At 68.3% G+C, this 228,449-nt stretch carries 183 protein-coding genes, 5 tRNA genes, 6 rRNA genes, 10 pseudogenes and 1 riboswitch (1 of these 205 cut by a window edge); of the genes and pseudogenes, 108 read left to right on the top strand and 96 right to left on the bottom strand.

The genetic code is table 11. From position 1 onward, the window contains the following. Window positions 1–31: 31 nt before the first annotated feature. Complete coding sequence (locus ACQ859_RS29985) at window positions 32–541, bottom strand: Lrp/AsnC family transcriptional regulator (protein WP_431264036.1); 510 nt, start codon at window positions 539–541, stop codon at window positions 32–34. 197 nt (window positions 542–738) lie between these two features. Between ACQ859_RS29985 and ACQ859_RS29980 the strand changes: the two genes are divergently transcribed. The 6 genes from ACQ859_RS29980 to ACQ859_RS29955 all read left to right on the top strand — a co-directional run bounded on the left by ACQ859_RS29980 (window position 739) and on the right by ACQ859_RS29955 (window position 7,411). Beyond that, window positions 739–1,833 carry a saccharopine dehydrogenase NADP-binding domain-containing protein gene (locus tag ACQ859_RS29980; RefSeq protein WP_431264035.1) on the top strand — a complete coding sequence of 365 codons (1,095 nt, stop codon included), beginning with the start codon at window positions 739–741 and terminating at the stop codon, window positions 1,831–1,833. A gap of 72 nt (window positions 1,834–1,905) precedes the next feature. Beyond that, window positions 1,906–3,411 (top strand): L-piperidine-6-carboxylate dehydrogenase, encoded by a 1,506-nt coding sequence (gene amaB / locus ACQ859_RS29975; protein WP_431264034.1) that lies wholly within the window; start codon window positions 1,906–1,908, stop codon window positions 3,409–3,411. Further along, complete coding sequence (locus ACQ859_RS29970) at window positions 3,404–4,507, top strand: 2-oxoadipate dioxygenase/decarboxylase family protein (protein WP_431264033.1); 1,104 nt, start codon at window positions 3,404–3,406, stop codon at window positions 4,505–4,507. The genes amaB and ACQ859_RS29970 overlap by 8 nt, the downstream gene beginning before the upstream one ends. Next, a complete protein-coding gene (locus tag ACQ859_RS29965) occupies window positions 4,501–5,922 on the top strand; it encodes an FAD-binding oxidoreductase (RefSeq protein WP_431264032.1) in 1,422 nt (473 codons plus the stop codon). The genes ACQ859_RS29970 and ACQ859_RS29965 overlap by 7 nt, the downstream gene beginning before the upstream one ends. A 91-nt stretch (window positions 5,923–6,013) precedes the next feature. After that, window positions 6,014–6,098 (top strand) — tRNA-Leu (locus tag ACQ859_RS29960). Window positions 6,099–6,334: 236 nt separating this feature from the next. Then, a complete protein-coding gene (locus tag ACQ859_RS29955) occupies window positions 6,335–7,411 on the top strand; it encodes a LacI family DNA-binding transcriptional regulator (RefSeq protein WP_431264031.1) in 1,077 nt (358 codons plus the stop codon). 17 nt (window positions 7,412–7,428) lie between these two features. Here ACQ859_RS29955 and ACQ859_RS29950 read toward each other — a convergent pair whose 3' ends face one another. Beyond that, window positions 7,429–8,982, bottom strand: a complete 1,554-nt coding sequence (locus ACQ859_RS29950; protein ID WP_431264030.1) for a tryptophan halogenase family protein — start codon at window positions 8,980–8,982, stop codon at window positions 7,429–7,431. Window positions 8,983–9,175: 193 nt separating this feature from the next. Between ACQ859_RS29950 and ACQ859_RS29945 the strand changes: the two genes are divergently transcribed. From ACQ859_RS29945 to glk, 6 genes are all read left to right on the top strand, one after another. Beyond that, on the top strand, window positions 9,176–11,617 hold the full coding sequence (locus tag ACQ859_RS29945) for a TonB-dependent receptor (protein ID WP_431264029.1): 2,442 nt from the start codon (window positions 9,176–9,178) through the stop codon (window positions 11,615–11,617). Between the two features lie 5 nt (window positions 11,618–11,622). Then, window positions 11,623–12,924, top strand: coding sequence for an ABC transporter substrate-binding protein (locus ACQ859_RS29940; protein WP_431264028.1), 1,302 nt, complete (start codon window positions 11,623–11,625; stop codon window positions 12,922–12,924). Window positions 12,925–12,934: 10 nt separating this feature from the next. Continuing rightward, the gene (locus tag ACQ859_RS29935) at window positions 12,935–13,942 is read left to right on the top strand and encodes a carbohydrate ABC transporter permease (RefSeq protein ID WP_431264027.1); all 1,008 of its coding nucleotides are present in this window, start codon (window positions 12,935–12,937) and stop codon (window positions 13,940–13,942) included. Further along, on the top strand, window positions 13,929–14,771 hold the full coding sequence (locus tag ACQ859_RS29930) for a carbohydrate ABC transporter permease (RefSeq protein ID WP_431264026.1): 843 nt from the start codon (window positions 13,929–13,931) through the stop codon (window positions 14,769–14,771). The genes ACQ859_RS29935 and ACQ859_RS29930 overlap by 14 nt, the downstream gene beginning before the upstream one ends. Before the next feature lie 136 nt (window positions 14,772–14,907). Further along, window positions 14,908–16,284 (top strand): GH1 family beta-glucosidase, encoded by a 1,377-nt coding sequence (locus tag ACQ859_RS29925; protein ID WP_431264025.1) that lies wholly within the window; start codon window positions 14,908–14,910, stop codon window positions 16,282–16,284. Between the two features lie 166 nt (window positions 16,285–16,450). Continuing rightward, the gene (glk, locus tag ACQ859_RS29920) at window positions 16,451–17,449 is read left to right on the top strand and encodes a glucokinase (RefSeq protein ID WP_431264024.1); all 999 of its coding nucleotides are present in this window, start codon (window positions 16,451–16,453) and stop codon (window positions 17,447–17,449) included. 207 nt (window positions 17,450–17,656) lie between these two features. On the opposite strand, the gene ACQ859_RS29915 is transcribed toward glk, so the two are convergent. Beyond that, the gene (locus ACQ859_RS29915) at window positions 17,657–19,678 is read right to left on the bottom strand and encodes a M13 family metallopeptidase (RefSeq protein WP_431264023.1); all 2,022 of its coding nucleotides are present in this window, start codon (window positions 19,676–19,678) and stop codon (window positions 17,657–17,659) included. A 135-nt stretch (window positions 19,679–19,813) separates the two neighbouring features. Next, the gene (locus tag ACQ859_RS29910) at window positions 19,814–20,776 is read right to left on the bottom strand and encodes a DMT family transporter (RefSeq protein WP_431264022.1); all 963 of its coding nucleotides are present in this window, start codon (window positions 20,774–20,776) and stop codon (window positions 19,814–19,816) included. 136 nt (window positions 20,777–20,912) lie between these two features. Between ACQ859_RS29910 and ACQ859_RS29905 the strand changes: the two genes are divergently transcribed. From ACQ859_RS29905 to ACQ859_RS29895, 3 genes are all read left to right on the top strand, one after another. Then, complete coding sequence (locus ACQ859_RS29905; protein ID WP_431264021.1) at window positions 20,913–21,791, top strand: LysR family transcriptional regulator; 879 nt, start codon at window positions 20,913–20,915, stop codon at window positions 21,789–21,791. 137 nt (window positions 21,792–21,928) lie between these two features. After that, on the top strand, window positions 21,929–22,729 hold the full coding sequence (locus ACQ859_RS29900; protein ID WP_431264020.1) for an enoyl-CoA hydratase-related protein: 801 nt from the start codon (window positions 21,929–21,931) through the stop codon (window positions 22,727–22,729). A gap of 55 nt (window positions 22,730–22,784) precedes the next feature. Beyond that, entirely contained in the window at window positions 22,785–24,308 is a 1,524-nt protein-coding gene (locus ACQ859_RS29895; protein WP_431264019.1) for a 3-hydroxyacyl-CoA dehydrogenase, read from the top strand. A 101-nt stretch (window positions 24,309–24,409) separates the two neighbouring features. Here the strand turns inward: ACQ859_RS29895 and ACQ859_RS29890 are convergent, their stop codons facing one another. After that, window positions 24,410–25,246, bottom strand: a complete 837-nt coding sequence (locus ACQ859_RS29890; RefSeq protein WP_088407692.1) for an IclR family transcriptional regulator domain-containing protein — start codon at window positions 25,244–25,246, stop codon at window positions 24,410–24,412. Between the two features lie 572 nt (window positions 25,247–25,818). Next, window positions 25,819–27,017, bottom strand: a pseudogene (pcaF, locus tag ACQ859_RS29885) (3-oxoadipyl-CoA thiolase). Window positions 27,018–27,218: 201 nt separating this feature from the next. On the opposite strand from pcaF, the gene ACQ859_RS29880 reads away from it, so the two are divergent. From ACQ859_RS29880 to ACQ859_RS29855, 6 genes are all read left to right on the top strand, one after another. Further along, window positions 27,219–28,517, top strand: a complete 1,299-nt coding sequence (locus tag ACQ859_RS29880; protein WP_431264018.1) for an HD-GYP domain-containing protein — start codon at window positions 27,219–27,221, stop codon at window positions 28,515–28,517. After that, a complete protein-coding gene (locus ACQ859_RS29875) occupies window positions 28,514–30,676 on the top strand; it encodes a putative bifunctional diguanylate cyclase/phosphodiesterase (RefSeq protein WP_431264017.1) in 2,163 nt (720 codons plus the stop codon). Before ACQ859_RS29880 ends, ACQ859_RS29875 begins: the two co-directional genes overlap by 4 nt. 106 nt (window positions 30,677–30,782) lie before the next feature. Beyond that, window positions 30,783–31,136 (top strand): DUF1840 domain-containing protein, encoded by a 354-nt coding sequence (locus ACQ859_RS29870; protein ID WP_431264016.1) that lies wholly within the window; start codon window positions 30,783–30,785, stop codon window positions 31,134–31,136. Next, window positions 31,137–31,814: a histidine phosphatase family protein gene (locus ACQ859_RS29865; RefSeq protein ID WP_431264015.1), complete on the top strand. Its 678-nt coding sequence runs from the start codon at window positions 31,137–31,139 to the stop codon at window positions 31,812–31,814. 83 nt (window positions 31,815–31,897) lie between these two features. Beyond that, the gene (locus ACQ859_RS29860) at window positions 31,898–32,974 is read left to right on the top strand and encodes a sterol desaturase family protein (protein WP_431264014.1); all 1,077 of its coding nucleotides are present in this window, start codon (window positions 31,898–31,900) and stop codon (window positions 32,972–32,974) included. A gap of 126 nt (window positions 32,975–33,100) precedes the next feature. Next, window positions 33,101–34,060: a porin gene (locus tag ACQ859_RS29855; RefSeq protein ID WP_431264013.1), complete on the top strand. Its 960-nt coding sequence runs from the start codon at window positions 33,101–33,103 to the stop codon at window positions 34,058–34,060. A 93-nt stretch (window positions 34,061–34,153) separates the two neighbouring features. Here ACQ859_RS29855 and ruvB read toward each other — a convergent pair whose 3' ends face one another. From ruvB to ACQ859_RS29835, 4 genes are all read right to left on the bottom strand, one after another. Beyond that, window positions 34,154–35,218 (bottom strand): Holliday junction branch migration DNA helicase RuvB, encoded by a 1,065-nt coding sequence (gene ruvB, locus ACQ859_RS29850; protein ID WP_431264012.1) that lies wholly within the window; start codon window positions 35,216–35,218, stop codon window positions 34,154–34,156. A gap of 28 nt (window positions 35,219–35,246) precedes the next feature. After that, the gene (gene ruvA, locus ACQ859_RS29845) at window positions 35,247–35,816 is read right to left on the bottom strand and encodes a Holliday junction branch migration protein RuvA (RefSeq protein WP_431264011.1); all 570 of its coding nucleotides are present in this window, start codon (window positions 35,814–35,816) and stop codon (window positions 35,247–35,249) included. A gap of 110 nt (window positions 35,817–35,926) precedes the next feature. Beyond that, complete coding sequence (locus tag ACQ859_RS29840) at window positions 35,927–36,580, bottom strand: response regulator (protein WP_067069232.1); 654 nt, start codon at window positions 36,578–36,580, stop codon at window positions 35,927–35,929. Between the two features lie 151 nt (window positions 36,581–36,731). Beyond that, the gene (locus ACQ859_RS29835; protein ID WP_431264010.1) at window positions 36,732–38,210 is read right to left on the bottom strand and encodes a sensor histidine kinase; all 1,479 of its coding nucleotides are present in this window, start codon (window positions 38,208–38,210) and stop codon (window positions 36,732–36,734) included. A 91-nt stretch (window positions 38,211–38,301) separates the two neighbouring features. Between ACQ859_RS29835 and ACQ859_RS29830 the strand changes: the two are divergent. After that, window positions 38,302–39,282: pseudogene (locus ACQ859_RS29830) on the top strand (PhoH family protein); the annotation flags it as partial. A 374-nt stretch (window positions 39,283–39,656) separates the two neighbouring features. Further along, a pseudogene (ybeY, locus tag ACQ859_RS29825) lies at window positions 39,657–40,094 on the top strand (rRNA maturation RNase YbeY); the annotation flags it as partial. A gap of 108 nt (window positions 40,095–40,202) precedes the next feature. Here the strand turns inward: ybeY and ACQ859_RS29820 are convergent. Beyond that, window positions 40,203–41,297, bottom strand: coding sequence for a magnesium transporter CorA family protein (locus ACQ859_RS29820; protein ID WP_431264009.1), 1,095 nt, complete (start codon window positions 41,295–41,297; stop codon window positions 40,203–40,205). A 41-nt stretch (window positions 41,298–41,338) separates the two neighbouring features. Further along, window positions 41,339–42,346, bottom strand: coding sequence for a porphobilinogen synthase (hemB, locus tag ACQ859_RS29815; RefSeq protein WP_431264008.1), 1,008 nt, complete (start codon window positions 42,344–42,346; stop codon window positions 41,339–41,341). Between the two features lie 220 nt (window positions 42,347–42,566). Here hemB and ACQ859_RS29810 point away from each other — a divergent pair, with 220 nt between their 5' ends. From ACQ859_RS29810 to ACQ859_RS29780, 7 genes are all read left to right on the top strand, one after another. Beyond that, on the top strand, window positions 42,567–42,995 hold the full coding sequence (locus ACQ859_RS29810; protein ID WP_431264007.1) for a CopD family protein: 429 nt from the start codon (window positions 42,567–42,569) through the stop codon (window positions 42,993–42,995). Window positions 42,996–43,002: 7 nt separating this feature from the next. Continuing rightward, complete coding sequence (locus ACQ859_RS29805; RefSeq protein WP_431264006.1) at window positions 43,003–44,256, top strand: VanZ family protein; 1,254 nt, start codon at window positions 43,003–43,005, stop codon at window positions 44,254–44,256. Beyond that, entirely contained in the window at window positions 44,253–44,585 is a 333-nt protein-coding gene (locus ACQ859_RS29800) for a (2Fe-2S) ferredoxin domain-containing protein (protein ID WP_431260365.1), read from the top strand. Before ACQ859_RS29805 ends, ACQ859_RS29800 begins: the two co-directional genes overlap by 4 nt. Before the next feature lie 16 nt (window positions 44,586–44,601). Continuing rightward, complete coding sequence (locus ACQ859_RS29795) at window positions 44,602–45,237, top strand: alpha/beta hydrolase (RefSeq protein WP_431264005.1); 636 nt, start codon at window positions 44,602–44,604, stop codon at window positions 45,235–45,237. Window positions 45,238–45,250: 13 nt separating this feature from the next. Beyond that, a complete protein-coding gene (locus ACQ859_RS29790; RefSeq protein WP_431264004.1) occupies window positions 45,251–46,420 on the top strand; it encodes a D-alanyl-D-alanine carboxypeptidase family protein in 1,170 nt (389 codons plus the stop codon). A gap of 119 nt (window positions 46,421–46,539) precedes the next feature. Beyond that, a complete protein-coding gene (locus tag ACQ859_RS29785) occupies window positions 46,540–47,421 on the top strand; it encodes a D-amino acid aminotransferase (protein ID WP_431264003.1) in 882 nt (293 codons plus the stop codon). A gap of 24 nt (window positions 47,422–47,445) precedes the next feature. Then, the gene (locus ACQ859_RS29780) at window positions 47,446–47,736 is read left to right on the top strand and encodes a DUF493 family protein (RefSeq protein WP_431264002.1); all 291 of its coding nucleotides are present in this window, start codon (window positions 47,446–47,448) and stop codon (window positions 47,734–47,736) included. A 41-nt stretch (window positions 47,737–47,777) separates the two neighbouring features. Here the strand turns inward: ACQ859_RS29780 and ACQ859_RS29775 are convergent, their stop codons facing one another. Then, a complete protein-coding gene (locus tag ACQ859_RS29775) occupies window positions 47,778–48,446 on the bottom strand; it encodes a tetratricopeptide repeat protein (RefSeq protein WP_431264001.1) in 669 nt (222 codons plus the stop codon). A gap of 62 nt (window positions 48,447–48,508) precedes the next feature. Between ACQ859_RS29775 and lipB the strand changes: the two genes are divergently transcribed. From lipB to ACQ859_RS29760, 3 genes are all read left to right on the top strand, one after another. Then, window positions 48,509–49,177 carry a lipoyl(octanoyl) transferase LipB gene (gene lipB / locus ACQ859_RS29770; protein WP_431264000.1) on the top strand — a complete coding sequence of 223 codons (669 nt, stop codon included), beginning with the start codon at window positions 48,509–48,511 and terminating at the stop codon, window positions 49,175–49,177. Window positions 49,178–49,209: 32 nt separating this feature from the next. Continuing rightward, window positions 49,210–50,220: a lipoyl synthase gene (gene lipA / locus ACQ859_RS29765; RefSeq protein ID WP_331616281.1), complete on the top strand. Its 1,011-nt coding sequence runs from the start codon at window positions 49,210–49,212 to the stop codon at window positions 50,218–50,220. 161 nt (window positions 50,221–50,381) lie between these two features. After that, complete coding sequence (locus tag ACQ859_RS29760) at window positions 50,382–52,358, top strand: hypothetical protein (RefSeq protein ID WP_431263999.1); 1,977 nt, start codon at window positions 50,382–50,384, stop codon at window positions 52,356–52,358. Between the two features lie 99 nt (window positions 52,359–52,457). On the opposite strand, the gene ACQ859_RS29755 is transcribed toward ACQ859_RS29760, so the two are convergent. The 8 genes and pseudogenes from ACQ859_RS29755 to ACQ859_RS29720 form a co-directional block, all read right to left on the bottom strand. Further along, a complete protein-coding gene (locus tag ACQ859_RS29755) occupies window positions 52,458–53,945 on the bottom strand; it encodes an efflux transporter outer membrane subunit (RefSeq protein WP_431263998.1) in 1,488 nt (495 codons plus the stop codon). 15 nt (window positions 53,946–53,960) lie between these two features. Beyond that, window positions 53,961–57,146 (bottom strand): multidrug efflux RND transporter permease subunit, encoded by a 3,186-nt coding sequence (locus ACQ859_RS29750; protein ID WP_431263997.1) that lies wholly within the window; start codon window positions 57,144–57,146, stop codon window positions 53,961–53,963. Next, complete coding sequence (locus ACQ859_RS29745; RefSeq protein WP_431263996.1) at window positions 57,143–60,400, bottom strand: MdtB/MuxB family multidrug efflux RND transporter permease subunit; 3,258 nt, start codon at window positions 60,398–60,400, stop codon at window positions 57,143–57,145. Before ACQ859_RS29745 ends, ACQ859_RS29750 begins: the two co-directional genes overlap by 4 nt. Window positions 60,401–60,425: 25 nt before the next feature. After that, a complete protein-coding gene (locus ACQ859_RS29740; RefSeq protein ID WP_431266693.1) occupies window positions 60,426–62,066 on the bottom strand; it encodes an MdtA/MuxA family multidrug efflux RND transporter periplasmic adaptor subunit in 1,641 nt (546 codons plus the stop codon). Between the two features lie 209 nt (window positions 62,067–62,275). Beyond that, window positions 62,276–62,785: a TlpA disulfide reductase family protein gene (locus ACQ859_RS29735; RefSeq protein WP_431263995.1), complete on the bottom strand. Its 510-nt coding sequence runs from the start codon at window positions 62,783–62,785 to the stop codon at window positions 62,276–62,278. Window positions 62,786–62,903: 118 nt separating this feature from the next. Continuing rightward, on the bottom strand, window positions 62,904–64,082 hold the full coding sequence (locus ACQ859_RS29730; RefSeq protein WP_431263994.1) for a hypothetical protein: 1,179 nt from the start codon (window positions 64,080–64,082) through the stop codon (window positions 62,904–62,906). Window positions 64,083–64,255: 173 nt separating this feature from the next. Continuing rightward, on the bottom strand, window positions 64,256–65,020 hold the full coding sequence (locus ACQ859_RS29725) for an alpha/beta fold hydrolase (protein WP_431263993.1): 765 nt from the start codon (window positions 65,018–65,020) through the stop codon (window positions 64,256–64,258). Further along, window positions 65,017–66,280, bottom strand: a pseudogene (locus tag ACQ859_RS29720) (CaiB/BaiF CoA transferase family protein). The gene ACQ859_RS29725 and the pseudogene ACQ859_RS29720 overlap by 4 nt, the downstream one beginning before the upstream one ends. Window positions 66,281–66,494: 214 nt before the next feature. Here ACQ859_RS29720 and ACQ859_RS29715 point away from each other — a divergent pair. The 3 genes from ACQ859_RS29715 (at window position 66,495) to ACQ859_RS29705 (ending at window position 67,631) form a co-directional block, all read left to right on the top strand. Then, a complete protein-coding gene (locus ACQ859_RS29715) occupies window positions 66,495–66,836 on the top strand; it encodes a hypothetical protein (protein ID WP_431263992.1) in 342 nt (113 codons plus the stop codon). 103 nt (window positions 66,837–66,939) lie between these two features. Further along, the gene (locus tag ACQ859_RS29710) at window positions 66,940–67,365 is read left to right on the top strand and encodes a PTS sugar transporter subunit IIA (protein WP_431263991.1); all 426 of its coding nucleotides are present in this window, start codon (window positions 66,940–66,942) and stop codon (window positions 67,363–67,365) included. After that, window positions 67,362–67,631: an HPr family phosphocarrier protein gene (locus tag ACQ859_RS29705; RefSeq protein WP_067281479.1), complete on the top strand. Its 270-nt coding sequence runs from the start codon at window positions 67,362–67,364 to the stop codon at window positions 67,629–67,631. The genes ACQ859_RS29710 and ACQ859_RS29705 overlap by 4 nt, the downstream gene beginning before the upstream one ends. Window positions 67,632–67,662: 31 nt before the next feature. Here the strand turns inward: ACQ859_RS29705 and ACQ859_RS29700 are convergent. After that, window positions 67,663–68,507: pseudogene (locus tag ACQ859_RS29700) on the bottom strand (GNAT family N-acetyltransferase). Window positions 68,508–68,639: 132 nt separating this feature from the next. Between ACQ859_RS29700 and ptsP the strand changes: the two are divergent. From ptsP to rrf (ACQ859_RS29645), 11 genes are all read left to right on the top strand, one after another. Further along, window positions 68,640–70,418: a phosphoenolpyruvate--protein phosphotransferase gene (gene ptsP, locus ACQ859_RS29695; protein WP_431263990.1), complete on the top strand. Its 1,779-nt coding sequence runs from the start codon at window positions 68,640–68,642 to the stop codon at window positions 70,416–70,418. 473 nt (window positions 70,419–70,891) lie between these two features. Next, window positions 70,892–72,420, top strand: a 16S ribosomal RNA gene (locus tag ACQ859_RS29690). A 180-nt stretch (window positions 72,421–72,600) separates the two neighbouring features. After that, a tRNA-Ile gene (locus tag ACQ859_RS29685) sits at window positions 72,601–72,677 on the top strand. Window positions 72,678–72,696: 19 nt separating this feature from the next. Beyond that, window positions 72,697–72,772 (top strand) — tRNA-Ala (locus tag ACQ859_RS29680). 302 nt (window positions 72,773–73,074) lie between these two features. After that, a 23S ribosomal RNA gene (locus tag ACQ859_RS29675) occupies window positions 73,075–75,955 on the top strand. A gap of 178 nt (window positions 75,956–76,133) precedes the next feature. Continuing rightward, window positions 76,134–76,246, top strand: a 5S ribosomal RNA gene (gene rrf / locus ACQ859_RS29670). A 365-nt stretch (window positions 76,247–76,611) separates the two neighbouring features. Next, window positions 76,612–78,140 (top strand): 16S ribosomal RNA (locus tag ACQ859_RS29665). Between the two features lie 180 nt (window positions 78,141–78,320). Further along, a tRNA-Ile gene (locus tag ACQ859_RS29660) sits at window positions 78,321–78,397 on the top strand. A gap of 19 nt (window positions 78,398–78,416) precedes the next feature. Further along, window positions 78,417–78,492 (top strand) — tRNA-Ala (locus tag ACQ859_RS29655). A 302-nt stretch (window positions 78,493–78,794) separates the two neighbouring features. Further along, window positions 78,795–81,674 (top strand): 23S ribosomal RNA (locus ACQ859_RS29650). 178 nt (window positions 81,675–81,852) lie between these two features. After that, window positions 81,853–81,965, top strand: a 5S ribosomal RNA gene (rrf, locus tag ACQ859_RS29645). The 16S, 23S and 5S rRNA genes sit together here with 4 tRNA genes alongside, the layout of an rRNA operon. A gap of 70 nt (window positions 81,966–82,035) precedes the next feature. Here the strand turns inward: rrf (ACQ859_RS29645) and ACQ859_RS29640 are convergent. After that, entirely contained in the window at window positions 82,036–82,974 is a 939-nt protein-coding gene (locus tag ACQ859_RS29640; protein ID WP_431263989.1) for an MBL fold metallo-hydrolase, read from the bottom strand. A 30-nt stretch (window positions 82,975–83,004) separates the two neighbouring features. After that, a pseudogene (locus ACQ859_RS29635) lies at window positions 83,005–84,698 on the bottom strand (long-chain-fatty-acid--CoA ligase). Window positions 84,699–84,921: 223 nt separating this feature from the next. On the opposite strand from ACQ859_RS29635, the gene ACQ859_RS29630 reads away from it, so the two are divergent. Together ACQ859_RS29630 and ACQ859_RS29625 are read left to right on the top strand one after the other, a co-directional pair. Beyond that, a complete protein-coding gene (locus ACQ859_RS29630; RefSeq protein ID WP_431263988.1) occupies window positions 84,922–85,626 on the top strand; it encodes an esterase/lipase family protein in 705 nt (234 codons plus the stop codon). Beyond that, the gene (locus tag ACQ859_RS29625) at window positions 85,602–85,865 is read left to right on the top strand and encodes a hypothetical protein (RefSeq protein WP_431263987.1); all 264 of its coding nucleotides are present in this window, start codon (window positions 85,602–85,604) and stop codon (window positions 85,863–85,865) included. The genes ACQ859_RS29630 and ACQ859_RS29625 overlap by 25 nt, the downstream gene beginning before the upstream one ends. 12 nt (window positions 85,866–85,877) lie before the next feature. Here ACQ859_RS29625 and hppD read toward each other — a convergent pair whose 3' ends face one another. Then, a complete protein-coding gene (gene hppD, locus ACQ859_RS29620; protein WP_431263986.1) occupies window positions 85,878–87,002 on the bottom strand; it encodes a 4-hydroxyphenylpyruvate dioxygenase in 1,125 nt (374 codons plus the stop codon). A 138-nt stretch (window positions 87,003–87,140) separates the two neighbouring features. Between hppD and ACQ859_RS29615 the strand changes: the two genes are divergently transcribed. After that, window positions 87,141–87,623: an Lrp/AsnC family transcriptional regulator gene (locus ACQ859_RS29615; RefSeq protein ID WP_431263985.1), complete on the top strand. Its 483-nt coding sequence runs from the start codon at window positions 87,141–87,143 to the stop codon at window positions 87,621–87,623. A gap of 12 nt (window positions 87,624–87,635) precedes the next feature. Here ACQ859_RS29615 and ACQ859_RS29610 read toward each other — a convergent pair whose 3' ends face one another. The 6 genes from ACQ859_RS29610 to fusA form a co-directional block, all read right to left on the bottom strand. Continuing rightward, the gene (locus ACQ859_RS29610; protein ID WP_431263984.1) at window positions 87,636–88,247 is read right to left on the bottom strand and encodes a methyltransferase domain-containing protein; all 612 of its coding nucleotides are present in this window, start codon (window positions 88,245–88,247) and stop codon (window positions 87,636–87,638) included. A gap of 61 nt (window positions 88,248–88,308) precedes the next feature. Next, window positions 88,309–89,157: an HDOD domain-containing protein gene (locus ACQ859_RS29605; RefSeq protein WP_431263983.1), complete on the bottom strand. Its 849-nt coding sequence runs from the start codon at window positions 89,155–89,157 to the stop codon at window positions 88,309–88,311. A 198-nt stretch (window positions 89,158–89,355) separates the two neighbouring features. After that, window positions 89,356–89,607: a hypothetical protein gene (locus ACQ859_RS29600; protein WP_431263982.1), complete on the bottom strand. Its 252-nt coding sequence runs from the start codon at window positions 89,605–89,607 to the stop codon at window positions 89,356–89,358. Between the two features lie 66 nt (window positions 89,608–89,673). Further along, entirely contained in the window at window positions 89,674–89,859 is a 186-nt protein-coding gene (locus ACQ859_RS29595; protein WP_431263981.1) for a hypothetical protein, read from the bottom strand. Between the two features lie 242 nt (window positions 89,860–90,101). Beyond that, on the bottom strand, window positions 90,102–90,701 hold the full coding sequence (locus tag ACQ859_RS29590) for a hypothetical protein (RefSeq protein WP_431263980.1): 600 nt from the start codon (window positions 90,699–90,701) through the stop codon (window positions 90,102–90,104). Between the two features lie 110 nt (window positions 90,702–90,811). Then, complete coding sequence (fusA, locus tag ACQ859_RS29585) at window positions 90,812–92,878, bottom strand: elongation factor G (RefSeq protein ID WP_431263979.1); 2,067 nt, start codon at window positions 92,876–92,878, stop codon at window positions 90,812–90,814. A gap of 290 nt (window positions 92,879–93,168) precedes the next feature. On the opposite strand from fusA, the gene ACQ859_RS29580 reads away from it, so the two are divergent. Next, a complete protein-coding gene (locus ACQ859_RS29580; protein ID WP_431263978.1) occupies window positions 93,169–94,347 on the top strand; it encodes a PQQ-dependent sugar dehydrogenase in 1,179 nt (392 codons plus the stop codon). Window positions 94,348–94,370: 23 nt separating this feature from the next. On the opposite strand, the gene ACQ859_RS29575 is transcribed toward ACQ859_RS29580, so the two are convergent. Continuing rightward, a complete protein-coding gene (locus ACQ859_RS29575; RefSeq protein ID WP_431263977.1) occupies window positions 94,371–94,880 on the bottom strand; it encodes a GNAT family N-acetyltransferase in 510 nt (169 codons plus the stop codon). Continuing rightward, on the bottom strand, window positions 94,871–95,458 hold the full coding sequence (locus tag ACQ859_RS29570; protein ID WP_431263976.1) for a GNAT family N-acetyltransferase: 588 nt from the start codon (window positions 95,456–95,458) through the stop codon (window positions 94,871–94,873). The genes ACQ859_RS29575 and ACQ859_RS29570 overlap by 10 nt, the downstream gene beginning before the upstream one ends. Before the next feature lie 129 nt (window positions 95,459–95,587). Between ACQ859_RS29570 and ACQ859_RS29565 the strand changes: the two genes are divergently transcribed. Further along, window positions 95,588–96,322 (top strand): TetR/AcrR family transcriptional regulator, encoded by a 735-nt coding sequence (locus tag ACQ859_RS29565; protein WP_431263975.1) that lies wholly within the window; start codon window positions 95,588–95,590, stop codon window positions 96,320–96,322. 60 nt (window positions 96,323–96,382) lie between these two features. Here ACQ859_RS29565 and ACQ859_RS29560 read toward each other — a convergent pair whose 3' ends face one another. Together ACQ859_RS29560 and ACQ859_RS29555 are read right to left on the bottom strand one after the other, a co-directional pair. Further along, complete coding sequence (locus ACQ859_RS29560; RefSeq protein ID WP_421037313.1) at window positions 96,383–97,015, bottom strand: GNAT family N-acetyltransferase; 633 nt, start codon at window positions 97,013–97,015, stop codon at window positions 96,383–96,385. A gap of 249 nt (window positions 97,016–97,264) precedes the next feature. Beyond that, window positions 97,265–98,446 carry a GGDEF domain-containing protein gene (locus ACQ859_RS29555; protein ID WP_431263974.1) on the bottom strand — a complete coding sequence of 394 codons (1,182 nt, stop codon included), beginning with the start codon at window positions 98,444–98,446 and terminating at the stop codon, window positions 97,265–97,267. Between the two features lie 91 nt (window positions 98,447–98,537). Between ACQ859_RS29555 and ACQ859_RS29550 the strand changes: the two genes are divergently transcribed. Next, on the top strand, window positions 98,538–99,611 hold the full coding sequence (locus ACQ859_RS29550; RefSeq protein WP_431263973.1) for a lactonase family protein: 1,074 nt from the start codon (window positions 98,538–98,540) through the stop codon (window positions 99,609–99,611). Window positions 99,612–99,623: 12 nt separating this feature from the next. Here the strand turns inward: ACQ859_RS29550 and ftrA are convergent, their stop codons facing one another. Continuing rightward, window positions 99,624–100,637, bottom strand: a complete 1,014-nt coding sequence (gene ftrA / locus ACQ859_RS29545) for a transcriptional regulator FtrA (RefSeq protein ID WP_431263972.1) — start codon at window positions 100,635–100,637, stop codon at window positions 99,624–99,626. 101 nt (window positions 100,638–100,738) lie between these two features. Between ftrA and ACQ859_RS29540 the strand changes: the two genes are divergently transcribed. After that, entirely contained in the window at window positions 100,739–101,158 is a 420-nt protein-coding gene (locus tag ACQ859_RS29540) for a rhodanese-like domain-containing protein (protein ID WP_431263971.1), read from the top strand. Here ACQ859_RS29540 and ACQ859_RS29535 read toward each other — a convergent pair. Continuing rightward, window positions 101,152–102,099 carry an AraC family transcriptional regulator gene (locus tag ACQ859_RS29535; RefSeq protein ID WP_431263970.1) on the bottom strand — a complete coding sequence of 316 codons (948 nt, stop codon included), beginning with the start codon at window positions 102,097–102,099 and terminating at the stop codon, window positions 101,152–101,154. The two genes, ACQ859_RS29540 and ACQ859_RS29535, sit on opposite strands and share 7 nt — an antisense overlap. 119 nt (window positions 102,100–102,218) lie before the next feature. Between ACQ859_RS29535 and ACQ859_RS29530 the strand changes: the two genes are divergently transcribed. Next, window positions 102,219–103,100 (top strand): oxidoreductase, encoded by an 882-nt coding sequence (locus tag ACQ859_RS29530; protein ID WP_431263969.1) that lies wholly within the window; start codon window positions 102,219–102,221, stop codon window positions 103,098–103,100. A gap of 79 nt (window positions 103,101–103,179) precedes the next feature. Here the strand turns inward: ACQ859_RS29530 and ACQ859_RS29525 are convergent, their stop codons facing one another. The 5 genes and pseudogenes from ACQ859_RS29525 to ACQ859_RS29505 all read right to left on the bottom strand — a co-directional run bounded on the left by ACQ859_RS29525 (window position 103,180) and on the right by ACQ859_RS29505 (window position 106,347). Further along, window positions 103,180–103,695: a CreA family protein gene (locus tag ACQ859_RS29525; RefSeq protein ID WP_431263968.1), complete on the bottom strand. Its 516-nt coding sequence runs from the start codon at window positions 103,693–103,695 to the stop codon at window positions 103,180–103,182. Further along, a complete protein-coding gene (locus tag ACQ859_RS29520) occupies window positions 103,688–104,587 on the bottom strand; it encodes an acyltransferase family protein (RefSeq protein ID WP_431263967.1) in 900 nt (299 codons plus the stop codon). Before ACQ859_RS29520 ends, ACQ859_RS29525 begins: the two co-directional genes overlap by 8 nt. Next, entirely contained in the window at window positions 104,578–104,877 is a 300-nt protein-coding gene (locus ACQ859_RS29515; RefSeq protein ID WP_431263966.1) for an acyltransferase family protein, read from the bottom strand. Before ACQ859_RS29515 ends, ACQ859_RS29520 begins: the two co-directional genes overlap by 10 nt. A gap of 221 nt (window positions 104,878–105,098) precedes the next feature. Then, window positions 105,099–105,445 (bottom strand): annotated as a pseudogene (locus tag ACQ859_RS29510) (antibiotic biosynthesis monooxygenase family protein). Next, window positions 105,442–106,347: a hypothetical protein gene (locus ACQ859_RS29505; protein ID WP_431263965.1), complete on the bottom strand. Its 906-nt coding sequence runs from the start codon at window positions 106,345–106,347 to the stop codon at window positions 105,442–105,444. Before ACQ859_RS29505 ends, ACQ859_RS29510 begins: the two are co-directional and overlap by 4 nt. A gap of 128 nt (window positions 106,348–106,475) precedes the next feature. On the opposite strand from ACQ859_RS29505, the gene ACQ859_RS29500 reads away from it, so the two are divergent. The 3 genes from ACQ859_RS29500 to ACQ859_RS29490 all read left to right on the top strand — a co-directional run bounded on the left by ACQ859_RS29500 (window position 106,476) and on the right by ACQ859_RS29490 (window position 109,280). Further along, window positions 106,476–107,180 carry an ArsR/SmtB family transcription factor gene (locus tag ACQ859_RS29500; protein ID WP_431266692.1) on the top strand — a complete coding sequence of 235 codons (705 nt, stop codon included), beginning with the start codon at window positions 106,476–106,478 and terminating at the stop codon, window positions 107,178–107,180. Further along, the gene (locus ACQ859_RS29495) at window positions 107,177–107,974 is read left to right on the top strand and encodes a DUF72 domain-containing protein (protein WP_431263964.1); all 798 of its coding nucleotides are present in this window, start codon (window positions 107,177–107,179) and stop codon (window positions 107,972–107,974) included. Before ACQ859_RS29500 ends, ACQ859_RS29495 begins: the two co-directional genes overlap by 4 nt. 109 nt (window positions 107,975–108,083) lie before the next feature. Then, the gene (locus tag ACQ859_RS29490; protein ID WP_431263963.1) at window positions 108,084–109,280 is read left to right on the top strand and encodes a GGDEF domain-containing protein; all 1,197 of its coding nucleotides are present in this window, start codon (window positions 108,084–108,086) and stop codon (window positions 109,278–109,280) included. Window positions 109,281–109,361: 81 nt separating this feature from the next. On the opposite strand, the gene ACQ859_RS29485 is transcribed toward ACQ859_RS29490, so the two are convergent. Beyond that, window positions 109,362–109,967: a YdeI/OmpD-associated family protein gene (locus tag ACQ859_RS29485; RefSeq protein WP_431263962.1), complete on the bottom strand. Its 606-nt coding sequence runs from the start codon at window positions 109,965–109,967 to the stop codon at window positions 109,362–109,364. Window positions 109,968–110,025: 58 nt separating this feature from the next. Here ACQ859_RS29485 and ACQ859_RS29480 point away from each other — a divergent pair, with 58 nt between their 5' ends. After that, complete coding sequence (locus tag ACQ859_RS29480; RefSeq protein ID WP_431263961.1) at window positions 110,026–111,141, top strand: calcium:proton antiporter; 1,116 nt, start codon at window positions 110,026–110,028, stop codon at window positions 111,139–111,141. A gap of 125 nt (window positions 111,142–111,266) precedes the next feature. Here ACQ859_RS29480 and ACQ859_RS29475 read toward each other — a convergent pair whose 3' ends face one another. From ACQ859_RS29475 to ACQ859_RS29435, 9 genes are all read right to left on the bottom strand, one after another. Beyond that, complete coding sequence (locus ACQ859_RS29475) at window positions 111,267–111,695, bottom strand: TOBE domain-containing protein (RefSeq protein WP_431263960.1); 429 nt, start codon at window positions 111,693–111,695, stop codon at window positions 111,267–111,269. A gap of 4 nt (window positions 111,696–111,699) precedes the next feature. After that, on the bottom strand, window positions 111,700–112,194 hold the full coding sequence (locus tag ACQ859_RS29470) for a nitrogen fixation protein NifQ (RefSeq protein ID WP_431263959.1): 495 nt from the start codon (window positions 112,192–112,194) through the stop codon (window positions 111,700–111,702). Between the two features lie 8 nt (window positions 112,195–112,202). Beyond that, complete coding sequence (locus ACQ859_RS29465; protein WP_431263958.1) at window positions 112,203–112,739, bottom strand: molybdopterin-dependent oxidoreductase; 537 nt, start codon at window positions 112,737–112,739, stop codon at window positions 112,203–112,205. A gap of 84 nt (window positions 112,740–112,823) precedes the next feature. Further along, entirely contained in the window at window positions 112,824–114,080 is a 1,257-nt protein-coding gene (locus ACQ859_RS29460) for a serine hydrolase domain-containing protein (RefSeq protein ID WP_431263957.1), read from the bottom strand. After that, window positions 114,077–115,627 (bottom strand): methyl-accepting chemotaxis protein, encoded by a 1,551-nt coding sequence (locus tag ACQ859_RS29455; RefSeq protein ID WP_431263956.1) that lies wholly within the window; start codon window positions 115,625–115,627, stop codon window positions 114,077–114,079. Before ACQ859_RS29455 ends, ACQ859_RS29460 begins: the two co-directional genes overlap by 4 nt. A gap of 199 nt (window positions 115,628–115,826) precedes the next feature. Continuing rightward, window positions 115,827–117,371: a methyl-accepting chemotaxis protein gene (locus ACQ859_RS29450; RefSeq protein ID WP_431263955.1), complete on the bottom strand. Its 1,545-nt coding sequence runs from the start codon at window positions 117,369–117,371 to the stop codon at window positions 115,827–115,829. Between the two features lie 185 nt (window positions 117,372–117,556). Continuing rightward, the gene (icmF, locus tag ACQ859_RS29445) at window positions 117,557–120,856 is read right to left on the bottom strand and encodes a fused isobutyryl-CoA mutase/GTPase IcmF (RefSeq protein ID WP_431260411.1); all 3,300 of its coding nucleotides are present in this window, start codon (window positions 120,854–120,856) and stop codon (window positions 117,557–117,559) included. 234 nt (window positions 120,857–121,090) lie between these two features. Then, complete coding sequence (locus ACQ859_RS29440) at window positions 121,091–125,497, bottom strand: PEP-CTERM sorting domain-containing protein (protein WP_431263954.1); 4,407 nt, start codon at window positions 125,495–125,497, stop codon at window positions 121,091–121,093. 298 nt (window positions 125,498–125,795) lie between these two features. Further along, the gene (locus tag ACQ859_RS29435; protein WP_431263953.1) at window positions 125,796–127,190 is read right to left on the bottom strand and encodes a PEP-CTERM sorting domain-containing protein; all 1,395 of its coding nucleotides are present in this window, start codon (window positions 127,188–127,190) and stop codon (window positions 125,796–125,798) included. A 164-nt stretch (window positions 127,191–127,354) separates the two neighbouring features. Between ACQ859_RS29435 and ACQ859_RS29430 the strand changes: the two genes are divergently transcribed. The 4 genes from ACQ859_RS29430 (at window position 127,355) to ACQ859_RS29415 (ending at window position 131,398) form a co-directional block, all read left to right on the top strand. Beyond that, window positions 127,355–128,002 (top strand): ANTAR domain-containing response regulator, encoded by a 648-nt coding sequence (locus ACQ859_RS29430; RefSeq protein ID WP_431263952.1) that lies wholly within the window; start codon window positions 127,355–127,357, stop codon window positions 128,000–128,002. A 355-nt stretch (window positions 128,003–128,357) separates the two neighbouring features. Then, window positions 128,358–129,581 (top strand): CmpA/NrtA family ABC transporter substrate-binding protein, encoded by a 1,224-nt coding sequence (locus tag ACQ859_RS29425; RefSeq protein ID WP_431263951.1) that lies wholly within the window; start codon window positions 128,358–128,360, stop codon window positions 129,579–129,581. Between the two features lie 44 nt (window positions 129,582–129,625). Further along, window positions 129,626–130,546, top strand: a complete 921-nt coding sequence (ntrB, locus tag ACQ859_RS29420) for a nitrate ABC transporter permease (protein ID WP_431263950.1) — start codon at window positions 129,626–129,628, stop codon at window positions 130,544–130,546. 48 nt (window positions 130,547–130,594) lie between these two features. Continuing rightward, window positions 130,595–131,398, top strand: a complete 804-nt coding sequence (locus ACQ859_RS29415; RefSeq protein ID WP_331614702.1) for an ABC transporter ATP-binding protein — start codon at window positions 130,595–130,597, stop codon at window positions 131,396–131,398. Window positions 131,399–131,598: 200 nt separating this feature from the next. On the opposite strand, the gene ACQ859_RS29410 is transcribed toward ACQ859_RS29415, so the two are convergent. Then, entirely contained in the window at window positions 131,599–132,996 is a 1,398-nt protein-coding gene (locus ACQ859_RS29410) for a type IV pili methyl-accepting chemotaxis transducer N-terminal domain-containing protein (RefSeq protein ID WP_431263949.1), read from the bottom strand. 324 nt (window positions 132,997–133,320) lie between these two features. Here ACQ859_RS29410 and ACQ859_RS29405 point away from each other — a divergent pair, with 324 nt between their 5' ends. The 5 genes and pseudogenes from ACQ859_RS29405 to cobA all read left to right on the top strand — a co-directional run bounded on the left by ACQ859_RS29405 (window position 133,321) and on the right by cobA (window position 141,408). Then, on the top strand, window positions 133,321–134,640 hold the full coding sequence (locus tag ACQ859_RS29405; RefSeq protein ID WP_431263948.1) for an MFS transporter: 1,320 nt from the start codon (window positions 133,321–133,323) through the stop codon (window positions 134,638–134,640). Between the two features lie 50 nt (window positions 134,641–134,690). Beyond that, window positions 134,691–137,191, top strand: a pseudogene (gene nirB, locus ACQ859_RS29400) (nitrite reductase large subunit NirB). Window positions 137,192–137,201: 10 nt separating this feature from the next. Next, window positions 137,202–137,582 (top strand): nitrite reductase small subunit NirD, encoded by a 381-nt coding sequence (gene nirD / locus ACQ859_RS29395; protein ID WP_431263947.1) that lies wholly within the window; start codon window positions 137,202–137,204, stop codon window positions 137,580–137,582. A 35-nt stretch (window positions 137,583–137,617) separates the two neighbouring features. Beyond that, on the top strand, window positions 137,618–140,521 hold the full coding sequence (locus tag ACQ859_RS29390) for a molybdopterin-dependent oxidoreductase (RefSeq protein ID WP_431263946.1): 2,904 nt from the start codon (window positions 137,618–137,620) through the stop codon (window positions 140,519–140,521). After that, window positions 140,518–141,408 carry a uroporphyrinogen-III C-methyltransferase gene (gene cobA / locus ACQ859_RS29385; RefSeq protein WP_431263945.1) on the top strand — a complete coding sequence of 297 codons (891 nt, stop codon included), beginning with the start codon at window positions 140,518–140,520 and terminating at the stop codon, window positions 141,406–141,408. Before ACQ859_RS29390 ends, cobA begins: the two co-directional genes overlap by 4 nt. Here the strand turns inward: cobA and ACQ859_RS29380 are convergent. From ACQ859_RS29380 to ACQ859_RS29360, 5 genes are all read right to left on the bottom strand, one after another. Further along, entirely contained in the window at window positions 141,376–142,581 is a 1,206-nt protein-coding gene (locus ACQ859_RS29380; protein ID WP_431263944.1) for a YbfB/YjiJ family MFS transporter, read from the bottom strand. The genes cobA and ACQ859_RS29380 overlap by 33 nt on opposite strands. Window positions 142,582–142,584: 3 nt before the next feature. Further along, window positions 142,585–142,857, bottom strand: a complete 273-nt coding sequence (locus ACQ859_RS29375; protein WP_431263943.1) for a hypothetical protein — start codon at window positions 142,855–142,857, stop codon at window positions 142,585–142,587. A 24-nt stretch (window positions 142,858–142,881) separates the two neighbouring features. Further along, complete coding sequence (locus ACQ859_RS29370; protein WP_431263942.1) at window positions 142,882–143,187, bottom strand: type II toxin-antitoxin system RelE/ParE family toxin; 306 nt, start codon at window positions 143,185–143,187, stop codon at window positions 142,882–142,884. A gap of 11 nt (window positions 143,188–143,198) precedes the next feature. Then, window positions 143,199–143,525 (bottom strand): hypothetical protein, encoded by a 327-nt coding sequence (locus tag ACQ859_RS29365; protein ID WP_431263941.1) that lies wholly within the window; start codon window positions 143,523–143,525, stop codon window positions 143,199–143,201. A gap of 81 nt (window positions 143,526–143,606) precedes the next feature. After that, a complete protein-coding gene (locus ACQ859_RS29360; protein WP_431263940.1) occupies window positions 143,607–145,484 on the bottom strand; it encodes a methyl-accepting chemotaxis protein in 1,878 nt (625 codons plus the stop codon). A gap of 191 nt (window positions 145,485–145,675) precedes the next feature. On the opposite strand from ACQ859_RS29360, the gene ACQ859_RS29355 reads away from it, so the two are divergent. Beyond that, window positions 145,676–146,458, top strand: coding sequence for a type III pantothenate kinase (locus ACQ859_RS29355; protein ID WP_431260428.1), 783 nt, complete (start codon window positions 145,676–145,678; stop codon window positions 146,456–146,458). Between the two features lie 11 nt (window positions 146,459–146,469). Further along, the gene (gene lepB / locus ACQ859_RS29350; RefSeq protein WP_431263939.1) at window positions 146,470–146,997 is read left to right on the top strand and encodes a signal peptidase I; all 528 of its coding nucleotides are present in this window, start codon (window positions 146,470–146,472) and stop codon (window positions 146,995–146,997) included. Between the two features lie 15 nt (window positions 146,998–147,012). Here the strand turns inward: lepB and ACQ859_RS29345 are convergent, their stop codons facing one another. From ACQ859_RS29345 to ACQ859_RS29325, 5 genes are all read right to left on the bottom strand, one after another. Then, window positions 147,013–147,408 carry a tautomerase family protein gene (locus ACQ859_RS29345; protein ID WP_431263938.1) on the bottom strand — a complete coding sequence of 132 codons (396 nt, stop codon included), beginning with the start codon at window positions 147,406–147,408 and terminating at the stop codon, window positions 147,013–147,015. A gap of 199 nt (window positions 147,409–147,607) precedes the next feature. Next, window positions 147,608–148,027, bottom strand: coding sequence for a YybH family protein (locus ACQ859_RS29340; RefSeq protein WP_431263937.1), 420 nt, complete (start codon window positions 148,025–148,027; stop codon window positions 147,608–147,610). Between the two features lie 79 nt (window positions 148,028–148,106). Next, window positions 148,107–148,358 (bottom strand): hypothetical protein, encoded by a 252-nt coding sequence (locus ACQ859_RS29335; RefSeq protein WP_431263936.1) that lies wholly within the window; start codon window positions 148,356–148,358, stop codon window positions 148,107–148,109. 152 nt (window positions 148,359–148,510) lie between these two features. Next, complete coding sequence (locus ACQ859_RS29330; RefSeq protein ID WP_431263935.1) at window positions 148,511–149,344, bottom strand: oxidoreductase; 834 nt, start codon at window positions 149,342–149,344, stop codon at window positions 148,511–148,513. Window positions 149,345–149,428: 84 nt separating this feature from the next. Next, window positions 149,429–149,992 carry a nuclear transport factor 2 family protein gene (locus ACQ859_RS29325; protein ID WP_431263934.1) on the bottom strand — a complete coding sequence of 188 codons (564 nt, stop codon included), beginning with the start codon at window positions 149,990–149,992 and terminating at the stop codon, window positions 149,429–149,431. A 151-nt stretch (window positions 149,993–150,143) separates the two neighbouring features. On the opposite strand from ACQ859_RS29325, the gene ACQ859_RS29320 reads away from it, so the two are divergent. Next, window positions 150,144–151,136, top strand: a complete 993-nt coding sequence (locus ACQ859_RS29320) for a LysR family transcriptional regulator (protein ID WP_431263933.1) — start codon at window positions 150,144–150,146, stop codon at window positions 151,134–151,136. 42 nt (window positions 151,137–151,178) lie between these two features. Here ACQ859_RS29320 and ACQ859_RS29315 read toward each other — a convergent pair whose 3' ends face one another. The 7 genes from ACQ859_RS29315 to ACQ859_RS29285 all read right to left on the bottom strand — a co-directional run bounded on the left by ACQ859_RS29315 (window position 151,179) and on the right by ACQ859_RS29285 (window position 158,727). Next, the gene (locus ACQ859_RS29315) at window positions 151,179–152,003 is read right to left on the bottom strand and encodes a nucleotidyltransferase domain-containing protein (protein ID WP_431263932.1); all 825 of its coding nucleotides are present in this window, start codon (window positions 152,001–152,003) and stop codon (window positions 151,179–151,181) included. A 65-nt stretch (window positions 152,004–152,068) separates the two neighbouring features. Further along, window positions 152,069–152,695, bottom strand: a complete 627-nt coding sequence (locus tag ACQ859_RS29310) for a LysE family translocator (protein ID WP_431263931.1) — start codon at window positions 152,693–152,695, stop codon at window positions 152,069–152,071. A 122-nt stretch (window positions 152,696–152,817) separates the two neighbouring features. Then, window positions 152,818–154,167, bottom strand: coding sequence for an ATP-dependent protease ATPase subunit HslU (hslU, locus tag ACQ859_RS29305; RefSeq protein ID WP_431263930.1), 1,350 nt, complete (start codon window positions 154,165–154,167; stop codon window positions 152,818–152,820). Between the two features lie 19 nt (window positions 154,168–154,186). Beyond that, window positions 154,187–154,747: an ATP-dependent protease subunit HslV gene (gene hslV, locus ACQ859_RS29300; RefSeq protein WP_431263929.1), complete on the bottom strand. Its 561-nt coding sequence runs from the start codon at window positions 154,745–154,747 to the stop codon at window positions 154,187–154,189. Between the two features lie 205 nt (window positions 154,748–154,952). After that, window positions 154,953–156,707: a hypothetical protein gene (locus tag ACQ859_RS29295; RefSeq protein ID WP_431263928.1), complete on the bottom strand. Its 1,755-nt coding sequence runs from the start codon at window positions 156,705–156,707 to the stop codon at window positions 154,953–154,955. 88 nt (window positions 156,708–156,795) lie between these two features. Further along, window positions 156,796–157,440, bottom strand: coding sequence for an RNA polymerase-binding protein DksA (gene dksA / locus ACQ859_RS29290; RefSeq protein WP_431263927.1), 645 nt, complete (start codon window positions 157,438–157,440; stop codon window positions 156,796–156,798). A 150-nt stretch (window positions 157,441–157,590) separates the two neighbouring features. Further along, window positions 157,591–158,727: a CobW family GTP-binding protein gene (locus ACQ859_RS29285; protein WP_431263926.1), complete on the bottom strand. Its 1,137-nt coding sequence runs from the start codon at window positions 158,725–158,727 to the stop codon at window positions 157,591–157,593. A 122-nt stretch (window positions 158,728–158,849) separates the two neighbouring features. Between ACQ859_RS29285 and ACQ859_RS29280 the strand changes: the two genes are divergently transcribed. The 7 genes from ACQ859_RS29280 to ACQ859_RS29250 all read left to right on the top strand — a co-directional run bounded on the left by ACQ859_RS29280 (window position 158,850) and on the right by ACQ859_RS29250 (window position 166,968). Further along, window positions 158,850–159,734, top strand: coding sequence for an HlyC/CorC family transporter (locus tag ACQ859_RS29280; RefSeq protein WP_431260442.1), 885 nt, complete (start codon window positions 158,850–158,852; stop codon window positions 159,732–159,734). Beyond that, complete coding sequence (lnt, locus tag ACQ859_RS29275) at window positions 159,734–161,284, top strand: apolipoprotein N-acyltransferase (RefSeq protein WP_431263925.1); 1,551 nt, start codon at window positions 159,734–159,736, stop codon at window positions 161,282–161,284. Before ACQ859_RS29280 ends, lnt begins: the two co-directional genes overlap by 1 nt. Window positions 161,285–161,397: 113 nt before the next feature. Next, a complete protein-coding gene (glyQ, locus tag ACQ859_RS29270; RefSeq protein WP_088404700.1) occupies window positions 161,398–162,363 on the top strand; it encodes a glycine--tRNA ligase subunit alpha in 966 nt (321 codons plus the stop codon). 21 nt (window positions 162,364–162,384) lie between these two features. Next, the gene (gene glyS, locus ACQ859_RS29265; RefSeq protein ID WP_431263924.1) at window positions 162,385–164,526 is read left to right on the top strand and encodes a glycine--tRNA ligase subunit beta; all 2,142 of its coding nucleotides are present in this window, start codon (window positions 162,385–162,387) and stop codon (window positions 164,524–164,526) included. Between the two features lie 45 nt (window positions 164,527–164,571). Beyond that, complete coding sequence (gene gmhB, locus ACQ859_RS29260; protein ID WP_431263923.1) at window positions 164,572–165,222, top strand: D-glycero-beta-D-manno-heptose 1,7-bisphosphate 7-phosphatase; 651 nt, start codon at window positions 164,572–164,574, stop codon at window positions 165,220–165,222. A gap of 5 nt (window positions 165,223–165,227) precedes the next feature. After that, a complete protein-coding gene (locus ACQ859_RS29255; RefSeq protein WP_431263922.1) occupies window positions 165,228–166,103 on the top strand; it encodes a lysophospholipid acyltransferase family protein in 876 nt (291 codons plus the stop codon). Between the two features lie 124 nt (window positions 166,104–166,227). Further along, complete coding sequence (locus ACQ859_RS29250) at window positions 166,228–166,968, top strand: M48 family metallopeptidase (protein WP_431263921.1); 741 nt, start codon at window positions 166,228–166,230, stop codon at window positions 166,966–166,968. Window positions 166,969–167,356: 388 nt separating this feature from the next. On the opposite strand, the gene ACQ859_RS29245 is transcribed toward ACQ859_RS29250, so the two are convergent. Further along, complete coding sequence (locus ACQ859_RS29245; protein WP_431263920.1) at window positions 167,357–168,424, bottom strand: MBL fold metallo-hydrolase; 1,068 nt, start codon at window positions 168,422–168,424, stop codon at window positions 167,357–167,359. Window positions 168,425–168,469: 45 nt separating this feature from the next. On the opposite strand from ACQ859_RS29245, the gene ACQ859_RS29240 reads away from it, so the two are divergent. From ACQ859_RS29240 to ACQ859_RS29225, 4 genes are all read left to right on the top strand, one after another. Beyond that, the gene (locus ACQ859_RS29240; protein WP_431260450.1) at window positions 168,470–168,940 is read left to right on the top strand and encodes a MerR family transcriptional regulator; all 471 of its coding nucleotides are present in this window, start codon (window positions 168,470–168,472) and stop codon (window positions 168,938–168,940) included. Window positions 168,941–169,019: 79 nt separating this feature from the next. After that, the gene (gene speD / locus ACQ859_RS29235; RefSeq protein ID WP_431263919.1) at window positions 169,020–169,409 is read left to right on the top strand and encodes an adenosylmethionine decarboxylase; all 390 of its coding nucleotides are present in this window, start codon (window positions 169,020–169,022) and stop codon (window positions 169,407–169,409) included. A 42-nt stretch (window positions 169,410–169,451) separates the two neighbouring features. Further along, window positions 169,452–170,768 carry a YjgN family protein gene (locus tag ACQ859_RS29230; RefSeq protein WP_431263918.1) on the top strand — a complete coding sequence of 439 codons (1,317 nt, stop codon included), beginning with the start codon at window positions 169,452–169,454 and terminating at the stop codon, window positions 170,766–170,768. 16 nt (window positions 170,769–170,784) lie between these two features. After that, window positions 170,785–171,885, top strand: a complete 1,101-nt coding sequence (locus tag ACQ859_RS29225; RefSeq protein ID WP_431263917.1) for a M48 family metallopeptidase — start codon at window positions 170,785–170,787, stop codon at window positions 171,883–171,885. 153 nt (window positions 171,886–172,038) lie between these two features. Here ACQ859_RS29225 and ACQ859_RS29220 read toward each other — a convergent pair whose 3' ends face one another. After that, window positions 172,039–175,266, bottom strand: coding sequence for a prolyl oligopeptidase family serine peptidase (locus tag ACQ859_RS29220; RefSeq protein ID WP_431263916.1), 3,228 nt, complete (start codon window positions 175,264–175,266; stop codon window positions 172,039–172,041). Beyond that, window positions 175,263–175,955, bottom strand: coding sequence for an alpha/beta hydrolase (locus ACQ859_RS29215; protein ID WP_431263915.1), 693 nt, complete (start codon window positions 175,953–175,955; stop codon window positions 175,263–175,265). The genes ACQ859_RS29220 and ACQ859_RS29215 overlap by 4 nt, the downstream gene beginning before the upstream one ends. Window positions 175,956–176,139: 184 nt before the next feature. On the opposite strand from ACQ859_RS29215, the gene ACQ859_RS29210 reads away from it, so the two are divergent. Beyond that, a complete protein-coding gene (locus ACQ859_RS29210; protein WP_431260456.1) occupies window positions 176,140–176,505 on the top strand; it encodes a PspC domain-containing protein in 366 nt (121 codons plus the stop codon). A gap of 21 nt (window positions 176,506–176,526) precedes the next feature. On the opposite strand, the gene ACQ859_RS29205 is transcribed toward ACQ859_RS29210, so the two are convergent. After that, window positions 176,527–176,934, bottom strand: a complete 408-nt coding sequence (locus tag ACQ859_RS29205; RefSeq protein WP_431263914.1) for a hypothetical protein — start codon at window positions 176,932–176,934, stop codon at window positions 176,527–176,529. 194 nt (window positions 176,935–177,128) lie between these two features. Next, window positions 177,129–177,779, bottom strand: a complete 651-nt coding sequence (locus ACQ859_RS29200; protein ID WP_431263913.1) for a class I SAM-dependent methyltransferase — start codon at window positions 177,777–177,779, stop codon at window positions 177,129–177,131. Between the two features lie 134 nt (window positions 177,780–177,913). Between ACQ859_RS29200 and ACQ859_RS29195 the strand changes: the two genes are divergently transcribed. Further along, entirely contained in the window at window positions 177,914–178,477 is a 564-nt protein-coding gene (locus ACQ859_RS29195; RefSeq protein ID WP_431263912.1) for a hypothetical protein, read from the top strand. A 75-nt stretch (window positions 178,478–178,552) separates the two neighbouring features. Continuing rightward, on the top strand, window positions 178,553–180,601 hold the full coding sequence (locus ACQ859_RS29190) for an alkaline phosphatase (protein ID WP_431263911.1): 2,049 nt from the start codon (window positions 178,553–178,555) through the stop codon (window positions 180,599–180,601). Window positions 180,602–180,669: 68 nt separating this feature from the next. Here the strand turns inward: ACQ859_RS29190 and ACQ859_RS29185 are convergent, their stop codons facing one another. After that, window positions 180,670–180,840 carry a hypothetical protein gene (locus ACQ859_RS29185; protein WP_431263910.1) on the bottom strand — a complete coding sequence of 57 codons (171 nt, stop codon included), beginning with the start codon at window positions 180,838–180,840 and terminating at the stop codon, window positions 180,670–180,672. 79 nt (window positions 180,841–180,919) lie between these two features. Here ACQ859_RS29185 and ACQ859_RS29180 point away from each other — a divergent pair, with 79 nt between their 5' ends. Then, entirely contained in the window at window positions 180,920–181,651 is a 732-nt protein-coding gene (locus tag ACQ859_RS29180; protein ID WP_431266691.1) for a type II toxin-antitoxin system PemK/MazF family toxin, read from the top strand. 179 nt (window positions 181,652–181,830) lie between these two features. Here the strand turns inward: ACQ859_RS29180 and ACQ859_RS29175 are convergent, their stop codons facing one another. From ACQ859_RS29175 to thiC, 7 genes and pseudogenes are all read right to left on the bottom strand, one after another. Further along, window positions 181,831–182,523: a thiamine phosphate synthase gene (locus ACQ859_RS29175; RefSeq protein ID WP_431266690.1), complete on the bottom strand. Its 693-nt coding sequence runs from the start codon at window positions 182,521–182,523 to the stop codon at window positions 181,831–181,833. 105 nt (window positions 182,524–182,628) lie between these two features. Continuing rightward, window positions 182,629–183,263, bottom strand: a pseudogene (gene thiD, locus ACQ859_RS29170) (bifunctional hydroxymethylpyrimidine kinase/phosphomethylpyrimidine kinase); the annotation flags it as partial. A 302-nt stretch (window positions 183,264–183,565) separates the two neighbouring features. Then, complete coding sequence (locus tag ACQ859_RS29165) at window positions 183,566–184,417, bottom strand: thiazole synthase (protein ID WP_431263909.1); 852 nt, start codon at window positions 184,415–184,417, stop codon at window positions 183,566–183,568. A gap of 1 nt (window position 184,418) precedes the next feature. Next, on the bottom strand, window positions 184,419–184,637 hold the full coding sequence (gene thiS, locus ACQ859_RS29160) for a sulfur carrier protein ThiS (RefSeq protein ID WP_431263908.1): 219 nt from the start codon (window positions 184,635–184,637) through the stop codon (window positions 184,419–184,421). Then, window positions 184,634–185,296 (bottom strand): FAD-dependent oxidoreductase, encoded by a 663-nt coding sequence (locus ACQ859_RS29155; protein ID WP_431263907.1) that lies wholly within the window; start codon window positions 185,294–185,296, stop codon window positions 184,634–184,636. Before ACQ859_RS29155 ends, thiS begins: the two co-directional genes overlap by 4 nt. Window positions 185,297–185,388: 92 nt before the next feature. Further along, window positions 185,389–185,826 (bottom strand): annotated as a pseudogene (locus ACQ859_RS29150) (FAD-dependent oxidoreductase); the annotation flags it as partial. Window positions 185,827–185,831: 5 nt separating this feature from the next. Continuing rightward, window positions 185,832–187,751 carry a phosphomethylpyrimidine synthase ThiC gene (thiC, locus tag ACQ859_RS29145; RefSeq protein ID WP_431263906.1) on the bottom strand — a complete coding sequence of 640 codons (1,920 nt, stop codon included), beginning with the start codon at window positions 187,749–187,751 and terminating at the stop codon, window positions 185,832–185,834. A gap of 148 nt (window positions 187,752–187,899) precedes the next feature. Next, window positions 187,900–188,036: riboswitch (TPP riboswitch) on the bottom strand. Between the two features lie 303 nt (window positions 188,037–188,339). Between thiC and ACQ859_RS29140 the strand changes: the two genes are divergently transcribed. Beyond that, window positions 188,340–189,122, top strand: a complete 783-nt coding sequence (locus tag ACQ859_RS29140; protein WP_431263905.1) for a TonB family protein — start codon at window positions 188,340–188,342, stop codon at window positions 189,120–189,122. A gap of 40 nt (window positions 189,123–189,162) precedes the next feature. Here the strand turns inward: ACQ859_RS29140 and ACQ859_RS29135 are convergent, their stop codons facing one another. Beyond that, entirely contained in the window at window positions 189,163–190,104 is a 942-nt protein-coding gene (locus ACQ859_RS29135) for a LysR family transcriptional regulator (RefSeq protein WP_431263904.1), read from the bottom strand. Window positions 190,105–190,240: 136 nt separating this feature from the next. Here ACQ859_RS29135 and ACQ859_RS29130 point away from each other — a divergent pair, with 136 nt between their 5' ends. Together ACQ859_RS29130 and ACQ859_RS29125 are read left to right on the top strand one after the other, a co-directional pair. Then, on the top strand, window positions 190,241–190,867 hold the full coding sequence (locus ACQ859_RS29130) for an FMN-dependent NADH-azoreductase (RefSeq protein ID WP_431048803.1): 627 nt from the start codon (window positions 190,241–190,243) through the stop codon (window positions 190,865–190,867). 166 nt (window positions 190,868–191,033) lie between these two features. After that, entirely contained in the window at window positions 191,034–191,906 is an 873-nt protein-coding gene (locus ACQ859_RS29125; protein WP_431263903.1) for a pirin family protein, read from the top strand. A gap of 91 nt (window positions 191,907–191,997) precedes the next feature. Here ACQ859_RS29125 and ACQ859_RS29120 read toward each other — a convergent pair whose 3' ends face one another. From ACQ859_RS29120 to ACQ859_RS29110, 3 genes are read right to left on the bottom strand one after another with little or no spacing between them, the layout of a single operon-like run. Continuing rightward, the gene (locus ACQ859_RS29120) at window positions 191,998–192,960 is read right to left on the bottom strand and encodes a pirin family protein (protein WP_431263902.1); all 963 of its coding nucleotides are present in this window, start codon (window positions 192,958–192,960) and stop codon (window positions 191,998–192,000) included. Next, entirely contained in the window at window positions 192,957–193,367 is a 411-nt protein-coding gene (gene cueR / locus ACQ859_RS29115) for a Cu(I)-responsive transcriptional regulator (RefSeq protein ID WP_431263901.1), read from the bottom strand. The genes ACQ859_RS29120 and cueR overlap by 4 nt, the downstream gene beginning before the upstream one ends. Further along, window positions 193,364–195,601, bottom strand: a complete 2,238-nt coding sequence (locus ACQ859_RS29110) for a heavy metal translocating P-type ATPase (RefSeq protein WP_431263900.1) — start codon at window positions 195,599–195,601, stop codon at window positions 193,364–193,366. The genes cueR and ACQ859_RS29110 overlap by 4 nt, the downstream gene beginning before the upstream one ends. 149 nt (window positions 195,602–195,750) lie before the next feature. Between ACQ859_RS29110 and ACQ859_RS29105 the strand changes: the two genes are divergently transcribed. Next, window positions 195,751–196,539, top strand: a complete 789-nt coding sequence (locus ACQ859_RS29105) for a tetratricopeptide repeat protein (RefSeq protein ID WP_431263899.1) — start codon at window positions 195,751–195,753, stop codon at window positions 196,537–196,539. A 135-nt stretch (window positions 196,540–196,674) separates the two neighbouring features. Next, window positions 196,675–196,869 carry a heavy-metal-associated domain-containing protein gene (locus ACQ859_RS29100; protein WP_431263898.1) on the top strand — a complete coding sequence of 65 codons (195 nt, stop codon included), beginning with the start codon at window positions 196,675–196,677 and terminating at the stop codon, window positions 196,867–196,869. 17 nt (window positions 196,870–196,886) lie between these two features. Here the strand turns inward: ACQ859_RS29100 and ACQ859_RS29095 are convergent, their stop codons facing one another. Together ACQ859_RS29095 and ACQ859_RS29090 are read right to left on the bottom strand one after the other, a co-directional pair. After that, window positions 196,887–199,136 carry a molybdopterin cofactor-binding domain-containing protein gene (locus ACQ859_RS29095; protein ID WP_431263897.1) on the bottom strand — a complete coding sequence of 750 codons (2,250 nt, stop codon included), beginning with the start codon at window positions 199,134–199,136 and terminating at the stop codon, window positions 196,887–196,889. Window position 199,137: 1 nt separating this feature from the next. Continuing rightward, the gene (locus ACQ859_RS29090) at window positions 199,138–199,608 is read right to left on the bottom strand and encodes a (2Fe-2S)-binding protein (protein ID WP_431263896.1); all 471 of its coding nucleotides are present in this window, start codon (window positions 199,606–199,608) and stop codon (window positions 199,138–199,140) included. 504 nt (window positions 199,609–200,112) lie between these two features. On the opposite strand from ACQ859_RS29090, the gene ACQ859_RS29085 reads away from it, so the two are divergent. Both ACQ859_RS29085 and ACQ859_RS29080 read left to right on the top strand, forming a co-directional pair. After that, window positions 200,113–202,869, top strand: coding sequence for a TonB-dependent receptor plug domain-containing protein (locus ACQ859_RS29085; protein WP_431263895.1), 2,757 nt, complete (start codon window positions 200,113–200,115; stop codon window positions 202,867–202,869). Between the two features lie 440 nt (window positions 202,870–203,309). Further along, a complete protein-coding gene (locus ACQ859_RS29080; RefSeq protein WP_431263894.1) occupies window positions 203,310–206,087 on the top strand; it encodes a TonB-dependent receptor domain-containing protein in 2,778 nt (925 codons plus the stop codon). Window positions 206,088–206,209: 122 nt separating this feature from the next. Here the strand turns inward: ACQ859_RS29080 and ACQ859_RS29075 are convergent, their stop codons facing one another. Further along, window positions 206,210–207,175, bottom strand: coding sequence for a LysR family transcriptional regulator (locus ACQ859_RS29075; protein WP_431263893.1), 966 nt, complete (start codon window positions 207,173–207,175; stop codon window positions 206,210–206,212). Between the two features lie 139 nt (window positions 207,176–207,314). On the opposite strand from ACQ859_RS29075, the gene ACQ859_RS29070 reads away from it, so the two are divergent. Further along, window positions 207,315–208,526 carry an MFS transporter gene (locus ACQ859_RS29070; protein WP_431263892.1) on the top strand — a complete coding sequence of 404 codons (1,212 nt, stop codon included), beginning with the start codon at window positions 207,315–207,317 and terminating at the stop codon, window positions 208,524–208,526. A gap of 64 nt (window positions 208,527–208,590) precedes the next feature. Here ACQ859_RS29070 and ACQ859_RS29065 read toward each other — a convergent pair whose 3' ends face one another. The 3 genes from ACQ859_RS29065 to ACQ859_RS29055 form a co-directional block, all read right to left on the bottom strand. Next, the gene (locus ACQ859_RS29065; RefSeq protein WP_431263891.1) at window positions 208,591–208,908 is read right to left on the bottom strand and encodes a type II toxin-antitoxin system RelE/ParE family toxin; all 318 of its coding nucleotides are present in this window, start codon (window positions 208,906–208,908) and stop codon (window positions 208,591–208,593) included. Then, window positions 208,886–209,170, bottom strand: a complete 285-nt coding sequence (locus tag ACQ859_RS29060) for a hypothetical protein (RefSeq protein WP_431263890.1) — start codon at window positions 209,168–209,170, stop codon at window positions 208,886–208,888. The genes ACQ859_RS29065 and ACQ859_RS29060 overlap by 23 nt, the downstream gene beginning before the upstream one ends. A gap of 120 nt (window positions 209,171–209,290) precedes the next feature. After that, complete coding sequence (locus ACQ859_RS29055; protein ID WP_431263889.1) at window positions 209,291–210,076, bottom strand: TetR/AcrR family transcriptional regulator; 786 nt, start codon at window positions 210,074–210,076, stop codon at window positions 209,291–209,293. Between the two features lie 213 nt (window positions 210,077–210,289). Between ACQ859_RS29055 and ACQ859_RS29050 the strand changes: the two genes are divergently transcribed. The 10 genes from ACQ859_RS29050 to ACQ859_RS29005 all read left to right on the top strand — a co-directional run bounded on the left by ACQ859_RS29050 (window position 210,290) and on the right by ACQ859_RS29005 (window position 222,169). Continuing rightward, entirely contained in the window at window positions 210,290–211,897 is a 1,608-nt protein-coding gene (locus ACQ859_RS29050) for a carboxyl transferase domain-containing protein (protein WP_331613765.1), read from the top strand. 27 nt (window positions 211,898–211,924) lie between these two features. Continuing rightward, on the top strand, window positions 211,925–212,482 hold the full coding sequence (locus tag ACQ859_RS29045; protein ID WP_431263888.1) for a GNAT family N-acetyltransferase: 558 nt from the start codon (window positions 211,925–211,927) through the stop codon (window positions 212,480–212,482). A 35-nt stretch (window positions 212,483–212,517) separates the two neighbouring features. Then, a complete protein-coding gene (locus ACQ859_RS29040) occupies window positions 212,518–213,726 on the top strand; it encodes an alpha/beta hydrolase family protein (RefSeq protein WP_431263887.1) in 1,209 nt (402 codons plus the stop codon). Further along, window positions 213,723–214,535, top strand: coding sequence for an enoyl-CoA hydratase/isomerase family protein (locus ACQ859_RS29035; RefSeq protein WP_431263886.1), 813 nt, complete (start codon window positions 213,723–213,725; stop codon window positions 214,533–214,535). The genes ACQ859_RS29040 and ACQ859_RS29035 overlap by 4 nt, the downstream gene beginning before the upstream one ends. A gap of 12 nt (window positions 214,536–214,547) precedes the next feature. Next, window positions 214,548–215,879, top strand: coding sequence for an adenosylmethionine--8-amino-7-oxononanoate transaminase (bioA, locus tag ACQ859_RS29030; RefSeq protein WP_431263885.1), 1,332 nt, complete (start codon window positions 214,548–214,550; stop codon window positions 215,877–215,879). Then, window positions 215,869–217,074 (top strand): 8-amino-7-oxononanoate synthase, encoded by a 1,206-nt coding sequence (bioF, locus tag ACQ859_RS29025; protein ID WP_431263884.1) that lies wholly within the window; start codon window positions 215,869–215,871, stop codon window positions 217,072–217,074. Before bioA ends, bioF begins: the two co-directional genes overlap by 11 nt. Continuing rightward, the gene (gene bioD / locus ACQ859_RS29020; RefSeq protein WP_431263883.1) at window positions 217,071–217,793 is read left to right on the top strand and encodes a dethiobiotin synthase; all 723 of its coding nucleotides are present in this window, start codon (window positions 217,071–217,073) and stop codon (window positions 217,791–217,793) included. Before bioF ends, bioD begins: the two co-directional genes overlap by 4 nt. Next, entirely contained in the window at window positions 217,790–218,875 is a 1,086-nt protein-coding gene (gene bioB, locus ACQ859_RS29015) for a biotin synthase BioB (RefSeq protein ID WP_431048782.1), read from the top strand. The genes bioD and bioB overlap by 4 nt, the downstream gene beginning before the upstream one ends. A 156-nt stretch (window positions 218,876–219,031) precedes the next feature. Continuing rightward, the gene (locus tag ACQ859_RS29010) at window positions 219,032–221,014 is read left to right on the top strand and encodes a biotin carboxylase N-terminal domain-containing protein (protein ID WP_431263882.1); all 1,983 of its coding nucleotides are present in this window, start codon (window positions 219,032–219,034) and stop codon (window positions 221,012–221,014) included. 243 nt (window positions 221,015–221,257) lie between these two features. Beyond that, a complete protein-coding gene (locus ACQ859_RS29005) occupies window positions 221,258–222,169 on the top strand; it encodes a hydroxymethylglutaryl-CoA lyase (protein ID WP_431263881.1) in 912 nt (303 codons plus the stop codon). A 52-nt stretch (window positions 222,170–222,221) separates the two neighbouring features. Here ACQ859_RS29005 and ACQ859_RS29000 read toward each other — a convergent pair whose 3' ends face one another. Further along, complete coding sequence (locus tag ACQ859_RS29000) at window positions 222,222–222,668, bottom strand: VOC family protein (protein ID WP_431263880.1); 447 nt, start codon at window positions 222,666–222,668, stop codon at window positions 222,222–222,224. A 152-nt stretch (window positions 222,669–222,820) separates the two neighbouring features. Further along, window positions 222,821–223,372 (bottom strand): hypothetical protein, encoded by a 552-nt coding sequence (locus tag ACQ859_RS28995; RefSeq protein WP_431263879.1) that lies wholly within the window; start codon window positions 223,370–223,372, stop codon window positions 222,821–222,823. 163 nt (window positions 223,373–223,535) lie between these two features. Between ACQ859_RS28995 and ACQ859_RS28990 the strand changes: the two genes are divergently transcribed. The 3 genes from ACQ859_RS28990 to ACQ859_RS28980 all read left to right on the top strand — a co-directional run bounded on the left by ACQ859_RS28990 (window position 223,536) and on the right by ACQ859_RS28980 (window position 225,816). After that, window positions 223,536–225,026 (top strand): hypothetical protein, encoded by a 1,491-nt coding sequence (locus ACQ859_RS28990; protein ID WP_431263878.1) that lies wholly within the window; start codon window positions 223,536–223,538, stop codon window positions 225,024–225,026. Beyond that, the gene (locus ACQ859_RS28985) at window positions 225,016–225,309 is read left to right on the top strand and encodes a hypothetical protein (RefSeq protein WP_431263877.1); all 294 of its coding nucleotides are present in this window, start codon (window positions 225,016–225,018) and stop codon (window positions 225,307–225,309) included. The genes ACQ859_RS28990 and ACQ859_RS28985 overlap by 11 nt, the downstream gene beginning before the upstream one ends. 201 nt (window positions 225,310–225,510) lie before the next feature. Then, window positions 225,511–225,816 carry a DUF883 family protein gene (locus ACQ859_RS28980; RefSeq protein WP_431260497.1) on the top strand — a complete coding sequence of 102 codons (306 nt, stop codon included), beginning with the start codon at window positions 225,511–225,513 and terminating at the stop codon, window positions 225,814–225,816. A gap of 117 nt (window positions 225,817–225,933) precedes the next feature. Here the strand turns inward: ACQ859_RS28980 and ACQ859_RS28975 are convergent, their stop codons facing one another. After that, window positions 225,934–228,270, bottom strand: a complete 2,337-nt coding sequence (locus ACQ859_RS28975) for an EAL domain-containing response regulator (RefSeq protein ID WP_431263876.1) — start codon at window positions 228,268–228,270, stop codon at window positions 225,934–225,936. A gap of 164 nt (window positions 228,271–228,434) precedes the next feature. Here ACQ859_RS28975 and ACQ859_RS28970 point away from each other — a divergent pair, with 164 nt between their 5' ends. Beyond that, window positions 228,435–228,449 carry the 5' end (the start) of a phage holin family protein gene (locus ACQ859_RS28970; protein WP_431263875.1) on the top strand. The gene runs 393 nt beyond the window's last position, so only the first 15 of its 408 coding nucleotides appear in the window; the start codon lies at window positions 228,435–228,437; its stop codon lies off the right edge, out of view.

Genomic DNA, 228,449 nt, shown 5'->3' with positions numbered 1-228,449 from the left:
GGATCGCTCGTGCGCTCGTGCGCTCGTGCGATCAGGCGCTCCGGTCCACCCGCAGCGCCAGCAGCACCGAGGTGTGCGTCTTGATCACGCCCTCGATGTCGCCGATCTCGTCGAGGAGCGCGTCCAGTCGCGCGGTGCTGTCGGCGCGCAGCGTCGCCATGTAGTCGAACTCGCCGCTGACCGACGCCAGCTGGCGCAGCTCCGGCAGCCGCGAGAGCAGCTTCACCACCTCGCGCCCGGCGCGCGGCTGCACCGTGATGCCGACGAAGGCCTGCACGCCGCGCTCGACCGCCTCGCCGCCCAGCCGCACCGTGTAGCCGGCGATCAGGCCGTCCGCCTCCAGCCGGGCCAGCCGCGCCACCACGGTGGTGCGGGCCACGCCCAACTTGCGTGCGAGGTCGGCCGTGCTTTCGCGCGCGTTGGCCTGCAGCAGCGCGATCAACGCGCGATCGGTCTGGTCGCGCAATGTCGCGGGAGCGGCGGCCTGCGATTCAGCGGCGGATCCGGAGGCCGGTGCGGGCGAGGTCTTTCTGGCGTTCATGAGCGAGGCCCTCGGCAGGCTGTGACGGAGTGCTCGGGATAAACCCTGGTTTTCGCCGGAATGGAAGATCCGGCTGACGGATCGTCAGTATCGATGTGTTTTTCGTCGAACTCGCGCTTTCTTTCGTCAGGGCAGGTCGGGACACTGCCGGCATCGCATCTGAAACCTCATCCGCACAGGATCACAAGGAGTACGACATGAAAGTGGCACTGCTGGGCGCCGGACACATCGGCCAGACCATCGCTCGACTGCTGCAGGGCAGCGGCGACTACCAGGTCACCGTGATCGACAAGAACGCCACCGCGCTGAAGTTGGTGGCGGATCAGGGTCTCGCGACCAAGACCGTCGACACCGAGGACAAGGCCCAGCTCGCCGCCGCGCTGCGCGGCAACGACGTGGTCGTGAACGCGCTGCCCTACCACCTGGCCATCACCGCCGCACACATGGCGCTGGAGGCCGGCTGCCACTACTTCGACCTGACCGAGGACGTGGCCGCGACCAAGGAGATCAAGCGCATCGCCGAAGGCGCGAAGACCGCGTTCATGCCGCAGTGCGGCCTGGCGCCGGGCTTCATCGGCATCGTCGCGCACCACCTGGCCAAGAGTTTCGACTCGCTGAGCGACGTGAAGATGCGCGTCGGCGCGCTGCCCGCGTTCCCGACCAACGCGCTGAAGTACAACCTGACCTGGTCCGTCGACGGCCTGATCAACGAGTACTGCCATCCCTGCGAGGCGATCCACGACGGCGCCACCATCGCCGCGCTGCCGCTGGAAGGCCTGGAGCACTTCTCGCTGGACGGTACCGAGTACGAGGCCTTCAACACCTCCGGCGGCCTGGGCACGTTGTGCGAGACCTGGGAGAACAAGGTCCGCAACCTGGATTACAAGACCGTCCGTTATCCGGGCCACCGCGACCTGATGATGTTCCTGCTGGACGACCTGGCGCTGAAGAACGACCAGGAGAAGCTCAAGGACATCATGCGCAAGAGCATGCCGGCGACGATGCAGGACGTGGTCCTGGTGTTCGTGACCGTGTCGGGCATGAAGAACGGCGTGCTGATGCAGGAAGTCTTCGCCCGCAAGATCTTCGCCGAGCGCGACGGCGCGCAGCCGCTGTCGGCCATCCAGATCACCACCGCCGCCGGCATCTGCGCCGCGGTCGACCTGTTCCGCGAAGGCAAGCTGCCGCAGTCGGGCTTCGTGCGTCAGGAAGAAGTGGCGCTGCCGGACTTCCTGGCCAATCGCTTCGGCAAGGCGTATCAACAGTCGCGCCAGGTTGAGTCCATCGGTTGATCGGTCGGCCGATCGATCGCTTCGATCGGCCCCTCGCACGACCTGCCTGAACGCCTGAAGGAGAATTCCCCGATGACTTCCACCACCACCGACCTGCTGGCCGCCCTGGGCGTGCCGGCCGCCGCCGTCACCGGCGGCACCATGACCGTCCGCAGCCCCATCGACGGCGCCGTGATCGCCGCGGTCCACGAGGCCAAGGCCGCCGACATGACCGCCGCGGTCGCGAATGCGCAGCAGGCCTTCCTGGCCTGGCGCACCGTGCCGGCGCCCAAGCGCGGCGAGCTGGTCCGCCTGTTCGGCGAGGAACTGCGCGCCAACAAGGCGGCGCTGGCCCGCCTGGTCTCGCTGGAAGCCGGCAAGGTGACCAGCGAGGGCGAAGGCGAAGTGCAGGAGATGATCGACATCTGCGACTTCGCCGTCGGCCTGTCGCGCCAGCTGCACGGCCTGACGATCGCCAGCGAACGTCCCGGTCACCGCATGATGGAACAGTACCTGCCGCTGGGCGTCGTGGGCATCATCTCGGCGTTCAACTTCCCGGTCGCGGTGTGGGCGTGGAACTCGGCGCTCGCGCTGGTCTGCGGCGACACCTGCCTCTGGAAGCCCAGCGAGAAGACCCCGCTGACGGCGCTCGCGACGCAGGCCCTGTTCGAGAAGGCCGTGGCCCGCTTCGACGGCGCGCCGAAGTTCCTGTCGCAGGTCCTCATCGGCGGCGCCGGTGTCGGCGAGGCGATGGTCGACGACGCCCGCGTGGCGCTGGTCTCCGCGACCGGCTCGACCCGCATGGGCCGCGCGGTCGGCCCGCGCGTCGCGGCGCGCTTCGGCCGTTGCCTGCTGGAACTGGGCGGCAACAACGCCATCGTCGTCACGCCGAGCGCGGACCTGGACCTCGCCGTGCGCGGCATCCTGTTCGGCGCCTACGGCACAGCCGGCCAGCGTTGCACGACGACGCGCCGCGTGATCGCCCACGAGTCGATCCACGACGAGCTCGTCACGCGCCTGGACCGCGCACGCGCGCAGCTGAAGATCGGCAGCCCGGTCGAGCCCGGCAACCTGATCGGCCCGCTGATCGACAAGGCCGCCTTCGACGCGATGCAATCGGCCCTGGCCGCCGCGCGCGAGCAGGGCGGCGAGGTCAGCGGCGGCGAACGCGCCCTCGCGTCGCAGTATCCGGAAGCGTTCTACGCGGTGCCGGCGCTGGTTCGCATGCCCGCGCAGTCGGCCATCGTGAAGCACGAGACCTTCGCGCCCATCCTGTACACCCTGAAGTACAAGACGCTGGACGAGGCGATCGCGCTGCAGAACGACGTGCCGCAGGGCCTGTCCTCGGCGATCTTCACCAACGATATCCGCGAAGCCGAGACCTTCGTCAGCGCCAGCGGCTCCGATTGCGGCATCGCCAACGTGAACATCGGCACCTCGGGCGCGGAGATCGGCGGCGCCTTCGGCGGCGAGAAGGAGACCGGCGGCGGCCGCGAATCCGGCTCGGACGCGTGGAAGGCCTACATGCGCCGTACCACCAACACCGTCAACTACTCGCGCGAGCTGCCGCTGGCGCAGGGCGTGAAGTTCGATGTCTGAGCGGACCGCGGAACTGAAGGCGTTGACGGCGCTCAACGCCAAGGTCGCGGCGGCGGTGGACAGCGGACTGTTCCAGCTGCTGCGCGGCGCGCTCGGCGACGAGGCGGCCCGCGCCGCCTTCGCGCGCGTGCAGGTGGTGCCGTCGCTGCTGCGTCCGGCCGGCGAGCGCGTGTCGCGCGCCGAGCTGGCGCAGGCGCTGAACATGGCGCTCTTCCTCGACGTGACCGACCGCGTGCCGATGGCGGCCGCCTACGTGGCCGACCTGCAGCGCGACGGGCAGCAACTGGTCTTCGACCACGGCGCGCTGCGCACGGTGGCCTGGCCGTCAGGCGCGCTGCCGCCGGGCGAGGCCGCGATCACCCGCGTGCTGAGACCGTTGGGCTTCACGATGGCGGCGACCTATCCGCTGCCGCGTCTGAAGATGACCGGCCGCGCCTGGCGCCACGCCGACTTCCCGGAAGACATCGCGCAGTTCTTCGTGTCGGAGCTGCATCCGGAGCGTTTCTCCGGCAGCTTCCAGGGCGCGGTGACGCGGGTGCTGTCGACCTCGCAGGATCCGCTCACGCCGGGTGACCTGGCGATGCTGGAGCACCTCGCGCGCGACGGCGATCTGCCGATCTCGTCCGCCGTGGCGCTGCTGCCGAAGCTGGTCGGCTGCTTTGCCCGGCAGCACGGGCTGTTCGAGGCGGACGACTACCAGCTCCTGCTCACTGAATCGGCCGAGATGGCCTGGATCGCGACGGAGGGCAACGCCTTCAACCACGCGACCGATCGCGTGGCCGACATCGAATCCGTCGTTTCCGCGCAGCGCGCGCTCGACCGGCCGGTGAAGGACTCGATCGAGACCTCGGCCACCGGGCGCGTGCGCCAGACCGCGTTCAAGGCGGCGCGGGTGATGCGCGAGTTCCTCGACCGCGGCCAGCGCGTGATGCTCGAAGTGCCGGGCAGCTTCCACGAATTCATCCAGCGCGCGCCGCTCGATGAGTCGGGTGCGCTGGACCTGGCCTTCGATGCGGGCAACGCGACCGGCATCTTCAAGATGACGGCCGGCGCGGCCAAGGACGCCGACACGACGGGCGAGGCCGCGGCGTGCTGAGCTTCCAGGCCGGCGGCTTCCTCGCGGAAGCGAGTGCCGTCTGCGGCGAAGCCTACGTGCAGGTGGGGGCGGACATCGAGCCGCGCTTCCTGCAGCCCGCGCGCTATGCGGCGGGACGGGCGGCTGCGCTGGTGCGCCCCGGCAGTCGCGACGAAGCGGCGCGCGTGCTGGCACTCGCGGCGGCCTGCGGGCTTCGCGTGGTGGTGCAGGGCGCGCATACCGGGCTGGTCCGCGCCGGCACGCCCGATGATGCGAACGGCGAGGTGCTGCTCAGCACCGAGCGCCTGCGCGAGGTCTTCGAACTCGACCTGCTCGACCGCACGCTGCGCGTGTCGTCGGGCTTCCGGCTGTCGGAGATCAACGAACGCCTCGAGTCGCACGGCCTGTGGTTCCCGGTCGACCTGAGCGCCGACCCGTCGATCGGCGGCATGGTCGCGCACAACACCGGCGGCACGCGGATGCTGCGCTACGGCGACGTGCGCGCCAACACGCTGGCGCTGGAAGTCGTGCTGGCCGAACCGGCGGGGCAGGTCTTGCGCCTGGGGCAGGGGCTGCAGAAAGACAACTCGGCGCTCGCGCTGGGACAGCTCTTCATCGGTTCCTCGGGCAGCCTGGGGCTGGTCAGCGAGGTCACGATCAAGCTCGCGCCGTTGCCGCGTCAGCGGGCCGTGGCGCTGGTGGCGCCGTCGTCGCTGGCGGAGGTCTTCCCGCTCTATGCCGACGTGATGCAGCGCTGGGGCGGGCTGGTGTCCGCCTTCGAGGGCATCAGCCGCGCGGCGCTGGAGGCCGGACTGCACGGCCAGGACGTCGCGCGCTGGTTCGAGGGCCAACTGCCGGACTACGCGATGCTCATCGAGCTCAGCAGCGAGCTGCCGGCGGATCAGCTCGCGCTGGACGGACTGCTCCAGGGCTGGCTCGAAGGCGAATTCGAATCGGGACGGGTGCGGGACGCGGTGCTGGACGCCGACGAGGCGATCTGGGGTCTGCGCCATCGCATCAGCGAAGGGCTGCGGGTGCAGGGCAAGGTGATTGGGCTCGATCTCTCGCTGCCGCGCCGGCACTTCATGGCCTTCCGCGAGCGCGGGGCAGCCTGGCTCGCGGAGCGCTTCCCGCAGGTGAGGCTGGCCGACTTCGGCCACCTGGGCGACGGCGGCATGCACTTCAACATGGTGTGGCCGGCGAGTGCGGGAACGCTCGCGCCGGAGCAAGAGCTGACCCTGCGCGAGGGCCTGTATGCGCTGGTCGCGGAGCTCGGCGGATCGATCAGCGCGGAGCACGGCGTCGGTCCCCAGCTCCAGGAGGCGTACCGCGCGCACTGGGAGCGCGTGGAGCCGGCCATGCTGGATTGGGCGCGGAGAGTACAGATGTTGTGGGATCCGCACACGCGTCTCGGGAAAGTGAAGTGGGGCGGCTGAAACGCTTGCCTGATTCCAAAACCGTGCTAAAGTCCAATTCTTCGCTGCACACAGCAGTCAAACGCAATAGCGGCGAAGAAAAATCCTGAAAGCCCAGGTGGCGGAATTGGTAGACGCACTAGTTTCAGGTACTAGCGGGTAACTCCGTGGAGGTTCGAGTCCTCTCCTGGGCACCAAATCTGAAAAGCCGGCTTCTAGCCGGCTTTTCTCATTCTGAAGCCCAGGAAGTGATGTCCGGGGGACATCACGCGAGGACTCGAATGGTTTGGACCGGGAGGTCCAAACCGGGGTCGCGCTTGCGTGACCGGGTCGTCTCCTGCGGGGTCAGCGAGCGGAGTTGAAGTGCTCCGGGGCTTCCCGCCCGCACTGATCGTGTCCATATGGCAAAGTCGGGCGAGCATTTCGGATCCTTATGCCGCCACGTAAACCCGCCACCATCATCGACGTCGCTCGCGAAGCGGGCGTCTCCATCAAGACGGTATCCCGGGTCCTGAACCAAGAGCCCGGCGTCCACTCCGAAACCCGTGAAGCGGTGCTGAAGGTCGTCGCCGACCTCAAGTACCGCCCCAAGCAATCCGCGCGCAGCCTGGCCGGCGGACGGTCCTTCCTGATCGGCCTGCTGTACTACGACCCGTCGGCGGCGTTCGTCGGCGGCGTCCAGCAAGGCGCGACGCTGCGCTGCCGCGAGGCCGGCTACCACCTCGTCGTCGAGTCGCTCCACAACGACGCCCCGGACCTCGCGATGCAGGTCGACCGCATGGTCTCGGCGCTGCGTCCGGACGGGATGATCCTGACCCCACCGCTGTGCGACAACCCGCAGGTGCTGTCCGCGCTCCGCGAGAGCCAGACCCCGTGCGTGCTGATCTCCCCGGCGGCCGACGAGCCCGATCACCCGAGCGTGCGCATGGACGACGTGCACGCGGCGGAGGAGATCACCAACCTGCTGATCAGCCTGGGCCACACGCGCATCGCGATCATCAAGGGCGCAAAGGAGCAGGTGGCGTCCAAACGCCGCTACCAGGGCTACCTGGCCGCCTTGAAGGCGCACAAGCTGCCGCTCGACAAGGACCTGGTGGTGCAGGGCGACTTCACCTTCGACACCGGCGTCGAGGCGGCCTACCAGCTGCTGAGCCGCCGGCAGCGCCCGACCGCGGTCTTCGCCAGCAACGACGACATGGCGCTGGGTGTGCTCGCCGCGGCGCAGCGCCTGGGCCTGGCCGTTCCGGGCGACCTCTCGATCGCCGGCTTCGACGACACGCCCGCCGCCGCGCGCGTGTGGCCGCCGCTGACGACGGTGCGTCAGCCGATGGACGACATGGCGCGCGCCGCCGTCGATCTGTTGATCGGCACGCCGCGCGATGCCGAGCCCGAGGTCGGCGCCGAAGAGGCCGTGAAGCCCAAGCACCGCGTGCTGCCGCACGAACTGGTCGTGCGTGACTCCACGGCGGTGCTCGGCACCAAGGCCGCACCGCGGCTCAAGAAGGCCTGAGCGCCTTCGCGCCGCCCTCAGGCGGCGCGCTTGCCCGTCCGCGCGAGGAGCTGCTCGATCAGCACCCGATGCGGCGGCAGGTCCCGCAGCGCATGCGCGCCGAGTTGCGCGATCGTCGCGAACTCCTTGCGCGCCTCCTCGCTGCGCATCAGCGCGGCGGCGCCCGTCCCGAGCTGCGTCTCGAATTCCATCCCGTAGAGCACGTACTGCCAGCTTGCCGGCAGGTACATCTCGACGTCGGTGATGAAGTCCAGGCGCTGCGGCGGCCGGCAACGCCACATGGCGAGCTTCTCCTTCAGCGTGTCGGTGAATGACGCTGGATCGGCGTTGTCGCGCCAGAACGCCGTGTCCGTGCGCTGCGTCAGGCCGTAATGCAGTTTGATGAAGTCGACGATGCGCGCGTAGCGCTCGTTCATGAACGCATTGAAGTGCTTCGCCACCGGCGCCGTATCGCCGTTGAACGGGAACAGCTGCCCGATCAGATAGGCCGCTGTCTCGATGAGCCCGATGCCGGACGACTCCAGCGGCTCCAGGAAGCCGCCTGACAGCCCGACCGCCACGCAATTCTTCACCCACTGCGTCTCGCGATACCCGATGTTGAGCGCGAGCTTGCGCGGCGTGAGAGCGTCCGACGCCGGGCCGATGTAGCGGCGCAGCGCGCGCTCCGCTTCCGCGTCGTCGCAATGCCGGCTGCTGTACACATGGCCGATGCCGCGCCGCTCCTGCAGGCCGATGTCCCAGATCCAGCCGTGGTCCTGCGCGCTCGCGATCGTGTACGACGCGATCGGCGCGTCGGGTCGCGCATACGGCACCTGCATCGCCAATGCGCTGTCGACGAAGAGCACGTCGCGCATCGACTTGAACGGCGAGCCCAGCGCCTCGCCGATCAGCCGCGCCCGGAAGCCGCTGCAATCGACGTAGAGCCCGGCCGTCAACGTGCCGGCCTCCTTCGTGTGCACAGCGGAGATGGCGCCCTGTTCATCGAGATCCACGCGATCCACCGTCGCGATCACGCGCTTCACGCCGAGCGCCTGTCCATGCTCCGCGAGCAGCGCCGCGAAGCGTCCCGCATCGAAGTGGTACGCGTAGTTCAAGGGCCCGAGAAAGTCGCCATCGCTCGCGCGCTTCGGCCCGTGCCGCGCATCCGCGACGGCCTTCTGCAGCGTCACCGCCTCGGCGAACGCGCGACCCTCACCCGCGTCGCCCATCAGCCAGTACGGCAGCAGTTCCGGCGAGCCGGGTCGCTGGCTCGGCTGGCTGAACGGATGGAAGTAGTGATCGGTGCCCGCCGTGCCCGGTGGCCGCACCCAGTGCTCGAAACGGATGCCCTGCTTGTACGTTGCCGAGCACGCCTCGAGGAACTCCGCCTCGCCGATGCCGATCGCCGACAGCGTCCCGCGGATCGAGGGGAAGGTCCCTTCGCCCACGCCGATGATGCCGATGTCGCTGGATTCCACCAGCGTGATGCCGACGCCGCCGTGCGCGGTGCCGAGCTGCCGCGCGAGGAAGGCGGCGGTCAGCCAGCCGGCCGTGCCGCCGCCGACGATGAGGAGGTCCTGGATGGGTTGCATGGGCTTGTCTCCGGTGATCTTTTCAGGCGCAGCATCGAGGCCGCGATCTACGGGTAAATGATAGTGAGCAAAATGACAACGATGTCAATCAGGGCGTTGACAACGTTGTCATGCGTTGCCTACGATGCACTCAAATTAGAAGAACACGCCCACCCGGAACAGAGCTTCGAATCGAAAGCCACCAGGAGACAACATGACTGACCGCCTCATCCGCCGGCCGCGCCTCGGCCTTTCCTCGCCCGTCCAGATCGCCGTGCTCGCGCTGCTGGCCGGAGCGGCCCACGCCCAATCGACCGAGGCCCCCGCGCCGACGCCGCAGGCCGACACCAGTGCCGCGGCCTCCGCCGACGGCAAGGAGAACAAGGCACTGCCGCAGGTCGTCGTCACGGCGACCAAGCGCGCCACCTCGCTGCAGAAGACCCCGATCGCGGTGACCGCGATCAGCGCGTCGACCATCGACGACGCCCACGTCAAGAGCATGCTCGACGTGTTCAACCTCGTGCCCAGCATGCAGGGCACGGGGCAGGGCGACCACGGCATCGTGAGCATCACGCTGCGCGGCATCGGCAACGACTCGGCCAAGACCGAGTACGCCGACCCCGAGGTCGCGCTGTTCGTCGACGGCGTCTTCGCGCCGCGCCCCGAAGGCGCCGCGACCATGCTCTTCGACCTCGACGGCATCGAAGTGCTGCGCGGCCCGCAGGGCACGCTGTGGGGACGCAACTCCACCGTCGGCACGATCAACATGAAGACGGCCAAGCCGGTGCTGAAGGACAACACCGGCTACGTCGAACTCGGCACCGGCAGCTACAACCGCCTGGGCGCCAAGGGCGCGATCAACATCCCGCTGGGCGACACGCTCGCGGCGCGGGTCGCGTTCATCCACGAGCAGCACGACGGCTACGTCGACTACCAGAAGCCGACGCAGTACACGATCGCGCAGCAGCAGGCCGCCTACAACGCGGGCAACACGGCCGGCACCTTCCCGCCGTTCCAGCCGCTGAACTACAACCTGTTCACCACCGGCGGACCGAAGTACAACGCGCAGGACCAGACCGCCGCGCGCCTGAGCCTGCTGTGGCAGCCGATCAAGGAGTTCCGCTGGGACGTGTCGGTGGAGCAGTTCGCCGACCGCGGCACGCCGGCGATGAGCCTGATGCAGACGCCGCGGGAAGGCCAGAAGTTCTGGTCCGCGCTGATCGACACGGCGCCGTCGCTCAAGCGCGACTCCACCTCGATCCGCAGCCGCGCCGAGTACGACCTGGGCGGCATGTCGCTGGCCTACGTCGCGGGCTACACCCACTTCAAGGGCTCGGGCACCTACGACCAGGACCTCGGCGTGCAGATGCCGACCAGCTTCACGACGGGCGCCAACCATCAGGAAGACAACACGGTCTGGACCAGCTACCGCAGCCAGAGCCACGAGCTGACGCTGCAGAGCACGCAGAAGCAGACCATCGACTGGGTGCTGGGCCTGTACTACGCGGCCGAGGACAACGGCATCCGTTTCGACATCCCGATCATGAACGGGACGCAGCAGGGCACGGTGAGCTGGCAGGGTTCGTTCATCCAGCCGAAGGAGACGGTCGATTCCAAGGCGGCCTTCGGTCAGGCGACCTGGAACCTGACCGACGCCTTCCACGTGACCGGCGGCCTGCGCTACACGCACGACGACCGCAAGAACATCGGCGGACGCGGCTGGACCTGGAACGGCAACCCCGCCGCGCCGCAGATTCCGCTGAACCCGACGATCGATCCGACCGATCCGGCCAACGGCTACGTCGCGGGCAACATCAACGACGCCCACTACAAGGGCAGCAAGACGACCTGGCTGGCGCGCGCGACCTACGACATCGACAAGAGCTCGATGGCCTATGGCAGCGTGTCCACCGGCTACAAGTCCGGCGGTACCGGCGACGGCGGCCTGCCCTACGGCCCGGAGACGCTCACCAACTACGAGGTCGGCTACAAGACCTCGCTGCTGGACGGTCGGATGACCTTCAACGTCAGCGCGTACCACATGAAGTTCAAGGACTTCCAGTTCAGCGCGCCGGTGATCGTCAACGGCAACCGCCAGTTCGCCTACTCCAACGCGGAGGGCGCGAAGGTGTCCGGCGTCGAGCTCGAGACGGCCTGGATGATCACCAACGACGACAAGCTGATGCTGTCGGCCTCGTACACGAAGACCAAGCTGGGTCAGCTCGTGGCGGCGTCCAACGACTACCAGCTGCCGACCTGCTTCGACGCGACGCTGGGCGGCACCTGCCTGAACGTGACCGGCCACGAGCTGCCGCACGCCCCCAAGGTGGCGATCCAGCTGATGTACGAGCACGTCTTCCCGCTCGCCAATGGCGATCAGGTCGCGCCGCGCATCAGCTACCACTACCAGTCGGCGAATTGGCTGTCGGTCTTCAACCTGGGCGACGGCGATCGTCAGAAGGCGTATTCGACGGCGGACATCAGCGTGCGCTACTCGTCGAAGAAGAACTGGTACGTCGACGGCTTCGTGCGCAACGTGTCGGACGAGAAGATCAAGACCAGCGCCGGCAGCGCGGTCAGCTTCGCCAATCCGGTCTGGACCGCGCAGTACGCGGCGCCACGCACCTTCGGCGTGAACGCGGGCTACAACTTCTGACCGCTGTGCCCGATCTCCACCTGACCCGGCGATCGGCGGCGCGTGCGCTGCTGGTGGCCGGGGCGGCCGCCGCGCTCCCCGGGGCGTTTCCCGCGGTAGCCCAGGTGGCCCCGACGCGCGCGCCGACTTCGGTGCTGCGCGTCGCCACATTCCCCGACCTCGACCGTGCCGCGATCGCGGCCGCGCCGCGCTGGCGCGCGCTGCATCCGGACGTCGAGCTCAAGTTGCTGTCGATGCAGTACGCGGATCACCACCTGTCGATGACGACGGCGTTGGCCACGGGCTCCGGCCTGCCCGACGTGATGGCGATCGACCTGCGCTACATCGGCAAGTTCGCCGGCTCGGGCGGCTTCGTCGACCTGAATCAGGCACCGTTCCACGCGGCCGCGCATGCCGACGAGTACGTCCGCTTCGCGATGGCGCAGGGCGTGGGTCCCAACGGCGCGCAGGTCGCGATTCCCGCCGACATCGGTCCCGGCACCTTGATCTACCGCAAGGACCTGCTCGACAAGGCCGGCGTCGACGAGGCGGAGATCACCCGCGACTGGACCTCCTACCTCGCCGCCGGTGAACGCATCCGCAAGACCACCGGCGCCTACCTGATGGCCGACGCGGCCGATCTGCGCGACATCGCGCTGCGCCAGGGGCTGCAGGACGGCGAAGGTCTCTACTTCGATGCGGAAGGTCGCGTGCTCGTCGAGTCCGCGCGCTTCCGCCACGCCTTCGAGCTCGGCCGCGCCGTGCGACGCGCGGGCCTGGACGCGCGCGCGATCGCGTGGACCAACGACTGGGCGGCCGGCTTCAAGCAGGGCCGCATCGCGACGCAGATGATGGGCGCCTGGCTCGTCGGCCAACTGCGCAACTGGATCGCGCCGCAGACGGCGGGGCTGTGGCGTTCCGCGCCGCTGCCCGGCGGCGTGCAGGCCGCGTACGGCGGATCGTTCTATGCGATCCCGAAGAAGGCCGCCAACAAGACCGCCGCCTGGGACTTCATCCGCCTGATGACGGCCGACGCGCAGGTCCAGCTGGAATCGCTCAAGGTGCTGGACAGCTTCCCCGCGATGCGCGCGGTGCTGCGCGATCCGGTGATGGACGAGCCGATCGAATTCCTCGGCGGACAACGCGCACGTCAGCTGTGGCGCGAGACCGCGTCGCACATCCCCGCGATCCCGGTCAACCGGTTCGACGTGCTCGCCACGACCGTGATCCGCGACGAGTTCGAGCGCGTCATTTCCAAGGGCAAGGCCATCGCGGAGGCGCTGGCCGACGCGCGGTATCTCATCGAGCGCCGCGCTCGCCGCCGCTGAGGCCACAGGCATGAACGCGCGCCCATCTCCCTCGCTCGCCGCCCCGCGCCCGTCATGGCTGCGGTTCCCGGCGCTGCGTTCGCGACGCCTCGCGCCCTACCTGTTCATCGCGCCGTTCTTCGCGCTGTTTCTGGTGTTCAGCCTGTTCCCGCTGCTCTTCTCGGTCTACCTGTCGCTGCAGCAGTGGAACCCGGCCGAGGGCCTGCACACGATGCATTGGGTCGGGCTGGAGAACTACGGCTACGCGCTCACCGATCCGTGGTTCTGGGACGCGCTCTACAACACGGCCTGGTTCGCGCTGGTGGCCGGCGTGCCGCAGCACCTGGTGGCGCTGCCGCTGGCGTTCTTCATCCATCGGCGCTTCAAGCGCGGCCGGGACCTGATCGTCGGCGCGTACTTCGTCCCGTACATCACGTCGAGCGTGGCGATCGCGCTGATCTTCACGACGCTCTACTCGAAGGACTACGGCCTGATCAACGCCGCGCTGGCCGAGCTCACGCGGATCCCGTTCATCGGCAGTCCGCTCGCGTCGCTGACGGCCTTGAAGGACGGCGGCATCGACTGGCTCGGCGACGCCGATGTCACGCGACCCGCCGTGGCCTTCGTCGTGTTCTGGCGCTACCTGGGCTGGAACCTGGTGCTCTACCTGTCGGGCCTGCAGGTCATCGACAAGGACCTCTACGAAGCGGCGACGCTGGACGGCGCCACCGAGTGGCAGCAGTTCTGGCACGTCACGCTGCCGCTGCTCAAGCCGATGATGTTCTTCGCGGTGACGCTGACCCTCATCGGCAACCTGCAGCTGTTCGAAGAACCCTTCATCCTGGTCGACGGCGAGAAGGGCGTGTCGTCGTCCGTGATGACGACGGCGATCTTCATGTACCGGACGGCGTTCTCGGACGGCGACTTCGGCACCGCGTCGGCGATGTCGTGGCTGATGTTCGTGCTGATCGCCGCGCTGACCTGGCTCAACGCGCGGCTGTTCGGCCGCGACCCGCGGAGCGCCCATGGCAAGCGCTGAACGCCATTCGCGGGTTCCGTCGGCGTGGCCGGCGCGGCTGCTCGTGGCGGCGGGCGCGGTGCTGCTCGTGGCGCCGCTGTACTTCACCTTCGTCTTCGCGACGCACGGGCGCACGGAGATCTTCGACAACCCGCCGCCGCTGTGGTTCGGCGACGCGGCGGCCTCGAACCTGCGGCTGCTCGAAGAACGCCTGCCGTTCTGGCGCAACCTCGGCATGAGTCTCTACGTCGCCTCGATGACGACGGTGCTCAACCTGCTGCTGTGCTCGCTGGCGGGCTACGCGTTCGCGATCTACGAGTTCCGCTTCAAGGGCACGCTCTTCGCGATCGTGCTCGGTTCGATGATGCTGCCGGCGTTCATGCACATGATCCCGAGCTTCATGGTGATGGACGCGCTGGGCTGGATCGACGAACCGCGCGCGCTTTACGTGCCGGCGGCGGCGAGCGCGCTGGGCATCTTCCTGATGCGCCAGTACATCGGCTCGGCGATCCCGCCCGACCTGATCGACGCCGCGCGCATCGACGGCTGCGGCGAGCTGCGCATCTTCTGGAGCATCGTGCTGCCGCTGCTCATGCCGGCGCTCGGCACGTTGGGCCTGATCACCTTCATCGCGAGCTGGAACAACTTCGTCGCGCCGCTGGTCGTCATGCGCTCGGCCGAGCACTACACGCTGCCGCTGGCGCTGCGCTCGATGCAGGCGCCCAACAACACCGAATGGGGCGCGCTGATGATCGGCAGCGCCATCGCGATGCTGCCCTTGCTGGTGGCGTACTTCTTCAGCGCCCGGCGGCTGGTCGCCGGGCTGACCTCGGGCGCCGTGCGCGGCTGACCGAACCGACGCCGGACACGCCATGCCCACGCCCGCTCCAGCGAATTCTCCTGCGACATCCGCCTCCGGCGTGATGTCCTCGACCTCTTCGAATCCTTCGATCCCTTCGATCCCTACGACCACGACTGTCACCACCATGCACGCGAACGACGCCAACCCCGCCGCAGACACCGCCACCTTCCAATCGCTGATCCAGTCGTTGCCCGCGGACTTCCAATGGGGCTCCGCCACCAGCGCCGCGCAGATCGAGGGCGCCGCCCGAGAGGACGGCAAGGGCGAGTCGATCTGGGACCGCTTCTGCGCCCAGCCCGGCCGGATCAAGGACGCGTCCAACATCGACGTGGCCTGCGACCACTACCGCCGCTATCCGGAGGATGTGAAGCTGATGAAGTGGCTGGGCCTGGACGCTTACCGCTTCTCGTTCTCGTGGCCGCGCGTGCAGCCGCTGGGGCGCGGCGCGTGGAACGAGGCCGGCTTCGCGTTCTACGACCGGCTGATCGACGAGCTGCTCGCCGCCGGCATCAAGCCCAACGCGACGCTGTACCACTGGGACCTGCCGCAGGCGCTGGACGATTCCATCGGCGGGCTGCTGTCGCGCGACGTGGTGCCGCTCTTCGCCGAGTACGCCGCGGAGATCTCGCGCCGCTTCGGCGACCGGCTGTCGACGATCGCGACGCTGAACGAGCCGTGGTGCTCGGCCACGCTGGGGTATGAGACCGCGCAGTTCGCGCCCGGCCACACGAACCGAGGGGAGGCCTATCAGGTCTCGCACCACCTGCTGATGATGCACGGCGCCGCGATCCAGGCGATGCGCGCGGTCGGGTCGAAAGCGCAGCTCGGCATCGTGCTGAACCACACGCCGTCCTTCCCGGCCGACCCGCTGAGCGAAGACGACCGCCGCGCCGCGCGCATCGACGACGGCACCAACGTGCGCTGGTACATGGACCCGGTGTTCCGCGGGCAGTACCCGGCCGACATCGTGGAGCACCTGGGCGCCGACGCGCCGAAGATCCAGGACGGGGACCTCGCGCTGATCCAGCAGCCGCTGGACTTCCTGGGCATCAATTTCTACACGCGCAGCGTGCTCAACGGGCGGCAGCAGTTCGTGACGCCGCCGGGAGAACTCGGCTTCACCGACATGGGCTGGGAGATCTATCCGCAGGCGCTGACGCAGCATCTGCTGCGCATCACCCGCGAGTACACGCCGCCGCCCATCGTGATCACCGAGAACGGCATGGCCAACGCGGACAGCATCGTCGACGGCCGCGTGCCCGACGCGGCGCGCATCGCCTACCTGCGCGGCCACCTGGAAGCGCTGGCCCAGGCGGTGGCGCTGGGGGCCGACGTGCGCGGCTACTTCTACTGGAGCCTGCTGGACAACTTCGAGTGGAACTCGGGCTACCTCAAGCGCTTCGGGCTGTTCCACGTCGATTACGCGTCGCAGCAGCGGCTGGCCAAGGACAGCGCGCACTGGTATCGCGACGCGATCGCGGCGTTCAAGGCCGGTCGTTGACGCGCGTGCGCCAGGGCACGTTCAGCGCGACGCGCTAAACACCGGCCGCGACCCTGTCCGTCACCCGGGATCCGGCGGCGGACTGTGGCAGCATCCAGGGCTTTCGACGGGCAGGCGGCCAGCTTGCCCCGCGACGGCATGGAGTATCGGTGAAGGAGCACAAGGCATGACACAAGGCGCAATCGGGGCGCCGGCGCGCTTGCTGGCGGATGTGGGCGCGACGCACGTGCGTTTCGCCAGCCAGGGCGGCGCGGCCGGGCCACTGGAACATGTGGCGCGGTATGTCTGCCAGGACTTCGACACGCTCGCGGACGCGATCTTCTATCACCTGCATCGCGAGGGCCTGCCGACGCCGCGCAGCTGCGCGATTGGCATCGCAACGGCGGTCACCGGCGACCATGTCCGGATGACCAATCATCACTGGAGTTTCTCGACGCGGGCGCTGCAGTCGGCGCTCGGCGCGGAGCGGTTGCTGGTGATCAACGACTTCACCGCGCTGGCGCTGGCCTTGCCGGGCATCGGCCCGCAATCGACGCGCAAGGTTGGTGGCGGCGAGGCCGTCGCCGGCGCGGCGCGGGGCCTGGTGGGTCCCGGCACGGGACTGGGCGTCTCCGGACTGCTGCCCTCGGAGGACGGCACGTCGATGGTCGCCGTCGGCGGAGAGGGCGGGCATGCGACGCTCTCGTCCTACGAGCCCGAGGAACGCGCGGTGCTCGACCTGTTGCACCGCCGCTTCGGGCACGTGTCGGCAGAGCGGGCCGTGTCCGGGCCCGGGCTCGAGAACCTCTACACGGCGCTCGCGGAACTCCGCGGCCTCAAGCTCGCGCCCGGCGAAGGCCGCAGCGCACCGGCCATCACCGCCGCTGCGCTCGCGGGCGAGTCGTTCAGCAGCGACGTCGTCAACATGTTCTGCGCGCTGCTCGGCGACATCGCCGGCCACGTCGCACTCACGCTCGGCGCCCGCGGCGGGCTCTACATCGGCGGCGGCATCGTGCCGCGCCTCGGCGAGTGGTTCGATCGCAGCCCGTTCCGGGCGCGCTTCGAGACCTGCGGGCGGCTGACCTCGTATCTGCGGGCCATCCCGACCTTCGTCGTCCATGAGGCGGATCAGGCGCCGCTGCTCGGCGCGAGCCGGGCGCTGGATCGGGAAGTGCTGACGCACTGAGTGCGCCTGTCCTTCGGCGGCCTGGGCGTTGGCCGCCGATGCATGGGGCCTTGGCGTCAAGCGCCAAAACCCCACGCATCACCGTCCCCCATCACTGTCGTCCTTCCGCGGTTTTGGTACCGGGGACTGCGAAGGCTTGGGACCGAGGGGCAATGAAAAACGGCCGGTGACTGTGCAGTCACCGGCCGTTCGTTCAGGGGTCAGGTCTTACCAGATCCGGATGCGGTCGTCGCTCGACTTGAACATCTTGTCGCCCGGCTTGGTCTTGAAGGCCTCGTGGAAACCGTCGTGGTTGACGGCGGCACCGTTGGCGCGGAACTCCGGCGGCGAGTGCGGGTCGATCGTCAGCAGCTGCAGCTTGCGCTCGTCGCGCGCCTTTTCGCGCCAGGCCTGCGACCAGCCCATGAAGAAGCGCTGCTCGCCCGTGTAGCCGTCGATCACCGGCGCCGGCTTGCCGCCCAGCGAGCGCAGGTAGGCCTTGTAGGCGATCTGCAGGCCGGACAGGTCGGCGATGTTCTCGCCCAGCGTCAGCTTGCCGTTCAGGTGCTTGCCGGCGATGGGCTCGTAACCCTCGTACTGCGCGACCAGCTTGTTGCCGATGGCGTCGAAGGCCTTGCGGTCGTCGTCGGTCCACCAGTTGCGCAGCTTGCCGTCACCGTCGAACTGGCTGCCCTGGTCGTCGAAGCCGTGGCTGATCTCATGCCCGATCACCGCGCCGATGGCGCCGTAGTTCACCGCGTCGTCCGCCTTCGTGTTGTAGAAGGGCGGCTGCAGGATCGCGGCCGGGAAGACGATCTCGTTGAGCGTCGGGTTGTAGTAGGCATTGACCGTCTGTGGCGTCATCAGCCATTCGCGGCGATCGACCGGCTTGCTGGCCTTGGCGGCCTGGCGCTTCCACTCGAAGATCGAGGCGCGCAGGTTGTTGCCCACCGGGTCGCCGGCCTTCACTTCCAGCGCGCCGTAGTCGCGCCAGACGTCGGGGTAGCCGATCTTCACCATGTACTTCGACAGCTTGTCCTGTGCCTGCGCCTTGGTCGCGGGCGTCATCCAGCTCAGCTTGTCGATGGATTCCTTGTAGGAGGCCAGCAGGTTGTTGACCAGCTGCACCATGCGCGCCTTGTCGGCGGCCGGGAAGTGGCGCTTGACGTAGACCTCGCCGACGGCTTCGCCGAGCGCGCCGTTGACGTTGCCCACGGCCTGCTGCCAGCGCGGCTGCTGGCTCTTCGCGCCGGTCAGTGCCGCGCCGTGGAAGGCGAAGTGCGCGTCGCGGTAGGCCTTGGGCAGCGTCGAGGCGTTGGCGTCGAGGGTGCGGAAGGTCAGGTAGAGCTTGAGGTCGTCGAGCGAGGCCTCGCCGAGGATCTTCGCGGCACCGGTCAGGTAGCTCGGCTGCGAGGCGGACAGCTTGTCCAGGCCCGGCAGCGAGGCGGCGGTGAAGAACGCGTTCCAGTCGAAGCCCGGCGCCTTCTGCGCGAGTTCGGCCGGCGTCATCGGGTTGTAGGTCTTCTGCGGATCACGCAGCTCGACCTTGTCCCATTGCACCTGCGCCAGGCGCTCCTCGAGCGCGAGCACGCGCTGCGCGCTGCCCGCCGGATCGGCGATGCCGGCGGTCTTCGCCAGCGTCTGCAGGTAGTCGACGTAGGCGCCGCGGGCCTTGCCCAGACGCTCGTCGTCCTTCTTCAGGTAGTAGTCGCGGTCCGGCAGGCCCAGGCCGCCCTGCCAGGTCTGCAGGCGGTTGATGGTGGGGTCCTGGTAGTCGGCCTCGATGCCCAGCGGCACCGGCAGGTCGACGACGCCGGTCTGCGCGCCCAGCCAGGCGGCGAGCTGCTCGCGCGTCTGGATCGCGGCGATGCTGTCGAGCAGCGGCTTGACCGGCGCGAGGCCGGCCTTGTCGATCGCCGCGGTGTTCATGTAGGCGGCGTAGTAGTCGCCGATCTTCTGCTCGACGGTGCCGGCCTTGGCCTTCTTCTTCGAGAGGTCCTCGATGATGGCGCGGGCCCGCTTGTCGGAGAGGTCCGCCAGCTGGTGGAAGGCGCCGTAGGAGGACTTGTCCGCGGGGATCTCGGTGGTCGAGAGCCAGTGGCCGTTGGCGGCGCGGAAGAGGTCGTCCTGCGGCCGGACCGTCTTGTCGTAGCCCTTGAGGTCCAGGCCCGATTGCGGCGGCGCCGCCATCGCGAAGCCGCCCAGCTGCATCAGCAGGGCGAGGGTGGTGAGGCGGAGGGCATTCTTCATCGCAAGCAACTCTTGAGCGCGGGCCGGGCCCGACGAGGCCGCCAGCCTATGCCAGAAGACAGGCCCATGACAAAAGGCATGAGCCCGCCTGTGGCGCCCGTCGCACCGGGGCTTTCCAGCTTGCCGGGAGGCGAATCAAGTGGCTGGGAACCGCCCGCCGGCACCTGCCATCGCCCGGGCCTTTACCTCCGCTTTACCGGAGGAGGCGGGCGACCGCGTGCTCAACGTGAGCGCCGCGATGACGAGCGCCGCGCCGATCCACTCCTGCATCGCCGGATGCTGACCCAGCGCGACGCTCATCAGCAGCGCGGACACCGGCACGCCGTTCAGGAACAAGGTTCCGCGCGAAGCGCCGAGCTGCCGTACGCCGAAATTGAAGGCCACCACCGCCGCGACCGTCGGCACGGCAGCGATGTAGACGAGGTGCGGCACGACGGGCGTGACGTCGGCCCACGCAGGCGCGGCGATCCAGCCGCCGGCCGTCGCGACGAGGGCGAACGCCACCTGCCACGGCAGGGCCGCGATGGCGGTCAGGCCGGTGTATTCGAGCGGGCTGAGGGCTGGTACCTTCGCTGCGCCGCGCGTGTAGAGCACCCAGCCGACCGTGCCCAGCAGCGTCAGCGCATCGCCCAGCAGCATGTGCGGCGGTCCGTCGGTGCGGCCCAGCACGCCGGAGACGAGGACGACGCCGCTGAGCGCCAGCACTGCGGCACCGGCGACGCCCAGCCCGGGCCGCTGGCCGTCGAGCAGCCAGCGCAGCAGGATCGTCGTCATCGGCATCGTCGCCATCAGCACCGCGCCGTGCGAGGGCAGGGAGAGCTTGAGACCTTCCAGCACCAGGATCCCGAAGAAGCCGTAGCCGAGCACGCCGTAACGCGTCAGCGTGCGCCAGTGGGCGCGGAGCTTGGCCCAGGGGCGTTCCCCGAAGAAGACGACCAGCAGCGTCATGCCGACGCCGGCGAGCAGGTAGCGCAGCGCCGTGAACCAGATGGGGTCGAGGCGGCTCAGCACCGGCTTGCCGACGAGGAACAGGCTGCCCCACGAGACCGCCGCGAACAGCATCGCGACGGTGGCGGCATAGGGGTTGGAGAGGCTCATGGCGGCCTTCGCTTTCGGAGACTTCGATGGCTGGAAGTCTGGGCGTCGCCACGCGCACGGTCCATGCGCATGTTTGGAACAGGCGTTTTGAGAATCTGAACGACGGTCTCACGGCGGCTTGTCAGAATCCGGACCCATGGAGCTGTACCAGCTGAAGAGCTTTCTGGCCGTCGTGGCCGAACGGAACCTGACCCGCGCCGCGGAGAAGGTGTTCACGTCCGTGCCCGCCGTGAGCGCGCAGATCAAGGCGCTGGAGGAGGAGCTCGGCATCCAGCTGTTCGAGCGCAGCTCGCGCGGCATGACGCTGACGCCCGCCGGCGAGAAGCTCGCCGAAGAGGCCCGTCGCACGCTGGATGCCGCGCAGCGCTTGCGGCATGCCGCCGCGCAGATCCGCGGCGACGTGCAGGGCGTGCTGCGCATGGGCACGGTCAGCGATCCGATCTCGCTGCGCCTGGGCGACGTGCTGGTCAAGCTGGCGGAGCGGCATCCCGGCATCGGCCTGCAGCTGATGCAGCGCCTGTCGCTGCAGAGTGTGCAGGCGCTGCGCCGCGGCGAGGTCGATTGCGCCTATGTGCTGCACGACAACGAGGCCGCGGAAGGCCTCATCGTCAATCGTCTGCGACGGATGGAACTCGCGATCGCGGTGCCGCGCCGCTTCGCCGACCGCGAGTGGCCGGTGTCGCGGGATGCGCTGCTCTCGCTGCCCTGGATCGGCACGCCGGTGGTCTGCGGTCTGCGCGCCGCAGCCGAACGGTTGTTCCAGAGTGCCGGCCGCGAGCCGCCGCACAGCCTGATGGCCGAGACCGAGTCCGCCGTGCGCGGCATGGTCGCAAGCGGCCTCGGGGCGGCAATCCTCCGGCTCGATCAGGCGCAGGCCGCCGTCGAGGCCGGCGAGCTGCGGATCTGGCCGCACTGGCAGGACGAGACCTGGCTGTGCTGGCTCCAGAAGGAAGGCCCCGAGGAACACGCGCTGACGGCGGTGCGCGAACTGGTCGAGGAAGTCTGGCGAGATTGAGCGTGGAACCGGGCTGAGAACCGGGCTGAGGGACCGGGCTGAGGGACCGCGCCTGCCGGACGGGCGGTTGTTTCCGGATCTTTTTCGACCGACCGGTCGGGCTGCGATACTCCGGCGATCACAACGGAGACGTCATCGTGGAGACCCTGCAGATATCGACCGACGCGCGTGGCGTGGCCCGCGTGACGATGAACCGGCCCGAGGTGTTCAACGCCTTCGACGAAGCCATGATCGCGGCCCTCGACGCCGCGTTCGAGCGGCTCGGGCGGGACCCCGCCGTGCGCATCGTCGTGCTGGAAGGCGCCGGCAAGGCTTTCAGCGCCGGTGCCGATCTCCAGTGGATGAAGCGTGCCTCCGAGGCGACGCAGGACTGGAACGTCGAGGACGCGCGCCGCTTCGCCGGCATGCTCGACCGCATCGCGCGCTGCCCGAAACCGACGATCGCGCAGGTCCATGGCGTGGCCCTGGGCGGCGGCGTCGGACTGACGCTGGCCTGCGACATCGCCGTCGCCGCGGCCGGCGCCCAGTTCGCGGTCAGCGAGGCCCGCTTCGGCATCCTGCCGTCGGTGATCGGCCCCTACGTGATCAACGCGGTCGGGCCGCGTGAGGCGCGCCGGCTCGCGCTGACGGCCAGCCGCATTCCCGCCGCCGAGGCGCTGCGGATCGGCATGCTGCATGAGGTCGTCGAGAGCGACGCGGCCGGCGGCCTCGACGGCGCCGTCGAACGCTGGATCAGCGAGCTGTTGATGAACGGTCCGCTGGCGCAGGCGGAGATCAAGACGCTGTTCGCGCAACTCGAGGTCGGTCCCGTGACCGATCAGGTCCGCGAGCTCACCGCGCAGACCATCGCCCGCGTGCGCATGGGCGCCGAGGCCAGGGAGGGCTTCGCCGCGTTCCTCGGCAAGCGGCCCGCGACCTGGGTGCCGGGTCAGGATTGACCGGCAGCGGTGCCGGAACCGGACCAGAACTGAGAACGACGAGACGGAGACAGCAATGACGGAATCGACGGGATCCTGGCGCGTCGCGACGGCACCGGCCGCGCAGGCGGCGGTGGCGGTGATCGGCGCGGGCGTGATGGGCGCGGGCATCGCGCAGGTGGCGGCGCAGGCCGGCCATCCGGTCCAGCTGATGGACCTGCGCGAGGGCGCCGCGGCTGCGGCGATCGCGCAGATCGGCAAGGCGCTCGACGGACTGGTGACCAAGGGGCGCATGGAAGCGGCGGAACGAGAAGCGGTGATGGGCCGGCTCTCGCCGGCTGGCGCGACTGCGGACCTGAAGGACGCGGCGCTCGTGATCGAAGTGATCGTCGAGAAGCTCGAACCCAAGCAGGCGCTGCTGCGCGAGCTCGACGCGCTGCTGCCGCCCGACGCGCTGATCGCGTCCAACACCTCGTCGATCAGCATCACCGCGCTGGCCAATGGGATGGCGACGCCGCGCCGTCTGGTCGGCATGCACTTCTTCAATCCGGTGCCGTTGATGAAGCTGGTGGAGGTCGTGTGGGGTGCGGAGACGGACCCGTCCGCCGCGCAGGCGATCGAGCAGCTGTCGCGCCGCTGGGGCAAGACGCCGGTGCACGCGACGTCGACGCCGGGATTCATCGTGAACCGCATCGCGCGGCCGTACTACGCAGAAACGCTCGCGCTGCTGCAGGAGCAGGCCGGCTCGCCCGCGCAACTGGACCGCGCGCTGCGCGGCGCCGGTTTCCGCATGGGCCCGTGTGAGCTGATGGACCTGATCGGACACGACACCAACTACCTGGTGACGCAGTCCGTGTTCGAGGCCAACTACGGCGACAAGCGCTATCAGCCGTCGCTGGTGCAGAAGGCCCTCGTCGACGGTGGCCGGCTCGGTCGCAAGTCGGGCAAGGGCTTCTATGACGGCGTGCCCGCGGCGACGGCGCCGGCGAGCGCCACCGACGAGGAGGTCGGCCTGATCACGCTGGCGGGGCAGGGCGCATTGGTCGAACGCCTCGGCGGATGGATGGCCACGCGTGGCGTTGCCTTCGAACGCGATCCGGCGGCGGATTGGAACGGCATCGCCATCGAGGGGCTGCAGTTGCACTTCACGCGCGGACGATGCGCCGCGCAGCTGGCGCACGAGCGCCGCCAGCCCGGTCTGGCGGTGATCGACTGGCCGCTGGCGCCGGATCGCATCGACGGTCTGGCCATCGCCTTCGCGCCGGGCGTCGAGGCCAGTCCGCGGGCGCATGCCGAGGCGGTCCTGCGTCGCCTCGGCTGGGAACCGCTGGTGCTGCGCGACGTGCCGGGTCTGGCGGTCGCGCGCACGATCGCGATGCTGGTCAATGAAGGCGCCGATGCGGTCTGGCAAGGCGTCTGCGATGAAGCCGGCGCCGATACGGCCATGAAGCTCGGCGTCAACTATCCGGCGGGCCCCTTCGAATGGCTCGCGTTGCTCGGCGCGACTAGCCTCGTGGATGCACTCGATGGGCTCTTCGACGCGTATCGCAGCGAGCGCTACCGCGTCAGCCCGCTGTTGAGGCAGCGTCTCTGGGCCTGAGCGCGGCCATTCCCTCCCGGATCCCGACCCCGGGCCGGACATGAAAAAAGCGACCCTCGGGTCGCTTTTCCATTGGCGCTTCGGAAACTTCCGTCGCAGCTTCAGAGCAGCATGCGCAGGTGCGCTTGCGCCTGCAGCAGCGGGGGCAGGCAGTGCTCGACCATCTGCTCCATGCTCATGCGGGTCGCGTGGACGCTGATGGCCATGGCGGCGACGGTGTCGCCCTTGTAGTTCTTCAGCGGCACGGCCACCGAACGCAGGCCTTGTTCCAGCTCCTGGTCGATCAGCGCGTAGCCCTGGGCGCGGGCCCGGGCGATCTCGATGCGCAGGCGCTCCGGATGCGTGATCGTGTGCGGGGTCAGCGCGGTCAGTTCCTGACGGGCGATGAAGGCGTCGACCTCCGCCTGCGGCTGCGCCGCCAGCAGCACGCGGCCGTTGCCGGTGCAGTAGGCCGGCACGCGCGTGCCCGGTTGCAGCGTCGGGGAGACCACGCGACCTGCGCTCGTCGCCGAGATGCAGATCACGTCGTTGCCGTCCAGCACGCCGGCCGAGGAGGCTTCCTTCATCGCGTACGCCAGCTTGTGCAGCTCGGGTTCGATGATGCGGGGCAGGCGGGCGGAGTGCATGTAGCTCTGGCCCAGGCGCAGCACCTTCGGGGTCAGCGCGAACATCTTGCGATCCTGCGAGACGAAGCCCAGGTGGGTCAGCGTCAGCAGGTAACGGCGGGCAGCCGCGCGGGTCAGGCCGGTGCGGCCGGCGACCTCGCTGATGGTCAGTCTGGGACGTTCCTGATCGAAGGCTTCGATCACGGCCAGACCTTTTTCCAGGCCGGCGACCAGGTCGCGCTTCAGCGGACCGGTACGGACTTCAGCGTCAGGGGCGGGGACGACCGCTTGGATCGCGGTCAGTTCATCATCAAAGGCTCGTGCAGCGGACATGGCGGGGAGGGAGGACGTGCGTTTGACGCCCAAATCTGCTGGGCGTAAGCAGGTGATGTCCAGGACTATAGGGACAACCCTGTGAAGAATGTTTGCCAGGGCAAATGTTTTATCCGTAAATCGCACGCATGTGCATCAATTTGGTGCATTTTCTGCGCACAGCGCCCCACCGCCTGGATCAGGCAGCGTGAAGGGCGTTCAGCGGGAAAAAGGTGCGCGAAACCGCGGTCGGTGGTCGCTAAGCAGGCGGTCAATAGTCAGACATCATGCTTGTCACCGCATACCTACATATATGAGCGGTATGCGCCATCAAACGAAGTCAGTATCACATGCGATGTGCGATTGGCGCCTACGTGGTCCTACGTGCGCCCATGACTATTTCTTTGTCGATGCCAACTTTTGGCTATAGGTCCCGCTGCAATGGAGGGGGCGCTCAGCACTCCCGTGCTGCACCAAAATGAGGTCAGACAACCTGGGCGATTGCTGGAATCCTCAATTCGTCCCTGGGGCAGAAGCTTCGCCTTGAACAGGGGACAGGAAACCGGCTGGCGCCGGTTCCCTGGCAATCGGAGTCAGACCCGCTCGACGACGATGGCGATGCCCTGGCCCACCCCGATGCACATGGTGCACAGCGCGTAGCGTCCCTGGATGCGATGGAGCTGGTTGATCGCCGTCGTGACCAGCCGGGCGCCGCTGGCACCGAGCGGATGGCCCAGCGCGATCGCGCCGCCGTTGGGGTTCACGCGGGGATCGTCATCCTGAACGCCGAGGTCGCGGAGCACCGCCAAGCCCTGGGCGGCGAAGGCCTCGTTCAGCTCGATGACGTCCATCTGGTCCAGGGTCAGGCCGACCTGGGCCAGCACCTTGCGCGTGGCCGGGGCGGGGCCGATGCCCATGATCCGTGGCGCGACGCCGGCGGTTGCCATGCCCAGCACGCGCGCCCGCGGGGTCAGGCCGTGCCGGGAGATCGCCACTTCGCTGGCCATCAGCAGCGCGCAGCTGCCGTCGTTGACGCCGGAGGCATTGCCGGCGGTCACGCTGCCGTCCGGCCGGACCACGCCCTTGAGCTTGGCCAGGGCCTCCAGGCTGGTGTCACGCGGATGCTCGTCCTGACGCACGACGACGGCATCGCCCTTCTTCTGGGGAATCGTGACCGGGCAGATCTCGGCGTCGAAGAAGCCGCTGCGCTGCGCAGCCAGCGCCTTGGTCTGGCTGGCGAGGGCCATGCGGTCCTGCGCCTCGCGCGCGATGCCGAAGTCGACGGCGACGTTCTCGGCCGTCTCCGGCATGGCGTCGACGCCGTACTGCGCCTTCATCTTGGGATTGATGAAACGCCAGCCGATGGTCGTGTCGTAGATCGCATTGGCGCGGGAGAAGGCCGACTCCGCCTTGGGCATGACGAAGGGCGCGCGGCTCATGCTTTCGACGCCGCCGGCCAGCATCAGGTGCGCCTCGCCGGCTCGGATCGCCCGGGCGGCGCTGCCGACGGCATCCATGCCGGAGCCGCACAGCCGGTTCAGTGTCACGCCGGGCACGCCGATCGGCAGCCCGGCCAGCAGGGCGGACATGCGCGCCACGTTGCGGTTGTCTTCGCCGGCCTGGTTCGCGCAGCCGTAGAACACGTCGTCCAGCGCTTCCCAGTCGAGCGACGGGTGCCTTGCCATCAGCGCCTGGATCGGCACCGCACCGAGATCGTCCGCGCGGATGGACGACAGGGCCCCGCCATAACGCCCGAAAGGGTGCGCTGCGCATCGCAGATGAAGGCGTGCATGAAAAGTCTCCTGTATCTTTATGAGAATGCGAGGTTCGGGGGATCATAGGGGGTGCAGGAAAAACCTGTGACAAGTCGCACGGTCTCCCCCGGATCATGCGCAACACCGTACGGTTGACGCGGTTTTGATTTAAGTTGCGCCCCTCCGCAGCCGAAGCTGCTGACGAGGGCGTCCGAACCGGGACGCGGAACTACAAGAATATGAAGGACAGATCGGCCGATCCGCTCATCGATGTGAACCAGCTGAAAGTGGGGATGTTCATCCATCTCGACCTCGGCTGGATGTCGCATCCATTTCCGCTCAGCAGCTTCAAGCTGAGTTCGGAAGAGCAGTTGCTGATCCTGCGTCGCCTGGGTCTCAAGCAGGTGCGCTGGAGTCCGGGCAAGAGCGACCTGCCGCTGGAAGCGACACCGATGCCCGCGCCAGCGCCCGCCGCGGCCGTCGTCGAGGACAACCGCAGCGCCGAGGACGAGGTCCGCGAACGTCATCGCCGATTGCTAGCCGAGCAGCGCGACGCGCTGCTGCTGTGCGAGCGCCAGTACGCCGAGGCGGCGACCGCCTTGCGCGACCTGATGGAGCTGGTGCCACGCGATCCGACCGACGCGCGGGACCGGTCGTCCGCGTTGTCCCGCGCATTGCTGGACAAGATGCTGGTCGAAGGGGACATCAATATCCGGCTGCTCAACGAGGGGGCCGGGGACCGCGGCACCGCGCACGCGCTCAACGTGGCCGTGATCGCCATGCTGCTGGGCCGGGCCTTCGGCCTGGGTCGCGATGAGATGGTGGACCTGGGCCAGGGGGCGCTGCTCCACGACATCGGCAAGATGGAGTTGACGGCCCGTTTCCGTCATCGCGACGACAGCTTCACCGCCGCCGAGGTCGCGGCCTACCAGCAGCACGTCGCCAAGGGTGTCGCGCTGGGGCAGAAGATGGGCGTCGGCGCCGGTCCACTCCTGATCATCGCGCAGCATCATGAACACGCCGACGGCAGCGGCTTCCCGCAACGCCTGAACGCCGATCGCATGAGCATCGGCGCCCGCATCGTGGCGCTCGTCAACCGTTTCGACGGCTTGTGCAACCCCTTGCTCAGTTCGAAGGCCATGACGCCGCACGAAGCGCTGTCGCTGATGTTCGCGCAGGGCCGCAGCCGTTTCGACGCCACCATGCTCAACGCCTTCATCCGGATGATGGGCGTGTACCCGCCCGGCTCCGCCGTGCAATTGACCGACGACCGCTACGCGTTGGTCGTGGCCGTCAACTCGTCGCGCCCGCTCAAGCCCAAGGTCATGGTCCACGACCCCAAGGTGCCGCGCGACGAGGCGCTGGTACTCAACCTGGAAGAGCTGCCCGACCTCGGCATCCGCCGCAGCGTCAAGCCGCAGCAGCTGCCGCGCGCTTCGCTGGACTACCTCAGCCCGCGCAGCCGCATCGCCTACTTCTTCGAGTCCGCCGGCCCGATGTCCACGCCGCCCTCGCCCCCCGGGGAGATGGCGGCGTGACCCTTGTGACCCGAGCCGTCGCCGCGACCCCCGCGGCGCTCAATGCCGCGTTCCTGCCGTTGATCGACGGTCTGCAGGAGGCGGTGTGGCTGGTGGACGCTTCCACGCATGGCGTGGTGGCGGTCAACCAGGCCTCGCAACAGTTGTTCGGTCTGCCGGCGAAGGACCTGATCGGTCGCAGCGTCGAATCGCTGGCGTCGACGCCGGAGGATGCGCTGTTCTGGATGGACGCCGCGATCGGCCGCCGAGAGAGCCTGCATACCGACACGATGATGCGCCATGCCGACGGGCGCATGCTGTGGATCTCCCGCCGCATCAGCCATGTCGCGCAGGCGCAGGGCGACGGCCTGTGGCTGATCGCGATGCGCGATCAGACCCAGCAGCGCCAGCACGACGAGGAACGTGAGACGCTGCTCGCCGAACTCCGGGCCACGCTCGAGTCGACCGCCGACGGCATCCTGGTCACGGACCTGGCCGGCCGGATCCGCAGCTTCAACCAGCGGCTGGCGTCGTTGTGGGGGATCCCGGAGGATCTGCTCAACGATCGCAACGACGACGCCGTGCAGGCGTGGATGCGGCGCAGCGTCGTCGATGGGGCCGCCTACGCGATGCGGCTCGGCGCGATCCAGGAATCGCCGCTGCTGCACACCAGCGACAACCTCAAGCTGATCGACGGGCGTGTCCTCGAGCGCGTGTCGCTGCCGCAGTGGAGCCGTGGCCGTCCGATCGGTCGCGTCTACTCGTTCCGCGACCTCAGCGAGAAGCTCGCCGCCCACCAGCGCATCGAGGAGCTGTCGCACAACGACATGCTCACCGGGCTGCCGAACCGCCGCGCGCTGATGGAGCGCGTCGACTATGCGCAGGCCATGGCCCGCCGCGAGGCGACGCCGTTCGCGCTGCTCAACGTCGACCTCGACCGCTTCAAGCAGATCAACGACACGCTGGGCCATTCCTATGGCGACCGCGTGGTCAAGGAAGTGGCGTTGCGGCTGAAGGAGTCGCTGCGCGAGGTCGACACCGTCGCGCGGCTCGACGGCGACGAATTCGCGCTGCTGATCCACCAGGCCGACGCCCGCGGCGCCGAGCACGCCGCGCGTCGCGTCCAGGAGGCGATGTCGCGGCCGTTCTGCTTCGACACGCTCAGCTTCACCGTCACCTGCAGCACCGGCATCGCGCTGTTCCCGGGCGACGGCGCGAGTGCCGAGGAGCTGCTGGCCAGCGCTGAGCGCGCCATGCACTGGGTCAAGGAGAGCGGCCGCAGCGCGTTCCGCTTCCACCAGCCGCGCAAGGACGTGGATCTGCTGTCGCGCATGCGGCTGGACCACGCGATGCGCCAGGCGCTGCAGGAGCACGAGTTCCGGCTGCACTTCCAGCCGCAGGTCTCGCTGGAGACCGGCGAACTCGTCGGCGCCGAGGCGTTGATCCGATGGCGCGACCCGCTGCGCGGCGATGTGCCGCCGTCCGAGTTCATCCCCGTGGCCGAGGAGAGCGGCTTCATCGTCGCGATCGGCCAATGGGTGCTGCAGCAGGCGGTGGCGCAGGCCGCGGCCTGGCTGCAGAAGGGGCTGCGCGTGCCCGTGGCGGTCAACGTGTCGGCGTTGCAGTTCCAGCAGACCCAGTTCGTCGAGCAGGTCGCGCAGGCATTGCGTGCCTATGACCTCCCGCCGTCGTTGCTGGAGCTGGAGCTGACCGAATCCGTGCTGCTGCGCGACGCCGAAGAGGCGCTGCACAGGATGGAGGCGTTGTCGGAACTGGGCGTGCTGATGTCGATCGACGACTTCGGCACCGGCTATTCGAGCCTGGGGTATCTGAAGCGCTTCCCGATCCAACGGCTCAAGATCGATCGCAGCTTCGTGCAGGGGTTGCCGGGCGATGCGAGCGACGCCGGCATCGTCAACGCGATCGTGCAGATGGGGCGGGCGCTCCACCTGAAGGTCATCGCCGAGGGCGTCGAGACCGAAGCGCAGCGCGATTTCCTCGCCCGCTGCGGTTGCCACGAGTACCAGGGTTTCCTGTGCGCGCCGGCGCTCGAGACGCGTGCCTTCGAGGAGCGCCAGTCCCAGATCGCCGCGCAGGTCGAGGCCGGCAAGTCGGCGCGCGAGCAGGCGGTGGCCCCTCGTGCCGCGCGTGCCTCCGTGCACCTGTTGCGCGGCGGCTGACCCTTCTCCCGCGCCGGGTGCGCATCGGGATCGACCCGGACGACGGGCCGGGCGGGCTCGGGAGACCTCTCCACTGCCTCGTGCGCGAGGGCGGCACAATGCGTTGATGGCCGACGTCGACGGCCGGGAGACACAGGTGCTGTACAAGTTCAAGTCGAAGGCCGGGGCTGACGTCATCATGTTGGCCGCCCATGGCGATCAGGCGCTGCAGGCCCTGGGGCGCGGACCGGCGCCGCAAGGGATCTTCCAGGCGTCCGACCTGCCGGCGCTGATTGCGCACGGCGAGGCGGCGATCGCCGAGGAGCAGCAGGCGCAGGATCGCGCCGCGGAGCAGGCGCAGGCCGAAGGCCGCAAGCCGCCGCCCAAGCCCGAGGTGTCGCTGCGCCAGCGGCTGTGGCCGCTGCTGGAGCTGATGCGCGCCGCGCAGGGCGCCGACACCGACGTGGTCTGGGGCGTCTGAGTGGACCCGACGCTGATCCTGGCCATCCGGCACGGCGAGACCGCCTGGAATAGAGAGGGGCGACTGCAAGGTCACCTGAACCTGCCGCTCAATGCGCTGGGCGAGCGCCAGGCCGAGCGGCTCGGCGCGGCGATGGCCGACCATCCGATCGACGCAATTTATGCGAGCGACCTGGACCGCGCCGCGGTGACCGCCCGGCATCTGGCGGCGCCGCATGGGCTGGAGGTCCGCCTCGACGAACGCCTGCGTGAGCGCGCCTTCGGCCGCCATGAGGGCAAACTCTGGACCGAGATCGAGTCCGGATTTCCGGAGGACGCCCTGCGCTGGCGCCGACGCGATCCGGACTTCGAGCCGCCCGGTGGGGAAAGCCTGGTCACGCTCTACGCCCGCTGCATCGCCGTCGTGTCCGAACTGGCTGCGGCGCATGCGGGCCAGACGATCGCGATCGTCGCGCACGGCGGGGTGATGGATTGCCTGTACCGCGCCGCGACCCGCATCGACCTGCAGGCGCCGCGCAGCTGGGTGCTGGGCAACACCAGCGTCAACCGGCTGCTGTATTCGCCGCAAGGATTCAGCCTGGTCGGGTGGAACGACGATCAGCATCTGCAAGGTCTGGCGCTGGACGATCCCGGCGTCCCGGGCTTCATGCCCGTCGCGGTGGCGACCGCCAAGGCCTGAGCGCGGGATCGCCGGCTCCCACGAGGGCCGGCGGCCGCGGACATCGACAGAAGCGCCGCATCGAGCGCTCATCGAGGAGACACATGACCGACGCACAGATCATCGTGCTGGCCACGCCGGTGTTCTTCGCCCTGATCGGGCTCGAATACTGGATCGGCCTGCGCCGGGGCCGCAACACCTACCGGCTGAACGATGCCGTGAGCAGCATCGCGCTGGGCATGCTCAGCCAGGTGGTGGGCGTGCTCACCAAGCTTTTCACGCTGGGCATCTACACCTGGGTCTTCGAGCGCATGGCGCTGACCCGCCTGGATGCGGGCGCCTGGTGGGTCTGGCTGCTGGGGTTGCTGTTCTACGACTTCCTCTACTACTGGCATCACCGGCTCGGTCACACGACCGCGCTGCTGTGGGCGGCGCATGCCGTCCATCACCAGAGCGAGGACTACAACCTCTCCACCGCGCTGCGCCAGACCGGCAGCGGCTGGCTGGTCGGCTGGCTTTTCTACATGCCGATGGCGATCCTCGGCTTCCCGCCGCTGGTCTACGCGGTCGTCGCGCTGATCGACCTGCTGTACCAGTTCTGGGTGCATACCCAGCAGATCGGCAAGCTGGGCTGGTTCGACCGCTGGTTCTGCTCGCCGTCCAACCACCGCGTGCATCATGCCGTCAACGATCCTTATCTTGATCGCAACTACGGCGGAATCCTCATCATCTGGGATCGGCTGTTCGGCAGCTTCCAGGAGGAACTGGACCGCGAGCCCTGCGTCTACGGGACCCGCGACGCGCTGCAGAGCTGGAACCCGTGGACGGCCAATGTGCAGGTGTACGCCAAGCTGCTGTCCAAGACGCGGCGTACGCCGCGTTGGCGCGACAAGCTTCGCCTCTGGTGGGAGCCGGCACATTGGGAGCCGGGCGTCGGTGCCCGCATAGCGCCCGGATACGACCCGCACACGCGGCCGCTGTTCGACCCGATGGTCGCGCCCTCGCACGCCTGGGCGGCGGGCACGATGTTCCTGCTGCTGCTCGGCGGGGTCGCGCTGTTCCTCTGGCATGCCCACCGGCTCGGCCCGATCGAGCAGATCGCCGCGCTCGCCGCCCTCCTGGCGGGACAGGTGCTGACCGCCCGTCTGTTATCACCCGCCGGACCCCTGGTTCACCCCTAACGGGGAACTGTTGCAATTTTGCGTCGGGCGTTATGGGTGCGTGCAACGCACTTCTATACTCCGCACACCTTGCAGTAAAGCCATTGAGCCAGACCGGCTGAAACCTCCAACTGGATGAAGGTGGGTATGAAAAAGATTGCATTCGCTGCGGCCATCGCGGCTCTTTCCGCTCCCGTGTTCGCGCAGAGCTCCGTCACGCTCTGGGGTCGTATCAACACCTCGGTGGAAAGCATCAAGACCGGCAACAACGACCGTGTCGCGTCGGTGGTCAACAACAATTCCCGCCTGGGCTTCAAGGGTACGGAAGATCTCGGCAGCGGCCTCAAGGCCAGCTTCGCCCTGGAACACGGCCTGAACTCGGACGACGGCCGCCAGACCAACTCGGCGTTCTGGAACCGTGAAGCCAGCGTTCAGCTGGCCGGCGACTTCGGCGCGATCCGTCTGGGCCGCTGGACCCCGGGCTCGTACTACGCGACCGCCGACTATGTGTCGATGCACAACCACGACACCGGCACGTCGGAAGACAAGCTGTACTCGGGTGCCGGCTTCACGCAGACCAACAAGGTCGGCTACTTCACCCCCAACGTCAGCGGCTTCAATGGCGAGTTCACGCTGCACGCCGGCGAAGGCGCTCCGGGCGAAGCCCGCGGCTACGACGTCGCCCTGAACTACGACCAGGGCCCGATGCACCTGGGCGCCGGCTACAGCAAGCAAGGTTCGGCCAAGCAGTACGCGATCCGCGGCCTGTATGAACTGGGCGCCTTCACCTTCGGCGGCTATGCGCAGCGCGAAGAGTCGGGCACGCCCCTGACCGCCGGCGGCAAGGACAACCGCTGGATCGGCCGTGCCGCAGTGATGTATACGCTGGGCCAGTCGGAGTTCCACCTGAACGTCGGCGGCACCAAGGCGGGTGCGTACTCGTTCAACAATGGTCGCAACGGCGGCAAGCAGTACACGGTGGCCTACAACTACAACCTGAGCAAGCGCACCAAGGTGTACGCGTTCTACACCGCCGTGGATGCGAACACGCCGAACAAGCGCGACGACCTGAGCTCGTTCGCCCTGGGCGTTCGCCACAACTTCTGATCTCCGGATCACGAAGCAGAAAGGCGCTCCTCGGAGCGCCTTTTTCATTGCTGCATCGGTGAGGCCCGGGGGGTTGTCCTCGGGCTCGCTGCTTCATTCGCTGTCGAACAACTGCCCCGCCTGCTTCGGCGGCGCCACGCCGAGATGGCGGTACGCCGCCAATGTGGCGATCCGTCCGCGCGGGGTGCGTTGCAGGAAGCCCTGCTGGATCAGGTAGGGCTCGATCACGTCCTCGATGGTTCCGGGCTCCTCGCCGATCGCCGCAGCGACGTTGTCCAGGCCCACCGGTCCGCCGTCGAAACGGTGCACCACCGCTTCCAGCAGCTTGCGGTCCATCAGGTCGAAGCCGAGCGGGTCGACATCCAGCATCGCCAACGCCTTCTCCGCGATCGTGCGGGTGATGGTGCCGTCGGCCTTCACGTCGGCGTAGTCGCGGACCCGGCGCAGCAGCCGGTTGGCGATCCGCGGCGTGCCGCGCGATCGCCGCGCGACCTCGAGCGCGCCGGCCGGTTCGATCGGTGCGCCGAGCAGCGATGCGGACCGCGTCACGATGCGCTGCAGTTCATCGGCCGTGTAGAACTCCAGCCGCGCGACGATGCCGAACCGGTCGCGCAGCGGGTTGGTCAGCATGCCCGCGCGCGTGGTCGCGCCCACCAGCGTGAACGGCTGCAGGTCGAGCTTGATCGACCGGGCCGCCGGCCCCTCGCCGATCATGATGTCGATCTGATAGTCCTCGAGCGCCGGATACAGGATCTCCTCGACGACCGGTGAGAGCCGATGGATCTCGTCGATGAACAGCACATCGTTGCGCTCGAGGTTGGTCAGGATGGCGGCTAGGTCCTTGGGCTTCTCCAGCACGGGACCGCTGGTCTGGCGCAGGTTGACGCCCAGTTCCGCCGCGACGATGTGGCTCAGCGTCGTCTTGCCGAGCCCCGGCGGCCCGAACAGCAGCACGTGGTCGAGCGCCTCGCGCCGCTTCTTCGCGGCGCCGATGAAGATCTCCAGCTGCTCCCGCGCCTTGGTCTGGCCGACGTATTCGTCGAGCAGCTTGGGGCGCAGCGCACGCTCGATCGCGTCCTCGTTCGGCGACGCGGGTTGCGCGCTGATGAGGCGGGCCTGCTGCGGCGCGGGCGTGAAGTCGTCGGTCTGGATGCTCATGGTGGAAGGGTACGCCCCGCGCGCGGGTTCATGACAGGTGCTTCATCGCGAGCTTGATGCCCTCGCTGACGCCGATGTCCGGCGGCAGCGTCTTCAGCGCGGAACCGGCTTCCTTCTCGCTGTAGCCCAGCGCGACCAGCGCCTGGAGGATGTCGGCCTGCGCATCGTCGGCCACCGACACCGGCAGCGAAAGATCGGGGCTGAGCTTGCCCTTGAGCTCCAGCAGCAGCCGTTCGGCAGTCTTCTTGCCGATGCCCGGCACCTTCACCAGCCGACCGGCTTCCTGCTTGGACACCGCCTGCGCCAGGTCCCCGACCGACATGCCGGACAGCAGCGACAGCGCCATCTTGGGGCCGACGCCGCTGATCTTGATGAGCAGACGGAAGGTGCTGCGCTCCTCGGCGGTGAGGAAGCCGAAGAGGACGTGCGCGTCCTCGCGGATGCTCAGGTGCGTCAGCAGCGTGGCGCGTTCGCCCAGCCCCGGCAGATTGAAGAAGGTGCTCATCGGCACGTCGACTTCGTAGCCGACGCCTTGCACGTCGATGACAACCTGCGGGGGCGATTTTTCCGCGATGACGCCGGTGAGCTTGCCGATCATGGGCGCGGATTATCCGCGTTCGGCGGCGTTGCGACGGCGAATGGCTGGATGTTTGTCCAGTATTTTCCCGGGGCGCAGGGCCGCGCCTCGGATCCTGGGCGCGGAGGTGCTCAGTTCCTGCCGAAAAGGCCCAGACGCTGCGCTTCCAGCGCTGCCTCGGCGCGCGAACTCACGTTGAGCTTGCGGTAGATCTGCTTCACGTAGTCGGCGATCGTGTGGCGCGACAGGCCCAGCTGCACGCCGATCTCCGGCAGCGTGAAGCCCTTCGCGACGCGCAGCAGGACCTCCGTCTCGCGGTCGGTCAGCGAGACCTCGTGCAGCACCTGCGCGGCCTGCGGCCGGCGTTGCGAGGTGAAGTAGGCGATGACCTTGCGCGCGATCGACGGCGACAGCGGCGGCTCGCCCTGGCTGATGCGCTGCAGCTGCTCGACCAGCAGCTCGCGCGACTGTTCCTTGAGCAGGTAGCCGAAGGCGCCGGCCTGCAGGGCGGGGAAGAGGTGCTCGTCGTCGTCGTGGATCGTGACGATCACCGACTGGACTTCCGGCTGCTTCTCGCGTAGCGCGGAGATCACGTCGACGCCGGAACCGTCAGGCAGGCCCAGGTCCAGCAGGGCCAGCGTGAAGCGTTGCGAGTTGACCTGCTGGAGCGCGTCCTGCACGCGCGAGCACTCGGTGACCACCGCGTTGGCGAAGACCTGTTTGACCAGGACCTTGAGCCAGGCGCGGATTTCGGGAATGTCTTCGAGGAGCAGGATGTGGTTCATGGCGCGGATTTTTGCTCAGGAAAGCAATGCCGGCAGGGAACCCGCCGGCTTCGCGCAACAGTACGGCTTTCTCGGGGGCTGACCATCCTGATCAACGCCGCACTGTGGCGCCGGCGGCAATGGATCACGCGAGATCGCGATCAGAGCGTGATCAAAGTGGGATCGTCAGCCGGATGACGGTGCCCCATCCGGGTCCGGATTCGACCAGGCACTGTCCGTGCATCTGCTTGGCGCGGGCCTTCATGCTGGCCATGCCGTGTCCCTTGTCCAGGCGACCTTCGAGCTCGAGCGGGATGCCCTGGCCGTTGTCCTGGATGACCACGGAGAAGTAGCCGTCCTGCGCCGAACAGCTGATCACGCAGTGCGTGGCGCCGCTGTGCTTGATGATGTTGCTCACCGACTCGCGCAGGATGCGCGTCGTCTGCACGTAGGCGCGGGCGGGGAAGGTGTGCTCGATGTCCTCCGCCGGCGACTTCCATTCGGCCAGGATGTTGGCCTGGGCCAGCCGCGACACCACCTCGGCGCGCCAGTCCCCCAGCGCGTCCAGCAACTGCACCGGCTTGCCGGTCAGGCCGCGCACGGACAGCCGCATCTCCTCCAGCGCCTCGCGCGCCAGCGTGGAGATCCGGTCGGACTCGCTGGTATGGACGATGGTCAGCAGCTTCGCGCCCAGGTCGTCGTGGAGGTCGGCCGCGATCCGCTTGCGCTCGCGTTCGGTGACCTGCTCCAGCTTGGTCTCCGCGACCTGATCGAAATGGCGCTCCAGCTCCGCGATGCGTTCCTGCAGACGCAACTCGCCTTGCAGGACGGCGAGCTCCGACTGCGTGAGCGCGCGGGCGAATTCGCGGACGCGATGCAGGCCGAGCCCCAGGAGGCAGAGTGGGCCCAGGATACCGGCCAGGCCGCTGCCGGGCAGCACGCAGGCCGACACCACGGCGAGCATCCCGAAACCCATCAGCACGCTGCTGAGGACGAAGTCGGACTGCGGGTACCGCTCCTCCAGCGTCGGCAGGAACATGTCCTGCCAGAGGTGCCACAGATGCGCGGCCATCGCGACCAGCAGCTGCGCGCCCAGCCACCAGAGCGCGAAGGTGGCGATGCGCGTCGCCGGCACGGGCAGCAGCAGCGCGGCGGGAAAGAGCAGCGCCTGGGTCAGCAGCGCGCGATGCACGCGGCGGTCGCGTCGCCGCATCCGCCGCATCAGGTAATGGAAGGCGCACCACAGCAACCACGGCGCGAGGATCACCGCGATCCCGGTCCGCCAGGACGACAGCGGCGCGAGGCCGACCATGACGACCCATCCCGGCATCAGCACGAGCAGCCAGCCGATGTGACGCTGGGCGCGGCGCTGCCAGATCAGCAGCCCCAGCACGAAGGCCATCAGCACCAGCGCGGACTGCAGGCCATAGGCGAGCTGCGGCGCCAGCCGCGTCCACAGCGTGGCGAAGGAGCCGGTCGTGACACCGTCGGCGCCGGCGACCGCCGCGCCCGCGACCTGCGCGAGGCAGACCGGCACGGCCAATGACAGGACCGCCGCGGCGCCGAACGCCGCGGGCCGGGTTCCTCCCTGCGCCTGCGCGGCATCCCTGAGGCCGGCGGCGTCTCCTTGTTGTTCCGTGGTCCGGTGCATGGGGGGCGATTGTGCAGGCGCCACAAGCGCGCGGCGCACCGGCGCGCGACAATACCGCCCTCAACCCCCTGAATACGGAGCCGTCTCCGCTTTGAACCTGCGCCACGCCTTCACCCCCGCCGACAACCGTCGCCTGTCGCACCTGTGCGGCCCGCTGGATGATCATCTCCGCCAGATCGAGGCGGCGCTGAGCGTGCGCATCACCCACCGCGCCGAGCACTTCAACGTCGAGGGCGACCGCGCGCCGGCACAGCGCACGATGGTCCTGCTGGAAGCGCTCTATGCGCGCGCCGACCGGGCGATTCCCGGCGAGACGCTGCGGCTGGCGATCGTGGAGGCCGCCAACGACGTGGCCGCGCGGTCGAAGCCCGCCAATGGCGCCGATGCGGGCCACGGCGAGGACCCGGACGGCACGGACGGCAACAGCGTCGTGCTGCGCACCCGGCGCGCCGACCTGGCCGGCCGCACGGGCAACCAGCACCTCTACCTGCGCAGCATCCTGTCGCACGACATCAGCTTCGGCATCGGCCCGGCGGGCACGGGCAAGACCTTCCTCGCGGTGGCCTGCGCGGTGGATGCGCTGGAGCGCTCGACGGTGCAGCGCATCATCCTGACGCGTCCGGCCGTCGAGGCGGGCGAGCGGCTCGGCTTCCTGCCCGGCGACCTGACGCAGAAGGTCGATCCCTACCTGCGCCCGCTCTACGACGCGCTCTACGACCTGATGGGTTTCGATCGCGTGACCAAGGCGTTCGAGAAGGGACAACTGGAGATCGCGCCGCTGGCTTTCATGCGGGGACGCACGCTGAATCACGCGTTCGTCATCCTCGACGAGGCGCAGAACACGACCCCCGAGCAGATGAAGATGTTCCTGACGCGCATCGGCTTCGGCAGCAAGTGCGTGGTGACCGGCGACACGAGCCAGATCGACCTGCCGCGTGGCATGCGCAGCGGACTGGTCGACGCGGAAGAAGTGCTGGACGGCGTCGAGGGCATCGCGATCACGCGCTTCACGCGCGCGGACGTCGTGCGCCATCCGCTGGTCGCGCGCATCGTGCAGGCCTACGAGAACCAGACGGAAGCGCTGGCGCTCGAGGAAGCCCGCGCGCAGGAAGAGCACCGCGCCCAGTTCGCGGAAGAACGCGAGGAGCGTCGCCTGCGTGCGCTGCGCTTGCGAGAGGAGGCGATGCGCTTTGAGGCGCCGCCGCCGCCTGCTCCGATGCCTGCGCCTGCGAAGCGCGACGTCGCCAAGACACCGGTCACGAAAGAGATCACCCTGCGGGCACCTGCCGCGAAGACAGTGACGGCGGGAAAGGCCCCCGCGGCGAAGGCGACCACGAAGAAGCCGACAGCGAAGAAGGCGGCCGCGAACAAGCCGGCGACGAAGAAGGCTTCAGCCAAGCCTGGCGTCAGAACGGCTGCCAAGTCCACGCGCAAGGGAGCCTCCCGATGAGCCGTCCGGAACTGAGCCTGTCGCTGCAATTCGCGGATCCGCGCCACAGGGCGCTGCTGCCGCGGCACAAGGTGATCCGCTGGATGCGCGCCGCGCTGGAGCTGCCCGGCGAAATGACCGTCCGCATCGTCGATGCGGAGGAGGGGCAGTCGCTCAATCGCGAGTACCGCTCGAAGGACTACGCGACCAACGTGCTGACCTTCGACTACACGCACGAGCCCGTCGTCGCCGCGGACCTGGTGATCTGCGCCGAGGTCGTCGAGCGCGAGGCGAAGGAGATGGGCCTGGACCTCGCGGCGCATTACGCGCACATGCTGGTCCACGGCACGCTCCACGCGCAGGGCTACGACCACGAGGAAGACGACGAGGCCGAGTTCATGGAAGCGCGCGAGACCGAGGTCATGCTGGGACTCGGCTTCGCCGATCCGTACGCCGCGGCCAAGGCGAAGGCTGCCAAGCCAGCGAAGGTCGCCAAGACGAAGACCGTGAAGGCCGCGAAGACCGCCGCCAAGGCGAAGCGCTGAGCGCTCCGCCTCCCTCCGCTACTGTTGCGTGCCGAGGTAGCGCTTGCGCCAGAAGAAGGCGCCGAGCGCGATCGCGGTGACGCCCATGACGCCGACGGCGATCCAGAAGCCGGTGGCCCGGTGGATCAGCGGCAGGGTATCGAAGTTCATGCCGAAGACGCCGGTGATCAGGTTCAGCGGCAGGAAGATGGCCGTGAGCACGGTCAGCGTCCGCATGATGTTGTTGGTGCGCTCGCCGGTGAGCGAGAAGTGCATCTGCACCGAGGTCTCGGCCGAGGTCTCCAGCCGCCGCACGTGGGTCAGCACCCGCTCGACGTGTTCGAGCACGTCGCGAGAGCGCACGCGCAGCAGCTCGCGCTCGCGCTCGGCACGCGCGTCGCCGACGGGCCATTCGCCCAGCGCGTCGATCCATTCCTGCACGGCGCTGCGCTGGTCCTCGCAGAGGTCTTCCAGCCGCGACAGCGTGTCCCGGGCGTGCAGCACCACGGGCCAGTCGCGGAAGTGGCCGCGCCGGTCGAGCAGCAGGTTCTGCAGCGTCGTCAGCTGGCGCGTCAGCAGCCGGCGCAGGTCCAGGTAGCTGTCGACCATGTGGTTGACCATGCGCAGCATCAGCTCGGCCGGGCTGTGGGGCAGGCGCGTGCTGCCGCGCAGGTCGCGGCCTTCCTGCTGCGCGCCGAGCTTGCCGGCGAAATAATCCCGCAGCGAGCACTCGCCCGGATGCACGGTGATCAGCACGCGGTCGAACACCGCGAAGCCGACCGGGCTGGTGTCGATGGCCTTCAGCGCCTCGTTGACCGCCGCGGCGGTGCGAGGCTCGTCGTCGGAGAGGTGCTGCTGGCTGCCCGGCATCGTCGCGAGCCGCCGGAAGACCATCAGGTCATAGGCGCTCGTGTAATCGAAATGAGACGGCAGCTGCGGATTCATCAGATCCGACACATGCAGATCGAGCAGCTGCGCGCCGGTCCACCGCGTCAGCCGCTGCTGCAGCGTGCCGAGCTGGAGTTCGAACTCCCGCCGCGGCAGCCCGATCCACAGGAAGCCTTCCGGCGGGAGTTCCTCGGGCAGCGCGGCGAGTTCCTCGTAGAGCGCGTCGCTGAGATGGAAGATGCGCATGCGTCGGTCGGGCAGCCCGCGTTCCCTGGCGTCGGGGACGTTCAGGCGCCGGCGCGCAGCAGACGCGCCGCGTCCATCGCGAAGTAGGTCAGGATGCCGTCGGCGCCTGCACGCTTGAAGGCCAGCAGCGCCTCGAGCATCACGGCGTCGTGGTCCAGCCAGCCGTTGGCGGCGGCCGCCTTGATCATGGCGTACTCGCCGCTCACCTGGTAGGCGAAGGTCGGGACCTTGAACTCCTCCTTCACCCGCCGGACGATGTCCAGGTAGGGCAGGCCGGGCTTGACCATCACCATGTCGGCGCCCTCGGCCAGATCCAGGCCGACTTCGCGCAACGCTTCGTCGCTGTTGCCCGGGTCCATCTGGTAGGTCTTCTTGTCTGCCTTGCCGAGGTTGCTGCGCGAGCCCACCGCGTCGCGGAACGGGCCGTAGAAGGCACTGGCGTACTTGGCGCTGTAGGCCATGATCCGCGTGTGGATGTGGCTGTCGGCCTCGAGCGCGGCGCGGATGGCGCCGATGCGGCCGTCCATCATGTCGCTGGGCGCGACGATGTCCACGCCCGCCCGGGCCTGGACCAGCGCCTGCTGCTTGAGCAGTTCGACGGTGCGGTCGTTGAGGATGTAGCCCTGTTCATCGAGCACACCGTCCTGGCCGTGGCTGGTGTACGGGTCGAGCGCGACGTCCGTCAGCACGCCCAGGCCGGGCACCTTCTCCTTGAGCGCGCGCACGACGCGGGGAATCAGACCGTCCGGGTTCGTCGCCTCGATGCCGTCGGGCGTCTTTAGCGCCGTGTCGATCGCGGGAAACAGCGCGATCACCGGGATGCCCAGTTCGACGCATTCCTCGGCGACCGGAATCAGCCTGTCCAGGCTCAGCCGCGACACGCCGGGCATCGACGCGATCGGTTCGACACGGTTTTCGCCTTCATGGACGAACACCGGAAAGATGAAATCGCTCGGGTGCAGCCGGTTTTCGCGGACCAGTGCCCGGGTGAAGGCGTCGCGACGCAGGCGACGGGGACGGCTGGCGGGATAAGGTGCGGGAAGTTGCATGATGTCCGAGAGGGACCACCGGGATGAGGGGGCCACTAGGTGGAAAGACGTAGATTCCGAAATTCGGCAGATCTGTTAAAGTCGTTCTTGAATGATAGCCGCTGGCTGTCGTTCCCTGCTTTTCCTCCCTGAGCAGGAGCCTTAACGTGATGACAGCGATAAGGCTTTCCGACCCCGGCTGTGAAGCCGGGGTTTTTTTCGCGCCCTCCATAATGCCGCGATGCTCTGGATCAAAGCGTTTCACATCATTTTCGTCGCCGCGTGGTTCGCCGGCCTGTTCTACCTGCCGCGGATCTTCGTGAACCTGGCCATGGTCCCCGCCGACAGCCACGCCGAGCGAGAACGGCTGCTGATCATGGCCTTGAAGCTGTACCGCTTCAGTTCGGGTTTGATGCTGCTCGCCCTGGTCTTCGGGCTGACGCTGTGGCTGTACTACGGCATCGGCCGCGGTCCGGGCAACGGCTGGATGCACGCCAAGTTGGCGCTGGTCGTCGCGGTGATCGGGTATCACCACGTGTGCCGCGCCTTCCTGCGAAAGTTCGAGATGCTCGCCAACCGTCGCAGCCACAAGTGGTTCCGCGTGTTCAACGAGGTCTCGGTGCTGCTGTTCGCGGCGATCGTGATCCTGGTCGTCGTCAAACCCTTCTGATCCGGCGATGCATCGGCGCAGTTCCGCCACCTGGCTGGCCCTGTGTTATGCCGTGCTGGTGGTCTACGCCAGCCTGTACCCGTTCTGGCCCTGGCGCATGCCACCGAGCCTGCCCTGGCCGGGCTTCGTCGGACTGCCCTGGCCGCGCTACTGGGGCAAGTTCGACATCTGGATCAACGTGGTCGGCTACTGGCCGCTGGGGCTGCTCTGCTTCTCGGCGGTGATCCGCGGCAGCGGGAGCCTGGTGCGCGCGCTGCTGCTGACGGTGGTCGGGCTGCCGCTGCTGTCGTTCTCGATGGAGACGCTGCAGTACTTCCTCCCCGGCCGCGTGCCGTCGCTGGCGGACTTCCTGCTGAACAGCGCCGGCGCCTGGCTCGGCGGACTGTGTGCGTGGGCGGTCCTGGGGCTTGGGGGCTTGGCGCGCTGGAACGGCTGGCGCGAACGCTGGTTCGTGCCGCACAGCGCCGGCGCGCTGGCCCTGCTGGCGATGTGGCCCGTGGGGCTGCTCTACCCGGCGCCGTTGCCGCTGGGGCTCGGCCAACTCTTCCCGCGCCTGCGCGAATGGGCGGAGCTGCTGCTCGAGAACACGCCCTGGGAGCTCGTTCCGAAGGAGCTGACGGACGACCTGCCCCTGCCGCCCGGCCTCGAGGCGATCGCCATCGCCATGGGGGTCCTGGCGCCGTGCCTGCTGGCGTTGTCGGTGGCACGACCGGGCAAGCGCCGCGCGCTGCTGGTGCTGGGCGCGATCGCGCTGGGCGTGACGACGACCGCCTGGTCGACGGTGCTGAACTTCGGCCCCGATCACGCGTGGGCCTGGCTGACCTCGACGACCGAACCCGGCCTGATCATCGGCGGCGTGCTGGCGCTGCTGGCAGCGTTCATGTCGCGGCGGGCGAACGCGGCCTGGGGCCTGGTCGTGCTGACCGCGCTGATCGCGCTGATGGCCGAGGCGCCCTCCGATCCCTACCTGCTCGAGAGCCTGCAGTTCTGGGAGCAGGGCCGCTTCGTCAACCTCTACGGACTGGCGCAATGGGTGGGCTGGCTGTGGCCGTTCGCGGCGCTGGCGTGGCTGCTCTACGGTGTCACGCAGAGCGACCGCCCGGGCCCGCCGCCTGCCGGGGAACGACCGGTCGAAGCGCCTTCTGCCGGAGAACCTTCTGCAGGAGAGCGATCGGCCGGGCGCTCTGAAGGACAAGCGGTTCGTGACGGACCGCACGAACAGTCGCTCGGTGAAAACCCTGAAACTACAATCGACCGATGAGCTCCCCCAGCTACTACCAACGCCACATCTTCTTCTGCCTGAACCAGCGCGAGAACGAGAACGCCTGCCTTCAGCACAACGCGCAGGAGGCTTTCGACCACTGCAAGAAGCGCGTGAAGGCCGAGAAACTGGCCGGCAAGGGCGGCGTGCGCGTGAACAAGGCGGGCTGCCTGGACCGCTGCGCCGGCGGGCCGGTGGCGGTCGTGTACCCGGACGCGGTCTGGTACCAGTTCGTCGACAACAGCGACATCGACGAGATCGTCGAACGCCATCTCAAGCATGGCGAGGTCGTCGAGCGTCTGGTGCTCGACGATTCGGTCGGCCGCTGATCGGGAGTCCGCTCGAATGAATGCACAGACCCAGCGCCGGCAGATCGCCGGCCCGGCCGGCGAGATCGAATGCGCGATCGACGAACCTGCGGTCGACGCGGGCCCGCTGCGCGGCGTGGTGGTGATCTGCCACCCGAACCCGACGCAGGGCGGCACGATGGACAACAAGGTGGTCCAGACGATCGCGCGCGCGTTCGTGCACCTGGGCTACCGCGCGGTGCGCTTCAACTTCCGCGGCATCGGCAAATCGTCCGGCGCCTGGGACGAAGGCCGCGGCGAGGTCGACGATGCGCTGGCCGTGATCGCCGAGTTCCGCGATCCCGCGCAGCCGCTGGCGCTGGCGGGCTTCTCCTTCGGCGGTTTCGTCGCGTCGCAGGCTGCGCTCAAGCTCGCGCAGCCGGCCGAGCGCCTGCTGCTGGTCGGTCCGGCCACGAGCCGCTTCGGCGTCGCGACGGTGCCCGCCGATACCGTCGTGATCCACGGCGAACAGGACGATGTGGTGCCGCTGGGCGCCGTCTTCGACTGGGCGCGCCCGCAGGCGCTGCCGGTCATCGTGGTGCCCGGTGTCGGGCACTTCTTCCATGGGCAGTTGCCGCTGCTCAAGACTCTGGTGCTGCGCGGCTGGCATGCCGTCGGCGAAGCGCGCGCCTAAGGATCTCTCCCGAATGAAACGATTCCTCGCCTCCCTGGCCCTCGGCGTGGGCCTGTCCAGCTTCGTGATGACGACCGGTGCCTCGGCGCAGGCGCTGACGCCGCCCGAGATCGCGGCCCGCAACTTCGTGCTGCTGGACCTGACGACCAACCAGACGCTCGCCGAACGCGACGCCGACACGCCGCAGGATCCTGCCTCGCTCACCAAGCTGATGACGGCCTACGTCGTCTTCGACGCGCTCAAGGCCAAGCGCCTGACGCTGGAGCAGACGTTGACCGTCTCCAAGCGCGCGTGGGACGAGCGCAAGGGCGACCCGTCGCTGATGTTCATCGACACGACGATGACGCCCAAGGTCGACGAGCTGCTGCGCGGCATGATCATCCAGTCGGGCAACGACGCCTCGGTCGCGCTGGCCGAAGGCGTGGGCGGCACGGTCGAGCAGTTCGTCGCGATGATGAACAAGCAGGCCCAGGCCTGGGGCCTGAAGAACACCTCGTTCAAGAACGTCACCGGCATCACCGAGCCCGGCCACAAGACGAGCGCCCGCGACATCGCGGTCATCTTCTCGCACGTGATCCAGGACTACCCGCAGTACTACGCCGACTACTACTCCAAGCGCGAGTACACCTTCAACAAGATCCGCCAGTCCAACCGCAACATGCTGCTGGGCCGGGATCCGTCGGTGGACGGCGGCAAGACCGGCTACACCGATGCGGCCGGCTACTGCCTGGCAGCCAGCGCCCAGCGCGACGTGCCCAACGGCAAGCGCCGCCTGCTGAGCGTGGTGATGGGCACGGCCTCGAAGGAAGCCCGCGCGACCGAGAGCCAGAAGCTGCTGAACTGGGGCTACTCGGCCTTCGACGCGGTGCGCCTGTTCGAGAAGAACCAGCCGATCACGACCGTCAAGGTCTGGAAGGGCGCCGCGCCGGAAGCCAAGCTGGGCGCGGCCGACGCGGTCTTCGTCGCCGTGCCGCGCGGCGAGGGCGGCAAGCTCAAGACCGACATCCAGCGCACCGATCCGCTGGTCGCGCCGCTGGCGCTCAACCAGCGCGTGGGCACGCTGAAGGTCACGACCTCGGGCGGCGCGCCGGTGGCCGAGGTGCCGCTGGTCGTGCAGCAGGAGGTGCCGCTGGCCGGCATCTTCGGCCGCGCCTGGGACGCGATCCGGCTCTGGATCAAGTAAGCCCGCGCCCCTGACCGGCACGCCGGGCCGCCCAAGGCCCCTCGCTTGCCGGGGTTGGCCTGCCGGGCCGGCGGCGTACAGTCGGTGGCTGCGGCGTGACCACACTGCGGGAGCCACCGATGACCATGCCTTGGGCCGATCTTCCCTGCTATCTGAACGGCCACCTGGGCCAGCTCGGTGATGCCCGTGTGCCGGTGATGGACCGGGGGTTCCTCTTCGGCGACGGCGTCTACGAGTCGATCCCCGTCTACGCGGGCCGGCTGTTCCGCGTCGACGATCACCTCGACCGGCTCGGTCGCAGCCTGAAGGCGCTGCGCATCGAGGATCCCTACGAGCGCGAAGCCTGGCTGGACCTGTTCCACAGCCTGGTGGCGCACTTGCCGGAGGTCGAGGATCAGATGATCTACCTGCAGGTCACGCGTGGCGTCGCGGCGCGCGGCCATGCGATGCCCAAGGACCTGGAGCCGACGGTGCTCGCGTACACGCAGCCGTTGCTCGCGTTGACGCCGGAGCAGCGCCATCAAGGCTTGAGCTGCGTGACGGCACGCGATTTCCGCTGGCAGCGCGGCGACATCAAGAGCATCTCGCTGCTGGGCAACGTGCTGGCGCGCCAGGCCGCCGCCGATCAGGGCGCCGACGAGACCGTGCTGATCCGCGACGGCTACCTGACCGAGGGCTCCAGCAGCAACGTGTGGATCGTCCGCGACGGCGCGCTGCTGACGCCGCCACCGGGCGAGGCGCTGCTCGAGGGCATCCGCGTTCGGCTGCTCAAGGAGCTCTGCGAGGAACTCGGCATCGCCTGCAACCTGCGCCCGATCGCGGAGACCGAGCTGAGCACCGCGGACGAAATCCTGCTGACGTCCGCGAGCAAGGAGGTCGCTCCGGTTACCCGGCTCGATCACGAACAGGTCGGCCACGGCGCGCTGCGCGGCAAGCCGGGCCCGGTGTACGCGAAACTCCACGAGGCCTACCAGCGGGCCAAGGTCTTGCAAAGCCGCTGACCGGCTCCATTTGAATTTCCCATCATGACCAGCTTCAACAACGCCCCGATCCCGCCCGAGCAGTCGCTCATCGAGTACCCGTCGCAGTTCCCCATCAAGGTGATGGGCGCGCAGGTGGAGGGCTTCGTCGAGGCGATTGTCAGCGTCGCGCAGCAGTTCGATCCGGCCTTCGACGCGTCGACGGTGGAGACCCGCCCGAGCTCGGGCGGCAAGTACCTGGGCGTGACGATCACCGTCACCGCCACCAGCCGCGAGCAGCTCGACGAGCTCTATCGCACGCTGACCACCCACCCGATGGTCAAGGTCGTCCTGTAAACCAGGCGCGTTCGGACCGTGTCAGGTCCGAGCTGGCCGGATCACACGGATCCTGCGTCGGCCGCGAGCGCCGCGTCGACGGCCTTGAGCTTGTACGGCGCGGCCTCGTCGCCGTTGCGTGCGGCGATGTCGTACCAGTAGCGCGCCAGGCGCAGGTCGCGATCGACGCCCAAGCCCGACTCGTACATCGACGCGATCAGGTACTGCGCACCGACGTCCCCGCCCTTGGCCGCTTCGCGGTACCACTGCGCCGCCTGCGGGAAGTCCTTTCCCGCGCCACGGCCGAGGTAGAACGCCGTGGCCACGGCCACCTGCGCATCGACGCTGCCATGCTCCGCCGCCTTCAGGTACCAGGCCTGGGCCTGGACCAGGTCGCGCTGGCCATCCTCGCCCTGCTCGTGGAACTGGCCCAGCGCCAGCTCGGCGCGCACGAGGCCGCGACCGGCCGCGCGCAGCAGCAACTGGCGGGCGAGCTTGGGATCAGGCTTGGGCACCTCGGCGCGCAGATGCATCATCGCGAGGTTGTAGTCGCCGAGTGCGAGGCCCTGCTGCGACAGCGCGCGGAACTGCTTCTCCGCAGCGCGAAGGTCGCCGCCTTCGTACGTGGCGAGCGCCTGCTCCAGCGTGACGCCGGCGGCGACGGCAGGGCCGCCTTGCAGCGCAAGGCAGCAGACCGCTGCGGCGGCGAGGGCCGTGATGTGACGCGGCATGGCGCGGCTCCTGAATGTCCCGATGCCGGCGATGCTAGGGCCATCGCGGCTAGCATGCCGGCATGCTGATCAAGACCCTGGGCCGCGTCGACTATGCGGCCACGCTGGACGCGATGCGTGCCTTCACCGAGACGCGCGGTCCGGAGACGCCGGACGAGCTATGGCTCTGCGAATTCGACCCCGTCTACACCCAAGGCCTGGCCGGTCAGGCCGACAACGTCCTGGACCCGCAGGGCATCCCCGTGGTGCAGACCAACCGCGGCGGGCAGGTGACGTATCACGGCCCCGGGCAGGTGGTTGCCTATCCGCTGGTGGACCTGAAGCGGCTGGGGATCTTCGTCAAGGAATACGTCTTCCGCCTGGAGACAGCCGTGATCCAGACGCTGGACGGCGTCGGCGTGACGGGCCACCGGGTGACCGGCGCGCCCGGCATCTACGTGCGGCTGGACGATCCCGGGGCGCATGCCGCCCTGACCGGGCCGGCCGATCTGGCGGATCCGTTCCGCGGCCTGGGCAAGGTCGCGGCGCTGGGGATCAAGATCAGCCGGCACTGCACGTACCACGGCGTCGCGCTGAATGTCGCGATGGACCTGAAGCCCTTCCTGGGCATCCATCCGTGCGGATACGCAGGGCTCCGGACGGTGGACCTCGGTACACTCGGGGTTTTCACGGACTGGGCCACGGTGGCCCAGCGGTTCGGAGAGCGGCTCGCCGCGCAGCTCCAACCCTGAGGCCCGGCACACGGCAACCGAGAGAACGCCTGATGGCAACCGAGAACGTCACCCACGAAGCCAAGAGCGCGTCCGACTACGACGCGACCGCCAAGCAGAAGGCGCAAGCCAAGACGGCGCGGATCCCGATCAAGATCATTCCGGCGGAACAGCTGAAGAAGCCGGACTGGATCCGGGTGAAGGCCGGTTCGCCATCGACGCGGTTCTACGAGATCAAGCAGATCCTGCGCGAGCACAAGCTGCACACGGTCTGCGAGGAAGCGTCCTGCCCCAACATCGGCGAGTGCTTCGGCAAGGGCACGGCGACCTTCATGATCATGGGCGACAAGTGCACGCGGCGCTGCCCGTTCTGCGACGTCGGCCACGGCCGTCCTGATCCGCTGGACGTGGACGAGCCGCTGAACCTGGCCAAGACGATCGCGGCGCTGAAGCTGAACTACGTGGTGATCACCAGCGTGGACCGCGACGACCTGCGCGACGGCGGTGCCGGCCATTTCGCCGAATGCATCCGCAAGGTGCGGGAACTGAGCCCGCGCACGCAGATCGAGGTGCTGGTGCCGGACTTCCGCGGCCGCATGGACCGCGCGCTGGACATCCTGAAGGCCGCGCCGCCGGACGTGATGAACCACAACCTGGAAACCGCGCCGCGTCTGTACAAGGAGGCGCGACCGGGTTCGGACTACCAGTTCAGCCTGAACCTGCTGAAGCGCTTCAAGGAAGCGGTGCCGGGCGTGCCGACCAAGAGCGGCATCATGGTCGGCCTGGGCGAGACCGACGAGGAGATCCTCCAGGTCATGCGCGACATGCGCGAGCACAACATCGACATGCTGACGATCGGGCAATACCTGGCGCCGTCGGGCCACCACCTGCCGGTGCGCCGCTACGTGCACCCGGACACCTTCAAGATGTTCGAGGAAGAGGCCTACAAGATGGGCTTCACGCACGCAGCCGTCGGCGCGATGGTGCGCTCCAGCTACCACGCGGACCAGCAGGCGCATGCCGCGCTGGAGAAGGTGGAAGCGGAGAAGGCGTCGGCGGCCTGACCGCCTGATCGCCTGAGCGATCGATGAAGCGACAGACGGCCCTTCGGGGCCGTCTTGCATGGTCCCTCGACCCGGTGCATGACTTTCGTTGAGGCGTCGGGCGGCCTCTACAAACGGCGCTTCTTCATCCGGCCTCGCGCGCATCGCGCCTTCCGCTTCCCATGCACAAGATCTCGAGCGCGCCGAAGCGCGCATTGGCCGGCGCGATGCTGCTGGCGTGGATGTCGGTCTTTCCGGCGTCCGCGCAGGCGCCTCGTGATCCGCAATCGAAGGCTCGCCCCGCAGCCGCGCAAGCCGGCGCCGCCTTCCGCGGGGTCATGACGCTCGACGTCGATGCCACCGACACGCGCCGTCGGATCGTGACGATCCAGCAGCGCATCCCCGTGCAGCGCGCGGGCGAGATGACGCTGCTCTATCCGCAGTGGGAGACGGGGAGCCACGCGCCCTCGATTTCCGCGCACCGCCTGGCGGGTCTGGTCATCAAGGCCGACGGCAAGACGCTGCCGTGGCGGCGCGATCCGGCGCGGGTCCACGCCTTCCGCATCGTCGTCCCGGCGGGTGCGCAAGCGCTCGACCTGAGCTTCCAATATCTGGCGCCGCTCAGCCGTGATCCCTCGGCGACGATCGTCGATGGCTTCGTCGGGGTCTACTGGAACCGGATGCTGATGTACCCGTCGGGCTGGAAGGCCAGCGACCTGCCGGTGCAGGCGACGATCAAGCTGCCCGCAGGGATGGTGCCGGCGACCGCCTTGTCCAGCGTGCCTGACGGCGACCGGATCCGCTTCGAGCCGGTGTCGCTCGATCGACTCATCGATTCGCCGGTGTTCTCGTCTCGCCACGTGGTGACGCGTGAGATCACCGCCGGCGTGCGCCCCGTGCGCGCGAACTGGCTGGCCGCGGATGCCGAGGTGGTCAAGAACGTCGACCGCTTCGACACCAGGATGCAGGCGGTCCAACGCGAGACGGAAGCGGTCTTCGGCGTGCCGCCGTTCAAGCGCTACGACTACCTGATCGCGCTCGATGACCGCCTGCCCGGTCCCGGCGGCATCGAGCACGCCGACTCGGGCGAGGTCGTGCTTCCCGCGAATCTGTTCTCCGAGCCGGCGGAGTCGACCTCCGTCATCGACGTCATTCCGCACGAGCTCATCCATGCGTGGAACGGCCTGTGGCGCGTGCCGGCGGACATGGCCGTGTCCACGCCGAACGAGCCGTTCACCGGTACGCTGCTGTGGGTCTACGAAGGCCAGACGGAGTTCTGGTCGCGCGTCGTCGCGGCGCGTTCGGGACTGCGCACCGTCGAGCAGACGCTAGGCGCCATCGCGCTGGATGCGGCCATCGTCCAGCATCGCGCGGGCCGCCAGTGGAAATCGCTCGCAGACAGCGCCAACGATCCGCTGATCCAGGACGGGACCGCGTACTGGCGCGACTGGCAACGGCGCGAGGACTACTACATCGAGGGCGTGCTGTTCTGGCTCGACATCGATGCGCGCCTGCGCCAATGCAGCCACGGCGCCCGGGGCCTGGACGACTTCGCCACGCGCTTCTTCAGCGCGGCGGACCAGAAGCCGGGCGAGCGGCAACGGCCTTATTCGGAAGCCGACGTCGCCGCGACGCTAGCCCGCGTCTGCCCCGGACCGTGGGCGGGAACGCTTCGCAGGAAGCTCGATGCCCATGATGACGACGGCGTGCTCGACGGTCTCGCCGGGCACGGCTGGCGCCTGGTGTTTCGCGATACGCCGACCGAGTTCTTCCGCCTCTACGAGGCCAGCGAAGGCGTGCTCGACCTGACGTGGTCGGCGGGCATGACGGTGACGAAGGACGGACGGGTGAAGGCGGCGACGTGGAACGGCCTGGCCTTCCGAGCGGGCATCGTGCCTGGCACACGGTTGAAGACCGTCAACGACGAGCCCTACAGCGCGGAACGCCTCACGGCCGCGATCGCCGCCGCCGCCAAGCAGGGCAGCCTGCGGCTGGGCATCCTGGTCGACGGGAAGCAGGAGACCGTGACGGTCGACGCCTCCCAGGGCCTACGTTATCCGGCGCTGGAACGCATCGAAGGCACGCAGGATTCGCTGTCGACGCTGCTGGCGCCGCGCCGGCCGGTGGCGCAAGGCGGGACGCCACCTGCGGGACGTTGAGCGCGGGCTCTCCACGACGCGAGGGGCTCCCTCCTGGACCCCCTCGCATCATTCCGGCCCCAGTGAGACCCGCTGGTCGCGGGCCTTTGACGTCCCGGTTCAGGCCGGAGCCCAGCGCCCCGCCACGTTCTTCAGCAGCAGGTTGATCGCCGCCAGCTGGCGGTTGCGCACTGAGAGCAGCGAAGCTTCCGCGTTGAAGGCGCTGTTCTGCGCGGTCGTGACGTCCAGGAAGGACACCGTGCCCGCGCGGTACTGGTCCGTCACGAGTTCGAGGTTGCGCTGCGCGGCGTCGAGCGCCTCCTGCTGCAGGCGCGCTTCCTCACGCAGGTGATCGGTGAGGATCAGGTTGTCCTCGACCTCCTGCAGCGCGGTCAGCACCGTCTGGCGATAGGTCGAGGTCGCGACTTCGGCGCTGGTGCGCGCCTGCGCGCTCGCCAGCTTGCGCTGGCCGCCGTCGAAGATCGCCTGCGCCAGCGACGGGCCCAGCGACCAGAAGAGGTTGGGTGCCGACAGCAGGTTCGACAGCGTGCTGTTGCGATAACCCGCGCTGCCGGACAGGGTCAAGGACGGGAAGTACGCCGCGTCGGCCACACCGATCTGCGAGTACGCCGCCGCCACGCGCCGCTGCGCGGCAGCGATGTCGGGCCGGCGCTCGAGCAACTGCGAGGGCAGCATCTCGGGCACCGCCGGCGGCTTCGGCAAGGTCGCGCTCTTCGTCAGATCGAGCGCCGACGGCGGCAGTCCCAGCAGCACCGCGATCGCGTGCTCCAGCTGGCCGCGCGTGGAACGCGTCTCCAGCAACTGCGCTTCCGCCGAACGAAGCTGCGTCTGCGCCTGCAGCACGTCGCTGCGGGCGGCGACGCCGCTCTGGTAGCGCGCCTGCGTCAGGTCGAGGAAGCGCTGATACGACTTAACGCTGCGGTCGTACAGCGCTTCCTGCGCCTCCGCCGTCCGCAGCGAGAAGTAGGTCTGCGCCAGCGTCGCCTGGGCGCTCAGGCGCGCCGCGGCGAGATCGTCGGCGCTGGCCTGCAGCGAAGCGTTCGCGCGCTCGCTCGCGAGACGCAGTCGGCCCCAGAGGTCCGGCTCCCAGCTCGCGTTCAGCGAGGCCTGCACGCTGTTGGTCGGTCCGCGGTTGATCGAGCCGTTGGTGACGTTGCCGTCCGGACTCTTGCTGCGCGTGCCGGAGAAGCCGGCGGACAGCGTGGGGAAGAAGGCCGAGCGGCTCGCTTCCAGCGCGGCGCGGGCGCCTTCCACCTGCGCGACCGCCGCCTTCAGGTTCTCGTTGCCGATCACCAGGCGATGCTGCAGGTCGTTGAGGACCGGGTCGTCGAACAGCGTCCACCACTGCTCTGGCACCGGCTCGGCGGCGGCGGGGCGCGCCTGCTTCCAGAGCGCGTCTTCCTTGAACTGCGCCGGCGCGGCGACCGGCGCGGGCGGATCGACTCGGGTCACAGCGCAACCGCTCATCACGGCGATCAGCGCCGTCATCGCCGATGCCATCGCGATGGTGTTGAGCGCCGTGCGCGAACGTGCGGCGGAGACGGGGGAGGCGTTCTTCATCATCGGGGTCTGCATGTCTGTGCGCATGTCTGTCTGCATGTTTCAGCCTTGCAGGGTCGGCGCCGCGGGCGGCTCGGGATTCATCGGTGACGTGGCGTCTGACCTGCCGCCGGCCTTGGCCGCCTTCGCGGCGCGCCTGGCCGCGCGGCGCTTCATCACGCGCTGGCGCAGCCGCTCCATCGTCACGAACACGACCGGGGTCGTGTATAGCGTGAGCACCTGGCTCAGGATCAGCCCGCCGACGATCGCGATGCCCAGCGGTTTGCGCAGCTCGGCGCCGTCTCCGCTGCCCAGCGCGAGCGGCACCGCGCCGAAGATCGCGGCGAAGGTCGTCATCAGGATCGGACGCAGCCGCAGCTTGGCGGCGCGGAAGATCGCCGCGCCCGCCGTCAGGTGGGCCGTCGTGCGCTGCCGCGCGATGGCGAAGTCGATCATCATGATCGCGTTCTTCTTGACGATGCCGATCAGCAGGATCACGCCGATCAACGCGATGATGGAGAACTCCGTGTTGAACATCATCAGCGCCAGCAGCGCGCCCACGCCCGCCGACGGCAGCGTGGAGAGGATGGTCACCGGATGGACCAGGCTCTCGTAGAGCATGCCCAGCACCAGGTAGATCGCGATGATGGCCGCGCCGATCAGGATGGGCTGCGACTTCAGCGCGTCCTGGAAGGCGTTGGCGGTACCGGCGAAGGTGCCTCGCACCGACACCGGCACGCCGAGCTCCGACATCGCGTTGTTGATCGCGTCCGTGGCCTGCGACAGCGAGACGCCTTCGGGCAGGTTGAAGCTGATCGTCGACGCCGGCGAGCCGCTCTGGTGGTTCACCGACAGCGGCGTGTTGGTCGTCTCGACGCGGCTGAAGGCCGACAGCGGGACCTGCGCGCCGGAGCTGCTCGTGACGTAGAGCTTGCGCAGCGTCTCCGGCCCCTGCAGGTATTGCGGCGCCAGCTCCATCACCACGCGGTACTGGTTCAGCGGGTTGTAGATGACGCCGACCTGGCGCTGGCCGAAGGCGTTGTTCAGCGTCGTGTCGATGGTACTGACCGTCACGCCTAGCCGAGCCGCCGCGTCGCGATCGATGACCAGCGAGGTCTGCACGCCCTTGTCCTGCTGGTCGGTGTTGACGTCGGTCAGATCCGGCAGCTGCGACAGCGCGTTGCGCACGCGCGGCTCCCATTCGCGCAGGACGTCGAGGTCGTCCGCCTGCAGCGTGAACTGGTACTGCGCGTTGGCCTGCCGGCCGCCGATGCGGATGTCCTGCACCGGCACCAGGAACAGGTTGGCGCCGGGCTCGTGCGCCATCTTGTCGCGCAGCCGGTTCACGACCTGGTCGGCCGAGACCTTGCGCTCCTTCAACGGCTTGAGCGTGATGTAGAAGTTGGCGCCGTTGCGCTGGCCGCCGCCGGTATTGCCGTTGACGTTCTCCACCGCCGGGTCGGACAGGATGATCTCCATGAAGCGGTCGACCCGCTTGCGCATCATCTCGAAGGAACTGCCCTGGTCCGCCTGCACGCCGCCGATCAGCACGCCGGTGTCCTGCTGCGGGAAGAAGGTCTTGGGGATCGCGCCGTAGAGGTGCACGTTCAGCGCGACCACCGCGACGAGCGACAGCAGCGCCACCGGCTGGTGCCGCAGCGTCCACATCAGCGAGCGCCGGTAGCCGCGCGCCAGTCCGCGGTTGAAGCGTCCCGCCGCGCGCGCGAACCAGCCCTTGCGCTTCTTCGCGGCGCTGGGCTCGGGTTCTTTGCGGGGCTTGAGCACGCGCGAGGCCATCATCGGCGTCGTCGTCAGCGAGACGATCATCGACACCAGGATGGAGGCCGACAGCACGACCGCGAATTCGCGGAACAGCCGCCCGACGACGCCGCCCATCAGCAGGATGGGGATGAACACCGCGACCAGCGACAGGCTGATGGAGATCACCGTGAAGCCGATCTCGCGCGCGCCGCGCAGCGCGGCCTCGACGGGTTCGAGACCCTGCTCGATGTAGCGGGTGATGTTCTCCAGCACGACGATCGCGTCGTCGACGACGAAGCCGGTGGCCACCGTCAGCGCCATCGCCGACAGGTTGTCCAGGCTGTAGCCGCACAGGTACATCACGCCGAAGGTGCCGGCCAGCGACACCGGCACGGCCACCGCGGGCAGCAGCGTGGCGCGCCAGCTCCGCAGGAACAGCAGCACCACCAGGATGACCAGCCCGACGGCGATCGCCATCGCGCGCTGCACCTCGTCCAGCGAGGCGCGGATGGTCGGCGTGCGGTCGCTGATGACCTTGAGGTCGATCGCCGGCGGGATCGAGGCCTGCAGGCGCGGCAGCAGCTCGCGCACGTGCTGGACCGTCTCGATGATGTTGGCGCCCGGCTCCTTCTGGATGAACAGCAGGATCGCCGGCTGGCCGTTGGACGCGCCGTAGTTGCGCACATCCTGGACCGAGTCGCTCACGTCCGCCACGTCGCGCAGCCGCAGCGCGGCGCCGTCGCGGTAGGACAGCACCACCGGCGCGTACTCGGAGGCCGTGCGCGCCTGGTCGTTTGCGCCGACCTGCCAGTAGCGGCCGGACTCCTCGACCGCGCCCTTGGGCCGGTTGGCGTTGGTGTTGGTGATGGCCTGGCGCACCTGGTCCAGCGAGATGCCGTTGGCCGCCAGCTTGTCCGGGTTGAGCTCGACCCGCACCGCCGGCAGCGCGCCGCCGCCGACGTTGACCTGCCCGACGCCGCCGACCTGCGCCAGCCGCTGAGCCAGCACCGTGGAGGCGGTGTCGTACATCTGGCCGCGCGTCAGCGTCTGCGAGGTCAGCGCCAGGATCATGATCGGCGCGTCGGCCGGGTTGACCTTGCGGTAGGTCGGGTTGCTCGGCATGCCGGTCGGCAGCAGCGTGCGCGCCGCGTTGATCGCGGCCTGCACGTCGCGCGCGGCGCCGTCGATGTCGCGGCTCAGGTCGAACTGCAACGTGACGTTGCTCGATCCGAGCGCGGAGCGCGAGGTGATCTCGGTGACGCCGGCGATGCTGCCGAGCGCGCGCTCCAGCGGCGTCGCCACTGTCGCGGCCATGGTGTCCGGGCTCGCGCCCGGCAGCGAGGCGGACACCGAGATCGTCGGGAAGTCCACCTGCGGCAGCGGTGCGATCGGCAGGAAGTGATAGCCGAGCATCCCCGCCAGCGCGATGCCGATCGTGATCAGCGTCGTCGCGACCGGCCTCGCGATGAACGGCGCCGAAATGTTCATCGCAGGTCTCCGCCAGGGCCCGTCGAGCCGGCCGGTCCGGCGGGGGCGATCGGGCCGACCGGACCGATGGGGCCGGCAGGATCGGCGATCTGCGGTGCGTCGGGACCACGGCGTTCCTCGGCGGCGCGCGTCTCGCGCTTCACGCCGCGGCGCTCGCGCCAGCGCTGCGCCATGCGTGCGAAGCCGAGGTAGATCACCGGCGTCGTGAACAGCGTCAGCAGCTGGCTCACGATCAGGCCGCCGACCATCGTCACGCCCAGCGGGTGCCGCAGCTCATGGCCGACGCCGGTGCCCAGCATCAGCGGCAGCGCGCCCAGCAGCGCGGCCATCGTCGTCATCAGGATCGGACGGAAGCGCAGCAGCGAGGCCTGGTGGATCGCGGCGCGCGGCTCGAGCCCCTGTTCGCGCTCGGCCTCGAGCGCGAAGTCGATCATCATGATCGCGTTCTTCTTGACGATGCCGATCAGCAGCACGATGCCGATGATCGCGATGATCCCGAGGTCCAGTCCGCCGAGCAGCAGCGCCAGCAGCGCGCCGACGCCGGCCGAGGGCAGCGTCGACAGGATGGTGACCGGGTGGATGTAGCTCTCGTAGAGCACGCCCAGCACGATGTACATCGTGACCACCGCCGCCAGGATCAGGAACAGCGTGCTCGACAGCGAGTTGCTGAACGCCTCCGCCGCGCCCTGGAAGCTGGTCTCGACGCTGATGGGCAAATCGAGGTTGGCCTGTTCGGCCTTGATGGCCTTCACCGCGTCGCCGAGCGCCACGCCCGGCGGCAGGTTGAACGAGATCGTCGCCGCCGGGAATTGCGCAACGTGGTTGATCGCCAGCGCCGCGGGGCGTTCGACGATCTGCGCGACCGAGTTCAACGGCACCTGCACCGAGGTCGTCGACGACGAGCCGGTGGCGCCGGTCGTCGTCGTGCTGCCGGGCACGTACAGCCCTTCGAGCGCGCGCGGGCCGCTGCGGAACTCGGGTGCCGCTTCGAGCACGACGCGGTACTGGCTGGACTGCGTGTAGATCGTCGAAATCAGGCGCTGGCCGAAGGCGTTGTAGAGCGCGGTGTCGATCGCCGCGATCGTCACGCCGAGCCGGCCCGCCGCCTCGCGGTCGATCTGCACCCAGGCCTGCAGGCCCTGGTTCTGCAGATCGCTGGCGACATCGGCCAGCTGCGGCAGCGCCTTGAGCCGCTCCAGCAACTGGTCGTTGGCCTTCTGCAGGTCGCCGGTGTCCGGCGAGCTCAGCAGGAACTGGTACTGCGTCTTGGACACACGGTCCTCGATCGTCAGGTCCTGCACCGGTTGCATGTAGGCGGTGATGCCCGGCACCTGCCGGTTCGCGTCGCCCAGCCGCGCGATGATCTCCGTCGCCGACGCGTGACGCGACGCGAAGGGCTTCAGCGTGATCTGCATGCGGCCGGTGTTCAGCGACGCGTTGGCGCCGTCGACGCCGATGAAGGACGCGATGTGGTCGACGTCGGGATCCTTCAGGAAGACCTCGGCGAGCTTCTGCTGGCGCTCGCTCATCGCGTCGAAGGAGGTGCTCTGCGTCGCCTCGGTGATGACCTGCAGCAGGCCCGTGTCCTGCACCGGGAAGAAGCCCTTGGGCACGACGACGTACAGCAGCGCGGTCAACGCCAGCGTCGCGAAGAAGCCCAGCAGCGTCAGCACCGGGCGGTCCAGCACCCAGTCCAGGCCGCGGCCGTAGGCCTGGATCATGGCCTCGAACTTCTCGCCGAACCAGGTGCCCAGGCGCGAGTGCTTCTGCTCCACCTCGGGCTTGAGCAGCCGCGCGCTCATCATCGGCGTCAGCGTCAGCGAGACGAAGGCCGAGATCAGGATGGACACCGCCAGCGTGATCGCGAACTCGTGGAACAGCCGGCCGACGACGTCGCCCATGAACAGCAGCGGGATCAGCACCGCGATCAGCGAGACCGTCAGCGAGATGATGGTGAAGCCGATCTGCTTCGAGCCCTTGATGGCCGCCTCCATCGGCGAATCGCCTTCCTCGACGTAGCGAGCGATGTTCTCGATCATCACGATCGCGTCGTCGACGACGAAGCCGGTCGAGATGGTCAGCGCCATCAGCGTCAGGTTGTTGATCGAGAAGCCGGCCAGGTACATCACGCCGAAGGTGCCGATCAGCGACAGCGGCACCGCGACGCTCGGGATCAGCGTGGCGCTGCCGCTGCGCAGGAACAGGAAGATCACCGCGACGACCAGCACGATCGCGAGCAGCAGCTCGATCTCGGTGTCGTCGACCGAGGCGCGGATGGTCGTCGTGCGGTCGGAGAGGATCTGCACGTCGACGGACGCCGGCAGCGTGCCCTGCAGCTTGGGCAGCAGCGCCTTCACGCGGTCGACGGTCTGGATCACGTTCGCGCCGGGCTGGCGCTGCACGTTCAGGATCACGCCGGGCGTGGTGTCGGCCCAGGCCGCCAGGCGCAGGTTCTCGGCGTCGTCGACGATCTCCGCGACGTCGCTCAAGCGCAGCGGGTTGCCGTTCTTCCAGGCAATGATCAGGTTCTGGTACTCGGCGGCGGAACGCAGCTGGTCATTGGCGTCGATCGTCGACGCGCGTTGCGAGCCGTCGAAGCTGCCCTTGGCCTGGTTGACGTTGGCCGACGCGATGGCGCTGCGCACGTCGTCCAGGGACATGCCCAGCGCCGCCAGCGCGCGCGGGTTCGCCTGGATGCGCACGGCGGGACGCCGCCCGCCGGCGATGCTGACCAGGCCCACGCCGTCCACCTGCGACAGCTTGGGCGCGAGGCGGTTCTCGACCAGGTCGTGGACCTTGATCACCGGCAGCGAGGGCGAGGTCACCGCGATCGTCATCACCGGCGCGTCGGCCGGATTGACCTTGCTGTAGACCGGCGGCATCGGCAGGTCGCTGGGCAGCAGGTTGCTGCCGGCGTTGATCGCGGCCTGCACTTCCTGCTCGGCGACGTCGAGCGACAGGCCCAGCGAGAAGCGCAGCGTGATCACCGAGGCGCCGCCCGAACTCGACGAGGTCATCTGGCTCAGGCCCGGCATCTGGCCGAACTGCCGCTCCAGCGGCGCGGTGACCGTGGTCGAGATGACGTCGGGGCTCGCGCCCGGGTAGAGCGTCGTGACCTGGATGGTCGGGTAATCGACCTCCGGCAGCGCCGACAGCGGCAGCAGCCGGTAGGCCAGCAGGCCGGCCAGCAGGATGGCCAGCATCAGCAGCGAGGTCGCGACCGGCCGCTCGATGAAGGGACGGGACGGGTTCATGGCCATGCCCTGTTGCCCTCGGCGATCAGTTGCCGCCGCCCGAGGCCGCCGCCCGCTTCGCGCGGCGCTCGGCGATCCAGGCTTCCCGCTCGGCGGGGCTCATCTTCATGACCTTCTCTTGGACATCGGGCGGCAGGCGGTCCAGCCAGGCCGGACGTTCGCCGCCGGCTTGTGCGGCGTCGTTGCGCGCTTCCGCGGTCGGTGCGCGCAGCGCGGCGTCGGCCGGATTCCCGGAGCCGCTCGCGGCGCCTTGCGGCGCCGATGCGCCGGAGGCCCGTCGACCTTCGCCCCAGGCGCCGGAGGCGGCACCGCCCGGCGCGCTCGCGCCACGGCCGCGACGCGGGGCCGCGTTGGCACCGGCGCGCTGCTTCGGATCGGCGGCGATGACCTCGACCTTTGCGCCTTCGCGCAGCCGGTCGACGCCGTCGATGACGACGCGGTCGCCCGGTTCGATCTTGCCGTCCACGGCCATCCAGTCGCCGTCGACCGCGCCGGTCTGCACGACGCGCGTGGAGACGGCGTTGTCCGCGCCCACGACATAGACGTAGAAGCCCTGCGAGCCGCGCAGCACCGCCGCGGCCGGCACGGCCAGGCGGTTCTGCTCGGTCGCGAGCTGCAGCTTCACGCTGACCGACTGGTTGGGATAGAGCGCGTCGTCGTCGTTCGGGAACAGCGCTTTCAGCTTGATCGTGTCGGTGGCGATGTCGATCGCGTTGTCCGCGGTGGCGAGCTTGCCCGTGGCCAGGCGCGTCTTGCCGTCGCGGCTCCAGGCTTCGACGGTCATCGCGGTCTTGCCCTTCAACCCGGCAGTGACCTGCGGCAGCAGCGCCGACGGCACCGCGAAGGTCAGCGCGATCGGGTGCGTCTGCGTGATGCTGACGATGCCGTTGGTGTCGCCGGTCTGGACGACGTTGCCGATGTCCGCCTGTTTCAAGCCGACGCGGCCCGAGATCGGTGCCTGCACCCGGCTGTAGGTGACCTGCAGCCGCGCGCTGTCGACGGCGGCCTGGTCGGCCTTGACCGTGCCGGTGAGCTGGTTGACCGTGGCCTGCTGCGTGTCGACCTGCTGGCGCGCGATCGCGTCCTTGGCGAGCAGGTCCTGGTAGCGCGTCAGGTCGATGCGGGCGTTGTCCAGCGTGGCCTTGTCGCGGGCGAGCTGGCCCTCGGCCTGGCCGAGCGCGGCCTGGAAGGCGCGCGGATCGATCTGCGCGAGCGTCTGGCCGGCCTTGACCTGCTGACCTTCGGTGAAGTGGATCTGCTGCAGCACGCCGCTGACCTGCGCGCGCACGACGGCGGTGTTGGAGGCGCTGATCGTGCCGATCGCGGCCGCGGTGTGGCGGATGTCCTGGAGTCGCGCGGGCATCACCGACACGGGCTGCACGCGGTTGGCGGCGAAGCGTCCGCCTCGACCGGCACCGCCGCCACCCGGACCGCCGGCCCCCGCCGGACCGCTCGCCGCCGACGCGGGACCGCCCGCCGCGCCTTCAGCGCTCCGGCCCTTCCACCACCACCAGCCGCCGGCCGCGACGGCCAGCACGACCACGCCGAGGATCCAGGGCGTCGCCCGTCCCCGTTGTCGCCGGCGTGTCGATGCGCTGGAGAGGGGGCAATGACAGTCCCCGGCGCGCCGGGCAGGTTCTTGTTCGTGTTCATTCGGGCGGGCGATGCTTGCTATGTCGCTACCCTAGTATCTGGCGACAGCAGGCTGGTGTACCCGAGGAAAAGAATCGCAAAGCGTCGGGGCTAACCCGCGTAGCCGAGGGGCCTGCAAGGGGTTCGCGAGTGGCTCGCGCAGGGGCCCGGCGCCCGATCGAGGGACGGCCTCGCCATGAAAAATGCCGCTCGAAAGCGGCATCGTCCGGGGGCCTGCGCGGCTCAGCTTTCGGCGAGCAGCTTCTCGATGGTGCCGTGCAGTGCCGCGAAGTCGGGCTCGCCGACGAAGCGCTTGACGATCTCGCCGCGCTTGTTGATCAGGAAGGTCGTCGGCGTGAGCTGCACCTTGCCGAAGCTGCGCGCGATCTCGCCGGTGCTGTCCATCGCGACGCCGAAGGGCAGGTTGCGGGTTTCGGCGTAGTTGGCGACGTAGGCTGGCGGGTCGTAGCTCATGGCGACGGCCAGCGTGTCGAAGCCCTTGTCCTTGTACTTCTGGTGCGTCGCGATCACCTGCGGCATTTCCTTGACGCAGGTGGTGCAGGAGGTCGCCCAGAAGTTGACCAGCATCACCTTGCCCGGCCACGCCTGCACGGAGGCGTGCTTCGAGCCGTCGAGCAGCACGTAGCTCACCTGCGGGGCAGGTTCGGGCTTCAAGCCCTCATAGGCGAGGCCGGCGCCGATACCGACGGCGGCGACCAGCAGCAGGAGTCCGGACCAGCGAGGCAGTTTCATGGGGCCGGAGTGTATGCCCGGGGCTGTTCGCCCATCACTTTGGTGGGGCTTAAGTCAGGAGCCTGTCAGGGCCCCCGGCCGAGGCGTCCCAGGTGGGCCGGATCGACGTCCAGGGGCGTCAGAGCGCCTTGGACAGTTCGAACAGCAGCACCGACGGCAGCGCGTCCTGGAGGTTCTGGCGCGAGATCCGCGCCATGTGGTCCGCGGTGGCCGTGGACAGCTGCGTCTGCTGCTCGCCGTCCAGCACTTCGATGAAGCTGAAGCTGGGCACCTCGCCGGTGATGTCGGCGCGCAGGCGGTCGAAGTCGGCGTCGCGCATCGACTGCTCGAAGGCGATGCCGTGCGGCAGACCTTCCTCGCAGAACTGCAGCGCCTCGTCCATCGAGGCGACGGCGTCGATGATCAGGCCCATGTGGCGCACGGCGTTCTGGATCTCCTGGCGCACCTCGCGGCGCGGCGAGACGATCAGCAGGTGGCAGCCCGCCAGCGGCTTGGAGTTGTGCGACGGCGTCGGGTCGTCCGGCTCGGGCCGTTCCGGCCGTTCCGGCCGTGCCGGGGGCGGGAGTTCCTGCGGAATCGCGGGCTCGTCGCCGGCCACCTGCGGGAACTCCAGCGTCAGCATCGTGATGCCGGCCTCGTCCTCGCGCAGCGGCAGCGCGCCGAGAGTCAGCGCGGTCTGCTCGATCAGACGCCAGTGCAGCGAGTTCAGCGATTCCGGCGGCGCGTTGATCGCCGCCGACGGGGCGCTGCCCAGGTCCAGCGAGCGGTGGGCGAAGCGGCACATCAGCCGCGCCTTGGCCGGCCACGGTGTCAGGTCCAGCCGCATCTCCAGCGAGGAATGCGTGCTGGCGAGCGCCCAGTCCATCACCGCGTTCAGCAGCGAGAACAGCAGCGAGGCGTCGGTGATCACCTCGATCGGCTGCAGCAGTTGCCGGATCTGGATGCCGCGCGCCTGGGTCTCGCGGCTGCGTTGCGCCAGCACGCCGCGCAGCACCTGCGTCAGCGGCACGCGCTCGCGTGACAGCCGCAGCCGTCCCGATGCCAGCCGCGCCAGTTGCTGACTCACCATGCCCGCCTCGCGCGCCTGCGCCACCGAGTCGCGCAGCGCCCGCAGGCCCTGGCGGTCGATCTGGCCGGTGCTGATCAGCGTGTGGATCCGCTCCAGCGCCGCGCTCAGCGGGCCGGCGATCTCGGCGCCGAGCTGCTGGACGATGTCGCCCCATTGCGAATCGCTCGGGGGCTGCGCCATGTCATTGGCGGCCAGCGGCGCGGCAATGGAAGGGGGCGGGCGGGACATGCTCTCTCGTTCTTGTAAGCCTCCGGCGGCATGCCGGGGCGGGGGAGGCGCCATGGTTCCGCGCGGTCCGGGGGCAGGCCATCCCGTGACTCGGGGGCAATCGCCCCCCTGGGTGGATGGCGTGAAATGGCTCACGATTGCCCAGGGATTCGGGGCGGATTGCGGACGCTCCGTCAGGACTCCCGGGCCTGGCGCTCTGCGAGCATGAGGAGACGTTCGGTGAGTGCCTTCGGCGCGGACACCATCACCTGGTGACCCGTCGGGATCTCGAAGAGTTCCCAGCCGGGCTGGCTGCGTGCGCGCTCGCGCGCCGCGGCGATCGTGAGGAGCGCGGGACGGTTGCAATCGATGAAGGTGCGCGGACGCCTGAGCCACGCGGCCTGGTCGAAATCGAGCGGGCTGTCGTAGACGCCGCCGGGCTGTGGGCGCTGGCAGCGCATCATCCAGTCGAAGTCGTCCGGCTTCAGCCCCATGCCATTCGGCTCGGTCACCGGCAGGTGGCCGAACTTCGAGATCAGCTCGCGGCGCTGGACCTGCGTCTCGGGCGTGTGGCGGCTGGACCAGGATTCGCCCGGCTCCGGCACGACGGCATCCAGGTAGACCAGCCGCGCGATGCGGTCCGGCATCTGGTCCGCGACACCGGTGATCACCATGCCGCTGTAGCTGTGGCCGACGAGCAGCACATCGGTCAGTTCCTCGCACTCGATGACCGCCTTCACGTCGTCGATGTGCGTCTGCAGGCGGATATTCCCGTGCGGTTGATGAGCGCGTTCGCCGACGCCGCTCAAGGTCACTGGAAACACCGGATGTCCCGCCGCCCGCAGCGGTCCGAGCACGCGCTTCCATGCCCAGGCGCCGAGCCACGCACCGTGCACGAGCACGATGTTCACGCCCTTGCCGGTGGATTCCTGACCTTGCTTCTCATCCTTGCTGCTCATGCAATGACCCCTTCCTCGCGCCATGCGGCGATTGCGTCAGGGCCGTGTCCGAGTTCCGCAAGCACCTCGTCCGTGTGCTGACCCATGAGCGGCGGGGGCAATCGGTAGGCCACGGGCGTTTCGGACAACTTCATCGGACTGGCGACCACCCGCAGCGCATCGCTCTGCGGATGGGCCATCGACACCACCATCCCCCGGTGCTGGACCTGCGGGTCGTCGAAGACTTCGGACAGGTCGTTGATCGCGCCGCCCGGCACCTTGGCCGCTTCCATCGCATCGAGCCAGTGTTGTCTGGGTCTTTCCGCAACGCGCGCGGCCAGCAGCGGAACCAGGTCGTCGCGGTGCCGGACCCGCTGCGAATTGGTCGCGTAGCGCGGGTCGCGCGGGAGGTCCGGCAGCCCCAGGAGCTCGCAGAACTTGACGAACTGGCCGTCGTTGCCGACCGCAACGATCAGATGGCCGTCGCTGGCCTGGAAGACCTGGTACGGCACGATGTTCTGGTGCGCGTTGCCCATGCGGCGGGGCGCCTTGCCGGTCGTCAGGTAGTTGGCCCCGAGGTTGGCCAGCATCGCGACCTGCGTGTCCAGCAGGGCCATGTCGACGACCTGTCCCTGGCCGGTCGCGTCCCGGTGACGCAGCGCGGCGAGGATCGCGACCGTCGCGTACATGCCGGTGAAGAGGTCCGCCACCGCCACGCCCACCTTCTGCGGCCCGCCGCCGGGCAGCGCGTCGGCCTCGCCGGTGACGCTCATCAGGCCGCCCAGGCCCTGGACCGCGTAGTCGTAGCCGGCGCGATCCCGGTAGGGGCCGGTCTGGCCGAAGCCGGTCACCGAGCAGAACACCAGCCGGGGATTGATCTCACGGAGCGCCGCAGCGTCCAGTCCATAGCGGGTCAGGTCGCCGACCTTGTAGTTCTCGACCAGCACGTCCGCGCGCCGCGCCAGTTCCCGTATCAAGTCCTGACCCCTCGGGCTGGCGATGTCGATCGCGACCGACCGCTTGTTGCGGTTCGCGCCGAGGTAGTAGGCCGCCTCGGCGGTGTCCTGACCGTCCCGGTCCTTCAGATAGGGCGGTCCCCATCCGCGCGTGTCGTCCCCCCGGGATGGCCGCCCTTCGGGGGCGCTCGACCTTGATCACATCGGCGCCGAGATCGGCCAGCGTCTGCGTGCACCACGGGCCGGCCAGCACGCGGGAGAGATCCAGCACGCGCACGCCCTTCAGGGCCATGGCGGAGGGCGTGGGGGAGTTCGCTTCGCTCATCGGACCATTGTGGCCCCTCCATAATCGTTCGATGCGTCGCTCGACCCGGCTTGTCCCTCTCCTCCCGCTGGCGCTTGTGCTGGCCACCGGCTGCAGCCCGGCATTGAACTGGCGCAAGGTGAGCCCGGAAGGGGCTCAGGCGCAATTGATGTTCCCCTGCAAACCCGATCGGGAGGAGCGGGCGCAGCCGGGGCCGTCCGGACAGGAGGTCGCCGTGCGATCGCTGAGCTGCAAGGCCCGGGGCACCCAGTTCTCATTGACCTGGACCGACCTGGGCGATGCCGGGGCGACCTCGGCCGCGATGCATCGCATGCACGAGGGGATCGCCCGGCAGATGGCCGCGCAGGCCTCCGCGCCGTTGGGCGTGCGCGGCATCACGAGCGACCCGGAAGCCTTCCAGCAGGCTTTCGAGGCCCGTCCCGGCCAGCCTCGCCAGCAGGTCCGGCAGGCGGTGTTCTCCCGCGGTGGCCGGCTGTATCAATTGCTGATGCAGGGTGAACGCCTGGATGCGGAGGCTTGGGACGTGTTCCTGGGCTCGGTGGAGCTCCCTCCATAAATAAGTAAGTCGGAGCGACGCGGGTGGGCGGGCATCCTCCCCACGATTGAGGGTTTGTGCGAGCCACGCCCGCATCATGCTGCGCCGCACGATAATGATCGACATGTCCGGCCTGCTGTTGATCGCTCACGCCCCGCTGGCCACCGCGCTGAAGCAGGTGGCCGAGCACACGTTCCCGCATTGCTCCTTGCAGTTGAGGGTGCTGGACGTGACGCCGGAGATGAGCGCCGACGACGTCGAGTCGCAGGCGCGCGCGCTGATCAACGCCTCCGGACACCAGCAGACCCTGGTGCTGACCGACGTCTACGGTGCCACGCCGACGAACGCCGCGCTGCGTCTGCAGGGCGATCAGGTGAAGGTGCTGACCGGCGTCAACGTGCCGATGCTGTGGCGCTCGCTGTGCTATGCCGGCGAAGGCCTGGATGCGCTGGTCCAGCGCGCCAGCCAGGGCGGCACCCAGGGCATCCTCTGCGACGCGACGGCACCCTGCGCCTCCCACAACTCCTCGTCCCAATCTTCCTGCTCATGATCAAGTCGACCCTCACCATCAGCAACAAGCTGGGCCTGCATGCCCGGGCATCGGCGAAGTTGACGAAGTTGGCGGGGGGATTCAAGGCGGAGGTCTTCATGACCCGCAACGGCCGCCGCGTGAATGCCAAGAGCATCATGGGCGTCATGATGCTGGCCGCGGGCATCGGCGCGGAAGTCGAGCTCGAGACCTCCGGCGAGGACGAGCAGCCCGCGCACGACGCGATCACGGCGCTGGTCAACGACAAGTTCGGCGAAGGCCAGTAACCAACCGGCGGGGGCGCTTCGCCACGGGCGCTCAGCCGCCCAGGAAGTGCTTCCGGTACCGCGCCGGCAGATCCGCGATGCGCATGATCATCGGCAGGTCGGCCGTGTTGAAGTCCGGATCCCAGGCCGGACGGCCGAGGATGCGCGCGCCGACCCGCAGGTAGCCCTTGATCAGCGGCGGCGGTTCGACCACCAGGTCCTGGCGCAATTCGTCGACCGGCAACGGCAGGCGCGGGCGCACCTGCCACGCGATGTCGGCCATGTGGCTGGCATCCAGCTGGCGCCACAGGCTGGCGGCGTAGTGCCCGCCGTCGCGCATGCTGATGCTGGCGCAGCCGATCATCGTGTCCAGGTCGTTGCGGACCATGAATTCGGTGAGAGCCCCCACAGCGCCATGATCGCGCCACCGGTGCGGTGGTCCGGGTGGACGCAGGAGCGGCCCAGCTCGACCATGCGCGGGCGCAGCGAGCGCAGGCGGGTCAGGTCGAATTCGGTCTCGCTGTACAGGCCGCCGGCGCGGCGTGCCGCTTCTGGCGTCAGCACGCGGTAGGTGCCGATGACCTCGCCGGGCTGTCCGTGCTTGTCGAGCGTGCGCACCAGCAGATGCTCGCAGAAGGGGTCGAAGAGGTCGATGTCGTGTCCGGCGGGTGCGCCGGCCGGCACGCTCAGGCGGGCGCCCATCTCGTCGACGAAGACCTTGTACCTCAGGCGCTGGGCCTGGCGGACTTCGCCTTCCGTGCGCGCCCAACCCACGTGGAAGCGAGCGCGCGCAGCATCGACAGCGGCATCTTGCGAGCTGGCTGGAAGTGACCTCCGAGGCGCTTCGGCGGGGCGCAGGTCGGAGAAGGGCAGGGTAGGCAGCGGCAGATCCCTCATGGCAAAGCCTCGCTGAAGTGATGGCCGCGATGCTGAGCGGACGGGGTGACGCGTCCGTGACCCTCAAGTGAACGAACCGTGACAGTCGCGGGGGTGGCCACGGGCTTTGGAGCCCGCTGCTAAAGTCGGCGCATGAGCTTTCAGGTCTTCGGCATTCCCGTTTCTCGCGGCGTGGCGATCGGCCGCGCGGTGCTGGTCGCTTCCAGCCGCGTCGACGTCGCGCATTACTTCATCGCCGCCGCCGACGCGGAGCAGGAGTACGCCCGCCTGGTGAGGGGCCGCGATGTGGTCACCCGCGAGCTGCAGGGCCTGAAGGCCGAGTTGCCCGAGGACGCGCCGCACGAGCTCGACGCACTGCTGGACGTCCATCTGCTGTTGCTGAATGACGAGGCCCTCGTCGACACGGCACGCGACTGGATCGTCGACCGGCACTACAACGCCGAGTGGGCGCTGTCGGCGCAGCTGGAAGTCCTGGCGCGCCAGTTCGACGAAATGGAAGACGACTACCTGCGCGAGCGCAAGGCGGACCTGGAGCAGGTCGTCGAACGCATCCTCGCCGCACTCGCGGCGGAACTGGACGATGCGCCCGCTGGCGGGCCGGCCGCGGTGGTGGCCCGGGACTTCGCCGGGGAGGATCCCTTGCTGCTGGTGGCGGCGGACATCGCGCCGGCGGACATGATCCAGTTCAAGCGCAGCGTCTTCCAGGGCTTCATCACCGACATCGGCGGGAAGACGTCGCACACCGCCATCGTGGCGCGCAGCATGGCCATTCCCGCCGTGGTGGGGACCCGTGAAGCGTCACGACTGATCCGCCAGGACGACTGGGTCATCATCGATGGCGACGCCGGGACCGTGATCGTCAACCCTTCGCCCATCGTGCTGGAGGAGTACCGTTTCCGGCAGCGGCAGTCGGAACTCGAGAATGCCCGCCTCGCCCGCCTGCGCCATACGCCGGCGATCACGATGGACGGCCAGCGCATCGAGCTGCATGCCAATATCGAATTGCCCGGCGATACGGTGGCGGCGCTGGCGTCCGGCGCGACTGGCGTCGGTCTGTTCCGCAGCGAGTTCCTGTTCATGAATCGCGACGGCGACCTGCCCAGCGAGGAGGAGCAGTTCGTTGCCTATAAGAGTGCGGTCGAAGCCATGGCCGGTCTGCCGGTGACGATCCGGACGGTGGACATCGGTGCCGACAAGCCGCTGGACCGGATGTCGGTCAACGAGCTCCGGCACGAACATGTGCTCAATCCGGCCATGGGCCTCCGGGCCATCCGGTGGAGCCTGGCGGAACCCAGCATGTTCCGGCAGCAGCTGCGCGCCATCTATCGCGCGAGCGCCTTCGGAAGGGTGAAGCTGCTGATCCCGATGGTCGCCCACCTGGCGGAGATCCGTCAGGTCCAGGAGGCCGCCAAGCGTGTGAAAGCCCAGCTCGACGAGGTGGGCCAGGCCTATGGCGAGGTCGAACTCGGGGTGATGGTGGAAGTTCCGGCTGCGGCGATCATGCTGCCCCAGTTGCTCAAGCACGTGGACTTCGTGTCGATCGGCACCAACGACCTGATCCAGTACACGCTGGCCATCGACCGTGCCGATGAGGCCGTCGCTCATCTCTACGACCCTTGGCATCCCGCGGTCCTGCATCTGCTCGCGAACTCCATCGGTCAGGCCCGGGCGCTCGGGAAAGAAGTGAGCGTGTGCGGCGAGATGGCTGGCGATGCAGCCTTCACCGATCTGCTGTTGGGCATGGGGCTGACCAGCTTCTCGATGCACCCGTCGCAGATTCCTTCGGTCAAGCAACGCATCCTTCGGGCGGACGTGCCGCGGCTGGCTGCCGCGCTGCCTCGCATCCTGGAGAGTGACGAGCCGGCCAAGGTGGCGCAGGAAGTACTGTCGACTCAATCCCGCCTGCACTGACGGCCCCCGCCGTCAAAGCCACGGCGGTCGAACACCGCACGTTTAATGAAAGCGCCATGACAGGAGTTGCGCGGGCGGAAAAACTCGTGCTAGACTAGCGGTCTTCGCTGTTCACGACATTGTTTTGAACGGCGGCCTCGGAGGGTATGCCGGGGTGTCGAATGGATAACCAGCAAAAGCCGGTTTTCATTTGGCGGCGAGATTCTCGCAGTCGGTGATGAAAATAATTTCTCTGACTGCTTGACGGATTCGAAAGAAATCGTTCATAATCTCGCTTCTGCGCTGCTGACGACAAGTCAGCGACGCGACGAAGTAAGCGGAAGCTGCTTCGATGTTCTTTAAGAATTTACAGCCGATAAGCGTGGGCGTCTGGACGAGCGACCTGAGAAGGTTAAATCGCTAGATGCTCACGGAAGAAAGAATGAAGCTATGAAAGTAGTCTTTGTTCGATTCCGTTGAGTTTATTCAAGATCGAACTGTAGAGTTTGATCCTGGCTCAGATTGAACGCTGGCGGCATGCCTTACACATGCAAGTCGAACGGTAACGCGGGGCAACCTGGCGACGAGTGGCGAACGGGTGAGTAATATATCGGAACGTGCCCAGTTGTGGGGGATAACTGCTCGAAAGAGCAGCTAATACCGCATACGACCTGAGGGTGAAAGCGGGGGATCGCAAGACCTCGCGCAATTGGAGCGGCCGATATCAGATTAGGTAGTTGGTGGGGTAAAGGCCTACCAAGCCTACGATCTGTAGCTGGTCTGAGAGGACGACCAGCCACACTGGGACTGAGACACGGCCCAGACTCCTACGGGAGGCAGCAGTGGGGAATTTTGGACAATGGGGGCAACCCTGATCCAGCCATGCCGCGTGCGGGAAGAAGGCCTTCGGGTTGTAAACCGCTTTTGTCAGGGAAGAAAAGACTCCTACTAATACTGGGGGTTCATGACGGTACCTGAAGAATAAGCACCGGCTAACTACGTGCCAGCAGCCGCGGTAATACGTAGGGTGCAAGCGTTAATCGGAATTACTGGGCGTAAAGCGTGCGCAGGCGGTTATGCAAGACAGATGTGAAATCCCCGGGCTCAACCTGGGAACTGCATTTGTGACTGCATGGCTAGAGTACGGTAGAGGGGGATGGAATTCCGCGTGTAGCAGTGAAATGCGTAGATATGCGGAGGAACACCGATGGCGAAGGCAATCCCCTGGACCTGTACTGACGCTCATGCACGAAAGCGTGGGGAGCAAACAGGATTAGATACCCTGGTAGTCCACGCCCTAAACGATGTCAACTGGTTGTTGGGAGGGTTTCTTCTCAGTAACGTAGCTAACGCGTGAAGTTGACCGCCTGGGGAGTACGGCCGCAAGGTTGAAACTCAAAGGAATTGACGGGGACCCGCACAAGCGGTGGATGATGTGGTTTAATTCGATGCAACGCGAAAAACCTTACCTACCCTTGACATGCCAGGAATCCTGCAGAGATGTGGGAGTGCTCGAAAGAGAACCTGGACACAGGTGCTGCATGGCCGTCGTCAGCTCGTGTCGTGAGATGTTGGGTTAAGTCCCGCAACGAGCGCAACCCTTGTCATTAGTTGCTACGAAAGGGCACTCTAATGAGACTGCCGGTGACAAACCGGAGGAAGGTGGGGATGACGTCAGGTCATCATGGCCCTTATGGGTAGGGCTACACACGTCATACAATGGCCGGGACAGAGGGCTGCCAACCCGCGAGGGGGAGCTAATCCCAGAAACCCGGTCGTAGTCCGGATCGCAGTCTGCAACTCGACTGCGTGAAGTCGGAATCGCTAGTAATCGCGGATCAGCTTGCCGCGGTGAATACGTTCCCGGGTCTTGTACACACCGCCCGTCACACCATGGGAGCGGGTTCTGCCAGAAGTAGTTAGCCTAACCGCAAGGAGGGCGATTACCACGGCAGGGTTCGTGACTGGGGTGAAGTCGTAACAAGGTAGCCGTATCGGAAGGTGCGGCTGGATCACCTCCTTTCTAGAGATGACGAGACCGTTGTCTGGCCTAGGTCAGAGAATTGAGTCGAGTCCACATAAGCGAGTTCAGCGCGCCCACACTTATCGGCTGTAGACACACAACAGTGAGTGAGAAAACGCGTGAGCCTGGCGAGCTGGCCTTGCCGGTTGGCGCGATTGCAGGAGCACGCAAGAAACGCGTGGGTCTGTAGCTCAGTCGGTTAGAGCACCGTCTTGATAAGGCGGGGGTCGCTGGTTCGAATCCAGCCAGACCCACCACGATGATCGTCAAGATCTTGGGGGATTAGCTCAGCTGGGAGAGCACCTGCTTTGCAAGCAGGGGGTCGTCGGTTCGATCCCGTCATCCTCCACCAATCACTTCACAAGGTTGGCAAACCACAGCGTCAAGAATGACGTTGTGGTTTGCCAGTCTCGACTTTTTAGTCGGCTGTTGTTCTTTAACAATTCGTAGAGTCGAATCAGCGTTGCTGGCGGAAAGCTCGGCACTCGTAAAGGGGTGACCGGCACCGTGCCGCCAGCGACATTTGATTGCGTCAACAAACTTCAACTCTGAAAAGAGTAGAAATTGAAGAACGGCGAACGCGTGATACTCAAATAAATGCTCAAGTTGTTGAGCATCTGTCCTTGACGACATCTGCGGATGTCAAAGTTATAGGGTCAAGTGACTAAGTGCATGTGGTGGATGCCTTGGCGATTACAGGCGACGAAGGACGTGATAGCCTGCGATAAGCTTCGGGGAGCTGGCAAATAAGCTTTGATCCGGAGATTTCCGAATGGGGAAACCCACCTCGTTTAGAGGTATCGCATACTGAATACATAGGTATGCGAGGCGAACCGGGTGAACTGAAACATCTCAGTAGCTCGAGGAAAAGACATCAACCGAGATTCCGAAAGTAGTGGCGAGCGAAATCGGAGTAGCCCTCGTGTTTTAGCAGTTGGCATATCAGAACGGAATGGAAAGTCCGGCCATAGCGGGTGATAGCCCCGTATGAGAAATGTCGATTGTGGAACTAGGCACGAATAGAGTAGGGCGGGACACGTGAAATCCTGTCTGAATATGGGGGGACCATCCTCCAAGGCTAAATACTCGTAATCGACCGATAGTGAACAAGTACCGTGAGGGAAAGGCGAAAAGAACCCCGGGAGGGGAGTGAAATAGATCCTGAAACCGCATGCATACAAAAAGTAGGAGCCCGCAAGGGTGACTGCGTACCTTTTGTATAATGGGTCAGCGACTTACATTCAGTGGCGAGGTTAACCGAATAGGGTAGCCGTAGAGAAATCGAGTCCGAATAGGGCGAATTAGTCGCTGGGTGTAGACCCGAAACCAGGTGATCTATCCATGGCCAGGATGAAGGTACCGTAACAGGTGCTGGAGGTCCGAACCGACTAGTGTTGCAAAACTAGCGGATGAGCTGTGGATAGGGGTGAAAGGCTAAACAAACCTGGAGATAGCTGGTTCTCTCCGAAAACTATTTAGGTAGTGCCTCAAGTATTACCTTCGGGGGTAGAGCACTGTTTAGGCTAGGGGGTCATGGCGACTTACCAAACCTATGCAAACTCCGAATACCGAAGAGTACAGCTTGGGAGACAGAGCACCGGGTGCTAACGTCCGGACTCAAGAGGGAAACAACCCAGACCGCCAGCTAAGGTCCCTAAAATTGGCTAAGTGGGAAACGAAGTGGGAAGGCTAAAACAGTCAGGATGTTGGCTTAGAAGCAGCCATCATTTAAAGAAAGCGTAATAGCTCACTGATCGAGTCGTCCTGCGCGGAAGATGTAACGGGGCTAAGCCAGTTACCGAAGCTGCGGATGCACAGTTTACTGTGCGTGGTAGGAGAGCGTTCTGTACGCCTGTGAAGGTGGGTCGTGAGGCCTGCTGGAGGTATCAGAAGTGCGAATGCTGACATGAGTAGCGTTAAAGGGGGTGAAAAGCCCCCTCGCCGAAAGCGCAAGGTTTCCTACGCAACGTTCATCGGCGTAGGGTGAGTCGGCCCCTAAGGCGAGGCAGAGATGCGTAGCTGATGGGAAACAGGTCAATATTCCTGTACCGATCAATAGTGCGATGTGGGGACGGAGAAGGTTAGCTCAGCCGGGTGTTGGATGTCCCGGTTCAAGCCTGTAGTCGTGCCTGGTAGGCAAATCCGCCGGGCTTAGATGAGGGGTGATAACGAGTCTGCTTGCAGACGAAGTGAGTGATACCCTGCTTCCAGGAAAAGCCACTAAGCTTCAGCTATTGACGACCGTACCGCAAACCGACACTGGTGCGCGAGATGAGTATTCTAAGGCGCTTGAGAGAACTCTGGAGAAGGAACTCGGCAAATTGACACCGTAACTTCGGAAGAAGGTGTGCCTTTAGTAGGTGATCCATTTACTTGGTTAGCCCAATGAGGCCGCAGAGAATCGGTGGCTGCAACTGTTTATTAAAAACACAGCACTCTGCAAAGACGAAAGTCGACGTATAGGGTGTGACTCCTGCCCGGTGCTGGAAGATTAAATGATGGGGTGCAAGCTCTTGACTGAAGTCCCAGTAAACGGCGGCCGTAACTATAACGGTCCTAAGGTAGCGAAATTCCTTGTCGGGTAAGTTCCGACCTGCACGAATGGAGTAATGATGGCCACACTGTCTCCTCCAGAGACTCAGCGAAGTTGAAATGTTTGTGATGATGCAATCTCCCCGCGGAAAGACGGAAAGACCCCATGAACCTTTACTGTAGCTTTACATTGGACTTTGAACAGATCTGTGTAGGATAGGTGGGAGGCTTTGAAACCTGGTCGCTAGATCAGGTGGAGCCAACGTTGAAATACCACCCTGGTGTGTTTGAGGTTCTAACCTTGGCCCGTTATCCGGGTTGGGGACAGTGTATGGTGGGCAGTTTGACTGGGGCGGTCTCCTCCCAAAGTGTAACGGAGGAGTTCGAAGGTACGCTAAATACGGTCGGAAATCGTGTTGATAGTGCATTGGCATAAGCGTGCTTGACTGCGAGACTGACAAGTCGAGCAGGTACGAAAGTAGGACAAAGTGATCCGGTGGTTCTGTATGGAAGGGCCATCGCTCAACGGATAAAAGGTACTCTGGGGATAACAGGCTGATACCGCCCAAGAGTTCATATCGACGGCGGTGTTTGGCACCTCGATGTCGGCTCATCTCATCCTGGGGCTGTAGCCGGTCCCAAGGGTATGGCTGTTCGCCATTTAAAGAGGTACGTGAGCTGGGTTTAAAACGTCGTGAGACAGTTTGGTCCCTATCTTCCGTGGGCGCTGCAAGATTGAGAGAGCCTGCTCCTAGTACGAGAGGACCGGAGTGGACGCACCTCTGGTGTATCGGTTGTCACGCCAGTGGCATCGCCGAGTAGCTAAGTGCGGAAGAGATAACCGCTGAAAGCATCTAAGCGGGAAACTCGTCTCAAGATGAGTCTTGCCGGGGCCTAGAGCCCCCTGAAGGGTCGTTCAAGACCAGGACGTTGATAGGCTGGGTGTGGAAGCGCAGTAATGCGTTAAGCTAACCAGTACTAATTGCCCGTGAGGCTTGACCCTATAACTTTGACACTCAAAACGTCAAGGTGAGTGGTCACGCAGATCGCAGCGCATCCCGCTTATGCTGGGAATGCCCGATCAAAACCGTTCTTCAATCCCTGAAGACGCAATCAAACCAAGCTGATTTGACTCTACCGAATTGGGCCTGCTGAGCTCCTCAGCAAGCCAACCAGTCAAGCCTGATGACCATAGCGAGTCGGTCCCACCCCTTCCCATCCCGAACAGGACCGTGAAACGACTCAGCGCCGATGATAGTGCGGATTCCCGTGTGAAAGTAGGTCATCGTCAGGCTAATATCCGGAGACGCCCGGTCGGATGACCGGGCGTTCCTTCTCTGCTTGCAGAGATCAGCGCTTTGCGGAGCGTTGATCTCTGAGGCTGAGACGGCATCGATCTGATCATGCAAATGATTTCGAAAGATGCTTGACAAGTTCAAACGAACTCGTTTATAGTCTCGCTTCTGCGCTGCTGACGACAAGTCAGCGACGCGACGAAGTAAGCGGAAGCTGCTTCGATGTTCTTTAAGAATTTACAGCCGATAAGCGTGGGCGTCTGGACGAGCGACCTGAGAAGGTTAAATCGCTAGATGCTCACGGAAGAAAGAATGAAGCTATGAAAGTAGTCTTTGTTCGATTCCGTTGAGTTTATTCAAGATCGAACTGTAGAGTTTGATCCTGGCTCAGATTGAACGCTGGCGGCATGCCTTACACATGCAAGTCGAACGGTAACGCGGGGCAACCTGGCGACGAGTGGCGAACGGGTGAGTAATATATCGGAACGTGCCCAGTTGTGGGGGATAACTGCTCGAAAGAGCAGCTAATACCGCATACGACCTGAGGGTGAAAGCGGGGGATCGCAAGACCTCGCGCAATTGGAGCGGCCGATATCAGATTAGGTAGTTGGTGGGGTAAAGGCCTACCAAGCCTACGATCTGTAGCTGGTCTGAGAGGACGACCAGCCACACTGGGACTGAGACACGGCCCAGACTCCTACGGGAGGCAGCAGTGGGGAATTTTGGACAATGGGGGCAACCCTGATCCAGCCATGCCGCGTGCGGGAAGAAGGCCTTCGGGTTGTAAACCGCTTTTGTCAGGGAAGAAAAGACTCCTACTAATACTGGGGGTTCATGACGGTACCTGAAGAATAAGCACCGGCTAACTACGTGCCAGCAGCCGCGGTAATACGTAGGGTGCAAGCGTTAATCGGAATTACTGGGCGTAAAGCGTGCGCAGGCGGTTATGCAAGACAGATGTGAAATCCCCGGGCTCAACCTGGGAACTGCATTTGTGACTGCATGGCTAGAGTACGGTAGAGGGGGATGGAATTCCGCGTGTAGCAGTGAAATGCGTAGATATGCGGAGGAACACCGATGGCGAAGGCAATCCCCTGGACCTGTACTGACGCTCATGCACGAAAGCGTGGGGAGCAAACAGGATTAGATACCCTGGTAGTCCACGCCCTAAACGATGTCAACTGGTTGTTGGGAGGGTTTCTTCTCAGTAACGTAGCTAACGCGTGAAGTTGACCGCCTGGGGAGTACGGCCGCAAGGTTGAAACTCAAAGGAATTGACGGGGACCCGCACAAGCGGTGGATGATGTGGTTTAATTCGATGCAACGCGAAAAACCTTACCTACCCTTGACATGCCAGGAATCCTGCAGAGATGTGGGAGTGCTCGAAAGAGAACCTGGACACAGGTGCTGCATGGCCGTCGTCAGCTCGTGTCGTGAGATGTTGGGTTAAGTCCCGCAACGAGCGCAACCCTTGTCATTAGTTGCTACGAAAGGGCACTCTAATGAGACTGCCGGTGACAAACCGGAGGAAGGTGGGGATGACGTCAGGTCATCATGGCCCTTATGGGTAGGGCTACACACGTCATACAATGGCCGGGACAGAGGGCTGCCAACCCGCGAGGGGGAGCTAATCCCAGAAACCCGGTCGTAGTCCGGATCGCAGTCTGCAACTCGACTGCGTGAAGTCGGAATCGCTAGTAATCGCGGATCAGCTTGCCGCGGTGAATACGTTCCCGGGTCTTGTACACACCGCCCGTCACACCATGGGAGCGGGTTCTGCCAGAAGTAGTTAGCCTAACCGCAAGGAGGGCGATTACCACGGCAGGGTTCGTGACTGGGGTGAAGTCGTAACAAGGTAGCCGTATCGGAAGGTGCGGCTGGATCACCTCCTTTCTAGAGATGACGAGACCGTTGTCTGGCCTAGGTCAGAGAATTGAGTCGAGTCCACATAAGCGAGTTCAGCGCGCCCACACTTATCGGCTGTAGACACACAACAGTGAGTGAGAAAACGCGTGAGCCTGGCGAGCTGGCCTTGCCGGTTGGCGCGATTGCAGGAGCACGCAAGAAACGCGTGGGTCTGTAGCTCAGTCGGTTAGAGCACCGTCTTGATAAGGCGGGGGTCGCTGGTTCGAATCCAGCCAGACCCACCACGATGATCGTCAAGATCTTGGGGGATTAGCTCAGCTGGGAGAGCACCTGCTTTGCAAGCAGGGGGTCGTCGGTTCGATCCCGTCATCCTCCACCAATCACTTCACAAGGTTGGCAAACCACAGCGTCAAGAATGACGTTGTGGTTTGCCAGTCTCGACTTTTTAGTCGGCTGTTGTTCTTTAACAATTCGTAGAGTCGAATCAGCGTTGCTGGCGGAAAGCTCGGCACTCGTAAAGGGGTGACCGGCACCGTGCCGCCAGCGACATTTGATTGCGTCAACAAACTTCAACTCTGAAAAGAGTAGAAATTGAAGAACGGCGAACGCGTGATACTCAAATAAATGCTCAAGTTGTTGAGCATCTGTCCTTGACGACATCTGCGGATGTCAAAGTTATAGGGTCAAGTGACTAAGTGCATGTGGTGGATGCCTTGGCGATTACAGGCGACGAAGGACGTGATAGCCTGCGATAAGCTTCGGGGAGCTGGCAAATAAGCTTTGATCCGGAGATTTCCGAATGGGGAAACCCACCTCGTTTAGAGGTATCGCATACTGAATACATAGGTATGCGAGGCGAACCGGGTGAACTGAAACATCTCAGTAGCTCGAGGAAAAGACATCAACCGAGATTCCGAAAGTAGTGGCGAGCGAAATCGGAGTAGCCCTCGTGTTTTAGCAGTTGGCATATCAGAACGGAATGGAAAGTCCGGCCATAGCGGGTGATAGCCCCGTATGAGAAATGTCGATTGTGGAACTAGGCACGAATAGAGTAGGGCGGGACACGTGAAATCCTGTCTGAATATGGGGGGACCATCCTCCAAGGCTAAATACTCGTAATCGACCGATAGTGAACAAGTACCGTGAGGGAAAGGCGAAAAGAACCCCGGGAGGGGAGTGAAATAGATCCTGAAACCGCATGCATACAAAAAGTAGGAGCCCGCAAGGGTGACTGCGTACCTTTTGTATAATGGGTCAGCGACTTACATTCAGTGGCGAGGTTAACCGAATAGGGTAGCCGTAGAGAAATCGAGTCCGAATAGGGCGAATTAGTCGCTGGGTGTAGACCCGAAACCAGGTGATCTATCCATGGCCAGGATGAAGGTACCGTAACAGGTGCTGGAGGTCCGAACCGACTAGTGTTGCAAAACTAGCGGATGAGCTGTGGATAGGGGTGAAAGGCTAAACAAACCTGGAGATAGCTGGTTCTCTCCGAAAACTATTTAGGTAGTGCCTCAAGTATTACCTTCGGGGGTAGAGCACTGTTTAGGCTAGGGGGTCATGGCGACTTACCAAACCTATGCAAACTCCGAATACCGAAGAGTACAGCTTGGGAGACAGAGCACCGGGTGCTAACGTCCGGACTCAAGAGGGAAACAACCCAGACCGCCAGCTAAGGTCCCTAAAATTGGCTAAGTGGGAAACGAAGTGGGAAGGCTAAAACAGTCAGGATGTTGGCTTAGAAGCAGCCATCATTTAAAGAAAGCGTAATAGCTCACTGATCGAGTCGTCCTGCGCGGAAGATGTAACGGGGCTAAGCCAGTTACCGAAGCTGCGGATGCACAGTTTACTGTGCGTGGTAGGAGAGCGTTCTGTACGCCTGTGAAGGTGGGTCGTGAGGCCTGCTGGAGGTATCAGAAGTGCGAATGCTGACATGAGTAGCGTTAAAGGGGGTGAAAAGCCCCTCGCCGAAAGCGCAAGGTTTCCTACGCAACGTTCATCGGCGTAGGGTGAGTCGGCCCCTAAGGCGAGGCAGAGATGCGTAGCTGATGGGAAACAGGTCAATATTCCTGTACCGATCAATAGTGCGATGTGGGGACGGAGAAGGTTAGCTCAGCCGGGTGTTGGATGTCCCGGTTCAAGCCTGTAGTCGTGCCTGGTAGGCAAATCCGCCGGGCTTAGATGAGGGGTGATAACGAGTCTGCTTGCAGACGAAGTGAGTGATACCCTGCTTCCAGGAAAAGCCACTAAGCTTCAGCTATTGACGACCGTACCGCAAACCGACACTGGTGCGCGAGATGAGTATTCTAAGGCGCTTGAGAGAACTCTGGAGAAGGAACTCGGCAAATTGACACCGTAACTTCGGAAGAAGGTGTGCCTTTAGTAGGTGATCCATTTACTTGGTTAGCCCAATGAGGCCGCAGAGAATCGGTGGCTGCAACTGTTTATTAAAAACACAGCACTCTGCAAAGACGAAAGTCGACGTATAGGGTGTGACTCCTGCCCGGTGCTGGAAGATTAAATGATGGGGTGCAAGCTCTTGACTGAAGTCCCAGTAAACGGCGGCCGTAACTATAACGGTCCTAAGGTAGCGAAATTCCTTGTCGGGTAAGTTCCGACCTGCACGAATGGAGTAATGATGGCCACACTGTCTCCTCCAGAGACTCAGCGAAGTTGAAATGTTTGTGATGATGCAATCTCCCCGCGGAAAGACGGAAAGACCCCATGAACCTTTACTGTAGCTTTACATTGGACTTTGAACAGATCTGTGTAGGATAGGTGGGAGGCTTTGAAACCTGGTCGCTAGATCAGGTGGAGCCAACGTTGAAATACCACCCTGGTGTGTTTGAGGTTCTAACCTTGGCCCGTTATCCGGGTTGGGGACAGTGTATGGTGGGCAGTTTGACTGGGGCGGTCTCCTCCCAAAGTGTAACGGAGGAGTTCGAAGGTACGCTAAATACGGTCGGAAATCGTGTTGATAGTGCATTGGCATAAGCGTGCTTGACTGCGAGACTGACAAGTCGAGCAGGTACGAAAGTAGGACAAAGTGATCCGGTGGTTCTGTATGGAAGGGCCATCGCTCAACGGATAAAAGGTACTCTGGGGATAACAGGCTGATACCGCCCAAGAGTTCATATCGACGGCGGTGTTTGGCACCTCGATGTCGGCTCATCTCATCCTGGGGCTGTAGCCGGTCCCAAGGGTATGGCTGTTCGCCATTTAAAGAGGTACGTGAGCTGGGTTTAAAACGTCGTGAGACAGTTTGGTCCCTATCTTCCGTGGGCGCTGCAAGATTGAGAGAGCCTGCTCCTAGTACGAGAGGACCGGAGTGGACGCACCTCTGGTGTATCGGTTGTCACGCCAGTGGCATCGCCGAGTAGCTAAGTGCGGAAGAGATAACCGCTGAAAGCATCTAAGCGGGAAACTCGTCTCAAGATGAGTCTTGCCGGGGCCTAGAGCCCCCTGAAGGGTCGTTCAAGACCAGGACGTTGATAGGCTGGGTGTGGAAGCGCAGTAATGCGTTAAGCTAACCAGTACTAATTGCCCGTGAGGCTTGACCCTATAACTTTGACACTCAAAACGTCAAGGTGAGTGGTCACACAGATCGCAGCGCATCCCGCTTATGCTGGGAATGCCCGATCAAAACCGTTCTTCAATCCCTGAAGACGCAATCAAACCAAGCTGATTTGACTCTACCGAATTGGGCCTGCTGAGCTCCTCAGCAAGCCAACCAGTCAAGCCTGATGACCATAGCGAGTCGGTCCCACCCCTTCCCATCCCGAACAGGACCGTGAAACGACTCAGCGCCGATGATAGTGCGGATTCCCGTGTGAAAGTAGGTCATCGTCAGGCTAATATCCCGCCAAACCCCTCGGTCAGCAATGATCGAGGGGTTTTGCTTTTTCTGAATGGCCTTTTGGATTCACCGGCCGCGCACGGATATTGATGTCGATTCTTGTTGCAACGCACCGGAGTGCACGAGTTCCTGGACCAGTTGCAAGGTCCACTCGACGAATGGCGTTGTGCCAAAGAACCGTTGCCATGTGCTGGCGAGAATTGGAGTTCTCTGGAGCCACGCCAGCAGATCTTCCGTCGAGCTCTTTTGGGTCTCTAACATGTGGAATACGGTCAACGCTTTGGCGGCGTTGAATGCGTGTCGCTCCGGCTTGCGTTGAAAGTACCGCAGCCGCTCTCGGGCGGAAAGCAAGGCGGTCTGGACATCCTGAAATGGCGCGCCGTGGCCCGGAATGACGAGCTTTGGCCGAAGGCCCTCGATGATGTCGAGCGTGGCCTCGACTTCCAGGAATGCGTGGGTCCCGTCGAGTTCCGGGAAGATGATCCCGAATCCTCGTTCCCACAGTGCGTCAGCTGAAATGAGCGTGCCGCTTTCGGGTTCGAAAAGGATCACGGAATGGGGATCATGGCCTGGCGCCGCATGAATCTGCCACTCGAATCGTCCTTGCTTGAGCGTTTGGCCCGGCATCAGTTTGCCACTGGGATTGAAACGCTCGCACTGTTGGCCGGTCGCGTGATAACTCAGCACCGAATCGTCCCAACGCTCTATGGCCGAGAACTCACCCGGTGGTATCAGGATTGGGCATTGATACCGCTCTGAGATTGCTCGATTCCCACCGCAGTGATCAGAGTGCAGATGGGTATTGACGATGCACCGAACGGTTTCTTGCGGCCGCAGCGCGTTGGAGAGCAGTGCGAGCGTCTGCTCACGGTGGCAGAAGTAGCCAGTATCGACTAACACCGCCCCTTCGCTCGGTGTCGCTCCATGCAGCAGGATATTGTTGGATGACAGCCACCCTCGCTCCAGCACAGTGATATGGGCTGGAGTCGGAGGGGGCTGATTCATGGTCGCGAGAATACTGGGTAGGCCGAGTCACTATTGACGTAGCTCGCGCCGAAGAATCTTTCCGACGTTTGTTTTCGGCAGTTCATCCCGGAACTCGATGTATTTGGGGCGCTTGTAGCCCGTCAGCTGTTTGTGGCAGTACGAGGATAGATCTTCCTCAGCAAGCGCCGAGTCCTTCTTGATGACGAAGAGTTTCACCGCCTCGCCGGAGTGTTGATCGGGTACACCGATCGCGGCGCACTCCAGCACGCCGGGGTGCAGATTCACGACTTGCTCGATCTCGGTGGGGTAAACATTGAATCCGCTCACCAGGATCATGTCCTTCTTGCGATCGACGATCCGGGTGAAGCCGTCGGCATCCATGACGCCGATGTCTCCGGTCTTGAAGAAGCCGTCCGGGCCGATGGCCTGCGCGGTATCTTCGGGGCGATTCCAATATCCAGCCATCACCTGCGGCCCGCGGATGCAGATCTCACCACGCTGTCCGAGCGGCATGTCGTTGCCTTCGTCGTCTCGGATGGCGATCTCGGTGTTCGGGACTGGCAGGCCGATCGAACCGTTGAACTGATCCAGATCGAGTCGATTGATCGTCGCAACGGGCGAGGTTTCCGACAGACCATACCCTTCGACGACGGGGCACCCGGTGATGCGGGCCCATTTCTCCGCAGTGGCTTGCTGAACCGCCATGCCCCCGCCGTTCGAAATCACCAATTCGCTGAAGTCGAGCTTGGCAAACGCCGGATCGTTGGCCAAGGCATTGAACAGCGTATTGACCGCCGGAAACATGTTCACTCGGTAATTGCGCAAGGTCGCAATGAAGCCTGGGATATCGCGTGGATTGGGGATCAGGAGATTCATGATCCCCATGCGGGCGCCCAGCATGTAGCAGGCCGTCAACGCGAAGATGTGATACAGCGGCAGCGCGCAGACGATGGTCAGGGGTTTGTCGCCGAGCTTGCCGAGCATCGGCGCGAACCACGCTTCGCTCTGCAGGATGTTGGCGACGACATTGCGATGAAGCAATGTCGCGCCTTTCGACAACCCGGTGGTGCCGCCGGTGTACTGGAGGAAGGCTGGATCTTCGGCCCCCACCTGGACCGGTTTGAGCGACATTCCGGCGCCTTCTGCCAGTGCCTGGTTGAAACGCGTGACGGTGCGGCCCCCGTGAGCGGCAGCCGGAATTCCGGCACCATCTTCTTGACATGCCGGACCGCAAAATTGATCAGCGGGCCGCGCCACCAACCGAGCATGTCGCCCAGGCCCGTCAGCACCACATGCTTGACCTGCGTCCGGTCGATGACCTCCGACAAGGTCTTGGCGAAGTTCTCGAGCACGATGATCGCCTCGGCACCGGAGTCCTTCAGCTGATGCTCGAGCTCGCGAGGCGTATACAGCGGATTGACGTTCACCACGACATAGCCGGCGCGCAGGATCGCGGCGATCGTCACCATGTACTGCAGGACGTTGGGCATCATGATGGCCACGCGCGCGCCGCGGGACAGGCCGCGCTGCTGCAGCCAAGCCCCCAGTGCGGTCGACAGCTCGTCCACCTGCGCGAAAGTCAGGCGTTGGTCCATGCAGGCCGCGGCGTCACGGCGGGCGTGCTTGCGGAACGCTTCCTCCAGAAGGGCCACCAACGAGGGATAGATGTCGACGGGGATCTCTGCGGGAACGCCGGGCGGATAGTTCTTCAGCCAGGGCTTGTCGGTGTGCGTTGCTGTCATGTCTCCTCGTCGCGTTCTTGATGTGTGGAGGGGCGTGCCCCGGAGGAACTGCCGATGCTGGCGGCTGGCACCGCCTCGTCGTAGCGGGGATGCCCTAGGCAGGCTCGTCACGTGAGGGACAACGCCGCTGTTCCGAGGCGTGGCGACGGCGATCTCAGAATTTTCCGAAGCGAAGCCCAGGTCGGGCCCGCCTCTACACTCGACCCTTTGCCCGGGAGTCCGGATGAACGGCCGGCTGCAGCGCCTCTTTTCCCTGTTCCGTTGGATCGTCGGTCCGCTGCTGGCCCTGTGGGCGGGTGTTCACTGGGGCGCCTGGACCGGCATCGCGGTGCTGGCGTTGTTCGTGCTCGGACCGCCACTGACGATGCTGCCCCACTTCCTCGTGCTTCGCGTCGTGCCGCCGGCGCCGGGGCTGCCGACCGCGCCGTTGGGAGACTTGTTGGAAGCCTGGTGGCGCGAGGTCGTCGTCGTGACGAAGGTGTTCTGCTGGCAACAGCCGTGGGCCGAGCACCAGGAGCCCGATCTGGTGCCCGAGGCGGCCCAGGCGCACGGTCGCCGCGGTGTCGTGCTCCTCCACGGCTACAACTGCAACCGTGGCATGTGGAACGTCTGGATGAGGGCGTTGCGCGCGCGAGGCGTCCCCTTCATCGCGGTGACGCAGGAGCCGGCGTTCGGCTCGATCGACCGCTACGCCCCCCAGATCGACGCAGCCATGCGCACGCTGCAGGAACGCACCGGCCTGGCGCCGCTGATCGTCGCGCACAGCATGGGCGGCCTGAGCGCCCGCGCCTGGTGGCGCAGTCAGGGCCACGCATTCGACCGCATCCATCGCATCCTGACGCTGGGGACCCCCATCACGGCACGTTGCTGGCGAAGCTCGGCACCACGGAGAACGCCCGTCAGATGCGAGGCGATTCGGAATGGCTGAACCAGATGGCGCGCGATGAGCCGGCACAGTTCGGTGGCCATTTCGACTGCCTGTACGGGCACTGCGACCAGATCGTGTTCCCGGCGGAGACGGCGATCCTGCCCGGCGCCCGTGTCCTGCACCTCCCGGCGCGTGGACATCTGCAACTGGTGTTCGAGCCGCAGGCCTTCGAGCGGGCGCTGCAACTGCTCGAAGAGCCTGCCCTCGGCTCACTCCAGACGGTGAGCCGGGCCGGCTGAATCAGGCCGCGATCAGGCGTCGGCCTTCAGAACGCCGCGGCGGATCTGATCGAGTTCGATGCTCTCGAACAGCGCCTTGAAGTTGCCTTCGCCGAAGCCCTCGTTGCCCTTGCGCTGGATGATCTCGAAGAAGATCGGGCCGATCACTTCCTTGGTGAAGATCTGCAGCAGCAACTCATGCGGCGCACCCTGGTGGGCGGCGCCGTCGATCAGGATGCGCAGGCGGCGCAGTTCGTCCAGGTTCTCGTTGTGCTCGGGCAGGCGCTTGGCGACCAGGTCGTAGTAGGTCTCGATCGTGTCCTGGAAGACCACGCCGGTGTCCTTCATCCCCTCGACCGTGCCGTAGATGTCGTCGGTGCCCAGCGCCACGTGCTGGATGCCTTCGCCGTGGTACAGGTCCAGGTATTCCGCGATCTGGCTCTTGTCGTCGCTGCTCTCGTTGATCGGGATCCGGATCTTGCCGCAGGGGCTGGTCATCGCCTTGGACTTCAGGCCGGTCAACTTGCCCTCGATGTCGAAGTAGCGGACCTCGCGGAAGTTGAACAGGCGCTCGTAGAACTCCGCCCATTCCTTCATGCGGCCGCGGAAGACGTTGTGGGTCAGGTGATCGATGTAGGTCAGGCCGTGGCCCGTCGGCGTCGACTGCACCGGCTTGCCGTCGCCGTCGAGCACCGGCACGAAGTCCACGTCGTAGATGCTGATGTTGCCGATCTCGCCAGCGGCCGCACCGTTCTTGCCTTGCCAGCGGTCGACGAAGTAGATCAGCGAGTCGCCGATCCCCTTGATCGCCGGGATGTTCAGCTCCATCGGGCCGGCCTTGTTGTCGAAGCCCCAGGCGCCCAGCTCCAGCGCGCGGCGATAGGCGAAGGCGGCGTCCTTGACGCGGAACGCGATCGCGCAGATCGACGGGCCGTGCATGCGCGCGAAGCGCTGCGCGAACGCGTCCTGCTCGGCGTTGATGATGAAGTTCACATCGCCCTGGCGATACAGGGTCACGTCCTTGTGGCGGTGGCGGGCGACGGCGACGAAGCCCATCGAGGTGAACAGCGCGCCGAGCGCAGCGGGATCGGGGGCCGCGAACTCGATGAACTCGAAGCCGTCGGTGCCCATCGGGTTGTCCCAGGGGGTGAATGCCATGTGTGTCTCCGAAACCCCGATCAAGGGGATCTGGTCAGGAATGCGATGGCGTCACTGTAGAAGGTGGGAAGCGCAGGATTTCTGCGATCCACGTCGTGGACACGGGGTGATGCGCAGGAATCCTGCAAGAATCCGGCCATGGACAAGCAGATCGAGCTTGATGCGATCGACCGACGCATCCTCCACGCCCTTCAGGCCGACGGCCGCATGACCTACGACGCGCTGGCGGCGCAGGTCAACCTGTCGTCGTCCGCCGTGCTGCGGCGGGTCCGGCGGCTGGAAGAAGACGGCGTGATCACCGCGTACGTGGCCCTGGTGAATCCGGAGCGTGTCGGGCTCGGGCTCACGGCCTACATCAACGTCCGGCTCGAGAAGCACACCGAGAGCCACAAGCGCACGCCGATGGACCTGTTCCGGGCCGCCGTCCAGACCTGGCCCGAAGTGGTGGAATGCGCCGCCCTGACGGGGGAGATGGACTACCTCTTGCGCGTGCTGGTCGAGGACATGGGCCACTACGCACGCTTCATCAGCGACACGCTGCTGCGCCATCCCAGCGTGCAGGATTGCAAGACGAGCTTCGTGCTCGACCGGCTGAAGAACACGACCGCGTTGCCGGTGTGACCGGACGCGCCGTCAGCGGCGTTCCAGCACCACTGCCAACTCGAACCACCCGCGCTCGTGGGGCCGTTGCGCGTAGGGAGGCGCGGGCCACTTCCACAGCGCAAGCGGGAACAGCGCGCGCACCGCGTTGATGTCGCAGTGGTACGGCGGGCCGATGACCTGACCCTGCTCGGACTCTTCGCGACGGGCCTGCATGAACAGCGCCAGCAGCCGTCCGCCGGGCTTCAGCCAGCGCTGCAGTTGCTCGGCATAGGTCGTCCATTGATCGGGGTGCAGCGCGCAGAGGCAGGTCTGTTCGTAGACGAGGTCGAGCGCTTGATCCGGACGCCAGGCCAGGACGTCCGCCTGCTCCACGCGACCCGGCAGATGCCCGTCCTTGAGCTTGGCGCGGGCGCTTTCGACGGCGGCCGGCGTGTAGTCGAGCCCGGTCACGTCGAGGCCTTCCCGGGCCAGCACCGCAAGTTCATGACCCCGACCGCAGCCCGGCACCACGATCCGCTGGCCCTGGCCGAGCAGGCCTTCGCTCAACCAGACCGCCAGCTGCGGATGCGGGCCGCCACGATCCCACCCGGTCTGTCCGGTCTCGAACCGTTGTTGCCAGAACGCTTGATCGGGGCCGGCCATGGTGCTGTCTCCTCGCGGTGTCCGCGTCTTGTGAAGCGGACAGCGTAACGCCGCGCGAGGATCAGACGACGCCGTCGACCTCGTGGACGAGTTTCAGCGTGTGGGCCGGAGAGAGGCTCATCAGCTCGCCGATCTCGATGAGATCGTCCGGCACGGCCGGGTTCTCCCAGCTCTGCGCCGTGTGCCGCGCCAGACGAACTGCCAGCATCACGCTGCGGACCTGCGGGTCGTGGACCTTCTTGTCGTCGACGATGTGGGCGAGCAGCTCTGGCAGGTGCCAGGTGCGCATCAGCGCCTGCTCCAGATCGCCGAGCTCCACGTTGAGCACCGCGCGCTGCGCGGCGACGCTGCGCAACGTCGGGTCCGCTTCCTGACGACGCTGGATCTCGAGCGCCAGGTCGGGCGCCTCGCACCACAGCAGCATCTCGGAGAAATCGTGCAGCAGCGCGGCGCTGTGGACGACGGCCGCGTCCGGGTCGGCGCGGTGCGCGGCGAAGCCCAGCGCGAAGCGGGCCGCGCGTTCGGCGCGATGCAGCACACGCTGGATGCCGGCGAGCGCATCCGGCCGGTCCGCCAGGCGCTGCTCGACCGTCGGCTGCTCACCGAAGGCCTTGAAGAAGGGGGTGATGCCCATCAGCACCAGCGCGGCCGTGACCGTCTCGGTGTCGGTCAGCAGCCGGCTGGAGCGCTGCGACGCGGCATGCGCCAGCAGCTTGAGCGTCATCAGCGGGTCCTTGCTCAGGAACTCGCCGAGCAGGTGCGCGTCGACCGCGTCCTCATTCGCGCGCCAGAGTTCCAGCTGCTCGGCCGTGCTGGCCAGCACCGGGATCTCCATGTCGCGGAAGCGGGCGGTCCACGCCGCCAGATCCGGCAGAGGCCGGATCAGCGGCTGGAACGGCTGCCGCGGCACCGGAGCCGGGGAGGGAATCGGCGGATTCCCCGGCCCGTTCCCGGACGGGGCAGACGCAGCGGGCGGAGCGCTCTGGGTCATGAAGCGGGGTCGTCGCGTGGGCGGCGATGCACGGTGAACGTTGTCCATCGTATATCGGCTCGGCCCCCGCGAGCTTGATCCCCACCGCGGCCACGGCGACCGCGAGCCAGAGCGGCATCACAGCCGTTGCACACCCGCGAGGGTGCCCTGCAGTTGGCCGTCGACGTAGATCCGGCCGGAGCCGTCGGCGTCGGCATGGAACTCCAGCCCCGCGGCCGGCTCCTCCCGGCGCGCCGCCGGGGCGACGTGCCAGGCCCAGCTGATCAGGCGCCCGCCGGCGCTGAGCAGCAGGATCGCCAGCCAGCCCCGCAGGCTTTGCTGACGGACCAGGCCATGCATGCGGCCCGGCATCAAGGTGATCTCTTGCATTTCTTGTCTCCCTGGGCGGCCTGCGCCGGACCGGGAAGACATCCCGTTCCGTCGGAGGCTACCCGTTCAAGGGCTGAAGTCGTCGTGCCGCTGAAGTGCGCGCTTCAGGGCCTGCTGTTCCTGCTGGCGGCGGCCGCCGGCGGAGGGGCCGTGACGGCCCGCGGAACGGCCGTGGCTCAGGGCCACGAAGGGATTGCGCGGCTTGCGCGGTGTGATGGCGAGACGCGGACGGGGAGTGGTGAACTGGGCCATGGCAGCCTCCTGTGGACGGACGGGAATGGGGTCGAAAGGGCATGAGCGCCTCGGTCCCGGAACGGCGCCTGACTGCGCTGCCGTTGCGGCGGGGCTCAAAAGTTGCGCAAATGATAAACATCTGATTATCAAGCGCAAGTGATTTTGCTCGGACGTTGTCCCAGGGCGACGGGACGCGCGCAGGCGTGCGCCCACCTTGCCGGCGCGATCGGATCAGGAGCAGGGCGTGCGGAGGAAGCGCGTCAGCGCTTCTTGGCCTTCAGCGGGGCGATGCTCCGCTGCAGCTTGTGCCAGTCGTCGACATCGGAGGTCGCGGGCGCGGCAGCCTTGGGGGCCGGCGCCGGGGGCGCATTCGGCGCGGGCGGGGTGAGCACCTCGCCCAGCAGGTCCAGCAGGCGCGTGCGCGCCCGTTGCGGATGCCGGCGGTAGTAGGTCAGCACCAGGCCGACGATGAAGCGCTCGTCGTCGTCCTGGGGCAGGCTGGGGGAACTGTCCGCCGAGGCGGGCCGGCTCGTGCTCGATAAAGCCGCGTTGCCCTGCGAGGTACCGCCGAGCGCCGGTGCGGCGGTGCCGAGCGGACCGTGTTCCTGGTCCATCCAGCCGTTGGGCTTGTGGGTCAGCTGTTCGAACTGGCGCGCCAGCCGCTCCCCGATCTGCCGCGACCGGCTCTTGATCTGGCTCCAGTAGCTGGGCTGGATCTGCAGGCGCTCGGCGAAACGGCGCTCCAGGCCGCGCAGGGCGGCGGCATCGGGGTGTTTGATCGTGGCGGAGACAAACTCGTCGAACAAGCGCATCGCGTTGTCCAGGCGGATCTGCGCGACGTCTCGGTGGGCGGAACACATCCCCCGATGATAAAGCTTCGTTCACAAACCGCCGGGCCCCGCCCCGGGGCTCGCGCCGTGCCCATCGGCGTGGTAGCGCTACGGGACGAGCGCCCCGCGACCTCCGGGGGCTATTCCTCCTCCTTCAGGTGGTAGCCCGCCGCCAGTTGCGCCTGCGTATTGGGGGGCACCGCCTCGTAGTGGGACAGCACCATCGTGTAGCGCCCCTGGCCGCTGGTCATCGCGTTGAGGCGGTTCTGGTAGGCGCTGAGCTCCGCCAGCGGCACCAGCCCGTCGACGCCGAGTTGTCCCGGCACGCTGCCGCGCGTCCCGAGCACCTGGCCGCGTCGCGACGCCAGGTCGCCGGTGATGTCGCCGGTGGCGCTTTCCGGCGCGCTGATCTCGACCTGAACGATCGGCTCCAGCACCACCGGCCGGGCCTCGCGCACCGCCGCGATCAGCGCCCGTTTGCCCGCCGTGATGAAGGCGACTTCCTTGGAGTCCACCGAATGGTGTTTCCCGTCGAAGACCGTCACCCGCAGGTCGACGACCGGATATCCGGCCACGACGCCCTGCGCCAGCGCCTGCCGCACGCCCTTCTCGACCGCTGGCATGAACTGGCCCGGGATCGTGCCGCCCTTGACCTCGTCGCGGAACTCGAAGCCGGCGCCGCGCTCCAACGGCTCGACACGCAGCCACACCTCGCCGAACTGGCCTGCGCCGCCGGTCTGCTTCTTGTGACGGTAATGGCCTTCCGCCTTCGCCGAGATCGTCTCGCGGTAGGCGATCCGCGGCGGCTGGGTCTGGACGTCGAACTTGTAGGTCTCCTTGAGCCGGTCCAGCAGTACCCGCAGGTGCAGCTCGCCCAGCCCGTAGACCAGCGTCTCCTCGCCCTGCGGGCCGAGCCCTTCCTCGTTGCCGCCGCGCTCCAGGCGCAGGCAGGGATCCTCCTCGACCAGGCGCGTCAACACCTCCCACAGCCGCTGCTCGTCGCCATGCCGGCTCGGCCGGATCGCCACGCCGTGCACCGGGGTCGGCAGCGCGATCGGCGCCAGGTGCAGGTGCTCGTCCTCCTGTGCGTCGTGCAGCACCGCGTCGTAATGCAGCTCGTCGATCTTGGCCAGCGCGCACAGGTCGCCGGGCAGCGCCTGCTCGATCTCCACGTGCTCCTTGCCCTGCAGCATGAACAGATGCGCCACCCGCACCGCCTTGCGCGCATGACCGACGAAGAGCTGGGCGTTCTTCCTCAGCGTGCCCTGGTGGACGCGCAGCATCGCAAGCTTGCCGAGGTAGGGATCGGACTGGATCTTGAAGACGTGCGCGACGACGTGCTGCGCCGGATCCATCGCGACGATCAGCGGTTCCGCCTCGTCGCCCTCGCGTCGCATGAACTGCGGCGGATTGGCCTCATAGGGGTTGGGCAGCAGTTTCTCGATCACGTCGAGCAGCTCCGCCACGCCCGCGCCGGTGCGCGCGGACACGAAGCAGACGGGGATCAGATGCCCCTCGCGAAAGGCCTGTTCCAGCGGTGCGTGCAGCTCGGTGGCCGGCACGTCGCCGTCGTTGAGGTAGCGGTCGACGAAGTCCGGATCGACCTCCACGACCTGCTCGACGAGCGCGCGATGCGCCGCGTCGACCGAGCCGAAGTCGCTCTCGCCGCTGCAGCCGAAGAAGCAGTCCTGCACCCGGGTGCCGCCCGCGGCGGGCAGGTTCAGCGGCAGGCATTCGCGACCGAAGGCCTCCTGGAGCTGACCGAGCAGCGCCTGCGCGTCGACGCCGGGCGCATCGATCTTGTTGACGATGATCAGCCGTGTGAGGTCGCGTCCGGCCGCCGCGTCCATCATCCGGCGCACCATCAGTTCGAGGCCGTTCTGCGCGTTGATGACGACGGCGACCGTCTCGACCGCCTCGAGCGCCGGCAGCGCCTGCCCGATGAAATCGGGCGCGCCGGGCGTGTCGAGCAGATGGATGCGCAGGCCCTCGTGCGTGATGTGCATCTGCGAGGCCTGCAGCGAATGCAGCATCCGTTTCTCGAGCGGATCGTGGTCGCTGACCGTGCTGCCTTTCTCGATGCTGCCGGCGGTCTTGAGGGCGCCGGCCTTCAGCAGCAGGGCCTCGGCCAGCGTGGTTTTGCCGGCGCCGGCCGGACCCGCCAGCGCGAGGGTGCGGATCGCCGCGATGCCGGGATGCCGCGGCACCGCGGCGCCGCCTGGGCTGCCGGCGGGGGGCCTTCCGTGTCGGGGGAGGGAGTGGGGGACATGGCTCGTTCCTCTCAGGCAAGAGTTGGACGTGGGTCTGGAGCCGGACTGCGGCCAGCGTAGAGGAAGCGCCCGGCCTTCACAAGGGAGGGGCATGGGCGGACCGATTGCATCCGCTTGCAACTCCGACGCGGGGCCGGCCTAGACTCGTCGTCTTCACGGCGTCGTGACGCCGTCGTGGGTGGCCGGTTCCTCGGCCGGCCCCATCGATCAGCACAAGGAGAACGGGCATGAGCGTGGCGGAATGGATGTCGACGCTGGCGGTCGCGATGGCGGCCACGGCCTGTGGCGGAGGGAGCGGCGCGAGCGCCGGCGGTGACGACACCGCCGCGCCGGCCCAGCCCGGCGGCGGCGCGGCGGCGCCGTCGATGCAGACCTTGAACAGCACGCTCGATCGCCCCTGGGGCCTCGTGCAGCTGCCCGACGGCCGGCTGCTGGTGACGCAGAAGGGCGGCACCCTCGTGCGCCTGTCCGCGGCCGGCAAGACGGAGGCGACGATCTCCGGCGTGCCCAAGGTGCTCGACAGCGGGCAGGGCGGACTGCTCGGCATCACGATCGATCCCGACTTCGCGACCGCCGGCAACAACTGGGTCTATTTCTCCTACTCGGAAGCGGGCACCGGCACCGAGGCCGGCAAGGCCGGCACGACGGTCGCGCGCGGGCGTCTCGAGGGCGACGCCCTCGCCGGCGTGCAGGTGATCTTCCGCCAGGCACCGAAGGTCGACGGCAGCGGGCATTACGGCTCGCGGCTGGTCTTCGCGCGCGACAAGACGCTCTACATCACGACGGGCGAGCGCATGAAGGGCAGTCCGTCGCAGGACCTGCAGCAGACGCTGGGCAAGGTGATCCGCGTGAATCGCGACGGCAGCATCCCCGCGGACAACCCGAGCTTCGCCGCGGGCGCCAAGCCGGGCATCTGGAGCTACGGTCACCGCAACATCCAGGGCGCCGCGCTGCATCCGCAGACCGGCGAGCTGTGGATCACCGAACACGGCCCGCAGGGCGGCGACGAGGTCAACATCGCGCGCGCCGGCCAGAACTACGGCTGGCCGGTCAAGAGCTACGGCTGCGAGTACGGCTCGCCGGTCGGCGACGCCTGCCGGATCGGCGGGGGCACGCATGCGCCGACCTACGTCGAGCCGCTGACCACCTGGACGCCGATCTCGATCGCGCCGGCGGGGCTGGTCTTCTACACGGGCAGCCTGTTCCCCGAATGGCGCGGGCAGCTGATCTCGGGCTCGCTGGCGGGCACCGCGCTGTGGCGCATCGCGCTGAACGGCGACACGGTCACGGGCAAGGAGAAGATGTTCGGGGACCTCGGCGAGCGCTTCCGCGACGTGATCCAGGCGCGCGACGGCGCGTTGCTGACGGTGACCGATGGCGGCAAGCTGATGCGCGTGTCACGCTGAGGCGCGCAAGCGCTGAAGACCGCTCAGTCCAGCCGCTTCCAGTACAACGCGGTCGCCTGCAGCTCCCCTTGCGGATTGGCGGCGAAGAACGGGATCTCGCCGGCGCGCTCGAAGCCTCGTGATTGATAGAAGGTCTCCGCGGCCGATCGGGCTTCGGTGTCGAGCGTCAGCAGGCTGAGATCCGCGTCCCGGGCGGTCTGCTCCAGCGCGGCCATCAGTTGGACGGCGACACCGCGCCGCCGCGCGTCGCGATGGACCATCAGCTTCATCACGTCCCCGCGATGCCGCTGATTGGGCTTGCCGCAGATCGACAGCTGAACGGTGCCGAGCGCGCGGTCGCCGTCGCGCGCGATCCACAGCCGATGCCGCGGACCGAGCTGATCGAACACGCCTTCCCAGTACTCGCGCATCTGCGCCTCGTCGACGTCCTCGAGGAACCCCAGCGAGCCGCCGCCGTCGACGACATCGAAGAACAGCTCGCCGAGCGCCGGCATCCAGTCGCGGTCGGTGCCGCGCAGTTCGATCAGGTCCATGAGGATTCCTTGGGTTCCGGTTTCAACGGCGAGAGGATGGGGACTGGCGCGGCGACGGCGGCGGTGGCGACCCGCAAGGACTTGCCGAGGCACACCGCGTCCTCGCGGTCGACGTAGCTGCCGTAGTTGGGGATCTCCGAGTAGCCGTGCCGCCGATAGAAGCGCAGCGCGCGTCCGTTGACGCGGCGCGTCTCCAGCCAGATCGCGCGGTAGCCCATGACGAGGGCCTCGCGCTCCAGCGCCGTGAGCAGCGCGGCCCCGACGCCGCGGGTGCCGTCGCGGGCGAACATCCGCTTGAGCTCGCCCACCGGTGCGCCGCCCGCCTGGGCGAGCGGGCGGACCGCGCCGCAGCCGAGCAGCGCGCCATCCGCGCCCCGTGCCACGAGGAACACCGAACGCCCCGCCGGCATCGACGCGGCCTCGAAGCCGCTGGCGCCGGAGTCGCCGCTGAGCGAGGCCAACCGCTGGTTGAGCTGGTGCATCAACAGCACCGCATCGGGGTGCGTGACCGGGACGGCTTCGAGCACCGGCACTGCGGCCGTCGCGTTGGCATGGTCAATCGCAGGCAGTTGTGGCATCGTTCAGTCTTCATTCAAACCGTCGATCAAATACTAACCAATGGTTATCAAGTCCACAAGCGGCAGCCGCGCGCCGATGCCGGATCCGCGCCCGAGCGGTCCGAAGGGCCTGCACAACCCCCGGGCGTCGTGCAGGCGGGGCCGGCGGGCTCGGCCGATGCGCGCCCCCAGGCCAAGCCGCAGCCGCGTGTGCGGCAGAAGGTGGCCAGGCCGGACGGACCGCTCAAGCGGCAGGCGCAGCGCAAGGCGAAGCACGAGGGCGATCTCGGCCTCGACGCCGATGCGACATCCGGCCTCGATGCGGGCGTCCCGCCCACCGCCTCCCAGCAGCGGCGCGCCGCGCACAAGCTTGCGCTGGAAGCGGGGATCCTGTCCGCGGCGCGCGAGCTCTTCGCCGAGCGCGGCGCGGACGCGTTGACGCTGCGCGACGTGGGGGCGGCGGTGGGGTACTCCCACGCGACGCTCTACAGCTTCTTCCACGACAAGGGGGAGTTGCTCGCCCGTCTGGCCGATGACAGCCTGCGGACGCTGCTCACGCGGCTGCAGGGGGCGTCGGACGGCGCGGCCTCAGGCGGCGAAGCCGCGGCGGTGGCGAGGGCCTTCGTGAACTGGGGCTTGCAGCACCCGCACGACTACCGGCTGCTGATGCTGGACACGCCGGTCGCCCTGCGTGAATCGTTGATCGCGGGCCTGGACGGGCTGATCGCCCCGGCGGCGTTGCCGGCCGCGCGCGCCGCGGCGCTCTGGGCCGGGCTGCACGGCCTGGTGATGCTGGAGCAGGGCGGGCTGGCCGCGCTGGGCGGCGCCGCGGCGCGGGCGAGGCGCGTCGAGGCGCTGCTGGCGGGTCTGCTGGCGACGCGCTGACGCGCGTGCCATCGGGCGGGGGCGCGACGTGCCGGACGCACGCACGCCCGGCGAAGAGGCTCAGACCAGATGCGGCAGGCGCTTGTAGTACAGCGCGGCGGCCTGCAGCTGGCCTTCGGCGCCGTGGCAGTGATCGGGGATCTGGCCGGCGCGCTGCCAGCCCAGGTGCGCGAACACCGCTTCCGCCTGGGAATCGGCGCAGGTCTCGAGCTGCAGCAGGAAACGGCCCTGCGTCGCCGCCGCGCATTCCAGGCGCGACATCAGCTGTCCTGCCACGCCGCGGCTGCGTTCCTGGCTGTGCACCATCAGCCGCTGGACTTCCCCGCGGTGGTGCGCATTGGCCAGCGGGCACAGCGACAGCTGGACGGCGCCCAGCAGACGGCCGGGGCCTTCGGACTCGCAGGCGATCCACAGCATGTGGTGCTGGCCCAGCCGCGCGAAGACGCCATGCCAGTAGTCGAGCGCCTGGTAGCGCGACAGTGGGGCCAGGAAACCCAGGGTGGCGCCGAGATGGACGTTGTCGATCAGCAGGGTCGTCAGGGCGGGCAGCCATTGCAGGTCACGGGAGGTCAGCTTGACGACCTCCATCGGCGCGCGCTGCAGATGCTGCGACGCGGCGGCATCGCTGGCCAGCGGATTGAGGGCGCGCGGTGCTCGAGCGTGAACGGCCGTGGGGCTGAGGGCGACATGCATGGCGGGAACTCCAGGTCTGGGTACAACGACGTCCCGAGCCTCTCGTGGAGGGCGCTGGGACCTGGAAAACCCTGACGCAAACGTCATGCCAACCGGGCGCTGGGGCACATCGACTGGGCGATTGCCGCGCGACCCGGGCGGTGCGCGTGAAACGCGTCACGTCCGGAAGCCTTCGAGCCGGGAAACCGGGCCCGATCGGGCCCTGTCCAGGCGCCGCCGCGGCCGCCGGCGCCGGGCGCGCGGCCGCCTTCAGGCGGGCACGGCCACGCTGAGCTCGGCCTCGAGCCCCGGTTCGGCGCACAGGCGCCCCTTTCCCTGGCGTTTGGCGGCGTAGAGCGCCGCCTCGGCGCGGTGCAGGAGGTCCTCGATGTTGCGGTCGCCGTTGCGCAGCTTGGCCCAGCCGGCGGAGTAGCCCAGCGTGAAGCCGAGCTCGCGCGGTGCGAGTTCGAGCAGCGCCTCGCGCTGCCGCCGGTCGAGCGCGGGCGGCCCGACGAGGTCCGAGCGCGCCATCAGCACGGCGAAGCGCTGGCCGTCGATGCGCGCGACGACGTCGCCCAGGCGCTTCTGTTCGTCCAGGCAGCGGCCGAAGAGCGCGAGGGCCTGATCGCCCTTGGCCTCGCCGTGCGTGGTGTTGATCGCCTTGCAGCCGTCCACGTCCATGACGACCAGCATCAGCGGCTCGCTGTAGCGGCGCGCCATCGAGATCATGTCCACCGAGCGCTGCTGGAAGGCGCGGCGGTTGGCCAGCCCGGTGGCCGCGTCGATCTGCGTGAGGCGGCGCAGCTCGGCCTCGCTCTCGCCGCGCCAGGCCACGAGGATCGCGATCGCGGCCGCCAGCACGCAGACGTTGGCCACGACGGCGAACGCCATGTTGAGCGGGTGCGGCGCATCGAAGCTGGGCAGATGGGCCGTGTCGAAGCCGGCCAGGTAGGCGCGCGCCAGGTTCAGGACGGCCAGCAGGCCGAGGCTGACGGTGAACAGCAGCCGCCAGCGCAGGTTGCCGGCCGGACCGCGCTTGATCGGCTGCATCAGGCTGGCCCCGAGTGCCAGCATCTGCAGCCCGATGCAGCCGTTGGACCAGGCCAGGCGCAACGCGTAGTTGTCCCAGCCGGCGCCGTAGCCGACCATGACGAGCACCGGCATGCCGTACTGGAAGAGCCGGCCGAGGCGGCCGGGCAGCCAGCGATCGGCGGCCATCCACAGCAGCGTCACGCTGACGCTGAGCAGCCCGAGCGCGACGATGGCGGTCAGTCGCATGCCGTCGGGCGGCAACAGCAGCAAGGCCCAGCCGGCGGCCTGCGCGGCCGCGCTGAGCTGCGCGCGACGGGCGGCGACGCTGTCGCACCAGCCGAGCAGCAGCGGCAGCAGCAGCGCCAGCACCAGGGACTGGATCAGCATCAGGCTGAACAGCGTCGGGACGTCGAAACGCATACGCGCGGCACCCGCCGGCGAGGCGGGCTGGAGCTGGTCGTGACAGGGCATTGTGGCCGTAAAGTCACGCGCGATGACCCCCTCGACGCCCATGATCCCCGCTCCCCCGCCCGAGGGCTTGCCGTTCGCCTACGCCGGCGGCTACGCACCGCAGTGCGGCGGGATCCACGCGCTGGTGCGCGACGCCGGCGGCCGCGTGCAGGCGCGCCTCGCGGCGGCCGTGCCGGGCAGCCCGACGTGGTTGCACCTGGCCGACGGCGGCCGGCGTCTGCACGCCCTGCTGGAGGACGGGCACGAACTCGCGACCTTCGAGGTCGATGCGGCGGACGGTGCGCTGACCCTGTTGTCGCGGCACGCGACGGGCGGCGCGCTGCCGGTGCATCTGGCGTTCGACGCCCGCGTCGAGGGCGGGCCGGCGTGGGTCGCGCACTACGGCGACGGCTCCTTGCGCCGGGCCGCGATCGGCGCGGATGGGGCGCTCCGGGCGCCGGAAGCCGTCATCGCGCCCCGGTCCGGTGCCGGCGCCGCCGCGACCGAGAACGCAACCGAGGGCGAGGCCGCGCACGCGCACATGGCCCGCTTCCATCCGCGCTGGCCGCTGATGCTGGCCACGGACCTCGGACGCGATCTGCTTCGGGCGTGGCGGGTCGGGACCGGCGCGACAGACCCTGTCGAACTGGAAGGCCTCGTGCTTCCGGCAGGCTCCGGGCCGCGTCACTTCGTGTTCCACCCCCGGAACGACGGTCATGTCTACCTGCTCAACGAGCAGGCGAACGCGCTCGACTGGGTGGGCCTGGACGAGTCGGGACATCTCACGCATCGGCTGCGCCTCAGCAGCCTGCCGGCGGGATTCGAGGGCCTGAGCTACGCGTCGGATCTGCTCATGGCGGCGGACGGCCGTCGACTGTTCGCGCTGAACCGTCTGCATGACGCGATCGCCGTCTTCGATCTCGACGAGGCGGGGCGGCCCTCCTGGTGCGGCGAGGTCTGGGCCCAGGGGAGCTACCCGCGCAGCGCGACCGTCAGTCCGGATGGCCGGGAACTGTGGGTCTGTCTGCAGCGCAGTCACCAGATCTGCGTGTTCGAACTCGATGGCGCGGCGCTGCCGCGCTTCGACGGCCGCTTCATCGCCATGCCGGGCGCCGCCTGCGTCGTGTTCCGCTGACGATCTGCGCGTTCAGCCGAACTGACGCCGATACCGTGACGGCGCGGGCAGCCCCAGCCGCCGGAAGTGCCGCCGCATCGACTCCGGCGAGCCCAGGCCGGCGAGGTCCGCGACCGCCTCGACGTCGAGCGCCTCGCGCGTCTCCAGCAACTCCTTCGCGATGGCGACGCGCTCGCGGGTCAGCCATTCGAGCGGCGCGAGGCCGGTGCTCTCCTTGAAGCGGCGCTGCAGCGTGCGCGCGCTCATCGCGGCCTGACGGGCCATCGACGCGACGGTGTGCGCCCCGCGCGGATGCGCGCGCAGCCAATCCTGCAGCACGGCGATGGGACTGGCCTCCTCGGACGGCATCGGCCGGGGCACGAACTGCGCCTGTCCGCCGTCGCGGTGCGGCGACATCACCAGGCGCTGCGCCACCGCGTTGGCGATGCGCGGACCGTGGTCGCGCCGCACCAGGTGCATCAGCATGTCGAGCCCCGCAGCGGATCCCGCCGAGGTGATCAGCGTGCCTTCGTCGACATAGAGCGCGGACGGGTCGACGTCGATCGACGGGAACTCCCGGGCGAGGCGCTCCGCGTAGCGCCAGTGCGTGGTCGCGCGCCTGCCGTCGAGCAACCCCGCATGCGCGAGCACGAAGACGCCGGAGCAGATCGTGCACAGCCTGGCGCCGCGCGCATGGGCGGCGCGGATTGCGGCCAGCAGCGCCTCCGGCGGACGTTCGGCGGCGTCGCGCCAGCCGGGAATGACGATGGTGTCGGCGCGGCGCAGCATCGCCAGCGTGTGCGGGGCCTCGATGCGCACGCCCCCGGTCCCGCGCAACGGGCCGGGCTCCGCGGCGCAGATCGCATGGCGGTACCAGGCGACGCCGAGCTCCGGGCGGTCGAGCGCGAAGAGCTCGACGGCGCAGCCGAACTCGAACATGCAGAGCCGGTCGTACGCGAGGATCGCGACGAGGGGCGGCTTCGGCGGGGTGGTCGCGGTGGGCGGGGGCCGGGCGCCGGATCGGGAATCGGCAGTCTGACGTGGCATGGCGCGATGTTACCGGTCAATGTCTTTCCCGCCACTCGCCCGATCCAGGGGAACTCACGACACTGACCCTCATCGATACCCTACCGCTGAAGGAAACCCCGATGAGCTCGAACATCTCCGCCGTTCCCGCCGCGCCCAGCGCCCAGGCGCTCGCGCACTTCGCGCAGGCATTCGCCTTCGAGACCGACTGCTGGGACGTGCACGACGCGTTCGCGCGCGGCGTCGAGGACTTCGTGCTGCTCGACGTCCGCAGCCACGAACTCCACGCCCGCGGCCACGTGCCCGGCGCGGTGAGCCTGCCGCACGGCAAGATCACCGAGGGCAAGATGGCCGCGTACCCGATGGACACGCTGTTCGTCGTCTACTGCGCCGGTCCGCACTGCAACGGCGCCCACCGCGGCGCGATCCGGCTCGCGACGCTCGGGCGGCCGGTGAAGCTGATGATCGGCGGATTGACGGGCTGGATCGACGAGGGATTCGACGTCGCCCGTCACGCGACGCCCGAAGTTGTCGGTCAGTGAGAGGACACGAACGGCCCGTCGTCCCGCGCCGGCAGGGCGAACGAGGCTTTCAGGCGCGCGACCTCCGCCTGCGGCGCCTGTCCGAACAGACGGCGGAACTCGCGGCTGAACTGCGAGGCGCTCGCGTATCCGACCCGGTCGGCGGCCGAGGCCGCCGTCATGCCCTGCCGCAGCATCAGCAGGCGCGCCCGGTGGAGCCGCGTCGACTTCAGGTACTGCATCGGCGTGGTCTGCGTGACCGCCTTGAAGTGGGCGTGGAAGGCGGCGAGTCCCAGGCCCGCCTCGCGCGCCAGGCGCGAGACGTCCAGCGGCTCGGCGAAGTCCGCATGGATGCGCCGGAGCGCCAGGGCGATGCGCCCGAGGTGCCCGCGCTCGCCGAGCACGCTGCGCAGCGTCGCCCCCTGGGGGCCGTCGAGCACGCGGAAGTACAACTCGCGCAGCAGCGCGGGCCCCAGCACGGCGGTCTCGACGGGATCCGCCATCGCTTCGAGGAAGCGCAGCAGCGTGGCCTCGATCCGGTCGTCCATGGGGGAGGCCTCGAGTCCGAGCGTTTCGGACGCGCTCGGGTCATCGTCGCGCGACCCTCGACTCCGATCGATCGCGAGGGCGACGTCCGCCGCCAGCGTCGGGTCCAGCCGCAGGTAGACGGCCAGCAGTGGCGCCGCCTCGCTGGCGTCCGTCTCCATCGTGAACGGCACCGGCACGGCGACCACCAAGTAGTGCCGCGCGTCGTAGACGATCGTCCGGTCGCCGACGAAGCCCCGCTTGCGGCCCTGGCAGACGAAGACGATGCCCGGCTCGTAGAGCACCGGCGTGCGGTCGAGCGGGCGGTTGCTGCGCAGCCATCGGACCGAGTCGATGGGACTCACGGTGTAGCCCTCGTCGGGCGCGAGCTGGTGCAGCAGGTCGCGGATCTGGCGTTGTCGGTGGTCGTCGGTCATGGGATGCCGTGAATTCTCGTCTCGGTGAGGACCGGCCGGCGGCGGCATGGAGGAATAGGCAAGACCGGCAGGCCGCTGGGCCTGCGCAAACGGCCCGGCGGTTCCTAGCATTCCCTGCCATGAACACGACCCCCACGAATCCCCCGCCGTCGACGGCGCGGTCCACCAAGACCTTCCTCATCACCGGCGTCAGCAGCGGCTTCGGACGCGCGATCGCGCAGCGCGCGCTGGCCGACGGCCACGTCGTCGTCGGCACGGTGCGCCACGCCGAAGCGGCGCAGGACTTCGAGCGGCTCTGTCCGGGCCGGGCCCATGCACGTCTGCACGACGTGACGGCGCTGGCGCTGGCGGCGCCGCTGGTGACGGCCATCGAGGCCGAGGTGGGCCCGGTCGACATCCTCATCAACAACGCGGGCTACGGGCACGAGGGCATCCTGGAGGAGAGTCCGATCGACGACCTGCTGCGCCAGTTCCAGGTCAACGTCTTCGGGGCGGTGGCGATGATGAAGGCGGTGCTGCCGTTCATGCGAGGCCGTCGTTCGGGCCGCATCTTCAACACGACGTCGATGGGCGGCTTCATCACGATGCCGGGCATCACGTACTACTGCGGCAGCAAGTTCGCGCTGGAGGGCCTCTCCGAGGCGCTGGGCAAGGAGGTCGCGGACCTGGGCATCACCGTCACGGCCGTCGCGCCCGGGTCCTTCCGGACCGACTGGGCGGGACGGTCGATGGTCCGGTCCGGGCGCAGCATCGCCGACTACGACGCGATCTTCGACCCGATCCGCGCGCGGCGGCAGGCCGTGAGCGGTCGGCAGCTGGGGGATCCGGCGCTGGCCGCGGGCGTGATCGTGGACCTCGCCGTCGGCGCAGCGCTGCCGCCCGCGCATCTGCTGCTGGGCAGCGACGCGCTCGGGCTGGTGCAACAGAAGCTGGCGTCGATGAACGAGTCGATCGAGGCGTGGCGCGCGGTGACGGTCAGCACGGATGCCCCGCTCGAATGACGGCGCGCAGCATCCGTCAGTGCTGAGTCCTGTGGGTGGCGATCCCCGGTGACGATCACCAGGGGGTCACCGACGATCGTCACTTCACCGGAATGACGGTGGCTCGATCCACCGGCACCGCGGTCACGCTGTTCTGCGGCGAGCCCTCGATCACGCGGTCCGAGTAGGTGAGGTAGACCAGGGTGTTGCGCTTCGCATCGACCATGCGGACGACGCGCAGCCGCTTGAACACGAGCGAGGACCGTTCGGAGAACACCTCCTCCTGCTTCGGGAGCGGCTTGGGGAAGCTGATCGGACCGACGGCGCGGCAGGCGATCGACGCCTCGGACTTGTCCTCGGCCAGGCCGAGACCGCCCTTGATGCCGCCGGTCCTGGCGCGCGACACGTAGCAGGTCACGCCGTTGACGGCAGGATCGTCGTAGGCGTCGACGACGATCTTGTGGTTCGGGCCGATGAACTTGAACACCGTGCTGACTTCGCCGATCTCCTCGGCGCTCGCGGCCATGCAGGCCGAAGCGGTGAGGGCCAGCGCAGCGGCGCCGAACGACGCGAGACGGAGAGGCCGGGTGGGGCCGGAAGGACGAGGGCTACGCATGCTGAGGGCTCCTTGGACCCGCCGTTGTAGCACGCGCCGCGTCGACGAATTGCGACGGGATCCAGCGGTCGCGCAGGGCCAGGAAGGGCCGCTCCACCAGCCGGTACAGCAACCAGCCGCCGAGCAGGCAGGCCGCCGCGATCACCGGCACCGTCCAGCCCGAGGCGCGCATCAGGCCGATCGCCGCGAGCGGCTTGACCAGCGCGAAGGCGATCGGCTTGTGGGTGAGGTACAGCGCATACGACCAGCGCGCCAGCGCGTTGGCACCGGGGACCTGGACACGGGCCATCGGCCCCTGCGGTGCGAGCGCGGCCAGCACCATCAGGCCGAAGCTCCAGGCGAGCGCGCTGTAGCCCCAGCTGCTCATCGCATGGCCGTAGCCGTAGTCGTCGATGTAGTAGCCGTGCAGCATCAGGGTCAGCATGCCGAGGCTCGCAGCCCCGCCGATCGCGAGCAGCGTCCTCGCGCGCCGCATCAGCGCCGCCCAGAGGTCCGCGTGGCCATGCTTCAGCAACGCGATCGCGACGCCGGGCAGGAATTCATCGAGGCGCGCGAGGCTGCCGTAGTACAGATGCGGGTAGTAGCCGAGCGACGGATCCTGCGTGCCGTACAGCCGCCACAGGTGGTCGCGCCAGACGACGGCCGCCAGCGTCAGCACGCCGATCAGCGACCATGCCAGCGCGCGGCGGTGGCGCTTCAGCGCCGCTCCCAGCATCAGCGCCGCCGGCAGCACCAGGTAGAACTGCTCCTCGATGCACAGCGACCAGGCATGCGAGAAGGCGGTGCCCGGCGTCAGCGCGATGTTCTGGGTGAAGGTCAGGAAGCGCCACAGCGGCGGCGGCTCGCGTCCGCCCATCACCTGCGGGAACAGCCAGTACAGCATCAGCACCACGTAGAAGTTGGGCAGCGTGCGCAGCAGGCGCCGCCCGTAGAAGCGCGGCAGCGAGAGCTGCTCCCCCGTTGCATCCCGCCCATCAGCTGGTTGGCGATCAGGTAGCCGCTCAGCACGAAGAACAGGTCGACGCCCGTCCAGCCGATGCTGCTCAGCCAGCCGAAGGTCGGCGCGCCGCTGACGAAGACCTGGTAGTGGTACGCGAAGACCAGCAGGATGGCGGCGGCGCGCAGCGTGTCCAGGCCGTGCTGGCGCGGCGAACCCGGGGCGGGCAGGGCAGGGGATGACATGAGCGGGATCCGGCCTCGAAGCCGTGTCGTGTGGGCGGCGGCGATTCTCGGCGCGCCGCCCGGCGCCGGGCGCGATCGTGCGACGAAATGGTCGGGTCCGGCGACGAGACCCTGGTGGAAGGCGCGTTACGCACGTTACGCCCGTAGCGCCCGGCGCCCTGGTACGCCCATGCGTCTGCAGCGCAGCGCAAGTCCGGTACGCGCCGCGGTTCAGCCGCGATTCATCCGTGATGCCGCTCGCGGCTGTCTGCAGGCGCCTGCTCGCGCTCGGTCATGCCGTAGTCGCGCAGCACCGAAGCGACGCGCAGGCGGTAGTCGGCAAACACGCCCCCGCGGCCTTCGGATTGAGCGCCGCGATGCGCTTCGATGCGACGCCATTCGCGCACGGCCTCCTCATCGCGCCAGAAGGACAGCGAGAGCAGCTTGTCGGGATCGGTCAGGCTCTGGAAGCGCTCGATACTCAGGAAGCCATCGACCTCCTGCAGCAGCGGCTTGAGGGCCGCGGCGAGTTCCAGATAACGGTCGCGCCCGTCGGCGCTGGGGATGACTCGAAGATGACGGCGATCATGGGCGGGGCTCCTTGTCCAGGTCGTCCTGGTCGTCCAGGAATTGCGGGATATCCATGTTGGGCAGCGACAGGGGCGCGGCGGACTCCGGAAGACGGAGATCCGCCTGTTCGGAGCGCCACGTCAGCGCCGCGTGGAGGCTCGTCAGTGCCAGGCCTTGCCCGGGACACCGGTGGGCGCCATCGCCGAACGGATGATCGGTGCCGGACAACGGCACGCTCACCGGCTCGGCGGGATCCTGCCGCACGTCGAAACGGCGGGTCACCCGCACGGCGCCGCCGTCACGGGCGATGCGCAGCAGCCCACCCCGGGAGGGCACCTGACCGGTGGCCCGCGATTCGAGCAGCGCGTGCCCGAGCAGCGCGGCGCCGGCCTCGTGGCTCTGCCAGACCAGCGCCAGCCGGTTGGCGGTGAACGCGGCGCGGTCGGACCACCGCTCCGGCGCGGCGTGTCGCAGCAAGGACCATTGCAAGGGCGCATCCGGTGAACGACGCTCCGCGTCGTCGAGCGCGGTCAGCAATGCCGTGACCGCCTCGCCGCCCGCGCGGATCGCTTCGGCGTCAGCAGTCGCGCCCAGGCCGGCAGCCATCGCGCGGAGTGCGGCGTGCAGCCGGCCTTGTGCGTCGACATCGCGGATCTCGATGCCGAGCAGGCTCGCGACCGTCGACGCCGGCACAGCCCAGGACCAGTGCGACCAGCCGCCCTGCAGCGCGATGACGGCCTGGCGCCGCGCATGCGCGCGGACGTCGTCGTCCGAGAGCGCCAGCAGCGCATGCGTCAGCGCGGCCTTCTCGGGCGCGTGCGCCGGATCGTCGCGCTGTCGCAGCCACCGCGTGAAGACGTCGGCGAGCGGCCCGCCGTGCAGGCGTAGCGGCAGCGGCAGCGGCTCGCCAGGCGGGCGCATGCGCAGGTCGGGATCGAGCAGCGGCGAATGGAAAGGACAGGAGGGGGCATGGCTCGGGTCAAGGGAAGGGGCATGGGGGAATCTTCGCGATGGATCGCCAGGAACGCTTCGCTTAGCATCGAAGCATGATTGACGCCCCCACCGCCGACGAGGCGCTGGCCCACATCGCCGCCAGCATGGCCGAGCCGGTACGCGCGCGCATGCTGTGCTGCCTGATGGATGGCCACGCGCGCACGGCGACCGAGCTGGCCGCCGTCGGCGACGTGGCCGCGTCGACCGCCAGCGCGCATCTGGCCAAGCTGCTGGGGCAGGGCCTGGTCGGCTGCATGGCGCAGGGCAAGCACCGCTACTACCGGCTCGCCGGACCGGAGGTCGGCCAGGCGCTGGAGGCGATGCTGGTGCTGGCCGGTCTGCCGCGGCCGCGTTTCGAGCCCAGCACGCCGCCCGCGCTGCGACAGGCCCGCCGCTGCTACGACCATCTGGCCGGCCACTGGGGCGTGCGGCTGCACGACCACGCGCTGCGCCTGCACTGGATGACGCCGGACCCCGACGAGGTCGGCGGTTACCGCATCACCGGCGAGGGCCTGGACGCGCTGCGCGGGCTCGGCGTCGACGTGGACGCCGCCACCGGCGCGCGCCGCCGTCGCCTGGCCTGCGCCTGCATGGACTGGAGCGAGCGTCGACCGCACCTCGGCGGCGCACTCGGCGCGGCCTGGCTGCAGGCGATGCTGGCGCAGGACTGGCTGGACCCCGATCCCGACAGCCGCGCGTTGCGCGTGACGCGCCGCGGACAGACCCGACTCGAACGACTTCTGGAGGACACGACGACATGAGCACCGCTATCCACGTGGGCATCGGCGGCTGGAACTTCGAGCCTTGGCGCGAGACCTTCTATCCCAAGGACCTGCCCGCCTCGCGCGAGCTGGAGTACGCCAGCCGCCAGCTGAGCGCCATCGAGGTCAACGGCACCTACTACTCGACCTTCAAGCCGGCGACCTTCGCCAAGTGGCGCGACACCGCGCCCGAGGGCTTCGTCTTCTCCCTCAAGGCCAACCGCTTCACGACCAACCGGCGCGTGCTGGCCGAGGCCGGCGAGTCGGTGACGCGCTTCATCGACAGCGGCGTCGCGGAACTCGGCCCCAAGCTGGGACCCATCGTCTGGCAGTTCGCGACCACCAAGCGTTTCGATCCGGTCGACTTCGGCGCCTTCCTGAAGCTGTTGCCCAAGGAGTCCGCGGGCGTCCCGCTGCGGCACGCGCTCGACGTCCGCCACGAGAGCTTCCGCTCGCCGGAGTTCCTGGCGATGGCGCGCGACCATGGCGCGGGTGTCGTCTTCACCGAATCCGACGACTATCCGCCGATCCCCGACCTCACCGCCGACTTCGTCTACACGCGGGTGATGCGCACGCGCTCGGAGCTGGTCACCGGGGTGACGGAGGAGGAACTCGACGGTCTGGCCGCCAGCGCCTCGCGCTGGGAGTCCGGCGGTCAGCCCGACCGGCTCCCGCTGGTCGAGGCCGACCGCACGCCGCCGAAACGCGCGCGCGACGTGTTCGTCTTCTTCATCAGCGGCGCGAAAGAGCGCGCGCCCGCCGCCGCGATGGCGCTGATCGACCGGCTGTCCTGAGCGCGAACGCAGGCGTCCCCCATGGCCACGCGGGTCTGAGGCGTCGGTAACCGGCAACGCCCGCGATGTAGGGGGCACCGACGGGGCGTCGTCACTACACTCCTGCGTCATGGCGTCCATCCACATCCCCACGCTGATGTTGGCGCTGCTGAGCGGTTTCGCGATGCTCGGCGTGCAGCTGTGGGCGGCGCAGCGCAGCCAGCTGCATTACCTGGATCTCGGGGTGTGGACCTGGGGCTCGTGGACGCTGCTGTTCGGCTTCGTGGGGCTGGCGTCGCGCATGGTGCTGCCGGTCTGGATCTCCGCGCTGGTCGGCAACGGGCTGATCGCGCTGGGCCTGGTGTTCTACAACGAGGCGATCCACCGGCACGTGCTGGGGCGCTCGCTGCCGCGATGGATGTGGTGGGGCGGGCCGGCGGTGGCCTGGGGGCTGACCGCCTGGATGCTGGCGTGGCCGCTGGCGCTGCGCACGAGCGCGATCTCGCTGGTCTTCGCGGTGTTGCTGCTGCCGGCGATCTTCGTGCTGCTGGGGCCGGGGTGGCGCGGTGAGGCCTCGCTGCGCGCCGTCGGCGTCACGCTGGTGGCCGCCGCCGCGAGCCTGCTGCTGCGCAGCGTGCATGCGCTGACGAATCCGGACGAGTACCGCGACCTGATGCAGGGCAGCCTTGGCCAGGGCCTGACCTTCCTGTTCAGCTTCATCTGCCTGATCGGCGCGGGCTTCGGCTTCGTGCTCGCCAATTTCGAGCGCATCGCGCGGCGCATGGAGGAGGTCGCCTCGACGGACGGCCTCACCGGTTGCCTGAACCGGATGACGGCCGACGCGCTGCTGCGACACGAACTGGAGCGCGGACGGCGCGAGGGCACCCCGCTGGCCTTCGTGCTGCTGGACCTCGACCACTTCAAGGATGTCAACGACTGCCACGGCCATCACGCCGGCGACGACGCGCTGCGCGCCTTCGCGGCCGAGGTGCGGGCCCGGCTGCGCGCGTCGGACGTCGTGGGCCGCTGGGGCGGCGAGGAATTCGGACTCGTGCTGCCGGCCACCGACGGCGCGGGTGCCCGGAGCCTGGTCGAGCAGATCCGGGAGGCGGTGGCGACGCTGCAGCTGTGCGACGGCGACGGCCGGGCGTTCACGCTGACGGTGTCCGCCGGCATCGCGGTGGCGGAGCCGGGCAGCGCGCTGACCGCCGATCAGCTGTTCATGCGCGCCGACCGCGCGCTGTATCGCGCCAAGGACGGCGGCCGCAACAACGTGCAGGTGCACGACAGCAACTGGGAGCTGGGGACGGAGTCTCCCGTCGCCTGAGTTCGTCACCAGAGGGCTCGCCGCCACCCGGGCGACCCGGTCATCACCCGGCCGCCACTCCGGACGCGCCGCGCGAGCGCCTCAGCAGTTCTCGTACTTCCAGTTCCGCCGCTTGCCTTCGGCGATCCACTCGACCGCCTGGGCCAGGCGGCGCGCGCGGGTCTCCGGCCTCTTCGCCTCGACGATCCAGTCGACGTACTCGCGCTGCTGTCCGGGCGGGAAGGACGCGAAGTGCCGATGCGCGGCGGCATCGGCCTTGAGCGCGGCCGCGAGGTCGTCCGGAATCTCCGGCGGCGGCTTGGGCGCGGTGGCGCGCGCGGGGCGGGCCTTCACGCCGTCGTCGATCAGCTGCATCGCGCGCTTCAGGATGACTTTCTGCTCGGCCTTGGGCGGCAGGTCCTTGATCGAGGTGAGCTTGCCGAAGTCGCCCATCGCGCTGCCCTTGGCGTGGTCGGCACCGACGGCCGCCTCGCCGTGCCAGAAGCCGATCGAGCAGTGCGCCTTGAAGGCGGCCATGCCGGTCAGGATCTTGTCGCGGTAGGTGAAGTTGGGGAAGCCCCACTTGATCGTCTCGACGACGTCGGGGCAGTGCGCGTGCACGGTCGCGCGCCAGTGGCGCAGCAGGTCCTGCGCGAACGGGGCGGCGCGTTCGATGTAGTCGTCGACGCGGGGATCGAGGGTCGGCATGGTCCGCCGAGCGTAGCGCGTCCGAGGCCCTCGGACCATCGTGGTCTATGCTCGGCCCATGCATGTGAAGCGCTCCAACTCCTTCTTCGCCCGCCTGCCGGCGGCCTTGCCCCTCTGGTCGCTGGCCGCGCCGTTGGCCGCGATCCTCGCGCTGGTGGGCCTGACGGCCGGCGCCAATTCGACACTGGTGCTGGGCGTGGTGAGCGTGCTGCTGATCGCCGCGGTGCTCGCCGCGGTGCATCACGCCGAGGTCGTCGCGCACCGCGTGGGCGAGCCCTACGGCTCGCTGGTGCTGGCGGTGGCGGTGACCATCATCGAGGTGGCGCTGATCGTGTCGCTGATGCTGGCCGGCGGCGAGTCGACCAACGCGCTGGCGCGCGACACGGTGTTCTCCGCGATCATGATCGTGTGCAACGGCGTGCTGGGGCTGTGCATCCTGGTCGGCGGCTGGAAGCATCAGGAGCTGGCCTTCCGCGTCGAGGGCACGAGCCCGACGCTGGCGGTGCTGGCCGCGCTGTCGGTGCTGACGCTGGTGCTGCCGGCGTTCACGACGAGCTCGGCCGGACCGACGTTCACCACCACGCAGCTGCTGTTCGCGGGCGGCGTGTCGCTGGTGCTCTACGGGGCCTTCGTGTTCGTGCAGGCGGTGCGGCACCGCGACTATTTCCTGCCGGTGGCCGGCGTCGACGACCAGGACATGCACGCCGCGCCGCCGAGCTGGCGCGTGGCCGGCACCAGCCTGGCGCTGCTGCTGGTGTGCCTGGTCGGCGTGGTCGGCCTGGCGAAGCTGCTGGCGCCCACCATCGAGCGCGGCGTGCAGGCGATCGGCGCGCCGCCGTCGCTGGTCGGCGTGATCGTGGCGATGCTGGTGCTGCTGCCGGAGACGGTGGCCGCGGTGCGCGCGGCGCTGCACAACCGGCTGCAGACCAGCCTGAACCTCGCGCTGGGTTCGGGCCTGGCGAGCATCGGCCTGACGATCCCGACGGTGGCGGTGCTGTCGCCGCTGTTCCCGCACTCGCTGGTGCTGGGGCTGACGCCGCTGAGCATGGTCCTGCTGTTCCTGACCTTCATCGTCGGCGGCCTGACGCTGGGCGGTGGCCGCGCGACGGTGCTGCAGGGCGCCGTCCACATGGTCGTGTTCGTGGTCTTCCTGTTCCTCGCGGTGTTCCCCTGACCGCGCAGAGGCCGGAAGGCGCCGCCGACAGGCTCTGCGCGACGGAATGAGAAGAGCCGCCCGAGGGCGGCTCTTTCGCTGGTGGCGCGGAGCGGCGTGGCGTTCCGTCGCCGGTCCGTGCAGGGTCAGTCGTTGACGCCGACGATCACGCTGGATGCCTTGAAGATCGCGGTCGCCTCGGTGCCGGCCGTGAGCGCCAGTCCGGTCGCGCTGTCGTTGGTGACGACGGCCACCAGTGCCTGACCGCCGGAGAGTTCCAGGACGACCTCGCTGTTGACGGCGCCGGTCGCCACGGACCGCACGCGGCCCTGGAACTGGTTGCGCGCGGAGAAGCGCGCGTTGCCGACGTCGGTGAGCAGCACGACCGACGGCGCCTTGACCAGCGCGAACGCGTGGCGGCCGAGCTTCAGCCCGAGTTCGTTGCGGCTTTCGCGCGTGACGGTGGCGACGATGCGCAGGCCCGCGGCGGTCTCGATCTCGATCTCGTCGTTGATGCTGCCGTCGCGCACCGCGGCGACGGTGCCTTCGAAGAAGTTGCGGGCGCTGGCTTTCATGCGGTCAATCTCCCAGGGCGATGAGTGGAGGCAGGGTCACGGTGGTCTGCGCCGGCGCCGCATCGGCGCCCATGCAGACCGCGAAGTCGCCGCAATCATCGCACTTGGGCGGACGCAGGCCGGGACGGCCGAGCGCATCGCCGAGGCTCAGGAACAGGTGGCGTTTCCAGCGCAGGTTCCGGACGTTGCCGTCGTGCAGGGCGGGGAAGGCGAGCTGCATCAGCCGCGAGACCTGGGCGCGTTCCTGGAGGCCGAGGTCCTGCCACAGGTGGTGGCCGCCCATGCAGGCGCTCGCGAGCCAGCCGGACAGGCGCGCATGCGACGAGTCCCGGGCCGCCCGGTGCCCGAGCAGGAAGCGATAGAGCGGTCCCGTGAGCGCGGCGGGGTCGGGCGCGTTCGGCGGGAAGTCGCCCGCGTCGGTCCGCGACTGGACGTGGTGGCCGACGGTCGCGAACAGCGCCCGGTCCGCCGCGTCCCAGTGACGCGGCGCGTCGGACAACAGCCGCGTCAGAGCGGCTTGATCTCGATCTTGCTCAGCCATTTGACGTGACGCGGTCCGCTGCGCAGGTCGCGGCCGGAGACCAGCGCGATGCGGCCTTCGCCGTCATCGAGCGCCCGTCCGTCGCGTTCGAAGATCACCAGCACGCCGGCGCCGACGTCGGTGTTGGTCAGCTCCGGCCAGGAGAACACGACCTTGTAGCCGTCGCTCGCGGTCGCGATCACCGCCATGGACTTCCACTCGTGGCGATCCTTGCCGACGACGCCGGCCCGCTCCAGCACGGCGGCGAGGCGGACGCCGCGCACGGTGGTGGATTGCTCGCGGCCCTCGACCTCCTTCTTCAGCGTGAAGGTCCCGATCTGGTCCGCCGGGAAGGCGCGCAGGTCGTCGACGGTGAGCGTCAGCGGTGACCGCACGGCGCCACCGACCTGGATCTGGCCGGTCACCGGCCCGGCAGCCAGGGCTGCCGACGCCATCGTGGACATCAGTGCAACGGCCACGCACGCCGCCATCGCGGCGCGGCGGGTGACAAGACGAATCGGCATCGGCACTCCGTGATCCGGACGCGCGGGCTGCGCGTCGATAACGAAATATATCGCTGGATATGACGTGCGTTGATTCCGTCCTGTTCAACGCGGCCACGCCGCGGCCTTCCCGCCGTACTCCCAGGTGAAGGGCACACCGGTCTCGCCGAGCAGGCGGCGCACGATCGCCGGGTAGAGCCGCTCGGCCGTCACGTCGTTGGACAGCAGCACGACGCAGGCACCGCGTCGTTGGACGCACACCATCGTGTTGCCCGTCTGGTCGTCGTGGCCGCCCTTGAAATAGCCGGGCCCCTGCGGGCCGTCGAAGACGACGACCCCCAGACCCGCCGCGAGGTCCGCCCGGCGTTGCGCCGCGGGCAACTCCGGTTGCAGCGTCGGGAACTGCGACGCGGTCGTGATCGGCGCCTGGGGGCGCGTCATCTCCGCGCGGCTCTTCGGCGACAGGCCATCGCCGTGCGCGAGCCCCGCGGCGAAGCGTGCGAAGTCGTCGATCGTCGTGTCCATCGACCCTGCGGCGCGGACGCGGCTGCGTTCATCGTGCGGAACCCAGCGACGCGCCTCCGTCACGCCGTCCGCCAGGTTGGCCGCGAAGTCCGCGCGCCACGTCATCGCCGTCATCGTCATGCCGAACCGGTCGAAGACGCGGCGCTGCATCTCCCGGCCGAGGTCCAGCTTCAGCCGCCCCTGCTCGAGCACGAACTGCAGCAGGATCAGGCCCTCGCCGGAATACGCGTAGCGGCTGCCGGGATCGACGTGGAAGCGCAGCTTGCCGTCCGGCTCCAGGAAGGCGAAGTTGCCGAAGCCGCCGCGATGCGAGAGCAGCAGGCGCGGCGTCAGCGCCCGCCAGCGGTCGTCGCCGCGCAGGTCCTGCCACGGGCCGTAGCGGGCATCCTTCGGATAGTCCGGCAGCGGCCGGTCCAGCAAGGTCGCGATGGACGCGTCCAGATCGATCAGTCCTTCGTCGACCAGCTGCATCACCGTGTAGGCGAACACCGTCTTGGTCAGCGACGCGCCATACATCACCGTGCCGGTCTGGAGCGCCTGTCCGTCCGCGTTGCGGTGGCCATAGCTGCGCACCGCGCGCACCCGGTCGAAGTCGATGAACGCCAGCGCCAAGCCCTTGATCTCGCCCGAAGCGATCGCGGGGACGATCAGGGCTTCCGCCGAGGCCAGGCGCTGCTCGCGTTCACGATCCAGGTCGGCCTCGTACCGGGCATACCGCTTCCAGGGCTGTTCTCCGCAGCCTTGCAGCGCGGAGAAGGTCAGCAGGAGCAGCGCGGCACTGGCGGCCGCGCGCCGCCACGGCGACGCGCATGCGACACCGGCGCCGCGTGGCGTCATGCCGCCAGCCGGAATGTGCTCACCAGCGCGGTGAGCTGCTCCGCCTGCGATCGCAGGCTGCCCGCCGCCGCGGCCGATTCCTCGACCAGCGCCGCGTTCTGCTGCGTCATCTCGTCGAGCCGCTGCACGGCGACGTTGACCTGGCCGATGCCGTCCTTCTGCTCGGCCGCCGCCGTCGCGATCTCGCCGACGATGTCGGCCACGCGGCGCACGCCCTGGACGATCTCGCCCATGGCCGCGCCCGCGTTCTGCGCCAGCCGCGTGCCGGTGTCCACGCGCGACACGCTCTCGCCGATCAGTGCCTTGATCTCCTTGGCCGCGCCCGCCGAGCGCTGTGCCAGCGCCCGCACTTCACCGGCGACGACCGCGAAGCCGCGGCCCTGCTCGCCGGCACGCGCCGCCTCGACCGCCGCGTTCAGCGCGAGGATGTTGGTCTGGAACGCGATCCCGTCGATGACGCCGATGATGTCGTTGATGCGGCGCGAGCTGGACTCGATCTGCTGCATCACGGCGACCACCTCGCCGACGACGTCGCCGCCCTTGGAGGCCGACACCCGCGTCGCGCTCACCAGGTCGTTGGCCTGCTGAGCGGAGCTCGCCGTGTTGGCGACCGTGCCGGTCAGTTCTTCCATCGAGGACGCCGTCTCCTGCAGGTTGGAGGCCGTCGCCTCGGTGCGCGCCGACAGGTCCTCGTTGCCGGTCGCGATCTCGCGCGTCGCGACGTTGATCGTCTCCGTGCCGTCCCGCACCTGGCGCACCATGCGCCGCAGGGAATCCTGCATCGCGCTCAGCTCGCGCAGCAGCACGCCGATCTCGTCGCTGCGATCGACGACGATGTCCTGGCTCAGGTCGCCGCTGGCGATCGTCTGCGCCACGTTGCCGGCGCGCACCATCGGCGCCCGCACCGAGTGCGTGATCCGCCAGGCGATGACGATCCCCAGCACGATGGCGATGCCCGTCAGCGACAGCATCAGCGTCGCCGCCTGCGCAGCCTGCGCGCGCTGCTGCGCGGCGAAGGCGTCGGTGTCCTCCGAGATCAGCGACACCAGCTTCTCGACCGACGCCAGGTAGTTGGAGGCCGCCGGGATCAGCGTCTGGTCGACCTGACGCGCGCCGGATTCCGCATCCGCCTTGATCGCGGCCATCACGCCCTTGCGGATGTCGACATAGCGCTGACGCGCTTCCGCGATCACCGGCAGCTGCGCCTTCTGCTCGGGATCGTCGATCGCCTTGTCGAGCTCGGCCTGCAGCTGGTTGATGCGCTCCGTGGTCCGGGTCATCTCGCCTGAGAGGAAGCCGCTGAGTCCCTCGTGGCCGCCGGACTTGGCCATCGCCATCACGCGGTTCAGGTTGAGTTCGGTCGCGGCGCGCCAGTTCGTGGCCATCAGCCGGCGCTGCTCCAGCGTGTGCAGCTGGTCGCTGAGCCGCACCATCTCGCGGAGCTTGAACACGCCCACGCCGGTCATCAGGGCGGCCATCGCGAGTACCGCCGCGAAGCCGACTTGCAACAAGGTCGTGATCTTCATCCGGCTCAGTGCCTGCAGCATGGCGTACTCCGATATCGATGGTGCAATCGATTATGGGAGTGCCCCTCCGGGGCGGCAACACGGGGAGAACCCGGGTCCCTCGTCCGAGGGGCCGATGGAATGAGGAAACGCGCCCGATCCGCGACCTATCTCACGCGTGGTGCCGGGTCATGCGTGGCGCGGACACCGACACGACACAGACCGTCCTGCGCGCGGCGCTTCACGCGAGCCGGAATACCCGCACCAGCTCCGCGAGTTCCTTGGCCTGCTGCTGCAGGCTGTCGGCCGCCGCGCTGCTTTCCTCGACCAGCGCGGCGTTCTGCTGCGTGACCTGGTCGAGCTGCGTGACCGCATGGCCGATCTGCTGGATGCCGCGCGACTGCTCGCCGCTGGCGGAGGCGATCTCGCCGATGAGCACGCTGACCTGGCGCACCTGGTCGACGATGCCCTGCATCGCCGCGCCGGCGTCGTCGGCGAGTCCGGAACCCGACTGCACCTGCTCGACGCTGCGGCCGATCAGCGCCTTGATCTCGCGCGCGGCCTGCGCCGAACGCTGCGCCAGCGCACGCACCTCCGATGCGACCACCGCGAAGCCCTTGCCCTGCTCGCCGGCGCGTGCCGCCTCGACCGCCGCGTTCAGCGCCAGGATGTTGGTCTGGAACGCGATGCTGTCGATGACGCCGATGATGTCGGCGATCTGCTTCGATGAGGTGCTGATGTCCTGCATCGTCCGCACGACCTGCTGGACGACGCCGCCGCCCTGGCCGGCGGCCTCGGCGGCGCGCGTCGCCAGTGCATCCGCCTGGCCCGCGGTCGACGCGTTGTTCTGCACCGTGCTCGACAGCTCCTCCATCGACGCGGCCGTCTGCTGCAGGTTGCTCGCCTGCTCCTCGGTGCGCTGGCTCAGGTCGAGGCTGCCGGTGGCGATCTCGCTGGAGCCGGTGGCGATGCTCTCGCTGCTGTTGCGCACGCGGCTGACGATGTCGCGCAGCGAGCCCGCCATGGCGCCGAGCGCCGCGATCAGCCGCGCCGCCTCGTCCTGGCCGGGCGTCGCATCGCGGCTGCGCAGGTCGCCTTGCGCGACGGCCTCGGCGAAGTGGACCGCCTCCTGCATCGGTGCCGTGATCGAGCGCGTCGTGAAGACGCCCGCGCCCAGCGCGATCAGCACCGCCGCCACCGCGGCCGCCAGGCTCCATGCGCGGACCGAGGCCGCGGTCGATTCGGCGGCGTGGAAGGATTCGGCGCCGACACGCACCTGCAGCGCCAGCAGCGCGTCGATCGCGGTCTTCGCCTGCGCGCCCAGCGTCGCGATGCGGTCGCCGTAGATCGCCTGCGCCTTGGCCACGTCGCCGGCCTTCACCGCGTCGCGTGCGGGCAGCAGCCCCTGGCGGACGTAGTTGCCGCGGACCTCGGCGAAGGCGGCGGCCAGCTGCTTCTCCTCGTCGGTGAGGTAGGTGGACATGTAGTCCTTCCACAGCGCGGTGATCGTCGCGACGTTGGCCTGCAGCTGCGTGTCGAGGGTCGACAGCTGGCCCGGGTCGCGGATCATCTCCGACACCAGGATGCGGTTGCGCAGCATCAGGCTGTCGATGTCGCCGATCTGCTTGAGTGGGATGGTCCTGTCCTCGTAGATCGTCTGGAGGTCGGCGAAGACCCGGCCGCTGCCGCGGATGCCGAGTGCCGAGACGGCGAGGATCAACAGCAGCATCAGGCCGAAGGCCAGCGACAGGCGCTTGCCGGTGGTGAAACGGCGCAGGAAGGTCATGGCGGTCTCCAACGGTTCTTGTGAACGACGATGTCAGAGCCGATTGCACGATATGTGCCAGCGGGAGGCAAATCCCGCACTCCGGTGACCGGATCAACGCCTACCGTGATCCGCATCACGACGGGGTGCCATGCCCCGCTGCGCGGGCGCGCCACGACGCGACGTGATGCGCCCGCCCGCCGGACTCACATGCTGCGCCGGTACTGCCCGCCGACCTCGAACAGCGCCGAGGTGATCTGCCCGAGCGAGCACACCCGTACGGCGTCCATCAGCACGTCGAAGACGTTGCCGTTGTCGATCACCGCCTGCTGCAGCCGCTTGAGCATCGCCGGCGCCTCGCCGGCATGGCGCGCGTGGAAATCGCCCAGGCGGGTCAGCTGGCCCTGCTTCTCGTCCTCGGTGGAACGCGCCAGCTCGATGTGCTCGGGGGTCGGGTCGCCATGCGGGTTGCGGAAGGTGTTCACGCCGATGATGGGGTACTCGCCGGTGTGCTTCAGCATCTCGTAGTGCATCGACTCTTCCTGGATCTTGCCGCGCTGGTAGCCCGTCTCCATCGCGCCCAGGACGCCGCCGCGTTCGGCGATGCGCTCGAACTCGGTCAGCACCGCCTCCTCCACCAGCTCGGTGAGCTCGTCGATGATGAACGCGCCCTGGCTCGGGTTCTCGTTCTTCGCCAGGCCCCACTCGCGGTTGATGACCAGCTGGATCGCCATCGCGCGGCGCACCGATTCCTCGGTCGGCGTGGTGATCGCCTCGTCGTAGGCGTTGGTGTGCAGCGAGTTGCAGTTGTCGTAGATCGCGATCAGCGCCTGCAGCGTGGTGCGGATGTCGTTGAAGGCGATCTCCTGCGCGTGCAGCGAGCGGCCCGAGGTCTGGATGTGGTACTTCAGCTTCTGGCTGCGCTCGTTGGCGCCGTACTTGTCGCGCATCGCCACGGCCCAGATGCGGCGCGCGACGCGGCCCAGCACGGTGTATTCCGGGTCCATGCCGTTGCTGAAGAAGAAGCTCAGGTTGGGCGCGAAGTCGTCGATGTGCATGCCGCGCGCCAGGTACGCCTCCACGAAGGTGAAGCCGTTGGACAGCGTGAACGCCAGCTGCGAAATCGGGTTCGCGCCCGCCTCGGCGATGTGATACCCGCTGATCGACACCGAGTAGAAGTTGCGCACGTCGTGGTTGACGAAGTACTGCGCGATGTCGCCCATCACCTTGAGCGAGAACTCGGTCGAGAAGATGCAGGTGTTCTGGCCCTGGTCCTCCTTGAGGATGTCGGCCTGCACCGTGCCGCGCACGTTGGCCAGCACCCAGGCGCGGATCTTGGCGGCTTCGTCGGCGGTCGGGTCGCGGCCGTTGTCGGCCTGGAACTTCGCGAGCTGCTGGTCGATCGCGGTGTTCATGAACATCGCCAGGATGGACGGCGCCGGGCCGTTGATCGTCATCGACACCGAGGTCGTCGGGTTGCAGAGGTCGAAGCCGTCGTACAGGACCTTCATGTCGTCCAGCGTCGCGATGCTGACGCCGGAGTTGCCGACCTTGCCGTAGATGTCGGGCCGAGGCGCGGGATCGGCGCCGTAGAGCGTGACCGAGTCGAAGGCCGTCGACAGCCGCTTGGCCGGCAGCCCTTCGGACACCAGCTTGAAGCGCCGGTTGGTGCGGAAGGCGTCGCCTTCGCCGGCGAACATGCGGGTCGGGTCCTCACCCTCGCGCTTGAACGCGAACACGCCGGCCGTGTACGGGAAGCTGCCCGGCACGTTCTCCAGCATCAGCCACTTCAGCAGCTCGCCCTGGTCCTCGTACGGCGGCAGCACGACCTTGCGGATCTTGGTGCCCGACAGCGAGGTCGACACCAGCGCGGTGCGGATCTCCTTGTCGCGGATCTTCACGACGTACTCGTCGCCGGCGTAGGCCTGCTGCATGTCGGGCCATTGCGCGAGCAGTTGTCGCGCGTCGGCGTCGAGCCTGGCCTGGCGCGACGCGGCGAGCGCTTCCAGCGCGGACAGCGAGGCGGCGTGCGTCGTGGCGTCGGTCTGTCCGAGCATCGCGACGCTGGCGGTCAACTGCTGGATCTCGCGGGCCAGGCGCGCCTGCGCGCGGGCCCGCTTCTTGTACGAGCGCACCGTGTCGCCGATCTCGGCGAGGTAGCGCGAGCGCGCCGGCGGCACGATGGGCGTCTGGTGCGTGCTGAAGCGCGTGGCGGCGACCGGCAGGCGGCCCGCGCCGTCACGCAGCGGCAGGCCGAGTTCGGCCAGTCGCGGCTTGAGCGCCTGGTAGAGGGCGGTGACGCCGTCGTCGTTGAAGCGGCTGGCCATGGTGCCGAAGACCGGCATCTCGTCCGCCTTCTTGCCCCAGGCTTCCTTGTTGCGCTGCACCTGCTTGGCGACGTCGCGCCACGCGTCGGCCGCGCCCTTGCGGTCGAACTTGTTGATGGCGACGAACTCGGCGAAGTCCAGCATGTCGATCTTCTCGAGCTGGCTGGCGGCGCCGAACTCCGGCGTCATCACGTACATCGGCACGTCGACGTGCGGCACGATGGCCGCGTCGCCCTGGCCGATGCCGGAGGTCTCGACGATGACGAGGTCGAAGCCCGCGACCTTGGCCGCGGCGATCACGTCGGGCAGCGCCTGGGAGATTTCGGAGCCGAAGTCGCGCGTCGCCAGCGAGCGCATGTAGACGCGCTGCCCCGCGGCCCACGGCGCGATCGCGTTCATGCGGATGCGGTCGCCGAGCAGCGCGCCGCCGCTCTTGCGGCGCGACGGATCGATCGAGATCACGGCGATGCGCAGCGCGTCGTCCTGGTCCAGGCGCAGGCGGCGGATCAGTTCATCGGTCAGCGAGGACTTGCCCGCGCCGCCGGTGCCGGTGATGCCCAGCACGGGCGTCCGAAGGCCCTTGGCGGCGTCGCGCAGCGCCTGCGTGAAGGCAGCATCGGCGCGGCCGTTCTCCAGCGCCGTGACCGCCTGCGCGAGCGCGCGCCACGCGCCTTCCGAATGGCCTTGCAGCGCGGCCACGGCCTTGGGCGCGGCGGCGCTGAGGTCCTGGTCGCAACGCATGACCATCTCGCCGATCATGCCCATCAGGCCCATGCGCTGGCCGTCCTCGGGGCTGAAGATGCGCACGCCCTGGTCGGCCAGGTCGCGGATCTCGGCCGGGACGATCACGCCGCCGCCGCCGCCGAAGACCTGGATCTTGTCTCCGCCGCGCTGGCGCAGCAGCTCCACCATGTACTTGAAGTATTCGACGTGGCCGCCCTGGTACGAGCTGACCGCGATCCCCTGCGCGTCTTCCTGGAGCGCGGCGGTGACGACCTCGTCCACCGAGCGGTTGTGGCCCAGGTGGATGACCTCCGCGCCCATGCTCTGCAGGATGCGCCGCATGATGTTGATCGCCGCGTCGTGCCCGTCGAACAGGCTGGCGGCGGTCACGAAGCGGACCTTCTGGGTGGGGCGGTACTCGGCCAGGGCCTTGTACTCGGCGGACATCTCGGTCATGACGTTGTCTCCGGCTGGGGGGCGCGGTCGCCTGCGGGGGATGAGGATGGTCCCGCCGCGGCGCCTGTCGTGGATCGACCCCTTCTGAGGGTCGATGTTGCCCGCCGATTCTAGATTCCGGTTGACGTTTACGTAAACGAGAGATGCCCGAGGTTGTTCAGCGGCGAAGGGCGGTTAATCCCGGGGTCCGTGCGGGATGGGGTAGCCGGAGGAGACGCCGGCCGCGTCGCGAGGTCAGGGCGAGCGGCGCCGCGACCGGCCGAGCAGTAGCAGGGCCAGCCCGGCGACCATCAGGGCCCAGGTGCCCGGTTCGGGCACTGGCGGCACGGCCAGCGACGCCGCGTAGTCGATGCCCCGATCGTTGAAGGCGCTGTAGCCCGGCAAGGCCTGCCCCTGGGCGTCGGTGACGGCGAGGATGCCGTCCCAGTGGAAGCTGTTGGAGAAGTCGGTGACGCTGGAGGCCCAGCCCGTCATGCGGGTATCGGTGTCGAGGAGGCCGACGGTGGCGGTGGCGTACAGAGAACTGGCCCAGCTCAGGTCCACGGCCTGGTTCAAGGTGACGGGCACCGTGAAGGTGTAGGTGCCGGCGCCGACCGGGCTGCCGTCGCGGGTGCGGTCGCCATTGTGGAAGGCGGCGCTCTCGTAGGCCTCGAAGCGGAAAGGCGTGGCACCCGGATCGACGGGCACGCCCGGTGCGTTCACGACCAGCGAGGTCTGCCAATGCGTCTGGGCATCGTAGACGGCGCCGGAGCCCTGCGTGACCGAGGCATAGCCGTCGGGCCAGCGCACGCCGTCGACGACGATGCGGAAGGTCATGAAGCCCGCGGCGCCCGTCTCGCAGCCGGCGCAGGCGAGGAAGAAGCGGTCGCTCCACTGGCCGCCCACCATCGCGGCGCTGTAGGCCGAGCCGGCGCCGTCGCGGCTGTCGAGGAAGGCCGTCGTCTGGGCGCTCAGGTGCGCGCTCCCGTAACTGAACAGGCCTGAGGCCTTGCCTTGCGTGATGCTGGTGTGGCCGGCAGCCTGGTCCAAGGTCTCGCTGGCGAAGGACTGCCGAATCGGTCCCGGGGAGCCCCGGAAGTCCAGGCGGTCCTCCTGCTCGCCGACGGCGGAGCGGCTGTAGCTGTATCCGCCGATCGAAAAATCGGCGGCCTGCGCGCCAGTGCCGGCCGTTCCCATCAAGGTGGTCAGTGCCACGGCCGTGGCGGCGATCCCGCAGGACCGGCCCCGCCGTGCGGCGTGACGGCGGCGTGCGAGTCCGGACACTGCGGCCAGCCCCGCTGCCATCAGCAGCCAGGTGCCCGGCTCGGGGACGACGGCCATCGATTGCGCGAAGTCGATGCCCTCGTCGTTCAGCGCCCGGTACCCGGCGATGCGCTGCCCGTTGCCGTCGAGCACGGAGGTGATGCCTCCCCAATACATGTCGTTGCGGCCGACGGACATGTCGATCGACGCCCAGGAGGTCGCGTCGTGCGGCTCGTAGTGCCCCGCGCCCAAGATGAAGCTCAGCGAAGCGCTCCAGACGAAGTCGACCGGCCGGCCGAAGATGAAGTCCAGCGTCAGCGACTGCCGGCCCGGCGCGTGGTTGCCGCCGGTGGTCGTCGTGAGCACGCCGTTGGCGAACTCGTAGTCGGTGCCGGTGTAGAGCTGGCTGTAGATCGTCTGCCCTTGCGCGTCCTCGATGCCGTCCACATGCATGCGCAGGGCGCTCGACCAGTTCGCGATGCCGCCGTAGTTGGGACTGACGGAGTTCGGCAATGCGCCACCACGCCAGTTCATGGTCGCGCCCACCTGCAGCTGGATCGTGAGGCTGCCCCGTGTGCCGTCCACGCAGGTCGGGCAGGTGACGACGAAGCGGTCGCGCCGGAAGGCCGAGCTGCCGCCCTCGCTGTAGATCCAGGCGCCTTCGCCGTTGGCCGCGGTGAACGCGGCACCGGAGAGGGACAGTTCGTATTCGCCCGGCCGGGCCAGCGCCCAGGTCCGGGAGAAACCGCTGGCCGTGTGGGCAGCGCCGATGTCGATCACCGACGAGGAGGAGAAGGCGGGGCCGTCCACCGGCCACCGGCTGTCGGCGTCCCATTCCTCGCCGAGCTGGCTGATCACGCGGTTGCTGGTCGAGGCGAAAGTCTCGGCGGTGCCGCTCGCCATCGTGGGCCAGGCCAATGCGGGCACGGCCAGCGCCAGCAGCAGGCGCGACACCGGGCGGCCGGGAGCGGCGGATCGCGTCCGGCACGCGGTCCCCGGGCCGGCGTTCTGTCGGCCGGCGCCACGGCGGACCCGGACGCGCAACGTGAGCGCCGCGATGGCGGCGGCCATCAGCGCCCAGGTGGCCGGCTCCGGCACGGCCGCCGCCGCAGCGGCGGCGAACGAATAACGGTAGTCGATGCCCGCCGCGTTCAGCGCGGTGAATTCGCGCAACGGTGCGCCGCTCGAGTCGACCACGCCGTCGAGGCCGTCCCAGAACGTAGAGCGGGAGAAGTCCGTGGTCGACATCGCCCAACCGTCGACCGAAGGCTGGCCCCGTGCCGACACGACGGCCATCACGCCGGCGCTGCTCTGCAGCTGGAGGTGGATGGGCTGGCCGAAGATGAAGAACACCGTCATGTGGCGATAGCCAGGGCCGAACGACGCATCGCCGAAGGTCTCCGTGTAGTCGTTGTAGAGGATGTCCATCCGCTGCCCGCCCTCGAACACGTGGCCGGGGTTGTTCGGCGGGAAGGGCTCGCCGTGGGGCCAGTCAGGCGGTGGCGTGTCCCAGGGCACGCCTTCGGCTTCGATGCTGACCCCGGCGCCGCGGTCGACGTAACCGGCATGGAGCGCGTCGGGGCTGTCGACACCGCCGGCCAGGTGCGTGACGCCGTCGACGTACACCCGCGCCGAGAAGTAGCCGAGCGTGCCGGCCACGCAGCCGTCGCAGTCGATCACGAAGCTGTCGCGGCTGATGGCCGACGACGTGCCCCAGGCCTCGGCCGCCTGATCGGGGCGGGTGGTCGCCAGATGACTCGCGCCGTGCGCGAAGGCCTGGGCGTAGCCGTAGCCGGCGCGCCCCCAGGTCGACAACTGCACGCTGCCCGCCAGATCGGCGGTCTGCGCCATCTGCGTCAGCGCGCCGTCGACGCGCACGTTGCGCAGGCTGCCGTCGCGGGTCTGCGTCAACTGTTCGCCCGCCAGCGAGGTGGTGAGCGTCTGGCTGGTGAGGAACTCCGGCGACTGTGCTTGCGCCAGCATCGGCGTCGACGCGAAGGCGCCGGCGGACAGGACCTGCGTCAGCGCCGATCGCCCGGGGCGGCGCAGGCGCCAACCCAGCAGCGCCAGGCCTGCGGCCAGCAGCACCCAGGTGCCGGGCTCCGGCACGACTGCCGCCGTGGCGAACGACCGCGCGTAGTCGATGCCCGTCGCGTTCAGGGCGGTGAAGCCGTTGACCATGTTGCCCTGCGCGTCGAACACGCCGGTGATGCCGTCCCAGTACATGCTGCGCGTCGCGTCGGTTTCCATCGCGCCGTAGCCGCTGAAGGGCGTGGTATTCCCGCCGGTGTTCACGCCGCCATTCAAGGTGGCGCTCAGGCCCATGGCGAGATGGATCGGCTGGCCGAAGACGAACCGGATCGACAGCAACTGCAAGCCGGCCGAGAGGCCAGGGCTCTCCTCGATCGTGCCGACGCCGTTGTGCAGTGACTCGGTGCGGTAGAACTGGAACTCCAGGCGCCCGGGATCCAGCGGCCCGGGCACGCCCTCGGCGTCGATGGCGAACGCGGCAGACCAGTCGGTCGTTGCCGTGTAGCCGCCTGTGGCGGTCGCGGGTTGCGCCAGTCCGCCCGAGCGCGTCCTGACGCCGTCGAAGAAGAGGCGGAAGTTCAGCGAGCCCACGGTCCCCGCCGCGCAGGTGCCGCACTGGATGACAAAGTCGTCCATCAGGTTGACGTTGATGTCCCCGGTCATGTAGGTGCCTTGACCCGGCCCCTGGGCCGTGAGCGAGGTGGCGCCCTTCGCATAGGCCTGCAGATGACCGGCGCTTGCCGAGGCCCAGCCTTCGACACGGGCGGCGGAGGTCAGCGATGCGTCGCTGTAGCCGATCGCATCGCTGAACCGGGTCGCCTCGCCCGGGGACAGCAAGGCGTACGCGCCTTCGTTCTTGCCCGTCGCGCCGGGCGCGCCGAGGGTGTAGCCATAGTTCGCATCGAAGGATTGGGCCTGCGCGAGCGCACTCACACCCAACCCCAGCAGTCCACAGCAGCGCGCAAGCCGGGCGACGGCGCGATCCTGCGGGGCGGCGCGCGGCGCGTGCCGGCGGCGGGCCATCAGTCCCACCACCAACAACCCGCCCGCCATCAGCGCCCAGGTGCCGGGCTCCGGCACCGCGGCCGCGGTGGCGAACGAGCGCGCGTAATCGACCCCTGCGGCGTTCAGCGCGGTGAAGCCGCTGACCACGTTCCCCTGCGCGTCGATCACATTGCTGATGCCGTCCCAGTACATGCTGCGCGTCGCATCTGTTTCCATCGCGCCATGACCGCTGAAGGACGGGGTGTCCGGGCCGGCGAAGACGCCGCCCAGCACGCCCGCCATCAGGCTCATGTCGAGCCGGATCGGCTGGCCGAAGACGAACTGGATCCACATCTCCGAGTCGACGAGGGACCCGCGAGTCACGTCCTCGATCCAGTGCTCGCCGTTGTGCAGCTTGTCGAGCCGATAGGTGGTCTGCCAGAGCTGCCCAAGGTTGGGGCCCCCCAGCCATCGGGAGGCAGGGGTGGCGGGTCGGGGACGCCCGCGGCGCTGAGGTTCAGCGAGGTCGTCCAGTTCGTGTCGGCCATGTAGAAGCCGCTCCCGCCCGGCGGCTGGTTCAGTCCCCCATCGCGCGACGTTGCGGCGCCGAATGCGACATGGAAGTACATCGTGCCGATCGTGCCCGCCGCGCAGGTATCGCACTGGATGACGAAGCTGTCCGTCAGCGACGACGTGACGCTGCCGTAGGTGTAGGTGCCTCGCTCCGCAGCCTGGGTGGCGAGCGACGTGGATCCCTTGGCAAAGGCCTGCAGGTGGCCGTAGCGCGCGGCCCCCAGCCCTCGACGCGCGCGTCGGAAGACAGCGTCGCGCCGCTGAAGCCGATCGCATCGTCGAAGCGGCGCACCTCGCCGGGCGTGGTCGCGCCGCCGCCCTGGATACTGCGTCCGCTCGTGCCAGGCGCTTCCAGCTCGTAGTTGTAGGACACGCCGAAGGAAGGGACGGGCGGCTCCTGGGCGACTGCGGTCTGGCCCAGCCCCAACAGCCCGCCCACGACCGCGACCATCGATGCGATCCGCGACGGCGCGCCGGAACGACGCGGGTGTCCACGCCGCGCGAGCAGCCCCAGCGCGACCAACCCGGCGACCATCAGCGCCCACGTCCCGGGCTCGGGCACCACTGCGGCGTTGGCGAAGGACTGCGCGTAGTCGACGCCGACGCTGTTCAGCGCGGTGAACCCGCTCACCAGGTTGCCGTCGGCATCGGTGACGGCGGAGATGCCGTCCCAGTAGAAGCTGTTGGAGAACGCGGCGTAGCCCATGGCGCTCAGGAAACCGGTGGCATGGCCCTCGGGCCGCAGGTCGGCCGAGGACATCGCGGTCGCCTGCCAGTTCATGTGGATGGGCGCGCCGAACTCGAAGTCGAGCGCGTAGTCGTAGAGGCCCATGCCCTCGCGCGAGCCACCGGCCACGACCTGGTCCTCGACCATCGCCCGGAAGTCGTAGGCATACAGCGAGAGCGTGCCGGGACCGGGAAACTCCATCGCCACGCCCTCGGCGCGCATCGACAGGTTGCTGCTCCAGTAGTACGACCGCGTCCGCGCGGGACCGTCGATCGGCGGCCCGCCCGGGCCTGGCGCGGGGTCGCTCAACCCGACGTCGCCTTCGAGGACGACCCGGAAGTTCATCGTGCCGCGCGTGCCGGTGACGCAGGTCGCGCAGGAGATGATGAAGCTGTCGGTCATCGACGCGCTGGCGTAGGACTCCGCATGCAGGCCGGGCTGCGCGCCGGAGACGGAGGTCTGGCTCGTCGCGGCGCGGGACACGAACACGAGGTGGCCGTAGCTGGCACTCGCATAGCCGACGCCCTCGGCGTTCTGCAGCACGCCGGCCGCCGAGTCCTGCACGTTGACGTTCGCCCCGGCCCAGACGGGCGAACTGCCTGTCCGTGTGTCGCCGCCTTGCTGGACGTTCTTGGTGGCGGTCTGGCCGGAAGCGCTGGCGCCGACGGTGAACTCGGCGGCGACGGCGACGCGGGTGCCGAAGGACAGCACGGACAGCAGCGCGATCAGCGCCACCAGTTGGAGGGAGGCGGGAACCCGGGGCCGGACGAAGCGCATGGCAATCTCCCTGGCGGCGTGGCCGCCGCTCGCCGCGACGGTACGGCGAAGCGCCCGTTTGCGCGGCCCCTTCTTGGCAGGACCCTGGGCACGCCCGTTGCGTCGGTCCAGGAATGGCGCTTGCCCTCCGCCCGGGCGGTGAGGCGCGGCATGGAACTTGCGCGGTGAGCGGCGTGAAGCCGCCGCCCGCCCCCGATGCCAGCCCGCCGCGCCCCGTGCATGCCACGCATGCCGGCCTGCGCGTGCTGCTCATCGACGACGGCGCCCATCGCGTCGACCTGCTCCGCGACGAGCTGGTACGCCAGGGCTGCGAGGTCGTCGGCGTCATCGAGCAGGCCACGCTGATCCACGACTGCGTGCTGCGCCTGCAGCCGGATGTCGTCATCGTCGACGCCGAGTCGCCCACGCGGGACACGCTGGAGAACCTCGCCACGCTGTCGACGAGGATGCCGCGCCCCGTGGTCATCTTCGCGGAGGACGAGGACCGTGCCCCGATGCGCCGCGCGATCCAGGCCGGTGTCAGCGCCTATGTCGTCGCCGGGCTGCAGACGCAGCGTCTCGCGCCGGTGCTGCATGTCGCGATCGCCCGCTTCGAGCAGGACCTCGCGCTGCGCGAGGAACTCAGCAAGACGCAGGCGCAGCTGGCCTCGCGCAAGCTGGTCGACAAGGCCAAGGGCATCCTGATGCGCGAGCAGGGCCTGGACGAGGACCAGGCCTACCAGCGCCTGCGCCGGCTCGCCATGGACCGCGGCGAGGCGCTCGCGCAGGTCGCCCGGCGCGTGATCGACGCGCACGATCTGCTGCGCGGCTGAGCACCGGCGCGCACCGCAACGGCGCATCGGCGCCGCCAGACAGTGCACGACGTGCCTCCGCGACGGCCGGATCGATCGCGACCTGCCTCGAGACTTCCCTCGCGAACTCCCGGTTCGTCCCTCGCGTTCCCCCTCTGGGCGGGCACTGCTCGACGGCCTCGCGGCCGCACCGTGGCACGCATCCTGCAATGTCCGAGGCAAGCCCTCGCAACGGCGTGAGGGCCCCTGGAAGATTTGGGCAAAGGCGTCCGATCGGTTCCGCTTCAACGAAGCGGGGCGGTCGCGACGCCTTTTGTTTTTCCGCTGGAGTTCTTCGTTGGAGGTCTGGATGCAACACGGTTCGAAGGAGGGTCTGATGAGCGCTGAGCGTCGCAAGCTGCTCGCCATCGGCGCCGCGCTCGGCGGCCTGTCCGCGCTGCCGGGCGGCGGCGCGTACGCCGCCGGCTCGGACAAGCCGGAGAAGGAGGAGGTCCGCATCGGCTTCATCCCGCTGACCGACTGCGCGTCGGTGGTGATGGCGGCCGCTTTGGGCTTCGACAAGAAGTACGGCATCAAGATCGTTCCTACCAAGGAGGCCTCCTGGGCCGGCGTGCGCGACAAGCTCGTCAACGGCGAGCTCGACATGGCGCACGTGCTCTACGGCCTGATCTACGGCGTGCACCTGGGCGTGGCGGGTCCGAAGAAGGACATGGCCGTGCTGATGACGCTCAACAACAACGGCCAGGCGATCACGCTGTCGAAGAAGCTGGCGGAGGCGGGCGCGGTGGACGCGGCCTCGCTGGCGAAAGTGATGGCCAAGGACAAGCGCGACTACACCTTCGCGCAGACCTTCCCGACCGGCACGCATGCGATGTGGCTCTACTACTGGCTGGCCGCCGCGGGCGTGAACCCGCTGAAGGACGCCAAGGTCATCACCGTGCCGCCGCCGCAGATGGTGGCCAACATGCGCGTGGGCAACATGGACGGCTTCTGCGTCGGCGAGCCCTGGAACCATCGCGCCATCATCGACGGCATCGGCATCACCGCCGCCACCACGCAGGACATCTGGAAGGACCATCCGGAGAAGGTGCTGGGCACCACCGGCGACTTCGTCAAGAAGTACCCCAACACCGCGCGCGCCGTGATCATGGCGGTGCTCGAGGCCGGCCGCTGGATCGACGCCAGCCTGTCCAACAAGCAGAAGATGGCCGAGACGATCGCCGACAAGGCCTACGTCAACACCAGCGTCGACGCGATCAACCAGCGCATCCTGGGCCGTTACCAGAACGGCCTGGGCAAGACCTGGGACGACCCCAACTACATGAAGTTCTTCAACGACGGCCAGGTCAACTTCCCCTGGCTGTCCGACGGCATGTGGTTCCTGACGCAGCACAAGCGCTGGGGGCTGATCAAGGAACACCCGGACTACCTCGGCGTCGCGCGACAGGTGAACCAGGTCGAGCTCTACAAGCAGGCGGCCTCGGCGCTGGGCGTGTCGGTGCCGAAGGAGACGATGCGCTCGACGAAGCTGTTCGACGGCGTCATCTGGGACGCGAAGGATCCCGCGAAGTACGCCGATTCGTTCAAGGTCCGAGCCTGACGAGATCTCTCCCAGTTCCCTTCTGATCGATGCAGGAGTCCGCCATGGTCAGTGCCGTCTTCCATTCTTCCGACGACGCGTCGGGCGACGCGATGAGCGTCTCCGTCGCCACGCCCTTGCCGCTGGCGCGCGACGCGGCCAACGAGGCGGTCGCCACGCCGGCGCCCGTGGCGCGACCGCCGCGCGCGGGCATCGACTGGCGCGCCGTCTGGATGCGCGTGCTGCCGCCGGTGTGCGGCCTGGGCCTGCTGTGGCTGGTCTGGCAGGTCGCGACGATGAAGGGCGGGGCCTTCCCGACGCCGGGCGCGACGTGGGACGCGGCGGTCAAGCTGTTCGCCGATCCGTTCTATCGCAACGGGCCCAACGACCAGGGCATCGGCTGGAACATCCTCAACTCGCTGCAGCGCGTGGCGCTGGGATTCGGCCTCGCGGCGGCGGTCGGCATCCCGCTGGGTTTCATCATCGGCCGCTTCGAATTCGCGAGCCGCATGCTGTCGCCGCTGATCAGCCTGCTCAAGCCGGTGTCGCCGCTGGCCTGGCTGCCGATCGGGCTGCTGGTGTTCAAGAGCGCCAACCCAGCGGCGATCTGGACCATCTTCATCTGCTCGATCTGGCCGATGGTGGTGAACACCGCCGTCGGCGTGCAGCGCGTGCCGCAGGACTACCTCAACGTCGCCCGCGTGCTGCGCCTGTCCGAATGGAAGCTGGTGACCCGCATCCTGTTCCCCGCCGTGCTGCCCTACATGCTGACCGGCGTGCGGCTGTCCGTCGGCACCGCGTGGCTGGTGATCGTCGCGGCGGAGATGCTGACCGGCGGCGTCGGCATCGGCTTCTGGGTCTGGGACGAGTGGAACAACCTCAACGTGCAGCACATCATCATCGCGATCTTCGTGATCGGGATCGTGGGCTTGTTGCTGGAGTGGTTCCTGATGAGCCTCGCCAAGCGCTTCAGTTTCGATGACTGATCGCGACGATCCACCGTCGATCGCTCCCCGCATCACCAGGAGATTCCGATGAGCACTCCCTTCATCCGCGTGCAGCAGGCCGAGATGGTTTTCGCCAGCCGCAAGGGCCGCTTCCATGCGCTGCGCGAGATCGACCTCGACATCGCCAAGGGCGAGTTCGTGACGCTGATCGGCCATTCGGGCTGCGGCAAGTCGACGCTGCTGAACCTGATCGCCGGGCTGCTCAGGCCCACCGATGGCGGGCTGCTGTGCGACGGGCGCGAGATCGCCGGGCCCGGGCCGGAGCGCGCGGTCGTGTTCCAGAACCATTCGCTGCTGCCGTGGCTGACCTGCTTCGACAACGTGCTGCTGGCGGTGGAGTCGGTCTTCGGCGGCCGCGAGCTGCGTCCCCGTCTGATGGCGCGGACGGAGGAGGCGCTGCACCTCGTCGGCATGAGCCATGCGATGTTCAAGCGGCCGCATGAAATCTCGGGCGGCATGAAGCAGCGCGTCGGCATCGCGCGGGCGCTGGCGATGGAGCCCAAGGTGCTGCTGATGGACGAACCCTTCGGCGCGCTGGATGCGCTGACGCGGGCGCATCTGCAGGACGAGCTGCTGAAGATCGTCGCCGCGACGCACAGCACGGTGGTGATGGTCACGCACGACGTGGACGAGGCGGTGCTGCTGTCCGACCGCATCGTGATGATGACCAACGGCCCGGCCGCCACGATCGGCGAGATCCTGCCCGTCACGCTGGCGCGTCCGCGCGATCGCGTCGCGCTCGCCGAGGATCCGACCTACGTGCATGCGCGCAAGGCGGTGATCGACTTCCTCTACACGCGGCATCGGCACGTGGAGTCGCGGGCCGCTTGACTGCGTGAGGCCGCTGGCCCTCACCCCCGCCCTCTCCCGCAAGCGGGAGAGGGAGTGAGAGTGCACCGAGCCATTCGGAGCCGCAGCACCGGGGTGAGGATGCATCGAGCCTTTCGGAGCAGGAGCACTGGGGTGGCCCCTCTCCCGCTTGCGGGAGAGGGCAGGGGTGAGGGCCAGCGGCGGTGGCAGTGCAGGAGCCTTCAACCCAGGATGATCTGCAGACTCTGTTGGTAATGCACCGTGAGCAATTCCAGCCGATCGAGCATCACCTCGCTGCTGCGCGCCAGTCCTTCAGCCGCTTCGCGGCCGTGGGTCACGCGCACGCTGCGCATCAGCCGCAGCCACTCGGCGCCGACCTCGGCGAGCAGCGCGCGGATCGCGTCGCTCGATAGCGGCGAAGACTCCAGCTCCGCGAGGCCTGCGGCAAAGCGATCCAGACTGTCGAGCAGCACGACCGGATCGCGACCCGGCAGCAGGTCCGCGAGCAGCGCCTCCTTCGCCAGTTGCTGGCTCAGCATGCGCTGCCGTCCGCAGACGTTGACGACGTGCAGCGGCTTGCCGCCGCCCGAGGCGGCGAGTGCCGTCGCCAGCGCATCGGAATGCGTCAGCAGGTCCTGCGCGGCCGCATCGGCGGCAGCGAGCGCGTCGGTGGCGGGCTTGCCGAGCAGCAGCGGTTCCAGCCGGTGCCAGGCGTTGATCACGGGCTCGACGAGCTGGGCCGGTGTCCCCATCGACACCCCTTCCGGGACCGCCGCTGGCGACGGTGGTGTCGACGGCAACAGACCCGTCACCAGCGTCGGCAGTCGTGCCAGATTCGCCGCGACGCGCGCGCAGGACTCGTCCTGCAGCGCCTTCGCACGCTTGACCTCGATGCCCGCGGCGCGCTGCGCCATCAGCTTCACCAGCCGCTGGCTGAGCATGCGCTGCTGGCCGGCGAGGTTCACGGCCTCGGCCAGCTGCGCCGACTGCACGACGGACCGCGCCACTTCGCCCAACCGCAGATGCGCGTGCATCGCCGCATCGCGCAGCAGGCGGAAGGCGCCGTCTTCATCGAGATCCCGGGCCGACATCAGCAGCCCCTTCGCGCGATCGGTCCACTTGCGGTCGTCCAGTTGCGCCCGCAGCGCCGAGAAGCGGTTGAATGAGCCGATGGCCCAGCGCAGCTGGCGACGCAGCGCCGCGGCATCGGGCATCGATTCGAGCAGCACCTGCACGCCGAGGGCCATCGCCCGCTGCTGGAAGTCGACGGGCAGTCGATGCGCGCCTGAGGCGATGCACACGCCCGGCAGGTTGATCTGGACCGCCTCCAGGGCCTCCAACCAATCCGAGCCGACCGGCGTGACCGATCGCGCCGCCATGTCGGACCGATCGGAGGCGTCTCCGGGCGACGCGCCGCCAAGATGGAGCACGAACGCCTCCACGTCCCGTTCCTGTGCGGCGCGCACCAAGCTGTCGCGCTCCGGCTGGTGCACGGCTGCCGCAATCCAGTGCGCGGCGGGGTCGCCGGCCAGCGCCGCGGCGCCCAGCAGCAGCACGCGGCGCGGCAAGGTCGCGTCGTCATCGGGATCGGAACCGGTCGGTGCGTGGGAGTCGGACATGGCCTCGGGCAGGGGCTGGAACCAGGGCGTGACAGAGGAGGGCGGCAGCGAGCGACGGGTGTGCGCCGCAACGTCGACGAAGCGCCGCAGCATAAGCCTGCAGCGCTCTGGCGTTGAAGAAATCCCGACCGGCGCGCTTGCTGGCATGCGACTTGCGGAGTCCCCGGCGTGGCGCAACGACGCGCCGCACCCTCGCGGGGCTCCGGCTCCGCGGTCTTCGCGCCGGATCGTCCGCGATCCGATGCCTCATCCGTCAGAAGGCCTCGCCGAGCCCCGTGCTCGACGCGGCCTTTTTCGTTTCCAGCCACCCACAGCACTTCCGCCATGGCAGCGTTCCGCACCTTCCTGCGCTCCGGCCACGCCCCCACCCTGGGCGCGGCGTTCCTGTACTTCGCCTGCTCCTGCTGCATCTGGGTGCTCAACGGCGCGCTCGCGCCCTTCATCAGCGAGGCCTACCAGCTCACCGCCGCGCAGAAGGGCCTGATGCTGTCCATCCCCATCATGGCCGGCGCGCTGATGCGCTTCCCGCTGGGCGTGCTGTCGCAGTACATCGGCCGCAAGAACGCGACCCTGGTCGAGATGGCGCTGATCGCAGTCGCCATGAGCTACGGCTACTTCATGGTGGAGAGCTACGGCGACCTGCTCGCGATGGGCGTGCTGCTGGGCATCGCCGGCGCGAGCTTCGGCGTGGCGATGTCGCTGGGTTCGGGCTGGTACCCGCCGAAGTACAAGGGCCTGGCGATGGGCCTGGTCGGCGCGGGCAACGTGGGCACGGCGGTGTCGGTGCTGGTCGCCCCGCCGCTGGCGCAGTGGCTGGGCTGGCAGAGCGTCTACGCGATCGCCGCCGCCGCGATCGCGGTGCCGATGCTGGTGATGGTGGTCTTCGCGAAGGAGCCGCCCGACGTCGACACCCACGCCGGCCTGCGCGACCATGTCGCCTGCCTGTTCGAGAAGGACGGCTGGGCCTTCAGCCTGCTGTACGCGGTGACCTTCGGCGGCTTCATCGGCCTCACGACCTTCCTGCCGACCTACTACCACGACCAGTTCGGCGTCTCCAAGGTCGCGGCCGGTCAGCTCACGATGCTTGCGGCCTTCATGGGCGCGGCAGTGCGCGTCGCCGGCGGCGCGCTCTCGGACCGCTGGGGCGGCATCAACGCGCTGACGGCGGTGCTGGCGGTGGTGACGGTCTCGTTGCTGCTGGTCGGACTGGCCGACGGCTCGCTGGTGCTGACGACGGTGCTGCTGGTCGTGTGCTTCGGCGCGCTGGGCGCGGGCAACGGCGCGCTGTTCCAGCTGGTGCCGCTGCGCTGGCCCGCGGCCACCGCGGTGGCGGGTTCGATGATCGGCGAGATCGGCGCCCTGGGCGGCGGCGCGGTGCCCAACCTGATGGGCCTGTCCAAGCAGTGGGCCGGTACCTACGCGTGGGGCTTCGCGGCCTTCGCCGTCTTCGCGCTCGTGATGCTCGGTCTGCTACGCGTGATGCAGGCCCGCTGGACCCGCACCTGGGTCGGCGCCGGCGGCCGCGCACATCCCTCCGCTTCCAACGAGACACCGCTCTCACTCCCTCTCCCGCTTGCGGGAGAGGGCAGGGGTGAGGGCCGGGCTCTCCCGAACGCCACCTTCCGCATGGAGCGCTCCGCATGAACGCCGCCACCGAACTCGCGCCTCTGAACCTCCCAGCCGGAGCCCCCGCCATGAAAAAGATGAAGCTCGTGATGATCGGCAACGGCATGGCCGGCGTGCGGACGCTGGAGGAACTGCTGAAAATCTCCCCGATCTCTACGACATCACCGTCTTCGGTGCCGAGTCGCATCCCAACTACAACCGCATCCTGCTCAGCCCGGTGCTGGCGGGCGAGCAGACGCTGGACGAGATCATCCTGAATCCCTTGTCCTGGTACGAGGACAACGGCATCACGCTGCACCTGGGCAAGGCGGTGAAGACCATCGACCGCATCAAGCGCAAGGTGATCGCCGAGGACGGCACCGAGGCCGAGTACGACCGCCTGCTGATCGCCACCGGCTCCAACCCCTTCATCCTGCCGGTGCCCGGCAAGGAGCTCGAAGGCGTGATCGGCTACCGCGACATCACCGATACCAACACGATGATCGAGGCGGCGACCAAGTACCGCCATGCCGTGGTCATCGGAGGCGGCCTGCTCGGTCTGGAAGCCGCGAATGGCCTGATGCTGCGCGGCATGCAGGTCACGGTGATCCACATCGCCGGCTGGCTGATGGAGCGCCAGCTCGACGACCAAGCCGGCGATCTGCTGCGCAAGTCGCTGCAGGAGCGCGGCCTGCGCTTCCGCATGGGCGCGCAGACCGAGGCTCTCATCGGCGACAAGGACGGCCGTGTGATGGCCGTCCGCTTCAAGGACGGCGAAGAGATCCCCGCCGACCTCGTCGTGATGGCCGCCGGCATCCGTCCCAACACTGCGCTGGCGGAAAGCGCCGGCATCCACTGCCACCGCGGCATCGTCGTCACCGACACGCTGCAGACGGTCACCGATCCCCGCGTCTACGCCGTCGGTGAATGCGCTGCGCACCGCGGCATCGCCTACGGCCTGGTCGCGCCGCTGTTCGAGCAGGGCAAGGTCTGCGCGAACCACCTCGCGCAGTTCGGCATCGGCCGCTACCTCGGCAGCCAGACCAGCACCAAGCTGAAAGTCACCGGCATCGACCTGTTCTCGGCCGGCGACTTCATGGGCGGCGAGGGCACCGAGGAGATCGTGATGAGCGATCCCTTCGCCGGCGTCTACAAGAAGCTCGTCATCAAGGAGGACCAGCTGGTCGGCGCCTGCCTGTACGGCGACACCGTCGACGGCAGCTGGTACTTCAAGCTGCTGCGCGAGGGCCGCAAGATCGGCGACATCCGCGACAAGCTGATGTTCGGCGAGAGCAACATCGGCGACGTCGGCCACCAGGGTCACAACAAGGCCGCGGCGATGGCCGACAGCGACGAGGTCTGCGGCTGCAACGGCGTCACCAAGGGCGCCGTCTGCAAGGCGATCAAGGAGAAGGGCCTGTTCACGCTGGAGGAGGTGCGCAAGCACACCAAGGCGAGCGCGAGCTGCGGGTCCTGCACCGGCCTGGTCGAGCAGCTGCTGATGTTCACCGCCGGCGGCGACTACTCGTCCGCGCCGAAGAAGAAGGCGATCTGCGGCTGCACCGACCTGAGCCACCAGGAAGTGCGCGACGCCATCTTCAAGGACCATCTGATCAAGCTGGGCGACGTCTACGCGCGCCTGAGCTGGAAGACGCCCGACGGCTGCGCGACCTGCCGGCCGGCGCTCAACTACTACCTGCTGTCGTCGTGGCCCAAGGAGGCCGTGGACGATCCGCAGTCGCGCTACATCAACGAGCGCAGTCACGCGAATATCCAGAAGGACGGGACCTACTCGGTGATCCCGCGGATGTGGGGCGGGGAGACAACCGCCGATGAGCTGCGTCGGATCGCCGACGCCGTCGACAAGTACAAGATCCCGACCGTCAAGGTGACCGGCGGCCAGCGCATCGACCTGCTGGGCGTCCGCAAAGAGGATCTGGTCGACGTCTGGCGCGACATCGGGATGCCCAGCGGGCACGCCTACGCGAAGGCGCTGCGCACGGTGAAGACCTGCGTCGGCTCCGAATGGTGCCGCATGGGCACGCAGGACAGCACGCAGATGGGCAAGGACCTGGAGCGCGCGATGTGGCGGATGTATGCGCCGCACAAGGTGAAGTTCGCCGTCAGCGGCTGCCCGCGCAACTGCGCCGAGGCCGGCATCAAGGACGTCGGCATCATCGGCGTGGACTCGGGCTGGGAGATGTATGTCGCGGGCAACGGCGGCATCAAGACGGAGGTCGCGCACTTCCTCGTCAAGCTCAAGACCTCGGAAGAGGTCATGGAATACACCGGCGCGTTCATGCAGCTCTATCGCAAGGAGGGCTGGTACCTCGAACGCACCGTGCACTACGTGAGCCGCGTGGGCCTGGACCACGTGAAGCGCCGCATCCTCGATGACCACGAGGGACGCAAGGCGCTGTGGGCCGAGCTGCAGTTCGCGCTCGACGGCGAGCCGGACCCGTGGTTCGAGTTCGCCAAGGCGCAGGTCGACGTGCGGCAGTTCGAGCCGGTCGCCACGGTCGACGGAACCGCTTCATCCGCCGCCCCATCTGTCGCTCAATCCGCCGTTCAGGCCACCCTTCAAGCGTGAGGCGCACCCCATGACGAACTGGATCTCCGTCTGCACCGTGGCCGACATCCCCGTGCTGGGCTCGCGACGCGTCGCCCGCACGAAAGGACCGCAGGTCGCGCTGTTCCGCACCGCCGACGACCGCGTGCATGCGCTGCTCGATCGCTGCCCGCACAAGGCGGGGCCGCTCAGCCAGGGCATCGTCTTCGGCAACGCGGTGGCGTGTCCGCTGCACAACTGGACCATCGCGCTGGAGAACGGCTGCGCCCGCGAGCCCGATGAAGGCCGCACGCCGGTGTTCCAGGTGAAGGTCGAGGATGGCGTGGTGCTGCTGGACCGCGACGAGCTCGACACCGTCGGCGTCGACCTGCCGGCGGTGAAGGCCGGTCCCTGCACGCGCGTGGCCTGCTGAGCGACGCCGACGTGGTCGCCGAGCCGCCGTCTTCGATGAAACCGGACATCCGCACCACGCGGTCGACCTGCCCATACTGCGGCGTGGGCTGCGGCGTGCTGATCGATGCGACCGGCGAAGGCGCGCAGGCGCAGATCGTCGGCGTGCGCGGCGATCCGGATCATCCGGCCAACTTCGGACGGCTCTGCACCAAGGGCTCGACCCTGCATCTGACCGCGACGCCGGTGGTGCGCGCGCAGCAGCGGCTGCTGCAGCCGGCGTGGCGGGAGACGCGCGATGCGCCGCTCCAGCCGATGGATTGGGACACGACGACGCAGCGCCTCGCCGACCGGTTGCTGGCGATCCGCGCGGAGCACGGTCCGGACGCGATCGGCTTCTACATTTCAGGCCAGCTGCTGACCGAGGACTATCACGCGTTCAACAAGCTGGCGCGCGGACTGATCGGAACCAACAACATCGACAGCAACTCGCGCCTGTGCATGAGCTCGGCGGTGGTGGGCTACAAGCAGTCGCTGGGCGCGGATGCGCCGCCCACCTGCTACGAGGATCTGGAGCAGACGGACTGCCTGTTCATCGCGGGCGCGAACACGGCGTGGGCGCATCCGATCCTGTTCCGGCGCATCGAGGCGGCACGCGCCGCGCGGCCGGGGATGAAGATCATCGTGGTCGACCCGCGCCGCACCGAGACCGCCGAGTTCGCGGATCTGCACCTGGCGTTGAAGCCCGGCAGCGACGTCGCGCTATTCCACGGAATGCTGCACGCGGCGATCTGGGAAGGCTGGATCGATGCCGCGTTCATCACGCAGCACACGAGCGGCTTCGACGCGTTGAAGGCGCTGGTGCGCACGATGACGCCGGCTGAATCGGCACGGCTGACCGGGTTGAAGGAATCGGACATCCTGCAGGCGGCGCAGTGGTTCGCGCAGTCGCCGGCGAGCTTGTCGCTGTACTGCATGGGGCTGAACCAGAGCAGCAGCGGCGCGGCGAAGAACACGGCGCTGATCAACCTGCATCTCGCGACGGGACAGATCGGTCGCGCAGGCGCGGGACCGTTCTCGTTGACGGGACAACCCAACGCGATGGGCGGTCGCGAGAGCGGCGGCATGGCGACGCTGCTGCCCGGTCATCGCGATCCGGGCAACGCGGCGCATCGTGCGGAGATCGCGGCGTTGTGGGGCGTCGAGACCTTGCCGGAGCAACCCGGCAAGACGGCCGTCGAGCTGTTCCAGGCGGCGGCGCGCGGCGAACTCAAGGCGTTGTGGATCGCGTGCACGAATCCGGCGCAGTCGATGCCCGATCAGGCGCTGGTGCGCGCCGCGCTGGAGCGCTGCGAACTGGTGATCCTCCAGGAGGCTTTCGCGGGCACGGCGACGGCGGCGTTCGCCGATGTGGTGCTGCCGGCAGCGACCTGGGCGGAGAAGGAAGGCACGGTCACCAACAGCGAGCGCCGCATCAGTCGTGTGCGCGCGGCGCTGTCGCCTGCTGGTGATTCGCGGGCCGACTGGCGCATCGTGCGGGACGTGGCTCGCCGCATCGAAGCGGCGTTGCGGCCGACGGCGCCGTCGCTCTTCGCCTGGGATCGTGAAGAGCAGGTCTGGCTGGAGCATCGCGCGGCGACGCTCGGCCGGGATCTGGACATCGGCGGCCTGAGCTATCCGATGCTGGAGGCGTCGCCCCGCCAGTGGCCGTGGCCCGTCGGCGCGAGCGCGGCCAAGGCGAGGCTTTACGAGGACGGCGAGTTCGCCCATGCCGATGGCCGGGCGCGCTTCATCACGAGGCCCTTCGCGGCGACCGCGGAGGTCCAGGACGCGAAGTTCCCGTTGGCGCTGAGCACCGGTCGTCTGCGCGATCAGTGGCACGGCATGAGCCGCAGCGGCACCGTGGCGAAGCTCTTCGCCGGCGAGCCGGGACCGGCGTTGACGATGCATCCGCAGGACATGGACCGCCGCGGATTGAAGGCGGGGGCGCTGGTCCGCGTGCGCTCGCGGCGCGGCGAGCTGATCGTGCCGCTGCGCGCGGACGACGGCGTCGGCGCCCAGCAGGCCTGGATGCCGATGCATTGGGGCAGCGAGTTCCTCGGCGGGCGCGGCCTGTCGGGCATCAACGCGCTGACGCAGCCCGCGTACTGCCCGGACTCCCGGCAGCCGGAGCTGAAGTTCACCGCCGTGGCCGTTGAAGCTGTCGACCTGCCGTGGCGGATCTTCGGCGCCGCGTGGATCACGCCCGGCGAAGGCGCCGCGCTGCGCAGTCAGCTCCGCGGCCTGATGGCGGAGGCCGACTACGCCTGCTGCCTGCCCGGTCCGGCGCAGGACGGGCTGGAAGGGCGAGATGGGGAAGAAGGATCGGGAGGCCGGCGTGCATTGGAGGGCTGGAGTCTCGAACTCGCCTTCGCGGAGCCGCCGCCCGCAGCGGTCGTTCAGGCGCTGGCCGCAGTGCTGCAACTGAACGGCGTCGGTGTGCTGCGTTATGCCGATGGACGCCGCGGACGCAGCCGCTCGCTGCGACTCGACGGCAAAGGCGCGGAGGCGAAGTTGCAAGCGTTGATGCGCGTCGGCGAGGGCAGCGAGGCTGCGTGGCTCGACGCGCTCTGGCGCGAGCGCGCGCCGGTCGCGCCGTTCGGGCGGCGTCTGCTGGCGCCCGACGCGGAGCAGCCCGCGGCGGCGGCCAGTCCGCAGATCTGCAATTGTTTCAACGTGCGCGAGGACGCGATCGCCGCGTGCCTGCGACGCCAGCCGGACGTCGCGCCCGAGGCTCGCCTCGCCGCACTGCAAGGCGAGCTGCGCTGCGGCACGCAGTGCGGGTCCTGCCTGCCGTCGCTGAGGCGTCTCGTGCAGACCGTGGGATCGAAGACCGCGACCTCGACCTCGACCTCGACCGCATCGTCGTCGCGGGCGATCCCGGCGATACCCGTCTCGAATCAGATGAAGGAACCGACATGAGCCCGTTCGACGCCAGCCCGATCGCCAGCCAGACTGCTCGTCCCTTTTGCGTCTCCCTCGTCGGCGCAGGGCCGGGTGATCCCGAGTTGCTCACCGTCAAGGCGCTGAAGCGTCTGCAGCAGGCAGAGGTCGTGCTGACGGACGACCTCGTCGACACGCGCGTGCTGGCCTGTCTGCCGGCTTCCGCACGCGTGCTGCGCGTCGGCAAGCGCGGCGGCTGCGTGTCGACGGAGCAGCGATTCATCCATGAGCTGATGATTCGAGAAGCCAAGTCTGGCGCACGTGTCGTCCGCTTGAAGGGCGGTGACCCGTTCGTGTTCGGACGCGGCGCAGAGGAGGTCGACGCGTTGCGTGAGGCCGGGATCGAGGTCGAGGTGATCAACGGCCTGTCTGCGGGTCTTGCGGCGCCGGCGTCGGTCGGCGTGCCGGTCACGGACCGGCGCTGCACGCCGGGCGTGGCCTTCGTGACGGGGCACAACGGGGAGCACGGCGTCGCCCCGGATTGGGCGGCACTGGCGCGCAGCCGGCTCACGCTCGTGGTCTACATGGGGCTGACGCGCGCCGCGGTGATCGCGCAGTCCTTGCAGGACGGCGGGCTGGCCGCGGAGACGCCCGCAGTCATCGTGAGTGCGGCGCACACGCCGCGTCAGCGCGAGTGCTTCACGACGCTCGCCGATCTGCCCGCCGCGATCGAGCGCGAAGTGCTGCCGAGCCCGGCGCTGCTGGTCATCGGCGAGGTGGTGGCGTTGTCGCCGCAATGGCGGGCGGATGTCGGTCTCGATGCGGCGATGAGCACGACGACCGTGGCGACCGGGAAGGGCGACCTGACGACGATGGCCGATGGCCCCGAGGACTCACGCGTCGCCGCGCGCTTCCAGGCTGCGTAGTCTGAGCATGATCAGCATGCCGACGGTGAGCACCGCGGCGGTCAGCCACAGCGACGCGCGATAGCTGCCGCTGGCCTGCGCCATCGCGCCGGCGAGCGCGGGCGCCGTGACCTGCGCGACGCCGTAGCTCAACGTGAGGCGCGCCATCGCCTTGCCGGGATTGCCGGGCGAGCGCCGGCCCACCAGCGCGAGAGTGAGGCTCACGAGGCCGATGAAGGTCGCGCCGTAGAGCAGGGCGCCGGTGAGTGCGGCGGCGAGGCTGCCGGACAGCATCGGCAGCACGACGGAGACGATCTGCAGCGCGAAGGCGGCGAGCAGCGCGTTGAGATCCCCGAAGCGGCGCGCGACGCGATCCCACAGGAACACGGCCGGCGTGGCGGAGAGGCCGACGAGCAGCCAGGCCCACGGCCCTTGGCCTTGGAGCAGCGGTTGGCGCTCGACGATGGTGACGATGAATGTGGCGCTGATGACGAAGCCCCAGCCGGCGCAGAAGTAGCCGGCGATCATCCAGCGCATCCACCGGGTGCTGGGCGCGCCGGCGCCGAGCGTGGCCGTGGCGGGCGGCGGCACGGGCGGACGCCACCACCAGGTGATCGCGAGCAGCGGCACGCCGATGACGACGAAGCCCCACCAGTGTCCGGCCCAGTCGAGCGCGAGTTGATCCATCGCCATCGCGCCGATGGCGGAGACGACGATGCCGAGGCCGAGCCCCATGAAGTGGACGCCGAGTTCGGGGCGTCTGCCGGCGCGCATCAGGAAACCCAGCACGAGCCCGGAGCCGAGCAGCATGCCCGCGGCGCCGCTGAGGCCGCCAAGGTAGCGGGAGACCGCCCACAGCGCGAGGTCGGGCGCGAGCGGCATCAGCGCCGTGGCGACGAGTCCGAGCAGCATGCCCCAGAAGTACAAGCGCGAGCGCCAGCGCGGATCGTCGATGAGCGCGGCGAGGACGGCGCCGCTCATGTAGCCGGCGTAGTTGACGGCGGCGAGCGTCCCGCCCATCGCGTCGCCGAGCCCGGCTTGATGCTGCATCAGCGGCAGCACCGGCGTGTAGGCGAAGCGCGCCAGTCCGATGCTCAGGATCAGGCCGGCGATGCCGCCGGCGGAGACTTGCCAGGGAAGAAGCCGGTTCGCGCGGGACGCGCTCGCCAGAGCGTTGCGGTGGGCCTCTTCCATGTCTCAACGTCCCTGTTGCTTCTGAAGGCGGTAAGCCTCGCGCTTGGCGTCGTCCGCGAAGAGCTCTTCACGCATCTGGTCGAAGTACGCCTCGTCCGCGAGAGGCTCGGGATCGGACTTCGCTGTCGACGACCTCTCGCTGGCGTAGCGCTTCGCGATGAGCCGATCGACCAGATTGGCGAGATAGGAGGGGCGATCCTGAAAGTCCTCCATGAAAGCGCGCTCGTCGACAAAATCGGCGAGGCCTGTCGAGTACTCGATGGTGATGGGGGTCATCTTGTCCTTCTGGGTCGGGGCCGATCAGGCGGCGTGGAAGCGATGGGAGATGTCTCGCTTTCCATGCATCACGCGGAGGATGCGGACGGCATTGGCGAGTTCGACATAGAAGACCAGGTGAGGGAAGCGCGTGACTTTCCAGAATCGTATGCCGGGCGCATCCAACTCCTTCTGGTAGCGAGGAGAGCCCGTTCCCGGCGCTCGGGCGATATGGCGGAACGCCTTTCCCATTTCGCCGAGGAACCGGTGAACGGGGAAGTCTCCGGCGGTCTGCGCGTAGTAGTCGATGATCTCGCGGAGGTCGTTCTTCGCGCGGACGTTGTAGTGCAAGGACCTTTCGCTCATTGATCCCACCCTTCTTCCCCGCGAGACTGGTCGAGCGACTGGGCGTAGCTCAGCAGGTCCTCGAAGAAGGCGTCATTGACGAGGAAGGTCTCCTTGGAACGGAACGATTCCATGAGCCGTCCGCGCAGGGCGAGGCGGTCCCGTTCATATTCGATCAGGTCGACGATGAAGTCAGGCACCGAGTCGAAACCCGCCCGCTGCGCGCACTGGGTCAGCGTTTCCAGTTGTGCGTCCGTGAAGCGGATGGTCTCGAATGGCATCAGAAAGGCGCCGGTCGAAGAAGCGCGAGGCGGGTACGGCGAGTGGTTGGTGTGGAGCGGCATGGGAGGCCCTCGAAGCGAAGAGGGCAGTCAGCCTATTCCGGGCGCGGACGTCCAAAAACCATTCCCAAAGCAAAACGACCTCTATTCAAGAGGTCGTTGCGCTAGATCAAAAAGTTTCCCAATCGCCGTCGGGAGCCGCTGTTGCGCTCGGGCCAGAAGGGTTGGCGCTGCCGGTTTTGGTGTATGTGTCGCGGCGGGCGATCTCGGCGCCGGCGCCTTGGCGACAGGTCTTGCCATCGGCTTCGTCGCGGTCACTTTGCTGGTGGTCTTCGAAGCCGGCGGCTTGGCCGTCGAGGTCTTCGCCGCGGCTGGGGTCGTCGCAGGACGCGGAGCCGTAGCGGGCTTCGCGACCGGCGTGGACGCACGAGCGATCGGCGCGGGCGCCGCGACGACGTTCATCGCATCGCCCGGCTTCGGCTTGGGATCGCTGACCTTGAAGTGCCCCACCAGGGCGGTGAGCTTGCGCGCCTGATCGCTGAGCGATTCGGCAGCGGCCGCCGACTCCTCGACCAGCGCGGCGTTCTGCTGCGTCATCTGGTCCAGCTGCGCCACCGAGCCGTTGACGCTGCCGATGCCCTGGCTCTGCTCCACCGTGCTCGCGCTGATCTCGCCGATGATGTCCGACACGCGCTGCACGCTGGCGACGATCTCGTTCATCGTCGCGCCGGCGTCGCGCACCTGCTGCGAGCCGACTTCCACCTTGGTCACGCTGTCGCCGATCAGCGCCTTGATCTCGCGCGCCGCGCCGGCGCTGCGCTGCGCCAGCGCCCGCACCTCGGACGCCACCACCGCGAAGCCCTTGCCGTGCTCGCCCGCGCGGGCCGCCTCCACCGCGGCGTTCAACGCCAGGATGTTGGTCTGGAATGCGATCCCGTCGATGGTGCCGATGATGTCGTTGATCTTCTTGGCCGACGCGTCGATCTGCGCCATCGTGCCCACCACGTCGCCCACCGCCGTGCCGCCGCGCTCGGCGACTTCGGCCGCGCTGCCCGCCAGCTGGTTGGCCGTGCGCGCGCTCTCGGCGCTCTGCTGCACGGTGCCGGTCAGCTGCGACAGCGACGATGCCGCCTGCTGCAGGTTGGACGCGGTCTGCTCGGTGCGCTGGCTCAGGTCCTGGTTGCCGCTGGCGATCTCCTGGCTCGCGGTCTGCATGCCGTCGGCGCTCGCGCGCACTTCCCGGATGACCTTGCGCAGCGAGCTCTTCATCGCGGCCAGCGCGCGTTGCACGTCGCCGATCTCGTCCTCGCGGTAATCGCGCTCGACGTGGAACAGGTCGCCCTCGCCGATGCGCTCGGCCTCGGCCATCAGCGACTTCAGCGGCGCGGAGATCGTCCGAACGAAGTACGCCGTGGCGAGCGCGAGCGCGCCGACGATCAGCGACATCAGTGCCGCCACGCCCCACACGGTGCGCATGCGCTCGGCGCCGGCGGCCTCGCGCAGCGCCGCGGACCGCTTCTGCTGCAGCACGACGAAGTCCTGCTGCGCGGCCAGGTACTGCTCGATCGCGGGCACGACCTTCTGCTTGAGCGCCTGGTGCGAGCCGTCGTTGTCGCCGCCGGCCTTGAGCTTGTTGGCGTCGTTGCGCACGGCGATGTAGGCCTTGCGCTGCTCGGCGATCTTCGCCATCGCGGCCTTGTCCTCGTCGCCTTCGGCCAGCGCCTCGAGCTGCTTCTGCACCTCGTTGATCGCCTCGGTGGTGCGGGCGATGTCGCCCTTCATCGCGTCGGCGACGGCGTTGTCGTTCGCGGCCAGGCCGGCCTGCACGCGGCTCGCGTTGGCCTCGGTCAGGCCGCGCCATCGCAGCGCCAGTTCGAAGCGCTGCTGCTGCCGTTCCTGTGTCACCTGGGCGACTTCCAGCAGGGTGCGGGTCCGGGATGCCGCGCCCAGCGACATGACGACGGTCATGACGGACATGACGGCGACGGGGATCCACAGTCGCGTGGCGATGGAGAACTTCATCGGTCCGGAGCCTTGTTGTTGTGTCGACGGCGTCGCCCCGGGGTGGTGCGACGAGCCTCGATTCAATCCTAAATCGGCTGTCCGGTGCACCGGCTTGAGGACAAACACTGCTAACCTGCCGCCCTGTCCCCCACGGCACCGACATTTCCCCAAGAACTCCACGTATTCCTCGACGGATTCGCGCAACGCCCATGAGCTTCCTGGCCATCGACATCGGCAACACCCGCCTCAAGTGGGCGCTTTATGCCGGCCCGCAGCCGGGCAGTCCGATGCTGGCGCACGGCGCGCAGTTCCTCGAGAACATCGAGAAGCTGGCCGAGGACGACTGGGCGAAGCTGCCCGCGGTGCCGGGCAGCATGCTGGGCAGCAACGTCGCCGGCGATGCGATGCGGCATCGCGTCGAGGAGCAGATGGAGGAGATCTGGGACATCGAGCCGCGCTGGGTCGCCTCGTCGGCGCAGGCGGGCGGCGTGACCAACGGCTACGACCATCCGGGTCGCCTGGGCGCGGACCGCTTCGTCGCGCTGATCGGTGCGCGGCACCACGTGCTGGCGCGAGGCCGCGGACAGACGCCGAAGCCGGCGCTGGTGGTGATGGTGGGCACGGCGGTCACGGTGGACGCGCTCGACGCGGACGGCCGTTTCCTCGGCGGGCTGATCCTGCCCGGCCACGGGATCATGCTGCGTTCGCTGGAAGGCGGCACCGCCGGCCTGCGCGTGCCGACCGGCGAGGTGCGCGAGTTCCCGACGAACACGTCGGACGCGCTCACCAGCGGCGGCAACTACGCGATCACCGGCGCGATCGAGCGCATGCACCGCCACATCCTCAAGCGCTGCGGCCAGGCGCCGGTCACGCTGATGACCGGCGGCGCGGGCTGGAAGGTTTCGCCGGCGCTGGACATCCCGCACGAGCTGATCGACTCGCTGATCTTCGACGGACTGCTGGCGCTGCAGGCGCATCGGCTGGCGCTCTGAGCGGGACGCCGGTGCTCGACCGCGTCTTCCGCCACTTCCTCCTTCCCAAGGTCCAGTTCGTCGCCGCGCGGTCCGAAGCCGCGCGCCACAGGATGCGTGCGACCAAGGTGCTCGCCGGGCACATGGCACCGACCCTGCGCCAGGCGGAGGTCGTCTGGTACGCGCCGTGGGCGGGCGACGGACCGCTGTCGCGCAGTCAGGTCGTCGTGGTCACCCACTCCGACTATGAGGGGGCGCTGGTGCCGCTGCGCGTGGTGGGCCTGCCGGGCGAGAGCCTGGAGATCGTAGAGGGCGACCTGCTGATCGACGGGCATCGGCTGCCAGAGCCCTATCTGCTTGAAAGCCAGGCGCAGGAGGTCTACTCACGAAGCGTGCCGCGCGTGGTCGTTGCCGCCGGCACCTACTGGCTGATGGGCGACTTCCGCGACATGTGCAAGGACAGCCGTGTGCTGGGACCCTTCGCGGTGTCGACCATCCTGGGCGAGGTATCGAAGGCCCATCCGTTGGGTGGGCATCGGGCCGCGCGAAACGTACGCTGACCCCTGCGCCGAGGGTCACACGTCGACCTTGAACCCCAGGTCGATCTCCGACGCCGGCACGCCGCCGCGCAGGCCCCAGTTCTCGCGCTCGACTTCGTTGAGCGTGATCGTGACGTGGTCGGCAGGGATGTCGAGCGCGCCAAGGCGATCGACGATGCTGCGATAGAGGCGGCGCTTCGCCTCGATGGTCCGCCCAGCGAAGCCGGTGACCGTGACGAGCGTGTAGGACTCGGGCCGCGACAGGCGCGGCGGATAGATGAACCGGTGCGGCTCGTACGCGATGAGGCGTACGCAGCGGTCTTCCGCCGGGATCTTGAAGCCCTCGACCAGCGCCGCTTGAACGGCTTCGATCAGCTGGACTTCCTGCTCCTGCGAGTAGGCGCGGCGGACTTCGATGAGGGTGCTCGGCATGGGCGTGGCGGTGGAGGGCGACGGGGCTCCAAGCTTATCGCGACCCATCCGGAGGGAGACGTGGAAGTGCGGCATGACGGGATCGGTGTCCACTGATTGAGGAGACGCCAGTCTCGTCACGCCCTTCGAGGGCAGCATGAGCCCGCGGTGAGGCCGGCGTGAAGTCGTTCGTCACCGGTCGCCGGGAGGTCCCGGACGTTCAGCGGCTCACGACCTGCTTGCTCTGGAAGTCGACCGGCACCGAGGTGTGCTGGTGAACGGCGCGCCACGTGCCGCCGTCATTGCGCAAGAGCACGGTCAGGCGGTTCTCGGTCGCACGCAGCGGCTGGCCATCGGCATCGAGCGCCGCGAATGCCAGCGTGGCCGAGCCGCCGGCCATCTGCGCGTCGTGCCAGGTCTTGACGTCCTTCGACGTGACGCGGACGCGCACATCCTGGATGCCGCCGAACCAGGCGGCGATCATGCCGCCCCAGTCGTCGCGGCCGGCATAGTCCCAGCGGTCCCAGCTGTCGAAGACCTGGGTGTCCGGTGTGTACAGGTCCAGGAAGCGTGGCAGATCACGGTCGAGGACCGCCGCGGCGTAGTCGCGCAGGAAGGTGTGGACGGGATCGTCGGTCATCGGAGGCTCCTTGGCGTTCATCGAGGGTGGATGACGGACGACGAACGGGACCTGCGGAAATCGACAGACCCCGGCCGGATCACGACGCCATCCGCTGCTGGTGCCGCGCCCAATCGCGCTTCCACGAGACGATGTTGTACAGCAGCACCGAGGCCGACGTCGCCCAGAACATGCCGAGCCAGATGCCGACCACCTTCAGCGTGAAGGCCATGTCGCCGTCGCAGCGGCCGACGGCGTTGCAGGGCGAGGGGACGTAGACGTCGATGAGCAGCGCGGACGAGACGTTCCACACCAGCAGACCGAGGAGCACGGAAGCGAGAAAGCGGTTCATGGCGGGACGGGTCCTTTCCTGAGGTGAAGGCCCCAGTCTCGCCATGCGTTTCGAGCTCAGGATGAGCCCTGTGTGAGCTCGGGGTGAAGCCGGCGGACGCCGCACGCCTGGCGGCAGGCGTTCCGCGCGTCATCATCCTGTTCAGGGAGCGATCACTTCGGGAAGTCGGTCGACACCGCCAGTTCGCGCCACTGGGAGAGTTCCCCGGCGACGAAGGCGTTCTTCTGCTCGATCGCCGCGACGGTGTCGGAGCCGAACGGCATGCGCAGCGGTGGCTGCTCCGCGTCGACGACCTTCAGCAGCGCCTTCGCCAGACGTGCCGGATCGCCCGGCTGCTGATGGTTCAGATCGGCCGCGATGCGTCGCACGGTGCCGACCGGTGTGTCGGCGTAGTCCGCGATCGTCGTCGGCAAGGTCGTCAGCGAGCCGCCGTCGAGGAAGTCGGTGCGGAAGTAGCCCGGCTCGACGATCGTCACGTGGATGCCCAGCGGTTTCAGCTCGTCGGCGAGCGCCTCGCTGATGCCTTCGACGGCGAACTTGGTCGAGGCATACACGCCGAAGCCCGCCGCGCTGCGATACCCGCCGATCGAGGAGATGTTGATCACGTGGCCCGCGCGCTGCCTGCGCAGTTGCGGCAGCACCGCGCGCGTCACGGCCAGCAGGCCGAAGACGTTGGTGCGGTAGACCGACTCCACGTCTGCGGCGCTCGTCTCCTCGATCGCGCCGAGCACGCCGAAGCCGGCGTTGTTGACGACCACGTCGATGCGGCCGAAGCGCTTGACCGCCTGCTCGACCGCGGCGCGGGCCTGCGCCTCGTCGGTGACGTCGAGGTTGGCCGCCAGCAGTCGCGGATGGTCGCCGAACTTCTCGACGATGGCGCGGGCGTTGCGCGCCGTGGCGACGACGTTGTCGCCGCGCTCGAACGCTTCCTTGACGAACAGGGTGCCGAAGCCGCGCGAGGCGCCGGTGATGAACCAGGTCTTCATGGGGAACTCCTTGTGGGGAATGAGGGGGCGGGCAGGGGGATGCCGAGGGAAGGAAGAGGGAATTGGCGGGAGGGGCCGGGGAACTCAGTTCGCCGCGACCGGGTTCTGCCGCCAGAACTCGTCGAAGGCGATGCTGTCGAAGAAGGCCGTGACGCGGACGGCCTTGCCGTCGCGCATCGTCAGCATCCAGACATAGCTGTTCGCATAGGGCTTGCCAGCGTTCGTCGTGCCGGCGGCGGAGAAGTGCGCGACGACGGTGTCGCCGTCGGCGTAGACCGCATGGATGGTGCGCGGCCGGAAACGGTCCTGCGATTGCGCGAAGCGAGCGCCGAACGGGCCGAGCACGGTGCGGTTGAGCTCGTCGCGGCTGCGCGTCGTGCCGGCGACCAGCGAATGGCCGGTGATCGTCCACTCGATGTCGTCGGCGAGCATCGGCTGCAGCGCGCCGTAGTCGCCGCCCATCCAGCGGCGGAGCATCGTGTCGACGGCGGCCTTGTTGGCGGCGGCATCGGCCCCGCCCTGGGCGTTCGCGGCCTGGGCCTTCGCCTGGGCAGCGGCGGTGGCGGCGCGGGCCGCGGGAATCGCCATCGCGAGCGACGCGATCACGGCGCCCGTCATCACGGCGGAAACAAGTCGGGTGCTGGACATGGGGTGGTTCCTTTGCTGATCGTGGCACGGCGCCTGATCGAATGGCGGCGGTGTGGAACGAACTCTAGGAACCGGCGATTGATGCGTCTATGCTCAGGAATTGAAACGAGCCAGTGGGGAATTTTCATGAATGAGCGTACGGGCCGGCCCCATGGCTGAGCGTCCCAGCCTTGCGGAACTGACCGCCTTCCTGGCGATCGTGCGGCACCAGTCCTTCCGCGCCGCGGCGGACGAGCTGGGGATGTCGCCGTCCAGCCTGAGCCATCTGGTGCGGGGCATGGAGGAGCGGCTGGGCGTGCGGCTCTTCAACCGCACCACGCGCAGCGTGGCGCCGACGGATGCGGGTCAGCAGCTGGCGCGCGACGTCGGACCGATCCTGGTGGAGCTGGACAACGCGCTGGGTGACCTGGGCTCGCTGAGCGGACGCACATCGGGTCGACTGAGGATCAACGTGTCGGAGATCGCGGCCGGCGAATTGATGCGGGACATCGTGCCGGCGTTCGTCGAACGCCATCCGGACGTGCAACTGGACCTCGTCACCGAGGGCAAGCTGGTCGACATCGTCGCCGAGGGCTTCGATGCGGGCGTGCGGCTCGGCGAAGCGCTGCCGCAGGACATGGTGGCCGTGCCCTTCGGCGGCGACGTGCGCTTCATTGTGGTGGCGTCGCCGGACTACCTCGCGCAGCACGGCACGCCGCGCACGCCGGACGCGCTCGCGGCGCATCGTTGCATCCGCTTCCGGCTGCCGAGCGGCAAGAGGTACCGCTGGGAGTTCGAGCGGCAGCGGCAATCGTTGAAGGTCGACGTGCCGGGCTCGCTGACGCTCGATCACATCGGGTTGATGGTCGAGGCCGCGGCCAAGGGGCTGGGCCTTGCGTATGTCTGGTCGACGAAAGCGGAGGCCGAGATCGCTTCAGGGCGTCTGGTGACCGTGCTCGACGACTGGACGCCGCCGATCCCCGGGCACCACCTGTACTACCCGAGCAGCCGCCTGATGCCCGCGGCGCTGCGCGCGTTCATCGAGGTGATCCGCGAGGTCGAGGCGCAACGCGCGCCGGCGAAGGCGCGGGTGACGGCGACGTCGGCGCTGGGGAAGGCGAAAGGCCGGGCCGCCGCCGGCAAGGCGCCCGCGGCGCGAGGCTGAGGCTCGCTCAGGACGCGAGGCCCGCGCCGGCACTGCCGCTGCTCATGCCGGCTCCCAGCATTCGCGCAGCACGTCGCGGAACAGCTCGGACAGCAGTGGCTCGACCTCCGGTCGATCGTTGGCGGGAAGCTCCAGGCCTTCGATGCGATCCAGCTCCCGTTCGATGAAGCGCTGGATGGGAACGACCTGCGGCGACAGACCGAGCTCCGGCGTGTTGCGCTTGAGCGCCAGCAGATCGTCGATGGCCGCAGGCAGTCCGGGCTCGTCCGCAATGGTCTCGAGCAGTCGATGGAACTCGATTGGCGCGGGCTGCTGGTGGCGTTCCAGCCAGCGGACCGCGAGCAGCGGGCGCAGCACGTAGAAGTACTTCTTCAGTGGTACCTCCTCGGTCTGGAGGTAGCCGCGGAAGTTGGTCTTGGCCATGCTGCGGTAGTGATGGATGCCGCGCACGACCGAATACACGATCGGCAGCAACTCCCGCGCGCGCGAGTGGAAGCTCGTGCTGCTCTCATAGACGATCGGCGACTGGATCCACTCGACGAAGCCCGGATTGGAACTTCGGAACAAGCGGAGAGCCTTGCGCAGGTCCCAGCCGTTGATGTCCATGTCGTCGACGATCGGGTATTCGATGACGTCGCGCTGCTCCTCGAGACCGACCGACAGGTACCAGTCCGTCCGGTTCGCGTAGATGAAGCGCGCATCGAAATCGCTGTTGGGCGACGCGAACCCCCAGGCGCGACTGCCGGACTCGATGGCCAGCAGCACGCGCACCTGGTGCTCGGATTCAGCGGCCCGGAGCCGGGCATGGACCTCGGCCCGCTCGGGCTCGGGGATGGCGGAGATGTCGGTGGAGGGAAGGGCGCTCATGGCGTCATTCTCAACGCCTTGTCCGTTCCGGAAAATGACGCGCCCTCTTGGAGAGGGAAGGTGCGTCAGCGCTGCTGCACCGCGACCTTGAGGCCCAGCGAGACAAAGATCGTCCCGATGATCTTGCCCTGCCAGCGGTTGAGCCACGCCACCCGCTTGAGCACGCGCCCGAGCGGCTTGATCGACAGCGCGACGGCCGTCGTGTAGAGGCTGCTCATGACGACGAAGATCGCGCCCAGGACGGCGAACTGCACGAAGCTCGAGCCCTTCTCGGGATGCACGAACTGCGGCATGAACGCCAGGAAGAATAGCGCCGTCTTCGGGTTGAGGACCTCGGCAGGGATCGCTTCCAGGTAGGCGCGCAGCGGGCTGATCGGCGCCAATGCCGGCAGCGACGGATCGGACGGTGTCGACAGGAAGGCCCGGACGCCGAGATAGACCAGGTAGGCCGCGCCGACATACTTCACCACGTTGAACGCCATCGCCGACGTCATCAGCAGGGCCGAGAGCCCGACCGCGGCGAACAGCGTGTGGACGAAGTCGCCGGTGGCCACCCCGAGGCCGGTCATCACGCCCACCTTCCGGCCGCCCTGCACGGTGCGGCTCAGGACCAGCAGCACGGCGGGGCCGGGGATCAGGAAGAGGCCGATGACGATGGCGACGAAGGTCGCCAGGGTGGTGACGTCGAACATGGAATTCCTTGAGGCCGCGGCACTGCGGATTGGCGGAGTCTACGGAATTCCCGCCGGCCCTGCAGTGCGTGGACTTCCACGTCCTGGCCCACGCCCTCGTCGCGCGACGAGGGGGATGTCCCTCAGAGGATGAACCGGCTCAGATCCTCGTCCTGCGCCAGCGCGCCAAGCTTCTCGTCGACCTGCGGACCGTCGATGGTCACCGTCTTGCCGGCATGCTTGTGCGCGTCGAAGCTGATGTCGTCCAGCAGCCGCTCCAGCACCGTCGCCAGCCGGCGCGCGCCGATGTTCTCGGTGCGCTCGTTGACCTCGTAGGCGATCTGCGCGAGCCGGCGGATGCCGTCGGCGCTGAGTTCCAGCGTCAGGCCTTCCGTCGCCAGCAAGGCCTGGTACTGCTTCACCAGGCTCGCATGCGTGCTCGACAGGATGGCCTCGAAGTCGCCGACCGACAGCGACTTCAGCTCCACCCGGATGGGGAAGCGGCCCTGCAGTTCAGGGATCAGGTCGCTGGGCTTGCTCAGGTGGAAGGCGCCCGAGGCGATGAACAGGATGTGGTCGGTCTTCACCATCCCGTACTTCGTGTTCACCGTCGTGCCCTCGACCAGCGGCAGCAGGTCGCGCTGCACGCCCTGGCGCGACACGTCCGCGCCGCCGCTGTGCTCGTTGCGGGTCGCGACCTTGTCGATCTCGTCGATGAAGACGATGCCGTTGTCCTGCGCCAGCGCCAGCGCCGCGGTCTTGATCTCTTCCTCGTTGACCAGCTTGCCGGCCTCTTCCTCGACCAGCAGCTTGCGGGCCTCGGCGATCTTGACCTTGCGCGTGGTCTTCTTCTCCTGCCCCATCTGCGAGAACAGGCCCTTGAGCTGCTCCGCCATCTCCTCCATGCCCTGCGGCCCGAGGATCTCCATCGAGGGCTTGGCCTCGGTCAGCGCGATCTCGATCTCCTTGTCGTCCATCGATCCCTCACGCAGGCGCTTGCGCATGACCTGGCGCGCGGTGTTGTCCGCGCCGCCGGTCTCCGCCGCCGCGGGCGCGAAGCCGGTCGACGAGCGTGCCGGCGGTACCAGCACGTCGAGGATGCGCTCCTCGGCCGCGTCCTCGGCCCGCGCGCGCTGGAAGCGCATTTGGCGCTCCCGCTCCTGCTTGACGGCGATGTCGACCAGGTCGCGGACGATGCTGTCCACGTCCTTGCCGACGTAGCCGACCTCGGTGAACTTCGTCGCCTCGACCTTGATGAAGGGCGCATCGGCCAGTTTCGCCAGGCGGCGCGCGATCTCGGTCTTGCCGACGCCCGTCGGGCCGATCATCAGGATGTTCTTCGGCGTGATCTCGCCGCGCAGCTTCTCGTCGACCTGCTGGCGCCGCCAGCGGTTGCGCAACGCGATCGCGACGGCGCGCTTCGCATCGGCCTGGCCGACGATGTGCCGGTCGAGTTCGGAGACGATTTCCTGCGGGGTCATGCTGCTGCTCATTCGTGTGCTCCGCGCCGGATCAGTCCAGCGTCTCGATCGTGTGGTTGCCGTTGGTGTAGATGCAGATCTCGCCGGCGATGACCAGCGACTGCTTGACGATGTCCACCGCGCTCAGCTCGCTGTGGTTCAGCAGCGCCTTGGCCGCGGCCTGCGCGTAGGCGCCGCCGCTGCCGATGGCGACGATGCCCTGCTCGGGCTCCAGCACGTCGCCGTTGCCGGTGATGATCAGCGAGGCCGTGCGATCGGCCACGGCCAGCATCGCCTCCAGCCGGCGCAGCACGCGGTCGGTCCGCCAGTCCCGCGTCAACTCCACGGCCGCGCGCACGAGGTTGCCCTCGTACTTCTCCAGCTTGGCTTCGAAGCGCTCGAACAACGTGAACGCATCGGCCGTCGCGCCGGCGAAGCCCGCCAGCACCTGGTTCTTGTGGAGTTTGCGCACCTTGCGCGCCGTCGACTTGACGACGATGGTGCCTAGCGTCACCTGACCGTCGCCGCCGATCGCGACCTGGTTGCCGCGGCGCACGCTGACGATGGTGGTGCCGTGGTACGGCGGAAGCGGGGAGGAGTGGTCTTGGGACATGGGCGATCCAGGCGGCTTGAACGTCGTGTCACCCTCACGTGGGTCCCCACGGGGGATTCACAAGGTGAGGAAAAGGCTGCGGCCTCGCGTGTGCGAATGCCGGTTGACGATGTCGATGATCGGACATCCGAATGAGGAACGGGGCCAGAGGCCCCGTCGTCGCGTCGGTTGAATCCGGAAGTCTGGCCCTCCGGAAGGGCCGCGTTCACACGTGCCGGATCTTGACCCGGGCGTGCTCGTTGATGCCCATCGCGCCGAAGAACAGCGCCACCAGGCGGTGCGCATCGCTGAACTGCACCGCGCGGTTCTCGCTGCGCCGGGCCAGGACCCAGTTCAGCAGGTCGCCCGCGGCCATGAAGTCCAGGCGGATCAGCTTCGGGCAGGCGATCGTCACCAGCGAGGCGCCGCCCAGCTGCTCGGTCATCAACGCCAGCGTCTCGCTGATGTCGCCGCTGAGCTGGCCGGACAGTTCCATCAGCGCCGCCGTGTTGACCGCGTCGGTCATCGTCGACTCGAGGAAGGCGATGCCGGTGTCCATCGCCGCCGGCTGGATGGAGGACGGAGAACTCGTCGACAGCGCGTTGCCGCTGATGCGGACGTGGCACAGGGCCTTCTCCCAGCTCGGCGGGGAGACCTCGTAGGTCACGCAGTAGTCGATCGCGACCTCGTCGAACTGGTCCGGCCGGTTGGCCAGGCGCAGCGCTTCCAGGCGCAGCATCCAGAGGATGGGGTCGGCGTCGCGGCTGCCCACCGGGGCCTGCTCGCGCAGCACATTGAAGAAATGGTCGCCGGACAGCCAGCGCAGGTCCAGCGCCTGCTGCGCCCAGGCGCGGAACAGGTCGCGCAGCTTCGCGCAGGCCTCGATGTCGATCTGCTTGAGCGGCGCCCAGTCGATCACCCACGGCATCGGCAGGTTCTCGCAGCGCGTGCGCATCTGCGTCACGGCCTCGACGTCCAGGTACTCCGGCGTGGTCCACGACACGCTGCTGGCGCGGCCGCGCGGGGCGCGTTCCGCCTGCACCGCCTCGGCCACCAGCTTGGGCAGCGAGAACCATTGCGGCGACGACAGCCCGAACTGCTGTGCGTAGTCGTTGGCCAGATGCTCGAACTTGCCCTGCTGGCCGGTCGCCCGGTACAGGTCGAACAGCACCAGCCAGGTCTCGGCGTGCTCGTGGCGCGCGCCGCCCTGGCGGGTCAGGTCGATCAGGCTGCGTTCGCAGTGTTCGTAGTCGGCGTTGGCGAAGGCGATGACCGCCTCGTCCAGCTCGGCGTCGTGGACGACCTCGTTGACCTCGACCTGCGGATCCGCGACGTGGAAGCTCAGCGTCGGGATCTCCTTCTTCAGCTCGGGGATGGCCGCCGGCGCTCCGGCCGGGGAGGGCGGCGCGATGCCGCCGCCCATCGAGGCCGCGGCCGGCGCGGGCGACAGGTCCAGGCGTTCGATCTCGGCCGGCGCCGCATGGTCGGAGACGCGCGCGCCGACCTGGTCCGCCGGCTGCGTCGCCGCGAAGTTGACCGGCCGGGTGCTCGTGTCGAAGAAGCCGGGCGGGTGCTGGCTCTGGACCTGCGTCGGCACGAAGCCCTCGCCGACCATCTGCTGTTCGATCTGGTCGATCTTGGCCTTCACCGTGCCGTCGTCGCGCCGCACGCCCTGGATCTCGCTGATGCGGCCCAGTTCGTCGATGCCCGACGTCGCATGGCCGCCCAGGGCGGCCAGCTGCTCGGGGGTCAGGCCTTCACGGCGGATCTTGCGCAGCATGTCGAGCTCGCGCTTGCGCACGAAGTCGTTGCGGCGCTTGCGCTCCACCATCGCCCGCAGCTCGGCCTTGGCGGCGTCGGCCTCGGGGTCGTCCTGGCGCGAGTTGATCTCCGCCCAGTCGGTCGTCGGATTGGCGACGAAACGCGCCACCTTGCGGAAGAAGCTCTCGCCTTCTTTGGTGCCGTCTTTGGGGTCGGACATGCTCACGCGGACCTTGCTTTTCGCAGTAGTGGCGGTGGAACTGGCGGTACTGGGGCGGTACTTCCTGATGCGGGCGGATGCGGGCGACTCAGTCGCCGAACATCTTCTGCTTGAGCTCGCGGCGCTGCTGCGCCTCGAGCGACAGCGTCGCGGTCGGGCGGGCGATCAGACGGCCCAGGCCGATCGGTTCGCCGGTCTCGTCGCAGTAGCCGTACTCACCGCTGTCCAGACGCTGCAGCGACTGCATGATCTTCTTCAGCAGCTTGCGCTCGCGGTCGCGGGTGCGCAGCTCCAGCGCGTGCTCTTCCTCGATCGTGGCGCGGTCGGCCGGATCGGGGACGATGGAGGTGTCCTCGCGCAGGTGCTCGGTCGTCTCGCCGGCGTTGGACAGGATGTCTTCCTTGAGCTGCGTCAGCTTGGCGCGGAAGAACTCGACCTGCTTGTCGTTCATGTATTCGGTGTCGGGCATCGCGAGCACTTCGGCATCGGACAGTTCGGCACCGGCCTTGTTTTTCCAGGCGGAGGAGAGTTTGGGATCGGCTTTCACGGCAGGTCGGCTGTTCTGGTTCGTTGATGTCGGGGTCGAGGGCCGGACGGGGCTGTCCAGCAGTGAGACCGTGCTGTCGGGCGCGTCCGCGTCGGCGGACTTGCCCTCCGCGGCAGCCTTGGACGCCTTCGCAGGGGCTGCGGGCGCCTTGGTCGCTGCGGTCTTGGAGGCCGGGGTCTTGCTCACGTTCACTCTCCTAGCGGCTCTTTATACCTGCTCGACATGAGAAGCCGGGGCTTCCCGCCGTTGGCGCAGGGGCCTGGTTCGGGCGCGGCGGATTGTATCCACCTCCGCCGCCGCACCAGCGATGGCCTTGAACCATGGATCAGTGTGGCACTAAGCCAGGCAGCCTTCCAGCCCCTGCATGAGGATGTCCTTCGGCAGATCGATGCCGATGAACACCATCTTGCTGATCTTCTTTTCTTCCGGCAGCCACTTGGGGCCCAGATCCGAGCCCATCAGCTGGTGCACGCCCTGGAAGATGACCTTCTTGTCGGTGCCGTTCATGTTCAGCACGCCCTTGTAACGCAGCATCTTCGGGCCGTACACCTGCACGATCGCGCCCAGGAAGTCCTCCAGCTTGGCCGGATTGAACGGCCGCTCCGAGCGGAAGACGAAGGACTTGACGTCGTCGTCGTGGTGATGGTGGTGCGGATGGTCGCAGGCTTCGCCGGGGGCGTGGTCGTGGCCTTCATGGCCGTGGTCGTGCCCGTGGCCATGTTCATGGTCGTGCGAATGACCGTGGTCGTGGTCATGTCCGTGGTCATCCACGGCCAGGAACTCCGGGTCGATCTCCAGCTTGGCGTTCAGGTTGAAGCCGCGCAGGTCGAAGACGTCCTTGATCGGCACCTCGCCGAAGTGGACCTTCGATTGCGGCGCGCGCGGGTTCATGTGCTTGAGGCGGTGCGACAGCGCGTCGACCGCGGCGGCGTCGACCAGGTCGGTCTTGCTCAGGAAGATCTGGTCGGCGAAGCCCACCTGGCGGCGCGCCTCCTGGCGCGTGTCGAGCTGGTCGTTGGCGTGCTTGGCGTCGACCAGGGTCAGGATCGAGTCCAGCAGGAAGGTCTCCGCGATCTCGTCGTCCATGAAGAAGGTCTGCGCGACCGGACCGGGGTCGGCCAGGCCGGTGGTCTCGATGACGACGCGCTCGAAATCGAGTTCGCCCTTGCGCCGTTTCGCGGCCAGGTCGGCCAGCGTGGTGCGCAGATCCTCGCGGATGGTGCAGCAGACGCAGCCGTTGCTCAGCTGGATGATCTGCTCCTGGGTCTCGCTGACGAGGATGTCGTTGTCGATGTTCTCCTCGCCGAACTCGTTCTCGATGACGGCGATCTTCTGGCCGTGCGCCTCGGTCAGCACGCGCTTGAGCAGCGTGGTCTTGCCCGAGCCCAGGAAGCCCGTGAGGATGGTGGCGGGGATCAGGGCCGAGGCGGGCGCCGGAGTGGGCGTCTGCGAGGCGGTATCAGGGGACGACATGATGGAAGACCAATCTGTAAGGAAGCCTGGGCCCGCTAACTGAGGGCGGATGACTGTGTTTCAAGCGAATGTCAATGTCAATCGGTTATTCTGGCGCCTCCTCAACGACGGCACACACCTCAGTGTCTGAACCCCAGCCTAGTCGGCCCGCCAAACATGGCGGGCGTGGCAACGACCCACGCGGCCTCATCGATCGCGTGCTTGAATTCCTGCACCCCGGCCCCGACTCGACCAGCGAACTGATCGAGAACTTCGCCGAAGCGGAGGAGCGCGATCTGATCGCGCCCGAATCGCGCCAGATGCTCGAGGGCGTCCTGCGGATGGCCGAACTCAGCGCCGGCGACGTGATGGTCGCCGCGCCGCGGATGGACCTGCTGGACATCCAGTGGGCCCCCGACGACCTGCTGGCCAACGTCATCGACACCGGTCACTCGCGCTTCCCGGTCTACGACGGCCAGCGCGACAACATCATCGGCATCCTGCTCGCCAAGGACCTGCTCAAGCTCCAGCGCGCGCCGGAACTGAACCTGCGCGCCCTCCTGCGCCCGGCAGTTTTCGTGCCCGAGAGCAAGGGCCTGAACGAGCTGCTGCGCGATTTCCGCTCCAACCGCAACCACCTTGCCATCGTCATCGACGAATTCGGCAACACGGCGGGGCTGATCACCATCGAGGACGTGCTCGAGGAGATCGTGGGCGAGATCGAGGATGAATTCGACGTCGGCGACGGCGACGCCGGCATCTACACGCTGGCCGACGGCAGCTACCGCGTCGCCGGCGACGCCGACGTGGCCGCGGTCAACGAGTCCTTCGGGCTGTCGCTGTCGGTGGCCGACTTCGACACCATCGGCGGCCTGGTCGCGCACGAGCACGGCCGCGTGCCGCGCCGCGGCGAGACCGTCGAGGTGGCCGGCCTGCGCTTCTCGGTGATGATCAACCGCGGCGGCGCCGTGCGCTGGTTCAAGGTGACCCGCGCGCCGGCCTCCGAGGCCGACGACCACAGCGGCTGATGCGCCGCGGCGTGTCGTTCGACGGACCGGACCGGTCCGGTGGTCCGGGCCGGGCGGTCCGCCAGGGATGGCGGGCCTGGCTCGGCCACCCGGCGCTGGCGCTCGTCGCGGGCGTTCTCCAGACGGCTTCGTTCTCGCCCAGCCCCGCCTGGTGGCTGCAGCCGCTCGCGCTCGCCTGGCTGATCTGGGCCTGCGACGGCCTGCGGCCGCGACGCGCCGCGCTGACCGGCGCGCTGTTCGGCGTCGGCTGGCTGGCCTCGGGACTGTGGTGGCTCTACATCAGCATGCACGACTTCGGGCACCTACCCGCGGTCGTGTCCGCGCTCGCGGTGCTGGCGCTGGCGCTGTTCCTGTCCCTCTACTACGCCGCCGGCATGGGGCTGGCCGCGCGCTGGTCCGCCGGCGCCGCGCCGTGGCGACGGGCGCTGGCCTTCGCCGGGCTGTGGCTGGGAGCGGAACTCGCCCGCGCCACCATCCTGACCGGCTTCCCGTGGATCGCCAGCGGCTACGCGCATGCGCAGGGCCCGCTGGCCGCGTTCGCCCCCTACGTCGGCGTCTACGGCATCACCGCGCTGGCGGCGCTCGCGGCCGCGGCGCTGGCGCTGCGGCGCTGGGCGATGTTCGCCGTGCTCGTCGCCGGGGTCGTCGCGGGGCAGTTCCTGCCGCAGGACTTCACCCGGTCCACCGGCACCCTGACGATGTCGCTGGTGCAGCCCAACATCCCGCAGGACCAGAAGTTCGATCGCGAGCGTTTCGACCAGAACCTCGACCAGCTGATCGCGCTGATCCGCTCCGCGCGGGGTCAGGTCGTGATCACGCCGGAGTCGGTGCTGCCGGTGCCGCTGGCCTTCCTCGACGAGGAACACGTCGAGCGCCTGCGCCGCGATGCCGAGACCCGGCCGCTGCTGCTCGGCACCTTCCTGGGCAATTCGACCGACGGCTTCGTCAACTCGCTGGTGGGCCTCGGTTTCGCGCAGCGCTACGACTACGGCAAGCGCCACCTGCTGCCCTTCGGCGAGTACATCCCGCCCGGCTTCCACTGGTTCGTCAAGGCGATGAACATCCCCTTGGACGACCAGGCGAGCGGCACGCACGAGGGCGCGCTGCCCTTCGCGGGCCAGCGGCTGCGGCCGCTGATCTGCTACGAGGACCTGTTCGGCGAGGACATCGTCGCCAGCGCGCTGGACAACGGCGGGCCGGCCGCGACGGTGTTCGTGAACGTCAGCAACCTGGCGTGGTTCGGTCCGCGCATGGTGCAGGACCAGCATCTGCAGTTCTCGCAAATGCGGGCGCTGGAGTTCCAGCGGCCGGTCGTGCGCGCGACCAACACCGGCGCGACCGCGCACGTCGACCACCTCGGCCGCGTGCGCGAGCGGCTGCCGGCGGAACAGGCCGGCGTGCTCGAGGTGAGCGTCGAGGGCCGCAGCGGCGTCACGCCGTACGCGCGGTGGCTGGCGATGCTCGGCCTGTGGCCCTTGTGGGCGTTGGCCGCGCTCGGCGTGCTGCCGGTGCTGGCGCCTCGCCGTCCGGCCCGCTCGCGTTCGGGCTGAAGCGCTTCGGCTGACCGGGCGCGACCTCGCGACGCGACGCCCGTGCGCGGCCCGGGGCGCACATAGAATCGGTCGGTTTTCCCCAACGCGCCCGCCGACGGCCCGACGTCCCTATGCTGACTTTCCAGCAACTGATCCTCCGCCTGCAGGAGTACTGGTCCCAGCAGGGCTGTGCCCTGCTGCAGCCCTACGACATGGAAGTCGGCGCGGGCACCAGCCACACCGCGACCTTCCTGCGCGCGCTCGGTCCCGAGCCCTGGAAGGCCGCCTACGTCCAGCCCAGCCGCCGTCCCAAGGACGGCCGCTACGGCGAGAACCCGAACCGCCTGCAGCACTATTACCAGTTCCAGGTCGTGCTCAAGCCCGCGCCGGCCAACATCCTGGAGCTCTACCTCGGCTCGCTGGAGGCGCTGGGCTTCGACCTGAAGAAGAACGACGTCCGCTTCGTCGAGGACGACTGGGAGAACCCGACCCTCGGCTGCTGGGGCCTGGGCTGGGAGGTCTGGCTCAACGGCATGGAGGTGACGCAGTTCACCTACTTCCAGCAGGTCGGCGGCATCGACTGCAAGCCCATCACCGGCGAGATCACCTACGGCCTCGAACGCCTGGCGATGTACCTGCAGGGCAAGGAATCGGTGTACGACCTGGTCTACACCGACGGCCTGACCTACGGCGACGTGTTCCATCAGAACGAGGTCGAGCAGTCGACCTACAACTTCGAGCACAGCGACGTCGACTTCCTGCTGAACGCCTTCGGCGCGTACGAGCGCAAGTCCAAGGACCTGATGGACGCGCACCTGGCGCTGCCCGCGTATGAGCAACTGCTCAAGGCCGGCCACACCTTCAACCTGCTGGACGCGCGCGGCGCGATCAGCGTGACCGAGCGCGCCGCCTACATCGGCCGCATCCGCAACCTCGCGCGCGCCGTGGCGCAGAGCTATCTGGACAGCCGTGCGCGGCTCGGCTTCCCGATGGCGCCCAAGGACTGGGCGGACGAGGTGATCGCGCAGATCGAGAAGAAGAGCGCCGAGGCGGCCGCCAAGGCCGACAAGGCTTCTGAAAAGAAGACCGCCGCCTGAGACGACGAGGAACACCCCAGCATGACCACGAAGAACCTGCTCGTCGAACTGTTTGTCGAGGAACTGCCGCCCAAGGCGTTGAAGAAGCTGGGCGAGGCGTTCTCGTCCGTCCTGGCCGACTCGCTGAAGGCGCAGGGCCTCGCGGACGCGGGTGCCGCGGTGACCGCCTTCGCCACGCCGCGCCGCCTGGCCGTGCACCTGACCGGTGTCGGTGCCAAGGCCGCCGACCGCGCCGTGCAGCAGAAGCTGATGCCGGTCGCCGTCGCGCTGGACGCGTCGGGCAATGCGACCCCCGCGCTGCTCAAGAAGCTGGCCTCGGTCGGCGCGGACGCGTCGGTCGTCCCCAGCCTGAAGCGTGCGCCGGACGGCAAGGCCGAGGCGCTGTTCCTGGACACCGTCGTCGCCGGCGTCACGCTGAAGGACGGCCTGCAGAAGGCGCTGGACGAAGCGCTGGCGAAGCTGCCGATCCCCAAGGTCATGACCTATCAGCTGGCCGACGGCTGGAGCGACGTCAAGTTCGTCCGCCCCGCCCACGGCCTGATCGCGCTGCATGGCGATGAGCTGGTCGAAGTCGCCGCGCTGGGCCTGACCTCCGGCCGCACGACGCGCGGCCACCGCTTCGAGACGACGGTCGCCTCGATCGAGATCAGGAACGCCGACACCTACGAGCAGCAGCTGCGCGAGGAAGGCCGCGTGATCGCGTCCTTCGAGCAGCGCCGCAACGACATCGTGCGCCAGCTGCAGGCGCAGGCCGCGCCGCTGGGCCTGACGCCGATCGACGCCCCCGAGCTGCTGGACGAAGTCACCGCGCTGGTCGAGCTGCCCAACGTGCTCTCGTGCCAGTTCGAGCCCGAGTTCCTGGCCGTGCCGCAGGAGTGCCTCATCCTGACGATGAAGGCCAACCAGAAGTACTTCCCGCTGCTGGACGGCCACGGCAAGCTGACGCACCGTTTCCTGGTCGTGAGCAACGTGCATCCGGACGACGCCTCCAAGGTCGTCGAGGGCAACGAGCGCGTCGTGCGCCCGCGCCTGGCCGATGCGAAGTTCTTCTTCGACCAGGACCGCAAGAAGACGCTGGCCTCGCGCGTCGACGGCCTGGGCAAGGTCGTGTACCACGGCAAGCTCGGCAGCCAGGGCGACCGCGCCGAACGCGTCCGCGCGATCGCGCACGCCATCGTCAACCAGCTGCGCATGGCCCAGCACCCGTACACGGCGGAAGCCAAGGACGAGTTCGACATGCTCGACAGCAAGGTCAAGGAAGCCGCGCTGCTGGCCAAGACCGACCTGCTGACCGACATGGTCGGCGAGTTCCCCGAGCTGCAGGGCATCATGGGCGGCTACTACGCGCGCCATGAAGGCCTGCGCGACGGCGTCGCCAAGGCCATCGAGGACCACTACAAGCCGCGCTTCGCCGGCGATGCGCTGCCGCGCAACCACACCGGCACCGTCGTCGCGCTGGCCGACAAGCTGGAGACGCTGGTCGGCCTGTTCGGCATCGGCCAGCTGCCCACCGGCGACAAGGACCCGTTCGCGCTGCGCCGCCATGCGCTGGGCGTGATCCGCATCCTGGTCGAGAACCACATGCACCTGTCGCTGCCGGAACTGATCGAGGGCGCGCTGCCCGCCTTCGGCGAGTTGATCCAGGACCCGAGCGAGCCGCTGCTGGGCTTCTTCGCCGACCGCCTGGCGGTCAGCCTGCGCGACCAGGGCTACAGCGCCCAGGAGGTCGACGCGGTGCTGGCGCTGAACCCGGCCCGCCTGGGCGACGTGCCCAAGCGCCTGGGCGCGGTGCGCGCCTTCGCGGCGCTGCCGGAATCGGCCTCGCTGGCCGCGGCCAACAAGCGCGTGGGCAACATCCTCAAGAAGGTCGAGGGCGAGCTCCCGACCGACGTGAAGCCTGCGCTGCTGACCGAGGCCGCCGAGAAGGCGCTCGCCGACGCGCTGGCCGGCGTGAAGCCGCAGGCCGACGCGCTGTTCGAACAGCACGATTACGCCGGTTCGCTGAAGGCGCTGGCCGCGCTGAAGGCGCCGGTCGACGCGTTCTTCGACGACGTGATGGTCAACGCCGAGGACCCCGCGCTGCGCGCCAACCGCCAGGCGCTGCTCAAGCAGCTGCACGAGGCGATGAACCGCGTGGCCGACCTGTCGCGCCTGGCCGTCTGACCGTCTTGCTCATCGGCGTCCACGCGCAGTTCACGGGAGATCACGATGCCTAACCGGTCCGACCATCCGCACGGCATGAAGCTGGTGATCCTGGGCCGCGACGGCACGATCAACCGCTACCGCGACGACCACGTGAAGTCGCCCGAGGAACTCGAGCCGCTGCCCGGCGCGCTCGAGGCCGTCGCGCGGCTCAACCACGCCGGCTGGCACACCGTCATGGCCACCAACCAGCCCGGCATCGGTCGCGGGCTGATCGACATGGCCTCGCTGAACGCCGTCCACCTGCGGCTCAACCAACTGCTGGCGGAGAAGGGCGGCCGGCTCGATGCCGCGTTCTTCTGCCCGCACGCGCCGGAAGACAACTGCAACTGCCGCAAGCCGCTGCCGGGCCTGATCGAACAGATCGGCGAACGCTTCGGCGTGGACCTCAAGCACGTGCACATGGTCGGTGCCAGCGTGCGCGACCTGCAGACCGCGCACAACGCCGGCTGCGTGCCGCACCTGGTGCGCGGCGACCGGCTCGCCGGCGTCGAGGAGGCGCAGCTGCAGGAGCAGATCGCGCTCGTGCCGGGCTCGCGCGTGCACCAGGACCTGACGGCCTTCGCCGAAACCCTCATCCACGCGGAACGCCGCGCCCGCGCCGAAGCGCGAGGCGAATCCGCCGAACCCGATACCGCCCCTGGAGAACTGGGCTGATGCCGATGCTCATCACTGTGCTGCGTTCCATCGTTTTTGTCCTCTACCTCATCGTCACCGTCATCCCCTGGGGCAGCGCGGTGGTGCTCTGCTCGCTGTTCCTGAACAGCACCCAGCTGTACTGGATGTGCGCCACCTGGCTGCGTATCGCGATCTGGGGCGCCAAGCTCATCTGCGGCGTGCACTGGCGCGTGCGCGGCATGGAGCACCTGCCCACCGATCCGAAGCAGTCGGTCATCCTGCTGTCCAAGCACCAGTCGACCTGGGAGACCTTCGCCTACCCGATGCTGATGCCGCGGCCGCTGGCCTACGTGTTCAAGCGCGAGCTGATCTACATCCCGTTCTTCGGCTGGTCGATGGCACGCCTGGACATGATCCACATCGACCGCAGCAAGCGCAGCGAGGCCTGGAACAAGGTGGCCGCTCAGGGCAAGCGGATCGCGGCGCTGGGCAACTGGATCATCATGTTCCCGGAAGGCACGCGCGTGGCGCGCGGCAAGGCCGGCGACTACAAGACCGGCGGCTCGCGCCTGGCGGTCGAGACCGGCGTGCCGGTGGTGCCGATCGCGATGAATTCCGCGACCTGCTGGCCGCGCAAGAGCTTCCTGTTGAAACCTGGCACGATCGACGTGTCCATCGGCCCGATGATCCCCAGCACCGGTCGCGCCCCGGCCGAGCTGATGAAGGAAGTGCAGGCCTGGATCGAGGCCGAGATGCGGGTGCTCGACCCCGCGGCCTATCCGGCGGTCGTGTCGGGCGAGGTGTCCCCCGCACCGCCCGCCCCGCCGGCTCCCCCGCGCCGCCACCCGCGCCGGCCGCCGCCTGATTACACTCGCAGCCCATGCTGCCTTCCAAGCTGCGGGGACTGGGCGCACTGCTGAACAACTTCACGCAGTTGTCGCTGTTCGACACCGAGCCCCAGCCCGCCCCCCGCTTCCTGCGCCGGATCCCATCGCCCCGACGCCGCGTTCCCGCGGTGACGTCGGCGCGTCCACGCGCCAGGTCTTGCTCCAGGGGCAGTCCATCCCGTACGAGCTCAAGCGCGCCCGGCGCCGCAGCATCGGTTTCACCGTGAGCGAGGATGGCCTGCGCGTGTCGGCGCCGAAGTGGGTGCCGCTGGGCGACATCGACAAGGCGCTGCAGCAGAAGGGCGAGTGGATCCTGCGCAAGCTCGTCGAGCAGCGCGAACGCGCGCGGCGCACGCAGGCGGCGCGCGTCCACTGGGGCGACGGCTGCAGCCTGCCATACCTGGGCGAACCGCTGATCGTCGTGCTGGATCCGTCGCTGACGGGGGCCCGGCTCGACGAAGGGCAGTCCGATCCGCAACCGACGCTGGCCACCGTGCCGCGCCGCATGCTCTACCTCGGTCTGCCGCAGGACGCGACGCCCGACCAGATCCGCGACACGGTGCAGGCCTGGCTGCAGCGTCAGGCGCGGCAGCGCTTCGAACAGCGCTGCCGGCACTTCGCCGGACCGCTCGGCGTCACGATGACCGGGCTGAGACTGTCCTCCGCGCAGACGCGGTGGGGCAGCGCGAGCGCGGACGGCATGATCCGGCTCAACTGGCGCCTGATCCACTTCTCGCCGGCGCTGATCGACTACGTCGTCGCGCATGAGCTCGCGCACCTCAAGGAGATGAACCACAGCCCGCGTTTCTGGGCGGTGGTGAGGTCCGTGTTCCCCGACTACGAGCTCGCGCGCGACCGCCTCAAGCAGGCGGTGTTGCCGCTGATGGACGAGGCGTAAGAAGGCAGGGACTGTCACCGCCGCGGGCCCTCCCCCAACCTTCTTCCGCAAGCGGGAGAGGGGGCAAACGGGCGTGGTACCGCTACGTTTCAGAGCGTTCCCCCTTCAGGGGGCTTGTAGCTGATTTGAGTGGCGTTGCACACTGAGGTTTGCTGTCATCACTCGCATCTGAGTCAGAACTTCCTCCCGCGTTCCGCTCCCGGCGGCGCACAGGGTTCCCCAGCCGTCAGGCTGCGTCCGGACAACCCGCGCTCAGAGCCGACAAGCTGATGCAAAAAAGGCGCAGCGCCGCCGTCCCGTGACCGGGGCGGCGGCGACTGTCTTTCTGGGGTCAGGTGTTTCGTCTGCCCGGGCCGGGATGGCGCGGCGATCTCAAATCCTCAGGCCTTCAAGCCGAGAAGCGGTGGATCCCGTCGTCGTCCAGCGTGCGTCGCAGCAGTCCACCCAGCCACAGGCGGTTCAGATGCGCCACCGCCTCGCCCATTGCGAAGGTCGTCTGGTGCAGGTCCAGCGGCCGGCGGAACATCATCGGCAGCAGCTCGGCGGCGTGGCAGGGCTTCGCGGTGCAGGCCTCGAGCACTTCCGCCAGACGTTCCCGATGGTGTTCCTGCAGCTGGTCGATGCGCGCATGCAGGCCGCGGAACGGCTTGCCATGCGCGGGCAGCACCAGCGTGTCGGCCGGCAGCGCGGTCAGCCGCTCGATCGAGTCCAGGTACAGCTGCAGCGGATCGGCCTCCGGCTCCACGTCGAGCACTGAAATGTTGGTCGAGATCCTCGGCAGCATCATGTCGCCGGAGATCATCACGCCTTGCCCTTCCGCCTGTGTCCCGCTGAACAGGCTGATGTGCTCGGGCGCGTGGCCGTACCCGACCAGGCAGCGCCAGTCGTGGTCGCCGATGCGCACCGTCATGCCGTCCATGAGCCGGCGGAACGCCGCCGGGATCGCCGGCACCATGCTCGGGTAGTAGCTGGCGCGGCCGCGGATCTTGTCGAGCGCGGCGGGATCGCTCAAGCCATGGCTGGCGAAGAACGCCGCCGCCGCTTCGCCGCCCAGGCCGACCGTCGACGAGGACGCGACGCGCGCGAGTTGGTAGTCGGTCGCGCTGATCCACAGCCGGCACTGCCATTTCTCGGTCAGCCAGTGTCCCAGCCCCAGGTGGTCGGGATGGATGTGCGTGACGATCACGCGCAGCACCGGCAGGCCGTCCAGGCGCTCGGCGAAGACGCGCTCCCAGTTCGCCTTGGTGGTGTCGTTGTGGATGCCGCAGTCCACGATGGTCCAGCCCTCGCGGCCGTCCAGCACGTCGCGCAGCAGCCAGAGGTTGATGTGGTCCAGCGCGAAGGGCAGGCCCATCCGCACCCAGCGCACGCCGGGCAGCAGGTCCAACGCCTCGCCGGGGCCTGGCAGCGTGTCGCCCAGGGGGTAGGAGAGTTCCGATTCGCGAGGGTTGGCCATGGCTTTAGACTTACGTTTACGTCAACGTCATTTGCCAGTGTAGCCATGAGCCCCTCTTCCCGCCCGACCCCGGCCGATGACCTGCCCGAGGACGCGCTGCCCGAGGCCGGCGACGACGCGGGGCCGCTGTTCACGATCACTGAACTGGCCGCCGAGTTCGACATCACGCCGCGTGCGATCCGCTTCTACGAGGACATGGGCCTGCTGACGCCGGCCCGCGCCGGCCGCAACCGGGTGTACACGCAGCGCGATCGCACGCGGTTGAAGCTGACGCTGCGCGGCAAGCGGCTGGGCCTGTCGCTGCAGGAGATCAAGCAGCTGGTCGACATGTACGACAACCAGTCGGACACGGTGCCGCAGGCGCGGGCCTTCCTCGGCGTCCTCGAGCAGCACCGCCGCCAGCTCCAGCAGCAGCTGAACGACATCGAGATCACGCTCGAAGAGATCACCTTGCACGAAGAGCGTTGCCACGCGCTCCTCTCCGAGGCCGGCGCCGAACAACACCCGTCCGCCTGATCCGGTCCCAGGCCGCCGCAGGAAGCCATTGGCGGCCAACGCCCCGACCGCCGAAGTCCTGCCTCTACACTGCCCGCCAATGAACGGCCTGCATCTCACCGCCGACCTGGCCGGCTGCGCCCATGACGCCCTGCTGACGGACGGGTCAGGTCTTGCCCGTGCGGTGCGTGCCGCTGCCGACGCGGCGGGCCTGTCCGTCGTCGGCGAACACTGGCACCGCTTCCCGGACGCGCCGGACGGCCAGCCGGGCGGCATCACCGGCATGCTGCTGCTGGCCGAATCGCACGTGGCGCTGCACACCTGGCCGGAGATCGCGTCCGTGACGCTGGACGTCTACGTCTGCAACTACGAGGGCGACAACTCGGACAAGGCCCGCGCGCTGATGGCGGCGCTCGTGGTGCTGTTCGAACCGGCTGACGCCCGGCATCACGCGCTCGTCCGGGGACAGCTGGGCGCCGGGGCGCTTTAGTAGACTCTCGCCCGGGCCGCAAGAGCCCAGGAGTCCGAGGGATTGATCGAGAGCAACACCGAGCTGACGCTGGTGCCGAAGGCGCCGACGCCTGCGCCTGCGCGCGGGCCGGCATCGGTGCGCGCGGCGGCCGCCGCGCGGCCGGCCGGCGCCATGGCCGCCGCCTCTCCCGCATCCTCTCCGGCCTCGCCTGCCGGGTCGACGGCCGGATCGCCGGCAGCGACCCCCGCGCGTGACACGCCCGTCACCAGGCGGCACGCGTGGCGGCTCGAGTTCACCGGCACCGGCGCCGACTACTTCCGCGTCTGGATCGTCAACACGCTGCTGACCCTGGCGACACTGGGCGTCTATTCCGCCTGGGCGAAGCGCCGGAAGGCGCGCTGGTTCGCGCGGCACACGCTGCTGGCCGGCGAGCCCTTCGACTTCCACGGCGACCCGCGTCGCATCCTCGTCGGCCGCGTGCTGGCGCTCGCGCTGCTGCTCGTCTGCGTCCACGCGTTCGACTGGTCCCTCGCCGCCGGCGTGGCCGCGCTCGCGGCGCTCTATGTGCTGGGACCGATGCTGTTCGCAGGCGCCCAGCGCTTCAAGCTGGGCAACCTCAGCTGGCGCGGCCTGCGCTTCGGCTTCCAGCCGGTGGCCGTGCCGGCCTACGCCTCCTGCCTGCCGCTGCTCGTGGCATGGACGCTGGTCGCGTTCCTCGTCAGCCTGGGGCCGGCCCTGGGGCCGTGGGTGAGCGGTTTCATCGGCCTCACGGCCGCGCTGCTGATTCCGATCGCCCATGGGCGACTGCGGCAGTTCCAGCATCGGCACGCGCGCTACGGTGCACTCGCCTTCAATTTCCATCTGCCGGTGGAAGCCTTCTACGGCCTCTACCTGCGGGTGGGCGGCGCGCTGATCGCCGCCGGCGTGGTGACCGCACTGATGGGGGCCGGTGTGTCGTTGGGCTGGAAGCTCGCCGCGGGCGCGCCGCCTGAAGGGCTGCGTACCGCGCTGCCGTTGGTGGCGGTGGTCGTGGCCTGGGCCTGTGCCTGGCCGATCTACATCGCGCGGCTGCAGCAGGTGGTCTGGAGCAACACCCGGCTGGCGGGTGGCATCGAGTTCGCGTCCGACGTCTCCGGGGTGGCGCTCCTCAAGACCGTGCTCGGCCAGGGATTGCTGACCGTGCTGACGCTAGGCCTCTACTGGCCGTTCCTGGCCGTGCGCGTCGCCAAGCTGCGCATCGAGGGCATGAGCGTGATGACGGACGCGCCGGTCGGTGGCATCGTCGTGCAGGCGCCGCCGCGGCGCGGACCGGGGCCCGCCCGCGGTCCGGTCGCCGACGGCACCGGCGACACCTTCGGCCTGGATGTCGGCTGGTGAGCCCGCGGGACGTCGCATGAGGCCGAAGATCCATACCGCCACCGCCCGCTGGTTCGACGGCGTCGACAACCGGCCGCAGGACGTGCGCGTCCGCCTGAGCGGCAACCACTTCGAGTTCATGCCGTGGCCGCCCCGGCCACAGTCCTCGTCGTCGATGCCGTCGGAAGCCGAGCTGGCCGCGTCGCGGCCGTCGATGCCGGGCCTGCGCCGCTATGCGCGCAAGGCGCTGCAGGTCGGCGAATGGTGGCGCGACCGCCCGACGCCGGTCGGCCTGCCCGACGGGGGCACGGTCTGGCTCCCGGCGGACAGCGCGATGGGACGGGTGCTCGGCGGGCAATCGCTGCTCTCGCAGGTCATCGGCAGCTGGAGCCTGGCCGTGTGCGCCCTGGTGGCGCTGGTGGCGCTGGTGGTGTGGTTCGACCGCCAGGGCGTGGGCCTGCTGGCGCGTGCCGCGCTGCCGCTGATGCCGAAGCAGCTCGACGAAGCCGTCGGACTGCAGGTGGAAGAGCGGCTCGCGGCCACCTGGCTGAGGCCGTCGCAGCTGCCGATGGAACGCCGGCAGGCGATCCGCGCCCGGTTCGCCGATGTCGCCGGTCGCGTGTTCCCGGGCATGAGGTTCGACGTGCGCTTCGCGCGCCAGGGCGACCACAAGGGCTCGCAGGCGATGGCGCTGCCCAACGGCACGATCTTCGTCTTCGACGGCCTCGCGGAGCTGCTGAACGACGATGAACTGATCGCCGTGCTGGGCCATGAAGCCGGGCACGTGAAGCACCGCCATGCGATGCGCCAACTGGTGCAGGGGGCGGGGTTGCTGTCGGTCACGGGCCTGGTGATGGGCGACTTCCCGTCGGTGGCGGGCACCCTGCTGACCTCGACGCACACGATGCGCTATACCGCGGACGCGGAGGGCGACGCCGATGCCGAGGCGCAACGCCTGATCCTGCGCGAACATCTGCCCAATGAGACCCTGGTCGGGGCCTGGGGCAAAGTGCTGGGGGAGATGCGGCGCGAAGGGCGTGTCGACAGCCTGAGCGGCCTGCTCGCGACGCATCCGTCGATCGGGGAGCGCATCGAGAGCGCCCGGCGCGCGGCTCAGGAAGCGGAGCCTTTGCGCTGAGGCGCCGTGGCGTTGGGCGGGACCGCCCACCTGCCACCTTCAGGGCGCGGACCCTCCCAGGGCATGGGGCCTCGCGTCCGCGAACCCCAAGCCCTGTGCGTGCCCCGGTGACCGTCGTTCTTGCGACGGCTTGGGGCTCGTGGTGGACGACGACTACTTGGCGTTGGTGGTGGTCGTCGTTGATTCCTGACCCTTGGCAACAGCGGTCTCCGGCGTCGTCGTCGGCTTGAACTGTCCCATCACGTCGCGCTTGCCGCGTTCCAGGTACGGCACCGGCTGGTCCATCCAGGTCGGGCGCGGGCTGCCGAGCAGGTAGTGATCGAAGAACTCGGCCATGTGCACGGTGTAGTGCTTCATGTTGTCGCGCTCGCGCAGGCCGTGCTTCTCACCGTTGTAGTTGAACCAGTAGGCCTCCTTGCCGAGGCGGCGCAACGCGGTGAAGAACTCGATGCCCTGGTACCAGGGCACGGCGTCGTCCTCGTCGTTGTGGATCGTCAGGTAGGGCGTGGTGACCTTGTCGACGCGGAAGATCGGCGAGTTCTCCAGGTACAGGTCCGGACGCTCCCACGGCGTGGCGCCGATGCGGCTCTGGCCATGCTCGTACTGGAAGGCGCGGCTGATGCCCGCGCCCCAGCGGATGCCGCCGTAGCCGCTGACCATGTTGGCCATCGACGCTCCGGCCTCCGCCGCGCGGAACTGGCTGGTGTGCGTGATCAGGTAGTTGATCTGGTACGCGCCCCAGCTGTGACCCTGGATGCCGACGCGCTTCGGATCGACGTAGCCCTTGGCGATCTGCTGGCGGATCGCCGGCATCACCGTGTTCATCGCGCTCTTGCCCGGCTGGCCGGTCGTGTAGACGATGTCCGGACGCAGCACCAGGTAGCCGTTGCTGACGTAGCGCGAGACGTTGATGTTCTGCGACGGCGCCGGCGGGATGTAGCGGTACCGGTTGTCGGTCATCTTCTCGTAGATGTAGACCATCATCGGGTACTGCTTCTTCGGGTCGAAGCCGGGCGGCTTGGCCAGCAGCGCGCGCAGCTTCTTCCCGTCGGCGGCGGTGTACTCGACCAGTTCCTGCGTGCCCCATGCATAACGCGACTGCTGCGGGTTGGCGTCGCTGATCTGCTGCGGCTGCTGGAAGGCGAGCGTGGACGTCCACAGGTCCGGGAACTGCGTGAAGGTCTGCTGCGTGAAGACGATGCGGTCCGCGTCCTTGGCCTTGATGAGGCCGCCGATCATGCGGTCGTCCTGGATCAGGGCCTTGGGTGCGCCGCCGGTCGCGTCGACGCGGTAGTAGCCGCTGGCGCGCGTGATGTCGTGCGTGCCGGCCAGTGTCAACGCGTCGGCGGGCAGCGGCTTCCTGTCGGCGTCCTCGGGGTCGAGCGGCACCACGCGCAGCTGCAGTTGCTGCTTGCGGCCCCAGCCCTGCGTGAGGTTGCGGGACTGGCCGGTGGCCGGTTGCACGGCCCAGAGGTCGAACTTGTCGTAGACGACGACGCTGTCGTCGTCGGCGGTCCAGCCGGCGCTGCCGTAGGGCGAGGGCAGGTCGGGCACGTCGCGGTCGTCGTTGTCGAAGCGCGACTTGATCTTGCCGGTCAGGTCGATGGCGGCGGCGGTGTCGGTGCGCCAGGCCATCCAGCGCACGGCCGTCGCGTCGAAGCCCAACACGTAGCGGCCAGCCGGCGAGAGCGTCGGCGCGTGGCGCAGCTTGCGGGCGAGGGGCCTGGCCGCGCCGGTGTTCAGGTCGACGGCATAGGCGTCCATGTAGGCGCCTTCCCACGACATCAGCTGGCGGTACGGCAGCTCGCTCAGGCCGAGCGCGACGGTGGCGTTCTCGTTGACCTGGATCGTGGGCAGGTCCTTCGTCGCGAGCTGGACGAAGCGCGCCGCGTCGACGTCGTTGCCCAGGTGCACGACGGCGCGGTAGCTGCGCGCGCGTTCGCGTTCGGCCTTGGCCTTCTGCGCCGACTGCAGCTCCGGATCCTTCCAGTGCCAGAGGTCGACCTTCATCGGCTCGGGCGCGTCCTTCGGTTCGGGCGCGGGGAGTTCGGCGGTGCCGAGGAACAGGCGCTGGCCGTCCTTGCTGAAGGCGAGCGCGGCGTGCTCGCTCGGCGTCCAGCCGGCGGGCATGCCGGCGGTCCCGGCACTCACCAGCACCGAGGCGCGCTCCTGGCCGGCCTTCCACAGGAAGAGCTTGAACGGCGTCGGATCGGGCTTGTCGGCCTTCTCGTCCTTCTTCTCCTCCTTCTTGTCGTCGGCCTTCTTCGCCTTCTCTGCCTTCTCGGCCGCCCTGGTCTCGGCGACATGGTCGCGGTTGCTGACGAAGGCGAGGCGACGGCCGGCCTCGTCGAAGCGCAGCTGCTTGTAGCTGCCGGCGCCGGACATCACCGCGCGCGCCTGCGTCGGCGCGGCCGGGTCGATGAGGTAGACGCCTTCGCGGGTCGTCTCGTCGGGGGCAGGCCTTGCTTCGGCGACGGCCGCGGGCGCGGCGTCCGAAGCCGCTGAAGCCCCTGACGCCGCCGGCGGCTGCACGGCCGGGACGGCCGGGGTGGCGGGTTTGGCTGCTTCCTTCTTCGCCGGCTCCTTGACGGAGACCACGTAGGCCAGCAGCGTGCCGCCGTTGTTCCAGGCGAAGTCCGAGGCGTCCTTGAAGGTGTTGCGCTGCTTCGTCTCCGCGGCGATCAGCAGCAGGTCGTTGCCCGGCGCCTTCTTCGCGGACGGACCGCCGCCCTCGGCGGGGGCTTCCTGGTCGAGGAGATCCTCGGGATCACGGTCGACATCGGGCTTCGTCGCCGATGACTTGGTGTCCTTGGCGCCGTCCTTGGACGCGTCCTTCTTGACGGGCGCCTCCAGCAACAGCGCCAGATGCTGGCCGCCGTCCTTGCCCCAGGCGAAGCGCTTCACGCGCTCGACGGTCTCCACCTGGCCGGTGGCGAGGTCCATCCACGCCGCGCCGGCCTTGGGCGCGTCGTCGCCCTTCTTCTTGTCCTTCTTGGCCTTGTCGAGCTCGACCCGCGCCGGCTGCACGGCGAACGCGACGAAGCGGCCGTCGGCGCTGAACTGCGGCGAGGTGCCGCGCGGCGCGCGGTACTCGCGGCCGTCGGCGACGTGGCGGACGACGAGCTCGCCATCGGCCTCCTGCGCGACCAGCGCATAGGCGATCCACTGGCCGTCGCGGCTCAGCTGCGTGTGCTGGATGCTGCGCCAGGTGGCGTAGATGTCGTGCGTGATCGGCAGCTTGGCGGCGGCGGGCTGGCCGATGGTGGCGGCCGCGGCGGCGACGGGCGTGGCGGCTTGCGGAGGCGTGGCCGCGGCCAGCGGCGCGAGCGGCAGCAGGGCGAGCGACAACGCGGGCAGCGAGGACAGGAAGGACCGGGTCACAGGGCACCTCCCGCCGCGGTCAGCGTCTTCACGAGCCAGGCCTGCAGGGCCTGGATCTCGTCCATGCCGACTTCGTGGGCCATCGGGTACTCGTGCCACTCGATGTCGTAATCCAGCCGGCGCAGCTCGGCCAGCGACGCATGGGCGCGGGCGGGCACGACGACGCCGTCGTGGCTGCCGTGCGCCAGGAAGATCGGCGTGTCCGCGTTGGCGGCGTTGCGCTCGGTCTCGGTCGTGTCCAGCACGGGCAGGTAGCCGGACAGACCGACCAGTCCCGCCAGCCGCTTCGGATACCGCAGCCCGGTCATCAGCGTCATCGCGCAGCCCTGCGAGAAGCCCATCAGCACGACGCGCTCCGGCGGGATGCCGAATTCGGATTCCTCCCGGGCGATCAGGTCCTCGACGAGGCGCTGCGACACGCGCAGGCCGTCGGCGTCCTCTCGCTGGCTCAGGTCGCCATGGCGGATGTCATACCAGGCACGCATGCGCATGCCGCCGTTGATGGTGACCGGGATCTCGGGCGCGCTCGGCAGCACGACGCGCAGGCCGCCCAGCGCCAGCACCGGTGACAGGTCCAGGGCCTGGACCACGGGGACGAAGTCGTTGCCGTCGGCGCCCAGGCCATGCAGCACCAGCAGGCTGAAACGCGGCGCCTGGGGGGTCTGCAGTTCGATGGTTTCGAGGTTCATGGGACGGAATGCTAGTCCGCCGCGCGACGCCGGTCCTGGGTGGAAACGCCCTGTCGCGGCTCAGCCGCTCCGCATCGCGCCCAGATGCAGCCGGTCGCACGCGGCTCGCACCGATCGGGGCGGATCCGTAGTCTTCACGTCATCGCATCAACCGATGCACGACTCTCCGGGAAAGGAGCCCCCCATGTCCGACAGCGAAGAACTGAACCGCCTGGCCGATCTGCATCAACGCGGCATCCTCAGCGACGAGGAGTTCGCGAAGGCCAAGGAACGGGTGCTGAACGCCAGCAACCGGTCGTCGAGCTCGACCTCCTATGCGTACGCGACGCCGCACGGCAACGGCAGCGGCGCCCCGGTGGTGAACGCGATCAACACCTTCCGCCGCAGCCGCGACGACCGCTGGATCGGCGGTGTGTGCGGCGGACTCGCCCGGCTGAGCGGACTGGCCGCCTGGTTCTGGCGCATCGTGTTCGTGGCGCTCACGACCTGTGCCGGCGGCGGCGTGCTGCTGTACTTGCTGCTGTGGATCTTCGTGCCGCTGGAGGATTGATTCGATCCCGGGTCCGCGGGGTCAGCTGCCCGATGGCGCTGAACCCGCAGCGCGCCGCGAGAACCACCAGCCAGCAACGGCGATGGCGATGCCGAAAGCGTAGGGATAGGACCAGACGTACTGGAGGCCCCACCCACGAAGCGCCAGGGCGAGAAGTACAAGCGAGGCGATGAACAGGCGCTTGCCTCGGGAGCCGTTCATGGCGAAGCGCACGGCACCCGCGTAGAGCAACGCACAGCCGACGAGACCTCCGAGTCCGGTCATGAACGAGGTGGCACCGGTCTTCACCAGTTCCCAATAAGCAGGCATGAAGGCCAGCAGCGCCAGGAGCTGAAGAATAGACAGGCCCAGGACGACGAATGCGATGGGCCGGCGATTGGCCGGCGCCATTGTGTTCACGTCTGCGGTCGGAGGGGCGTAGGGGTTCATTGGGGGAGTGAAGCGATGGCCTGTGGAAATGTTGCCATCGATTCCAGGGCAAGCAGCGTCCTGGGTTCACCCGATTGCGCAAGCCCATTCGAGGTCTGCTCTCCGGACGGGAAACCGCGACGGCGGGAATTGAACCCGCGTCCGCAAGCCATGAGCACCTGGGTTGAGAGGCCTGTGCTGAATGACGTCGGCCGTCAGCGCTGACCCGTCATCACATATGCGGAAGCGAGCCAACGGCGCTCGACCTCCGCGTTCTTCATCCGGGACTCAAGCAGCCGCCACGGACAGTCGAGTCCGTCCATGCGCACGATCGAGTGCATCGCCGCGCCGAGCACGAACAGGTTGCTCATCGGCATCCACGGCGGCGCCCAGGCGAGTCCCGCGGCCACGATGCGCGCACCGGGCTTGAGCGCAGCGAAGGCGCGCGCGAGCCCCTCCTCGCTCTGCAGCACGTCGTGCGTGAAGAAGAAGATCGCCGCGTCCGCACGGCGCGTGCCGAGCACGGACGCGTAGTCCGCGTCTTCCGCCGTGGCACCCAGGAAGGCTATCGGAGCCGGGAGGTGGTCCACCCGCGCGCGCTGCTTGGCCTGGCGCATCATCGTCTCGCAGGGCTCGACGGCGACGATCCGGCCGGTGCGTCCCACCGCGGCGCTGAGGCCGGGCAGGCTCAGCCCGGTGCCCGCGCCGACGTCGAGCACGGTCTGCCCCGGTTGCAGATCGAGCAAGGCGATCGCTTCGCGCCGCAATGGCGCCACCGGCATCAACTCGTAGTCGTAGACCGGCGCACGGCGCGCATAGAGCGCGTTCGACGCTTGCCGGCCTGGACTGGGGTCTGGCGTGTTCATGGACTCCCTTGTGCTGCCGGGCCAGCTTCGCGTGGCGCGGAGGCCGGTGTCAAGCAAGAAAAACGGAGCGTCACGGAACCGTCATGCGGGCCCGAAAGAATCGCGTCCCTATGTGCGTCCAACTCACCACAGGTATGCGGCTTGCCCGCCGTGCCGCCCGCTCGATCGCCGTGCTCTGCGCCGCCGTCGTCCTTCCCCTGGCCGCGTCTGTCGCGCACGCCGAGTCCGCGCCGCTCGCGACGGCGAACGATGCGGCGTCCGACCTGAAGTTCTCCCAGTTCTTCAAGTCGCCGATCGGTCCGGCCGGCCTGGAGCTGTCCGATGCGCTGCGCGCCGCCGACGGCCGCCCGGTGCGCCTGGTCGGCTACATGGTCGCGCAGGAGCAGGCCAAGCCCGGCCGCTTCTGGCTCACGCCGCGCCCGGTGCGCATGAGCGAACACGCCGACGGCGAGGCGGACGACCTGCCGGCCGCCGCCGTGACCGTGCTGCTCGACCCGTCGCAACAGGAACGCCTGGTCGCCCATCGCGACGGTCTGGTGGTCCTCACGGGCACGCTGTCCATCGGCCGCGTCGAGGACGAGACCGGCCGTGTCTCCTGGATCCGCCTGCAGCTGCCGCCCGGCGCGCTCGAAGCGCAGTCGGCGTCCGCCGCCGCCCAGCCCGACGGCAACGGCCACGGCCACGGCCATCGTCATTGACCGCCATCGGCCGCCCTTGATCGCTCTTCACCGCCCCCGCGCGGTTCCCGATTTCCTCGACTCGAGTCCTCCACGATGAAACACCTGCCTTCCCTGCTCGCCGGCGCCTGCGCGCTGCTGGCGCTGAGCGCTGTCCAGGCGGCCCCGACCGTCACCCGCCTGACGCCGCCGAGCGAGCGCTTCTCCAGCGGTCAGCCGGAGCCCGTGATCGCGCGCTTCCTGCCCGGACAGCGCTTCGACCTGCAGGCGACGATCAAACCGGACGCCGGCCAGCGCATCACGGCCGCGCGTTTCGTGATCGACGGCAAGCCGGTCGACGCGACGGTCGCGCTGCGTGACTGCGCCACCGGTTGCGTGAAGGGCCTGAGCGCCGAGACCGCGATCGCCACGATCCGCGCGGTGAGCCTGGAGAAGGCCGGCCGCCACGAGTTCAGCGTCGAGGCCACGCAGTCCGACGGCCAGAAGGTCGCCGCCACCGGCAACTTCGACGTCGTGCCGTTCACCGCGGCGATGGGCCCGAAGGTGAAGAACATCATCATCCTGCTGGGCGACGGCATGGGCGCCGCGCAACGCACCGCGGCCCGCATCGTCAAGGGCGGCTATGCGCAGGGCAAGGTCATCAACCCGCTGGCAATGGACACCTTCCCGGCGACGGGCATGGTGAAGACGGCGTCGTTGAACTCGGTGGTGACGGACTCGTCGCCGGGCATGACGTCCTACGTCTCGGGCAATAAGAACAACAACAATGAAGAAGGCGTGTTCCCCGACGACACGATCGAGCCCTTCGACAACCCGCGCATCGAATACCTGTCCGAGTACCTGCACCGCACGCAAGGCAAGGCGCTGGGCATCGTGACGACCGCGGACGTGTTCGACGCGACGCCGGCCGGCAACGCGGTGCACACGAGCAACCGCGGTGCGGGCACCGGCATCGTGGACCAGTTCTTCGACGACCGCTCGCGCACCGGCCTGACGGTGCTGCTGGGCGGCGGCCGCAAATGGTTCCTGCCTGCCGGCACGGCGGGCTCGGAGCGCGCCGACGGCAACGACTACGCGTTCTCCTCGACCGATCCGCACACGTCCGAGATCGTCAAGCGCTGGGGCGCCGCGCCGGGCGCGAAGGACAAGGGCCGCGACCTGATCCAGGAATTCCAGGGCGCCGGCTACCGCTACGCGCCGACGAAGACGGCGCTCGAAGCCGCCACGGCCGGCGCGGGCGCCGATAAGCTACTGGGCCTGTTCGCGTTCTCCAACATGAACGTGGCGCTGGACAAGATCGACGGCCGCCGCGGCGCGAAGAAGGGTCTGGCGGGCGGCAGCGTCGTCGACGACTACGGCTTCCCCGACCAGCCGATGCTCGACGAGATGGCCAAGGCCGCGATCGCGACGCTGAAGAAGCAGCAGAAGGGCTTCGTGCTGATGATCGAGGGTGCCTCGATCGACAAGCAGGCGCACAACATGGACAGCGAGCGCTGGATGCTGGACACGATCGAGTTCGACCGTGCCGTGCAGGTGGCGCAGGACTTCGCACGCGAGAACGGCGACACGCTGGTCATCGTGACGGCGGACCACGAGTGCTCGGGTGCGGCGCTGATCGGCGGCTCGATGCTGACGGACCAGGCACTGCTGGACGCGGCGACGAAGAAGGGCGCGGCCAACCTGCGCGACAAGGTCGTCGGCGTGTATGAGAAGGCAGGCTTCCCGCGCTACCGCATCGCCGCGGATGGCTATCCGGAAGCGACCGACATCGACTACCGCCTGCTGGTGGGATACGGCGCGAACGCGGACCGCTACGAAGACTGGCGCACCAACGCGACGCCGTTGCGTGATTCGCAGCAGCCGATGGCGAAGTCGGAGCCGCTGAAGTGGTACCCGGCCAACGCGGCCGAGCGCGATGACGCGACGGGCGAGTTCCTGGTGACGGGCCAGGTGCCCGGCGAGCAGGCGGTGCACACGGCGACGGACATCCCGCTGTCGGCCTTCGGCCCCGGCGCGCTGGCGTTCACCGGCGTCATCGACAACACGGACGTGTTCTTCAAGCTCGCGCAGGCGGCGGTGAAGGGCGCGACCGCACCGGCGGATGCGACCGGTGCGAAGCGGCCGGCGAAGGTGGCGAAGAAATAAACGTCACCGCTTCGCAATGACTTCGATCGAGGGCCTGCGGGCCCCTCGTCGTCTTTCTAAGGACTTCTTCACCACACGTCATCGCCCACGGGATTCATCTCGTCCCACGCCACGATGTCCGCCGGAGGCGGCGCGGAAAGGTCGCATTGGGCAATCATGTCGGTCAGCGTGTACTCGCGCTTGGAGGTCGGGGGAGGGGCAACGCGGGACTGTTTTCCATTCTTCGACACCTTTTCCATGAGTGCCGCCCTCCAGTTGCAGCCAGGCCTGGAGTCGAGAAGGGCGACGTGATTGGGGCAACACAAGGTTGAACGTTCAATGCAGCGCCGGGCGGTCCATCGGAAGGTCGTTGCAGTAGAGGAGCAGTCGGACCGCCCGGCGCGCATCGAACGAGCCTGCATCTTGCGCATGGCGAAGACACTTGGAAATCACTCCAAGTGGGTCACTCCAAGGGGCGAGACGCCGGGGCAACATCCCCCATCGCGCCGTTTCCCACGGCGGCAGACCTTGGCAACACTGCCTCGCCTTGGTAGTACCGAGGTCAACATGGCGATTGGTTTCACACCTAAGGTCGGGCAAGTTCTCCTATGCCACTTCGGTCGATTCGGGGCACAGGGAGTCTCGAACGCCTGCGCCGATTTCAATCGGCGACTTCCACCGGAGATGGTCAAGACCCGTCTGGTCGTCGTTATCAACGGGCGCCTGAGTCGGCAGTCCTGCATCGTTGCGCCCTTGTCGACGACGTTTGATCCATCGAAGATGGCCGGTGGCGTTCACGTCGAGATCGGAGCCGGCGCGATCTGTGCTCTCGACTACTTCACCCCATGCGTCCGATGGGCCAAAGCGGACTGCATCCACACCGTGAGCAAACTGCGACTTCAGCCGCCGACCGATGGCGGCGAGCCGGTTGACTGGGCCATCAGCGCCGTCTTGCTGGAGCGAATCCAGCGGGCAGCCGTTCATGCGCTGAATGCAAGTGCCTTGCTGATCCCGATTGATGAACGGGCACTACTCATTGATATGAAGCGATCACTCGAATCGACGACTTGAAGACTCTCGGCGCAACGTGCAGAATCCATCTTGCCCTTTGAGGCCTCTCACTCTTCCAGCCCTTACGGGAATCATCTGGAAAACCGCCCTCGTGGCCTTCAGAAGCCCAGTCGAAAGATTGGGCTTCTATCGTTTGAGGCGTACAGATCAAGGAGTCGACCGAGCGCAGACGCTCGACGTCACCTCAACCTCCCATTCGCCACCATCTCCTCCGCCGCCCGCACCAGACACATGGCGGATGCACCGGCGGCCATGCCGGCGCGCCATTGGCGCTCCTCCAGCACGCCGCCGATGCCGACCACCGGCACGCCGGCCATGCGCGCCCACCAGCGCAACTGCGCCAGGCCTTGCGGCAGCCACGGCATGTCCTTGGTCGTCGTCGGCCACAGCGGGCCGCAGGCGATGTAGTCGGGCGCCGCGCCACGCGCGCGGGCGAGTTCCCACAGGCTGTGGCTCGACAGTCCCAGTCGCACGCCGTGTCGCGAGCGACGTTGCTGCAGGTCGTCGCGGTCCTCGGCATTCAGACCCGCCCAGTCCTCCTGGCCGAGGTGCAGGGCGCGCGCGCCTTCGTCGAGCGCCAGTCGCCAGTGATCGTTGATCCACAAGGTCGCGGAGCGACCCGCCATGTCGCGCACCGCGTCGCGGATCGCCGAGCGCAGCGCGTCGTCGTCGGTCGACGGGCTCCGCTTGATGCGCAGTTGCAGATGGGTGAAGTGGCCGCTGAGCGCCAACGCCGTCACGCGCTCCGGACGGTCCGTGATCGCGTACAGGCCTGTGGCGAAGGGCGCCGCGCGGCGTGACGCCGGCCACAGCACTTCGCGCCAGCGCGTCAGCGTGGCGCGGCCGGGCGAGGTCTCGTCATCGAAGCCCATCACCGGCATCGCGCGTGGATCGTCGATGAAGTGTCGATCGGGCCGGAGCGGCCCGGCGCCGGCGCCCGCCGCGTGGCCATCGCGCAGCGCGCACCAAGTGAGCATCTTCGCGAGGATCACCGCGTCCGGCACCGCGAAGCCGCGCGCGAGCGCCGCGGCCGCCGCGGTGGCGAAGGTGCAGCCGCTGCCGTGGTGATTCGGCGCCCCGCCGTTGCGGCCGGACAGACGCGGCAAGGCGATCCATCCGGTCGCCAGCGGACTGTCCAGCCAATCCATCGAGAGCCCGTCGACCTGCGCCGTGTCGTCGCCGCCGGTGATGCAGACGGCGCGTGCGCCCATCCCGCGCAGCATCGCGGCCAGCTCCGGCACCGGCAGCTGGCCCGAGGCCACGCCGAGCAGCCGTTCCGCCTCGCGCCGGTTCGGGGTGATCAGCGCGGCGCGCGGGATCAGCTGATGGCGGTAGGCGCCGAGCAGCGCGTCGTCGCAGAACGCCGCGCCGCCCGCGCTCGCGCCGAGCACGGGATCGACGACCAGCGGCGTGTCGCCGATCTGCGCCAGCAGCGCGTCGACCGTCCCGGCGCTCGCGAGCAGCCCAGTCTTGACGACGCGGGGGGCAGGTCTTGTCTCAGCGCGCCCAGTTGCGCTCGCACCTGACTCACGGGGAGCGGGAACACGGCATTGACGCCCACCGAGTGCTGCGCCGTTACCGCCGCGACCACGGGGCAGAGATGCACGCCCATCGCGGCCGCCGCACGCGTGTCGGCACTCAGGCCCGCGCCTCCGCCGCTGTCGGTGCCCGCGACGCTCCAGAGGATCGGCGGCGTCGGATCGTCGGTCCACGGCGTGAGCGTCAGCAGGTCGGGATCGACTGCGGGCGCCCAGGGCGAAGGCAGGCTCGGATGCGGCACGAGCGGCGATGGCATGGTCACCGTGGCGTGCTCGCGCCGGTCGGGACCGTCGATGCGATCAGCTCGATCAGATCGTTCAGATCGATCGACCTGACCCGCTCGATCGGCGTGTTCGCCGTAGTCGTTCTCTTGATTCATGCGTCCCCCAGGAGGAAGGCGTGGCCGCTCACCGGCGTGCTCGCGACCGCGAAAGCCTGGGGTGCCATCAACCCGGCGCCGAAGGCTCGCCGGCCCGCGCGCACGGCGTCGCCGAATGCACCGGCCATCGCCACCGGATCGCCGGCCTGCGCCACCGCGCTGTTCAGCAGCACGGCGTCGAAGCCCAGTTCCATTGCCCGCGCCGCCTGCGACGGCGCGCCGAGACCGGCGTCGATCACCAGCACCGTGTCGGGCAGCCGCTCGCGCAGCGTGCGCAGCCCGTGGAGGTTCAGCAGGCCCTGGCCCGAGCCGATCGGCGCACCCCACGGCATCAGCAGCGGACAGCCGGCGTCCAGCAGCCGCCGGCCGAGGATCAGGTCCTCCGTGCAGTACGGGAAGACGATGAAGCCTTCGCGCGCGAGCTCCGTCGCCGCCGCGACCAGCTCGAACGGATCGGGCTGTAGCGTGTGGTCGTCGCCGATCACCTCGAGCTTGATCCACGCGGTGTCGTAGAGCTCACGCGCCATGTGGGCGAGCTGCACCGCCTCGCGCGCGCTGCGGCAGCCGGCGGTGTTGGGCAGCAGCCGGGCGCCCTGCTCGCGTCCGACAGCGAGCGCCTGCGACAGCGCGCCGTTGTCGCCCGCTTGCAGCGTGCGCTTGAGGCCAACCGTCAGCACCTGCGAGCGGGAGGCGCGGATCGCGTCGCACAGCGTGACCGGGCTGGGATACCCGGCGGTACCGAGGAAGAAACGGCTGTCGAGCGCGATGCCGTCGATCAGCAGCGGATCGGTGGATGGCGCGTCGGTCGATCGCGAGCCGGTCGGTGGCGGAATGGCGTGGAGCGGCATGTCAGCCTCCGACGATCGGTTGGAAGAAGAGGACGACGTCGCCGTCGTTGAGCGCCGTGTCGGCGCGCGCGGCGCGAGGCACGAAGCGGCCGTTCAGCGCGGTGGCGACTGCGGCGGCCTCGCGTCGTTCGAGTTCGAGCAGCTGCGCCAGCGTCGCGCCGGCGGGCATCGCCACGGCGCGGTCGTCGAGCCGCACGGTGATCGGGGAGGGGGTGGTCATGGGGAGTTCTCCAGGGAGGCGGCAGACACCGGTGCCGGGTTCGGCGCGCAGTCCGGAACGAGGCCCGCCGCGGCGTCGGTCAGTGCGGTCAGCGCGGCCAGATCGGCGAGTCGGGCCCGATTCAGCAGCCGTTCGACCAGCGCCGGCGCGAGCAGCCAGCCATGGCGGTACAAGCCGTTGAGGCGCAGCAGGCCGGGCTCGTGATGGGTGAAGGGCAGGTTGTCGGGCAGCGCCGGCCGGAGATGCCGGTCGAGCCGCACGATGCGCGCCTCCGACAAGGCCGGGAGGACGCTCTGCGCCGCGGCCATCAGCTCGACGGCGGAGCGCAGCGAGACCGGGCTGCGGTCCTCGCTCTCGATCTCGCTGGCGCCGACGACGATCTCTTCGTCGGAGCGCGGCACGAGGTAGACGCGATGCCGTGGATGCAGCAGCCGGACCGGTCGACGCAGGCCGTGCCCCGGCAGCGACAGCGTGACGATCTCGCCGCGCACGCCGCGCAGCGGCAGCGGCGGCCGGGCGCCGAGTCCGCGCGCATCGATCGCCCAGTCGCCTTGCCAGCGCCCGCCGTCGGCGAAGTGCAGTTCGCCGGGCAAGACCTGGTCCACCGGGCGCGACCAGTGCCAGCGCGCGTCCGCTGCGCCGTCGTGCAACGCGGCCATCGCCGGCACCGGCGCGATGAGGCCTTCCCCGGCAGCAGCCAGCCGCGCAGGCCCGGCGCCAGCATCGGCTCATGCGTGCGCAGCGCGTCGGCATCGAGCGGCTCCGCACCCGGCATGCGCATCAGCGTGCGCTGCGCCGCACCGAGGTCTGCGCGATGCGACAGCAGCAGGCTGCCGTCGATGCGCAACGGCACCGGCTGCGATGCTGGACTCGACCTCGAGTCCGGAGTCAAAGCCGAATTCAATGGGGACTTCAGGCCCGACTCGCGCCGGGACAGCGCGGCGACGATGACCGGCCACAAGGCCAGCGATCGCCAGCCCAGTGCGGCGATCTCCGCGCCGCCCTGTTCCTGCTCGGCGAGCGGGCTCAGCATGCCGGCCGCGCTGAACGCCGCCGCGCCCTGCGCGTCGAACGCGGGCTCGGAACCGGACGACGCGTCGAAGACCTCGACGCGATGTCCGGCCCGCGCCAGCGTCCACGCGAGCAGCCGTCCGGCGAGCCCGGCCCCGGCGATGGCGATCGCGGCCATCGCGCTCAGGCCTGGCGGATCGGGATGTAGAGCTCGCCGCCGCCGGCCAGGAACTCGGCGCTCTTCTCGCGCATGCCGGCCTCGGCCGCGATCCCCGCGCCGCCGCTGCCGCCGCCTTCACCGTTGGCGGCCAGCTGCGCGCTGTATTCCCGCACGTCCTGCGTGATCTTCATCGAGCAGAACTTCGGTCCGCACATCGAGCAGAAGTGCGCCACCTTCGCGCTGTCCTTGGGCAGCGTCTCGTCGTGGAACTCGCGCGCGGTCTCGGGATCGAGGCCGAGGTTGAACTGGTCCTCCCAGCGGAACTCGAACCGCGCCTTGGACAGCGCGTCGTCGCGCGCCCGCGCCGCCGGATGGCCCTTGGCGATGTCGGCCGCGTGCGCGGCGATCTTGTAGGCCATCAGGCCCTGCTTGACGTCTTCGCGGTCGGGCAGCCCCAGGTGTTCCTTGGGCGTCACGTAGCAGAGCATCGCGCAGCCGAACCAGCCGATCATCGCGGCGCCAATGCCGCTGGTGATGTGGTCGTAGCCCGGCGCGATGTCCGTCGTCAAGGGCCCCAGCGTGTAGAACGGCGCCTCGTCGCAGTGCTTGAGCTGCTCGGTCATGTTGGCCTGGATCATGTGCATCGGCACGTGTCCCGGGCCTTCGATCATGGTCTGCACGTCGTGCTTCCAGGCGATCTTGGTCAGCTCGCCCAGCGTGCGCAGCTCGGCGAACTGGGCCTCGTCGTTCGCGTCCGCCAGCGAGCCCGGCCGCAATCCGTCGCCCAGCGAGAAGCTGACGTCGTACGCCTTCATGATCTCGCAGATCTCCTCGAAGTGCGTGTACAGGAAGTTCTCGCGGTGATGCGCGATGCACCACTTCGCCAGGATCGAGCCGCCGCGCGACACGATGCCGGTGCGCCGCTTGACCGTCATCGGCACGAAGGGCAGCCGCACGCCGGCGTGGATGGTGAAGTAGTCAACGCCCTGTTCGGCCTGCTCCACCAGCGTGTCGCGGAACAGCGCCCAGGTCAGGTCCTCGGCCACGCCGCCGACCTTTTCCAGCGCCTGGTAGATCGGCACGGTGCCGATGGGCACGGGGCTGTTGCGCAGGATCCAGTCCCGCGTCGTGTGGATGTTGCGGCCGGTGGAGAGGTCCATCACCGTGTCCGCGCCCCAGCGGGTCGCCCACACGAGTTTCTCGACCTCCTCCTCGATGCCCGAGCTGACGGCGGAGTTGCCGATGTTGGCGTTGACCTTGACCAGGAAGTTGCGGCCGATCGCCATCGGCTCGACTTCCGGATGATTGATGTTGGCCGGGATGATGGCGCGACCGCGGGCGATCTCGTCGCGCACGAACTCGGGCGTGATGATCCCGGGGATCTGCGCGCCCAGGCCCTGGCCGCGCAGGCGCTGCTCGCGCTCGGTGTCGGACAGGTACTCGTGCATCCAGGCGCGGCGGCCGTTCTCGCGGATCGCCACGTACTCCATCTCGGCGGTGACGATGCCGCGGCGCGCGTAGTGCATCTGCGTCACGTTGGCGCCGGATTTCGCGCGGCGCGGCGGACGCGTCAGCGCGGCGCTCTGCGCACGCAGCGCGTCCTGCTGCGCGGCCTCGCGCAGGCCGTCGTCGAAGAGCTGGATCGGGCGGCCGGTGTACGGCTCGGTGTCGCCGCGCGACTCGACCCAGGCGGCGCGCGTCGCCGGCAGGCCGCGGCGCACGTCGGTCGCGACGGCGGGATCGGTGTACGGGCCGGAGGTGTCGTAGACCGCGAGGCGTTCGCCGTTGGTCAGCGCGATCTCGCGCAGCGGCACGCGCAGCTGCGGATGCAGCACGCCGTGCTCATGCGTCTTGGTCGAGGCGGGCAGCGGGGCGCGGCTGGCGGCGAGGCGCTCGTGGAAGGTCGCGCTGTCGTTGCCGGCTGGAGGGGTCAGGTCGTTCATCGAGGTCTCCGGTTGGGCGCCGGAGGCTGAATCGACGGGAACGGGCAGGCGTTCGGAACAGACCCCTTCCTGGGTGGGGCGCACGGGGCGGTGCGGGACCGCGTGGCATCGGTGCGGGCCTGGGGGGCTCGCGATTCGCCGAGGTGCGCCTGGAAGGGCGGGCTCTTCTTACGCCGGTACGAACCGGATCAAGTTCAGCGGGTCCACGGCTTCATCGCCATGTCTCAGCCCGTGTCGACGATGCGCGTGGCGCGGTGTCGACCCAGGGCTCCCCGGAGCAGGCGCGCAGTATAGGCCGCGCAACACCCCGGCCGGCAAGGACGTGAATTTCTCGACGCAACCCCGATGTCAAGGGACATCCGGGGTACTGTTACATCCTGATTCCGGGGAAACACCGAGGGGCCGTCACCACGGTGACTTCTTACACTGCGGCGCTCAGGCCGGGGCGCGAAAGAACCACAGCAACAGCAGCAGACAAGACCGGCGTTGTCTCCAAAAGAGAGCAACCAGCGCAATCGAGAGGGTGGAGTGATGAGCAGCCGTAGTCTCCCGAGCGTCCGACACCATGGCCGGGCGTGGTGCCAGGTCTTGAGCCTGGGCCTGGGTCTGGTCGCGATGGGTGCGCAGGCGCAGACCGCGCAACCCGTGGCGCCGGCCACGTCGGCCGTGCCGGCCGCCGCCGCCGCGGTGGCGCCGATGAGCGATGTCGACCGCGCCAAGCGCGATGCCGACAAGGTGTTCCAGTGGATCAAGTTCCACGCGGAGAAGGGCGAGAAGAAGCCCGCGCACGAAACCAAGGCCGAGGCGCCCAAGCCGGTCGCCAGACCGGTCGCCGTGGCCGCGCCGGCGCCCGCGGCGCGCCGGGAACCCGATCCCGCCGCCGAGCGTGCGCTCGCGGCCCGCACTGCGCCGGAGACGGCGCCGGTGCCCGTCGTGGCGACGGCGTCGCCCGCGCCTGCGGCGATCGGCCAGTCGGCCGCGCAGACGATCGCGCCGCCGAGTTCCGTGCCGCAGCCGATGTCGGAAGCGCCGCCGCCGCAGGTCATGTCGATGTCGGCGCCGTCATCGGCCGTGCCCGCCGGCAAGTCGCCGGAACCCGAGCCCGAGGCCGAGGAGCCCGTGCCGCTGAAGCTGCTGCGCAAGGTCGATCCCGAGTACCCGCGCGCACTGCTTTCGCAGCAGCGCTCCGGATCGGTGATGGTGCAGTTCACCGTCCGCCCGGACGGCTCGGTCGACGCGGCGCAGGCAGTGCGTTCGCCGGACCGCAAGCTCAGCGTGGCCGCGGTCACCGCGGTGAAGCAATGGCGCTTCGGGCCGATCCCGGCCCCGCGCCAGGTCAGCGTGGAGATCGGCTTCCAGGCCGCCGAGTGACACGCGACGGCGCGACGGGGAACGGGCGCGGGCTGCGCCCTCACATCCCGTACATCGTCGCCTGATCGAACGGTCCCAGCGCCGCGGCCATCGCATCCAGGAACAGCCGCGTGCGCAGCGGCATCAGGCGGCGCTGCGGGAACACCGCCCAGCAGGTCGACGGCTCCGCGCACCAGGCGGGCAGCACGCGCAGCAGTTCGCCGCGGTCGACGAAGTCCTGCGCGTACTGGTTGCCGACCCAGGTGATGCCCAGGCCCGCGCGGGCCATCTGCAGCAGCATGTCCGGCGCGTTGACCAGCGTGCGGCTGTCGGGCACGCCGACCCACTCGATGCGCTCATCCGCCTTTGCGTCGACATTGCCGAACAGGCGCCAGGGCAGCGGTTCTCCCGCGCGGCTCAGGATCATCAGACCGTGCATGCTCAGCAACCCTTCGGGCAGTTGCGGCTCGCCATGCCGCTCCAGGTACTGGGGTGAGGCGTAGAGGCCGCTGCTGAACATCGCCAGGCGCCTCGCCGCGAGTTGGCTGTCCGGCGGCAACTGGCCCATGCGCACCACGATGTCGAAGCCTTCAGCGATCAGGTCCACGCGCCGCGGCGACAGGTCCAGCTCCAGCTGCACTTCCGGGTAGTCGCCGACGAATCGGCTCAGCATCGGCGTCAGCATCTGGTTGGCGAAGTCCGCCGGCATCGACACGCGCAGCCGGCCGGTCGGCCGTTGCTGCCGGTGCAGCGCCAGCGCCAGCGCGCCGTCCACCTCGCCCGCGAGCACCCGCGCATGCTCCAGCACGCCCTGGCCGAACTCGGTCAGCGTCAGGCGACGCGTGCTGCGCTGGAGCAGCTTCTCGCCGAGCCGCTCCTCCAGCGCCGCGATCCGCCGCGACACCGTCGACTTCGGCAGCTGCAGCCGCTCCGCCGCACGGCTGAAGCTGCCGCTTTCGATCACGCGGGCAAAAACAAGCAGGTCGTCGGCATCGAGGCTCATGAGGCATTGGATTGTTCTTTTGGCGGAACAATCTTATCCAATATGGGGTATTCCGGTGCTCGGGGGCGATCAATACAGTTCATCCATCCCCTCACACCCCGGCTGATCCAGCCGAAACGCCCCGGAGAACCGCACCATGAACATCCTTCAGATCAACTCCAGCGCCCGCCGTCTGCATGAGGGCCAAGGCTCGGTCTCGACCCTGCTGGCCAATGAAGTCGTCGCCGAACTGGTCGCCCGCAACGCCGGCGCCACGACGGTCGTGCACGATCTGGCGGTGCGTCCGCTGCCCGCGATGGACGAGGCCACCCTCGGCGCGCTGTTCACCCCCGCCGACGCCCGCACCCAGGCGCAGGCCGACCGCGTGGCCTTCAACGACCAGCTGATCGCCGAACTGAAGGCGGCCGACGTCATCGTGCTGACCGCGCCGATGATCAACTTCGGCGTGACCTCGCAGCTGAAGAACTGGATCGACTCGGTGGCCCGCGCCGGCGCGACGTTCAAGTACGGCGCCAACGGCCCCGAAGGTCTGGTGACCGGCAAGCAGGTCATCGTCGTCAGCACGCGCGGCGGCGTGTACCGTGGCCAGCCGGCCGACAACATCGTGCCCTACCTGCAGCTGACGCTGGGCTTCCTCGGCATGACCGACGTGAAGTTCGTGCTGGCCGAAGGCCTGAACATGGGCGAGGAAGCCGCGGCCAAGGGCCTGGCCACCGCCCGCGAGGAAATCGCCGCGCTGTTCGGCGAAACGCAACCGGCCTGATCGCCGGTCGGCGCAGCCGGCCGGATCGACCGCGCGCGCCCTCCACGGGGCATGGGGGATCCCTCCTGGACCCCCAAGCCCCATGCCGGGCCGGAAGCATCCGCTGACGGCCGGCACGACATCGATCGACATCCCGACATCCCGACAATCCGGAAAGGACTCCCTCATGACCGCCGCCACCCCTGTCACCTCTCTTCGGACGCCCCGCCAGGTCGAGCGCCTGGTGCAGGGCAGGGCCACCAGCGACGGCGCCGGCGTCAAGCTGACGCGGGTGCTGACGCAGGACCTGCAGCGGCGTCTGGATCCCTTCCTGATGCTGGATGCGTTCGGCACGGACAACGCCGACGACTACATCGCCGGCTTCCCCGACCATCCGCATCGCGGCTTCGAGACCGTGACCTACATGCTCGAGGGACAGATGCGCCATCGCGACTCGGCGGGCCATGAAGGCCTGCTCGGACCCGGCGGCGTGCAGTGGATGACCGCCGGCCGCGGCGTGATCCATTCGGAACTGCCCGAGCAGCAGGAGGGCCGCATGGAAGGCTTCCAGCTGTGGCTGAACCTGCCCGGCCGCGACAAGATGCGCGACCCCTGGTACCGCGACATCACCAGCGCCGAGATCCCCGAGCTGAGCTTGCCGGGGGCGACCGTGCGCGTGATCGCGGGCGAGAGCCACGGGGTGGCCGGCGCGGTGCAGCGCGATGCCACGCAGCCGATCTATCTCGACGTGCATCTGGCGCCCGGCGCGACCTTCGAGCAGGCGCTGCCGTCGACGCACAACGCCTTCCTGTACGTGTACCGGGGCGCGCTGCGCTTCGACACCGGCTGCCTGGTGCCGAGCGGCCGCATGGCGATCCTCGCCAACACGCCCGGCGCGGACGGCGTGCGCCTGACCGCCTCGGACGACGGCGCCCGCGCGATCCTGATCGCCGGGCAGCCGCTGGGCGAGCCGATCGCCCAGTACGGTCCCTTCGTGATGAACACGGAGGGCGAGCTGCTGCAGGCGGTGCGCGACTTCCAGGCCGGCAAGTTCGCCTGAGCCGCGGGCACGCTCGGAGCGCCTCGTGACGGATGCCCCCTGGTGAGGCCAGGGGCGCCGCCGACGCCCGGTGCTGTGTCCAGTGCCGCGTCTAGTGCGGCGTCTTGAGCGGCGGCACGACGGGCGCCAGCAGGCGTGGGCCGTCGAAGCCGTGGACCTCGCCGAAGCGGCCGCCGTCCTCGCGGCTGTTCCATTCCTCGGCGTAGACCTGCATCTCCTCGCGCGTGCGGCCGACGAAGTTCCAGAACAGCAGCACCGGCTCGCCGAACGGCGGGCCGCCCAGCAGCAGCGCGCGGCTCTTGCCGCCGCCCGACAGCAGCTTCAGCGATTGCGCGCCCGGTGCGATGTAGAGCAGTTCGCCGGGCTTGCTGGCGCCGGTGGACTCACCGTCGAGCGTCACCGACAACTCACCCTCCAGCACCATCAGTCCGTATTCCTGATCGGGGTGCAGCGGGATCGTCGCCTCGGCGGCGCGCGTGGCGCTCAGGTCCACGCCCAGCAGCGGCGTGTGGCTGGGCACCGGGGAGCGGTGGCCGCCGAACTCGCCGACCAGCAGCATCGTGTCGAAGCCGCCGGTGGAGAACGACGGCAGCTCGGGGAAATGCTCGAAGGCCGGCTCCCGATGGCGGACCGCGTCGGGCAATGCGATCCACAGTTGCGCCAGTTGCAGGCGGTCGGACTGCGACTCCTCCGTGTGGCTGATGCCCTTGCCCGCGGTCATCAGGTTCACCTGGCCGGGACGCAGCATCTGCTTGGAGCCCAGGCTGTCGCGATGCAGCACCTCGCCCTCGATCATCCAGCTGAAGGTCTGCAGGCCGGTGTGCGGATGAGGACCGACGCGCATCGCGTTGTCCGGCGTCAGGTCGGCGGGGCCGGCGTGGTCGAGGAAGCACCAGGCCGCGATCATGCGGCGCTTCGGTGTCGGCACCGCGCGCCGGATCGTCAGGCCGCCGACGTTGCCGAGGTGGGCGCTGATGCGCTCCCAGCGGGCCGGGACAGGATCGGTGGGGCTGCCGGACGCGGCACCGGATTCGGAATCGTGGGGGGCGCTCATGGGGTGGCTCCTTGTGCGAGGTCGTCGAGGATGGGGCAATCGGGGCGGTCGTCGCCGTGGCAGCAGTGCGCGAGCTCGGCCAGCGCGCGGCGCATCGCCTGCATCTCGGCCATGCGGCGGTCGAGGTCGGCGATGTGCGTTTCCGCGATGCGCTTGACCTGGCCGCTCGCGCGACGGCGGTTCTGCCAGAGCTTGAGCAGCTCGGCGATCTCCGCCATCGAGAACCCCAGATCCCGCGCGCGGCGGATGAAGCGCAGCGTGTGCACCTCCTTCTCGCCGTAGAGCCGGTAGCCCGACTCCGTGCGGGCGACCGGGGGCAGCAGGCCCAGCGACTCGTAATGGCGCAGCATCTTCGGCGACACGCCGGAGCGTTCGGCCGCCTGGCCGATGGTCAGCGGGGAGGTCATCGCGCGGCTCCTTTCCAGCGCTTGAGCAACAGGGCGTTGCCCAGCACCGAGACGCTGGACAGCGCCATCGCGGCGCCGGCGATGACCGGGCTCAGCAGGCCGAGCGCCGCGAGCGGCACGCCCAGCAGGTTGTAGATGAAGGCCCAGAACAGGTTCTGGCGGATCTTCGCGACGGTGGCGCGCGACAGCGCGATCGCCTCGGCGACCAGCCGCGGATCGCCGCGCATCAGCGTGATGCCGGCCGCTTCCATCGCCACGTCCGTGCCGCCGCCCATCGCCAGGCCGACGTCCGCGGCGGCCAGTGCCGGCGCGTCGTTGATGCCGTCGCCGACCATCGCCACCCGCGTGCCGTCGGCGCGCAGCCCGGCCACGATGCGGGCCTTGTCCTCGGGCAGCAGCTCGGCGCGGACCTCGTCCAGTCCCAGGGCGTCTCCCGCGGCCTTCGCGGCCGCGGCGTTGTCGCCGCTCAGCATCAGCGTGCGCAGACCCAATGCCTTCAGGTCGGCGATCGCCGCGGCGGACGTGGCCTTGACCTGGTCGCCGAACGCCAGCATCGCCAGCAGCACCGGTGCGCCGGGACCGTCGGCGGCCGCCAGCCACGACAGCGTGCGACCCTGCGCGAGCGCCGCTCGGGCCTGCGCCTCGAGCGGCGACAGGTCCACCCCGAGTTCCGTCATCCAGCGCCCGCTGCCCAGCATCAACGCGCGGGCCTGGACGCGCCCGTCGATGCCACGTCCCGCGACCGCGCGCACCGACGCGGCCGGTGCCGTCGTCAGCGCGCGTTCGAACGCGGCGTCGCGCACCGCGCGGGCCAGTGGATGTTCGCTGCCCATCTGCAGTGCCGCCGCGAGGCCGAGCGCATCCGCCTCACCGATGCCGGGCGCCGCGACGAAGTCCGTCAGCCGCGGCTTGCCCTCGGTCAAGGTGCCGGTCTTGTCGAACACGACCAGCCCGACGCGACGCGCCTGCTCCAGCGCTTCGGCGTCCTTGATCAGCAGGCCACGCCGCGCGGCGACGCCGGTGCCGACCATGATCGCCGCCGGCGTTGCCAGACCCAGCGCGCAGGGGCAGGCGATCACCAGCACGGCGACCGCGTGGATCAGCGCGCGTTCCCAGTCGCCGGTGGACAGTCCCCACGCCAGCAGCGTCGCCGTCGCGATGACCAGCACCGCCGGCACGAACACCGCGCTCACCTGATCGACCAGCCGCTGGATCGGCGCCTTGTGCGCCTGCGCGGACTCCACCAGACGGACGATGCGCGACAGCGTCGACTCCGCGCCCAGCGCCGTCACCTCGACCAGCAGCAGGCCGTCGCCGTTGACCGCGCCGCCGACGACGCGATCGCCTTCGGCCTTGTCCACCGGCAGGCTCTCGCCGCTGATCAGCGACTCGTCGACGGCGCTGCGGCCTTCGCGGATCCGGCCGTCGGCGGGAATCCGCTCCCCCGGCCGCACGACCATCAGATCCTTCAGGCGCAACTGCGCGAGCGGGACTTCCACTTCCATCCCGGGTTCAGCCGGACCGCGACGCACGCGGGCGTTTTCCGGACGGAGCTGCTTGAGCGCGGCGATCGCGCTGAGCGTCTGGCGCTTCGCGCGCCCCTCGAGCCACTTGCCCAGCAGCACCAGCGTGATGACGGCGGCGGCCGATTCGAAGTACAGCGCTGCGCTCATCGGCCCTTGCCGCACCAGCTCATAGACGCTGAGACCGTAGGCCGCGCTGGTGCCGAGCGCGACCAGCAGGTCCATGTTGCCGCTCCGGTCCTTCAGCGCGGCCCAGCCGGCGCGGTAGAAGCGTGCGCCGAGCCAGAACTGCACGGGGGTCGCCAGCGCCAGCTGCCACCAGCCGGACAGCATCCAGTGCGCGCCCCAGGCCATCGCGATCATCGGTGCGATCAACGGCAGGGTCAGCAGCGCGGCGGTGAGCACAGGCCAGCCGGTCGTGGCCCAGGGCGGCGGGGGAGGCGGCGTGTCGTCTTCGGCGACGATCTCGTGGGCCTCGTAGCCGGCCTTCGTGATCGCGGCAATGAGCGCCTCGGTGGCGATGCCCGCCTGCGTGCGCACGGTGGCGCTTTCCGTGGCGAGGTTGACTTCGGCGCCTTCCACGCCGGGCACCTTGCGCAGTGCGCGCTCGACGCGATTGACGCAGCTGGCGCAGGTCATGCCGGACACGGCGAGCTGAAGCTCGCCGGGGGCTCCGGCGGAGGTGAGGTCGGGGGCAGTGGCGGTGTTCATGGCGTCAGTCTCAAGCTTGCCATGATGGGAAGGTCAAGGCCATGCCCCGGATGGGAGATGTCGGCGACACTGCCGAGAGGGACTTCGCTCAGGCCCGAGGTCGACAGCGATGTGCTCAAGCCTTCGCTCACGTGGGATTGGGATAAAAATTGGAAGAGAACGCCATGAAAGCACCAATGATCATGCGCCGCAGCAAGCGTTGGGTTTTGCTTGCGCCGCTCGGTGTCATGGTGCTGAATCTCGCGCACGCCGCGCCAAGCTCGACCGACTGTGAGGCATGGCATCGCGAGGCTAAGCCGAGCAACTTACCGCTTCCACTTGAATCATTGCGACGTCTTGAACAGCGCCATCCAGAATGCCTGGGCACCGGCATGTTTGATGTGCATCTCGCGGATGAATATCTTCTGTCCGGAGACGCGACCAGCGCAACGCGGGTGGTGGAACGTGCCCTCATGAAGCAGAACAACGCGAGACCCAATCTGCTTCATATGCAAGTGCGGATTGATCTCAAGCTTGGCAAGACTGATCAAGCGATTCGTTGGGGAGAGGCGATGGCAATGGATTACCCAACGTACACGCCGATTCAATTCGAACTGGCTGCGATCGCAAGCAAGCGGCAGGATTGGCCGCGTGCCCTAGGCTACGCCCGGCGTGCATACGAAATTGAAGGCAGCGCACGGTCGTTGCTCAGCATGGCCGCAGCTTTGCATCAATTGGATCGCCACGAGGAGTGCATCGCTGCTGTGCGGCAGGCCCTGAAGCTGGAGCCGGGACGTATTGCAAAGATCAGCGGGCTGCTGGAAGGCATCTACTCACTGGGCGTTCTGAACCGCCGTGTGGAGGCGGCGGAACTGGTGCGACAGCACATTGCAGCGAATCCCAATTGGCGAGCCAATGCGGCCTTCGTGGAAGCTGCCAGGGCGTTGGGAGTTGTGTGATCAGCAGCGGTGTCGCGGGCACGGGCGATCGAGCCGCGGATCGCGCACCCCTGCGCAAGGACTTCCGCGAAGCTTGACCTTCCTACCATGGCAAGCTTTACCCTCCGTTCCATTCCCATCCCGAACGGAGTTCCCATGCATGAATTCAAGCTCCCCGACATGAGCTGCGGCCACTGCCGCGCCGCCGTGACCGAGGCGGTCAAGGAGGTCGACGAACACGCTGCGGTGAACGTCGACCTGGCCCAGAAGACGGTGACGGTGGAAAGCGCCCTGAGCCGCGAGCAGCTCGCGGGCGTGCTCAGCGAGGCCGGTTACCCGCCGGCCGCCTGAGCGTCGGAGCGGGCCGGTCAGGCCTGCTTGAGCGCGTCGCTGTCGAACGGCAGCTGGCGCAGCCGCTTGCCGGTCGCCGCGAAGATCGCATTGGCCACCGCCGGCGCGATCGGTGGCGTGCCGGGTTCCCCGATGCCGCCGGGGGCCTCGTTGCTCTGGACGATGTGCACATCGACCTTAGGCATCTCGTTCAGGCGCAGCACCGGGTAGTCGTGGAAGTTGCTCTGCTCGACCTTCCCGTCCTTGAACGTGATGCGTCCGTACAGCGCTGCCGACAGCCCGTAGACCACGGCGCCTTCGATCTGCCGCGAGATCGTCTGCGGGTTGACCGTTTGACCGCAGTCGACGGCCGCCGTCACGCGGTGGACCTTGATGTCGCCGTCCTTGGCCACGGAAACTTCCGCCACCTCGGCGACCCAGGTGCCGAAGCTTTCCGCCACCGCGATGCCCCGATGCCGCCCCTTGGGCAGCGGCCGGCTCCAGCCGGCCTTCTCGGCGGCCAGCAGCAGCACGCCGCGGGCGCGCGGGTGTTTCTCGAGCAGCGCCAGCCGGTACTTCAGCGGATCGGTCTTGGCGGCATGCGCCAGCTCGTCGATGAAGCTCTCGATGAAGAACGCGTTCTGCGAATGCCCCACCGAGCGCCAGAACCACACCTGCGGTCCCGGCTCGGCGCGGCCGTAGGCGATGCGCTGGTGCGGGATCTCGTAGGGATGGTCGGCGAGACCCTCGACGGCCATCGAATCGACGCCGTTCTCGGGGATCTTCATGAACCCCGACGCGGCCATGATCGACGGGCTGGCGACATCGGCGCGCAGCATCAGCGGCTGGCCCTGGTCGTCGAGCCCCGCCTCGAAGCGCACCCGCGAGGTCGGGCGGTAGTAGCCGGCAGCCATGTCGTCCTCACGGGCGTAGACCAGCTTGACCGGACTGCCGCTGAGCTTGGACAGCAAGGTCGCGTCGATGGTGAAGTCCGGCGCGAAGCGGCGGCCGAAGCCGCCACCCAGCAGCATCGTGTTGACCTTCACCTTGGCCGGCGTGACCTGCGCCACCTGCGACAGGATGCCCTGCGCCGGGCCCTGGCTCTGCGTGCCGGCCCAGATGGTGACCTCGTCGCCCTTGACCCAGGCGAGGCAGTTCAGCGGCTCCATCGCGGCATGCGCGAGGTAGGGCACGTCGTACTGCGCAGACAGGTTGCGCGCGGCGTTGGCGCTGCCGTCCTTGACGTTGCCCACTTCGCGCGCGATCGCGGTGGCGTTCTGCAGCCCTTCGTCGAGCGCGCCCGAGACCTTGTCCGACGACAGGTCCGCGTGCGCGCCCAGGTCCCATTCGATGCCGAGCGCGTCGCGGCCCTGCTTGGCGGCCCAGTAGCCGTCCGCCAGCACGGCCACGCCCGACGGGATCGCGATGACCTTGCGCACGCCCTTCACTGCCTTGGCCTTGCCTTCGTCGAAGGCCTTGGGCTTGGCACCGGCGATCGGCGCGCGCGCCATCACCGCGACCAGCAGGCCGTCCACGTGCGCATCGATGCCGAACTTGGCCGTGCCGTTGATCTTGGCCGCACTGTCCAGCCGGCGCGTCGGCTTGCCCATGATGCGGAAGTCCTTGCGGTCCTTCAGCGCGGGCTTGTCCGGCACCGGCTGCTTCGCGGCCGCCTCGACCAGCGAGCCGTAGCTCGCCTTGCGGCCGTTCGGGCCGATCACCTGGCCGCGTTCGGTGCGCAGCGACGAGGTGTCGACCTGCCACTGCTTCGCCGCGGCGGCGACCAGCATCTGGCGCGCCGCGGCGCCGGCCTGGCGCACCGGTGTCCAGTGCGCGCGCACAGTCGTGCTGCCGCCGGTGGCCTGCATGCCGAACATCGGGTTGTTGTAGGCCGCGTCCGCCGGCGCCTGCTCGACGGAGACCAGCGCCCAGTCGGCGTCCAGTTCCTCGGCCACCATCATCGGGATGGCGGTCAGCACGCCCTGGCCCATCTCGGCCGAGCCGCAGACGACGGTGACCTTGTTGTCCGGCGTGATGCGCAGCCAGGCGTTGGGCGCGAAGGTGTTGGAGACGGCGCCTGCCGGCGTTTTCGCCGTCGTCGTCTGCGCCAGCGCCGCGCGGCCGGCGGCCAGCGGCAGCGCGAAGGACACGGTCAGCGCCGCGCCGCCCTTGAGCAGCGAGCGGCGGCTTGGAGAAGCGGGAGCGGCACCGGCGGCGGCAGCGGAAGCATCAGCCGCGGTCAGCGAGGCCGCCGTGGGCGTCCCGTCCTGGTCGAAGAGGATGTCCATGTCAGCCTCCCTTCGCCAGCGTGGCCGACGCGTCGTGGATCGCCGCCCGGATCTGGTTGTAGGTGCCGCAGCGGCAGACGTTGCCGCTCATCGCGCCGTCGATGTCGGCGTCGGAGGGCTTCTTCTTGCCGGCCAGCAGCGCGCACGCGCTCATGATCTGGCCGCTCTGGCAGTAGCCGCATTGCGGCACGTCGATCTTGAGCCAGGCGTGCTGCACCGCCCGGCCGGCCGGCGTGGCGCCGACGCCTTCGATCGTGGTGATCTTCTTGCCGGCGGCCGCTTCCAGCGGCGTCTGGCACGAGCGGACGGGCTGGCCGTCCAGATGCACGGTGCAGGCGCCGCACAGCGCCATGCCACAGCCGAACTTGGTGCCGGTCAGTTGCAGGTCTTCGCGCAGCGCCCACAGCAGGGGCATCTGCGGATCGGCAGCTAGCGTCACCGCCTTGCCGTTCACGGTCATCGAAATGGACATGGGGGTTCCTCCTGGGGACGCCTGGGCGGATCCGCCGCGCCCGGCCCTTCTGACGGGGGCCGGGTCTTGCGGCGGGGGTGCGCAAGCGTATCCCTTTCGAACTTCCGGCGTGCGGGGGCCACGTCATGCCCCACCCCCTCCGGACCAACCCGGAAGGGTTAACTCGCATGAGTGGGCGGTCACCGCACCTGAATGGTGCTGTTACGTGGGCAGAGGGTTTTCCCTTCCTGGCACCGATGCCACCCCCGTTTCCGTACCACCTTCGCCCGCTTTTGCGGCAGTGGGGCGATCAGCGCCCGTGAATGCGACAGGTGGACGCCATGCGGTGAATGTTTGTTGCTGTTTTGCAATGGATGACGACGGACATGGGGGTGAGCCCTCCCCAGAATCCGCCCCCTCGCGCCCACCGGGGACACCCCCGGGCGCGACCCGGTGCCGACCCGGCTGCCGGTCCCCTCGGCCGATGCGACCCATCCGGCCCTTCATCAATTCGCAAGTGGAAGTATGAGAAAAAACACCCAGCTCTCCCTGTCCCTGAGCGCCGCCGCCGCGCTGCTGTGCTGCGCCCAGGTCGCGCAAGCCCAGGAACAGGACACGACCCAGCTTCAGCGCGTCGAGGTGACCGGCTCCAACATCAAGCGTCTGGCGTCCGAAACCGCCTCGCCGGTGCAGGTCTACAACCGTGAAGAGATCCGTCGCACCGGCGCCAACACCGTGCGCCAGGTGCTGGACACGCTGACCTCGACGTCGAGCAACGAGATCCGCGACGACGGCAACAACACCAGCTTCGCGTCGGGCGCCTCGGGCGTGTCCATGCGCGGCCTGGGCAAGGGTGCCACGCTGGTGCTGCTGAACGGCCGCCGCGTCGCCAACTTCGGCCTGGCCGACGGCGCCAAGGACACCTTCGTCAACGTCGACTCGATCCCGGCCGATGCCGTCGAGCGCGTGGAAGTGCTCAAGGACGGCGCGTCCGCCATCTACGGCTCCGACGCGATGGCCGGCGTGATCAACATCATCACGCGCCGCTCGTACAACGGCGTCGGCGCGTCCGCCAGCTACACCTTCAACGAGAACCCCAGCGAGGGCGCGCAGCGCCAGGCCAGCATCGTGGCCGGCTTCGGCGATCTGGAGAAGGACCGCTTCAACGTCTTCGCCAACATCGAGGCCTACCGCCGCGAGGGCTACACGGTCGCCGACATCAAGGGCGACTACCCGGCCTGGCACAAGGGCATCTTCAACCCGGCCTTCGGCGATCCGAGCCTGAGCTCCTTCCCGGGCAACCTGCGCGTGGGCACCAACCGCGTGCCGGTGGCGGGCTGCACGACGCTGAACGCGTCGGGCCAGTGCGTGACCGATGTGAACGGCCTGAACCCGGTCTCCGATCCGGCCAAGCGCATCAACTTCTTCAGCGCCGCCCGCGCGAAGGTGACCGAGGACATCCAGGCCTTCGCCGAGGTGTCCTACTCGAAGACGACCACCGAGTACCGCAACCTGCCGATGACCATCGGCGCCGGCGCGACCTCGCGCTGGTACGACGGCTTCAACAAGGTCGCGCAGTCGGTGCCGCATCCGGTGCTGTCCGCCACGAACCCGGCCAACCCGACCGGCGGTCCGGTGGGCATCGACTACCGGTTCATGGATGACCCGAGCATCTTCAACTATGACGGCACCGGCAAGCAGTACCGCGTGCTGACCGGCGTGCAGGGCACCTTCCGCGAGATGGACTGGGAAGTGTCGGTCGGCCGCAATGCGGCCGAGGCCGACAAGCTGAGCCGCTGGGGTTCGCGCGACCTGTTCACCGCCGTCGCTTCCGGCGAGTACAAGATCGGCGGCCCGAACAGCAAGGAACTGCTGGACCGTCTGTTCCCGGTCAACGGCTCCGAGGGCAAGAACCATCAGACCTGGGTGGACGCCAAGCTGAGCGGCGAGCTGTTCCAGCTGCCGGGCGGCCCGCTGGCCTTCGCGCTGGGTGCCGAGCACCGCCAGGAAGGCGTGTCGATCAAGTCGACCGACAACGTCATGAAGGCGCAGATCGTCGGCCGCGGTTCGGTCCTGATCGACGGCTCGCGCAACCTCGACGCCGCTTTCCTGGAACTGAACGCCCCGGTGATGAAGCACCTGGAGCTGAACGGCGCGCTGCGCTTCGACAAGGCCACGGGCTTCGACGGCCGCGTGTCGCCCAAGCTGGGCGTGCGCTTCGAGGTGATGCCGCAGCTGCTGCTGCGCGGCACGGTGGCCGGCGGCTTCCGCGCGCCCAACATCCCCGAGACGCTGGGCCAGGTCGGCGTGACCGGCTTCTTCAACTCGACGGTGGACCCGCGCCGCTGCGAGACCGCGACCCAGCTGCGCGACATCCTGAAGAACGGCAACGCCGCCGACAAGTCCGACGCCACGCTGGCCTACAACAGCGGCTGCCTGGCCTCGGTGCCGGCAATGATCTCGGCCAACCCGAACCTGAAGCCGGAGACGTCCAAGAGCATCACCCTGGGCTTCGTGTTCGAGCCGACGAAGAACGCGTCGATCGCCGTCGACTACTTTAAGATCGAGCGCAAGAACGAGATCAACTCGCGTGATCCGGACTATGTGCTGGAGCGCGAAGGCAAGGCCGGCTACGAGGACATGATCAGCCGCGGCCCGGTCACGGCGCAGGAGCAGGCCTGGGCCGACCGCGCCAACCAGCTGGCGCCCGGCAGCAACCTGGCCTGGGGCGCCGGTCAGATCACGTCGCTGCTGCTGCAGTACGAGAACTTCGGCAAGACCGAGACCTCGGGCGTGGACATCGACGTCAAGGGCCGTGTCGCGGCGGGTTCGTTCGGCACGCTGAACCTGGGCGTGGCGGCGACCTATGCGCTGACCTACAAGGCCTGGGACATCGACGCCAACAACTGGCGTCCCAACCAGGTCGGCCTGTACCAGAACCCGCGCCTGAAGGCGGTGTTCTCGGCGGCGTGGAACAAGGGCGACTGGAGCACCGGCCTGCGCTTCAACTACACGTCGAAGACGGCGCTCAACCGCGACGAGACGGATCTGGCCTCGTGGGGCGAAGCCGCCTGCCAGACCCGCCTGAAGCCGGGCAGCCTGCCGTGCTTCATCGACGAGGACCTGCGCACCGACTTCAACCTGGCCTACACCGGGATCAAGAACCTGCGCCTGTCGCTGAACGTGCTGAACCTGATGGGCGACGAGCGTCCGGTCAACCTGCGCGACGGCTACAGCCTGCGTCCGCGCAGCTACAAGGTGGGCGCGTCCTACGACTTCTGATCGCCCTGAGCGATTGCCGGACACCGCCGTCGAGGCCTCCTCGACGCGGTCGTCCGCGACCCTCGAGCCCGGCCCTGGCCGGGCTTTTTCGTTTCCGGAACGAATCGATAAATTTGCGCAAAGGACGTGCGGAGGGCGCGCAAGACCTGACTCCCCGATCGCGTATTCGTCGGGCCCGGACCCCCGAACGGTGGGCGATCGAGGGCAAATCGGGACCGGGTAAACGCGCAGCGGGATGACTTGTTTCAGGGTATCCGCCAATAGTTCTGTCGCATTGATGTATCACTTCAAACACATGAATTTACATAGGCGTGTGACGCATTAGTGTCACTGCAACAATTTGCCAAGCGCCCGCGGTGAGCTCCATCGAGCCCATCGTCCGAGAAGCGCTCAGCAAAACGGCGCTTGATCGAGCGCCACTCTTCGAGGATCACCCCGTCATGTCCCGTCCTATCGAAAAGCAAGGCAAGCTGGTCCTGACCAGCATCGCGATTGCCAGCGGCTTGTTCTGCTCGGCAGTGTTCGCCCAGAGCGAGCCCGCCTCGACCCAGCTTGAACGCGTGGAAGTCACCGGCTCCAACATCAAGCGTCTGGCGTCGGAAACCGCGTCGCCGGTGCAGGTGTACAACCGCGATGAAATCCGCCGGACCGGCGGCAACACCGTGCGCCAGGTGCTGGACACGCTGACCGCGACGACCAACTCCGAGTTGCGCGACGATGGCAACAACTCCAGCTTCGCCTCCGGCGCGACCGGCGTGTCGATGCGCGGTCTGGGCAAGGGTGCCACGCTGGTGCTGCTGAACGGCCGCCGCGTCGCCAACTACGGTCTGGCCGACGGCGCCAAGGACACCTTCGTCAACATCGACTCGATCCCGTCGGACGTGGTCGAGCGCATCGAAGTGCTGAAGGACGGCGCATCCGCCATCTACGGCTCCGACGCAATGGCCGGCGTGATCAACATCATCACGCGCCGCAACTACAACGGCATCGGCGCCTCCGCGAGCTACGTGTTCAACGAGAACCCCGGCGTCGGCGACCAGAAGACGGCCAGCATCGTGGCCGGCTACGGCGACCTGGACAAGGACCGCTTCAACGTCTTCGCCAACATCGAGGCCTATCGCCGCGAGGGCTACACGGTGGCCGACGTCAAGGACGACTACCCGGCGTGGCACAAGGGCATCGTGCTGCCGACCTTCGGCGATCCTTCGGTGCTGTCCTTCCCCGGTAACGTGCGCAACCCGACGACCAACGCCCGCGTGCCGGTCACCGGCTGCACCACGGTGTCGGCCGGCGCCTGCGTCACGGATCTGAACAGCCTCAACCAGGTGTCCGATCCGGCGCATCGCGTCAACCTGTACACCGCCGGCCGCTTCAAGGTGAACGAGGACATCCAGGCCTTCGCCGAAGTGTCCTACTCCAAGACGACGACCGAGTACTACAACCTGCCGATGACGATCTCGTCGGGCGCGACCTCGCGCTGGTACGACGGCTACAACAAGGTGGCCCAGTCGGTGCCGAACCCGCGCCTGGCGGTCGGCAACCCGGCCAACCCGTTCAGCGTGCCGGTCGGCATCGACTACCGGTTCATGGATGACCCGAGCATCTTCGGCTACGACAACGACGCGAGCCAGTACCGCGCGCTGATCGGCGTGCAGGGCACCTTCCGTGGCTACGACTGGGAAGTGGCCGGCGGCCGCGTCGGCGCCAAGGCCGACAAGATCAGCCGCTGGGGCTCGCGTGACCTGTTCAATGCCGTGGCTTCCGGCGAATACAAGATCGGCGGCCCGAACAGCAAGGAACTGCTCGACAAGTATTTCCCCGAGCAGGGCATGAACGGTAAGAACCATCAGAACTGGATCGACGCCAAGGTGAGCGGCGAGCTGATGCAGCTGCCCGGCGGCCCGCTGGCCTTCGCGCTGGGTGCCGAGCATCGCGAGGAAGCGGTCAGCGTCATCTCGACGCAGAACGTCCTGCGCGCCGAGATCGTCGGCCGCGGCTCGGTGCTGATCGACGGCGAGCGCAAGCTCGAGGCGACCTTCCTGGAGCTGAATGCGCCGGTGTGGAAGGGGCTGGAGCTGAACGGCGCGCTGCGCTGGGACAAGGCTTCGGGCTTCGACGGCCGCGTGTCGCCCAAGCTGGGCGTGCGCTTCGAGGTGCTGCCGCAGCTGCTGCTGCGCGGCACGGTGGCCGGCGGTTTCCGCGCGCCCAACATCCCCGAGACGCTGGGTCAGGTCGGCGTGACCGGCTTCTTCAACAGCCAGGTGGACCCGCGCCGTTGCGAGACCGCGACCGCCCTGCGCAACATCCTGCAGAAGGGCACGGCGGGCGACCGTTCGGACGCCACGCTGGCATTCAACAGCGGCTGCCTGGCCTCGCTGCCGGCGATGATCTCCGCCAACCCGAGCCTGAAGCCGGAGACGTCGAAGAGCATCACCCTGGGCTTCGTCTTCGAACCCACGAAGAATGCGTCGGTCGCCGTCGACTACTTCAAGATCGAGCGCAAGAACGAGATCAACTCGCGCGATCCGTCCTACGTGATGGAGCGTGAAGGCCGGCCCGGTTACGAGAGCATGATCAGCCGTGGCCCCGTCACCGCGCAGGAGCAGGGCTGGGTCGACCGTGCCAAGGTCCTGGACCCGACCGGCGCCGCCAACCTGTCGTGGGCGGCCGGCCAAGTCACCGCGCTGCTGCTGCAGTACGAGAACTTCGGCAAGACCGAGACTTCGGGCGTGGACATCGACGTCAAGGGCCGTGTCGCGTCGGGCTCGTTCGGCACGCTGAATCTGGGCGTGGCGGCGACCTACGCGCTGACCTACAAGCCGTGGGACATCGATGCCAACGAATGGCGTCCGAACCAGGTGGGCAAGTACACGAACCCGCGTCTGAAGGCGGTGTTCTCCGCCTACTGGAACAAGGGCGACTGGACCACCGGCCTGCGCTTCAACTACACCTCGAAGACCTCGCTCAACTATGACGAGACCGACGAGGCGGCGTGGGGCGAAGCGGCCTGCCGTTCGCGCCTGAACCCGGGCAACCTCGCCTGCTTCATCGACGAGGACCTGCGCACGGACTTCAGCCTGTCCTACACCGGCATCAAGAACCTGCGCCTGTCGCTGAACATCAACAACCTGATGGGCGACGAGCGTCCGGTGAACCTGCGTGGCGGCTACACCATCCGTCCGCGCGCCTACAAGTTCGGCGCTTCGTACGACTTCTGACGACGAGGCCGGCTCCGGCCGGCCCGTCCCGGAACGACACACCCCAGGGGCCGCAAGGCCCCTTTTCATGCCTGGTCCGCTCGTCGGATCCGCCCGCCTCGGCGCGGGTCTCAATGCGCGCCTCAACGCCGGCGTTTCGCTTTCCGTGCGTCGGGCGCCGGCGCGCGCACGCGCGCCTGGTCCTTGGAGTGCTCGAAACGCGCGGCCAGCGCGTCGATGAACAGCCGCGTGCGCGCCGGCAGCAGGCGGCGCGACGGGAACACGAGCTGCAGCGGGCCGACTTCACCGGCCCATTCGGGCAGAACCTCGACGAGACGGCCGTCGTCGAGTTCGTCGACCACGTCCCACACCGCGCGCCGCACCAGGCCGAGGCCGGCCAGGGCCCAGTCGTGGGCCTGTTCCCCGTTGTCGGTGACGAGCCGGCCCTGCACGGTGACCGTGCGCGGCGACGGTGACACCGAGGGATCGGCGGGCATGAACAGCCAGTCCGACTGGCGGGTGGCGATGCGCTCCTGCAGGATGCAGTCGTGGTCGACGAGGTCCTCGAGCGAGCGCGGTACGCCGCGGCGGCGCAGGTAGTCCGGCGTGGCGCAGAGCACGCGCCGGTTGGGACCGAGGCGGCGCGCGACCAGCCGCGAGTCCGCCGGTCCGCCGATGCGCACCGCGCAGTCGAAGCCTTCCTCGATCAGGTCGACGAGCGCATCCGACAGCGAGACCTGCACGGTGACGTCGGGATGCTCGCGCATGAACTCGGCGGCCAGCGGGCCGACGCAGCGCCGGCCCAGCGCGACGGTCGAGGTGACGCGCAGCAGCCCCCGCGCCTGCTGGCGGCCTTGCGTGAGTTCGGCCTCGGCGTCGTCGATGTCGGCGAGGATGCCCTGGCATCGTTCGAGGTAGATCGCGCCCTCGTCGGTCAGCGCGAGGCGTCGCGAGCTGCGCTGCAGCAGCCGCACGCCGAGGCGGGCTTCCAGCCGCGCCAGCCGCTTGCTGCCGACGGCGGGAGAGAACCCGAGCTCCCGCCCTGCCGCGGACAGACTGCCCGCCGCAACGGCGCGCACGAACAGGCGCATGTCGTCGAGTTCATTCATTCCGGATCTTCCATCGAGACTGCATCATGTGGCGGCCATCTTTTCCATTCTGGAACAGATGCTTCTCTCTTTCGACGGATTCCCATCCGGGGAGCGACAGATCACAGTGCGGACCATTGAATCAACGTTGGAGCCGCCCGTGACCTCCCTGTCTTCCACCCTCGACGATGCCGGCGCCAAACCGGTGGCCGCACGCGGTTTCCCGTTGCCGATCCTGGCCCTGGCGCTGGCGGCCTTCGCGATCGGCACGACCGAGTTCGTGATCATGGGCCTGTTGCCCGCGATGGCGCAGGACCTGGCGGTGAGTCTGCCGCGCGCGGGCCTGCTGGTGACGGGCTATGCGCTGGGCGTGGCCCTGGGCGCGCCGCCGCTGGCGGCGCTCAGCGCGGCCTGGCCGCGCAAGCGGGCGCTGCTGGTGCTGATCGCGCTGTTCATCGCGGGCAACGTGTTGTCGGCGATCGGCGGCGGCTACTGGACGGTGATGGCGGGGCGCATCGTCGCGGCGCTGGCGCACGGGTCTTTCTTCGGCATCGGCGCGGTGCTGGCGAGCGAACTGGTCGCGCCCGACCGAAAGGCCGGCGCGATCGCGCTGATGTTCACCGGCCTCACGCTGGCCAACGTGCTGGGCGTGCCCCTGGGCAACCTGATCGGCCAGGAGTGGGGCTGGCGCGCGAGCTTCGGCGCGGTGGCCGGGTTGGGCATCGTCGCGGCGATCGCGCTGGTCGCGTTGCTGCCGAAGACGAAGGACGCCGACGCCGGTGCCCAGGCGGGCAACGACTGGTCGGTGCTCAAGCGCCCGCAGGTGCTGATCGCGCTGGCGCTGACGGCGGTCGGCTTCGGCGGCATCTTCACCGCGTTCACCTTCATCGCGCCGATGCTGGCGGAGGTCACCGGTCTGACGCCGGGATGGATCACCGGCGTGCTGTTCCTGTTCGGCCTGGGCCTGACGATCGGCAACACGGTGGGCGGCAGGCTGGCGGACTGGAAGTTGATGCCGTCGCTGATGGGCGTGCTGGTCGCGCTGGCGATCGTGCAGGGGCTGCTGGCGGTGGTGCTCGACTGGCAATGGCCGACGATCGTGACCGTCTTCGTCTGGGGCATGGCCGCCTTCGCGACGGTGCCCGGATTGCAGATGCGGATGATGCAGCAGGCGCCCGATGCGCCGGCGCTGGTGTCGACGCTCAACATCGCGGCGTTCAACCTGGGCAACGCGGGCGGCGCGTGGCTCGGCGGGTGGATGCTGACGCACGGGGCGTCGTTGCGCTCGCTGCCGATGGCGGGGGCAGGGCTTGCGGTGGTCGGGCTTGGATTGGCGGTGCTTAGCGTGGTGATCGAGAGGCGGGCTCGCTGAGCTCAGCGACGGCTGCAATGAAGAGGGGCGACCGGAAGCGGTCGCCCTGTCACAAGGCAGTCCTTCAATGCATTGAAGGCAGTAGTTGCGGCGGATTCGGCCAATCGCGTCGGGCGTGCACGACGTCGAGCACTTCGAGGGAATTGGAAGTGATTCGGTACGGCACGAGGTAGTTCGCAGTCACCACGATTTCCCTGATGCCGTCCACGCGCGAGGATGCGCGATAGAGCTTGGGGAAAGCCATTGCGAAGCGCAACTTCCTCCAGATCAACCGCCTCAGCTCTTCCGCGGCCAAGGTGTTGTGTCGCGCGATCTCGGCAATGATCAGTCGATAGCGCAGATGAGCTCGAGGCCGCCATTCAAGCGTTGTGGGGTTGTCCATGGACGCTCCGGAAGCCTTGAATGATTTCCTCGGTTTCTCGCATGACGACATCGTGCGGGATGTTCGGGCGAGGGTCCTCGATCGAGAGGCGGATCTGCTCGCGATACCAGTCGTCCCAGGCGTCCTGGTCGAAGTTGTCCTCGCTGATGCGTGGAGCGTATTCGCCCGGTGCGGGCGTGGGAATTTGAACCGGCGATGAGACGGCGCCGAGCAGCTCTTCAACTACGGGATTGATGTCGAGATCCACGATGTGGTGCTTCATGAATCGACTCGAAAGTCGGAGCCGTCATCGTTGCCGAACAGGCGTTGTCGGGCTATTACCTCAACTGCTGATCTTTTGACCTTCCCAGGTCTTGCGCGCCTCGTAGCGCTGCGCTGAGGGTCAGGCCTTGCCGTCGACGGCGTCGATACCGCCATCGAGCGCCTGCGCCACGCGGGCCTTCAGTCGTCGCAGCGCCTTGAGCTCCTGGTCCGGCGCCTGCAGCGCCGGCCACAGCAGCGCGACCAGGTCGCGCGCCGCCGCGTCCACCTGGATCTGCCGGCCGGCGATGATCACCTCCCACAGCATGTGCTCCATCGGCCCGAAGACCAGCGAGCGCAGCAGCCGCAGCGGGATGTCCTGCCGGACCTCGCCTTGCGCCTGGCCGCGCGCCAGCAGGTCCATCAGCGGCGCCGTGTAGCGCCGCTGCAGGTCGACGAAGGCCGCGCCGAAGTCCTGGCCTTCGCCGCGCGCCACCGGTGCCTCGCGCTTGCGGCCTTCCGACAGCACCAGCTCGCACAGCCCCGTGCCCTGGATCAGGAACAGCCGCAGGTGGGTGTGGACCACGAACTCCAGCTGGTCCCGGATCGGCCGCTCGCGCGGCAGGCCCGATTCGATCGCCTCGATGATCTCGTCGTACCAGTCGCCGATCACCCGCATGCAGAGCTCGCGCTTGCCGCGGAAGTAGGTGAAGACCGTCGCCTCGGAGATCCCCAGCCGCTGCGCGATCTCGGTCGTCGTCGCGCGCTCGTAGCCGCGCTCGGCGAACACCGCACGGCTCGCGCGCAGGATGTCCTTCACCCGCTGCCCGGCCTTCGCGCTCACCGGCGAGCGGCGCTGCGCCGGCAGGGCGGCCGCGGACGGCGGATCGAGGCGGATGTCCTCCCGGGACAGCGGTGTCGGGCTCATGGCGCCGCATTCTCCGGGTTTATTGAGCCGGGCTCAAGTCTGTGCGAGTTCGGCTGGGGTCCGTCTTGGAAAGGTTCGCCATCTGGCTTATGCTTCGCGCCTTGCGCCGCTCCGGCGATCCCGGAATCGCGCTTTCAGCCAGCGCTTGTGCACCGAATTGAGCGCGGCTCATAAGACGGACGACGACCGTCCCCAGACCGGAGACCCAGACCCATGCCCCAGCTGTCCACCAAGCTCAACGCCCGCTCGGCCGACTTCAAGGCCAACGCGGACGCGATGCGCGGCCTGATCGACGACCTCAACGCCCGGCTGGCGAAGATCGCCGAGGGCGGCGGCGAGGCCGCGCGCGCCAAGCACGTCGGGCGCGGCAAGCTGCTGCCGCGGGACCGCGTGGAGATGCTGCTGGACCCGGGCACGCCCTTCCTGGAACTGGCCCCGCTGGCGGGCCTGGACATGTATGACAACGCCGCCCCGGGCGGCGGCGTGATCGCCGGCATCGGGCGCGTGTCCGGCGTCGAGTGCGTGATCGTCTGCAACGACGCGACCGTCAAGGGCGGCACCTACTACCCGATCACCGTCAAGAAGCACCTGCGCGCGCAGGAGATCGCGGACCAGAACCGTCTGCCCTGCATCTACCTCGTGGACAGCGGCGGCGCCAACCTGCCCAACCAGGACGAGGTGTTCCCGGACCGCGACCACTTCGGCCGCATCTTCTTCAACCAGGCCAACCTCTCCGCCAAGGGCATCCCGCAGATCGCCGTGGTGATGGGCTCCTGCACCGCGGGCGGCGCCTACGTGCCGGCGATGAGCGACGAGACCGTCATCGTCAAGAACCAGGGCACGATCTTCCTGGGCGGCCCGCCGCTGGTGAAGGCCGCCACGGGGGAGGTCGTCACCGCCGAGGACCTGGGCGGCGGCGACGTGCACACGCGCCTGTCCGGCGTGGCCGACCACCTGGCCGAGAACGACACCCACGCATTGGCGATCGCGCGCCAGTCCGTCGCGCGGCTGAACTGGCGCAAGCAGGGCGAGCTGCTGACGCAGGCGCCGCAGGCGCCGGCCTACGATCCCGCCGAGCTGCACGGCGTGATCCCCACCGACACCCGCAAGCCCTTCGACGTGCGCGAGGTCATCGCCCGCATCGTCGACGGCAGCGCGTTCGACGAATTCAAGGCGCGCTACGGCAACACGCTGGTCTGCGGTTTCGCGCACATCGAGGGCATGCCCGTCGGCATCGTGGCCAACAACGGCATCCTCTTCGCGGAGAGCGCCAACAAGGGCGCGCACTTCATCGAGCTGTGCTGCCAGCGCAAGATCCCGCTGGTGTTCCTGCAGAACATCACCGGCTTCATGGTCGGCCGCAAGTACGAGAACGAAGGCATCGCCCGTGCCGGCGCCAAGATGGTGACGGCGGTCGCGTGCGCGCAGGTGCCCAAGTTCACCGTGATCATCGGCGGCAGCTTCGGCGCCGGGAACTACGGCATGTGCGGCCGCGCCTACTCGCCGCGTTTCCTGTGGATGTGGCCGAACGCCCGCATCTCGGTGATGGGCGGCGAACAGGCCGCGTCGGTGCTGGCCACGGTCAAGCGCGACGGCATCGAAGGCAAGGGCGGCCAGTGGTCCGCGGACGAGGAAGAAGCCTTCAAGGCGCCGATCCGCCAGCAGTACGAGGACCAGGGCCATCCGTACTACGCCAGCGCCCGGCTGTGGGACGACGGCGTCATCGACCCGGCCGACACGCGCCGCGTGCTGGCGCTGGGCCTGTCCGCCGCGCTGAATGCCGAGATCCCCGAGACGAAATTCGGCGTGTTCCGGATGTAAGGTGCCGACCTTCGCTCCGCCCGCGCCATGACCGCTCCGACGATGACCGACCTGACCCTGCGCCCGCTTGGCGCCGATGATTCCATCGAGGCCCTGACCGCGCTGCTGCACGCGTCCTACGCGTCGCTGGCGGCGCAGGGCTGGAACTTCACCGCGGTCGACCAGAGCATCCAGACGACGCGCGAGCGCGTGGAGAGCGGGCAGGCCTTCGTCGCGCTGACCGCGACCGGCGAGCTGGTGGGCACGGTCACCGTCGCGCCGCCGAAGCGGCCCGACGGCCGCTACCTCGGCGACCCGGTGCCCGAGTGCTACACGCAGGCCGATACGGCCATCCTGGCCCAGCTCGCCGTGCATCCGTCGTGTCGCGGGCAGGGCGTCGGCGAACGGCTGATGGACATCGCCGAAGCCTGGGCGCTCGCGCAGGGCTATGCGCACGTGGCGCTGGACACGGCCGTGCCTGCCGAGGCACTGCGCCGCCGCTACGAGCGCCGCGGCTACGCGTTGATCGGCGACGTGCAATGGGCCGGCAAGACCTACCGCAGCGTGCTGATGCGCAAGGCGCTGGGCGCGGGGGCGCGCGCATGACACGCCTTGCCCACTCGATCCGCACGATCCGCACGATGCGCCGAACCTCCTGCCTCGCCGCGCTCTGTCTGGGCGCCGTCCTCGGCCTGGCCGGTGTTGCCGCGCGCGCGGAGGACACGACCACCGGCGATGCGCAGCCCGCGGCGCCCGTCCGCCTGGCCAACGACATCCGCGAGGCGGTGATCCGCGTGCCGGTGTCGGTCGAGAACCACCTCGGTCGCAAGCTGGACGCGGACCTCATCGTCACCACCTTCCGTCCGCCGGGCCCGGGGCCGTTCCCGCTCGTCGTCATCAGCCACGGGCGTCCGCCGCAGGAGGCGAAACGCGCGGCCATGCCGCGCCAGCGGCTCGAGGCCGCGGCCCGCTTCTTCGTCCGCAAGGGCTTCGCGGTGGCGGTGCCCACGCGCATCGGCTACGGCGAGCTCGCGGCCGTCGGCGATCCCGAGGCCAGCGTCAAATGCGATGCGCCGCGCTACGCGTCGGCGGCGGAAGCCGCGGCGGCCGAGCTGTCGGCGGTCGTGCGCCACCTGCAGTCCACCGCGGACATCGACGCGAAGCGCGTCGTGCTGATCGGCCAGTCGCTGGGCGGTTTCGCGACCATGGCGACGACCGGCGAACGCCTGCCCGGCGTCGTCGCGGCCATCGACTTCGCCGGCGGACACGGCGGCAATCCCGACACGCGCGCGGGCGAGCCTTGCCGGCCTGATGAACTGCGACGTCGTTTCGCCGACTTCGGCCGGCGCGCTGCCGCCGATGGCCTGCCGGTGCCCACGCTGTGGGTCTTCACCGAGAACGACCGTTTCTTCGCGCCGCAGCATCAACGCCGCTGGGCCGAGGCCTACCGCGAAGCAGGCGGCCTGGTGCAGACGCGCGAGATGCCGGCCTTCGGCGAGGACGGCCACCAGCTGTTCGCGCGTGGCAACGACCTCTGGCAGCCGATCGTCGATGCCTTCCTGAAGCCGCTCGGCTTCCCCGTCCCCGGCGCGCTGCCGGCACCGGTCGGCGGGACCGCCGTCACGGACGAGGTGCAGGGCCTGCCGGCGAGCCGGCTCGCGACCGGCTATCGCAAGTTCCTCGCCGCGCAGGAGCCGCGCGCCTTCGCCACCAACGGTTCGCGCTGGGGGTACGCCTACGGCGACGACGCCCAGTCGCGCGCGCTCGCCCTGTGCGACCAGTTCACCGACGGCGAGGAGCGCTGCCGCCTCTACGCCGTCAACCGGACGGTTGTCTGGAGCAAACCATGACCACGAACGACGCCCTCCCCACGACGCTGCGCGTTGAACGCGCCGGCCCGAACGACGCGATCGCGCGTGTCACGCTGAACCGCCCCGACGTCCGCAACGCCTTCAACGACACCGTCATCGGCGAGCTGACCGCGGTGTTCGAGTCGCTCGGACGTGACCCGTCGCTGCGCGCGATCGTGCTCGCCGCCGAAGGCAAGGCCTTCTGCGCCGGCGCCGACCTGAACTGGATGAAGGCGATGGCCGGCTACAGCTGGGACGAGAACCACGCCGACGCCGGCCGCCTCGCCCAGATGCTGTGGACGCTCTACAGCTGCCCGGTGCCAGTGATCGCGCGCGTGCAGGGCGATGTCTATGCGGGCGGCGTCGGTCTGGTGTCGGTCTGCGACATCGTCGTGGCCGCCGAGTCCGCCGGTTTCTGCCTGTCCGAGGCCAAGCTTGGCCTGCTGCCCGCGACCATCGGGCCCTACGTCGTGCGCGCGCTGGGCGAGCAGGCCTCGCGCCGCTACTTCGTGACGGCGGAGCGCTTCTCCGCGACCGAGGCCCATCGCCTCGGCCTCGTCCACGAACTGGCGGCCGACGTCGAGGCGCTGGACGCGAAGGTCGACGCGCTCACCGCCGCGCTGCTGGCCAACGGCCCGGCGGCCGTGCGCGCGTGCAAGCGCCTGGTCCAGGACGTCGCCCACGCCCCGATCACCGCGACGCTGCGTGACGACACCGCGCGCCGCATCGCCGATATCCGCGCCAGCGCCGAAGGGCGCGAGGGCGTGCAGAGTTTCTTGTCGAAGGGAAAGCCCTCGTGGCTGGTTTGAAAGTTTTCTTGAATGTCTGAAGCAGTACGACAAGACTGGCAGCGCCGCAGCCTCGCGGCGGTCTGGCACCCGTGCACGCAGATGGCGCGCGCGCAGGACGTGCCGCCGCTGCCCATCGCCCGGGGCGAGGGCCCCTGGCTGTTCGACCACGAGGGTCGGCGCTATTTCGATGCCAACAGCTCGTGGTGGGTCAACCTGTTCGGCCACGCCGACAAGGGCCTGAACGAAGCGATCAAGCATCAGCTCGACACCTTGCCGCACGTGATGCTGGCCGGCTGCACGCACGAGCCGGCGGTCCGCCTGTCCGAGCGCCTGTCCGCCCGCACCGGCGGTGCGCTGGGGCATCTGTTCTTCGGCAGCGACGGCGCCTCGGCGGTCGAGATCGCGCTGAAGCAGAGCTTCCATTCCTGGCGCAACCGCGGCCTCACGGACAAGCGCGAGTTCGTCTGCTTGAAGAACGGCTATCACGGCGAGACCATCGGCGCGCTGGCCGTCACCGACGTCGCGATCTTCCGCGACGCCTACGACCCGCTGCTGATGCGCAGCCACATCGTGATGTCGCCGGATCAGCGGCTGGGCAACGAGGCGCAAGCGATCGACGAGATGCGCGCGCTGCTCGCGGCGCGCCACGACCACATCGCCGCCGTCATCGTCGAGCCGCTGGTGCAGGGCGCGGCCGGCATGTCGATGTACGCACCGAGCTACCTGAAGGCGCTGCGCGCGCTGTGCACCGAGTTCAAGGTGCACCTGATCGCCGACGAGATCGCCGTCGGCTGCGGCCGCACCGGCACCTTCTTCGCCTGGGAGCAGACGGTTCCCTCGACGAAGGCGGACTGGCCCGACTTCCTGCTGCTGTCCAAGGGCATCACCGGCGGCACGATGCCGTTGTCGCTGGTGCTGACGACGGACGACGTGTACGAGGCCTTCTGGTCGCAGGACGTGACGCGCGGCTTCCTGCACTCGCACAGCTACACCGGCAATCCGCTGGCATGCGCCGCCGCCAACGCGGTGCTGGACCGTTTCGATGCCGGCCAGCTCGAGCGCAACCAGCAGCAGGCCGCGTGGCTCACCGAAGCCTTCGCGCCCCTGGCCGCCGACCCGCGCGTCACGCACCTGCGCCAGCGCGGCATGATCCTGGCCTTCGACCTCAACCCGAAGACGACGGCGCCGGTCGAGCGCTTCTCCGAGAAGTTCCACCTCGCGGCGCGCCGGCATGAACTGTTGATCCGTCCGATCGGCCAGACCGTGTACCTGATGCCGCCGTACCTGATCGACGCGGCGACGGCGACGTTCCTCGCGAACGCCGTGAGCGCGACGCTGGAGGAGGTGCTCCATGCTGCTTGATCACCTGCAAGCCAAGCTGGACGCGATCCGCGCCCAGGACCTGACGCGCTTCACCCGCATCGCCGAGACCGGCACCGCGCCGCGCCAGACGGTGCGCGGCGCCGATGGCATCGCGCGCGAGCTGACGATGTTCTGCAGCAACGACTACCTCGGCCTGGCCGCGCATCCGGCGGTGGCCGCGGCGTTGGTCGAGGGCGCGCAGGTCTACGGCGGCGGCTCGGGCGCGTCGCCGCTGGTGAGCGGGCATTCGCGCGCGCACCACGACGTGGAGGCGCTGCTGGGCCGCTGGTTCGAGCCGCATATCCCGGGCGCCAAGGCCATCGGTTTCTGCACCGGCTACATGGCCAACCTCGCGGTGGTGACCGCGCTGGGCGACGCCGACGCGGAGATCTTCAGCGAGACGCTGAACCACGCCTCGCTGATCGACGGCACGCGGCTGGCGAAGGCCAAGGTGTCCCGCTATGCGCATTGCGACGTCGATGACCTGCGCAGGCAGCTCGCGGCGAGCACGGCACGCGTGAAGCTGATCGTCACCGATGCCGTCTTCAGCATGGACGGCGACATCGCGCCGCTGCCGGCGCTGCTGGCCGCGGCCGAGGAATTCGACGCCTGGCTGATCATCGATGACGCGCACGGGTTGGGCGTGCTCGGCGAGAACGGCGTCGGCTCGCTGGAACACTTCCAGCTGCGCAGCGAGCGGCTGATCCTCGTCGGCACGCTGGGCAAGGCAGCGGGTCTCGCGGGGGCCTTCGTCGTCGCGCATTCGACGATCACCGACTACCTGCTGCAGGCGGCGCGCAACTACATCTTCTCGACGGCCTCGCCGCCGGCGGTGGAGCATGCGTTGCTGACCAGCCTCGAGCTGATCCGAGGCGACGTCGGGCGCCAACGCCGCGCTTCGGTGCGTGCGTTGCAGGCGCGGCTGCGCGAAGGCATCGCTGCGTTGCTCGATCGTCATCCGACCTTGACCTGGAAGCTGGCCGATTCGCAGACGCCGATCCAGCCGCTGATCGTCGGCGGCAACGCCGAGGTGATGGCACTTGCTGCCGCACTGGAGCGCGAAGGCCTGCGCGTGCCCGGCATCCGTCCGCCGACGGTGCCCAAGGGCGAGGCGCGCTTGCGCATCACGCTGTGCGCGACGCACACGGAGGCGGACGTCGATCGCCTCGTCGCCGCGCTGGAGGCCTGCGCATGAGCACGATGCATCCGCTGCACGGCTTCTTCATCACCGGCACCGACACCGAGATCGGCAAGACCTGCATCACCGCCGGCCTGACGCGCGCGTTCGACGGCCTGGGCCGCTACGTGACGCCGATCAAGTCGCTGGCCGCCGGCCAGACGCAGACCGCCGACTGCGTCTGGGTCAACGAGGACGTCGCCTTGCTGCATGCCGCGCAGCAGCAGGGCATGACGATGGACGAGGTCGGCCCGCTGCAGTTCCGCGAGCCCTGCGCGCCGCACATTGCCGCGAAGCTCGAAGGCCGCGCCATCGACCGCGCCGCGCTGCTGACCGCGATCCGGCGCTCCGCCTCCAAGGGCGACTTCGCGCTGATCGAGGGCGTCGGCGGTTTCCGCGTGCCGCTCACCGACGACTGGGACACCGCCGACCTGGCCGTCGACCTGGCGATGCCGGTGGTGCTCGTCGTCGGCCTGCGGCTGGGCTGCATCAACCACGCGCTGCTGACGGCCGAGGCCGTCCTCGCGCGCGGCCTGCGCCTGGCGGGCTGGGTCGCCAACACCGCCGATCCCCATCAACCCCATGTGGCGGACAATCTGGCCGCCTTGCACGCCCGGCTCGACCAGGGCTTGAGCGTGCCGTGCTGGGGCCATGTGCCCCGGCTCCCAGATCCCTCTCCCGCGGCCGTGGCCGCGCACCTGCAGCAGCCGCTGCTGTTGAACGCATTGAAAGCATGACGATGAAGCAGACCGTCAACCAGATCCAGACGCTGACGCCCACCACCGACGAGCAACGTCGCAACGCCAAGCCCTGGACCGTCAACGAGATCGCCGCGCTGTTCGAGCTGCCGTTCAACGACCTGCTGTTCCGCGCGCAGCAGGTGCATCGCGAGCACTTCGACCCGAACGCGGTCCAGCTATCCACGCTGCTGTCCATCAAGACCGGCGGCTGCGAGGAGGACTGCAAGTACTGCCCGCAGTCGGCCCACTTCGACACCGGCCTGAAGGCCGAGAAGCTGATCCCGCTGCAGGAGGTGATGGAGGCCGCCCGTGCCGCCAAGGCCAACGGCGCGACCCGCTTCTGCATGGGCGCCGCGTGGCGTTCGCCGAAGGAGCGCCACCTGGAGGCCATCGGCGAGATGATCTCCGAGGTCAAGGCCATGGGCCTGGAGACCTGCCTGACCGCCGGCATGCTGGGCGACGGCCAGGCCGAGCAGCTGCGCGAGGCGGGGCTGGACTACTACAACCACAACCTCGACACCTCGCCGGAGTTCTACGGCCAGATCATCACGACGCGCACCTACCAGGACCGCCTGGACACGCTCGAGCGCGTGCGCGGCGTCGGCCTGAAGGTGTGCTCGGGCGGCATCGTCGGCATGGGCGAGACCCGCCGCCAGCGCGCCGGCCTGATCGCCCAGCTGGCCAACCTGGATCCGTATCCGGAGTCGGTGCCCATCAACAACCTGGTGCAGGTCGAAGGCACGCCGCTGGCGGGCACGGAAGCGCTGGATCCGTTCGAGTTCATCCGCACGATCGCGGTGGCCCGCATCACGATGCCGCGCGCGATGGTGCGCCTGTCCGCCGGTCGCGAGGAGATGCCCGAGACGATGCAGTCGCTGTGCTTCCTGGCCGGCGCGAACAGCATGTTCTACGGCGACAAGCTGCTGACCACCAGCAACCCGCAGGCCGAGAAGGACCGCAAGCTGATCGACCGCCTGGGCATGCACTGCGCGACCGAGGCCGAGCTGAGCGCCGACACCGTGCCGGGCTGCGCGCCGGTGGGCGAGGACGCCGCGGCGTCCTGCGGCCATCGCCATTGAGCGGCACGACCCGACCTGCACCGACCTGACGACGCGTGACGGCCAATGCCGGCGCGCGGCCCCGGACGATCGCGAAGCGCGGCCTTCCGGGCGCACCCGGCGCGAAGCGGCCACAAGCCGCGACGCGCCGAGGACCCGAAACATGAGGAGACACCCGTGTTCAAGAAGATCCTGATCGCCAACCGCGGTGAAATCGCCTGCCGCGTCGCCGCCACGGCACGCCGTCTCGGCGTGAAGACCGTCGCCGTCTATTCCGACGCGGACGCGGATGCGCGCCACGTGCAGGCCTGCGACGAGGCGGTGCGCATCGGCGGTCCCGCGCCGCGTGACAGCTACCTGCAATGGCAGCGCATCCTCGAGGCTGCGAAGGCCACGGGCGCGCAGGCCGTCCATCCGGGCTACGGCTTCCTCAGCGAGAACGAGGAGTTCGCGCAGGCCTGCGCGGACGCGGGACTCGTGTTCATCGGCCCGCCGCCGTCGGCGATCCAGGCGATGGGTCTGAAGGCCGAATCGAAGCGCCTGATGGAGCAGGCCGGCGTGCCGCTGGTACCGGGCTATCACGGCGCGGATCAGGATCCGGCGCTGCTGCGTCGCGAGGCCAATCGCATCGGATTCCCGGTGCTGATCAAGGCCAGCGCGGGTGGCGGTGGCAAGGGCATGCGGGCGGTCCACGCGGATGAGGAATTCGACGCTGCGCTCGCGTCCTGCAAGCGCGAGGCGATCAACAGCTTCGGCGACGACGCGGTGCTGATCGAGCGCTACGTGCAGCGCCCGCGGCACATCGAGATCCAGGTCTTCGGCGACAGCCACGGCGATTGCGTCTATCTGTTCGAGCGCGACTGCTCGGTGCAGCGTCGGCATCAGAAGGTGCTGGAGGAAGCGCCGGCGCCCGGCATGACGGCCGACCGCCGCGCCGAGATGGGCGCCGCGGCGGTGTCGGCCGCGAAGGCGGTCGGTTACCAGGGCGCGGGGACCGTCGAGTTCATCGCGGAACAGGACGGCCGCTTCTACTTCATGGAGATGAACACGCGGCTGCAGGTCGAGCATCCGGTGACGGAGGCGATCACCGGCCAGGATCTGGTCGAGTGGCAGTTGCGCGTGGCGGCCGGCGAGCCGCTGCCGCTGAAGCAGGACCAGCTGCGCATGCACGGCCACGCGATCGAGGCCCGCATCTGCGCCGAGAACCCCGAGGGCGGATTCCTGCCCGCGACCGGCACGCTGTCAGTGGCGCGCTGGCCGGCGCATGAGGCGTTCCAGCGCGCGGACGTGCGCATCGATTCGGGCGTGGGCGAGGGTGATGCGATCAGCCCGTTCTACGACTCGATGATCGCCAAGCTGATCGTCTGGGGCGAGACGCGTGAACAGGCGCTGGCGCTGCTGGACGCGTCGTTGCGCGACACGCACATCGTCGGGCTGCACACCAACGTCGCGTTCCTGCGCCGCTGCGCGGCGACGGCGTCGTTCACTAAGGCCGACCTGGACACCGCGCTGATCGAGCGCGAGAAGGCCGTGCTGTTCGGTCAGCCGGGTCTCCCGCTGGCGGAGGCTGCGGCGGCCGTGGTGGCGCACACGCTGGCGGAGGAGGCGCTGACTGAATCCAGCGATCCATGGAGCCGCCGCGACGGCTGGCGCATGTTCGGCGCGGCGCAGCGCCGCTTCGAACTGGACGTCGACGGCGAGCACCACCAGGTGCTGCTCGCGCGCCATCATCACGGCAGCCTGTCGCTGACGGTGGGCGGCGAATCGATCGCACTGGCGTTGCGCTCGAAGGGGCCGGAGCAGCATGAGCTCTATCTGGGCGAACGTCGCGTCACCGTCTCGACCTACAAGGTCGGTGAGCAGGTGGCGGTGTTCGGCGCGCACGGCTCGGCGCTGGTGACCGAGGTCGATGTCATCGCCCACGCGGGCCAGGGTCAATCGGAAGCCGGTCGCCTGACCGCGCCGATGCCGGGCAAGCTGGTGGCGTTCCTGGCGCAGCCGGGCGACGCGATCACCAAGGGCCAGCCGCTGGCGGTGATGGAAGCGATGAAGATGGAGCACACCATCACTGCGCCGCGCGACGGCGTGGTGGCGGAGTTGCTGTTCGCGATCGGCGACCAGGTCGGCGACGGCGCCGAGCTGCTCCGCCTGCAGGCGTGAGGCCGCTGGCCCTCACCCCCGCCCTCTCCCGCAAGCGGGAGAGGGAGTGAGAGTGCACCGAGCTGACCTGGCAGCTCCCTCACGGAGCGAGAGGACGGCGGCAGTGCTTCAGCCCTCTTGCCCCCTCTCCCGCTTGCGGGAGAGGGTAGGGGTGAGGGCCAGCGGCGGTGGAAGTACTGAAGCCATGATTTCCTCTCCCGCAGGTCGGGAGACGGCAGGTCAAAGGATCCAAAGGACAACGTCATGACCCCATTGCCCACCCGAGTCACTCTCGTTGACGTCGGCCCGCGCGACGGCCTGCAGAACGAGAAGGAGAACGTCGGCACGGCCGACAAGGCCAAGCTGGTCTCGCTGCTGCAGGACGCCGGCCTGAAGGAGATCGAGGTCACCAGCTTCGTCTCGCCGAAGTGGGTGCCGCAGATGGCGGACAACACGGCGGTGATGGCGGCGATCGAGCGCCGACCCGGCGTGCGCCACAGCGTGCTGGTCCCCAACACGAAGGGCCTGGAGGGCGCGCTGCCGACCAAGCCGGACGAGATCGTCGTCTTCGCGGCCGCGTCGGAGGCCTTCTCGCAGAAGAACATCAACTGCTCGATCGCCGAGAGCATCGAGCGCTTCGCGCCGGTGGTGGCCGCGGCGCACGAGGCCGGCATCAAGGTGCGCGGCGCGTTGTCGTGTTCCGTCGGATGCCCGTACCAGGGCGATGTCTCGGCCGATGAGGTCGAACGCGTCGTCCAGCTGATGAAGGCCATCGGCGTCGACCACCTCGGCGTGGCCGACACGATCGGCGTCGGCACGCCGCGCAAGGTCCAGGCCGCGATGGAGCGGGCGCTCAAGCACTACCCGCTGGTCGAGGTCAGCGGGCATTTCCACGACACCTACGGCCAGGCGCTGACCAACATCTACGCCTGCCTGGAGATGGGCATCCACACCTTCGATGCGAGCGTCGCCGGCCTCGGCGGCTGCCCGTATGCGAAGGGCGCGACCGGCAACGTCGCGACCGAGGACGTGGTGTTCCTGCTGAACGGCCTGGGCATCGAGACCGGCATCGACATCGACAAGCTGGTCGACGCGGGCGCGTTCATCTCCGGCGTGCTGGGTCGTCCGCCCGTGTCGCGCGTGGGGAAGGCGATCCTGGCGAAGCGCAAGGGCTGAGTCGACGGGGGTGCACGGCGCGATGCCGCGCGCCCCGGCCAGCCGGGAACGCTCAGCCCCTGATCCGTTCCACGAACCACCACAGGTGCCCGCCGAGGTCGAGCACGCCGTAGCTCTTGTCGGCCCAGTATTCGGGGCCGTAGTCCTCGATCTTCGGTTCGTAGACGATGGTGGCGCCGGCTGCGCGGGCATGCTCGCAATGCGCGGCGGCGTCGTCCACGTAGACCATCAGGCTCTGCGTGTTGGCCCCACCCACGCCCTTGGGGCTGCGCAGCGGAATGCCGAAACGCTGCGAGCGCTCCCCCTCGCCGCCTTCGCTGACCATGATCAGCGCTTCACCGTAGGTCAGCTGGCTGTGGACGACCGAGCCGTCGTCCCCGTCGACCCGCAGTTGCACCTCGAAGCCGAAGGCCTGGCACAGCCAGGGGATCGCTTCCGCGGCGCTGTCGTAGAAGACGGCGCTGGACAGGCGCGGCCAGCCGGCGGGCGTGGGTTTCATCGCAACTCTCCCTGTGGCGCTTCTGCTCGAAGCGAGCGTTCAGCATAGGCGATCGGAGGCGAGATGCGCGGTGAGTCCACGTCACGCGCAGGTCGGCGGGCGGTGGTTGCCGATGACGCCGTCGCCGCCACCCTCGTCGAGGCGCCTGAGGATCAGCCCGCGGTCAGCGTCCGCGACACGCTGTCGCGGAACTTCGCCGCGCGTTCGGCGTCGGACTCGACCTCGATGCGCTCGCAGCAGAGGTCGATCCACTCCATGAAGCGGCTCTCGGTGTCGGCCTGCCGTGCCAGGTCCCGCAGTTCGCCCTCGCGGCCGGCCAGCATCCGGGTGACGAGGTCCAGACCGAAGAACTTCGCGGACACGAGGCGTCGCGCCCGATCCTGCGCGGCGCGTGCCAGCGCGGCGGCTTCTAGCACTTCGGCTTCGTGGATGACGTCGACGCCGGTGACGACGGGAGGCGCCTTGACGGCGGGCGGCGGCACGACGATGACCGGCACTTCGACCAGCCCCTGGTCGACCAGCCGCGTCAGGCCGTCGTCGCCCAGCCCGAGCCCGCGACCGAGCCGGCGCAGTTCTTCGGCGTCGCGCTTGCCGTCGACGGTGATGAGCAGCGCGCGCAGCGCGGGCGGCAGCCGGCGCTGCCCTGGGGCGAGCAGCTCGCGCGCCAGTTCCGTCTTGCGGGGAGGTGTTACGGATGCTTGCATGGCGGGCGGATCTTGCGGAGCCCTCATGCACGCTTGATGACAGTCAGGCGTAGGCCTCCCACGCTTGTGCATTGCCGCACGGGCCGCCGATGCCTACGATCGATGCTTTCCGTCCAGCGTTTCCGGACCGAGAGCCGGAGCGGACCGCCCGAGGAGGACCCCCATGGACAAGCTGGTCATCGTTCATCGCGGCGCGCTGCGCGCCAAGTACGGCGCCCCGGCGCTCACGAAGATCGACGCGGCGCTCAAGGCGCTGGTCGCCGCGGACAAGCGGCGCGGCATCGACACGCTGGTCGTGGCCGTGGACCTCGCCTCGGCGATGAAGCCCTACGACGTCGCGCCCGTGCCCGCCCGGCCTGATGCGAAGGCGCTGAAGGCCGTCATCGATGCACTGGCCCACGCCCGTCTGCCGCACTACTTCGTGCTGCTGGGCGGGCCCGAAGTGCTGCCGATGGTCCCGTTGAAGAACCCGGCGCATGGCGGCGAACTCGGTGATTCGGACGCGCTGGTCCCCAGCGACCTGCCGTATGCCTGCGAGGCGGCCTACTCGACCGACCCGAACCGCTTCCTCGGGCCGACGCGCGTCGTGGGCCGGCTGCCCGACCTGCCGGGTGCGACCAAGCCGGACCTGCTGCTCCAGCTGATCCGCGCGGCCGCCCGCCACAAGGGCCTGCCGCGCGAGGCCTTCGCCGACAGCTTCGGCCTGTCGGCCGAGGTCTGGCAGGGCTCGACACGGCTCAGCCTGACCAATACCTTCGGCAATGCGGACCGGCTGCATCTGTCGCCGCCCGGCGGCCCGAAGTGGGCCAAGGCGGACCTGGCGCCGCGCATGCACTTCATCAATTGCCACGGCGCCGAGGACATGCCCGAGTACTACGGCCAGCGCGGCGAGGACTTCCCGGTGTCCATGCGCTCGGCGCTGCTGCGTGACCGCGTCACCGCCGGCACGGTCGTCGCGGCCGAGTGCTGCTACGGCGCGCAGCTCTTCGACCCGGCGCTCGCCGACGGCGACTGGCCGATGGCGCTGCGTTACCTGGCCGACGGGGCCTGCGGTTTCCTCGGCAGCACGACCGTCGCCTACGGCCCGAGCGACGGCAACGGCTCGGCCGACCTGATCTGCCAGTATTTCCTGCAGCGCGTGCTGGCCGGCGCGTCGCTGGGCCGGGCCCTGCTCGAGGCGCGGCAGAAATTCGCCGGCGAGCGCACCCACCTGGATCCGATGGACCTCAAGACCCTCGGGCAGTTCTACCTGCTGGGCGATCCGTCCCTGCAGCCGGTGGCGGGCCCGGGTCATGCGCTGTCGCGCACGAAGGCGTTCCGCAAGGCCTTCGCGACGGTCGAGGACCGCGGCGTGCGCGGCCTGCGGCGCGAGCGCCTGGAGCGGGAGGGCCGGAACCTGGCGCGCTCCTTGCCCCGTCTTCAGCCCACCGACACGGTCCCCGCCAAGCCGGTGGCCGACGCTGTGCGGCCGATGCTCAAGGAGTCCGGCATCGACCCCGACCACTGCACGCCCATCAGCTACCGCATCGCGGGCGCGCCCGGTCAGCGCACGGTCCACGTCTACAAGGGGTGGGTCGATCGCCGGCTGCTGGCGCTGATCGCGACCGAACAGGACGGACGCCTCCTTCACGTGAGACGCATGCATGCCCGCTGACGCTGACGCATCGACTCCGGACGGCCCCACCGAGCGGCTGTGCGGCCGCCTGTGTCGGGACCGTGTCGACAGCGGCAGCAAGAGCGAGCGCGTGGCGCTGCTGCTCGCGCTGGCCGGCGGGGAGCGCGTCGCGCTGCGCCGGGCCGGCGCCAATCCTTTCCGCGATCCGGAACTGGAAGCGCTGGAGGGTCAGGTCTTGATCGTCGAAGGCGAACGCCGTGAGCGTTATTTCCTGGTGCGCCACTACCGCGTTGGCGACGACGATGACGCCTTGTCCGGATGACCTTTCTTCTGGCATGCGACCACCCGGGAGCGAAATCTGCCGGAGGGCAGGGCAAGGCCCGCGCATCGGCAAGACCGCGCGCCGCGGTCGGACACCCGTCAGGGCGACTTGCCGAGCACTGCTCGACAGACGTACAACCGGATTCCGGCCCGCGCCGATGCGCTTTCTGATCCCACAAACCGACCAAAAGGAGTAACGCTCATGGCCAAGACCTCTCCCTCCGACCGCCTGCTGAATGACTTGAACCAGGTGGTGACCGACGCCGAATCGCTGCTGCGCGCCACGGCCGACCAGACCAGCGCCGGCGCCTCCGAGCTGCGGGCCCGTGTCCAATCGACGCTGGATCGCGCCAAGTCCAGCCTGGGCGATTTCCAGTCGGTCGCGGTCGAACGCGCGAAGGCCGCCAGCAAGGCCACTGACGACTACGTGCACGACAACCCGTGGCAATCGATCGGCGTGGCGGCTGGTGTCGGCGTGCTGATCGGGCTGCTGTTGAGCCGCAAGTAAGCGGGCAAGGAATCGACGACGGCAGACCTGCCGCCGTCGATCGGCGACCTCGTCATCGTTGGCGGGTCATGGGCGGTGGAGGGGCGTTGACCGCCACTCCGCCTCCGCGCGTGCCGCTCAGCGGCCGCTGTTGACCGGCGCGGCGCACGGCGCCGCCAGCACGGTCGGTGCGGTTGCCGTCGGCGGATCCGTTTCCCAGGACTTGGGCGCGGCCAGCCAGCGATCCAGCTCTTCCGCCGGCATGGGCTTGGCGAACAGCCACCCCTGACCTTCATGGCACCCCAGCGCCAGCAGATGCTGGCGTTGTTCCTCGGTCTCGATGCCTTCGGCGACGACCCGCATGCCGAGGCTGCACCCCAGGTTCACCACCATCTGCGCGATCGTCGCGCCGGCGGCGGAGCTCTGCGCCTCGCGCACGAACGCGCGGTCGATCTTGAGCCGCTCCACGTCCAGGCGCCGCAGCTGACTCAGCGAGGAGAAGCCGGTGCCGAAGTCGTCGATCGCGACCGAGGCGCCCGTCCCGCGGATCTCCGCCAGCACGCGCAGCACCGCCGAGACCTCTTCCATCGCCATCGATTCGGTGATCTCCAGCTCCAGCGCGGCGCCGGGCACCTCGGCGTCGGCCAGCGCGCGGCGGACCGTGTCGATGAAGGCGGGATGGCGGAACTGTGCCAGCGAGATGTTCACCGCGATGCGGAAGTCGATGTACCCGGCGTCGCGCAGCTGGCGCACCTGGCGACAGGCGGTCCTCAGCACGAATTCGCCGATCGGCACGATCAGCCCCGACTGCTCCGCCAGCGGGATGAACTGGTCGGGCGGCACGAACTTGCCCTCGTCGGTGCGCCAGCGCAGCAGCGCCTCGGCGCCGATGACGCGGTGCGTGGCCAGCTCGACCTGCGGCTGGTAGACCACGAAGAGACGGCGCTCCTCGAAGCTGGCGCGCAGGCCCTTGAGCAGCTTGAAGCGCTCGCGTGCGTCGACGCCCATCTCCGGCGAGAAGTACTGCGACGCGCCGCGGTTGCCCGCCTTGGCGCGCTTGAGCGCGATCTGCGCGTCCAGCAGCAGCTCCGACCCGAGCGCGCGCGACTGGGCCAGCCGCACCAGGCCGGTCGTGGCCGACAGCTGCAGCCGCTCGCCGGCGACGGTGAAGGGGTCCTCGAAGGCCGTGCCGATGCGGTGGCCGTTGACCATGTCGTCCGGCCCCAGCAGGCCGAAGGCGTTCGACGAGATCCGCGCCATCGCCGTGTTGAAGCCGAGCCGCTGCGCCAGCCGTTGCGACACCGCCTGCAGCACCTGGTCGCCGAAGCGGTGGCCGAAGGCGTCGTTGACGTCGGCGAAGTCGTCCAGGTCGATCAGCGCCAGCGTGATGCCTTCGGGCGACTTGAGGTTGTGCTCCAGCAGCTCGATGAAGCGGGTGCGGTTGGGCAGCTGCAGCAGCGGGTCGTTGTAGGCCTGGTCGGTCAGCTGCGTGTACAGCATGACGTTCTCGAAGCCGACGGCGATGTTGGAACAGAACGCGCGCAGCAGCTGGCGGTCGAGTTCGTCGAGCTCGCGCTGGACCTCGACCAGCGCCGCCATCGCGCGTCCGCTGGGCAGGCCGAAGAACAGGACGGTGCAGCCGTCCTCGTACAGGTTGTGGCCGACGGACAGGCAGCGCGCGAGCAGTTCGCGGATCTTGCCGGCGGGCACGGCGTGCAGCGGGCGGTTGATCAGCGAGCTGTACTGGCCGGCGGCCGCGATCACGCGGGTGTCGCCATTGGCGTCGCCGCTGCCGTGGTTGGGGGCCTGCACGCAGACCAGCCCCTCGGGCAGCGTGCCCAGCAGCGCGCACAGCTGCGTGACCACGCCTTCGGCGAAACGGTGCAGGCCATGCTGGCGGCCCAGCTCGGTGCTGGCCTCGACGATCATCTCCAGGCCCTGCCGGTTCGCCTCGAGCGCGCGGATCTGCCGGTACGACCGGATCGCGGCGGTCAGCACCGTGTAGAGCCGGGTGCGGGTCAGCTCCGACTTGGTCTTGTAATCGTTGATGTCATAGGCCTGGACCGTCTCGATCTCCGGCGCGTAACCCGGCTGGCCGGTGCGCAGCACGATGCGCACGGCGCGCTGGCGCAGCTCCTCGCGGATGTGGCGCACCAGTTGCAGGCCGGCGTCGTCGGACTCCATGACGACGTCCAGCAGCACGACGGCGATGTCGGGCTCGTGACCCAGCATCGAGCGGGCCTCGGCGGCGGACTTGGCGTGGAGGAAGGTCAGCGGCTGGCCTTCGACCAGCAGTCCCTGCATCGCGAGCTCGGTGGCCTTGTGGACGTCGGTGTCGTCGTCGACGATCAGCACGCGCCAGGGCCTGCGCGCTTCGAGGGACTCATCGGCCGCGTGCTCGGGGTCGTCCAGGAACTGCAGCAGGTCGTCGTCTTCGACGACGGCGGAGTGCGGCGTGTGCTGGCGATCAGGCATTGAATGGACCTTGTCAGGCCGGCGGCGCGGGGTCCGCGCAACCAAGCGTTACCGCACTGTAGCCCAAGGCCTGTGGGCCGATCGGACAAAGAACGCCCTCGTTTCCCCCGATTCAGTGATAGCTTTCGCACACTGCGGGGATGGACACAGAGGGGAAACAATCGATGGAATCACGCGAC

The sequence above is a fragment of the Roseateles chitinivorans genome, from assembly GCF_050632235.1.
In the GTDB taxonomy this organism is placed as follows: domain Bacteria; phylum Pseudomonadota; class Gammaproteobacteria; order Burkholderiales; family Burkholderiaceae_C; genus Roseateles; species Roseateles chitinivorans_A.
The sequence above is the reverse complement of the archived record's forward strand: the minus strand, read 5'-3'. Positions and strand labels throughout refer to the sequence as shown.

Excerpts from the sequence above, each read along its gene's own strand:
- ACQ859_RS29880 (WP_431264018.1), top strand. The coding sequence starts at position 27,219 with ATGAAGGACAGATCGGCCGATCCGCTCATCGATGTGAACCAGCTGAAA.
- icmF (WP_431260411.1), bottom strand. The coding sequence starts at position 120,856 with ATGACCGAGATGTCCGCCGAGTACAAGGCCCTGGCCGAGTACCGCCCC.
- glk (WP_431264024.1), top strand. The coding sequence starts at position 16,451 with ATGACACAAGGCGCAATCGGGGCGCCGGCGCGCTTGCTGGCGGATGTG.
- ACQ859_RS29805 (WP_431264006.1), top strand. The coding sequence starts at position 43,003 with ATGCATCGGCGCAGTTCCGCCACCTGGCTGGCCCTGTGTTATGCCGTG.
- ACQ859_RS29460 (WP_431263957.1), bottom strand. The coding sequence starts at position 114,080 with ATGACGCCACGCGGCGCCGGTGTCGCATGCGCGTCGCCGTGGCGGCGC.
- ACQ859_RS29000 (WP_431263880.1), bottom strand. The coding sequence starts at position 222,668 with ATGAAACCCACGCCCGCCGGCTGGCCGCGCCTGTCCAGCGCCGTCTTC.
- ACQ859_RS29515 (WP_431263966.1), bottom strand. The coding sequence starts at position 104,877 with ATGTCATCCCCTGCCCTGCCCGCCCCGGGTTCGCCGCGCCAGCACGGC.
- ACQ859_RS29335 (WP_431263936.1), bottom strand. The coding sequence starts at position 148,358 with ATGAACCGCTTTCTCGCTTCCGTGCTCCTCGGTCTGCTGGTGTGGAAC.
- ACQ859_RS29210 (WP_431260456.1), top strand. The coding sequence starts at position 176,140 with ATGTCCGACAGCGAAGAACTGAACCGCCTGGCCGATCTGCATCAACGC.
- hemB (WP_431264008.1), bottom strand. The coding sequence starts at position 42,346 with ATGCAACTTCCCGCACCTTATCCCGCCAGCCGTCCCCGTCGCCTGCGT.
- ACQ859_RS29055 (WP_431263889.1), bottom strand. The coding sequence starts at position 210,076 with ATGAGCCCGACACCGCTGTCCCGGGAGGACATCCGCCTCGATCCGCCG.
- ACQ859_RS29075 (WP_431263893.1), bottom strand. The coding sequence starts at position 207,175 with ATGAATGAACTCGACGACATGCGCCTGTTCGTGCGCGCCGTTGCGGCG.
- ACQ859_RS29800 (WP_431260365.1), top strand. The coding sequence starts at position 44,253 with ATGAGCTCCCCCAGCTACTACCAACGCCACATCTTCTTCTGCCTGAAC.
- ACQ859_RS29340 (WP_431263937.1), bottom strand. The coding sequence starts at position 148,027 with ATGACCGACGATCCCGTCCACACCTTCCTGCGCGACTACGCCGCGGCG.
- ACQ859_RS29295 (WP_431263928.1), bottom strand. The coding sequence starts at position 156,707 with ATGTCCGACCCCAAAGACGGCACCAAAGAAGGCGAGAGCTTCTTCCGC.
- ACQ859_RS29705 (WP_067281479.1), top strand. The coding sequence starts at position 67,362 with ATGATCAAGTCGACCCTCACCATCAGCAACAAGCTGGGCCTGCATGCC.
- thiC (WP_431263906.1), bottom strand. The coding sequence starts at position 187,751 with ATGAACGACCTGACCCCTCCAGCCGGCAACGACAGCGCGACCTTCCAC.
- ACQ859_RS29820 (WP_431264009.1), bottom strand. The coding sequence starts at position 41,297 with ATGCGCATCTTCCATCTCAGCGACGCGCTCTACGAGGAACTCGCCGCG.
- amaB (WP_431264034.1), top strand. The coding sequence starts at position 1,906 with ATGACTTCCACCACCACCGACCTGCTGGCCGCCCTGGGCGTGCCGGCC.
- ACQ859_RS29450 (WP_431263955.1), bottom strand. The coding sequence starts at position 117,371 with ATGACCTTCCTGCGCCGTTTCACCACCGGCAAGCGCCTGTCGCTGGCC.
- ACQ859_RS29785 (WP_431264003.1), top strand. The coding sequence starts at position 46,540 with ATGACCATGCCTTGGGCCGATCTTCCCTGCTATCTGAACGGCCACCTG.
- ACQ859_RS29640 (WP_431263989.1), bottom strand. The coding sequence starts at position 82,974 with ATGAATCAGCCCCCTCCGACTCCAGCCCATATCACTGTGCTGGAGCGA.
- ACQ859_RS29130 (WP_431048803.1), top strand. The coding sequence starts at position 190,241 with ATGAACATCCTTCAGATCAACTCCAGCGCCCGCCGTCTGCATGAGGGC.
- bioA (WP_431263885.1), top strand. The coding sequence starts at position 214,548 with ATGTCTGAAGCAGTACGACAAGACTGGCAGCGCCGCAGCCTCGCGGCG.
- ACQ859_RS29795 (WP_431264005.1), top strand. The coding sequence starts at position 44,602 with ATGAATGCACAGACCCAGCGCCGGCAGATCGCCGGCCCGGCCGGCGAG.
- bioB (WP_431048782.1), top strand. The coding sequence starts at position 217,790 with ATGACGATGAAGCAGACCGTCAACCAGATCCAGACGCTGACGCCCACC.
- ACQ859_RS29490 (WP_431263963.1), top strand. The coding sequence starts at position 108,084 with ATGGCGTCCATCCACATCCCCACGCTGATGTTGGCGCTGCTGAGCGGT.
- ACQ859_RS29985 (WP_431264036.1), bottom strand. The coding sequence starts at position 541 with ATGAACGCCAGAAAGACCTCGCCCGCACCGGCCTCCGGATCCGCCGCT.
- ACQ859_RS29535 (WP_431263970.1), bottom strand. The coding sequence starts at position 102,099 with ATGACCGACGACCACCGACAACGCCAGATCCGCGACCTGCTGCACCAG.
- ACQ859_RS29135 (WP_431263904.1), bottom strand. The coding sequence starts at position 190,104 with ATGAGCCTCGATGCCGACGACCTGCTTGTTTTTGCCCGCGTGATCGAA.
- ACQ859_RS29495 (WP_431263964.1), top strand. The coding sequence starts at position 107,177 with ATGAGCACCGCTATCCACGTGGGCATCGGCGGCTGGAACTTCGAGCCT.
- ACQ859_RS29540 (WP_431263971.1), top strand. The coding sequence starts at position 100,739 with ATGAGCTCGAACATCTCCGCCGTTCCCGCCGCGCCCAGCGCCCAGGCG.
- ACQ859_RS29710 (WP_431263991.1), top strand. The coding sequence starts at position 66,940 with ATGTCCGGCCTGCTGTTGATCGCTCACGCCCCGCTGGCCACCGCGCTG.
- ACQ859_RS29570 (WP_431263976.1), bottom strand. The coding sequence starts at position 95,458 with ATGCCACAACTGCCTGCGATTGACCATGCCAACGCGACGGCCGCAGTG.
- ACQ859_RS29245 (WP_431263920.1), bottom strand. The coding sequence starts at position 168,424 with ATGGCCAACCCTCGCGAATCGGAACTCTCCTACCCCCTGGGCGACACG.
- ACQ859_RS29840 (WP_067069232.1), bottom strand. The coding sequence starts at position 36,580 with ATGAACCACATCCTGCTCCTCGAAGACATTCCCGAAATCCGCGCCTGG.
- ACQ859_RS29505 (WP_431263965.1), bottom strand. The coding sequence starts at position 106,347 with ATGCGCCCGCCTGGCGAGCCGCTGCCGCTGCCGCTACGCCTGCACGGC.
- ACQ859_RS29360 (WP_431263940.1), bottom strand. The coding sequence starts at position 145,484 with ATGAAGTTCTCCATCGCCACGCGACTGTGGATCCCCGTCGCCGTCATG.
- ACQ859_RS29615 (WP_431263985.1), top strand. The coding sequence starts at position 87,141 with ATGGACAAGCAGATCGAGCTTGATGCGATCGACCGACGCATCCTCCAC.
- ACQ859_RS29045 (WP_431263888.1), top strand. The coding sequence starts at position 211,925 with ATGACCGCTCCGACGATGACCGACCTGACCCTGCGCCCGCTTGGCGCC.
- ACQ859_RS29580 (WP_431263978.1), top strand. The coding sequence starts at position 93,169 with ATGAGCGTGGCGGAATGGATGTCGACGCTGGCGGTCGCGATGGCGGCC.
- ptsP (WP_431263990.1), top strand. The coding sequence starts at position 68,640 with ATGAGCTTTCAGGTCTTCGGCATTCCCGTTTCTCGCGGCGTGGCGATC.
- ACQ859_RS29345 (WP_431263938.1), bottom strand. The coding sequence starts at position 147,408 with ATGCCGAGCACCCTCATCGAAGTCCGCCGCGCCTACTCGCAGGAGCAG.
- ACQ859_RS29375 (WP_431263943.1), bottom strand. The coding sequence starts at position 142,857 with ATGACCCCCATCACCATCGAGTACTCGACAGGCCTCGCCGATTTTGTC.
- ACQ859_RS29955 (WP_431264031.1), top strand. The coding sequence starts at position 6,335 with ATGCCGCCACGTAAACCCGCCACCATCATCGACGTCGCTCGCGAAGCG.
- ACQ859_RS29285 (WP_431263926.1), bottom strand. The coding sequence starts at position 158,727 with ATGTCGTCCCCTGATACCGCCTCGCAGACGCCCACTCCGGCGCCCGCC.
- ACQ859_RS29085 (WP_431263895.1), top strand. The coding sequence starts at position 200,113 with ATGAGAAAAAACACCCAGCTCTCCCTGTCCCTGAGCGCCGCCGCCGCG.
- hppD (WP_431263986.1), bottom strand. The coding sequence starts at position 87,002 with ATGGCATTCACCCCCTGGGACAACCCGATGGGCACCGACGGCTTCGAG.
- ACQ859_RS29600 (WP_431263982.1), bottom strand. The coding sequence starts at position 89,607 with ATGCAAGAGATCACCTTGATGCCGGGCCGCATGCATGGCCTGGTCCGT.
- ACQ859_RS29925 (WP_431264025.1), top strand. The coding sequence starts at position 14,908 with ATGCACGCGAACGACGCCAACCCCGCCGCAGACACCGCCACCTTCCAA.
- ACQ859_RS29610 (WP_431263984.1), bottom strand. The coding sequence starts at position 88,247 with ATGGCCGGCCCCGATCAAGCGTTCTGGCAACAACGGTTCGAGACCGGA.
- ACQ859_RS29035 (WP_431263886.1), top strand. The coding sequence starts at position 213,723 with ATGACCACGAACGACGCCCTCCCCACGACGCTGCGCGTTGAACGCGCC.
- ACQ859_RS29120 (WP_431263902.1), bottom strand. The coding sequence starts at position 192,960 with ATGAGCGCCCCCCACGATTCCGAATCCGGTGCCGCGTCCGGCAGCCCC.
- ACQ859_RS29945 (WP_431264029.1), top strand. The coding sequence starts at position 9,176 with ATGACTGACCGCCTCATCCGCCGGCCGCGCCTCGGCCTTTCCTCGCCC.
- ACQ859_RS29255 (WP_431263922.1), top strand. The coding sequence starts at position 165,228 with ATGCTCATCACTGTGCTGCGTTCCATCGTTTTTGTCCTCTACCTCATC.
- ACQ859_RS28995 (WP_431263879.1), bottom strand. The coding sequence starts at position 223,372 with ATGCAAGCATCCGTAACACCTCCCCGCAAGACGGAACTGGCGCGCGAG.
- ACQ859_RS29410 (WP_431263949.1), bottom strand. The coding sequence starts at position 132,996 with ATGTCCGACTCCCACGCACCGACCGGTTCCGATCCCGATGACGACGCG.
- ACQ859_RS29310 (WP_431263931.1), bottom strand. The coding sequence starts at position 152,695 with ATGTTCGACGTCACCACCCTGGCGACCTTCGTCGCCATCGTCATCGGC.
- ACQ859_RS29110 (WP_431263900.1), bottom strand. The coding sequence starts at position 195,601 with ATGAACACCGCCACTGCCCCCGACCTCACCTCCGCCGGAGCCCCCGGC.
- nirD (WP_431263947.1), top strand. The coding sequence starts at position 137,202 with ATGACGAACTGGATCTCCGTCTGCACCGTGGCCGACATCCCCGTGCTG.
- ACQ859_RS29790 (WP_431264004.1), top strand. The coding sequence starts at position 45,251 with ATGAAACGATTCCTCGCCTCCCTGGCCCTCGGCGTGGGCCTGTCCAGC.
- ACQ859_RS29005 (WP_431263881.1), top strand. The coding sequence starts at position 221,258 with ATGACCCCATTGCCCACCCGAGTCACTCTCGTTGACGTCGGCCCGCGC.
- ACQ859_RS29100 (WP_431263898.1), top strand. The coding sequence starts at position 196,675 with ATGCATGAATTCAAGCTCCCCGACATGAGCTGCGGCCACTGCCGCGCC.
- ACQ859_RS28980 (WP_431260497.1), top strand. The coding sequence starts at position 225,511 with ATGGCCAAGACCTCTCCCTCCGACCGCCTGCTGAATGACTTGAACCAG.
- ACQ859_RS29835 (WP_431264010.1), bottom strand. The coding sequence starts at position 38,210 with ATGCACCGGACCACGGAACAACAAGGAGACGCCGCCGGCCTCAGGGAT.
- ACQ859_RS28975 (WP_431263876.1), bottom strand. The coding sequence starts at position 228,270 with ATGCCTGATCGCCAGCACACGCCGCACTCCGCCGTCGTCGAAGACGAC.
- ACQ859_RS29465 (WP_431263958.1), bottom strand. The coding sequence starts at position 112,739 with ATGCCGATTCGTCTTGTCACCCGCCGCGCCGCGATGGCGGCGTGCGTG.
- lipB (WP_431264000.1), top strand. The coding sequence starts at position 48,509 with ATGCTGATCAAGACCCTGGGCCGCGTCGACTATGCGGCCACGCTGGAC.
- ACQ859_RS29060 (WP_431263890.1), bottom strand. The coding sequence starts at position 209,170 with ATGAAGCACCACATCGTGGATCTCGACATCAATCCCGTAGTTGAAGAG.
- ACQ859_RS29425 (WP_431263951.1), top strand. The coding sequence starts at position 128,358 with ATGAGCGCTGAGCGTCGCAAGCTGCTCGCCATCGGCGCCGCGCTCGGC.
- ACQ859_RS29315 (WP_431263932.1), bottom strand. The coding sequence starts at position 152,003 with ATGAGCGCCCTTCCCTCCACCGACATCTCCGCCATCCCCGAGCCCGAG.
- ACQ859_RS29810 (WP_431264007.1), top strand. The coding sequence starts at position 42,567 with ATGCTCTGGATCAAAGCGTTTCACATCATTTTCGTCGCCGCGTGGTTC.
- ACQ859_RS29480 (WP_431263961.1), top strand. The coding sequence starts at position 110,026 with ATGCATGTGAAGCGCTCCAACTCCTTCTTCGCCCGCCTGCCGGCGGCC.
- ACQ859_RS29240 (WP_431260450.1), top strand. The coding sequence starts at position 168,470 with ATGAGCCCCTCTTCCCGCCCGACCCCGGCCGATGACCTGCCCGAGGAC.
- ACQ859_RS29415 (WP_331614702.1), top strand. The coding sequence starts at position 130,595 with ATGAGCACTCCCTTCATCCGCGTGCAGCAGGCCGAGATGGTTTTCGCC.
- ACQ859_RS29200 (WP_431263913.1), bottom strand. The coding sequence starts at position 177,779 with ATGAACACGCCAGACCCCAGTCCAGGCCGGCAAGCGTCGAACGCGCTC.
- ACQ859_RS29455 (WP_431263956.1), bottom strand. The coding sequence starts at position 115,627 with ATGCTGCAGGCACTGAGCCGGATGAAGATCACGACCTTGTTGCAAGTC.
- ACQ859_RS29930 (WP_431264026.1), top strand. The coding sequence starts at position 13,929 with ATGGCAAGCGCTGAACGCCATTCGCGGGTTCCGTCGGCGTGGCCGGCG.
- cueR (WP_431263901.1), bottom strand. The coding sequence starts at position 193,367 with ATGACCTCCCCGCTGACCATCGGCCAGGCGGCCGAACGCTCCGGCGTG.
- ACQ859_RS29185 (WP_431263910.1), bottom strand. The coding sequence starts at position 180,840 with ATGGAAAAGGTGTCGAAGAATGGAAAACAGTCCCGCGTTGCCCCTCCC.
- ACQ859_RS29935 (WP_431264027.1), top strand. The coding sequence starts at position 12,935 with ATGAACGCGCGCCCATCTCCCTCGCTCGCCGCCCCGCGCCCGTCATGG.
- ACQ859_RS28990 (WP_431263878.1), top strand. The coding sequence starts at position 223,536 with ATGGACAAGCTGGTCATCGTTCATCGCGGCGCGCTGCGCGCCAAGTAC.
- ACQ859_RS29485 (WP_431263962.1), bottom strand. The coding sequence starts at position 109,967 with ATGCCGACCCTCGATCCCCGCGTCGACGACTACATCGAACGCGCCGCC.
- cobA (WP_431263945.1), top strand. The coding sequence starts at position 140,518 with ATGAGCCCGTTCGACGCCAGCCCGATCGCCAGCCAGACTGCTCGTCCC.
- ACQ859_RS28985 (WP_431263877.1), top strand. The coding sequence starts at position 225,016 with ATGCCCGCTGACGCTGACGCATCGACTCCGGACGGCCCCACCGAGCGG.
- ACQ859_RS29760 (WP_431263999.1), top strand. The coding sequence starts at position 50,382 with ATGCACAAGATCTCGAGCGCGCCGAAGCGCGCATTGGCCGGCGCGATG.
- ACQ859_RS29325 (WP_431263934.1), bottom strand. The coding sequence starts at position 149,992 with ATGTCCAGCACCCGACTTGTTTCCGCCGTGATGACGGGCGCCGTGATC.
- ACQ859_RS29870 (WP_431264016.1), top strand. The coding sequence starts at position 30,783 with ATGGCCGACGTCGACGGCCGGGAGACACAGGTGCTGTACAAGTTCAAG.
- ACQ859_RS29630 (WP_431263988.1), top strand. The coding sequence starts at position 84,922 with ATGAACGGCCGGCTGCAGCGCCTCTTTTCCCTGTTCCGTTGGATCGTC.
- ACQ859_RS29560 (WP_421037313.1), bottom strand. The coding sequence starts at position 97,015 with ATGCATGTCGCCCTCAGCCCCACGGCCGTTCACGCTCGAGCACCGCGC.
- ACQ859_RS29905 (WP_431264021.1), top strand. The coding sequence starts at position 20,913 with ATGGAGCTGTACCAGCTGAAGAGCTTTCTGGCCGTCGTGGCCGAACGG.
- ACQ859_RS29180 (WP_431266691.1), top strand. The coding sequence starts at position 180,920 with ATGCAGCGCCGGGCGGTCCATCGGAAGGTCGTTGCAGTAGAGGAGCAG.
- ACQ859_RS29625 (WP_431263987.1), top strand. The coding sequence starts at position 85,602 with ATGCGAGGCGATTCGGAATGGCTGAACCAGATGGCGCGCGATGAGCCG.
- ruvB (WP_431264012.1), bottom strand. The coding sequence starts at position 35,218 with ATGAGCATCCAGACCGACGACTTCACGCCCGCGCCGCAGCAGGCCCGC.
- thiS (WP_431263908.1), bottom strand. The coding sequence starts at position 184,637 with ATGACCACCCCCTCCCCGATCACCGTGCGGCTCGACGACCGCGCCGTG.
- ACQ859_RS29745 (WP_431263996.1), bottom strand. The coding sequence starts at position 60,400 with ATGAACCCGTCCCGTCCCTTCATCGAGCGGCCGGTCGCGACCTCGCTG.
- ACQ859_RS29970 (WP_431264033.1), top strand. The coding sequence starts at position 3,404 with ATGTCTGAGCGGACCGCGGAACTGAAGGCGTTGACGGCGCTCAACGCC.
- ACQ859_RS29950 (WP_431264030.1), bottom strand. The coding sequence starts at position 8,982 with ATGCAACCCATCCAGGACCTCCTCATCGTCGGCGGCGGCACGGCCGGC.
- ACQ859_RS29320 (WP_431263933.1), top strand. The coding sequence starts at position 150,144 with ATGGCTGAGCGTCCCAGCCTTGCGGAACTGACCGCCTTCCTGGCGATC.
- ACQ859_RS29530 (WP_431263969.1), top strand. The coding sequence starts at position 102,219 with ATGAACACGACCCCCACGAATCCCCCGCCGTCGACGGCGCGGTCCACC.
- ACQ859_RS29050 (WP_331613765.1), top strand. The coding sequence starts at position 210,290 with ATGCCCCAGCTGTCCACCAAGCTCAACGCCCGCTCGGCCGACTTCAAG.
- ACQ859_RS29435 (WP_431263953.1), bottom strand. The coding sequence starts at position 127,190 with ATGCGCTTCGTCCGGCCCCGGGTTCCCGCCTCCCTCCAACTGGTGGCG.
- lnt (WP_431263925.1), top strand. The coding sequence starts at position 159,734 with ATGCGCCGCGGCGTGTCGTTCGACGGACCGGACCGGTCCGGTGGTCCG.
- ACQ859_RS29380 (WP_431263944.1), bottom strand. The coding sequence starts at position 142,581 with ATGGAAGAGGCCCACCGCAACGCTCTGGCGAGCGCGTCCCGCGCGAAC.
- ACQ859_RS29860 (WP_431264014.1), top strand. The coding sequence starts at position 31,898 with ATGACCGACGCACAGATCATCGTGCTGGCCACGCCGGTGTTCTTCGCC.
- ACQ859_RS29080 (WP_431263894.1), top strand. The coding sequence starts at position 203,310 with ATGTCCCGTCCTATCGAAAAGCAAGGCAAGCTGGTCCTGACCAGCATC.
- ACQ859_RS29405 (WP_431263948.1), top strand. The coding sequence starts at position 133,321 with ATGGCAGCGTTCCGCACCTTCCTGCGCTCCGGCCACGCCCCCACCCTG.
- ACQ859_RS29525 (WP_431263968.1), bottom strand. The coding sequence starts at position 103,695 with ATGCGTAGCCCTCGTCCTTCCGGCCCCACCCGGCCTCTCCGTCTCGCG.
- ACQ859_RS29065 (WP_431263891.1), bottom strand. The coding sequence starts at position 208,908 with ATGGACAACCCCACAACGCTTGAATGGCGGCCTCGAGCTCATCTGCGC.
- ACQ859_RS29780 (WP_431264002.1), top strand. The coding sequence starts at position 47,446 with ATGACCAGCTTCAACAACGCCCCGATCCCGCCCGAGCAGTCGCTCATC.
- lipA (WP_331616281.1), top strand. The coding sequence starts at position 49,210 with ATGGCAACCGAGAACGTCACCCACGAAGCCAAGAGCGCGTCCGACTAC.
- ACQ859_RS29475 (WP_431263960.1), bottom strand. The coding sequence starts at position 111,695 with ATGAAAGCCAGCGCCCGCAACTTCTTCGAAGGCACCGTCGCCGCGGTG.
- ACQ859_RS29980 (WP_431264035.1), top strand. The coding sequence starts at position 739 with ATGAAAGTGGCACTGCTGGGCGCCGGACACATCGGCCAGACCATCGCT.
- ACQ859_RS29855 (WP_431264013.1), top strand. The coding sequence starts at position 33,101 with ATGAAAAAGATTGCATTCGCTGCGGCCATCGCGGCTCTTTCCGCTCCC.
- ACQ859_RS29195 (WP_431263912.1), top strand. The coding sequence starts at position 177,914 with ATGCGGCTTGCCCGCCGTGCCGCCCGCTCGATCGCCGTGCTCTGCGCC.
- ACQ859_RS29095 (WP_431263897.1), bottom strand. The coding sequence starts at position 199,136 with ATGGACATCCTCTTCGACCAGGACGGGACGCCCACGGCGGCCTCGCTG.
- ACQ859_RS29755 (WP_431263998.1), bottom strand. The coding sequence starts at position 53,945 with ATGCGCACAGACATGCAGACCCCGATGATGAAGAACGCCTCCCCCGTC.
- ACQ859_RS29190 (WP_431263911.1), top strand. The coding sequence starts at position 178,553 with ATGAAACACCTGCCTTCCCTGCTCGCCGGCGCCTGCGCGCTGCTGGCG.
- ACQ859_RS29725 (WP_431263993.1), bottom strand. The coding sequence starts at position 65,020 with ATGAGCAGCAAGGATGAGAAGCAAGGTCAGGAATCCACCGGCAAGGGC.
- speD (WP_431263919.1), top strand. The coding sequence starts at position 169,020 with ATGAACGGCCTGCATCTCACCGCCGACCTGGCCGGCTGCGCCCATGAC.
- ACQ859_RS29125 (WP_431263903.1), top strand. The coding sequence starts at position 191,034 with ATGACCGCCGCCACCCCTGTCACCTCTCTTCGGACGCCCCGCCAGGTC.
- ACQ859_RS29575 (WP_431263977.1), bottom strand. The coding sequence starts at position 94,880 with ATGGACCTGATCGAACTGCGCGGCACCGACCGCGACTGGATGCCGGCG.
- ACQ859_RS29175 (WP_431266690.1), bottom strand. The coding sequence starts at position 182,523 with ATGGGCTTCGATGACGAGACCTCGCCCGGCCGCGCCACGCTGACGCGC.
- ACQ859_RS29215 (WP_431263915.1), bottom strand. The coding sequence starts at position 175,955 with ATGAACCTCGAAACCATCGAACTGCAGACCCCCCAGGCGCCGCGTTTC.
- ACQ859_RS29390 (WP_431263946.1), top strand. The coding sequence starts at position 137,618 with ATGAAACCGGACATCCGCACCACGCGGTCGACCTGCCCATACTGCGGC.
- ACQ859_RS29915 (WP_431264023.1), bottom strand. The coding sequence starts at position 19,678 with ATGAAGAATGCCCTCCGCCTCACCACCCTCGCCCTGCTGATGCAGCTG.
- ACQ859_RS29090 (WP_431263896.1), bottom strand. The coding sequence starts at position 199,608 with ATGTCCATTTCGATGACCGTGAACGGCAAGGCGGTGACGCTAGCTGCC.
- ACQ859_RS29775 (WP_431264001.1), bottom strand. The coding sequence starts at position 48,446 with ATGCCGCGTCACATCACGGCCCTCGCCGCCGCAGCGGTCTGCTGCCTT.
- glyQ (WP_088404700.1), top strand. The coding sequence starts at position 161,398 with ATGCTGACTTTCCAGCAACTGATCCTCCGCCTGCAGGAGTACTGGTCC.
- hslV (WP_431263929.1), bottom strand. The coding sequence starts at position 154,747 with ATGTCCCAAGACCACTCCTCCCCGCTTCCGCCGTACCACGGCACCACC.
- ACQ859_RS29910 (WP_431264022.1), bottom strand. The coding sequence starts at position 20,776 with ATGAGCCTCTCCAACCCCTATGCCGCCACCGTCGCGATGCTGTTCGCG.
- ACQ859_RS29750 (WP_431263997.1), bottom strand. The coding sequence starts at position 57,146 with ATGAACATTTCGGCGCCGTTCATCGCGAGGCCGGTCGCGACGACGCTG.
- ACQ859_RS29330 (WP_431263935.1), bottom strand. The coding sequence starts at position 149,344 with ATGAAGACCTGGTTCATCACCGGCGCCTCGCGCGGCTTCGGCACCCTG.
- ftrA (WP_431263972.1), bottom strand. The coding sequence starts at position 100,637 with ATGCCACGTCAGACTGCCGATTCCCGATCCGGCGCCCGGCCCCCGCCC.
- ACQ859_RS29165 (WP_431263909.1), bottom strand. The coding sequence starts at position 184,417 with ATGCCGCTCCACGCCATTCCGCCACCGACCGGCTCGCGATCGACCGAC.
- glyS (WP_431263924.1), top strand. The coding sequence starts at position 162,385 with ATGACCACGAAGAACCTGCTCGTCGAACTGTTTGTCGAGGAACTGCCG.
- ntrB (WP_431263950.1), top strand. The coding sequence starts at position 129,626 with ATGGTCAGTGCCGTCTTCCATTCTTCCGACGACGCGTCGGGCGACGCG.
- ACQ859_RS29550 (WP_431263973.1), top strand. The coding sequence starts at position 98,538 with ATGATCCCCGCTCCCCCGCCCGAGGGCTTGCCGTTCGCCTACGCCGGC.
- ACQ859_RS29895 (WP_431264019.1), top strand. The coding sequence starts at position 22,785 with ATGACGGAATCGACGGGATCCTGGCGCGTCGCGACGGCACCGGCCGCG.
- ACQ859_RS29555 (WP_431263974.1), bottom strand. The coding sequence starts at position 98,446 with ATGCGTTTCGACGTCCCGACGCTGTTCAGCCTGATGCTGATCCAGTCC.
- ACQ859_RS29735 (WP_431263995.1), bottom strand. The coding sequence starts at position 62,785 with ATGAAACTGCCTCGCTGGTCCGGACTCCTGCTGCTGGTCGCCGCCGTC.
- ACQ859_RS29040 (WP_431263887.1), top strand. The coding sequence starts at position 212,518 with ATGCGCCGAACCTCCTGCCTCGCCGCGCTCTGTCTGGGCGCCGTCCTC.
- ACQ859_RS29225 (WP_431263917.1), top strand. The coding sequence starts at position 170,785 with ATGAGGCCGAAGATCCATACCGCCACCGCCCGCTGGTTCGACGGCGTC.
- ACQ859_RS29205 (WP_431263914.1), bottom strand. The coding sequence starts at position 176,934 with ATGAACCCCTACGCCCCTCCGACCGCAGACGTGAACACAATGGCGCCG.
- ACQ859_RS29890 (WP_088407692.1), bottom strand. The coding sequence starts at position 25,246 with ATGTCCGCTGCACGAGCCTTTGATGATGAACTGACCGCGATCCAAGCG.
- gmhB (WP_431263923.1), top strand. The coding sequence starts at position 164,572 with ATGCCTAACCGGTCCGACCATCCGCACGGCATGAAGCTGGTGATCCTG.
- ACQ859_RS29355 (WP_431260428.1), top strand. The coding sequence starts at position 145,676 with ATGAGCTTCCTGGCCATCGACATCGGCAACACCCGCCTCAAGTGGGCG.
- ACQ859_RS29365 (WP_431263941.1), bottom strand. The coding sequence starts at position 143,525 with ATGCCGCTCCACACCAACCACTCGCCGTACCCGCCTCGCGCTTCTTCG.
- ruvA (WP_431264011.1), bottom strand. The coding sequence starts at position 35,816 with ATGATCGGCAAGCTCACCGGCGTCATCGCGGAAAAATCGCCCCCGCAG.
- ACQ859_RS29590 (WP_431263980.1), bottom strand. The coding sequence starts at position 90,701 with ATGTGTTCCGCCCACCGAGACGTCGCGCAGATCCGCCTGGACAACGCG.
- bioF (WP_431263884.1), top strand. The coding sequence starts at position 215,869 with ATGCTGCTTGATCACCTGCAAGCCAAGCTGGACGCGATCCGCGCCCAG.
- ACQ859_RS29730 (WP_431263994.1), bottom strand. The coding sequence starts at position 64,082 with ATGTCCCGCCCGCCCCCTTCCATTGCCGCGCCGCTGGCCGCCAATGAC.
- ACQ859_RS29595 (WP_431263981.1), bottom strand. The coding sequence starts at position 89,859 with ATGGCCCAGTTCACCACTCCCCGTCCGCGTCTCGCCATCACACCGCGC.
- ACQ859_RS29155 (WP_431263907.1), bottom strand. The coding sequence starts at position 185,296 with ATGGCCGCGTTGCACGACGGCGCAGCGGACGCGCGCTGGCACTGGTCG.
- hslU (WP_431263930.1), bottom strand. The coding sequence starts at position 154,167 with ATGAGCAGCAGCATGACCCCGCAGGAAATCGTCTCCGAACTCGACCGG.
- bioD (WP_431263883.1), top strand. The coding sequence starts at position 217,071 with ATGAGCACGATGCATCCGCTGCACGGCTTCTTCATCACCGGCACCGAC.